Here is a 223,526-nt window from a genome sequence, read left to right on the forward strand (position 1 = left end):
GAAGACTGCCCCCACGCCGAAACCTTCGCGCCCGACAGCGGGCCGGCGCAACGGGCCGAAGGGTGGCCGCAGGTAGCGCAGCTTAACCGCTGGCAGGCTTGCCGGCATGCGCGACGTTCTCCTCGGCCTTTTTTTGGGGGCAGCATGGCCTGTCAAGCCACCGGTTGTCTCGAGATGCCTTCGACGAGAGGAACCCGCTTTTGCAGAGGCCGGTTACGGCAAGCCCCCCGGCCGGGACTGACGTGAGGCGAAGGAGGATGCTCAGTCGGCGGAGGGAAGCCGCCGCATGGTGAATTCGATGCGGTCGCCCTCGAGCTGGCGCCAGCTTTCGACCTCGGTCCAGTACGCGGCCTTGGGAAAGGCGTCGAACCATTCGCGCGCCTTCGCCCGCGCTTCCTCCCGCGACAGGCAGAACGTCTCGCGCACAAAATCGGCGCCGCGCCGGGCCTTGGCCTTGCGGTGTTCGGCAATGCGTTTCTTCAAGCCGTCGAGCGGCGGAGGACCGGGTATTCTCGTCATGAAAACCTCGCTTCCACGAAGATAATGGCCGGCCAGGGCTTTTGCGAGTCGATTTTCGGGGGAGGATCGCGCGCCTTTCTGGTCGCGCCGGAATTGACCTGATAAGCGAAAACCGGATGTTGTGACGAGTCGCCGCGCCAATGCACGCCGCGACGGGGGAACTGATGGAAAGACCCGATCTGCCGAGAGGCCTGCCGAACGATATCGGCGAGAAGATGCAAACCGCCCGCGCCTGGTTCGAAAGCCTGCGCGATACGATCTGCACCTCCTTCGAACTGCTGGAACAGGAACTGACCGGCCCGCTCTCCGACCAGCCGCCCGGCCGCTTCACCGGCAAGGACTGGCTTCGCGACGGAGGTGCCGGCGGCGGCGGTCGCATGTCGATGATGGAAGGCCGGGTCTTCGAGAAGGTCGGCGTGCATACCTCGACCGTCTATGGCGAATTTTCCCCCGAGTTCCGCAAGACCATGCCGGGCGCCGAGGAAGACCCGCGCTTCTGGGCATCGGGCATTTCGCTCATCGCGCATCCCGTCAATCCGAATGTCCCAGCCGTGCACATGAACACCCGCATGGTCGTCACCACCAGCCAGTGGTTCGGCGGCGGGGCCGACCTGACGCCCGTCCTCGACCGCCGCCGCACCCAGGAAGATCCCGACAGCCGCCTCTTCCACCGGGCGATGGAAATCACCTGCGGCCGCCATTCCGCCGTCGCCGACTATGCGGCCTACAAGGCCTGGTGCGACGAATACTTCTTCCTCAAGCATCGCAACGAACCGCGCGGCATCGGTGGCATTTTCTTCGACTGGCTGCATTCCCCCGAGGAGCGCGGCGGCTGGGCCGCCGATTTCGCCTTCGTGCAGGATGTCGGCCGGGCCTTCAACCTCGTCTACCCGAAGATCGTGCGCGGCAATTTCAATCAACCCTGGACGGAGGAGGAACGCGACGAACAGCTCGTCCGGCGCGGGCGCTATGTCGAATTCAACCTTCTCTACGATCGTGGAACCATCTTCGGCTTGAAGACGGGCGGAAACGTCGAATCGATCCTCTCCTCCCTGCCGCCGGTGGTGCGGTGGCCCTGAAACCGGCGGTTTGTGCCTGAAAATTGCACAAATGCGTGCCGAAATGGACCTCTGGCGCTGCCGGTCTTTGCCGAATATCAAGATGATCGCGGAATTGTGACCTGCGACATCAAATTGGATTTGGAATAGTAACATCGCGTGTTATCGTTCTCCCCGGTTCTTTTGGAGGAGAATTGCTATGCCTGACCAAAGCAGCGTTTCAGTCCCCCCGCATGCAGCAACCGACCGCGCGCTCGAAGCGCCGGAATTCATCGATCGCCTGGCCGAGGAACTTCGCGCTTCAAGCGACGTCGACCTTCCCCACGCCTATTTCGTTGAACAGATCAAGCTCGGCCTGGCAGGCCGCGAACTGACCGATGTCGAAGCGGCCAACGACGTCGAGGGTTATACCCGCCCGCCTCACACACGGGTGGCGGCTTCCGTTTTCAATTGCTGGGCCATGCCCGAATAAAGCTGCGGCTCGCCGGCACACCGGTCATGAACGCGCCTTTTCCGGCACCGCAGCCGCGGTGCCGGCTCACGCGATTGGGAATTTCCGAATATTGTGATATACTCTGCGCTGTTGAACCCAGTCGAAGAGGAGTTGCGCTATGAAGCATTTTGAATGCGGTTCACTGGTTCCGGGTTGCAACTGGCATACCCGCGCCAAGGAGGAAGCGGAAGTGGTTCATCGTGCCGTTGAGCACATGCGCACCGCGCATGGAGAAACCGTCATCCGCGAAAACATGGTCGACAACATCAAGGCCCGCATTACCGACGAAGCCGACGCGGCTTGATGGCGGCGTCGGTCGGCGCCAACCACAAAAACCAGACCTTTCAACAGTTTGGTACCCAAAGCTGAATCAGGTGACGAGCAACCTGAATCGGTTTGTCAGCGACTTGAATCAGGACTTGAGGATCTCCGGAAGCCGGGCGAGAAGCTTCTCCCGGTCCATGGAGAAACTGGAGGATATCCATTCGTCCTCGAGCTTGCGCAGCGCCTCGCCGACCTTCGGGCCGGCGTCGGCGCCTGCGGCCATCACATCGCCGCCGGTCAGCGGAAAGCGCGGCCGCTCGTATTTCTGCGCCCTGCCGAGCAGGACGGAAAGCCGCCCGGCCCGTGCCATGCTCTTCGGATTCCCCTCGACATTGCTCCTGGCTGCGGCAAGTTCCAGCTTGACGACAGCGATGATCCCTTCCGTCCCGAAACGATAGAGGTCACGGTCGAACACCGCATCCGTCACGCTATCGCCCGGCTTCGGCGCAAGCGCGAAACGTTCGAGATAGGCTGCTTCGGCCTTCGACAGACGCAGCCTTTCGGACAGCGTCGCAAGCCGCTGGACATCCTTCGGCACGATCGCCGCAAGGCGCAATAACGCCTCCGGCTTCCAGCCGAGCGCCTGCTCCGCAGCAATCAGGCCCGGGATCGCATCGATCCCCCATTTCTCGGTTTCCGGCAGGATTTCCGTCAGCACACCCGACTGACGCATCCAGAGAAGCGCCCGACCGGGATCTGTTGCGACCAGCAGCTTCTTCATCTCGGACCATACCCGTTCCGCAGACAGGGTCTTGAGCCGGTCCCGTGCCCGCGCGCAGGCCTTCAGCCCCGCCGCATCCGGTCGCCCCCCGCCATAATGGGCGAAGAAACGGAAGAACCTGAGAACGCGCAGGTAATCCTCGGCAATCCGGGTGTCCGCGTCGCCAATGAAGCGCACGGTTTTCGTCTCGATATCCGCAAGACCGCCGACAAGGTCGATCACCTCGCCGCGTTCATCGACATAAAGGGCGTTGATCGTCAGGTCGCGGCGTTCGGCATCCACCTGCCAATCCGTCCCGAACGCGACTTGTGCCCGTCGTCCGTCGGTCTCGACGTCGCGCCGGAGCGTCGTCACCTCGAAGCCGGTGCCGTCGATCACCAGCGTCACCGTGCCGTGCTCGATACCGGTCGGCACCGCCTTGATACCGGCCGCCTTCGCGCGCTCGACCACGACCTCGGGCACCAGCGTCGTCGCAAGGTCGATATCTCCGACCGGCAGGCCCATCAGGCTGTTGCGCACCGCACCGCCGACCACCCTGACCTCCCCGCCGTCGGCGTGCAGCAGCGCGAAAAGCCTTGTCAGCGCAGGATCGCGGAACCAGGCTTCCGACGAGAGATTGGTCATGCATAAAGCCTTTCGTAAAGCGTCCGGATGATGCCGGCGGTAATGCCCCAGATATAGCGCTCGCCATAGGGCATCACATAGAAATGTCTGACGATCCCCTGCCAGGCCTTGCTGTCGCGCCGGTGGTTGGCGGGGTCCATCAGGAAGGAAAGCGGGACTTCGAACACATCCTCCACCTCGTTCGGATTGGGGGTGATGGTAAAGCCCCGCTGCACCACCGAAAGAACCGGAATGATGCGAAAGCCGGTCCCCGAGAGATATTGCGGCAGCCGCCCGACCGTCTCGACAAAGGAAGGCGAAAGTCCGATCTCCTCCTCCGCCTCGCGAAGGGCGGCAATCTCCGGCGACGTGTCGTCCTCGTCAATGCCGCCACCCGGAAAGGCGATTTGTCCGGCATGCTTGCGCAGCTTCGTCGTCCGCTGGGTGAGGATCACCTTGGCGCCATCCGCATCGTCCACCACGGGCACGAGCACGGCCGCGTCCTTGAGCTTCAACCCCTCGTTCTCGAGAACCGTCTGCGGATTGAGGAGGTGGTCGCCGTGGTCGCGCCAGGCATGTTCGATCGGCGCGCCGATCTGGTTCAGCGCCCGGAGCCTGAAATCTTGCGCGGAAAAAAGGCCAGGGGTCACGGAGGTTCGGGCGATCATCGGGACAACCGATCCAGCTCTTCGGCCGGCATGACCGGAAAGACGGCACCGCCGGAGCGAAGGCAGAACATGTCCCGGTCGTCTACGAGCAGGATCTCGCCGAGCTCGACGAGATCATACATCACGGCCCGCGAAACCAGCGCTTCGAGCCGCCCCCGCACATGCAGATAGGGCTTCAATTCCTGGTTTTCGCCGGCGATCGCGAACCGCAGCGGATGGGCCGCACCGGCCTCCACCACATCGCCGACATTGGTACGGAAAACCAGCACCGGCTCATCGTCGCGGACGTCCACGCTCATCTCGACGGCGACAAAGGGCGCGTCCTCGACGCGGATGCCGACCTTTTCCACAGGCGTGACGAGATAGGTTTTCCCATCCGCGTCCTTGCGCAGGACGGTCGAAAAAAGCCGCACCAGCGGTGCCCGGCCAATCGGCGTTCCCATGTAGAACCATGTGCCGTCCGCCCGGATTTCCATGTCGATATCGCCGCAAAACGGCGGTTCCCAACGTTCGACGGGGGGAAGCCCGCCCTTTCCGCCGGCGGTCTGCTCGCCGGCACGGGCGATCAGCGCGGCTAGTCCAGCCGCATCCGTCGTCGCTTTCAGCGTATCGCCTGCCATCTTTGCGTCCCGGTTTGTCTCTAATCCATTCGCAGTCACGAGATAGTCATTTGAAACGCGCTTGTCAGCCGCCCGATCGGGAATAAGTTAGTTCTAAAAGTGACGGATGCGTATGAGGCGCGATTCGTCAGAGTGGCCGCATGAGATGGAGAAGACCATGGGAATGATGCCTGTGCCGGATGCCCCCCTCGACGAGAAGGCCATCATTGCAGCCGCCGAAAAGGCGTTGGCCGATATTGCCGCCATTCGCGGCGAAGTGTCCAAGGTGATCTTCGGCCAGGAAAAAGTGGTCGAAAACACGCTTTTGGCGATCCTTTCCGGCGGCCATGCGCTGCTTGTCGGCGTACCGGGCCTCGCCAAGACGAAGCTCGTCACCACGCTCGGCACCGTCCTCGGGCTCGATGCCAACCGTATCCAGTTCACGCCCGACCTGATGCCGTCAGACATTCTGGGCACTGAGGTCATGGATCAGGATGAAAACGGTCGCCGCTCCTTCCGTTTCGTCAAGGGTCCGGTCTTCGCCCAGCTCCTGATGGCCGACGAAATCAACCGCGCCAGCCCGCGCACCCAGTCGGCGCTGCTTCAGTCGATGCAGGAATATCATGTCACCATCGCCGGTCAGGCCTACGATCTTCCCTCGCCGTTCCATGTGCTCGCGACCCAGAACCCGCTGGAACAGGAAGGCACCTATCCGCTGCCCGAAGCCCAGCTCGACCGCTTCCTGCTGCAGGTCGACGTCGGCTATCCGGAGCTTGCCGCCGAACGCCAGATCCTGCTCGAGACCACCGGCCTTTCCGAGGCGCGCGCTACCAGCGTCGTAACAGCCGAACGGCTGATCGAGATCCAGAGGCTTATCCGCCAGATGCCGGTTTCGGAAGGCGTGGTGGATGCGATCCTCTCGCTCGTTCGCGCTGCCCGTCCGGGCCAGGGCTATGCGGAAACCGACAAGAACGTTGCCTGGGGTCCCGGCCCGCGCGCCGGCCAGGCGCTCATGCTCTGCGCCCGCGCCCGCGCGCTTTACGAGGGCCGTCTTGCGCCATCGCTCGATGACATCCATGCGCTTGCCGAACCGGTGCTCGAACATCGCATGGCGCTCACTTTCGCGGCGCGCGCGGAAGGCATGTCGGTGCGCGACGTGATCGCCGGTCTCGTCAGCCGGGCGCACGGCTGAGAAAGGCAAGGTGCTCGTGGCAAGCATTGGCCAGATCGTCGATCAGACCCCGAGCAGCGAAGCGCTGAGCCGCGCCCGTCAGCGCGCCATCCTCGTGCCCGACTGCATGGTCGAGGCCCGCCGTATCGCCAACACCGTGATCGCCGGCTGGCACGGCCGTCGAAAGCGCGGCATCGGCGAGAATTTCTGGCAGTTCCGCCCTTATTCCGAGGGCGAGAGCTTCGCACGCATCGACTGGCGGCGCTCGGCCCGGGACGACCACACCTACATCCGCGATCATGAATGGCAGGCCGCCCATACCATATGGCTGTGGGCCGACATGTCGCCCTCGATGATGTACAAGTCGACGCTTGCTTCCGTTTCCAAGGAAAGCCGGGCGCTGGTGCTGATGCTGGCGCTTGCCGAAATCCTTGCCCGGTCTGGCGAGCGCATCGGATGCCCCGGTGTGATGGAGCCGGTTTCGGCCCGCAATGCCGCCGAGCGGCTCGCCACGGCTCTTGTGCATGCACCGCCGACCAGCGGCCTGCCGGATACCGGCATGATCCGCGGCATGAGCGATATCGTGCTGATCGGCGATTTTCTCGACGATGCGGATCGCATCATGGAGCGTATCGCTCCGCTCGCCCGCCGCGGCCTGCGCGGCCATGTGGTCGAGATCGCCGACCCCGCCGAGGAAAGCTTCCCCTATACCGGACGCACCGAATTCACCGACCCGGAAACTGGCGAAAAACTCACGTCCGGCCGCGCCGAAAGCCTGCGCGAGGACTATCGCCGGGCCTATCTCGCCCGTCGTGACAATCTCGGCGAGGCGCTGCGCCGCATGGGATGGAGCTTCGTGTCCCACCGCACCGACCGGCTGGCGTCGGAGGCGCTGATCGCCGTGCACATGTATCTTTCGGGCACCCCGCCGCGCGTCAGCAGGAGCAATGCTTCATGAGCGCATTGCCGATCGTTTTCGCCGCCCCCGCCGTCCTGATTGCCCTTGCCGCGCTGCCGCTGATCTGGTGGCTGCTCAAGCTCACCCCGCCGCGTCCGAAGGCCGAGGTTTTCCCGCCGCTCAAGATTCTCGCCGGCGTGCTGAAGCGCGAGGAAACCCCGTCCAAAAGCCCGTGGTGGCTCACCCTGCTGCGCATGGCGATCGCCGCCCTTGCCATCCTCGCGCTTGCCGATCCGGTGGTGAACCCGCGCAACGCCTCCCTGTCCGGCGATGGTCCCCTTGTTCTGGTGATCGACAACGGCTGGTCGACCTCCACGGACTGGGACCGCCGGATGGCGACCGCCGAAGCCTTGATCGGAGATGCCTCCGACAGCAGCCTGCCGGTTTCCCTCGTATTCACCGCCGATCCAAGCCACGACGCCATACCCGTTGCCGCCAGCACCGCTTTGGAAAGACTGCGCGCCGCCGAGCCCAGGCCTTTGCGGCCCGACCGCGAGCGCGCTATCGGCGCGCTCCGGACAGCCCTTCAATCGACGAGGCCCGGCACGCTCGTCTTTCTCTCGGACGGTCTCTCCTCTCGCGAAAACGAAACCACCATGGCCGACCTCGCCGCTCTTTCGCCCCACCGGTTCAGGCTGGCCGAGGGCGACGGAAAAGCCGCCGTTGCAATCACCGATGCGACAAACGGCGCCAACGCACTGGAAGTCACCCTGTCGAGACTGGCCACGAACAGTCCCGCCAGCGTGAACATCGAGGCTCAGGACCGCCAGGGCCGTGTGATCGCCTCCGGCATGGCCAACTTCCGCAGCGGAGAAAACGTGACGAAGGCAGCGGTGAACGCGCCGTTCGAACTCCGCAACGATTTTACCCGGCTTTCGATTGTCGGCCTAGGTACTGCCGGCGCGACCCATCTGCTGGACGACGGCTTCCGACGCCGCCGCGTCGCACTGATTTCAGGCGAGGCCGGCGACGAATTCCAGCCGCTGCTCTCGCCGCTCTATTACATCGAGCGGGCGCTCGCGCCCTACGCCGATCTGATGAAGCCGGACGTCACGGATCTCGCGGTCTCGATCCCGGAATTCCTCTCGCGCAATCCTTCCGTCATCGTGCTTGCCGATGTCGGACGCCTGCCGGCCGAAGTCTACGATCCGCTGCAACGCTGGATCTCGCGCGGCGGAACGCTGATCCGCTTTGCCGGACCGCGTCTCGCCGCAACCCCTGCGGGCGACCCCCTGCTTCCCGTCATCCTGCGCCAGGGCGAGCGTTCGCTCGGCGGCGCCCTGTCCTGGGCGGAACCGCAGCCGCTTGCGGATTTCCCCCGCTTCGGCCCGTTCGCCGGCATGGCGCGGCCGCAGGATATCCTCGTCAAGCGACAGGTGCTCGCCGAGCCCACGCCAGATCTTGCGGAACGCACCTGGGCGAGCCTCGCCGACGGAACGCCACTCGTCACCGTCCGCGAAAACGGCGCAGGCCGCATCGTGCTCTTTCATATCAGCGCGGAAGCCACCTGGTCCGACCTGCCCATCTCCGGCCATTTCGTCGAAATGCTGCGGCGGCTCATTCAGCTCTCCCGCGTCGGCACCGTCGCCGAGGGCAGCGACGCAACGGCCCCGGCATTGCCCCCTTACCGGCTGCTCACGGCGACCGGCGCCATGACCACCGAGGCCGCAAGCGCGCGTCCCTTGAGCCTTGGCAATGACCGGCCCCAGGCTGCGACCTTCGACAATCCGCCGGGGCTCTACGGCACCGAAGACGGCTTCGTCGCCCTGAACCTTCTGCCGCCCGGCAGCGAACTGGACCCGCTTCCGCAGGACGCCGGCTTGGCAGTGACGCGCGAACCCCTTGCTGGCTCGGCCGCAAGACCGCTGAAACCGGCGCTTCTGTCCATAGCCTTCCTCCTGTTGGTGCTGGACAGCATCGTCGTACTCTTCATGAATGGCGTTTTCGCCCGCCTACCCCGCCGTACCGCCGCAACCGGCGCGATGATTGCGCTGGCCGCCCTGCTGGCGCTTCCTGACGACCTGCACGCCGCCGACGCGAAACCGGGCGACGAACTGATCCTCGAGCGGCTCGACAACACGCATCTCGCCTATGTCATCACGGGCGAGCCGGAAATCGACCGTATCTCGGAACGGGGCCTGATCGGCCTCACGGATTTCCTCACCTACCGGACGACACTCGAACCCGCGCCTCCTGTCGGCCTCGACATATCCAAGGACGAGTTGTCCTTTTATCCGATCATCTTCTGGCCGGTATCAGCCACGGCCCCCATGCCCTCGGCCGCAGCGATCAGTCGCATCGACGCCTATATGCGCGCCGGCGGCACCGTGCTCTTCGATACCCGCGATCAGATTTCCTCCCTCGGCAACGATGCGGGCCCCAGCGCCAATGGCGAGCGGCTGCAGGCAATTCTTGCCAATATCGACATCCCGCCGCTGGAGCCTGTTCCCTCCGATCACGTCCTGGCGCGGTCGTTCTATCTGTTGAGCAATTTTCCCGGCCGCTATACCGGCAGCCCCCTCTGGGTCGAGGCGAGACAGGAAGCCAAGACGAGCAGCAGCGGCCTTGCCTCCCTGGGCGACGGCGTCTCCCCGATCCTGATTACCGGCAACGACCTGCTGGCGGCCTGGGCGATGGATGACAACGGCGCTCCCCTGATGCCGACGGTCCCGCCGGACGAGATGCAGCGGGAAATGTCCTACCGCGCCGGCGTCAACATCATGATGTACATGCTGACCGGCAACTACAAGGCCGATCAGGTGCACATTCCCGACCTCCTCGAACGGTTGGGCCAATGACATGACGATCCAGTTTGCCCCTTTCCTTCCATGGCTCGCGCTCCTCGCCCTTGCGGTGCTGGCCGTGCTGCTTTTTGCGGCCGGCCTGATGAAACGGGTGCGCGGCACGGTGCTGCGCTTCGTCGCTTCCGCAGCGGTGCTGGCGGCCCTCGCCAACCCGTTGCTGCTGCAGGAAGAGCGCGAACCGCTGAGCACCATCGTCCCCGTTATCGTCGACCGCAGCCAGAGCCAGGAGGCCCCCGGCCGCACCGCCATGACCGACGACGCGCTGAAGGCCCTGACCGACCGCCTCTCGCGTTTTGCCCGCATCGAACCGCGCATCGTCGAGGTGAAGAGCCCACCCACGAATGACTCTCCCTCGACCCGGCTCTTCGAGGCGCTGGCATCATCGATCAACGACGTTCCTCCGGCTCGCATCGGCGGTGCGATCATGCTGACAGACGGGCAGGTTCACGACATTCCGGGCCCGGGGCAGTCGCTGGGCTTCAACGCTCCCCTGCACGCACTGATTACCGGCAGGGCCGACGAGTTCGACCGCCGTATCGAGGTACGCCAGGCCCCGCGCTTCGGCATCGTCGGCGATCCGCAGGAGTTGACCTTCCGCGTTTTCGACGAAGGCCGCAAGACTGAGGCGCCGGCGGACGTGACCGTTCTGATGAACGGCGAGGAGATAGCAAGGCTCAACGTCATTCCCGGCGTCGACACCCCGCTCGCCTTCAAGGTGCCGCGCGGCGGCACCAACGTGATCGAATTCGATGTTGCCGGCGCGCCCGGTGAAGTCACCGACATCAACAACAAGGCCATCCATCTGATCGAGGGCATCCGCGAGAACCTCAGGGTGCTGCTCGTATCCGGCGAGCCCCATGCCGGCGAGCGCGCCTGGCGAAATCTCCTGAAGTCGGATGCCTCCGTCGATCTGGTCCACTTCACCATTTTGCGTCCGCCGGAAAAACAGGACGGAACCCCGATCAACGAATTGTCGCTGATTACCTTCCCGACCCGCGAGCTGTTCGTCGAGAAGATCAACGATTTCGATCTCATCATTTTCGACCGCTATCAGGATCGCAAGAACGTCCTGCCGATCCTCTACTATGACTATATCGCCGAATACGTGAAGCGCGGCGGCGCCCTGCTGATCGCGGCCGGACCCGAACTGGCAGGCGTGGATTCGATCGCGCTGACCCCGCTCTCCTCCGTCATTCCCGCTGTCCCTACCGGCGAGATGCACGAGGCCGCCTTCTATCCTCGCCTTTCCGAAAAGGGCGAGCGCCATCCGGTGACCCGCGGCCTCGACGGTTCCATGACGGAGCCTCCGGCATGGGGGCGCTGGTTCCGCAGCATCGAGGTGGCAAGGCCCGACGGGGAAACCGTCATGACGGCCGACGGCGGTCGCCCGCTGCTGGTGCTCAACCGCTCCGGCGAAGGCCGCGTCGCCATGCTGCTGTCCGACCAGGGCTGGCTCTGGGCGCGCGGTTTCGAAGGCGGAGGCCCGCATGTCTCCCTCTACCGGCGCATCGCCCACTGGCTGATGAAGGAACCGGAACTGGAGGAGGAATCGCTCAAGGCGCGCGCCATCGGCCGCACGCTGGAAGTGACGCGGCAGACCATTGGTGACAAGCCGGGCCCCGCGACCATCCGTTCGCCCTCGGGCAAGACCGAAACGCTCGACCTCACGGAGACCGTCCCCGGTCTCTATCGTGGCGAACGCCGGATGGATGAAATCGGCCTCTTCACCGTCAGCAACGGCGATTTTTCGACGCTGGTGCATGTCGGCGCGGTCGACTCGCCGGAATTCAAGGCGATGATTTCGACGACCGAGACACTTGCCCCCGTCGCCGCGGGCACCAGGGGAATGGTGGCTCGCCTCGACAACGGCAATGGCGGTATCCGCGTGCCCGATATCGTCCCCGTCAGCAGCGAGGTGCGTGTTTCCGACAACCGGCGCATGCTCATCCGGCTGACCGACGAAACCGTCCTCAAAGGCGTGAACACGCTGCCGCTATTTGCGGGCTTTGCCGGCCTTGCGGTCCTGCTCTTCGCCATATCCGCCATGTGGTGGCGCGAGGGACGATAAGCATGCATCTCGAACTCGAAGTCCTGGATACCGCCCCCGACGAGGATCGCGCCGTCATTCGCAAGGGGATTCTCGACTACAACGACGCGATGCTCGGCCCGACGGACCGGAAAGGCATTTTCATTCCGCTGAGGGATGCCGAAGGGCGCATCGAGGGCGGCCTCGTCGGCTATACCGGCCGGGGCTGGCTCTATACCGAACTGCTATTCGTGCCGGAGCACCTGCGCGGTCGAGGTCTTGCCGGAAAGCTGCTGGAGCGGGCGGAGCAGGAGGCGCGGGACCGCGGCTGCATCGGCGCCTACATCGATACCATCAACCCGCAGGCCCGACGTGCCTATCAACGGCAGGGCTACGAAATCTGCGGAAAGATCGAGAACTTCACCGGAGACTACGCCATCACCTGGCTCACGAAGCGATTTTGAGCGCTTCCGTCTCGGTTTCGCTCGCGGCCTCTTTCCACTGGCACTCCCGCCAGGCGATGACGCCCTTAAGCCGCTCGTGCACATCGGCGGCAATCGGTACCACCAGCACCCGCGCGGGGTCGACCGGACCGGGAAAATCGAGCGCCTTCCAGGCAACTTTCTCAAAACCCAGCGGCATGTAATACGGCGGGTCGCCGATGAGGATCACAGCTTCCGAACCCTTCCGCCGGGCCGCCTCGATGGCGATGCGCACCAGCTCGCGGCCGATCCCCATGTTCTTGTGCGAGGGCCGGACCGCAAGCGGACCGAGCAGATGGCCATGAACGCCGCCGGCGATGACCGGCGTCATCCGTACGGACGCGATCGTCTCACCATCGTCGGCGCAGATGAAGGAAAGCGACCGGTCGTGCGGCCCCTGCTCCCGGATGCGGGCGGCAGCGCGCGTGAACCGGCCGGGACCGAAGGCTTCTTCGTTGATGAGTTCGATAACGGCGTCGTGCGACGCATCCTCAGTGAGGTAGACGAGGTCGTGATTTTTCATGAAATGACCGAAACCAGCAGAACAGACGTAGATATGGGTTCTCGTTAACGCCAGGGGCGTTCGGGAAGCATCAACGTCGTCGCAGGGTCCGTGGTGCGGTCATGGGGCCTTCAATCCTTCAGGTGAAAATCCGGATAGCAGCATTTTTCGTGTCGGTCCAACGGAAAAACACACCGTTCATCCTTTCGCGTCTCGCAATCCTTCTGTCGAACCGTATTTTCAGCCAACGACACGGGAAGAAACAAGAAGGAGTTGCCCGATGGGCATGCTGATCGAAGGTACCTGGCACGACGTCTGGTACGACACCAAGGCAACCGCGGGACATTTCCGTCGCGGCGATTCGACCTTTCGCAACTGGGTCACTGCGGACGGTAGCGCCGGTCCGACCGGACGCGCAGGCTTCAAGGCAGAGGCCGGCCGCTACCATCTCTATGTGTCCTACGCCTGCCCCTGGGCGCACCGCACTCTGATCTTCCGCAAGCTCAAGGGACTGGACAATCGTATCTCCGTATCGGTGGTGGACCCGCTGATGCTAGAAAACGGCTGGGAATTCCACGATCGCGACGGCGCAACCGCCGATCACCTCTTCGGCTCGCGCGCCCTCTGGGAAATCTATGTGAAGGCCGATCCCGCTTATAGCGGTCGCGTCACCGTCCCTGTCCTCTGGGACAAGAAGACAGGCACGATTGTCTCGAACGAATCCTCCGAGATCATCCGCATGTTCAACAGCGCCTTTGACGGACTGACCGGCAACACGCTGGATTTTTACCCGCAGGAACTTCACGGTGCGATCGACGAACTCAACAGGCGCGTCTACGACACTGTCAACAACGGCGTCTACAAGGCCGGCTTCGCCACCACGCAGGCCGCCTATGAGAGCGCCGTCCACCCGCTGTTCGAAACCCTTGATTGGCTTGAGGAGCGGCTTGCCGGGCAGCGCTACCTATTCGGCGACCGGCAGACGGAAGCCGACTGGCGGCTGTTCACCACCCTCGTCCGCTTCGACGCGGTCTATGTCGGCCATTTCAAGTGCAATATCCGCAGGATCGAGGACTATCCCAACCTCTCGGCCTATCTGCGCGATCTCTACCAGACGCCGGGCGTGGCGCAGACAGTCAACATGCGCCACATCAAGGACCACTACTACCGCAGTCACAAGACCATCAACCCGACAGGCGTCGTCCCGGTCGGGCCGGCGCTCGACTTCGACCGGCCCCATGGCCGCGAAAGGCTCGCCTGATTTCGGCTCTCACCAGATGTCGGCAGGGCTTGCCTCGCCGCCCAGTTCGGCAAGTCTCCTGCGCGTGGCGGTGGTCGTGTCGGGGGGCAGATCCCGCGGATCGAAGAAGCCGGATTCGACGATCTCCCGGTCGGCCGGACGCGGTGCGGTCTGGATGACCTTCGCGCGGTAGAGCAGAACGTGATCCCGTTTGCTGACCGTACTGTTGTAATAAACGTGGAAGAGCTGCGGCGGCTCGGTCATCACCAGATTGCCTTCTTCGCGCAACTCCTTTTCGAGCGCCTGCATCACGGTCTCGCGGCGCTCCACCCCGCCGCCGGGCATATACCAGCCCGGTACATAGGAGTGGCGAACAAGGAAAATCCGCCCCTCTTCATCAAAACAGGCCGCCCGGACACCAAGTGTCATGCCGCGCGAAATCGCGAAGTAACTGTGCAGAATACGCAACACGAACCGGGTAGTTGGTCCGGATACTTCTTCTCTTCCTTGCTGTTGCGTCATTGTCCTTGCCCGCTGTGGATGCGCTCTTTAAGAGAGGCACCATGTTCAAGCTCGCGCATATATCCGACGTTCACCTTGGGCCTTTGCCGAACCTGACGATCCGTGAACTCGCCTCCAAGCGCATTACCGGATATGTGAACTGGCACCGCAACCGGCGCAAGCACCTTTTCGCCAACGCGCTCGATCTTGTGATCGGGGATCTGCGCCGGCAGGAGCCCGACCATCTCGCCATCACCGGCGACCTTGTCAATCTTGCCTCCGGCATCGAGATCCGTCGCATCGCGGAATGGCTCCACGAGACCGGCGCTCCTCTCGATACCTCCGTGGTTCCCGGCAATCACGACGCCTATGTGCCCGGCGCGCACGACAAGGCCGTGCAGGCCTGGTACGACTACATGCGCGGCGACGACGATCCGATGATCTGGCGCGAGGGCTACAAGCTCTTTCCCTATATCCGCCGCCGCGGCCCGGTGGCGCTGATCGGCTGTTCTACCTCCATTGCGACGCCCCCTTTCTCCGCCAGCGGCTTCTTCAGCGCAAGGCAGGCGCGCGAGACCTCCAACCTGCTGAAGGCAGCCGGCGAGGAAGGTCTTTTCCGGGTGGTGATGATCCACCATCCGCCCATCCGCGGCGCAACCTCGTCCCACAAGCGCATGATCGGCATCCGGCGCTTTGCGGCCGCCATCTCCACCGGCGGCGCGGAACTGGTGCTGCACGGTCACACCCACCTCAACACGCTCTATTGGCTCAACAATCGGCATCAGCATGTGCCTGTGGTCGGCATTGCCTCCGCCTCGCAGGGCCCCGGCGCGACCAAGCCGGCTGCCGGCTATAATCTCTTCTCCATCGACGGAGAAGCCGGCCATTGGCGTCTGCAATGGGACCGCTACGGCCTTGCCGACACCGGCACGGAACTGCGGCACGAACACCGCCAGATACTGATGGGTTAGGCTCCGGGGCGCGCCTCCCCGGCGACGAAACCGTCTCGCGAACGATGATAGGCCACGATCGCCTTCAGGTTCTGCGAGACGATTGCGCCGGCAGCCTGCGCCTGCGTCAGTCCGAATCCCGGCCAGCCCATATGCTTGACGATGACGGGCTTGCACTGCCGGAAAAAAACCATCTGCCCGAACAGCGAAAAAACCGTCAGGGCAAGCTCGCTGCCTTGCACGGCGCCTCCGACGGCGATGGCGAACAATTGCGAAAACCGTTCATGCAGCGGTTCGGTGAGCTTTTCGTAGAGAAGCGCATCGACGGTGGCGGGAACGACCAGTTCCCGCGTCATGAAGTTGGAAATCCGGTCGGCGTCCGGCCGTGTCGAACCGAGCAGGAGCAGGATCGAGAACATGCTGTCCAGCATGTCGAGCGCCTCGTCGGGAGAGAGGGTTTCCGGCAGCGGCTCCGACACCGATGCACCGAGCATTTCCCGCACCACCGAAATCACATATTCGATGCAGGCGATCCTGAGCCCCGGCTTGCCTCCGAAATGATAGGCAATACTGCCGATGTTGGCGGCCGCGTGATCGGCAATCTGCCGTGTCGACACGGCGTCATAGCCGTAATCGCCGAAAAGTTCGAGCGCAGCGGATACCAGGGATTCGCGCGTGGCGGCCGCGCCAGAAACCTGTCTTGTCATTCTTGTCCTGTCCCATACAGCCCAGTCATTGCCCGGACAGTTCATGTACAGGCTCGGGATGACGCATGAAATCAATACGTTACTTACAGCCGCCGCTCAAGGCGCCAGCCCGTCCGCGAAAATCCGCTAAAACGCATTCAGCCCGCGGCCGAGACTGCCCGCCCGATCTCCTCGGCAACGATCCCGGGGCATTCGTCAACCAGCATGTGACCGGCCCCGGCGATGCGACGGATTGCAACGCCGTCCCCGCTGACAGCGCTCTGATGCGGCGGCAGGATGCAGTCCTCAAGCCCCCAGAGCAATGTCAGGGGCATCCGCAGGGAGAGGATATCGTCAAGCGGCAATTGTCCCTGCGCCGGCCCCGTTTCGCACATGGCGGAAACGATTGCCTCGAAGACGGTTCGCAAGGCCTCGAGCGCGCCGCCCGCGCGACGCGCCTCCAGCGTGTCGCGGACCATATCCTCGGGAATATCGAAATTATAGCCAACCATGATTTCCATGGCCGCGCGCAGTTCATCGGCCGTTTCGGCAAGGCCGTAGCGACGAAGCGCCCGATGGTTGATTTCCGGCCCGAAACCGCCTGGCGCCACGAGCGTCAGGCTCGCCACCGCTTCAGGCCGGCGAAGCGCGATCAGGGCGGCAGTCGCCCCGCCGAGCGAATGGCCGGCAAGATGAAAGACGGAAATGCCCCGTCCCTCGAGATCGGACAGGATAGCCTTCGCCATGCGCCCCGCTCCGCCGAGGCCATCCGCTCCCAGCGAACCTCCATGCCCTGGAAGATCGTAGGCAATCACCGGCAGATCCGACGGCAGCAGGGCCGTGACCCGCCGCCAGGCGAAGGCGCCACCGCCGAAGCCATGCAGCAGCACCAGCGGCGCTGCTGCATGAGGATCGCCGGCGATGACGGCGTGAAGTGCCACCCGTCAGGCCTTCGCCCGCTCTTCGAGCACGCGGTTGGCCGCCGAAACGATCGCTTCCAGCGAAGCCGTCACGATGTTGGTGTTGATGCCGGCGCCGAACAGCTTGCCGCCCGGATGGACCATCTCGACATAGGCTATGGCCGAAGCGTTGGAGCCGTGCTGCAGCGAATGCTCGGAATAGTCGGCAACCGAAAGGTCGATGCCGAGATAGGTCGACAGGGCGTTGATGAAGCCGTCGATCGGACCGGTTCCCTGCCCCTCGATCCGTTTCACCTCGCCATGGTCGGTAATTTCGGCGGCGATGATACGGCGGCCCTTCTGGCCCGGATCGGGATAGGTGTGGTGATCGACGAATTTGAGGCGGGCGCCCGGCTGCTCGACATAACGCTCGATGAAACGCTCATGGATACGCTTCGACGGCAGTTCCACACCTTCCTCGTCGGTAATCCGCTGGATGTCCTCGCGGAACTCCACCTGCAGGTTGCGCGGCAGGTTGATGCCGTAATCCTGCTGCAGGATGTAGGCGATGCCGCCCTTGCCGGACTGCGAGTTGATGCGGATGATCGCCTCGTAGGTCCGGCCGACGTCCTGCGGGTCGATCGGCAGGTAAGGCACCTCCCAGAGGCCGGTATTCGACTGCTTGATCGCCTTCATGCCCTTGTTGATCGCATCCTGATGCGAACCCGAGAAAGCGGTGTAGACCAGTTCACCGACATAAGGATGGCGCTCCGGAATGGTCATCTCGTTGGAATATTCGTAGACGGCCTTGATCCGCTCGATGTCGGAGCAATCCAGTTCGGGATCGACGCCCTGGGTGTACATGTTGAGCGCCAGCGTCACGACGTCGACATTGCCGGTGCGCTCGCCATTGCCGAACAGTGTGCCTTCCACGCGGTCAGCGCCGGCCATCAGGCCGAGTTCGGTCGCGGCGATGCCGGTGCCGCGGTCGTTATGCGGATGCAGCGAAATCAGCACGTTCTCGCGGTTGTCGATGTTGCGGCACATCCACTCGATCATGTCGGCATAGATGTTCGGCGTCGACATCTCGACCGTCGAGGGCAGGTTCAGGATCAGTTTGTTATCGGGCGTCGGCTTGATGATCTCGATAACGGCATTGGAGATTTCCAGCGCCACGTCCAGTTCGGTGCCGGTGAAGCTCTCCGGCGAATACTCGAAACGAAAACCGCCGCCGGCCTTGGCGGCCATGTCGGTAATCATCTTGGCGGCGTCGACGGCGATCTGCTTGATGCCGGCCACATCCTTGCCGAACACAACACGACGCTGCAACTCGCTGGTGGAATTGTAGAAATGGATGATCGGGCGCCTAGCCCCCTCCAGCGCCTCGAAGGTGCGGGTAATCAGTTCGGGCCGGCACTGCACCAGCACCTGCAGCGACACGTCGTCGGGCACATTGCCCTGCTCGACGCACCAGCGGGCGAAATCGAAGTCGGTCTGCGAGGCGGAAGGGAAGCCGATCTCGATTTCCTTGAAGCCCATCTCCAGCAACAGCTGGAACATGCGGGCCTTGCGGTCGTGCCCCATGGGATTGACCAGCGACTGGTTGCCGTCGCGCAGGTCGACCGAACACCAGATCGGCGCTTTGGTGATCGTCTTGGACGGCCAGGTGCGGTCCTTGATGTCAATCTGCGGATAGGGGCGGTATTTCTTGGCCGCCTCGGGCATGCCGTGCTTCACACCGGCTGTATTCACGCTCATCTCGTTCATCGTCTTCCTCTTCCGCATCTGCCCGCCGTCTTCGTTGTGGGGCTGGTACAGACGCCTGGCCGTCGAAGGCCTTTCATGCTGCAAAAACTGGGATTTTATCCGAGGAGCTGTGCCACGCGGCTAACCGGCCGCCGGGCGCTCCTCAATGGACCCGGCAACCGCGGATAAGGCTAAGAAGAAGCGAGTTTAGGGCGAGAACCGACGCGCCGGCCGGAATGCGGCCTGCGTCGAATGAAGCGGTGATGTGTTCGCCCGAGATCTTCATGCGAGCGTTATAGTCACGCTTCGTTGCGCTTGGCAAGTACGTCATTTGCATGTTCGCAGCCTCACCCGTCATCACTGGCAACCCTCCGCTCACCCCCGCCATGCCTTGGCGAAATTCAGCAGGCCGAGCATGAGGCCGCCCGCGACAAGCCCCCAGAAGGCGCCGGAAATGCCGCCGAACGACACGCCGGACGCGGTAATCAGGAAGGTGACGGCTGCAGCCTCGCGCGTTTCGGCGTCCTTGAAAGCCGCAAGGGCAGAGCCGGAAAACGCCCCGATCAGCGCAAGCCCGGCAACCGCCTGAATGAGAATGGGCGGCGCGAGCGAGACGAAGGCCGTAACCGCACCGGCCAGAAGGCCGAGAATCACATAGCCGACGCCGCCGATGATCGCCGCCCAGTAGCGCTTCTTCGGATCGGGATGGGCGTCCTCGCCGGAGCACATGGCCGCCGTAATCGCCGCCAGATTGACGGCATGCCCGCCGAAGGGAGCCGACAACAGCGAAAACAGTCCCGTCGTCGCAAACAGCGGGCCGGGATTGGGATCGTAATGATTGACCTTCAGCACCGCGATCCCCGGAATATTCTGCGAGGCCATGGTGACGATGAAGAGCGGCAGCGAAATCGAGATCAGCGACGGCAGGGTGAAGGCTGGCGTCACCAGTTCCATCGGCGGCGCAAGCGATGCTGCCCAGTTCGCCATGGCCCCATCGGGCAATTCAACCCCGAACGCCATCACCAGAACAAAGGCGAGAAGTGCGGCCGGAACGGCATAGAGCCGCTTGAAGGCGGCAACCACCGCCCAGGCGGCAAAGATCGGCAGACCGAACAGCGGATCGAAGGCGATTGCCTTGAAGGGCGCGAAACAGAGACCGAGGATGACGCCCGACAGCATGGCATTGGCAATCGGCGCCGGAATGGCGGCAACGGCCTTGCCGAGCGGCTTGAACAGGCCGGCGATGATAATCAGGACGGCGCAGACCAGAAACGCGCCGACAGCAACAGGAAATCCCCCTTCCGGCACCCCGGCGGTCGCAAGCAGCGCCGCGCCGGGCGTCGACCACGCGATAGAGACCGGAAGCTTCGTCCACAGGCTGAGCACGATGGCGCAGACGCCCATGGAAACCGAAAGCGCCATCAGGCCCGAGGCTGCCTCGAAGTCCGTTGCCCCGACCCCTTTCAACCCCTGCAACACGACGGCGAAGGAACTGGCGAAGCCGACGAAAGCAGTCAGGCAACCCATGAAAAAACTCTGGGGGGAAAGGTCTTTCAGCATGGCGGCATCCCAGGAATGTGCTTTGAAATTCGCCAAGGCCAATCAAATTCGCACGATGCTGGCAAGGTCTCGACGGCCCGAAAACGGCCGGCACCCCCACCCGTCAGGCGTATTTTTCCTGGGTGTGGGCCTCATCGCTCGCCGCTGTCGCCTCATCTGTCGCAGTTTCGAAGGCAAACAGCCGCACACGGTTGCGCCCGGCGCGTTTGGCGCAATAGAGCGCCTCGTCGGCGCAGGCGACGAGGCGCGTCATCGATAAGGCCGCTGGCGCGACGGCTGCACCGGCGCTCAGGGTCACCGGGATTCGCACACCGTCATGCTCGACGATCAGCGCCTCGACCGCCTGACGCAACAATTCGGCCTTCGCCATCGCCGTCTCGGCCGTCGCCTGCGGCAGGAACAGGCCGAATTCTTCGCCGCCCATGCGGGCAAGAAGCGCCTGCGCGCCGAGCAGCCGAGCCATCTTCTGCGCCACCGCGGTCAGCACCTGGTCCCCAGCCTGATGTCCGTACCGGTCGTTGACGTGCTTGAAATGGTCAATGTCGAAAATAACGAAGGCGCTTCCCATACCCGCCTGCCGCGGCATCCGATCCATTAACCAGTGCCGGTTGCGGATCCCCGTCAGGCTGTCGGTTTCGGTCAGTGCGATCAAGCGCTTCTCCGATCGCTCCTGCACCAGGATAAGGACGAACATCGCTATGGCGAATTGGCAGAGGATGAGTACGAGAAACGTCTCGGGCGGGGTAACCGCCACCGTCTGCGGCAAGGCGATGCTGGCAATCGTAACGAAGGCGATAACGGCTTTGAAGACCAGCACGCCGGCCAGCCCGTAGCGGCTCTTCAATCCCTCGATCTTCGGATCGCTGGCAACCAGCCAGGCGCTCGCCAACGCAAAACCGCCCATCACCGATAGAAAAACGGTAGCGCGAGAGAGATTATCGAGATGGAAGCCCGTCGCGAGAGCCGCGACCGACAGGACGATCGGCAGCACCAGGACCCACCAGCCCCGCCCCGCACCTCGCTCATGCAAAAGACTAAGCAGTCCGATCCAGAAAAAGGCGTAGGACACCGGACCGAGAATGAAACTGACAAAAGTCCAGATCGCATAGTCGACCTGCCCATTGGCGCCGGCACCGGCCAGCAGCGACCCGGCAGCCAGAAGCAGAAGGGCGACAGCCATCGTGCCGAGCCCATGGCTGCACCTCGAGTGCCAGCGCAGGTAAAGGAAGCAGATGGCGCCAACGACCAGCGATAGCGGGTGCAGGATCAGGATGGTGGCAAGGTCGAGATGCATCGCAAGTCATGATTAGGTGATTTTGCCCATGTTAGCGGCGGATAACTTGCGGATTGCTAAAGATTGCCATCCGCTTGGCGCATGGCTGTCCCCACGTCAGCGCAACGCAACACCGCCCGGCCGCCCTCCTCCCATTCGCCCTGCGGCATCGATAATCCGTCACGCAGCCGTCACGATGATCGGGCATTCCCCTTGGCAATGCTCGAAAACCCCTCCGGCCGCTTGCCTTTTTGCCCCCTTTTGCCTATGGACCCCCCTCCGACGCATTCGGGGCGTCCCGTTCACTTCCGCCTGATATGGCTGGGTTCACGAAGGATAGAGCCTTGATCCAGACTCCCTACTACCTCATCGACAAGTCGAAGCTCCTGCAGAACATGGAGAAGATCGCGAAACTGCGCGAACTCTCCGGCGCCAGGGCCCTGCTCGCGCTGAAATGCTTTGCCACCTGGTCGGTCTTCGACCTGATGCGCGAATACATGGACGGCACGACCTCTTCCTCGCTCAACGAGGTCCGTCTCGGCCACGAGCGCTTCGGCAAGGAAACCCATGCTTATTCGGTGGCTTACGCCGATTACGAGATCGACGAGGTCGTGTCCCACGCCGACAAGATCATCTTCAACACCATCGGACAGTTGCAGCGCTTCGAGAAGCAGTCCTCGGGCATCGTCCGCGGTCTTCGCCTCAATCCCGGCGTCTCCTCGTCGAGCTTCGATCTCGCCGACCCCGCCCGCCCCTTTTCCCGCCTCGGCGAATGGGACATGGCCAAGGTCGAGCCGGTCATGGACATGATCTCCGGCTTCATGATCCACAACAACTGCGAAAACGGCGATTTCGACCTGTTCGACAAGATGCTCGGCCAGATCGAGGAAAAGTTCTCACCCCTCCTGAAAAAGGCCGACTGGGTTTCGCTCGGCGGCGGCATCCATTTCACCGGCGACAACTACCCGCTCACGAAATTCGCCGAACGCCTCAAGCGTTTCTCCGGCGAATTCGGCGTTCAGGTCTATCTGGAGCCCGGCGAGGCCTCGATCACCAGGTCGACCACGCTCGAAGTGACCGTTCTCGACAAGCTTTACAACGGCAAGGACCTTGTCGTGGTGGATTCATCCATCGAAGCGCACATGCTGGATCTGCTGATCTATCGTGAAAGCGCGAAGGTTCATCCCAACCAGGGACCGCATCGTTACATGGTCTGCGGCAAGTCCTGCCTGGCCGGCGACATCTTCGGCGAGTTCGATTTCGAAAACGAACTGAATGTCGGCGACCGCATCTCGATCCAGGACACCGCCGGCTACACGATGGTCAAGAAAAACTGGTTTAACGGCGTGAAAATGCCGGCAATCGCCATCCGTGAACTGGATGGCAGCATCAGAACGGTCCGTGAATTTTCCTACGCGGACTACGAACAAAGCCTCTCGTAAGGCTTCTGACGATTGGACATAAGGAGTTGGTCCCCATCATGAAGAAGAACGTGCTCATCATCGGCGCCGGCGGCGTCGCCCAGGTCGTGGCGCACAAATGCGCCCAGAACAACGATGTGCTCGGCGACATCCACATCGCCTCGCGCACCAAGGCCAAGTGCGACAAGATCATCGCGTCGGTCCATGAGAAGAAGGCCATGAAGCAGCCGGGCGTGCTCGAAGGCCACGCGCTTGATGCCCTCGACATCGAGGCGACCAAGGCCCTCATCAAGTCGACCAGGTCCGAGATCGTCATCAATGTCGGCACCGCCTTTTTGAACATGTCGGTGCTGCGCGCGTGCATGGATACCGGCGTCGCCTATATCGACACCGCGATCCATGAAGAGCCGAACAAGATCTGCGAAACGCCGCCGTGGTACGGAAACTACGAGTGGAAGCGTGCCGCCGAATGCGAGGAAAAGGGCATCACCGCCATCCTCGGCGCCGGCTTCGATCCGGGCGTCGTCAACGCCTATGCCCGTCTCGCCAAGGACGAATATCTCGACAAGGTGACCGACGTCGACATCGTCGACATCAATGCCGGCAGCCACGGAAAATACTTCGCCACCAACTTCGACCCGGAAATCAACTTCCGCGAATTCACCGGCGTCGTCTATTCCTGGCAGGGCGGCGAATGGAAGGTCAACAAGATGTTCGAGATCGGCAAGGATTACGACCTGCCGGTGGTCGGCACCCGCCGCGCCTATCTCTGCGGCCATGACGAAGTGCATTCGCTGGCCAAGAACATGGACGGCGCCGACGTGCGCTTCTGGATGGGCTTCGGCGATCACTACATCAACGTCTTCACCGTCCTGAAGTCGATCGGTCTCCTCTCCGAACAGCCGGTCAAGCTCGCCGACGGTTCCGAAGTGGTACCCCTCAAGGTCGTCAAGGCCTGCCTGCCGGACCCGGCTTCGCTTGCCCCCAACTACGAAGGCAAGACCTGCATCGGCGACTACGTAAAGGGCTTCAAGGACGGCAAGGAAAAGACCGTCTTCCTCTACAACGTCGCCGACCACAAGGAAGCCTATAACGAAGTGGGAAGCCAAGGCATCTCCTACACCGCCGGCGTCCCCCCGGTCGCAGCCGCCATGCTGGTCGCCACAGGCGAATGGGACGTGAAGAAGATGGCCAACGTCGAAGAACTGCCGCCCAAGCCGTTCATCAACCTCTTGAACAAGATCGGCCTGCCGACCCGCATTCAGGACGAGAACGGCGATCGGGCTGTGGAGTTCTGAGCGCTTGGGTAACGTTTGACGACTGAGGGAATGCTGACCCCGCCGGAGAAATTCGGCGGGTTTTTCGTGCCCACAAGGCCCACCGCCGTCATCCTCGGGCGCAGTCCCGAGGATCTACTGCCGCTGGCGGCAGGCGGCACGGTCGAGAGTGCCGATGCCACAGCAGACGCTCGGCACAAGGCCGAGCATGACGAAGGAGCATGGAGTTCGCATGAGGACGCGTGTGCTCAGCCGATAGCAGCACAAGTGGCTGCGATAGAACACGATCAGACGTGAGGAAAATCAAATGCCAAGAAGCGGTGAAAACGCCCCATACTAGATAAAGGTGGCCTTCACTTACGGCAAATTCTACCGCAGAGTGCATATTGGCTACTGATAGAATCTGGAAGGATGGTCGGACCGTATGAGCAATATTCCATATCTGGCTTCTCCGGGAAACATCGCGAAAGCATTCGCTGCGATAAAAGCTGCCGCGACACCCCCTAAAGTGTCCCAAGACTTTGTGAAAACGAAATTGGGAATAACAGGTAGCTCCGGCGCCCAAATGACGACTTTTCTAAAGAGACTTGGGTTCGCTACATCAGATGGAAGCCCGACTGATCTCTACAGAGGATACAGAGGAACCGATGGCGGACGAGCGTTGGCTACAGCGATCAAGAGCGCTTATAGCCCCTTGTATCAACGTAACGAGTATCTGCACGAATGTGATGATAAAGTACTAAAAGAGATAATAATGCAGGAAACGGGCTATGCGAAAGACGCGAGGGCCCTCACGCTTACATTCAGCACCGTAAAGAACTTGATTTCATTGGCCGATTTCTCTGAGCAAGAAACTTCAGTAGGCGGCGACGAGCGATACAATGAAAGTGTTTTCCCTGCACCGCAACACAATAACTTTGCTCAACATCTGCAGTCGAACCCAAGAGATGAGAACGTCAGACTGAATCTCGGATACACCATAAACCTAAACTTGCCCGAGACCACCGATATTGAGGTTTTTAACGCAATATTTAAGAGCCTAAAGGCAAACCTGCTGAGAAACTCAGATGAGTGAGAAAACAGATATCTATCTTCGCGCATTTGGCATGAGCGGGGCGCAGATTTCTTCTGAGATGAGCAAGATCGAGCGAGACAAGGGCATTAACTTAAGGACCGCAAAGGAAGCTCGAAAAGCGCGGAAACACGAGGATTATTCGAACTTCGAACAGTCCATCAGAGACGACGCCTCGTGGATGTCCGAATACTACGAAATATTTTACTGTCTGGAGGTTTCAATCAGAAAACTGATAACCGACACTCTTATAGAGGCAGAGGGTGTGGATTGGTGGAGCACCAATCGAGTTGCACCCGGTATCAAGAATGAAGTTCAAGCAATCAAAAATAGGGAGGAGCAGGCCGCTATAACTCTTCGGTCAGACAACCCTATTGATTACACCACATTTGGACAACTATCGCAGATCATCACTGATAACTTTGACCTGTTTGTGCCGGTCATATCGTCAAAGAGTGCGGTAAGCCGGGTCTTAAACCAGCTAAATTTGTTACGAGGTCCGATAGCTCACTGCTGTCCTCTTGCGGCGGATGAACGCGACCGGCTCAAGCTGGCAGTTCGAGATTGGTTTCGCTTACTCAGTTAAGAGCCGCGCTTACATCTAGGCGGTCAAAGTGCAAGAAGTTTGTTAGAAAAAATCGGAGTTCAAATCGGCTGCAAACTCACCTTTTTGTCCTAACTCCACCCCCATAACTCCAACCCCAGACTCTCGCAATGCCGCATATTCCGGGTCACCACGGTAAGCCCATAAAACGCCGCAGTCCGGGCAATCATTGGAACCGACGCACCTGGATTAGCTCCCTCCGCATCGGCAGGCAGAATGAACTCTCCCAGCCTCGCGACCAGCGGCCGTAACCACGCTTCCAGCGCCCGCGACTTCTGTACGACGCCCTTAGCCTCCAGCAGCCGGATACCCTTCTCGATCTCGTGGATCGACACCTACGAGGTTGATGGTCCCACCCAGCTCCTGCGCCTCCGCCCAGGCCTCAAACCCTTCCGGCACGTTCACACGCCCCGAGACAGCAGCAACAGCACATCCGTATCGAGGAGATAGTCGCTCACAGCTCGATCTCGCGCGACGGCTGCCGGTTCCGCGCAAACACCTCGTCATCGAGATCCACATCGGCGGGAAACAGTTTGAGATGCGCCACAAGGCTGGGCCGGTCCTTGGCGAGCGCCCGCTTGGCTGCCTCCGCCGCCTCGACGCTGACCAGCACCGCCGCCGGCTTGCCATGCCTGGTGATGGTGACGAATTCGCCTGAGGCCGCGTCATCGACCAGCCCCGAGAGCCCTGCCTTGGCTTCCTTCACACCGATACTCGCCATCGCGACACCTCATAAAGTGACCACCAAAGACCACAATATACGTCTGAGCCCCCCTGATCCACAACACCCCACCATGCCACGAGGCCGCCACCCACCACCCAAATCCGAGACCTCGATGCCCTGCCCGAACGCGCAGTGCCGGACGCGGCCTTTCCCCATTGCGCGGTGAAACTCGCCTATCGCAAGAAGGGTGCGCCGAAGGCGAAATCGCTGTCGATGATCTTCATCGGCTTCAACGACGAAGCGGATGCGCTGGCTTACGCGGAGCGTTCAGGGGGTGCCCTGCCGCTGGTCACGAACCGTCCCCAAATGGGCGAACGGCCTCACGAGTGGCGTTGAATCCTGCGATACCTGTCTGACGCGCGGGAACTTTTGTGCCGCGGCAGACTTTTTCCGCCACGACATTGAAGGAGGACCCAACATGTCCGCGAAATTCCTGCGCACCGCGCTCGTTTCCACGCTCGCCCTCACCACGCTGCCGCTGGCAGTCCCGTTTGCAGCCCCTGCCTCCGCCCAGGATGTCGAACTGCGCATCGGCCCGGATGGCGTGCGCCCGATCGTCCGCGACCGTGACCGCGGCTGCAGCCCGGGCGAGGCCCGTGCCGCCGCCCTCGACGAAGGCCTGCGCCGCCCGCAGGTGGTGCGCGTCACAGAACGTTCGATCACCGTCGAAGGGTATACCCGCCGCGGTCCGGAGTTGATCCGCTTCGCCAATCGTCGCGGCTGCCCGATCATCTGATCGGCATCCGGCGAACGCAAAAAGCCGCCGGGTCGACCCGGCGGCTTTTTGTATCTTGATGCGAAGAGCCGTTCAGCCGATGTCGGCGTGGCTCTCGATGATCTTGCCGACGAGACCATAGGCCACGGCGTCTTCGGCCGAAAGCCAGTAGTCGCGGTCGATGTCCTTGGCGATCTTCTCCTCCGACTGGCCGGTGGCCTTGGCGTAGATCTTTATCAGGCGCTGGTTCATCTTGATGATTTCGCGGGCCTGGATCTCGATGTCGGAGGCCATGCCGCGCGTACCGCCGGACGGCTGGTGCATCAGGAACCGGGTATTCGGCAGCGCCAGACGGCGTTCCTTGGGAACGGCGACGAAGATCAGCGAGCCGGCAGAGGCCGCCCAGCCGGTCGCGATGATCCAGACCTTCGGCTTGATGAAGCGGATCATGTCGTGGATCGCGTCACCGGCTTCCACATGGCCGCCCGGCGAGCAGACGAACACGCGGATGTCGTCGTCCGAGGCTGCCGCGAGTGCCACGAGTTGGGTGCAGACCTTCTGCGCCAGCTCCATGGTGATCCCGCCATAGATGAAGATCGAACGCGACTTGAAGAGGTTCGCTTCCGTTTCCTTGCCGATCGGCAGTTCCTTGCTCTTGTCGTCTTCGTCTTCGTTCATCCGGATCATCTCCACTTGGGCTTCGTTCTCCCGCACATAGTGCGACTCATGTCCTAAAACAATGCGGGAAAAAGACAAGGCACGGAACCGGTGAACAGCCCGTTAGCGGCGCATCCCACAGGCTTCATAGGAAACCGCGTCAGAACGTCTGCCCCCGCCCGAGTCTGGCCCTAGCGCGAAATCCGCGTCGACAGGATGATCGAGGACAACGTCCGTTCCACGCCCGCGAGTTCGCCGATGCGGTCGATCAGCCGGTCGAGTTCGGCGATGGAAGGCGCCGCAATGATGGCGATCAGATCGTAGGGACCGTTGACCGAATGCAGCGCCGTCACCTCCCGGATCGCCGCAAGCTCGTTGGTGACGGCCGAAAGCGACTTCGGCGCAATGGTAATCAGCACATGCGCCCGGATCAGGTCCCTGACATAGCTGTCGGACAGCCTGACGCCATAACCGGTGATGACCTGGCCTTCCTCCAGCCGCTCCAGCCGTGCCTGGACCGTGGTGCGCGAAAGCCCCAGCCGCCTGGCAAGGGTGGCGACGGGCATGCGGGCATTCTCGCCGAGCAGGGAGATCAGTTCGCGGTCCTTGTCGGTCAGTTGCATTGTGACAAATCCATTCGGCAATTAGATCAATTTCATACCACGAATAGCGCTTTCCGCCACTATGAATCGACCAGACACCACGGCATCCTGTTCATATCTGACGAATTTCAAGAGGGGTCATGCAATGAAAGACATCGTGGTCATGGGCGCGGGCAAAATCGGCGGCGCGATCGCCCTGATGCTGGCGGCAAGCGGCGATTACCGCGTCACCGTCGCAGACAGGAGCGAGGCGCAACTGGCCGCCGTCGAGGCCCATCCGGCGATCGCGACCGCCGTCGTCGACATTGCCGACGCCGCCGCGCTCGACGCGCTGCTCAAGGGCCGTTTCGCCGTTCTCTCGGCCGCCCCGTTCCACCTGACGGGTGCGATTGCCGAGGCCGCCGCCCGCACCGGCACGCACTATCTTGACCTCACCGAAGACGTCGCCACCACCCGCAAGGTGGAAGCCCTTTCCGCCGGCGCAGAAAGCGCCTTCATTCCCCAATGCGGGCTTGCTCCGGGCTTCATTTCCATCGTCGCCCACGATCTGGCAAAGAACTTCGACAGCCTAGACAGCGTGCGCATGCGCGTCGGCGCGCTGCCGCAATACCCGTCCAACGCCCTCAACTACAATCTGACCTGGAGCACCGACGGCCTCATCAACGAATATATCGAGCCCTGCGAAGCCATCGTCGAGGGCCGCCTCGTCACCGTTCCGGCCATGGAGGAACGCGAGGAGTTCTCCCTCGACGGCGTGACCTACGAGGCCTTCAACACCTCGGGCGGCCTCGGCACGCTCTGCAAGACGCTGGAAGGCCGGGTGCGCACGATGAACTACCGCACCATCCGCTATCCGGGCCACCAGGCCATCGTCAAAGCGCTTCTGAACGACCTGAACCTCCGGAACCGCCGCGACATCCTGAAGGACCTGTTCGAAAACGCCCTTCCCGCCACCATGCAGGACGTCGTGGTGATTTTCGTCACCGTCTGCGGCACGAAGGACGGCCGGTTCATGCAGGAAACCTATGCCAACAAGGTCTATGCAGGCATTGTCGGCGGTCGCCGGATGAGCGCCATCCAGATCACCACCGCCGCCGGCATCTGCACGGTTCTCGACCTGCTCGCCGAAGGCAAGCTGCCGGCTAGGGGCTTCGTCCGCCAGGAAGAGATCGCCCTCTCCGATTTCCTCGCAAACCGCTTCGGCCACGTCTACGACCCGGAAGCAACGAAACTCGCTAGGGTCGGCTGATCGGCTCATCCTGCAATCCCAGCGCCCATGGCGCCGGGATTGCAAACGCACTCACCTTGACTGCGGGGAGAGGGCGGGCTGAGAAGCCCGTGATGGGGCGGAGCAACCGGCGTGAAGACCGGCCTCCGCCCCGCCTTTGTTGGCTGCGCTCTAGAAGATCCGGTCGACCGGCTGGCCAAGCGCCATGGCACCCGCATAGCGGGCCTGCGGTCCGGACTGCAACGGATGGAACCGCGCGCCCTGCACATCGCGGAAACGCCGCTCCAGCCCGTTTGCGCGGTAGAAGGATGCCCCGCCGGCAAGCTCCATCGCAAGCTCCGTCGCCCTGATCGCGTATTGCGCCACCAGCGAGCGGCCGATCATGATCTCGTTCACCGTATCGGCGGACGGCGCGTTTCGCTCCACCACATCCAGCATGGAACGATGTGCGATCTGCGCGGCCCGCAGCGCCGTGTCGACCTGGCCGGCGAGTTCGGTCACGCAATCGCTCGGCGGCCGTTTCCGCGCCATGTCCATCGCGATATCCCGCGCGCTTTCGGCCACGCCGAGATAAACGGCATAGATCAGCGGAAAGGCGATGGTCGAGATGATCTGGAAGACCGGATGCCACTCGCCCGCCTTGCGGGAAAACGCGACATTGGCATCGGGAATGAACAGGTTCTCGATGGAGACGTCGTTCGATCCGGTGCCGCGCATGCCGAGGCTGCGCCATGTGTTGTCGATCCGGACTTCCGGCGCCTTCATCGGCGCGCCGAAATGGATGACGGACCGCGACCCGTCCTCCGCCTCGTGGATCGCCCCGGTCATCAGCACCGCACCCGCCTCGGCGCCGGATGTGAAGACCTTGCGCGCCGTGACACGGTATCCGCCCTCGACCCGTTCGGCCCGGCCGGACCCGCCGATCCAGTCGGACCCGCCGCTGGAAAGCAGGATCAGGCGTTCCGCCGCGACCCGCCGCAGAAGCGGCTCGACCACGGACACCTTCTGATGACGCCAGCGCCATGCCGGGATCGCCACCTGATGGGTATGCATGGAAAAGGCGAGCGCCGTCGAACCGCAGGCATGCGCAAGAATGCGCAGCATATCCGCAAGTTCCCGGACCTCGGCTCCACGCCCGCCGAGTTCGACGGGCACGCCGGCCTCGACCAGCCCTGCCTCCTTGAGGAGAGCGTAATTCTCGCTGACGAAGCGGTCGTTTTCATCATGTGAGGCCGCGCGTTCCGCCAGAACCGGCGCAAGCCGCCGTGCGATCTCGGTAATGCTCATTTCGGTGTCGGTGCCGGCGTCCCTCGCCGACACCGTTTCAGCCATGCCGTGCATGTCTCTTTCCTCCTATTGACTTGCAACGATGAGGAGTCTGCGCGCCTTGCCGGGTTATATCCAGTTCAGGAAATGTACCTCGTCAATTTTCCGGCCAAGCCCCATGAAAGCGCGGATGATTGGCAGCCGCGGCGTTTTTGACTATTGTGACCGATGGCACAGCCACAGGAGGATCCCACATGCAGGACTATGGTGGGTATGGGCAGTTCTGCCCGGTGTCGATGGCGTCGGAAATTCTCTGCTCCCGCTGGACAACGCTTGTCGTCCGCGAGCTTCTGTGCGGCTCAACGCGCTTCAACGAGCTGCGCAAGGGCGTGCCGAAAATGTCCCCGACCCTGCTCTCCAAGCGCCTGAAGGAGTTGGAACAGGCCGGCGTCATCGTGATCGACCGCCTGCAGAACGGCACCACCGAATACCGCCTCTCGGCATCGGGCGAGGAACTGCGCCCCCTCATCATGGGGCTCGGCATATGGGCGCAGCGATGGATCGAATCCCGGCTCTCGCTGAAGAACCTCGACCCCTCGCTTTTGATGTGGGACATGCGCCGCAATCTGGACCTCAGCCACCTGCCCCGCCGGCGCTGTACGATACAGTTTCTGTACCCGGAACTTTCAGCCACCCAGAAAAGCTGGTGGCTGCTGATCGACAACGGCACGACCGACGTCTGCAACTTCGACCCGGGCTACGAACTCGACCTGCTCGTGAAAAGCTCTCTTCGCTCCATGACAGCCATCTGGATGGGCCTGACCACCGTTCGCCGGGAAACCGAAAACGGCGCCCTCAGCGTGGAAGGCGATCCGACGCTCGCCCGCAACATGCAGGACTGGCTCGGCCTCAGCAAATTCGCCCCCGTCGCGCGGATGGTGCAGTAGGTTCGCCATACTCGTCCTCCCGTAAGATGAGAAAACCCGCCGGCCTTGCAGCCGACGGGTTTTCAACTCGTTGCCGGTTTTACAACCCTGCCGTTAAACCTCAGCTCCGCGGCTTCAGGTTTTCGGGGTCGTAGAGCGGCTTGTAGCCGACGGCAACGACTTCGACCGGGTAGGTCTCGCAGAAATATTCGACATTCAGCTTGCGGCCGACCTGGCAATATTCCTGCGGCAGGTAGGCGAGCGCGATGTTCTTGCCGATGGTCGGGCCGTAGGCGACCGAGGTCGTGTAGGAGATACGGCCCAAGCTGTCGACCAGCGTCTTGCCCGTTGCCGGATCGATGACCGGCATTGCTCCGACCGGATAACGCTTCACGCCGTTGGCATCGGTGTTTTCCGTCATCACCAGCGTGCAGAGCATGGCCGGCTGCTGTTCGCGGGCCTTGTACTCCAGATGCTTGGCCTTGCCGCGGAAATCGGCTTCCTTGACCTTCGGACGGGCGAGATCGGCTTCGATCAGGTTGTACTGGGTCGTGAGGTCCGCGTTCTGCAGGCGCAGGCTCTTTTCCATGCGGCGGGAGTTCGCATAGGTCTCGACGCCGACGGCCATCGCGCCGGTGGCGCGCAGCGCATCCCAGACGGCAAGGCCGTCCTCGTACTTCATGTGCAGTTCCCAGCCCTGCTCGCCGACATAGGAAATGCGGAAGGCAGTCACCGTCTTGCCGGCGATCTCGATCGGCTTGATCGCGGCGAATGCGAAATTCTCGACATCGAGGCCAGCCGGATCGGCAACCACCTTCTTCAGCGTTTCACGCGCATTCGGGCCCCATATGCCGATGGTCGTGTATTTCTCCGACACATCGGTAACGGTGACGTCGAAGCCCCTGTCCTCGGCGACGCGCTTTACATAATGGAAATCGCGCGGGCCGGCGTCGGCGCCGTCGATGACACGGCAGCGATCGGCCATGCGGATGACGGTAAGGTCGGCGCGGACATTGCCCTCGTCGTCGAGGAAATGGGTGTAGATACCCTTGCCGATATTGGCGTCACCGCCGATCTTCGCGGCGCAGAGCCACTCCATCAGTTCCACATGATCCGGTCCCTCGACGTCGAACATGTAGAAATGCGAGAGGTTGATGATGCCGACATCCTCGCTCATGGCGAGATGTTCGGCGTTCGAAACGCGCCAGAAGTGACGGTTGTCCCACTCCGCCTCGCGCACCGGCACCTTGTCGCCGTACTTCTCCAGGAGATGCTCGTTGGCTTTGTAGCCATGGGCGCGTTCCCAGCCGCCGAGCTCCATGAAATAGCCGCCAAGCTCGACTTCGCGCTCATAGAAGGGCGAGCGTTTGATGTTGCGGCCGGTGGCATAGGGTTCGCGCGGGTGAACGGCGGGGAAATAGATCTTGCAGGCGGCCTCGGAGCAACGGCCGAGGATGAAGTCTTCCTGCATCTGGTGCGGATAGAACCGGGCGAAATCGATCGAGGAATGGTCGACTTCCGTGCGCCCGTCGGTGATCCAGTCTGCCAGCAGCTTGCCGTAGCCCGGAGCGTCCTTGACCCAGATGCCGACGCAGTACCAGAGGCCGCGCACCTTCTGGCTCTCGCCGCAGGATGCACCGCCGGCGGCCGATACCTGCAGCAGGCCGTTGAACGAGTGGCTTTCATTGTAGCCGAGTTCGCCGAGGATCGGCGTAAGCTCGATCGCCCGCTCTAGGCCTTCCATCAGGCCGTCGGCCTCGAGATCGAGGTCGCGCTGCGAGGGCGACAGGCGCGCCTGCTCCTTTTCGAGCAAATCGCGCGGATGGCACATGCGCGGATTTTCGGGGTTGTAGTAGCCCCATTCGAGTTGGCCGCCCTCGGTGGTCTTCGGGTCGCCGGTGTCGCGCATATAGGCGGAGTTGCCCTGGTCGCGCAGCAGCGGATAGCCGATCTCCTTGCCGGTGCCCTCGAACTCGTTGAAGGGACCGAAGAAGGTGAGCGCGTGGTCGACCGGCATAACCGGCAGGTCTTCGCCCACCATGCCCGCAATCAGGCGGCCCCACAGGCCGGCGCAGACGATGACGTGATCCGCCATGATCGTGCCGCGATGGGTGACGACGCCCTTGACGCGGCCGTTCTCGACGATCAGCGATTTTGCCGGCGTATTGCCGAACATCTGCAGCTTGCCGGATTTCTCGGCGGCGTCGACCAGCTTGCCGGCAACCGTCTGCGAACGCGGAATGACGAGGCCTGCGTCCGGGTCCCAGAGACCGCCCGCGACCACCTCTTCCTCGACGAGCGGGAACTTCTCCTTGACTTCCTTGGCGCTAATCAGGCTGGCGCGCGTGCCGAAGGCCTTGCCGGAGGTCACCTTGCGCTTGACTTCCTCCATCCATGTGTCGTCGCCGGCGCGAACGACTTCTATGCCGCCGATGCGGGCGTAGTGACCCATCTTCTCGTAGAATTCGAGCGAGTAAAGCGAGGTCCAGACCGACAGGAAGTCATGGCTGGTCATGAAACAGAAGTCGGAGGCATGCGCCGTCGAACCGATATCGGTCGGAATGCCCGACTTGTCGATGCCGACGATGTCGTCCCAGCCGCGTTCGATAAGGTGATGCGCGACGGAGGCGCCCACGATACCGCCCAGCCCGATGATGACGACTTTAGCCTTTGTCGGAAACTCTGCCATAGGAACAAACCCTGATTGATGATTTGCGCCGATCTTAGGGTTTCCGGAAGCGTCATCGCGTCCTTAATGCGACATTCTACAAATACCGTACGACCAGTTTCCGACGCCCAATCGGTCAAGTTGCGGCAGAGAAGCCCACCCGGCTGTCGGAAGATCGATGGACCTCTGGAAGAAGGGGTATCGAACGCCTGTTGCCGCGAGCCTCCTAGCGTCTTTTTCGCCGTATGATCCGCAGGAGTTGAAACCGGCGGATCAAGGAATTGCCGAAGCGGGATGCGGAGCGGAGGATGGTATTGCATCCCCTGCTCCGGTCCTGCATCTCCCCGGCCAGCCGGATCGGCGGATTATTTCATTAGAAATGATGCCGTGTTCTTTGCCGGCACATATGTGAACAGATCCTTGCCCTGCTCGATCGCAGGTCCGCCGCCTCCCTGGTAGGCAAGATTCCATTGGGTGACGATCTCGATAGTCGAACCGCTGGCTTGCGCATAGCCGGCCCAGCCCGTCACCGAGTTGCAGTTCTCCGTGCCGTTGTCCCAGGCCACCGCAAACGCAATGAAGTTGCCGTTCACCCGACCGCTAATCGGATAGGGCGAGTTCTGGCACCCCGTACCGGACGCACGATTGATGTATTGCCCGCTGACCTGATCATTGCTGTCTACAGTGATCGTCATGGTCGAACCGGACTGGTTCTGCCATGTCGTCGAAGTCGAAACCAGGCTTGAAAAGTCCTTGAACGACGTCGCATCGAATTCTGAAAAGGCAAGAGCCGCTGTCGATAGAGACAGGATCACCCCCGCGGCGAAGACTATGGATTTCATGGCAATGCCCTCCTCTGGCATCACCACATTAGCACGCACCCGAAATTAATACGCCTTTAAATTGCAGGGGTGGCACAGCTTCAGGTGTCGAAATCCTTCGTCCTGAATACGGCGATCTTCAGGTTCCGCAGAACGTCCGCATCACCTTCTCGGCGGGCATCGGCGGCAGGGCGTAATCCGCATGGGCGGGGTCCTCCGTATAAGGTCGCTCCAGAGCCGCGAGCATCTGTTCGAAGGGCCCGAAATCGCCCGCAAGACCAGCGGCGATTACGTCCTCGATGCGGTGATTGCGCGGAATGACGGCGGGATTGACGGCGTCCATCGAAGCCTGCCGTTCCGCCGGCGTCAGCCGCCCGCCATGACGTTTCCGCCAGCGTTCGAGCCAGTCCCCCACACCCCAGCGCTCCTTGAACTGCGCGAGCAGCACCTCGTCGTCCGCGCCGCCGGCGACCTTGCCGAGAGCGCGGAAAGTCAGCGTGAAGTCCGCCTCCCCTTCATGCATCAGGGCGAGAAGACCGTTCACCAGCTCGACGTCGCCCTCTACGTTGCCGGCAATGCCGATCTTCCGGCGGAAAAGACCGATCCAGTGCTCCTGGAAGATGCGGCCGAACTCGACCAGCGCCGCGTTCGCCGACTCGATGCTCTCTTCCTCCCGCGCGGAAAAGAGCGGCAGCAGCGCCTCGGCGAAACGCGCGAGGTTCCACTGCGCGATGCCGGGCTGGTTGGCATAGGCATAGCGGCCACGCTGGTCGATGGAGGAGAAGACTTTACGCGGATCGTATTCGTCGAGAAAGGCGCAGGGGCCGAAATCGATCGTCTCGCCGGAAACGGCCATGTTGTCGGTGTTCATCACCCCGTGGATAAAGCCGACGGAAAGCCAGCGCGCCACGAGTTCCGCCTGCCGCCCCGCGACGGCCGTCAGCAGCGCCAGATAGCGGTTGTCGTCATCCTCCGCGATCTCCGGATAATGCCGGGCGATCACATGGTCGGCCAGCACGCGAAGGCCGTCCGTATCGCCGCGGACGGCGAAGAACTGGAAGGTGCCGATGCGGATATGGCTTGCCGCCACCCGTGTCAGGACGGCGCCGGGAAGCAGGGTCTCGCGCACCACCGGCTCGCCGGTCAGAACCGCCGCAAGCGCCCGTGTGGTCGGAATGCCGAGCGCATGCATGGCCTCGGAAACGATGTATTCCCTAAGCACAGGGCCGAGTGCCGCCCGCCCGTCGCCATTGCGGGAAAAGGGTGTTGCGCCGGCTCCCTTGAGCTGGACGTCGCGGCGCATGCCGTTGCGGTCCACCACCTCGCCGATCAGGATCGCCCGCCCGTCGCCGAGCTGCGGCACGAAGTTGCCGAACTGATGGCCGGCATAGGCCATGGCGAGCGACGCCGCACCATCCGGCAGGTCGTTGCCGGAAAAAACCTCGGCAAGCCGCGCATCGTCGACGCCGGAAAAATCGAGCCCGAGCTCTTCGGCAAGCGCCTCGTTGAAGCGGATCAGGCGGGGCGCCCTGACGGTAGCGGGCCTGACGGGTCGAAAGAAACGCTCCGGCAGCCGCTGGTAGCTGTTGTCGAATGCGAACACGTCCCATCTCCTCCGTTCATCAGGTCGAACATCTGCACCACTTCTCCAATATGGGGCGGGTATTTCAACGAGCAAGCAGAAACCGACCCGCCACGCTCGCGAACGTCCAAAAGACGCTATGCACGGCCAAATCTGGGTGCATAGGCGGGAAGCTATTGTATCGCGGATTTCGGGATATTTAACGTGGCGCCCATTCGGCGTCGCGCCCTCGTCCTGCAATGGCGATGGTGAACGCATCGTCCTGTTCGCGCCGGATCGCGAACCTGCCAACACACTGCCGATTGAGAGGGGTAATCAGACATGAGACTTCGCCTTACCGCGGCTGCTGCCGTCGCCATCGTTCTTTCCGGCTGCACCACCACGGAAGAGGCCAACACCGTGATCCAGTCCCGCTGGATCGGCCAGCCGGTCGAGGTCTTCTTCACCCAGTACGGTCCACCGGTCTCCGAGTTTCCGATGGCAAGCGGCAACGTGCTCTACACCTGGCGCGGCGGCGACAAGACCCGCTACATCCCACCGACCTATTCCACTCCGACGCCCGCCCAGACGACGACCCGCACCGAGACCAGGGAAACAAAACCCGGCGTCACCGTCACCAAGACGACCACCACCGGCATCTATCAGCCGCAGCCGCAGATGATCGCACCGCCGCGTTACGAAGAATTGTTCTGCGAATTGCAGATCACCGCCGACCCCTCCCAGCATATCGTTGCAATCCGCGCCTCGAACGACACGGATGGCGAAGGCCTGAGCTTCTCCCGCTGCGCCGAGGTGCTCAACGCCCATCCGCAGCGCTGAAGCATCGCCAGGAGCTACTTCAAAAGTCAGACAAGGAAGCCCCGCCCAAGATAGGGCTTTCTCGTTCCACTTGATGATATCCCGGCTGCGACCTTGCCTTGCCGCGATCCCGCCAGCACCCGCCTGCGCCGCGCGGCATTGTGCGCTGCAGGTCTTTTGTCATGGACAGCCACAAAACCCTTACGCTAGTCTGCCGCATGACATATAGACGAAGGCCGGCGCGACTGATTTCCGGGCGCCGTGTCGACCAAAAAGAGGGACAACCATGTTCAAACGCCTTTCACTGACCGCTGCCATTTTTGCCGCTGCCGCTGCACCGGCCTTCGCCCATCTCAATCCCGAAGAGCACGGCTCCTTCATGGCCGGCGTCTCCCATCCGCTGTTCGGCGCCGATCATATCCTGGCTATGGTCGCAGTCGGTCTCTGGGCCTCGCAGATCGGCGGCCGCGCGCTGATCGCCGTTCCCGCAGCCTTCGTCGGCACCATGGCGCTCGGCTTCGCACTTGCCGTTGGCGGCATCGGCCTGCCCTTCGTCGAGCCGGCAATCCTCGCTTCCGTCATCGGTCTTGGCCTGCTGGTCGCTTCCGCCGTCCGCCTGCCGGTTGCTGTCTGCGCCGCCATCGTCGGCCTCTTCGCCCTGTTCCACGGCCACGCCCATGGCGGCGAGCTCGGCTCGGCCGGCGCCCTGCAATTCGGCCTCGGCTTCGTGATCTCGACTGCCCTGCTGCACGCAGCCGGCGTCGGCCTCGGCATCGCGCTTTCGCGCCTCGGCCCGCTGGTTACCCGCCTTCTCGGCGTTGCCACCGTCTTCGGCGGCGCGGCCATCGCTTTCGGTTGATCCGAATTCATCCCCACATGCAAACGGCGGCTCCCCGAGCCGCCGTTTTTGTTCGTCCTGGGGTCAGGGAAGCAGGCGGGGACCGGAATCAATGTCTTCGCTCCCGCCTCCAGACCGTTGAAACGAATGGCCTTTCACGACAAGCCATCCTTCAAGCAATAGCTGAGCCTCAGCCGCGTCCGCGATAGGTCGCGACACCCTGCTCCGGCAGCCACACACCTTCCGGTGCGGCACCCGTCTGCCAGAAGACGTCGATCGGAATGCCGCCGCGCGGATACCAGTAGGCTCCGATCCTCAGCCACTTGGGATCGAGCAGTTCGACGATGCGCTTGGCGATATAGATCGAGCAATCCTCGTGGAACGCCCCGTGATTGCGGAAGGAGAACAGGAAAAGCTTCAGCGACTTGGATTCCACCAGCCACTCGCCCGGAATGTAGTCGATCACGATATGGGCGAAATCCGGCTGCCCGGTCATCGGGCAAAGCGAGGTGAATTCCGGCGCGGTGAAACGCACGACGTAATCGGTACCGGCATTGCCGTTCGGCACCCGCTCCAGCACAGCGGCCTCGGGGCTGGTCGGCGCCTCGACATTGCTTCCGAGCTGCGACAGCCCGCTGACATCGGTCTTGCTCATGGGTTCTGCTCCTGAACTTTGACGCCGACCCCGTGGGGCATTTCGTTTTCGGGTTCGACGTGAATGGTGACGCGTGCGCCCGGTAGCGCATTATGGATGGCCATTTCAAGCCGGTCACAGATCACATGGGCTTCGCGAACGGTCATCTTGGCCGGCACCACCAGATCGAAGGCGACGAAGGTCACGGCCCCGCCCCTGCGCGTGCGCAGGTAATGCGCGCCGAGGGAACCTGCTGAGTTTGCAGCGATCGCCTGCTTGATCGCCTCTTCCTCCGCTGGCTCCACCGCCTTGTCCATCAGGCCGTCGACCGAGTGGGAAATCACCTTCCAGCCCTGGAAGATGATGTTGATCGCCACCAGAATGGCAAGCGCCGGGTCGAGGATCGCGTAGCCGGTGAGAAGCGCCAGCACCAGCCCGATGAGCACGCCGACAGAGGTCACGACGTCGGAAAAGATATGATGACCATCGGCAGAAAGCGCCGGCGAGCGATGCGATTTCCCGATGCGGATGAGGGTCATGGCCCAGATGCCGTTGATTAGGCCGGCGCCCGCATTGATCGCAAGACCGAGAACCGGCGCTTCCGGCATGGCCGGGGCCGCCAGATGGCCGACCGCTTCGTTGACGATCAGCAACGCCGCCACGACGATCAGCACGCCTTCCAGAACCGCCGAAATGTATTCCGCCTTGTGATGCCCGTAGGGATGATCGGCATCGGCCGGCTTTTGTGCATAGCGGATGACGAAATACGCGATGAAGGCCGCGACCACGTTGACGGTGGATTCCAGCCCGTCGGAAAGGAGAGCCACGGACCCGGTCACATACCAGGCCAGCAGTTTCAGCCCCATGACGCCGAACGACAGCGGAATACCCCAGAAGGCCAGCCGCTGGACGAATCCATTCTTTTCGGCGGACATCCATCTCTCCTTTGCAGTTGCAAGCGATTAGCACAAAGGCATCGCCAAAACGACGAAACCGCCCGCGGCAAGCGCGGACGGTTCAGCACGTGCTCATTAGGACATCGGCCCATCCGGGTCAATCCATCGCCTTTCCCGACCGCGTATTGCGCCCTCAAACGCCTTGCGATACCGCTTTAAAGGCAAGGACCGGCGCAGGTCACAGAAACGCCGGGATGGATGGCTACCGGCTACCGGCTACCGGCTACCGGCTACCGGCTACCGGCTACCGGCTACCGATGGGATCGGTTCGAAACGCGGATCAGGACAAGGCGGAATGAAGCTTCTTGAATTTGCCCGCCGGCTGGGCATTGCTGCCGGTGCACTCGCTCTTGGCCTTGGCGCCTATCTCGGAGCGCTGCAGCTCACGGGTAATTTCCACGAGGTCATTGCCGGCAAACTCTACCGCTCCGCCCAGCTGCCGCCGGACAGGCTCGCCGCCTATATCGACCGTTACGGCATCAAGACGGTCATCAACCTGCGGGGCGAAAGCCCCCAGAGCGAATGGTATCGCCGCGAAGTGGAGACCATCCATGCCCACAATGCCGGGATCGTCGATTTCCACATGTCGGCGAGACGCATGCTGACGGTCGACCAAAGCCGGGAGTTGATAGCCCTGATGCGCAATGCGGAAGGCCCGATCCTCATCCATTGCAGCGCCGGCGCCGACCGTACCGGCCTCGCCTCGGTCATGTATCTGCAGCAGATTGCCGGCGTCGATGAAGAAACGGCGGAGTGGCAGCTTTCGCCGCTCTACGGCCATCTGAACCTGCCCTTCCTCTCCGTCTATGCCATGGACGACACATGGGAGACCTTCGAGAAGGCAATCGGTCTCGATAGCTGAGGGCGGGCAAATGTCCGCAAGCCTCTGGCGCATGACGGAGGCCGGAACCCCGGCCTCCGCAATCCAGGCATGAACGGCCTCAGGCAGCCTTTTCCTTCGCCCGCCGTGCGAGATGCGCGACCACGTTCTCGATCATCCGCATGCCGGCGTCGCCGCCGAGCGTCATGATCGATTCCGGGTGGAACTGTACGGCGGCGATCGGCTCCTTGGTGTGTTCGATACCCATGATCGTCCCGTCCTCGCTCTCGGCGGTAATCATGAAGTCGCGGTTGAGCGTCGCAGGATCGGCGAAGATCGAGTGGTAACGACCGACGGTCACCTCCTTGGCGAGCCCGGAGAAGACGATGCCCGGCTCCAGAACCCGGATGCGCGACGGCTTGCCGTGCATCGGCACAGCGAGATGGCGAAGCTCTCCGCCATAGGCTTCCGCAAGCGCCTGCAGACCAAGGCAGACGCCGAAGATCGGCAGGTTACGAGCCCGCGCCTTCTTGATCGTCGCCTTGCAGTCGAAATCCTTCGGATTGCCGGGCCCTGGCGACAAAACGACGAGATCCGGGTTCATCCGGTCGAACACCTCCTCCGGCACCGGCGTACGCACCGTGGAAACGGTCGCCCCCGTCTGGCGGAAGTAGTTGGCGAGCGTGTGCACGAAGGAGTCTTCGTGGTCGACGAGCAGGATGTTGACGCCCTGCCCGACCTTGGCGACGCCGCGCTTGGCCTTGGCGTCGTTGCCGGCCTTGGCGTCGCGGATCGCCGCGATCATGGCGGATGCCTTGAGTTCGGTCTCGGCCTCTTCTTCATGCGGATCGCTGTCGTTCAGAAGCGTAGCACCGGCGCGCACTTCGGCGATGCCGTCCTTGATGCGCACGGTGCGCAACGTCAGGCCCGTATTCATGTCGCCATTGAAGCCGACCATGCCGATCGCGCCGCCATACCAGGCGCGCGGGCTCTTCTCATGGGCCTCGATGAAGCGCATCGCCCAGAGCTTCGGCGCGCCGGTGACGGTCACCGCCCAGGCATGCGACAGGAAGCCGTCGAAAGCATCCATGCCATCACGCAGACGACCCTCGATGTGGTCGACCGTGTGGATCAGCCGCGAATACATCTCGATCTGCCGGCGGCCGATCACCTTGACCGAACCCGGCTCGCAGACGCGGCTCTTGTCGTTGCGGTCGACATCCGAGCACATGGTGAGTTCGGACTCGTCCTTCTTGGAGTTCAGCAGCTTGAGGATCTGCTCGGAATCCGCGATCGGGTCGTCGCCGCGCTTGATGGTGCCCGAAATCGGGCAGGTCTCGATGCGCCGGCCGGACACGCGCACGAACATCTCCGGCGAAGCGCCGACCAGATATTCCTGGTTTCCGAGGTTGATGAAGAAGGAATAGGGCGACGGATTGATTTCCTTCAGCCGCTTGGAAATTTCGGAAGGCTTGCTGTCGCAGCGTTCCATGAATTTCTGCCCCGGCACGACTTCGAACAGGTCGCCGCGCCGGAAGCTCTCCTTGGCCTTGACGACGAGTTCGGCATATTCGCCGGGCCGGTGATCGCCGCGCGGCGGGATGGTGTCGGTATGCTGGAAAGGCTCGGCCGGAATTTCCGCAGACTTGCCGGCCGTCGTCAGACCGCCCTTTTCGAAGTCGTAGTGGTCGATCCAGGCCTTGGCCGAATAGTGGTCGACGACGAGAATCTCGTCGGGAAGGAAGAGCACCATGTCGCGCTGGTCTTCCGGACGTTCCAGCGAAAGCTTGATCGCGTCGAACTGGAAGGCGAGATCGTAGCCGAAGGCGCCGAACAGGCCGATGGAGGAATCCGCATCCGAATAGAAGAGATCGACGACCGCACGCAGCGCCGTGAACACGGTCGGGATCTTGGAACGCTCTTCCTCGGTGAAGACGCGGTCGGGTTCGTTGACCGCGAGGTCGAGCCGCCGGGTGGTGCGCTCGCCGAGCGTCAAATCCTTCACCGTCTTCAGCTTGTCGGCGATGAAGGTCAGGAGAACCTCGCCGCGCTCGTTATAGGCCTCGATCCACATCTTGCGGCCGAAGCAGGAAATGCCGAGCGGCGGATCGACGATGGCGGTGTCCCAGCGGGTGTAGCGGCCGGGATATTCGTAGTTTGACGAGAACACGGCCCCACGGCGGGAGTCGAGCCTATCTATATAGCTGCCGATGGCATCCGCATAAGGCGTTGCTCGCCGCTGCCGGGCTACCCGGATCCCCCCGCGGGTATCGTAGATTTCCCCGCCATCATCCCGAATGATCGTCGCCATGCTTCTGCTTCTCCGTTTTCAAGGCCCGGTTCGAGGCGCCTGAATACAAAAAAGCCGCCTCAGGTTTTCCGGGCGGCTTTGGGGTCACTTGTCTTTGGACATGACTGGTCAAGGCCGCGTTAGCGTGCCCACCACCAGTTACCGATGTTCAAAGGCTTCGTCATGGCGAAACTCATACCGTCATGCCGCGGCAAGTGCAAGAGCCTCCCCCGTCGAAAGCCCTGCGAACGTTGGAGAAAATCAATGCCTGGAAACTTCCCGCCTCCCTAGCCGTTATCTCCTGCCGCAACACAGGAGACGGCTTATTGCGAAACACGACCCTGCTGCTCTGCCTCTTGCTGTCAACCGCACCCGGCGTAACGCTTGCGGATAACGTGCCGATACCGGAACCGCGTCCCGAACGGTCAACCCCGACGCCGCCTGTTCCCGAGGAAAAACCCGCGGTCCCCCCAGCGGAAGAAAAGAAGAAGAACCCGGCAGGAAAATCCGCCGAAGCACCACCGGAAACCGCACCCCCGACGCCGTCGGAGCCACCGTCCGCGCCACCGCAATCGCCTCCGGCACCCGCCCCGGTGCCGGCTCCAGCTCCGGCACCCACGCCTCCACCGCCCGTGAAGGCGGAAGATCCCACAGCCTTCGAGGCGTGCACGAAGGAATTGTCGACCCTTGGCGTTGCGTTCAGGCCCCTCCCCCGCATCGACGAGGGCGACGGATGCGGCATCGATCGGCCGATTGCTGTGACCGCCCTCTCACGATCGGTGAAGCTCGAACCTGAAGCAACGCTCCGCTGCGATACCGCTCTTGAACTCGCCCGCATGACGCGCGACATGCTGGAGCCGGCAGCCCGGCTTGCCATGCCGGAGAAGGGGCGTCTCACGGCTGTCCATCACGCCTCGGCCTATGTCTGCCGCAATCGAAACGGCGCGGACGACGGCAAGATCTCCGAACATGCCCGCGGCAACGCCATCGACCTGTCGTCGCTCGAGTTCGAAAAGGGCATCGTGCCGATGAGCATCGCCAGGCCGGAGGCATCCGACCTGCCCGCCGCCTTCCAGCGCAGCCTGAACGCTTTCGCCTGCCTCTATTTCCGGACCGTCCTTTCCCCGGGAAGCGACGCCGCCCACCAGGACCACCTGCATCTCGACATTCTCGAACGCAACGGCGGCTTCCGTTATTGCCGCTAGCGCAAACGAAAGACGGCGCCGAAGCGGCGCCGTCCTGAGGACTTGTATTCCAGCTCCCGCTCAGAACCTCTGGGTGAGCGAAAGCTTGAAGTAGCGGCCGGCCTCCGAATAGAGTTCGGAAGCGTTGGCGATGTCCTTGACCTCGAGCGCATCGAAATACGTCTTGTCGAAGACGTTGTAGACGCCGGCCTGAACGCGCAGGCCTTTCACCTGTTCCGGTTCCCACCAGCCCGTGAGGTTCACGATGCCGTATCCGGCCGGCTTGGTGCTGGCGGTGGAGCTGTCCCTGACCGCCGCCGAGGCGATGAGGGTGGCATCCGCGCCCCAGCTTTCCGTTTCATAACCCACGCCGAGGATCGCCTTGAGCGGCGCGACCGAGCCCAGGATCTCGTCGGTATCGAGGTCCTCGCCATAGGCATAAGCAAGCGAGCCATGCATGCTGAAGCCGTTGGCGAACTTCTTCTGGCCACGCGCTTCGACACCCGAAATGCGGACATTGGCGCGGTTGAAGAATTCGAAGCTGCCGAGCCGGTAGCCGGCAAGCGCCACGGTTTCGGTGTCGATGAAGTCCTTGTATCGGGTGGTGAACGCCGTGATGCGGCCGCCGAAATCCTCGTCGCCGAGATTGGCGCCGACTTCGAAGCCGTAGCTGCTTTCAGCCTCGAGATCGGGATTGCCGACCTGACGATAGAGCGGCGCGTTGTCGTAATTGGAATAGAGTTGCGACACGTTCGGCGCCTTGAAGCCGGTGGCGAACTGCGCGAACAGTTCGACATCCGGACGCACTTGCCAGCCGGCTCGAAGTTTCGGCGAAAGCGCCCAGTCGGACTGGCCGTCCGGCAAGCCGGCATAGCCGCTGTTGTTCTCGTAGCCGGGCGTCTCCTGCGGGTCGTAGTCGTACCAGTCGAAGCGCAGGCCGGGCGTCAGCGAGAAGCCGCTGGAGCCGATCTCGATCCGGTCCTCGGCATAGAGGCCGATCTTCTTCGAGTCTGTTTCCGGCATATCGGCCTGATTGTTGTGGAAGAAGGCGCAGCTCGAGACATAGGTGACGTCGCAGCTATCCTCCCCGGCAGCGAACTGCGTGGTCGTCGCGAAGTTCAGATCGGTTCCCACCGTCAGCTTGTGCTGCAAGGCGCCAGTGGCGAAATCGCTGTAGATATAGCCCGCAAAGCCGAAGGCCTCTTCCTCATTGGTGCTGATGCGGCTGTAATCGCCGATCGGCGCCGTGTTGCGATAGCCGTCGGTTCCTTCCTCCCGCTCGGCCTTTTGCCAGTAGAGCGTGGCGAAGGCGGAATCGATCAGGCTGTCCTCGGCAATGGCATCGTAGCGATAGTCGAGCGAGACGCGATTGCGGGTCAGGTCGGAGATTTCATCGTAATTGTCGCGGGCATAGGTGCTGCCCTGCTCGCTTCGCAGATTGGTGGTCGAATCGAACTCGTAGTGTTCCGCGGTAATACCGATCTGGTGACCGCCCTCGATATCCCGCCGGATCTTGAAGAGCACGTTCTTCTTGTCGTAATCCTCCGGGTCCGCCTCGGTGCGGGTGGAACCGTAGCCGCCGACATCGCCGCCGGTGTCTGTCTCGTGGCCCTTCTTGTAGCTGCCCTGCAACAGGACGGAGGTGTCGTCGATCTTCTTGGTGACCGCGACCGATCCGCCGAACGACTGGTCGGAGCTGTCATAGGTCGTCTTGGCGATGCCGCCGTAATCCTTGCCTTCGCCGATCAGGTCTTCCGGCTCCAGCGTGCGCAACAGCACGGCGCCGCCAAGCGCACCCGAACCGGCTCGGCTGGAATCCGCACCCCGCAGGATGTCGATGCTCGAAAGCGACGAGAAATCGTAGCTGTTCGCGCCGCCGAAGGAACCGCGCACCAGATCCGAGAGATAGGGGATCGGAATGCCGTCGATGGTGGTCAGCACGCGGTCGTCTTCCAGGCCGCGAATATTGACGCTCTTCGTGGACTCGACAAAGGTGACACCCGGCTCCGTCGTGTTGCCGAGGTCGTCGAGATCCTCGATTTCCTTCTTGGCGATATCGTCCTTGGTCGTCTGCGTGGCAAGCGGCGTGTCGGCGACGGACCCCTTGGCGACGCGCTTGCCCTTCACGAGGATGGTCTCAAGCTGGGTTTCGCCCGTCTCTGTCGGCGCAGTGTTGCTGTCCTGGGCATGGGCTGAAAATCCGGGAGAAACGGCGACGAGCGCCGAGCAGGCAAGAAGAAGCGGTCTGAAATGCCGATAGACCATGAAATATACGTCCTTTCATCGGCAAAGCCCTTCCATCCCCCGAAACGCAGAGCGTGCGGGGCCAAGCCGATCGAGTTGATGTCAAAATCCGGGCGAGCGGCGGTTACCCGCCTCAATATCGCCACGTATAAAACATGACGTTTAGAGTCAACAAAACAAAGATGATTATTTTAATCATGATTTCGTGAGCGGTCGAAGCCGTGCAAAACGGCAACACTTCCGCAGTGGAAAACCCTTTCTTGCCGGGGCTTTGCAAGTCTTCCGCGCAGAAGCGGCGTCAGAACAAGCCTTCGATGTAGCCCTGCTCGTTGAGATAGATCCGTTCGGAAGACGGCGATTTCGGCAGGCCCGGCATGGTCATGATCTCCCCGGTAATCACGACAATAAAGCCGGCGCCGGCGGAGAGCCGGACTTCGCGCACGTGAACCATATGTCCCTCGGGCGCGCCGCGCAGATTGGGGTCCGTCGAGAAGGAATATTGCGTCTTGGCGATACAGACCGGCAGATTGCCGTAACCCTGCTCCTCCCAGGTTGCAAGCTGGTCGCGCACCGCCTTGTCCGCCGTCACCTCGGCAGCATGATAGATCTTCGAGGCGACCGTCTCGATCTTCTCCATCAGCGGCATGCCATCGGGATAAAGCGGCCTGAATGCCGCCTGGCCGGAATCGGCGAGTTCAACCACCCTGTGCGCCAATTCCTCGATACCGGCCGAACCGTCCGCCCAGTGACGGCAGACGATGGCGTCGACGCCGAGCCGGGATACATATTCCCTGACCGCTGCGATCTCGGCCTCCGTATCGGAAACGAAGTGGTTGATGGCGACCACCACCGGCACGCCGAAGCGCCGCACATTGGCGACGTGACGCCCGAGATTGGCGCAGCCGCGCGTCACCGCCTCGACGTTCTCTTCGCCGAGGTCCTCCTTGCGCACGCCGCCGTTCATCTTGAGCGCACGCACGGTTGCGACGATGACCGCCGCCGCAGGTTTCAGGCCGGCCTTGCGGCACTTGATGTCGAAGAATTTCTCTGCCCCGAGATCGGCGCCGAAACCCGCCTCGGTCACCACATAGTCGGCAAGCTTCAGCGCGGTCTTCGTGGCCATCACCGAGTTGCATCCATGGGCGATATTGGCAAAGGGCCCGCCATGCACGAAGGCCGGATTGTTTTCGAGCGTCTGAACGAGGTTCGGCTGCATGGCGTCCTTGAGCAGCACCGCCATCGCGCCGTCCGCCTTGATGTCGCGCGCGAACACCGGGCTCCTGTCGCGCCGGTAGCCGATGATGATATCGCCGAGCCGACGTTCAAGGTCTTCGAGATCGGCTGCAAGGCATAGGATCGCCATGACTTCCGAGGCGACGGTGATGTCGAAGCCGGTCTCGCGCGGATAGCCGTTCGCCGCGCCGCCGAGCGAACAGACGACCTCGCGCAACGCCCGATCGTTCATGTCCATCACCCGCCGCCAGCTCACCCGCCGGCTGTCGATACCCTGTTCGTTGCCCCAGTAGAGATGGTTGTCGATCAGTGCCGCGAGCAGATTATGGGCGGAGGTGATGGCATGGAAATCGCCGGTGAAATGCAGGTTGATGTCTTCCATCGGAACAACCTGCGCATAGCCGCCGCCGGCCGCCCCGCCCTTCACACCGAAACACGGGCCGAGCGACGGTTCGCGCAGGCAGATCAGCGCCTTTCGGCCGATCCGGTTCAGTCCGTCGCCGAGACCGACTGTCGTCGTCGTCTTGCCCTCGCCGGCCGGCGTCGGATTGATCGCGGTGACGAGGATGAGCTTGCCGTCAGGCCGGGCGGAAAGCGAGCGGATGAACTCGGCGGAAATCTTCGCCTTGTCATGCCCATAGGGCATGATCTGCTCCGAGGGTATGCCGAGCTTCTCGCCGATTGCCTGGATCGGCAGCTTCCGTGCCGCGCGCGCGATTTCGATATCGGATCTGACGTCACCCATAAAATGCTCCCATACCCCATGGCCTGTTTGCCGCGATTAAAGCGTGGAGATTGTCCGTAGACGAGGAGGGAAGAAAAAGAAATATTCGCCCCGGACGAAGCGGCAAGCGAACCTCCGTTAAGCCCGGCGGCGATTGTCCTCTTGCGATGCGGCAAGGCTCCGCTTATCTCTCGCCGCATGCCCGTCCCCCAAGACCATGGAGAACCCGCAGGATGAAGTCCCTGGAACTGCTCGTCGAAAAGATCATCCTCTCGAGCCGCTGGATTCTTGTCGCCTTCTATCTCGGCCTCGTCGCGGCCCTCGCTGTCTATGCTGTGTCCTTCGGCTACAAGTTCCTCAAGGTCGCGGGCAATGTCTTCGATTATGGCGATGCGGAGATGATCCTTGCCATGCTCGGCCTGATCGATGCCGCCCTGGTCGCCAGCCTGATCGTGATGGTGATGATTTCCGGCTACGAGAATTTCGTCAGCCGTTTCGACGAGACCGACGCGGAAGTATCCTTCCTCGGCAAGCTCGATGCCGGCAGCCTGAAGATCAAGGTCGCCTCTTCCATCGTCGCCATTTCCTCGATCCACCTGCTGCAGGTCTTCCTCAACGCCAATCAGTATACCGACGGCAAGATCATGTGGCTGACCTTCATGCACCTCACCTTCGTCGTCTCCGCCGTGATGCTCGGCTTCCTGGAAAAGCTGATGTCCAAGGGCAAGTACGAAGACAAGGGCTTGTAAGCGCCGGCCTCGATGATTCCAGACGGCTAGCCACCCTGCAGCTTGGCGGTCAGTTCCGCCGGGCTGCCGACCGCTGGAACCGGTTTCGCGACAGGGATCGGCGGCACGAATGGCAATGGCTCGTCCGGTGTCACCCCACAGCGCCCCGACTTCGACAGATCACCGAAGCACAACGCATCGATCGGCATTTCGTTCTTGGCAAGACCAGCCGTGATAAGTCCGAGCGGGATGGCTTCATCCGCATGAATCAAATATATGTCATCAGGCGATGCGCTTTCCACCAGATCGATCAGTTTGCGGTCCACTCCCATCTCTTTGAGATAGGCTGCGAGGTGTGCTGTGTTTCTCTTGCTGAGCTTGGTGGAGGTTTTCGTCCCAAGATATTTCCGCCCGATCTCCTTGCGCGAAATGACCTTCTTCTTGCCCTTCACCATCTTGTATTGGATGTCGTACTGAACTTCGTATTGCGTGGTGGTCGTTGTTACCTGGTGAACGCCGAGGGCGTCCCAGAGAGGCGCAAACTTCCGTACGCCCCCGGCAAGCATCATCGGACAGGCCGAAGCGCAGTAACCGCCGTCGACAAAGGACCTGCCAACCGGGACGCCGTCCTCCACCCTTGATGTCTTGCAACGCGGCACCAACGGTTCGATGCAACCCGTCAAACGGGTCGTGCCAACGGCCACATCCAGTTTGTTCTTGCGAATGAGGCGGCCCAGTGCATACGCAGCCTCCAGGTCACCCCCATTGGAGGTAAGTACGATGGGAAGCTTCTGCTTTCCCAGCGACTTCAGCAGCTTGCGCAGGCGCGCGGGCGTCTCCGCCTCGATATCGCCCTCGGCGGAAATCCATCGGGGACATCGTTCCGAACACCCCGCCTGCATGACGACGATGAAATCCATCGGAACGCGCTCGGCAGCGCTCGCACGGCCGACCGCCATGGGCTCCAGCAAGAACGACAGCAAAAAGGAAATGACAATAGAAAGCAGCAGGCAAAAGGAAAAAGCGGAAAAACAAGAGCTCACGACAGACGTTCCGATTGTATCCGGGGCAGGATAACAATCGAGTCTGGAAAACGGCAAGAGGCATTCTCCAGCCTCTTGCCGTGTTTTTCCGGCCTTTCCGATCAGCCCTCGCCGATAGCGATCAGGCTGGCATTGCCACCGGCTGCGGCCGTGTTGATGGAAACCACCTGTTCCAGCGCAAAACGCATCAGATAGGCGGGGCCGCCGGCCTTGAAACCGGTGCCGGAGAGGCCGGAACCGCCGAAAGGCTGGGTTCCCACCACCGCACCGATCATGTTGCGGTTGATATAGACATTGCCGGTGTCGAGCGCATCGGTGACGGTGCGGATCGTCGCCTCGATGCGGCTGTGTACGCCGAGCGTCAGGCCATAGCCGGTCGCGGCGACCGCATCGATCACCTTGGGCAGATCCTTCGCCTTCCAGCGCACCACATGCAGCACGGGCCCGAAGACTTCCCTGGTCAGCGCCTCGGGCTTGTCGAGTTCGATGATGTGCGGGGCAAAGAAGTTGCCGGAATTCGGCACCTGACCGGAATAGCGGACCTTCTGCGTCTTGCGCATGTCTTCGACATGGCCCCTCAGCATCGCGGTCTGCTTCTCGTCGATGATCGGGCCGACATCCGTGGTGGTCAGCGCCGGATCGCCGAGATTGAGTTCGCGCGCCGCGCCCTCGATCATCTCCAGCATGCCGTCGGCGATATCCTCCTGGAGATAGAGGATGCGCAGCGCCGAGCAGCGTTGGCCGGCGGACCGGAAGGCCGACATCACGACGTCGTCAGCCACCTGTTCGGCAAGTGCCGTGGCGTCGACGATCATCGCGTTGATACCGCCGGTTTCGGCGATCAGAGGCACGATCGGACCGTTCTTGGCAGCAAGCGTCCGGTTGATCGCCTGCGCCGTTCCGGTCGAACCGGTGAATGCCAGGCCGGCAAGCTGCGGATGCGCGGAAATGGCCGCACCGACATCGGGACCACCGGGCAGGAACATCAGCACGTCGGCCGGAACGCCGGCCTTGTGGAAGAGCTTCACCGCCTCGTAGGCAATGAGCGGGGTCTGCGGCGCAGGCTTGGCGACGACCGCATTGCCGGCCACAAGTGCCGCCGAGATCTGGCCGAGGAAGATCGCCAGCGGGAAGTTCCATGGAGAAATGCAGGCGAAGACGCCACGACCGCGCCAGAGCAGCCGGTTGCTCTCCCCCGTCGGGCCCGGCATCACCTCGGGCTCGGCAAACAGCGTGCGTGCCTGCTCGGCATAATAGCGGCAGAAATCGACCGCCTCGCGGATTTCGGCGATACCGTCATCCAGCGTCTTGCCGGCCTCGGCGGCCAGAAGCGCCAGCAGGCGGTCGCGGTTCTGCTCCAGAAGGTCGCCCATCTTGTCGAGGCAGGCGGCACGTGCTTCCACCGGCTGCCTGGACCACGACGCAAAACCCTTGCGACCCGCGACAAAGGCGCGTTCGACATCGGCAACGGCCGCGTTGCGCACGGTACCGACCTTCCGGCTACGATCCGATGGAGAAAGAATGTTGACGACTTCGGTCTGGCCGGTGGCTCCGGGCGCGAGCGGAACCGCCTCGACAGACTTGTTTTCCTTGGCCAGCCGCGCCATCAGCGCCTCAAGGCTATCGCGATGGCCGAACTCGAAGCCGGCGCTGTTGCGGCGTTTGCCATAGAGTTCTTTCGGCAACGGAATCTGGCTGTGGCGGGCGCTGATGCCCTGATCGAGCCCAAGCCGCTGCGCCGGCCGTTCGAGCAGCTTGGCAATCGGCACGTTCTTGTCGCCGGCAACTGCCACGAAGGACGAGTTGGCGCCGTTCTCCAGCAGGCGTCGCACCAGATAGGCCAGAAGATCGCGGTAACCGCCGACCGGCGCATAGATCCGGCAGGCGATGCGTTCGTTGCTGGACAGGAGGCTGTCATAGAGAGCCTCGCCCATGCCGTGCAGGCGCTGGAACTCGAAGCCGCTGCGGTCGGCGCCCGCAAGTTCGAGGATGGAGGAAACCGTCAGCGCATTGTGGGTGGCGAACTGCGGGAAGATCCGCGCCCGCTTGTCGAGCAGCTTGGATGCGCAGTTGAGGTAGGAGAGATCCGTCGCCGGCTTGCGCGTCCAGACCGGGTAGTCGTCGAGACCGCGCTCCTGCGCCCGCTTCACCTCGGTATCCCAGTAGGCGCCCTTGACGAGACGCACCATCATCCGCCGGTTATAGGTCTGGCAGAGGTTGTCGATATAGTCGATCACCTGAGGCGCGCGCTTCTGGTAGGCCTGGATGGCAAGCCCGAAGCCGTCCCAGCCGGCGAGCGAAGGATCGGAGAAGACGGCGGCGATCACATCGAGCGAAAGCTCCAGCCGGTCGGCCTCTTCCGCATCGACGGTGAAATTGAGCTGATGGGCCTTGGCCATCTGAGCAAGCTTCAGGAGATCAGGCACCAGTTCGCGCATCACCCGGTCGTGATGGGTGGCGAGATAGCGCGGATGCAGTGCGGAGAGCTTCACCGAAATGCCCATGCGATCCGGCAACTGCTTGTTCTTGCCGTGCTTGGCCATGAAGGCGCCGATCGACTCGATCGACGCCGCATAGGACTTGAAATAGCGCCTGGCATCCTCTGCCGTGCGGGCCCCCTCGCCCAGCATGTCGAAGGAATGGCGATAGCCCTTCTCCTCGCTCTTGGCGGCGCGGCTCAAGGCGTCCTTCATCGTCTCGCCGAGAACGAAATGATGGCCGAGGAAACGCATCGCCTGCTTGGTGGCGCTGCGGACGGTCGGGAGGCCGAGCCGTTTGACGAGACCGCGCACCACGCCCTCGGGCGTCTCGCCAGGACGGATGACGCGGGCGGAAAGTCCGAGCGCCCAGGCCGAAGCCGAGACGAACCAGCTGTCGCCATGCGCCTCATGCTCGCTCCAGCCACCTTCCTTCAGCTTATCCTCGATCAGCCTGTCCTGCGTCAGCGCATCGGGCACGCGTAGCAGCGCCTCGGCAAGCACCATCAAGGCGAGGCCTTCACGGGTGGAAAGGCCGTATTCCCGCAGGAAATCCTCGACACCGCCGATCGAACCGGAGTTCCCCCTTATCGCTTCGATGAAGCGCGTGGCGCGACGATCGATCGAGGCGTTCTGGCTGTCCGACAGCGAAAGCCGTGCGGCAAAGACCCTGACGAGGCTGTCGTCGTCGCCGGCAAAGGGTGCGTTGAACTGGGGAAAATCTGGCGTGGCATTCTTGAGCATCGTCACCTCCGTGTTATCGGCAACCTACAGAGAGATTAATAGCATTGCTCACTGATTTTTGGCATAAAGTCCGTGACTATCACCATGAAAGACGAAAAAGATAGAGATCGATGAAAGAACTTGACCGTCTCGACCGCAAGATCCTCCGCACGCTTCAGAAAGAGGGCCGGCTGACCAATATCGAACTCGCCGAGCGCGTCCACCTCTCCCCCACGGCGACGGCGGAGCGCGTCCGGCGACTGACACGCGACGGTTTCATCACCGGCTATATGGCGGTGCTCTCTCCGCAGAAGCTGGGACGCGGCCTGCTCGTCTTCATCGAGGTCAAGCTGGACCGCACCACGCCCGACATCTTCGACGCCTTCGCCGCCGCCGTCAAACGCTCCGACGACGTCATGGAATGCCATATGGTGGCAGGCGGTTTCGACTATCTGGTCAAGGCGCGCGTGGCCGGCATGGAGGCCTACCGTCAGTTTCTCTCGGAGGTTATCCTTCCACTTCCGGGCGTGCGGGAAACTCACACTTATGCGGTCATGGAAGAGGTAAAATCGGGCTCGTCCCTACCAATTTAAGTTTACAGCAACACTCTGATTTTGCCCAAGAAATTAACAGATCGCCAAGGCTGCTTGAAAATTGAACGGCGGAGCGAGAAAAAACGCTGGCTTTTCGCCGCAACTGATATATTTGTTAACGTTAACATAGCTGCCTTTCTCAACTTTCGATAGTCCCTATGATGATCGCGGAACGTCAGTCTCTCCTGAGCGACGAAATTTCGAATAGCCGGACACGTCCCGATTTCATGCGTAGCATGCTGCGCGTCGCACGGGAGTTCGGTCTCGATCATATATCCGTTATGGCGGCCCCCGGCCCGAACGATGTCGTTCTGGCGCCTTTCGTGCTCGAAAGCACGTTGCCTGCCCAGTTTGCCCGCGAATTCGACAGGAATTTCTTTCTCCGCGCCTGCCCGATCCTGCCGCGCCTCAACAAGTCGATCCTGCCCCAGACATGGTATCTGCGCGACAGCGAGTGCCCGAACGGCCGCGATTTCCCACCGGCCATGCGCGAGTTGATGGCGCGCTACGACCTGATGACCGGCTTGATGTTTCCGGTAACATCGATCGACGGCAACCGCTTCTTCCTGCGCTATGACGGCGACCGCGCTCGCCTCTCGCAGGTCGAGATGAACGAACTCAACATGATAAGCCTGCATGCCTTCGATGTCTTCGATCGCATGCGAAGGGCCGAAATGGTCAGTCCCGGCATACTCTCGGCCCGTGAACTCGAAGTGCTGCGCTGGACGGCGCAGGGCAAGACCTCCATCGAGATCGGCCAGATTCTTTCGCTTTCGGACCACACCGTGAATGCCTATATGACGAATGCCATCAAAAAGCTGGATTGCGTGAACAGGACCCAGTTGGTAGCAAAAGCCATCAGGTTGAAGCTCATCAACTAACGGCTGATTCGCGGAAAAGTCGCGGACGGCGATTGGAGGCGTCCTCGTGGATCCGCTGCGTTTCGACCAGTTTCAGCAAAGAGAATATCAGGACTGTACCAGCGTCGGCCTGACCGAACACGAAGTCGTGGAACTCGTCCAGGAGTTCCGCCTTTACGGCTTCTGGCGCATCGACCTGGACACGGGCATGTTCTACGCCACTCCCGATGTCTTCCGGATATTCGGCCTGACCGCCAATGACGGCAAGATCAATCTGGTCGAGTTCCGCACCCGCATCCATCCCGACGACCTGCCCATGCTGATGGAAAGCTTCGAGCGGACCTGCCGGCAGAAACAGAGCTATCACAATATCTACCGGGCACTCGGCGAAACGGGCAACTACAAGTTCGTGCGCACGGTCGGGAAGTTTCGCGAAAAGCCGGGCACGGCCGGCGAGATCGTCGGCATAACCTACGAGTTCTTCGAACGGCTGCGCACCGTCGCCTTTTCCGACGACGAGAAACCCTGAACTGGAAGGCCGCCCGGACCTCCTGCCCGGCCGGCCTTCCCGCGTAAACTCAGCGCTCGAGAACGGAGCGCAGTTCCACCATGTTCGAGCGAACGCGAAGGATATAGAAGCCCATCGTCGAGAGATGGTTGGGCATGATCCAGCCGTCTTCGGCACCATTCGAGATGATCGCGGGCTGGATTTTGAGCGCAGATTCGAGCTGCTTTTCCATCTCGGTCCAGATGGCCGTCAGGTTCCGTTCGCGGATCACGCCCATGAAGTCGGCCCGTGTCGCCTGCAGCAATGCATACTGGGCATAGAGCTGGCCATAGGCGAACCAGAAGCGGTCGTCGGCGCGCGTGTCGAACCAGCCGGCATGATACTCTTCCGAGCGGCGGCGCAGGATGTCCGAGGTATTGCCAAGATCGCTCGCCATCCGGTCGAGCACCTGGGTCAGGTTGTCGGCACGCGCATCGAAGACGGCCTTGCAGGTTTCCAGATCGGAATTGAACTTGCGCCAGCTCTCGACCGCCGACCGGTAATAGGCCGGCGTGGGCGTCTTGAAGCCGAAGGGATTGGTGCCGAAATACCAGGTCCCCTCGTCGAACTGGATATTGCCGCGCGCATCCTGCAGGTCGTTGTTGATGCCGGAGGTGCCACGCACGCGGCCGAGATTGTCGGCAAGCTCGATCGCCACGCGGCGCACGACCTGGTTGACGCCCCGCTGGAACGAGGCCTTGTTGTCGAAGAAGGGCGTGTGATCCCAGTCCATGCCGAACAGGCCGAGCTTGTAGAGCAGCGTCGACGAGATCCAGATATTCTGGTTGACGTTGAAGTCCGTGAGATCGGCGGCAATCGTCACGATCGCCGAGTTCTGGCAGGCATTGGGCTTGTCGGGCACCTGAAGGCCGGCGGCGACGCTTCGCTGGTTGAAGTCGTAGGCCTTCACCATGTCCGGATTGAAATTGTACCAGACCTGGGTGCGCCAGAAGAACTGCGCATAGAAGACGATAGCGATAACGATCGCCAGCAGGATCGGCCCCTTTATCAACCAGTTGCGGCGCTGATACCAGCCATGGGCGGCCATGAAGGGCCACAGCAGCCAGACGACCGCGAGCCCTATGCCGCGGCCGATGGCGGCGAAGACGCGCTGGAAAAACGCGATGACCGGATCAAGCATTGTCGTCGTCTCCTATGCCGTAGAGGCGTTTGCGGAAGGAAGCTTTGTCCTGCAGATAGGTTTGCGTCAGCCGCGATACAACGAATTCGCGAAACCCGTCGCTATATCCTTCATAGGCATCGTAAAAGCCCTGTTTGTCGAAGATGAAACGCGACACGAAGTCCGACGGCACCATTTGCGAGATCAGCCGGTTGGTCAACCATTGATCGGAATGGTCGGGCCGGGCGCGGATCAGCAGGAAGCGGCGCTCGGGCGCAACGTCGGCGATCTTGATGCTGCCGGTCACGGCGATCTGCCGCAGCATTTCCTGCAGGAACGGATAGACCCCGTCGCGCGCGACGAGTTCCGCATTGCGGTGCAGGAAGGTCTGCAGCCAGACCGCGTCGATGCGGGTAAAATCGAGCGTAGGATCGATCTGGTAGGCAAGCGCAAGAGCCGCCATCTCCGCGCGCTGGGCAAGCAGTCCGGACCCCTCCACCCAGCTTGCCCGAGGCAGTTCGATCCGGCCGGTTTTCGCGAGAAAGTCGAAGATCGTCGCGTGGTCCCTGATCGAGATGTAACTCACCTGCCACGGCCGGGAGCGGCGAAAACCGGGTGCGGCGGGATCGCAGATGACGGTGGTGATCTTGTCGTCGACGAAAACGTAGACGCCGCCGAAATGATTGGCCCAAAAGGCGTCATGCCGGAAGACCAGCTGATCCGGCACCAGCCTGTTCTGGCGGATATCCCCCGTCAGCTTCGCCAGCTCCACCATGCGGTTCAGCATCGCGTCATCGCGCCAGGCATCCGGATCGCTCTGCAGCCGGTCGGCGAGTTGCCTGAGTTCCCCCGCCTTGCCGAGCACGTCCTCGGCGGAGAGCACCTTGAACTGCACCTCGTTGATAGAGAGAAGATCTTCGAGACTCTCGACCGAGGAAACCGAATCCTCGATCTCGCCGTAGAGCGCATCCTTGATGGTGATCGCGTTGATCGCCCTGGCGTTCGCCCGGTAGAATTCGTGCATCAGGCCGGCGGTATTGGAAAAACTCGTATGAACGACCGGCAGGTTTTCCTGATCCGGCGTCATCACCACGAAACGCCGGTTCACCCTGTTGGGATCGAGATAGTCCCGGTCTCCAAGCTCCGCCGCGATCTGCGGGGAAAAACCGGTCATGTCGATATCGAATTCGGCAAGCGCCGTGGGCTTAAGTCCGAAGCCCGAAAGCGCCTTGTTGTAACGCTCGATCAGATGCGGCTCACGGATGGTCAGCAGCCTGCCATAGATGAGTTCGGCTTCGAGAAGACGGTTCACGGCTGCCACTTTCCTTCCCGCTTCATCGCCTCGATCTCGCTGACCGCCCTTTCACGCAAGCGTTCGCGCCTGACGATGTCGGCGACGGCTGCGTCGTCGGATTTGTCGGCGTAGCGGAATTCGCTGTCGGCATAACGGTTGATCTCCTGGAGGATCATCTCCATCGTCACCGGACCACGAAGGTCCGCGATCATCGCCTTCTTCTCGTCGTAGCTGCGATGCACGAAGGCTTCGGGCGCGGCGAACCACTCGTCCGGCAGTTCGATATCCATCACCCGCATCTTGATCGCATCCGTGATGTTCTTGATCGCGCGGCCGGTGAAGCGCGGTTCGGCAAGCTTGATCTCGTGGAGGTAGGCGCCGATATCGGCGAGCGTCTCGATCCTGCCATGGTTCTTTTCGAACCGCTGCCAGACCGCCACCAGTCCGTCCTCCTCCGGACGGTTATGCTTGTCATAGGATACCGACACCGCCCGCTTGATTTCCTGATTGGCGAAAAGCTGGTGCCCGCCGAGCGGGATCGAATGGTTCTTGCCGATCAAAAGCGCGAAGATGTCGATATAATCGGCCTCGCTCTGCGGCCCGTCGATCAGCCAGCGCGCGCCGGCCCGCTGGCGGAGCGCATCGTCGACATGCTCCGGATAGTTGGAGAACATGCCGAAGCAGCAATTGCCGCGCACCACGGTCGAGGCACCGGCAAAGCTCTCCATCAGCACCGCCGTCACCTCTTGCTGGCCGGCCGACGCTCGGTCGTCGGAACGCTTCGCCGCCACCTGATCGACGTCGTCGATGGTGCCGAAGCCGATCACGCGCGGATTGGTGACGTTGTCGATGAAGGCCTTGCAGTTCTGGCCGGACTTGCCCTGATAGGAGGAAATCTGGTCGACGCCGAAATTCTCGTAATGGAAGGCATAGCCCGCCACCTGGCAGTAATCGTTCAGAAGCCCCGCCAGCATCTGGATCAGGATGGTCTTGCCGGTGCCCGGCATGCCGTCGCCGATAAAGGTGAAGAGAAAGCCCCCAAGCTCGACGAACGGGTTCATCTGCCGGTCGAAGTCGTAGGCCATCATCATCTTGGCAAGCTTCATCGCCTGGAACTTGGCGATGTGATTGCCGACGATTTCCTCCGGCTTCTTGAAGGTCATGGAGAGCGGCTTGCGCCGGGCGCCGGGCGCGACATCGAAGCCATCCAGCGTGAAATCGTCCTGATCGATCCGGATATGGGTGTTCTCGAAGACCGAAAGGCCTGTGAACCGCGCCTTCCGCCCGATCAGCCCGTCGATGGCCGCGCGCGCGAAACCTCTGGCTCGGCTGATGAGCGTCGCCTCATCCGCCGACCCGGTAATTGCGGCATCGAGTCCGGTGACCATGCTTTTCAGCGCGTCCTGCGGCGTATCGAACAAAAAGTCCGGCTCCTGCGCGTCGTTGACCGGCTCGCCCTCGCCCTGCAATGTCGACAGAAGATAGGCGGCAAGCGAAAACGCCGCGATATAGGCGGATGCGGAAAGAAGCGCCTTGAACCGGCCGGCATCCTCGCCCTGCAGGGGAGCGGAAAGATTGCGTGCCTGCAACTGCTCGAGATCGGTCTGGCGGGCAAACACATCGGCAATCGCCAGTGCCACCTGAATGCCGCGGCGAACGCGATAAAGCACCGCATGCTGCTGCGGCGTCATCAGCGGATCGCCGCCACCGCCGACCGCCTGCACGGTTTTCGACAGCTCGACCTCCCGCGTGCGGCGGACCGATCCCGTCGAAACCGTCGACACGAAGCGCCTGCCGGTACCGGCAAGCGGCGTGCCGCCCGACCCCTCTCCCGCATCGATCACCACGGCGCGGGTCACAAGCCCCTGCGCCACCGCCAGATGCTTGCGGATCTCGTCCTCGCGAATGGTCGTCAACCCGGCATTCAGCCCGTTCATGATGCTAGACCTCGCTGACCACGTTATTGCCGGAAATGACATGGACCTTGTAGTTGCCGAAGATGGCATTGGCCTCGCCCGAGGCATAGAGCGCCTGATAGGCGTCATGCGGCACCAGCGCATGCTTTTCGTAGGTCGAAACGCCCATGCGCGCCGCCTCAAGATCGCCGGTCTCGATATGGAATTCCTGTGTGGCCGGCGTCGAGGAGAAGAAACCGCGCTGTGCCGGGCGCTCCGCCTTGGAGAAAATTTCCTGCATCGTCCATGTCAGAAGCCAGGCGTTTTCCGGCTTGCGCACCCGTGACAGGATCTCGTTGATCCGGGCGTTGTTCTCCGTGATCCCGGCCGAATAGAAGGGGCCGAGCACGATGCGCCGAAGAAGCTTCGGATGCAGCGTCGGGAAATCCTTGTCCATGTTTGTGGCGATCGTCGCCGGCGTCAGCGAATAGGCGCCGTTCTTGCCGGCGAAATCGTCGAACTGCGCGGCAAGTTCCGGGTTCAGCAGGCCGCCGACCGGCAGCGGAATATCGACATCGGGGTTGAGCTTGCCGTCCTCTCCCACCAAGAGCTTCGCGACATTGGCGGAACTGTCCTCTATGCCGGCGATATAGATCATCGGCAGCGTGTTCGTGCCGTCGAACACCGCCCAGCTCACGACATAATAGGGCCGGCGGCTGGTTTCGTTGACTGTTACGCGCACGGTCTCCGGCAGGACATAGGGCGAGAAGATCGCGCCCCGGCCGATCTGCTCCAGATAAAGCCGCTCCGCCATCCGCGATTGCAGCGCCTCGGGAAAGGCCTTCTGCCGCAGGATGAAATCGACCATCTCCGCCCTGAGCGCCCCAGCCTCGGGGATTTCGGAAAGCCGCTTCTCGGCATTGGTCCGGTCGTTTTCCAGTTCGAGCACATTCTGGAAAACGGGAAAGCCGCTCTCTGCCCGCGAAATGCGGAACTGCTCGGTAAAGCCGATACGGTTCTCCCAGCAGGCGAAGGAATTCCTGAGCCGCTCGACATAGGGCAGGAGCAGCGCCCCGGCCGCCCCGCTTCCCGGCAGCACGATGTCGGGATTGCGCAGGTAGATCTCAAGCCCGCCGAGCGCGGCCCGGATCGACTGGAAATACTGGGCGACAGGGCCGTCCTGAGCGTTCAGCATGGCACCCGCCCTGTCATTTTTTCCAATTCAAGGACAAAGGGGGGTATTTCCGACACGCTTGCGTCTCCCATGCGCCAGACATCCAAACTCGGCGTTCTGCCCGGCCGGTCAGGACTTCACATAGTTCGCCGCATTGTGTTTTTCGAGCACCGCCTGGAAACGGCGGGCGAAAGCTTCGTCGGCGAGTTTCTTGCGGCGCTGGATGTCCTGGGTGGAGAGCATGTTCTTCTCGTGCAGTTCGAGAAGATCGCCGATATGGCGCTGGGCGGCGGAGCCGATGCCGGCCATGGTCTCTTCCGCGGCGGTGTCGACCTGGCTGCCGAGCGTGTTGATCTTGTGGGCGACGTCCTGCTGGGCGGCAGTCTTCAGCGAATCTTCGAGCGCCTTGTAGAGCACGATGCGCTGTTCGGTGTCGATCGTCAGCTTGTTGATGAGCGTGTTCTGCGCGGCGATCTGGTTGTTGAGCGAATCGACGAAAGTCTGGAACATCGAGGTATAGCGTTCGAGCGTCTGGCTTTCCGCCAGCAGTTCCTGCTCCTTGGCCTGCATCTGGTTGTATTCGGTCGCAAGCCTGGAGCGCTCGCCTTCCAGCTCGGTGCGGGCCGATTGGTCCGTCGAGGCAGCGATCTTGTTCTCGATGTCGAGCAGCATCGGGTTCAGTTCCTCGATGCGCTTCTGCGTTGCCTCAAGGCTGGCGATCGTGCCCTTGCGGCGCTCGATCACCTGGATCAGGCTCGCTTCCGAGCTTTTGTAGCGCTGATCGAGTACGCCGCGCTGATCCTTCAGGATGCCGACGATGCTGTCGGACTTCGAGAGCAACTCCTGCAGGTTGCCGGCCAACGACATGTTGCGCACCCGCTCCGTTCGCATGCGCTGCGCACTCTGCTTGGAGAAGATGCCGATGAACTTCTCGTAACCGGTATAGCTCTTCATGCTCTCGAATTCCGAGCCGAAGACATTGGTTGCGTCCTCGAGCCCGATAATCAGATCGGCAATGTTGGCCTCCATCACCTTCTGCTGGTTGATGACGTCCTGGATACGCGCGTTCTCGATATCGAAATTGACGTCGCCGAGCTTCGTCTCGGCCTTGGCGAACTGGTCGAGCACAACGCCCGACTGCTCCAGCTTGCTTTTCATCTCGTTGACGATGCTGCGGGTCTTCTCGATTTCACTGTCGAAGGACTGTAGCGAGGCCATGCTGGATCATCTCCCGAAACAAGTATTGTGAGCGGAAAGACCGCCGCTTTCTAGAGCAATTCCAGCAAAAGTGGGAACCGGTTTTGCGTCCGGAATTGCGTAAAAACAAAGATATAGAGCATTGCTGGCGACTCCGTTTTCGCCGGAAACGCTCTATCTGACGAACTTATCTTATTTATTCCGTTTGAAAACCCGGTAACAGCAAAAGCCGGGCAGCATCCGCCCGGCTTTCCCAGTAAAAACAACGGCGAGCGATCAGAGGCCGAGTGCTGCGATCTCGGCGTCAAGCCGCTCGCGCGCCTTCTTCGGCAGCTTTCCGGCCTTGATGGCGTCGAGATTGGCCGGAGCGCCCTCGCCGACGACGACCAGCGCCACCATGCCCATGCCGACATGCGGCGTGCACTTCACGACGTAAGCGCCTTCCTTGTCGACGGTGACCTTGAGAGCCTCGTTCATCTTGCCCTTCGCCAGTTCGACGCCTTCCGGAACCATGTCCTTCATGTAGGCCGCGTCATGTCCCTTGTCGGTGGGCACGAAGGTGATGGTGTCGCCGACGGCAGCCTTCACCGTGGCCGGCTCGAACACCATGGCCTCGCCATTGCTGCCCTTGTTCAGCATCTTCACTTCAATGTCGGCGCAAAAGGCCGGAACGGCAAAGAAACCGGCAACAGCGGCGGCGCCGACGAAACGAATGACCTTGTTCTGCATTTATGACTCCTGAGCGAAAACCGCACCTCGCGGATTATCCGGGTTGGGTCTTACCCGAGCAGAACATGGCCATCCTTGACCAGAATCAAATGCGGCAAGCCGACGCATCCGGCCCGGCGAAAAACCGGATGCGCCTTTTGTCAATTTCAGTTCCCGACGGCGGCCGGGTTCTTGAGATAGGCAATGATGTTGGCGATATCCTCCGGCTTCTTCAGTCCGGCGAAGGCCATCTTCGTGCCCGGCACCAGATCCTTCGGCTTCGGCAGGTAGGCGGCGAGTTCTTCCTCGCTCCACACCTTGCCCTGCCCGAAGGTGGTCATGGCCGGAGAATATTTATAGTCGGCAACGCTCGCCACCGGACGGCCGATGATACCCATCAGCGTCGGGCCGACCTTGTTCTTCGCCTCGGTCGCCGTGTGGCAGGCCATGCATTGCTTGAAGACCTTGGCGCCAGCGACCGGATCGCCGTCGGCAAACGCGATGCCCGCCGGCATGGCCATGACTGCGGCAAGAACAAGACATTGAAGCTTCATCGGGTTTTCCTCGTTGTTCATAGGGGATGGCGCCCTCGACATCCTCCGGCGCCTCGGCGAGGAACCTTATAAAACTTTAATGCGGACGACGACAGGGCGACTTGACGCGGATCAACCGGCATCGGCCTCCCTTTCTCTTTGCTATGGAGAAAGAACCGGGAGAAGTCAGCCTCTTGCTTCCTCGCTTGACTGCCGGAAATAAGGCAGGTCCTTGAGCTTCAGCAGCACCACGGGATAGGCCATCAGCAGACCGCCGCCGACAAAAGCGAGAACGATGGTCGCCGGTCCGGCCGTGCCGCTCCGGATCGCCTCCACCATCACGGCAAGGCCGAGCGGCAGGAACATGGTCACCGCGGTGAAGAGACCGGGCGAAAAGCGGCCGCCTGTACGGAGGAACGGCAGGATGTGAAAGAAGACGGCATTGACGAGCATCAGGGCCGCATAGGTGAGTGCGGCAAACGGGAATGTCTCGGCCAGCATCGCAGCCGCGATGCCGAGCGCGACCACCACGGAATTAGTGACGAAGAAGTCGCTCCATTCCACCGGCAGGCCGATCACCGCCCGCGCCCAGTTGCGCCAGTCCAGCGTATATTCCTCAAGGACATGGGCCGCATAGGCGGCCATGGCCAGCCAGGCCAGTATCGCAAGCATTATTGAAATCTCCCAAATAAAAAGGTCAGGCGACCGCCGGATGCGCGGGACGGCTGCCGGGGCCATGGCCCCCGCTTCGCAGCGCAAAAATCGCTTCCAAAATTGCCACGTCGCAAATCGGGACCACGATCCGCCGCAAACGCGCCATCACGCTTGCAATTATGCGGTATTGAATGTTGACTTGGGAACATTAAAAAAAGGGAGCATCATAATGTATAATTCGTCCTTTCGGCGGCTCGCCCTCGCCTCCGCCGCATCGCTTTTTGCGCTTACCTCCGCAGCCTTTGCGGCGGACGCCGAAAGCTGTAAGGCCGTAAGGTTTTCCGACGTCGGCTGGACCGACATCACGGCAACCACCGCTACCGCCTCCGTGGTCCTGAAGGCGCTCGGCTATGAGCCCGCCACCACGGTCCTTTCCGTCCCGGTCACCTACCAGTCCCTGAAGAACAAGGACATCGACGTCTTCCTCGGCAACTGGATGCCGACCCAGGAAAACGACGTTCGCCCCTTCCTCGACGACAAGTCGGTCGAATCATACGGGCCGAACCTCGAGGGCGCCAAGTACACGCTTGCCACCAACGCCAAGGGCGCTGAACTCGGCATCAAGGACTTCAAGGACATCGCCGCCCACAAGGACGAGCTGGAAGGCAAGATCTACGGCATCGAGCCGGGCAATGACGGCAACCGCCTGATCCTCGACATGATCGAGAAGGACACCTTCGGTCTCAAGGGCTTCGAGGTTGTCGAATCCTCCGAACAGGGCATGCTGGCGCAGGTCGCCCGCGCAGAGAAGGACGGTACCCCGGTCATCTTCCTCGGCTGGGAACCGCACCCGATGAACGCCAACTACAAGATGAGCTACCTGACCGGCGGCGACGACATCTTCGGGCCCAACTTCGGCGGCGCCACCGTCTTCACCAACATTCGCGCCGGCTACACGACGGAATGCCCGAACGTCGGCAAGTTCATCACCAACCTGAAGTTCTCGCTTCCCATGGAAAATGAGATCATGGGCAAGATCCTGAACGACGGCAAGGATCCGGAAGTCGCTGCGACCGAATGGCTGAAGGCCAACGGCTCGGCCGTCGAGCCCTGGCTTGCAGGCGTCACCACCTTCGATGGCGGAGATGCTGCCGCAGCCGTCAAGAGCGCCCTCGGCCTCTGATATCCGAACGCACCGCGACGGCGTATGATGATCGCCGCGGTGCGTTTGACAGTCGATTTTCCCGAAACTTGAGACGGATGGCAACGACGTGATTTCGTTACCTGATTGGCTTGCGGATTCCAGCGGCAAACTGAATATCGGCCCTTGGGCCAAGACCGGCGTGGACTGGCTGACGAACAATGGCGAGTGGTTCTTCGACCTGCTCTCCTATTCGCTCGACCGGATCATCAAGGCCCTCCTCTTCGTGCTACAGGCCCCGCCGCCGATCGCCGTGATCGTTGCGATCGCCGCCCTCGCCTACTGGCTGCGCCGGTCGATCGCCATCGCCCTTTTTACCTTCGTCGGCCTGCTGCTCATCATGAACCAGGGCTATTTCAAGGAAACCATGGAGACGCTGGCGCTGGTTCTGGCCGCGACAGCCGTCAGCATGCTGCTTGGCATACCGCTCGGCATCGCCGCCGCCCGCCGCGCATGGGTCTATGCCGGCATGCGCCCGGTGCTCGACCTGATGCAGACCATCCCGACCTTCGTTTACCTGATTCCGGCGCTGATCCTCTTCGGTCTCGGCATGGTTCCGGGCCTGATCGCCACCGTCATCTTCGCCATTCCCGCTCCGATCCGGCTGACGCGCCTTGGCATCATCTCGACGCCGCCGGCGCTCGTCGAGGCCGCGATCGCCTTTGGCGCCACCCCGACGCAGGTGCTGCGCAAGGTCGAACTGCCCTTCGCCATGCCGCAGATCATGGCCGGCCTCACCCAGACCATCATGCTGTCGCTGTCCATGGTGGTGATCGCCGCCCTCGTCGGGGCAAGCGGCCTCGGCGTGCCGGTCGTTCGCGCCCTCAACACCGTGAACATCGCCAAGGGCTTCGAAGCCGGGCTCTGTATCGTCATCCTCGCGATCATCCTTGATCGCATGTTCCGCAGTTCCGAGACGGGAGACGACGCATGACCGACGCCGTCATTTTTGGAAATGTCGATATCGTCTTCGGCGACAACCCCGAAAAGGCGCTGGCGCTCGTCGACCAGGGCAAGACCCGCGACGAGATCGGCGCCGAGACCGGCCTTGTGCTCGGCGTTGCCGGTGCCTCGCTTGCGGTCAAGGAAGGCGAAATCCTCGTGCTGATGGGCCTGTCCGGCTCCGGCAAGTCGACCCTCCTGCGCGCGGTCAACGGCCTTGCGCCGGTCGTGCGCGGCAATGTCAGCGTCAGGACGCCCCACGGCAATGTCGATCCTTATCGGGCAAGCCCGAAGGCCCTGCGCGACCTGCGCATGCACACGGTTTCCATGGTGTTCCAGCAGTTCGGGCTCCTGCCCTGGCGCACGGTTGCGGAAAACGTCGGTTTCGGCCTCGAGCTTGCGGGCGTTCCGGACGCCGAACGCGCCAGGACGGTCGCCGAGCAGCTCGAACTCGTCAACCTCACCAAATGGGCCAACCGCAAGGTCAACGAGCTCTCGGGCGGCATGCAGCAGCGCGTGGGCCTTGCCCGCGCCTTTGCCACCGGCGCCCCTATCCTTTTGATGGACGAACCGTTCTCGGCGCTCGACCCGCTGATTCGCACGCGCCTGCAGGACGAGCTTCTGGAATTCCAGTCCCGCCTCAAGAAGACGATCCTCTTCGTCAGCCACGATCTGGACGAGGCCTTCCGTATCGGAAACCGCATCGCCATCATGGAAGGCGGACGGATCATCCAATGCGGCACGCCGCAGGAAATCGTCCAGAATCCGGCCGATCAGTATGTTGCGGATTTCGTGCAGAACATGAACCCGATCAACATGTTGACCGCGCGCGACGTCATGGCGTCGGGCCTCGATGCTCCGTCGGGCCAGGGCACTGTTGCCGGCACAGCCAAGCCGGAAACGCCGCTGGTCGAAATCCTCGATGCGCTCTCCCGCCACCCGGGGACGATCGGCGTTGTTGACAACGGAGCCGTCATCGGCACCATCTCGTCCCAGGATGTCGTCAACGGCCTGACGAGGCATCGCCGCAAGGCATGACCGGAAGGCCATGAAATGCGCCCGCATTTCGGGAATGAAGGTACATGTCGGACAAACCATCGGTCATTCGCGAAACGGATGACGAAGCGCGAGGGCTCGCGCGCCGGCTCCTGCGGTCGGCGCGCTATGCGGCACTCTCCGTGATCGATCCGGAAAGCGGATTTCCCTCCGTCAGCCGGGTCCTGCTCGGAACGGACACCGATGGCAGCGCAGTCATCCTTGTGTCCGGCCTTTCCGCCCATACCAGGGCCCTGCTCGCCGACAACAGGGTCTCGCTTCTCGCCGGCGAACCGGGCAAGGGCGATCCGCTTGCCTATCCGCGCGTAACGGTGCAATGCCTCGCGCAGACGGTCGAGCGGGAGAGCGCCGAACATCTCAAGCTGCGCGCCCGTTTCATCGCCCGCCATCCCAAGGCGAAGCTCTATATCGACTTTCCCGATTTCCGCTTTTTCCGCCTCGTGCCGCAGGCGGCAAGTCTCAACGGCGGCTTCGGAAAGGCCTACATTCTGTCCGCCGAGGACTTCGTGATTCCCTCCTTTCCCGATGGCACATCGTGGGAAAACGAAAGCGGGACACTACAAGAATTAATGGTGAGGTTTCCGGATGCCGCCGCTCGGATCGCCACAACGCGATGCGGGCAGAAGCCCGGAAAATGGTTGTTTTGCGGCATAGACAGGGCTGGAATCGACCTTATTTGCGGCGATTTTCTGGCCAGACATGAATTCGAGCACCTGCTTGCTTCACCAGCGGATTTGAATTCAGCTATATCTAAAACAGCAAACCCGATACCTTAAATTTAGGCATATACAATTAGCAGCTTGTTGTTAGAGTTTGACCATAGCTAATTTGAAGGATTGCAAACGGTCGCCCCCTCCCAGGGCTCCGACAAAGGAAAGTTGAAGTCATGAAAACAAAAGCTTTGTCTGAACAGTCGATTGCCGCAGCCGGTCTCCTTTCCGCGATGGCCAACCCGAAGCGGCTGATGATCCTCTGCTCCCTCGTCGAGGGAGAAGTGCCGGTCGGCGTCCTCGCGACTCAGGTCGGCCTGAGCCAGTCGGCCCTGTCGCAGCATCTTTCCAAGCTTCGTGCCCAGAAGCTCGTGAAGACGCGCCGTGATGCGCAGACCATTTATTATTCCAGCACCTCCGAGTCGGTTATCAAGATCCTCGAAACGCTGGAAGACATTTATTGCCAGACCAGCGCTAGCAAGACTGCCGCCTAATGACAGCGCTGCCATGCCGGCAGCGATAATGCTTGGGCCATGCGATGACCGCTCGGCCGGGAACATGCGGCGATTGACATCACCAAACCGGATCATTCTTGACCGGCGGATCTGAAATCCGCCGGTTTTGTTTTTCGATGCCACGCCGTCCCGGCCCCGCCACAGGATTTAGGGAGCCCGGTTCGGGCCGCGGCAGGTCAGCTGCCGAGCACCTGCTGGTCGTCGCGGCTGAGCACGATCAGGGCGGGGCGCGCCGGCAGGCCGTCCTTGAAGTCCGGCCAGCCGGTGCCGGCATCGGCGATGGAGGTCGCATCCTCATCATCCCCGAAACGCAATTCGCCGGGATGCTGGATGGAAACGAACACCGCCTTGCCATCCGGCGTGAACGTCGGCGAACAGCATTCGGAGCCGACCGGGGCCACGTAGAACAGTTTCGGCAGCGCCCTGCCCTCGCCCTCGGTGTCCATCACGAAAAGTGCATCGGCAATGCCGGCCGGCGGCGGACCGTCGGTGGCAACCCAGAGACGCCCTGCCGGATCGACCGACAGGTTGTCCGGATCGGTGAACCAGCCGTTTTCGGAGGTCGCCGGATGGAACATCGCCCCTTCCTCGGCCACGGCCGGATTGCCGCAAAGCACGAACACATCCCAGCGGAAGCTTTCCGCGGCGAAGTCCGGCTTCTCGGCGCCCCCGGGCGGCACGAGTTCCAGAAGATGACCGTGCGGATTCGGGCCGCGCGGGTTGGCCGGGTTGACCTGCTCGCGTTCCTCGCCCTCGCCGGCGGCAAGGCGATCCTCGTTCTCCGTCATGGCGACGTAGAGCTTGCCCGTCTTCGGATGCACGACGAAACCTTCCGGCGCGTCCATCGGCGTCGCCCCCAGAAGGTCGGCGGCACCTCGGGTGTTGAGCACGACGTCGGCCTGGCTCCTGAACCCGGCCTCGACCGTCAGCGGCCCCTCGCCGGCGACGAGCGGCAGCCACTGCATGGTCCCGTCGCTCGAGAATTTGGCGACAGAGAGCGTGCCGTTGTCGAGCATGTCCCGATTGGCGGCGCGGTCGTTCGGGTTCCAGGGATCGCGGCTGACGAAGCGATAGAGATATTCGAAGTCGTCGTCGTCGCCCATGAACACCACGACGCGGCCATCGGGAGCCACCGCGCACTGCGCGCCCTCATGGGTGAAGCGGCCGAGCGCCGTGCGCTTCACCGGCTTTGCCGTCGGATCGAGCGGATCGATCTCGACCACCCAGTCGAAGCGCATCCATTCGTTCGGCTCTTCCTCGAACTTGAAGCGCGGTTCGATCCGGCCGACGCCGTAGATATCGTTGTCTTCCTCGTCCCAGCCCTGGCGCTCCACCAGCTCCCGGTTCGCAAGCGTGGTGTAGTCCCCGGCAAACACGTCCATCGAGCCTTCCTCACCGGAAAGCATGGTGCCCCAGGGCGTGATGCCGCCGTTACAGTTCGAGATGGTGCCGAACACCGTCCTGCCGGCCGGATCGGCCTTGGTCTTCAGACGGTCGTCGCCGGCGGCGGGACCGGAGATCGCCATCTCCGTGCCCATATGGATGCGACGGTTGAGCTTGCCGTCCAGCACCACCTCCCACCTGTCGCCGGCCTTGCGCACCTCGAAGATCGAAAGACCGACCGACGCCATGATCGCGCGGATCTGGTCATCCGTCAGCTTCTCGCGATAGTCCTCATCCGTCAGGCCGAGGAACATCAGGAAAGGCGTGGCATATTCATGGCTGACGATCATCAGTCCGTGATCGGAACTGTCCGAGCCGAAGGGCAGCGGCATATAATAGGTGAAGTCGTTGTTGTAGCCGAACTGGCGCTCGGCCGCCTTGCCGTCGAGCTTGGCCACGTCGAAGGCCGGGCTGTCGGAAAACAGGGCATCGCCCCAGCGCGCCAGGATCTGGCGGCCATAGCCTTCCGGCCAGTGATCCTCGCGGTCGCGCACGCGCTTGAGTTCGTTGAACCTGAGCGTGGAAACCTCCGTTGCCTCGGCTTTGCCGCCGATGAACGGCATGGCGACGGAACTGCCGGCAACCGCCAGCAAGCCCTTCAAGACGCTGCGGCGCTCGATGCCGGCAGCCAGCACCTCTCCATAGGTTTGGGCAAATGCGCGGCGCGGATTGGGCCGCGCCCTGGTTTTCTGGCGGTCGGACATGTCTGCTCCCGAAGTAGGACTGGATGGATCGATGGATGAATGAGATGCAATGAACGCTGCTCCGGCTGCGCCCTGCGCGCGCAAGCTTATGCAAGCCGCAAGAAGCCTTGATGACGGAAAAACGGGGCAGGAAACCGGCTCCGCCGCCCGCCGGAAACCGCATCCTCCGGGATAACCGGCGATCACGGTTGACGACCTTCGACGCCCTGCTAACCTGCGCCGGCTTTCGGTTTTCCGGTATCGTCACGACCGGGCGGGAAATGGCCACCCGCAACGCAATGGCCATGGAGAAGATGAATGTCCAACCGCCTGAATACCACGCCCAACGATCTGCGCGCCTTCTGGATGCCGTTCACGGCAAACCGCCAGTTCAAGAAGGAGCCGCGCCTCTTCGTCGGCGCCAAGGATATGTATTACACCACCCATGACGGCCGCCAGGTGCTCGACGGCACGGCCGGCCTCTGGTGCGTCAATGCCGGTCACTGCCGTCCGAAGATCACCGAGGCGATCCGCGAGCAGGCCGGCGAACTCGACTATGCGCCGGCCTTCCAGCTCGGCCATCCCAAGGCCTTCGAACTGGCCAACCGGCTGGTCGACATCGCGCCCGACGGCATGAGCCATGTCTTCTACACCAACTCCGGCTCGGAATCGGTCGATACCGCCCTCAAGATCGCGCTCGCCTACCAGCGCGTGAAGGGCGAAGGCACCCGTTTCCGCCTGATCGGCCGCGAGCGCGGCTATCACGGCATCAACTTCGGCGGCATGTCCGTCGGCGGCATCGTCGGCAACCGCAAGATGTTCGGCACGCTTTTGACCGGCGTCGACCACCTGCCGCACACCCATCAGCCGGCGAAGAACGCCTTCACCAAGGGGCAGCCGGAACACGGCGTGGAGCTCGCCGACGAGCTCGAACGCATCGTCGCGCTGCACGACGCCTCGACGATTGCCGCCGTCATCGTCGAGCCGGTCGCAGGCTCGACCGGCGTGCTCATCCCGCCGAAGGGCTATCTCCAGCGCCTGCGCGAGATCTGCACCAAACACGGCATCCTCTTGATCTTCGACGAAGTCATCACCGGTTTCGGCCGCCTCGGCGCGCCCTTCGCCGCCCAGTATTTCGACGTGAAGCCGGACATCATCACCACCGCCAAGGGCCTGACCAACGGCGTCATCCCGATGGGGGCCGTCTTCGTCACCTCCGAGATCCACGACGCCTTCATGACGGGTCCGGAACACCTGATCGAGTTCGCCCACGGCTACACCTATTCCGGCAACCCGATCGCTTCCGCCGCCGGCCTCGGCACGCTCGACACCTACAAGGAGGAAGGCTTGCTCACCCGCGCCAGCGAGCTTGCCCCCTACTGGGAAGAGCAGCTCCATTCTCTGCGCGACTGCCCGAATGTCATCGATATCAGAAATATCGGCCTGATCGGCGCGATCGAGCTTCAGCCGATTGCCGGCGAACCGACCAAACGCGCCTTCAACGCATTCCTGCAGGCCTATAACGACGGCCTGCTGATCCGCACCACCGGCGACATCATCGCACTCTCGCCGCCGCTCATCATCACCAGGGACCAGATCGACGAGCTCTTCGCCAAGCTCCGCAAGGTACTGATGAACAACATCTGATCCCCGCAGATCCGACATACGAAAAGGCGGCCCGCAGGGCCGCCTGAGACTGCTGACAAAGTCTCGTACAGATCGCCGACGCTCCCGTCTCCGTCATGCCGGACCTGTTCCGGCATCCAGCGGCGCGATGTCCATCGCGCAAGAGACTCTTTTGCGATCAAAGACTTGATCGCGCTGGTTTCCGGCTCGAGGCCGGAATGACGGCAGTGGAGGAAGCAAGATCAGAGCACGAGATCAGCTCAGAAAGGGTTTGTCAGCAGTCTGAGGCCGATGGTCACGGAACAAGAAGGAAAGAAAATGGCGGTCCCGGCCAGCAAAGACGACCTCCTTCAGGCAATCGAGCGGGAATACGACAAGCTCAGGCGCGAACTCGGCCAGATACCGTTCGCCCGCTGGCGGGAGCGAACGATGGAAGGCCATGCGGCGGGCACGTCGATGAGCGTTCACGATCTCCTCGCCTATCTTCTCGGCTGGAACGAACTCGTTCTCAAATGGCATGCGCTGAAAGCTGCCGGCGAGCCGGTGGATTTCCCCAAAACGGGCTACAAATGGAACGAACTCGGCCGCCTCGCGCAGAAATTCTACCGGGATTACGAAAGCCTTGACGACGGGGAACTGCTCGAAAGGCTCGATGCGGCAAAGTCGCGTATCGTCGAGATGATCGGACAAAGCGACGACGCGGCACTCTACGGCAGGCCCTGGTATGAAAAGTGGACGCAGGGGCGGATGATCCAGTTCAACACCTCATCGCCCTATGCCAATGCTTGCGGTCGTCTGCGCAAATGGCGCAGGAACAATCCCGCGTGACGGATGCGGCGTAATGCGTACCGCCAACAGCAAGCCCGCTCTTTTTCCATCGTCGCCTTTCCGATAGGCTCGGACAAAACAAGAAAAGCCCCAGGGGAGTCTCGAAGGGTTCACCCTTCGTAACAATCAAGGAGAACCGACATGAAAATCAGTCTGCTGGCGGGTACCGCCATTTCCGCATTCCTCGCCGTGGCGCCGCTTGCCCACGCCGAAATCGTCATCGGCCTGATCGCGCCGCTGACCGGACCGGTCGCCGCCTATGGCGAGCAGGTTAAGAACGGCGCCCAGGTGGCAGTCGACGAAATCAACAAGAAGGGCGGCATTCTCGGCGAAACGGTCGTTCTCAAGCTTGCCGACGATGCCGGCGAGCCCAAGCAGGGCGTTTCCGCCGCAAACCAGCTCGTCGGTGAAGGCGTGCGCTTCGTCGTCGGTCCGGTCACCTCGGGCGTCGCCATTCCGGCCTCCGACGTCCTGGCCGAAAACGGCGTGCTGATGGTCACCCCGACCGCAACTGCCCCGGACCTGACCAATCGCGGCCTGACCAATGTCCTGCGCACCTGCGGCCGTGACGATCAGCAGGCCGAAGTGGCGGCGAAATACGTTCTCGCCAACTTCAAGGACAAGAAGGTCGCCATCATCAACGACAAGGGCCAGTACGGCAAAGGCCTCGCTGACGCCTTCAAGGCGACGCTGAACGCCGGCGGCGTGACGGAAGTCTTCAACGACGCGCTGACAGCCGGCGACAAGGACTTCAGCGCGCTCACCACCCGCCTCAAGGCCGAAAACGTCGATGTCGTCTATTTCGGCGGTTATCATCCGGAAGGCGGCCTCTTGGCCCGCCAGCTTGCCGACCTCGGCGTCAAGGCGCTGATTATCGGCGGCGATGGCCTGTCGAACAGCGAATACGCCTCCATCGGCGGCGATTCGGCCAACGGCACCGTCTTCACCAACGCCTCCGACGCGCTGAAGAACCCGGATTCCAAGGCCGCTGCCGACGCGCTCGCCGCGCAGAACATCCCGGCTGAAGCCTTCACGCTCAATGCCTATGCCGCAGTCGAAGTGCTGAAGGCCGGCATCGAAAAGGCCGGCAGCGCCGAGGATGCGGAAGCTGTCACCAAGGCCCTGAAATCCGGCGAGGCGATCCCGACCACCATCGGCAAGGTCACCTACGGCGAAACCGGCGACCTCACCTCGCAGGCATTCTCGCTGTTCAAGTGGGATGCCGGCAAGATCGTCGCCGCCGAATAGGCCTCGATCGCACCAACCGCACAAGGAAACGGCCGGCAGCGGCCGTTTCTCTTTCAAGGGGAAGGCTCGGGCACGCCATGCCCCAATGCCGGCTTGAACCGCCGGTCAGGCCTTGCCCATCTGCGCCTTGAGGTAGCTTGCCGCGGTCGCATAGCCACCCATGGCGCCGTCGACGAAATGCATGTGGTTTCGCCGCACAGCCGATGGAACGATGCAGGTCATCAGAGCGGCATCCTGTTCGTGCAGGCCGAAATGACAGACGCCTGCGGCGCTCGCCTCCTCCAGCCTCTTGCGGATCTCGGCCAGCCTGCCGGGCGCAATATCGACCGTCATCTTCAGTCCGTCCTCGAACTTGCGGAAATCGGTGTTGCGGGCAACGCCCCGCCGATACTCGTTGGCGCTGAAGCGTCCAAGCGACCAGTCGAGCTTCGACAGGATCTTGACCAGCATGATCTGGGTCACGATCCCGGCCATGTTCCTCAATCTGGCCCAGCCGAAGCCATAAGGCGAGAGCGCCTTGCTTTCGAGAACGATCGCCTCGTCCGAAACCCTGACCTCCGGGCCTGCAACCGGCACAGGATGGCCGCCGCGTCCATCGGCATTGGAAAGCTCCGCGAGCGTGTGGACCAGACGCCCAAACGCCTCCATGTCGCCTGCCGGCCGGGGCACGGCGATGATCGAGACGATCCGCCCATGGGTGGCGGCGATCGGGTTCCAGCGGCAGGAGAGCCCCGTGAGGTCCGGCCGTGAGCCGGCGGGCGCGGATGCGATGCCGTAATCGCCGGCCTTCATCCGCGCCTCCGCCCAGCTGCTGCCGCCGCCGGAGAACATGGCGTAGGAAATGTCCTGGCTGGCGTTGAACCGCGCCACCCGCACGTCGAGACCATGACGCCTGATATCCTCGACCGGCACGATGGCGGCCCGCATGGCAAGGTCCATGTCGTCCCGCACCCAGCTCAATACGCGGGCCAGCGTCTCCCGTGCGACCTCGACCGAAGACGGCGGAACCGCGACGACAGCGCCGTCGCCACCGAAGACAAAGGGCAGGTCGTGCTTCTCAAGCGCGTTGAGAAGGGCGGAAATCACGCCGGCGCCGGCCATGTTGACCGCCTTGTAGCGACCCGCGTCGATTGCGCCGGTGGAATTGATGACATCGGCCACGGCCAGCACCCAGCCATCCGGCAAAGGTTCGTATCTCAGAGTGTCCGCGACATCCCCGAAATCATGCAGAACCGGCAGGCGTTGAAGGAATTCGTCATCTGCGTTGGCCATGGGATAAATATCGTCTCCTCCCGGCAAAAATCCAGTGCCTACCGCGCCCATAAATATCCCGCGCCGCAGCGTCATCGCACCGGGAAACGGCCATCGGCTTCTTTCGAAAAAGGACGGCCCGGAGGTGGGATTACCCCTCGCCTCCAGGCCACCCGATATCGACGGATCACTGTCCGCCATCTGCCCTTACGCCTTGAAGAAGGCCAGCAGATCCGCGTTGATGATGTCGGCATGGGTCGTCGCCATGCCATGCGGCAGGCCTTCATAGACCTTCAGCGTCCCATTCTTCAAAAGCTTGGCGGCAAGCAGTGCCGAGTCGGCAATCGGCACGATCTGGTCGTCGTCGCCATGCATGACCAGCACGGGAACCTCGATCGCCTTCAGGTCGTCGGTGAAGTCCGTTTCCGAGAAGGCCTTGATGCAATCGTAATGGGCCTTTGCGCCGCCCATCATGCCCTGCCTCCACCAGTTGTCGATGGAGCCCTGGGAAACCTTGGCGCCCGGCCGGTTGAAGCCATAGAACGGACCTTCCGGAATGTCGCGGAAGAACTGTGCCCGGTTGGCGACCAGCGCCGCGCGGAAGCCGTCGAAGACTTCGATCGGCAGGCCGCCCGGGTTCTTGTCCGACTTGACCATGACGGGGGGAACCGCGCCGATCAGGACGGCCTTGGCGACGCGGCCGTTGCCGCCGTGACGGGCGACATAGCGGGTCACTTCGCCGCCGCCGGTCGAGTGGCCGACATGGATAGCGTTCTTCAGGTCGAGATGGGCAGCGAGTTCAGCGACATCGGCGGCGTAGGTGTCCATCTCATTGCCGGTGTCCGTCTGGCTGGAGCGGCCATGGCCGCGACGGTCATGGGCGATGACCCGGTAGCCCTGCTGCAGGAAGAACAGCATCTGGGCATCCCAGTCGTCGGACGAAAGCGGCCAGCCGTGATGGAAAACGACCGGTTGCGCGTCCTTGGAACCCCAGTCCTTGTAGAAGATCTGCGTGCCGTCCTTGGTGGTGATGGTGCTGCTGCTCATGATGTTCGTCTCCTTCTGGTTGGATTGCGTAGCTGCGGATGCATTGGCTAGGTCGAGGAAAGGCGGGATCGCCGTCGAGGCGGCAAGACCCATCCCCGCGATCAGAACACGCCTGCGTGTCGTTTTGTTAATCTGGTCTGTCATCTGCCGTCTCCTTTTAAGTCTGCGATATTTATTATCGCGATATCGATATGCATAAACAGAATTGAAATGCTTGTCTAGAGAAAAAATTATCGCGATATCATTTTTCGTGGTAAAAGAAAGAAACAGCCAATTTCTGGAGTTCCCCATGACCAGCCAAACATCGCCCGTCCCGTTGGACAATCAGCTCTGCTTTTCGCTCTATATGGCCAATATCGCCATCAACCGCACCTACAAGCCGATGCTCGACGCCATGGGCATCACCTACCCGCAATATCTCGTGCTGAACGCACTTGCGGAAAACGATGGCCTGACGGTCGGCGCGATCGCGGACCGCCTGGCGCTCGAATCCAGCACTGTCACGCCGCCCGTCAAGCGTATGGAACAGGCAGGACTGGTCGAGCGCCGGCGCAGCACCGCCGACGAGCGGCAGGTTCACGTCTGGCTCACCGAAGCCGGCCGCGCGCTGGTCGACGAAAGCCGGTGCCTCGGCGAAACGCTGACAGCGCGCTCCGGCATGACGCCTGAGCAGCTTCAGGTCTTCAACCGGCAGGTCCTGACCTTTCTCGGCGCGCTCACGGCAAAGGACTGAGCGAGGGCCGGAGATTTGCCGAAGGATCGGGATTGCCTCGCCTTGCGCTTTCCCTTTCGGCCCTCAGTTGGGTAGACTGGTCGCTAAGAGAGTCCCGCCGGCGGCAACCGGCCGGCCTCACGGCAATCGGAAGGAACCCGCATGACCGCACTTGAACGCCGCATCGACCAGGGCGTGGGCCGCGAGCCAGCCGATATCGTGCTGAAGGGGGGCCGCTTCTTCGATCTCGTCACCGGCGATCTCGTCGCCTCCGATATCGCCATCTGCGGAGACAGGGTCGTCGGCACCTGCGGCAGCTATTCCGGCCGCGAGGAAATCGACATTACCGGCAGGATCGTGGTGCCGGGCTTCATCGACACCCACCTCCATATCGAAAGCTCTCTCGTCACGCCGCATGAGTTTGACCGCTGCGTCCTTCCCTACGGCGTCACCACGGTCATCTGCGACCCGCACGAGATCGCCAATGTACTGGGCACCGAGGGCATCCAGTATTTCCTCGATTCCTCCGAACAGGCGATCATGGACATCCGCGTCCAGCTCTCCTCCTGCGTGCCGGCCACCCATCTGGAAACGGCCGGCGCAGACCTGCCCATCGAACGGCTCCTGCCCTTCCGCAACCACCCCAAGGTGATCGGCCTCGCCGAGTTCATGAACTTCCCCGGCGTGATCCACAAGGACCCCGTCTGCATGGCCAAGCTCGAGGCGTTCCAGGGAGAACATATCGACGGCCACTCGCCGCTCCTCTCCGGCAACGACCTGAACGGCTATCTCTCGGCCGGCATCCGTACCGACCACGAATGCACCAACGTGCCTGAGGCCATGGAGAAGATCCGCAAGGGCATGCACATCCTCGTGCGCGAGGGCTCCGTGTCGAAAGACCTGCACGCGCTGATGCCGATCATCACCGAACGCCTCTCGCCCTTCCTTGCGCTCTGCACCGACGACCGCAACCCGCTCGATATCGCCGAGGAAGGCCATCTCGACTACATGATCCGCACGGCTATCGCGCATGGCGTTGAACCGCTCGCCGTCTACCGCGCCGCCTCCATCTCGGCGGCCCGCGCCTTCGGCCTCAGGGACCGCGGCCTCGTCGCCCCCGGCTGGCGGGCGGACCTCGTCGTCATCGACAGCCTTGCAAACTGCAAGGCCGATATCGTTTTCGCCGCCGGTCGCCGCGTGACCCCGGAACTCTTCGCGACCCGCAAGCCGGTCGCGCCCGTCGGCCTCGACAGCGTCAAGGCGCGGATCGTCAAGGCCGCCGATTTCGGCGTTCCCGTCACCGAAGGCGAAACGCCTGTGATGGGCGTGCTTCCGGGCAAGATCATCACCGAACACCGCCGCTACCGCCTGCCCACCGCCGGCAACCAGACCAGCGTCGATCTCGACCGCGACATCATCAAGGTCGCCGTGATCGAGCGCCACGGCAAGAATGGCAACCATGCCAATGGCTTCGTCCAGGGTTTCGGCCTGAAGAAGGGTGCGATAGCCTCGACCGTCGGCCATGACAGCCACAACATCTGTGTCGTCGGCGTCTCCGAGGATGACATGGCGCTCGCCGCCAATCGCCTCGGCGAGATCAAGGGCGGCTTCGTCGTGGTCGAAGACGGTAAGGTCACCGGAGAGATCCCGCTCCCCGTCGCCGGCCTCATGAGCCTTGAACCCTACGAGGCCGTTCGCGACACGCTGCATCACCTGAGAAAGTCCGCCTATGCCCTTGGAACGACTCTGCAAGAGCCCTTCCTCCAGGTCGCCTTCCTGCCGCTCCCGGTCATCCCGCACCTGAAGATTTCCGACAAGGGCATGGTCGACGTGGATCAGTTCCGGCTGATCGGATGAGCAAACTTCTTCGATCTCCTGGTCACGGCGGATCAATCGGAAACACCGGCTGGTCTATCGCCCTGTGGAATGCGACGGCGTTCAGGTGCTCGTCATCGCCCAGTCTCGCGATCACCATCGAGAAAGGCGGAAAGGCCTCTTCCCGTCATCGTCCATCCATGTTTGCAAAAGCCTCACTCAGTGACGAACCGCGGCCGCATCGTCATGGCCCGTTCCGAAACGGATGAACCGGTCTCCAAAGCCCGATTGACGGCGCGCCACGGAGAGGGCGATAAGCGGTTGCACGCTCGTCGTTCCAGGGGCTCCATCCCCCGGTTTGGGAGGGACGAGGCGGTCGGGGAGGTTTTTCGATCAGTGAGCCAGGTGAAGAGAAGCTTTCGTGAACGCCTGCGCAACCTTTATTTCGCAGAGAGTCTGGCGGCCATCCGCTTCCAGCTTACGCTGGCCCTGATCGATATCGCCATCATCTGCTTCTTCCTGCTTGGACCTTATCTGCGCAAGGGGGCCGGCTATCTCATTCTCGATTACCTTATCGCCGTGTGGATCGCCGTGGAACTCGGCGCACAGATGCTGATTGCGAGGAGCCTCCGCCGCTGGCTGTCGCGGCCGATGACATGGATCGACATACTGGTGCTTGGAACGCTGCTATTTCCGCAGCTCCTGTTCAATTTCGCCTTTCTGCGCGCCCTGCGCATCTGGGCGATTACCCAGCGCCCCATTTTCAAGGTCATGCTGCGGCGCCTCGGCAAAGCCCATCTCATCGACGTCGCAACCGCCGTCGTCAATTTCATCGTCTTCCTGTTTACGATAACCGGCTTCGTCTACACCTTCTTCTTCTACGGCGAGAACGGTGCGGAAGGGTTCATCGACGCCTTCTATTTCACCGTGGCGACGGTGACGACCACGGGCTTCGGCGACATCACCCTTCCCGGCACCTTCGGCAAGCTGACCTCGATCGCAACCATGATTATCGGCATTTCGCTCTTCGTGCGGCTCGCCCAGGCGATCATCCGCCCCCACAAGGTCACCTTCTCCTGCCCGGAATGCGGGCTGCAGCGCCATGATGCCGATGCCGTACACTGCAAGGCCTGCGGCCATATCCTCAACATACCGGACGAGGGCGCCTGACCCTCGTCCGGTATGTTCTCCGTTGACTCAATGCCGGTAGAGCACCATGCCCGCGTGATGCAGGATATCGCTCCTGAAATCGCCATCGGCGGTAAAGCCGGTGTCGTCCCAGTATTCGATATGGCTCCCGTTCACCTCGTAGCGCCCCTCATAGGCGCGTTCCCGGTTTCCGCGCGCTTCCACGTAGCGCCCGTTGGGCAGAAGTTCGTGCCGGATATAGCCGTCACCGGTCACCCACAATCCTACATAGGGATGGTTCTTCATGTCTCTCTCCTGAACGTCTGTGGCCGCATCCTGGGCCTGCTTGATCCTTGGCGGCGCCACCACGAAAAGGGCGATGAATGCCACGGCCGCAACGAGCACCACCATCGCCGGCGTATTCTGGGAAAACTCAACCATTCAGCCCATATCTCCGCTCGATACGATCCCGCCGCTCCGCGCGGTTCCGTTCGATTGTCGCGAGAAGTTGCCGGGCGCCGGAAGCTGCCCAGCGCAAGGGGCTTTCAAGAACATATTGAAGTGCGGACATCTTCCCGTCCTCCTGCGTTTTGCATCTCGCCGCCCATCGGCGAATGACGGGAATATGGGGACGGAGATCGCGGGAGCGGTAGAACAGATGGCCGCAAGGATTGCACAATCCTCCGAATTGCACGATTCTCCATTTGGGATCGCCGGACAGACTTCCTAGTTAAGACCCGAAAACCCAGGCCAATCAGGGCTCAGGAGCAGCCTCGCCATGAAACCGCATATTGAATTGAAAGAACTGATTGCACGACACGCCACGCAGGAGGGATTGCAGCCGACGCCCGTGCCGCGCCTGACACTGATCCGCTTGAGCCGGCCGACCGATCCGATTCACGGCGTGCACAAGCCGTCGATCTGCATCATCGCCCAGGGCCGGAAGCGCGTTCAGGCCTGCGAGCGGGTGCTGGAATACGGTGCCGGACACCATCTGATCGTCTCGCTGGATCTACCCGTGCTCGGCCATGTCATCGATGCGACGCCGGAGGAGCCCTATCTCTGCCTGCGGCTCGATCTGGATCTCGCCCTGCTCGGCGCGCTGGTGCTCGAAATGAACACCCCGATCCTGCAGGCGGCCCCCCAGTGCAAGGCGCTCGGCATCGCCGAAACGCCGGAAGCCCTTCTCAATGCCGCAATCCGCCTCGTCGGATTGCTGGACCGGCCGCACGACATCCCCTTCCTGGCGCCGCTGGTCGAGCGGGAGCTGCTTTACCTGCTGCTGCGCGGCGAGCATGCCGGCCTGCTGCACCAGATGCTGACGCCGAACCACCGCCTGCAGAACGTCAACCGCGCCATCAACTGGATCAGAAGCAATTTCCACCGCCCCTTCTCGATCGAGGTTCTGGCGGCGGAGGCGCGCATGAGCAGTTCCTCGCTCCACGAACATTTCCGCGCCATGACCAGCATGAGCCCGCTGCAATACCAGAAACAGCTCCGGCTGCAGGAGGCGCGCAGGCTGATCCTGACCGAGGCGCTCGATGCGGCGACGGCAGGCCGCCGGGTAGGCTATGACAGCCCGTCCCAGTTCAGCCGCGAATATCGCCGGCAGTTCGGCGCGCCGCCGCTTGCCGATGTAACGCGACTGAGAACCCGCCCGGGCGAACTGGCGGAAGCCTGAGGCAGGGTCGCCCCCGAGGCCCTGCCCGCGAAAACCGCCGGCTTCCTCACACCCTCGCGCAGAAACCGTCCAGCGCGCAGAGACGAAGGCCTTTCTTCTCGATGGCCCCGCGAAGGCCCGGCATGTCGAGAACCTGTCTCACGACGACGCCGACCGGCAGGGTGACTGTCCTCGGCTCTCTTGCCATATTGAACACGAAGAGCAGCCTTTCCTCGCCCTTCGAGCGGGTAAAGGCCAGCACGTCCTCCTCGCTCTTCAGGAACTCCATCTCCCCGTCGCAGAGCACGGCATGCGCCCTGCGGAAAGCGAGCGTGTCCCGATAATGCGACAGTACCGAGCGCGCCTGCCCCTCCTGGCCGTCGACGGCAAGTGCTGCATGGTCCTTGGGCACGGGCAGCCAGGGCTTCGATGCCGTGGTGAACCCCGCATTCGCCACCTCCCGGTTCCAGGGCATAGGAGTGCGGCATCCGTCGCGTCCCTTGAAGGCCGGCCAGAAACGGATACCGTAGGGGTCCCTCAAGTCTTCGAAGGCAAGCTCGGCCTCCGGCAGCCCCAGTTCCTCGCCCTGGTAGAGGCAGATGGAACCACGAAGGCTGGAAAGCACGCTGATTGCAAGCCTTGCCACGGCTTCCCGCTCCTCCGGCGTCGTCGAGAACCGGCTGACATGCCGGGTAACGTCATGGTTGGAAAAGGCCCAGCACACCCATCCGTCGGCCACGAGCTTGCGGAAGGATTCGACGCAGCTGCGGATATGGCCGGCGGTAAAGTCCGGCCCCAGGAGATCGAAGGTATAGCACATGTGCAGCTTGTCGCCGCCCGCCGTATAGGCCGCGACCGTCTTCAGTGAACGCGCTCCGTCTCCCACTTCACCGACGCTGGTCCGGTCGGGATATTCGTCGAGCAGCGCCCGGAACCGCTTCAGGAAAGCGATGTTCTCCGGCCTGGTCTTGTCGTAGAGATGGCTCTGCATGCCGTAGGGATTGACGTCGGGCGCATCGAGGCCCGCTTCCTCGCTATCGGGCACATGCGCAGGATTGTCGCGCAGCGCCTTGTCGTGGAAGTAATAGTTCACGGTATCGAGGCGGAAGCCGTCCACGCCCCTGTCGAGCCAGAACCGGACGGCGGCCAGAAGGGCGTCCTGCACGTCGGGATTATGGAAATTGAGGTCCGGCTGCGAAGCCAGGAAGTTGTGCATGTAGTATTGCTTGCGCACCCCGTCCCATTCCCAGGCAGGTCCGCCGAACACCGACAGCCAGTTGTTCGGCGCCGTACCGTCCGGCTTCGCATCCGCCCAGACATACCAGTCCGCCTTGGGATTCGTCCGGCTCGACCGGCTCTCCTTGAACCAGGGATGCTGGTCGGACGTATGCGACAACACCTGGTCGATGATGACCTTGAGGCCGAGACGGTGCGCCTCCGCCATCATCTCATCGAAATCGGCAAGCGTGCCGAACATCGGATCGACATCGCAATAATCGGAGACGTCATAGCCCATGTCCGCCATCGGCGAGGTGAAGAAAGGCGACAGCCAGATCGCATCGACGCCGAGCGAGGCGATGTAGGAGAGCTTCTGGGTCACCCCCTTGAGATCGCCGATACCGTCGCCGTTGGTATCTTGGAAGGAGCGCGGATAGACCTGATAGATCGCCGCTCCGCGCCACCAGTCTGCGCTGCCGGTGGAAGGCCTGGCCCCCTCATCGGCCTTGCGGTGGGCCTTGCTGTGGCTTGTCGTCATGGAAAGATCCTGAATGGCGGGAATCGTGATCTGAATAGTACCGTCTCGCAGCGAAAGGCCAAGCGGCCCTGGATACCAATCCCGTCCGCGGATTTCTGTTCCGAACCATCTGTGCGGAGGATGGCCGCGCAGACGGCTGCCGCTGACATCAACCTGTAATACTATCATCACATAAAGCCGGAAACGAAAACGGCGGGAGTCGCCTTGTGGGCTCCCACAAGACGCGGGCTGCTGCGCAGCGATCATCCGGCGGAAGCCGGGACGCGGCCGATCCCGGAGGCAGCGAGAGATTATGCCCAGACTGACCATCGTGACCGATGCCTGGCATCCGCAGGTGAACGGCGTGGTGCGTTCCATCGAGAACACCAACCGCGAGCTGGCGGCGATGGGCGTCGAGGTATCGATGATAACGCCGCAGCCCTTCCCCAGCATTCCGATGCCGACATATCCGGAAATCCGTCTGTCCCTCGCCCGCTACACCCAGGTCGCCCGCGCCATCGAGAACAACAGGCCGGACTATATGCATATCGCGACCGAAGGTCCGCTCGGCCTTTGGGCGCGTCGCTGGTGCCTGAAGCACGGCATGCCCTTTTCGACCAGCTACCACACCCGTTTTCCCGAGTATGTCGCAGCCCGCGCGCCGATCCCGCTGTCCTGGCTCTATGCCTATGTCCGCTGGTTCCACAATCGCGGCGGCGCCTGCATGGTGGCGACGGAAAGCCTGCGCCGCGAACTTGCGGAAAAGGGCCTGAACAACCTTTGTCTCTGGAGCCGCGGCATCGACACCGCGCTGTTCCGGCCGCGCCCGCAGGTCGAAAACCCGCTGAACCTGCCGCGCCCGATCTTCATGACGGTCGGTCGCGTGGCGGTGGAAAAGAACCTGCCGGCCTTTCTCGATCTCGACCTGCCGGGCTCCAAGGTCGTGGTCGGCGACGGCCCTGCCCGCACCGAACTGGAAGCGCATTATCCGCGCGTGCATTTCACCGGGGTCAAGACCGGTGAGGATCTCGCCGAAACCTATGCGCAGGCCGATGTCTTCGTCTTCCCCTCGAAGACAGACACATTCGGCAACACCATCCTCGAAGCCATGGCGTCGGGCGTTCCGGTCGCGGCCTTCCCGGTCACCGGTCCCGTCGATATCATTCCTGCCGAAAGCGGAGCCGGCGCGCTCGACGACGACCTGAAAGCCGCCTGCCTGAAGGCGCTCCACTGCTCGCGCGAGAAGGCGCGTGCGCTCGCCGAAACCTTTTCATGGCAGGCAGCAACGACGCAGTTTCTCGACAACGTCATCGAGGCCAAGACCCAGGCACGGCGCAAGCGCCTGCTGTTGCGCCAGTCCGGTCGTCAGATCGGCGCGTGAGCCGGAAGATCAGCGTTTCTTCTTGCGGTTTTCGAACGGGTTGTCCGACGCCTTGAAGTGAATGCGGATCGGCACGCCCGGCAGCTGGAAATCGTTGCGCAGTCCGTTCGTCAGGTAACGCACATAGGACTCCGGCAGCGCATCGGCGCGCGTGCAGGAAATCATGAAGGCCGGCGGACGCGCCTTCACCTGCGTCATGTACTTGAGCTTGATACGCCGACCGGAAACCGCCGGTGGCGGATGCTGGATCTGCTGATGCTCCAGCCAGCGATTGAGCTTGGCGGTCGAGATGCGACGGTTCCACACACGGTCGGTGTCGATGATGTTCTGCATCAGCTTGTCGAGGCCGTAGCCGGTCTGGCCGGAAATCGGCACCGCGCGGATGCCACGGGCCTGCGGCAAAAGGCGCTCGGTCTTCTCGCGCAGGTCGGCCAGCACTGCCTGCGGGTCCTCGACCAGATCCCACTTGTTGAAGGCGAGCACGGCGGCGCGGCCCTCGCGCAGCACCAGATCGGCGATCTGCAGGTCCTGCTTTTCGAAGGGAATGGTGGCGTCGAAGACGATCACCACCGTCTCGGCAAAACGGATCGCGCGCAGCGCATCGGCAACGGAGAGCTTTTCGAGCTTCTCCTGCACCTTCGCCTTGCGCCGCATACCAGCCGTGTCGAACATCTTGATGGTGCGGCCGCGCCAGTCCCACTCAACGGAAATGCTGTCGCGGGTAATTCCGGCTTCGGGGCCGGTCAAAAGCCGGTCTTCGCCGAGGAACCGGTTGATGAGCGTCGATTTTCCGGCATTCGGGCGGCCGACGATCGCGACCCGCAGCGGCTTGGTCTCGTCATAATCAGGCTCTTCCTCGTCCTCGCCCTCGCCTTCGCCTGTCCGGGGTATGGCGACATCGGTCTCCGCCTCGTCCTCCGGTTCCGGGAAGGCCCGCTCTTCGCCGATTGCGGCGACGATGGCGTCGCGCAGGTCGATCATGCCCTGGCCGTGTTCGGCCGAAATCGGCACGGGTTCGCCAAGACCGAGCGTGAAGGCGTCGTAGAAGCCGCCGTCGGAGCCACGGGCTTCCGACTTGTTGGCCACCAGGACGACCGGCTTCCCGCTGCGGCGCAGGAGTTCGCCGAACGTCTTGTCGAGCGGCGTCAGGCCCGACTTGGCATCGACCACGAACAGCGTCAGGTCGGCTTCGTCGATGGCCGCCTCGGTCTGCGCCCGCATCCGCCCTTCGAGCGTGTCAGGGCCGGTCTCCTCGAGACCTGCGGTATCGATGATGGTGAAGCGCAGGTCGACGAGCTTGGCGTCGCCCGGCCGCCGGTCCCGCGTCACGCCGGGCGTATCGTCGACGAGCGCCAGCTTCTTTCCGACCAGACGGTTGAAAAGCGTGGACTTGCCGACATTCGGGCGGCCGACGATGGCGACGGTGAAGCTCATGCGGTTTTTATCCTTCCGGGCTCCAGCGCCCAAGCCGGCTTACGATGCCTTGCCGGACGCGGTAATCATGTCGAGCAGCATGCGGGCACGGTTCTGCACGTTGCGCGGAGCCTCGGGGTCCTCGGTGATCTGCTCGAACCATTCGCGGGCGCGTGCCATGTCGCCGGCCTTGTATGCGGCAAGGCCGAGCGCCTCGCGGGCGGAATGGCGCATCGCATCCGTCGGCGTCGCCATGGCCTCGACCTCGGCGGACACCTGCTCGTAGGTGCCGGCGTCGATCAGCAGCCAGGCGGCGCGCATGCGCGCCACGTCACGGATGACCTGCGGAACGGAAGTATCCTTGCCGATATCGGAGAAGGCGGCGATTGCGGCCGCCGCATCGCCCTTCTCCGCCTGCACGGTTGCCGAGCGCATCCGCGCCAGAACCGCATAGGCCCCGTAGCCGTCCTTTTCCAGGGCCGCGAGGGCGGCGGTCGCCTCGTCACGCTTGCCCTCGTTGGCAAGCGTCAGCGCTGCGAGGAACTGGTCGCCTGCCCCGGACGAACGGTGCGAATGCCAGTACTCATACCCGCGATAGCCCGCGGTGCCGAGAACGATCAGGAGAGCGACGCCGATGATAACCGGCGCGAATTTTCGCCAGGCCATCTTGACCTGCTCCGAACGGAGCTCGTCATTGACTTCGCGAATGAAACTGTCGTTGTTGTCCACCATGTCTCGTTCCGGAAAGGCCGGCCTTTCAAGTGCATTCTGCTGTATAAGCGGCCTTCCTAGAGCAAAGGATGCCCAAATGGAAGCATCCTTTGCAGTCACAAGCGCGGCACCGCCGGCGAAAGGCGCCCCGAGCGGCGGATTACATCGGGATCGGCGCCACCCCGATCAGCCAGAGGTGCAGCTTCCAGATGAACAGCGCCCAGATCACCGCGCCGATGACGACGGCGATCAGGTCATACTTCGCCGAGACGAACGGACGCAGCGTCAGAAGGCCCGCCCGCTCGCGGCGCTTCAGCGCGATGCGCAGGATCACGCCCCATGCGAGGAAGGAGCCGAACAGCAAAAGCGAGGCGAGATCGCCATTGGCGAGCAGATGGCCGAAGGCCCAGATCTTCACGCCGAGGATCATCGGATGCTTCGTCTTCGTGGCGATATGGCCGGCAGGCAGTTCCGCCGCGGCCAGACAGATCATCGACAGCAGCATCAGCGTCACCGTCAGATGTGACATGCCGGTCGGCGGGAACCAAAGGTTGATCGTGGGCGAGATCGCCCAGCCATAGATCAGCACGACGAGCGAGATGATGCTCAGCAGCGAATAAATGCCTTTCCAGCCGTTTTCACCGAACTTGTCGACCATTCTCGATCTGAAATCCGGGGCGACCACCCGGATCAGATGCATACCCAGAAACAGGATGATCCCGAGAATCAGGATTGCCATTGGTAAGACCTCGTCTTGATTTTGCTCATCATGGAATAGTGATCTCGGGGACCGATTTCCAGTGTGTTCAAAGCTTCGCCGCATTTGAATGACAGGACGCCCGCTTCGTTCTGCTACGGGTTCTCGCATGTTTCGTCCGGCCGCCATCCTTTCCTTCGCCCTTTTCCTGCCTCTGCCGTCAATGGCGGAGCCGATGCGGGAGGCCGGCCAGACACCGCCGACGCCGGCGGAAGAACAGGTGAAACCTGCCCCGGAAAAGCCGAAACAGCTGTTGCTGATTTCCTTCGACGGCGCGCATGACAATGCGCTGTGGACGAAGAGCCGCGATATCGCGCGCCGTGCCGCCAACGCCCACTTCACCTATTTCCTCTCCTGCACCACGCTCATTCCGCGCTCCGCCTCCAAGGGCTACCAGGCGCCGGGCCAGAAGGCCGGGCGTTCCAATGTCGGTTTCGCGCCGACCGTGGAAGACGTGAGGACCCGGCTCGACAATCTGTGGAGCGCCCATCTCGAGGGCCACGAGATCGCCAGCCATGCCTGCGGCCATTTCGATGGCAAGGACTGGTCGAAGGTCGACTGGCTTGCGGAATTTGCGACCTTCCGTACGACGCTCACCAATGCCTGGAAGGCGAACGGTCTTGCAGACAAGGAACCGGAAGGCTGGCAGAACTTCGCCGATCACGGGATCAGGGGCTTCCGCGCGCCCTATCTCTCGGCGCCCGAAAGCCTTGTCGAGGCGGAAAAGGCCTATGGCTTCGCCTTCGACGCAAGCCTCGTGACCAAGGGACCGGCATTGCCGCAGCATGATGGTGCGATCACCCGATTCGGCCTGCCGCTGATCCCCGAAGGGCCACAGGGCCGCCGCATCATCGGCATGGATTACAATCTCTTCGTCCGCCATTCGGCGGGCCTCGACAACCCGTCCCGCTCGCAGGAGTTCGAGGAGCGCACCTATTCAGCCTTCAAGGCCGCCTTCGAGGCCCAATATGATGGCGAGCGCATCCCCGTTCAGTTCGGTTTCCATTTCGTCGAAATGAACGACGGCGCCTACTGGCGCGCCATGGAACGGCTGGTCACCGACGTCTGCCAGCGACCGGACGTCGCCTGCGTCAGCTATTCGGAAGCGATGGATATCCTGGCAAAGCGGCAGCCGCCTCCCCGTTCCTGATATAGGACGGGGATAATTCCGGCCCCTTCCCGAAAAATTCACGCGCACCATCAATGGCTTGACGGAGGAACCGCCCCTCCGGCGTCCCCGCTCTGCCGTGATCGCCTAGTCTGGTGAGGCCATCGGATGGGAAACCGGCTTCGCGAACCGGCGCACCAAGGATCATGAACCGGTCGCCGGTGGCGGTTGCGATTACGGTCCTTCGGAAGCCCTCCGACGATAACCCGAAGACCGAGGCGAAGATCGCAGCCGGGGCAGGCGGAACGCCTGATGCCAATACCCCAAGTTCAACCCCGCCTGCCCTTCTCCCGAAAAGAAACCGCGCCGGAGCGATCCGGCGCGGCTGAAGGTGCAGGCTATTCGGCAGCTATCAGTGTTTGTTCGCCTCGATCTCGCCGAACTGCTGTTCGCGCTCGAGATATTTCTGGTCGATTTCCGGCAGCGCCTCGTTATCGATCGCAGCTTCGAACGTGCGAAGACGTTTGTAGATCGAAAGCAGTTCGACGATGGTCGGCCAGACGTTGACGAGATACTGGAACGAGTTCGACACCTGACCGAAGGCGGTCGCGATCTGCTGGTAGATACCATAGGTGATCTTCACGGCGACGATGGTCGGCACCAGCATGAAGATCAGGAACAGCGCATCGGCCTGATTGTAGAACGACCGTGCGAGGTTGAAATAGGTGTAGTGGAAATAGAGCCGGAAATAGTTCCGCCGCACGTTGGTGAAAAGCTCGGCGACGGTCAGCGGCTGCGCCCGGTCGGCATGGTCCTCGCCATAGACGAGTTCCTTTCGGTATGCGGCCTCGACGCGCTGGTTGCGGAACTCCAGCCCCGGAAGCCTGATGCCGACAACCGCCAAAAGCCCCGTACCGAAGACGGACCAGACGAGCGCCAGCCAGAACAGGCTGTGGGGAATCTGGCCGATGATCGGCAGATCGGTCACGTATTTCGACAGCACGAACAGGATCGGCAGGAAGGCGACGAGGTTCATCACCGCGTCGATCAGGCTGACGCCGAGCCCTTCGAAGGTGGTGGCGAAGCGCATGGTGTCTTCCTGCACGCGCTGGGACGCGCCTTCGATATGACGAACCTTCTGCCACTTCGACATGTAGTAGTCGTTCATCGCGGTCCGCCAGCGGAACACATAGTGGCTGACGAAGAAGCGCACCACGACGAATACGGCCACGTTCAGGAAGGCGATGCTCCAGAACGTAATCATCAGACTGTAGAAGTCCCACTCCGTGATACCGGGCTTGCCTGTCAATGCGTTCTGCAGGAGGTCGCCGAAGGGCCGGCGCCAGTTATTGAGCAGGACCGACACCTGAACGTCGAAATAGGTGGTGAAGATGATGAAGTAGGAACCCCAGATCGCCCAGTGCCGCCACGGATGATCCTTGGCGTAATATTCCCAGAACAGGCCGAAGACAGCCGCCCACACCGCCGCGTAGAGGTAGAACCACAGGTAGTCGGCCGTGACGAAGAAGCTCAGGTTGATGATCGGCTCCGCATCTTCCGGCATCGGCTGGAAGCCGAGTGCCGCACCCATTTGTGCGCCCGCCAGATACCAGACGAGGATCGCGAGCAGGGTCCAGATGGCGAAGGAGGAGAAGAACAGTTTAGGCTTGGGAAAGAAGGACTGAAACACGGGGCGGGTGCTTTCTCGGCGTGAAACGGGAGGGCGTTTGAAACCCGGTCTGTCGCGCGAAATTAGGGCAGAACCAAGAACCCAGCAATGCCATTACCAAAATGTAACCGGATCGGTCGAAGCCAATTCACAGCTTAGCCGAGCCGGCGGTAGACCGGCAGGACGAACAGCACTGCCGCCAGAAGGGCGATGGCCGCGGCAACCGTCCCGGCACTGAAGCTCCCCGTCCATTCCGCAAGCTGACCGGCGACCAGCGGCCCGAGGATCTGGCCGACACCGAAGGCGGCAGTCAGGAAAGCGAGCGCCCGGCGCTGGCTTGCCGGCGCAAGCTGGCGTCCGATCCGCAGCGCATAGGCTGTGTTAATCATGAACGTCGCGCCCAGCATCAGCCCGCCGACGATGGGGGCAAGCGGCGAAGGCAGCAGCACCGATCCCAGCACGCCGGCAGCCTCGATCAGCAGGCTCACGACATAGACGCCCCGCAGGCCGATGCGGATCATCACCGGTCGCCAGGCAAACAGGGAAACCACCGCCGTGCAGCCCGCCAGGAACCAGGTCAGGAACTCGACCATCGGCCCGGCGTCGCTCATGCGCGCCATGGTGACGACGAAGGTGGCGGTCACCACGTAGCCGAAGCCGAACAGCCCGTAGGAAACGGTCAGCAGCACCAGCGGAAGCTTCCACACAAGCGCCGGTTCGGGACTGGGCGTTACCTCGAATTTGGGGGCCGGCGGCAGAAGCGCCAAGACAATCACGAGGGCGATGAAGCTGATGCCGGCACCTGCCAGCCAGTCCACCCGCCAGGAAGCGATCCCGAACGGTCCGAAAAATGCGACCAGCGCCACCGTCAGCGACGAGAGCGCGATGCCGAGCCCCACGCCGCCGAAGTGCGCCGATTGAACAGCCTCGCTGCCCGCCCGTGCCGCGTGACCGAGTACAACGGAGGTTATGAAGATCATCGCAAAAGCGCTTGCAAGTCCCGCGAGAAAGCGCAGGAGACAGAAGGCCCAGACCGTTTCGACGCCCGCCATGGCGGCCAGAAGCAGCGTGCTGACCGTCAGCGCGAAAAGCCCCGCGCCCCGTTCGCGCCCAGCCGCCCAGCCATGCCCGGCAAGGATCGCTCCGATGAGGTAACCGGCGAAATTCGCCGCCGCAATCAGCCCCGCCTCGCCGCTCGAGAGGCCGAGGTCGGTCACCATGCCCGGCAGGATCGGCGTGAAGGAAAAACGCCCGAAGCCCATGGCGGCGGCCATCGCCAGCGCCCCGGAAAGAGCCGTCCTGAAAAGATCGAAACCTTGGGAATTGCCGTTTGTCATACGCGGCTTATCGCACCGCACCAATGGCTCGACAAACCACAAATACTGATCGCCCGCTCAACGCAGCTTGATGGAAGGCAGGTAAAAGAGCCAATTCAAGGCTCTTCCAGATCGAGGTCATCATCGAGCAGCACAGTTAGCGGTCGCTGATGTCCGTGTCGGATGGACAGAATGACCACGGTGGCAGCGCGCACTTCATAGTCGATCAGATAAGAACCCTGTACGAACCGGAAGACACCCGGCATCGGAAGCTCTTCGGAAACCCTGCCGAGTTTGGGGAGAGTCGAAAGATGCTCCTTCAACCGTCTCAGGTTTTCGACAAAATCGCGGGCTGCCTGTGGGTTGCGCGCTCGCAGATAGTCTGCCTCGGACTTGATATAATCACGCGCTCCGGGCGACAGAATGACCTTCAAGCAGCGGCATCCTTGGCTGCATTTTCTAGGTCCCGGATCACATCGTCTAAATCGACCCCGGCGCCTCCATCGACCTCGGCCCGGGCTTCGGCCAACTCAATGAGTTCTCGTCCTTCGCTTGCGAGATAGGATTTCAGGGCACGGACAATGACCCAACTCCGGCTACGCTCGCAAATCCGCGCAACTTCTTCGACTTGCCCAAGCACATCGACGGGAAGACGCAAGGTGAGAGGATCGGAAAGATTGCCACCTTTATGCATTTTTTCCTCCATTTGTAATACAAAATAGCGCGTCCGACCACTGAGGTCAAACGCGCCGCAGGATTGGCAGCGGAGGTGAAGGGATGCGCCCTACTCCGCAAGCGTCAGGATGATCGGGCCGTTTCGGGTGACGACGACGGTATGCTCGAACTGCACCGTCGGCGCCTTGGGTTCGCTGAAGAGCGTCCACGGATCGTCGCCGTCCTCGGCCCACAGGCCGCCGATGGAGAGGAACGGCTCGACGGTGAAGACCTGCCCCTCTTCCATGATGCGCGTCTCGTCCGGGTCCGGCCAGGTCGCCAGTTCCTTCGGCTCCTCATGCAGCGAATGGCCGATGCCGTGGCTCGCAAGGTTCTGGATCAGCGTGTAGCGGTTCTTCTTCGCGAATGTGCCGATGGCATTGCCGATATTGGCCATGGGCTGGCCGGTGCGGACCTGGTTGAGCCCGACCCACATAGCCCGCTTGCCGTCGCGCACCAGCCGCTCGAGCTTCGGCGTCACCGGCGGCACGATGAAGGACGATCCGGTATCGCCGAAGAAGCCGCCCTTCTCGCCGGAGACGTCGATGTTGACGAGATCGCCAGCGAGGATCTTGCGATCCCCCGGAATACCGTGGGCGACTTCCTCGTTGACGCTGATGCAGGTGGCGCCCGGAAACTGGTAACAGAGTTCCGGCGCCGACCGTGCGCCGGCGTCTTCCAGCACCTTGCGGCCGATCTGGTCGAGTTCCCGCGTGGTGATCCCCGGCTCCAGCGCCGCTGCCATGGTCTTTACTGCCACCGCACAAATATGCCCGATCTCCTTGAGCCGGATCAGGTCGTCGTCACTGGATACAATCATCGCTCGTCTTTCGGGCCGAAGGCCCTGTCTTGTCGCAAAGGGGATGCGGGGTGCTTACGCCCCCGCTTCCGACGGGGTCAATGCCTTTCGCACCAGAGGCGCGACTTTTGTGCCGTAAAGCTCGATGCCCCGCATGATGTCCCTGTGCGGCATGGGACCGATTGCCATCTGCAGCATGAAGCGGTCATTGCCGAAGATCTTGTGATTGGCGACGATCTTTTCCGCGACGGTCTCGGGATCGCCGACGAAGAGAGCGCCCTCCGGCCCGCGCGACATGTCGAAATGGGCGCGGCTGGTCGGTCCCCAGCCCCGTTCGCGGCCGATTCGGTTCATCACAATCGCCTGCGGCTCGTAGAAGGTGTCGGCCGCCTTCTCGGTCGTGTCGGCAACGAAACCGTGCACGTTGATCGAACTCTTCAGCGTCTTCGGGTCGAGACCCGCCTTGGCCGCGCTCTGGCGGTAGAGATCGAAGAGCGGCGCGAAACGTCGGGGTTCGCCGCCGATGATGGCAAGCGCCAGCGGCAGGCCGAGATAGCCGGCCCGCGCCGCCGATTGCGGCGTGCCGCCAATGGCGATCCACAAAGGCAGCGGGTCCTGCAGCGGACGGGGATAGACGCCGCGCCCGGCAATCGGCTTGCGCGTCTCGCCTTCCCAGGTCACCATCTCGTTCTCGCGGATCTCTCCAAGCAGTTGCAGCTTTTCGGCAAACAGCAGGTCGTAATCCTCAAGGTCGTAGCCGAACAGCGGAAAGCTCTCGATGAAGGAACCGCGTCCCGCCATGATCTCGGCACGGCCGTTCGACAACAGGTCGACGGTAGCGAACTGCTGGAAGACGCGGACCGGATCGTCAGAGGAAAGCACGGTGACCGCGCTCGTCAGGCGGATGTTCTTCGTCTTGACGGCAGCAGCGGCAAGAATGGTGGATGGCGACGACGCCATGTAATCGGGACGGTGGTGTTCGCCGAGACCGAAGACATCGAGCCCCACTTCGTCGGCCAGCTGAATTTCCTCCAGCAGATCGTCGACACGGCGCTTGGCTTCCGCGCCCTTGTTGGCGGCGTTCGGATCGACGTCCGCGAAGGTATAAAGTCCGAGTTCCATGACGATCTCCCGTTGAAGTCACGACACAAATAGAGATCGGAACCGACAAGGGCAAATCACCGGAAAGACAACACAGTGTTCGCTCGCAGGCGGGTGGACGTCCCGACCCATTGCAAAAAAGGCAACAGGCTCCCCTCCAGATACCCGCCAAATATCCGATTGCCAGCATGCGCGGTTTGCGCGTAACTTTTCACCGTCTTTTGCGGCGCAGCAGAACGCCGGCTTCATGTGGGAGAGGTAGAAATGGGCAGAACAGTCGTCGTCACAGGCTCGACCAGCGGCATCGGCCTGGCAATCGCCAGGGGCTTTGCTGCGGCAGGCGACAATGTCGTCATCAACGGCTTCGGCAACGCCGTCGAGATCGAGGAAATCCGTCAGGGTCTCGAAGCGATGGGCGGCCGCGCCATCTATCACGGCGCCGACATGACGAAGCCCGCCGAGATCCGCGATCTGATGGCGACCGCCGCCCGCGAATTCGGCATGGTCGACGTGCTTGTCAACAATGCCGGCATCCAGCATGTCTCGCCGGTCGAGGATTTCCCGGAAGAAAAGTGGGACCAGATCATCGCGATCAACCTCAACAGCTCCTTCCACACCATTCGCGCCGCCGTTCCGGCGATGAAGGAAAGGCGTCACGGACACATCATCAACGTCGCATCTGCCCACGGCCTGATCGCCTCGCCTTTCAAATCGGCCTATGTGGCAGCAAAACATGGTATCATGGGCCTCACGAAGAGCGTGGCGCTGGAGCTTGCCGAATTCGGCGTGACCGTGAACGCCATCTGCCCGGGCTACGTGCTGACGCCGCTGGTGGAAAAGCAGATCCCCGACACGGCGAAAGCCCGCGGCATCACGGAGGAACAGGTGAAATCCGAGGTCATGCTGAAATTCCAGCCGACCAAGGAATTCGTCGCAGTCGAGGAGGTCGCGGCCGTCGCGCTGTTCCTGGCAAGCGACGCGGCAAGGCAGATCACCGGCACGCACATCTCGATCGATGGCGGCTGGACGGCACAGTAAGACGGCGCGCAATACCTGAGGGAAGATCGGGGCGAATGCCCCGCAAGAAAAAGGCATTCAATGACCGATAGCATCCGCTTCATCCTGAACGGCGAGGACATCGCCCTTTCGAGCTTCGAACCGACAGAGACGCTTCTCGATTTCCTGCGCCTCAAGCGTCGGTTGACCGGCACGAAGGAAGGATGCGCCGAGGGCGATTGCGGCGCCTGCACCGTACTCGTCGGACGTCTCGTCCATGGCAGGCTGACTTATGAGACTGTGAATGCCTGCATTCGCTTCCTCGGCTCGCTCAACGCCACCCATGTCGTGACCGTCGAGCATCTGGCCGCAGCCGACGGCCAGCTTCACCCCGTCCAGCAGGCCATGGTCGACTGTCACGGCTCGCAATGCGGCTTCTGCACGCCGGGCTTCGTCATGTCGCTCTACGGTCTGTGGCTGACCAGTTCCAACCCGTCCCGCGCCGAAATCGAACGGGCGCTGCAGGGCAATCTCTGTCGCTGCACGGGTTACGAGCCGATCGTCAAGGCGGCCGAGCTTGTGTCGCGCACCCGGCCAAGCTCGCTCTTCGATCCGCTTGAGCGCGACCGCGCCAGCATCATGGCGCGCCTGTGGAACCTGCAGACTGCGGAAACCATCACCATCGTCAGGGACGACCGCCGCCTCATCGTGCCGGGTTCGGTCGCAGCGCTCGCCGATATCCTTGCGGAGGAACCCAAGGCGACCGTGGTTGCCGGCGCGACTGATGTCGGCCTCTGGGTGACCAAGCAGATGCGGTCGATCAACCCCGTGGTCTTCATCAATCATCTCGCGGACCTGCAGACCGTCTCCATCGACGGCAAGGGTATCACGCTTGGCGCCGGCGTCAGCTACACGCAGGGCTTCGAGACGCTGCGCAAGGAAATCCCCGCCTTCGGCCGGCTGATCGAACGCATCGGCGGCCAGCAGGTGCGCAACATGGGCACCATCGGCGGCAATATCGCCAACGGCTCGCCGATCGGCGACACGCCGCCCGCCATGATCGCCCTGGGTGCAAAGGTCAGGCTTCGCTCCGCCGCCGGCAGCCGGGAACTGCCGCTCGAGGATTTCTTCATCGACTACGGCAAGCAGGACCGCCGCACCGGCGAATTCGTCGAGAGCATTTTCGTGCCCCGGCCGGAAGCCGACGCCCATTATGCGGTCTACAAGATCTCCAAGCGGCGCGACGAGGATATTTCCGCGCTTTGCGGCGCCTTCCACTTGTCGCTCGCTGACGATGGCAGCGTGACCGGCATCCGCATCGCCTTCGGCGGCATGGCTGGAACGCCGAAGCGCGCCCGCGCCGTGGAAGCGGCCCTCTATGGCAAACCATGGACGCAAGCGACCGTCACCGAAGCTCGCCATGCCTTCGACCAGGACTACAAGCCGCTTACCGACTGGCGCGCGACGGCGGACTATCGCCAGCTCACGGCCAAGAACCTCCTGACCCGGTTCTTCCTCGAAACCTCGGGAACGCCCCAGGAACTGCAGCGTTTCGAGCGGGAGGAAGCGTGATGACGGGCAGGCAAGCGGACGCAGGAATTTGAGCCATGGATAAGGCGAGCTACGAACTCTACAAATACATCAACGGCCCGATGCACCAGCCGCTGCGCCATGATTCAGCTCATAAGCATGTCAGCGGAAGTGCCGAATATATCGACGATATTCCCGAACCCGCCGGCCTTCTGCACGGTGCGCTCGGTATGGCGGATCGTGCGCACGCGGAAATCGTCTCGATGGATCTTTCAGCGGTCAAGGCCTATCCGGGCGTCGTCTGCGTCCTGACCGGCAAGGATGTGCCCGGCGTCAACGACGTGTCTTCCGGCGGCCATCACGACGAGCCGCTGCTTGCCGAAACGAAGGTGGAATTCCACGGCCAGCCGATCTTCGCCGTCATCGCCGAAACGCGCGATGCCGCCCGGCGTGCCGCACGTCTCGCAAAAATCGAATATAACGACCTGCCGTTCTGGACCGATGTCGACGGTGCGCTTGAAAACGGCGCGCCGCTCGTCACGTCCGGCATGACGCTGAAACGCGGCGAACCGGAAGAAGAACTCGCCAGGGCGGAACACCGCATCCAGGGAACGATGCGGATCGGCGGACAGGAACATTTCTATCTCGAAAGCCATATCGCGCTCGCCATTCCGGGCGAGGACGAGGACGTGACCGTCTGGTCCTCCACCCAGCACCCCTCGGAAGTGCAGCATATCGTCGGCCATGTGCTCGACATCCCCTCCCATGCGATCACCGTCAACGTGCGCCGCATGGGCGGCGGCTTCGGCGGCAAGGAGACCCAGGGCAACCAGTTCGCGGCACTCGCAGCGCTGGCCGCCAAGAAGCTCAACCGCGCCGTGAAGTTCCGTCCCGACCGGGACGAGGACATGACTGTAACCGGCAAGCGCCACGACTTCCGCATGGATTACGACGTCGCCTTCGACAACGAGGGCCGGCTGCATGCCCTGGTGGCCAACTTCGCCGCCCGCGGCGGCTATTCGGCCGATCTTTCAGGCCCCGTCACCGACCGCGCGCTCTTTCACGCGGATTCGAGCTATTTCTATCCGCATGTGAAACTCACCTCCCAACCGCTTAAAACCCATACGGTTTCCAACACCGCCTATCGCGGCTTCGGCGGTCCGCAGGGCATGCTGGGCGGCGAGCGCATCATTGAGGAAATTGCCTATGCGCTCGGCAAGGACCCGCTCGACATCCGCAAGGCGAACTTCTACGGGCAACCGGGTTCCGAGCGGGTTCTGACGCCCTATCACCAGACGGTCGAGGACAACATCATCGCCCGCGTGGTGGAGGAACTCGAGACATCCTGCGACTATCAGGCTCGGCGCAAGGCAATCGTCGAGTTCAACAGGACGAGCCCCGTCATCAGGAAGGGCATAGCGCTCACCCCGGTCAAGTTCGGCATTTCCTTCACCATGACCGCCTTCAACCAGGCCGGGGCGCTGGTGCATGTCTATCAGGACGGCTCGTTCCACCTGAACCATGGCGGCACGGAGATGGGCCAGGGCCTCTACACCAAGGTTGCGCAGGTCATCGCCGACTGCTTCCAGGTGGATGTCGAACGGGTGAAGATCACCGCGACGACGACCGGCAAGGTGCCGAACACGTCGGCGACCGCCGCCTCCTCCGGCACTGACCTCAACGGCATGGCCGCCTATGACGCCGCCCGCCAGATCAAGGAACGCCTCGTCGCCTTTGCTGTCGAAAAATTCGCGGTACCGCCGGACGAGGTGGAATTCCTGCCGAACCGCGTGCGCGTCGGATCGAAGGAAATTCCCTTCCCCGATTTCGTCAAACAGGCCTATTTCGCCCGCGTCCAGCTTTCGGCGGCGGGCTTCTACAAGACACCGAAGATCCACTGGGACCGCGCCGCCGGCCGCGGCACGCCCTTTTATTACTTCGCCTATGGCGCGGCCTGTTCGGAAGTTTCCATCGACACCCTGACCGGCGAATACCTGATGGACCGCACCGATATCCTGCACGACGTCGGCAAGTCGCTGAACCCGGCAATCGACATCGGCCAGATCGAGGGCGGTTTCGTGCAGGGCATGGGCTGGCTGACGACGGAAGAACTGTGGTGGGACGGCAAGGGCCGGCTGAGGACGCATGCGCCCTCCACCTACAAGATCCCGCTCGCCTCCGACCGGCCGAAGATCTTCAACACCCGGCTTGCCGAGTGGTCGGAAAACGCCGAACCCACCATCGGCCGCTCCAAGGCCGTCGGCGAACCGCCCTTCATGCTGGCGATCTCCGTATTGGAAGCGCTCTCCATGGCAGTCGCAAGCGTCGCCGACTACAAGGTCTGCCCCAGGCTGGATGCGCCGGCAACGCCGGAACGGGTCTTGATGGCGGTGGAGAGGTTGAAGAGGGGCTAGGGCAGCAATGAGAGCCGGGCAATGTCGCATTTTGCAGTGACGGATCGCCATCGAGGCAATGCACGCCGAATGCCCAAGGCGTTGACCGATGCCGAGCTCAAGTTCTGGAACGCGGTGCGAGCACATCGCCTGATGGGGATGGGCTTTCGCCGACAGATGCCGATCGGAGGCTATATCGTCGATTTCGCATGTCCAGAGCACCAATTGATTGTCGAAATCGATGGCTCCACTCATAGCGACGATCACACCATCGAATTGGACAGGCTGCGGACAGCAGAACTGACGGCACTCGGCTGGCAGGCCGTTCGCTTCACCAATGACGAGGTCCTGCATCAAATCGATGAGGTATGCACACACATACAACGCATTACAGGAGTTGACCGCCGTGGCTGAACGGTACCCCCCTCTGCCCTGCCGGGCATCTCCCCCTCAAGGGGGGAGATCGATTTGGGGAAATGTGCCCACCAGTCATCATGTGCTGAGTTCGAAAGATATGCCGTTCGTGGCAATGATCTCGCAACATGGCAGAGCGGCAGCAATCTTGCCAATCTCCCCCCTTGAGGGGGAGATGGCCGGCAGGCCAGAGGGGGGTGGCCACACATGAGGCCCGTGCCCGGCAAACCATCCCTTCCCGCCTTCCTCACCGCCCACCCGAATGCCGTCCTCGTCGAAATCGCCGCAGCAAAGGGTTCGACCCCGCGGGAAGCCGGCGCTTTCATGGTCGTCGCCAATGGCAGGTTGTTCGGCACCATCGGCGGCGGTCATCTGGAATACATCGCCATCGACCACGCCCGCGCCTTGCTTGCGGGCAAGGCAGCCGACGAAACGCTGGATATCCCGCTCGGACCGGAAATCGGCCAATGCTGCGGCGGCCGCACGTTGCTGCGTTTCACCAAAGTGGACGGGAGCGTCAGGGAGAGGCTCCTGCGACAGGCATCGAGCGAACAGCAGGCCTTTCCCGATATCGTCCTGTTCGGCGCCGGTCATGTCGGCCTTGCGCTGGCGGCAGCCCTTGCACCGTTGCCCTTCAACGTGACGGTGGTGGAAACCCGCAGCATCGAGGCGGGTGCCCTGCCCGAGGCTGTCGCCTTTCGCCACGTACCCATGCCGGAAACCGAGGTTGCGGCCATTCGCCCGGGCGGCGCAGCCGTCATCCTCACCCATGACCACGCACTCGATTTCCTGATTGCCCGGCAAGCGCTCGCCCGCGACGATCTCGCCTATACCGGCATGATCGGCTCGGCGACCAAGCGGGCCACCTTCTCCCGCTGGCTGATGCGCGAGGGGGGTGAAGCCGCATGGCTCTCGCGGCTGACGCTGCCGATCGGAGCCGCAACGGTGAAGGACAAGCGGCCGGCGGTGATTGCCGCCCTGGTCACGGCCGAGCTTGTCACCCGGTTGCTCGGCAGCCGGCCGGCCGCCGGGCTTTCCGCCCGTCAGGATGAACGCCTCGTCGACCGATAGGCGTGCGCGTTCGAAAGCAGCCGATCGGCCTCGCGGCGGTCCGTCTTTAGATTGTCCCTCTCCAGCCCGAGATCGTGCAACAGGTCTTCGGGCAATTCCTCGATGGACATGCGTCCGCCGGCAATCAGACGCCGGAGAAACCGTTGGATGCCGGCAAGGAACTGACTTTCCGACGAAAATGCGAATCGGATTGCGGACAGCATGGTCGCCTCCACAGCAATTGTTTCGTTTGATGGATGAAGTAATAAATGCCGTTGATTTTCGGGGAATTCCAATTCAATTTCAGCGAAGCGCCATAAAGAAGACTTATCGATGAAGTTGTCCCGCCAGTTTCCGCTGAATGCGCTGAGAGTTTTCGAGACGGTTGCGCGCCTCGGCAACTTCACCCGCGCCGGCGAGGAACTGGGCATGACCCAGACCGCCGTCAGCTACCAGATCAAGCTTCTCGAAGAGAACATCGGCGAACCGCTCTTCGTGCGTCAGCCGAGGCAGGTGGTGTTGACGGACACCGGCGCCCGCATGCTCCCGAAGGTCAGCGAAGGCTTCACATTGCTCGCAGATGCAATCAGCCAGGCCCGGCGCAGCGGCGACGAAATCCTGGAAATCCATTCGACGCCAACCTTCGCTTCTCACTGGCTGGCCCGAAATCTCGGCAACTTCCAGCTCGAATATCCGCATATAGCCGTTCGCCTGCAACGTGGTACGCAACTGACCAACTTCAATCGGGAGTCGGCCGATGTCGCGATCCGAATCGGCATCGGTCCCTGGCAGGGTCTGGTGTGCCATCCGCTCATCCGGCTTTCCTACACCCCCATGCTCAGCCCGCGCCTCGCCGAAAGCATCGGTGGCGTCAACGAACCGGCCGACCTCCTGAAACTGCCGCTGATCTCCGACGACGACGACGGCAGGTGGAAGGTATGGTTCGCGACGGCCGGCGTCGATACCCTGCAGGGCAAGACCCGCCGCCTCAACGCCTTCGGCGCGCTCGACCTGGAGGCTGGTGCAGCACTTTCAGGCCATGGCGTAGCGATGCTGAGTCCCTTCTACGTGCAGGAAGAACTGGCTTCCGGCCGCCTGATACAGCCCTTCGACCTCAGTTGGACCGACGAAAACACCTACTGGCTCGTTTATCCGCATGGCCGGCGCAACCTGCCGAAGATCCGCGCCTTCCAGGCATGGCTCATGGCCGCATTGCCGGTGTCGTCAGAGATAGCGCGGCGGCCAGCCGATGCGTGACCAGACATCGCGGCGGTGATCCCCGCGCTCGGGGCCGGGTGTCCGCCGACCGTCCAGAAGACCGAGGTCGCGCATCTCTTGTTGCGACATGGCCTCCCGCCTGCGCGACGAGCGGGCAAGGACCCTCGCCAGCCATGCGGAAAACCTGTTTCTCCGGCGAAAAAAGCGCAGGAAACCATTCGGCATAACATACGTCATGGCCGATCCCTCGTTGACAATGAAGAATTGCAGTTGATCTATGAGAGACAGAATGCGCGCGTTTATCGCGGTATTCCAACGAAAGATCCGTCTGCATGGATCAAGAGGACTTATCCATGAAACTGTCCCGCAACTTCCCGCTGAACGGCATGCGGGTGTTCGAGGCCGCGGCCCGGCATCTGAGCTTCACCAAGGCGGGCGAGGAACTCGGGATGACGCAGACCGCCGTCAGCTACCAGATCAAGTTGCTGGAGGAGATCCTCGGCGAACAGCTTTTCCTGCGCCGGCCACGGCAGGTCACCTTGACGGAAGCCGGGGCGAGCCTTGCGCCGCGCGTTTCGGAGGCCTTTGGCCTTCTGCAGGAAGCGGTCGCCAATCTGCGCGAGACGGCGCAGGTCACGCTCACCATCCACTCGACGGCAACCTTCGCCCAGCAATGGCTGGCGCGGCGGATTGGCGATTTCCAGATCAGGCATCCGAACATTGCGGTACGCCTTGAAACCTCGTCCTCGGTGATCGACTTCAACAGCACGGAAGCGGACATCGCCATCCGTTCCGGTAACGGCACCTGGCCCGGCCTCCATTGCCAGTTCCTGATGCGCGGCGACTTCACTCCCATGCTCAGCCCTACGCTTGCGCAGAGCGTCGGCGGCATCCACCGTCCGGAAGACCTGCTGCGGCTGCGCATCATCGATCCGGGCGACCCGTGGTGGCGCATCTGGTTCAGCGCCGCCGGCATTGACGATCCCGACCTAGAAAGCCGGCCGCGCAGCCGGCTTGGCGCCCAGTCCTTCGAGGCGAACGCCGCCATTGCCGGCCAGGGCGTCGGCATCCTGACGCCGACATTCTACCGCAACGAAGTGGCGATGGGCCTCCTTTTCCAGCCCTTCGATATTCTCGGTAGCGACGGACGCGGCTATTGGCTCGCCTATCCCGAAGGCAAGCGCAAGCTGCCGAAGATCAAGGCCTTCCATGCCTGGATCGTGGAGACATTGGCGGCGGACGACCTGCGCTGACGCCCGCGGGAAGCATCCGTCAGAACGACATATCCGGCGCATAGAAACAGCGCGGCGTGTTTTCGTCCGGGAACAGGCAGAGATGATATTCGCTGTCCTGCGAGCGGCGCGTGGTGCTCTGCGGCAGCTTGAAAATGTGACGCCGGGTGACGAGCCGGTGGTCGCCCGGCGCAAGCGTCAACTGGTAGCCGCCCGGCACGATCCGGACGCTCGACGAGGGGATCTGCTGGCAGTCGCCGCCACGGTCGTCCCCGTTGCAGCAATAGAGATCGTAGCTCCAACCGGAATGGGCGTCGTGAGCTTCGACCGTAGAGGCATACAAGATGCTGGCGATTATCAATGCCATGCGCATGGGCGGCTTCTCCATGGAATGAAGGCCTCCGCCGGTACGCACACCACCTCCCCGGCGGAATTGCGACACCAATGTAACAGCATACGAACATTAGAATAAGAAGATAATGTAAGGGGTGGATTTTTGCGGTGCACAATTCACCGGGGAAAGCGTCGATTTCGCCCCCCGCCCTCTTTCATTCCCAAGGCTTTTTCGACAAGGTATCCGGTTGGGGAAGAAAGGGATTTCCGATGTATGAATTTGCCATCGCCTGGGAATGGCTGGCCTTTGCCGTTCGCTGGCTGCATGTCGTGACCGCCGTCGCCTGGATCGGCTCGTCCTTCTATTTCATCGCACTCGATCTCGGGCTCGTGAAGCGCGACCACCTGCCGGAGGGCGTTTATGGCGAGGAATGGCAGGTCCATGGCGGCGGTTTCTACCACGTGCAGAAATATCTGATTGCCCCCGCCTCGATGCCCGAGCACCTGACCTGGTTCAAATGGGAGGCCTATACCACCTGGCTCTCCGGTTTTGCCCTGCTCTGCGTGGTCTACTACGGTGGCGCCGATCTCTTCCTGATCGACCGCCATGTGCTCGACATCGACCAGTGGCAGGCGATCGGCCTTTCGCTCGCCTCCCTCGGCATCGGCTGGGTGCTCTACGATCTCCTCTGCAAGTCGCCGCTCGGCAGGAATACCTGGGGCCTGACGGCCTTTCTCTATGTCGTGCTGGTCGTCATGGCCTGGGGCTACACCCAGATCTTCACCGGCCGCGCCGCCTTCCTGCATCTCGGCGCCTTCACGGCGACGATCATGTCGGCCAACGTCTTCTTCATCATCATCCCGAATCAGAAGATCGTCGTGGCCGACCTCATCGCCGGCCGCACGCCGGACCCGAAGCTCGGGGCTCAGGCCAAGCAGCGCTCGCTGCACAACAACTACCTGACGCTTCCCGTCATCTTCTTCATGCTGTCGAACCACTATCCCCTGGCCTTTGCCACCGCCTATAACTGGATCATCGCCGCCCTGGTCTTCCTGATGGGCGTCACCATCCGCCACTGGTTCAACACCACCCATGCCCGCAAGGGCCGTCCGCTCTGGACCTGGATGGTCACGACCGTCCTGTTCATCGTCATCATGTGGCTTTCGACCGTGCAGAAGCCCGTTTCGGAAGGTGAAGTGTCGGTCGCTCCCGTCTACCAGCGCTTTGCCGCCAACGCCCATTTCCCCGCGGTGAAGGACATCGTCGCGAGCCGCTGTTCCATGTGCCATGCGGCAGAGCCCGTCTGGGACGGCGTGGCGCGGGCACCGAAATCCGTGAAACTCGAAAGCGACGCGGAGATCGCCGCCCACGCCCGGGAAATTTACCTGCAGGCCGGCCGCGCCCATGCCATGCCTCCCGGCAACATCACCGAGGTCAGCGCGGAAGAGCGCGCGCTTCTTGTCGCCTGGTATGAAAGCGCGGTCTCCGGGAACAGCAGCCAATGACAGCCACCACCCTTTATCGCGGACGCCTTCTCTCCTTCCGCCGCGCCCCCGAAAGCGTGGGCGACGAGGGAAGCTACCGCTACGAAAGCGACGGCGCGCTGCTGGTCGAAAACGGCCGGATCGCCGCCATGGGCGATTATGCCGCCGTAAAGGCCGGGGCCGCACCCGATACCATCGAGATCGACCACCGGCCGCACCTCATCCTGCCGGGCCTGATCGATACCCATGTGCATTTTCCGCAGATGCAGGTGATCGGCTCCTATGCCGCCAACCTGCTGGAATGGCTGAACACCTATACCTTCCCCGAGGAATGCCGCTTCGTCGAAACCGCCCATGCCGAGCGCATCGCCCGGCATTTCTTCGATGAGTTCTTCCGCAACGGCACGACGACCGCGGTTGCCTATTGCTCCGTGCACAAGGCCTCGGCGGACGCGTTCTTCGCCGAAAACCTTCGCCGCGGCAGCCTGATGGTCGCCGGCAAGGTGATGATGGACCGCAATGCGCCGCAGGGCCTGCTGGATACGCCCGAGATGGCCTATGACGAGACGCGGCAGGTGATCGCCGACTGGCACGGCAAGGGCCGCAACCATGTCGCCATCACACCGCGATTCGCCATCACCTCCACGCCGCAACAGATGGAAGCGACCCGGACGCTTGCCGAGGAATTCCCCGACCTGCACATCCAGACGCATCTTTCGGAAAACCGCGACGAGATCGACTTCACCTGCTCGCTCTATCCGGAAGCGACCGATTATACGGATATCTATGCCCGCTACGGCCTTCTCGGCCCTAGGACGCTGCTCGGCCATGCCATTCATCTCTCCGACCGCGAGGCCGACGCCATCTCGGACGCCGGTTCGATCGCCGTCCATTGCCCCACCTCGAACCTGTTCCTCGGCTCCGGTCTCTTCCCGATGAAGCGCTACCAGCGCCGCGAAAAGCCGGTCCGGATTGCGGTCGCGACCGACATCGGCGGCGGTTCCAGCTACTCGATGCTCAAGACCATGGACGAGGCCTACAAGATCCAGCAATTACAAGGCGAGCGCCTCAATCCGCTGGAAAGCTTCTATCTGATGACGCTGGGCAATGCCGAGGCACTGTCGCTTGCAGACCGGATCGGCACGCTGGACGCCGGAACGGACGCCGATTTCGTCGTTCTCGACTCCGCAGCGACCCCGGCCATGGCGCTGCGCATGGAGACCGTGAAAACCCTTGCGGAAGAACTCTTTCTGCTGCAGACATTGGGCGACGACCGCTCCGTGGTCGAAACCTACGTGGCGGGTCATGCCGTAAAGGGCGCAAGCTAGCCGCCACGCCTGAATACAGGTCGAAACGTGCTGCAACTCTTGCTCAATCTGGCAATCGGAACGGTGGTCATTTCATTGACCGTCGTCATCCACACTTTCGGCTTGATAGCCGTGACCCACGCCATGAGCTGGGTGACGGCCCATATCCGCCTGCACGCCCATCGCAGCCGCATCCTGGCCATGAACACGGTGGTTCTCGGCGTCTTCTGCGTGCTGACGGCCGAGGTCTGGCTCTGGGCGCTATGCTACCGGCTGATCGGTTTTCTCGGCGATTTCCCGACAGCGCTCTACTTTTCGACCGTCACCTTTTCGACCATCGGCTACGGCGACGTCATTCCCCATCCCGAATGGCGCATGCTGGCGGGACTGGAGGGCGTGAATGGTTTTCTGCTGATCGGTTGGTCGACCGCCTATCTCGTCGCAGCCGGCATCAGGGTTGGCCCCTTCCGGTCCGGAGAGCATTTCTGATGGCGCGATGCGGCAAACGACGGATCGGCGAGATCAACCATGGCCTCATCGCGGAAAACCCGCTCTGACCGGCATGCGCGGTAAGCGGTCGATCCGCATCGCTCAGGCCGAAATCCTGTCGATCAGGGCATCGGCGAGATCCAGCATGCGCGTCTCCGGTGCATGGCCGATCAGCATCAGGCCATGGCCTCCGTCGGACCAGTGAACGACGGTCATGCCGTTGCGCTGCTCTGTTCGCACCGGCTCGGCCTTTCCTTCGGAACGGACGATGCAGAAGGCGAGCGGCCCGCTCTCCGGATCGAGATAGAGGATCTGGGCGAGCGGCCTGCCCTCATAGGCGAGCACCTGGGCGCGCTTGTAATCGAGATCGCCGAAATCGAGCTGGGCGGGCGTCATCCGCATGTCGAGACGCCGGTTGACGTCTGCAAGCTCCGCCGCCTGTTCCGCCGGCGTCGGCAGCACACCGGCAAGCGTCTGCGCATCGTAAAGCGACATATACTGCGCGACCAGGCCCCGCCATTCGCCGCCGCCCTCCTCATCCGTCCCGAACCAGTCGAGGCCGGTCCTGCCGGCAAGAATGCCCGCTGCCACCGATGCGGCCATGGCGCCGAAAAGGCCGCGACGGCTGATGCCGCCGCTGGGAGCCTTAGACGGTTTCGTCGCGGCGGCATCGTCGAGCATCGCCTGCAATCGCCTGACCGGCGCCTCGCCGAGCAGCGGGGCGAAGGCGTGACGATAATCGAAGTTGGCGCGTGTCAGGAATTCCAGCCGCGCGGCCACGCGCTCGTCATGCTCCAGAAGGGTTTCGATGCGGTCGCGCTCCTCGCCGTCCAGTTCACCGTCGATGAAGGCCGTCAGAAGCTCGTCCGAGGGCATGGTATCGTCCTGCGTCATCGCACATCCTCCCCTTTGGCTTCCGCCAGCTTTGCCCGGGCGGCTGCAAGCCGGCTCATGATCGTCCCGATGGGAACGCCGAGGATCGCCGCGACCTCGCGATAGGAAAGTCCTTCCACATAGGCGAGAAACACCGCCGTGCGCTGCGCCTCCGGCAGGGCATCGACCAGCCGCATCACCTGATTGGCCATCACCTTGCGGTCCGCCTCGGCCCGGCCGTCGAAGGAGAGGACATCGGCCGCCTCGGCAAGCCCGGTCCCCTCGCGCACCCGCTGCGCCCTGACCTCGTTCAGCCAGATGGAATGCAGGATGGAAAGCAGCCATTGGTCGATCCGGGAGCCCGAGGAAAACTGCACCGCCCGCTCCAGCGCCCGAACGCAGGTCTGCTGCACCAGATCGTCGGCCATGTCCCGCCGGCGCGACAGCACGAAGGCATATCGCCACAACCGGCTCAGATTGGCCGACAGACCGTTTCGCACATCCGCCTCGCTTGCGATGGCAGCCTCCCTTCCCGACGATGTCGCAGGCAACGGCCCCCGCTGCTGTTGTGACGGTCGGGCGACGCTGTTCAACGGATAATCACAGGATAGGCTGGACATTGGCAAGATACCCGCAGACGACAGCCGTGCCCCATGAAAAAGGTCCGGCCGTCACCTGCCCGGCCTTTAGATCTTCGGAGCGGCATTGATTGCCGAATCGAGATCCCGGTACTCCTCGCAGGAGGTGCCGCAAAGCCCGGCGATCGCCTGCAACTGCGCCTTCGCCAGCCCGATCTCGCCCTTCAGGACATAGGCCTCGCCGAGATATTCGCGCACCTGAGTGTATTGCGGGTCGGCGGCGACGGACTTCAGGTAGTAGCCGATGCCCTCATCCAGACGTCCGAGCTTGCGGGTCGCATAGCCGCGATAGTTCAGTACTTCCGGCGAATTCTGATCCTTCACCGTGTCCAGAACCTCAAGCGCCTCCTGATAGCGTTCGGCCTTGGCCAGCGCGTAGGCATAATCGGCAAGATCGTCGTCGCTCAGATTGGCGCCGCTCTGCTTGACGCACTTCTGCGTCTTCCGGTCGTAGACGCTGCCCTTCTTGCAGACAGGTGTGGAACCGGAGCCCGTGTCCGAGCCGCCGCCGTAACCGCCTGCGGCGAGCGCCGGAACCGTGGCAAAGGCGAAGGGAACGAGGCAGGCGACGGAAAAGGCGGCAAGACGAAGCCTTAGTATGCGGGTCATGGCGTGTTCCTCTGCGGTTTGCAGCGGCGCGTCCTCCGGGACGCACGGGAGCGCTGCGACGTTTGACATTCCGCATGCCCCAGCCTCCACCGCTTCCGGCTCGCCTGGTCATGCGGGCTTGCAGGAGGAGAACACCCGGCAGCGCGCTTCTATTCGGCGGGAAATAAAATTTTCTTCAGGCGATCCAACCGCCGGAAAGCGCGCTCACCCAATCGGCCATGCCATGGGCGGCGGCGAGGTCGGCAGCGGCGACATTGTCGTAGCGCACCTGCCGGAAGGCGGGCTGCCAGCCGCGGCCGGTCTTTTCGAGAACCGCATAGGCAGCGAAGGGCGTGCCCTGCTGGGCCTTGTGGTAGAAGGGCTGGTCGTAGTCGAAACCGGGGCAGCCGACGCTGCCCGGATTGACGATCAGCCGGCCGTCGGAAAGCTGTACGGCGCGGGCGATATGGCTATGGCCGCAAAGGATGAGCGGCTGCTCGATGCCACTCGCCAGCGCCTCGATTTCCTCGAGCGCCTTCAGATGGAAGATGCCGCCGGGCGACAGCGTCTCCATCCAGTAGGTGTTGTCGTCCCGAGGCGTCGCATGGCAGAGATAGGCTTCCTCGCGATAGACGGCGCTGAACGGCATCGAGCGTATCCAGTCTAAATGCGCGGCGCTGAGCTGCCGAAAGGCCGGCTGCTCCCAATCGCCCATCTCGTCATAAGGCCGGTCGACCAGCGCCCGGTCGTGATTGCCGCGGACGGTCAGCGCATCAAGCGGCAACAGCAGGTCCGCCGTCTCGCCCGCCTTCAGCGGCCCGGAAAAACTGTCGCCGAGATTGACGATTTCCGAGATGCCCTGCCGCCGGATATCCTCCAGCACGGCCTCCAGCGCCAGATGATTGCCATGGATATCGGCAATCGCCGCAAAGATCATGGTTCAGCTACCCCGGTATGTCGAATAGCCGTAGGGCGAGAGCAGCAACGGCACGTGGTAATGGGCCGCGGTATCGCTGATCCCGAAGCGGATCGGAATGATGTCGAGGAAAGGCGGCATGGTGAGGGGCGCGCCCTGCGCCTTCAGGTAATCGCCGGCATGAAACAGGAGCTCGTACTGGCCGATCCGGAACTTCTCGCCGGAAAGAATAGGCCCGCCATCCACGCGGCCGTCGGAATTGGTAACGACGGTGGTGACAAGCTCCGCCTCCTGGCCCGCCATCCGCATCAGCTGAATCTTCAAGCCTTCGGCGGGCTTGCCGAGCGCTGTATCGAGGACGTGGGTGGTAAGGCCGGTCATGGATGGGGCTCCAGAATCAGGAAGGGCATGTCGAAGAAGAATTCTTCGAGATTGTTGCCCGGCCCGTCGCGATCGACAACCAGAAAATCCGAGATTTCCCCGACCGCCATCAACGGGTGGTGCCATACGTTGCGGCGATAGTTCACCCCCTGATCCGGCTGCGCCAGAAAGACCTGCGGGCGACCGGGCCTGCCGCCTTCGTCCGGCGAAACCGCCACGAGAAACGGCCGGCCGGAGAGCGGCGAAAAGCTCTGGCTGCCGAGCGGATGCCGCTCCATCATGCCGATTTCATAGGGAAAGGCGCGCGGCTGGCCGCGGAAGATGTTGACGATCACCCGCGCGCCATCGCCCGAAACCTCTGGCGAAAACAGCGCATGAAACCGCTCCGTGGTCCCGCCGTTAATAAGGCGCATGGTCTCGGGCTTGGCGGAAATCACTTCCCCGAAGGGAGCGAATGCCTCGGGGGTGAGATGCTGAACGGAAAGCAGGTCGGGCAAGATCTATTCCCCTTGCGGGTGAGTACTGCGTATCGCGCGAAGTTGCGCCAGAAGTTCTGGAATGGCGAGAGCAGAAGTGTTCCAAACCGTATCCAGATCGATGCGGAAGTAATTATGAGCGATGCGATTTCGCATCCCACCTATTTTCGTCCAGGGGATTTCTGGATGATCGGCGACAAAATCCGCGTGGTCCTCGGTAAGACGGTTCGCGACCTCGCCGATCATCAGCAAGTTCATTCCGAGTGCCCGCTGCAGCACCACATTGTTCATGAAGACCTCGCGAGACAGGCCCGACATGAACTCGGCGGTCTCGACGGCGACCTGTTCCATCTCTCGAAGATTTCCAATGAGACGTTCCTGCTTCATACCGGTCGGGCCTCGGAGAGCACCCGTTTGCGCACCTCTTCCGGAAAATCGCCTGGCAACACCAGATGGATCGGCGTCGGCTTCATCATCTGCTCCAGTTCCTCCAAAAGCCCACCGAGATCGAAGAGCGTCGTTCCCGGCAGCGGATCGACCAGAATGTCGATATCGCTGTCCGGGCGGTCCTCGCCGCGCGCCACGGAACCGAAGACGCGCGGGTTCGCCGCGTTGAAGCGCCTCGTCGCCTCGCGGATCGCCTGCCTGTTCTTCTCCAGCACTTCCGATGGCCGCATGGCCGAACCTCCGTTTGGGGCAATATAGGCGAAGCGCCCGCCCCGAGAAAGCCGGTCGCAGCGACGCAATGCTTCCCTCAAACGAAAACAGCGCCGGCTTTCACCGGCGCTGCCTCAATGACCAGTCGATCGTGGAAGATCAGGCTGCTGCGGAAGCAGCAAGCGGAACTTCCGAGATCGTCTTCAGAACCTGCGAAGCGATCGCATAGGGGTCGCCCTGGGAGTTCGGACGACGATCTTCCAGATAGCCCTTGTAGTCGTTCTTGACGAAGGAGTGCGGAACGCGGATCGAGGCGCCGCGGTCGGCAACGCCGTAGGAGAACTTGTTCCACGGAGCCGTTTCGTGCTTGCCGGTCAGACGCATGTGGTTGTCCGGGCCGTAAACGTTGATGTGGTCCATCAGGTTCTTTTCGAACTGTGCCATCAGGCGTTCGAAATAGTCCTTGCCGCCCACTTCGCGCATGTACTTGGTCGAGAAGTTGCAGTGCATGCCCGAACCGTTCCAATCGGTGTCGCCGAGCGGCTTGCAATGCCATTCGATGTCGATGCCGTACTTTTCGCAGATGCGCAGCAGCAGGTAGCGAGCGATCCAGATCTGGTCGGCGGCCTTCTTGGAGCCCTTGCCGAAAATCTGGAATTCCCACTGGCCCTTGGCCACTTCGGCGTTGATGCCTTCATGGTTAATGCCGGCTTCGAGGCACTGGTCGAGGTGCTCTTCGACGATCTGGCGGGCAACCGAACCGACGTTCTTGAAGCCGACGCCGGTGTAGTACGGACCCTGCGGAGCCGGGTAGCCGTGTTCCGGGAAGCCGAGCGGACGACCGTCCTTGTAGAAGAAATATTCCTGCTCGAAGCCGAACCATGCGTCTTCGTCGTCGAGAATGGTGGCGCGGCTGTTCGACGGATGGGGCGTGACGCCATCGGGCATCATGACTTCGCACATCACGAGAGCGCCGTTCTTGCGGGCCGGGTCGGGATAGACGGCGACCGGCTTCAGAACGCAGTCGGAGCTGCGGCCTTCGGCCTGCTCGGTCGACGAACCGTCGAAGCCCCAATACGGCAGCTCTTCCAGCGAAGGAAAGTTGTCGAATTCCTTGATCTGCGTCTTGCCACGCAGGTTCGGCACCGGCTTGTAGCCATCGAGCCAGATATACTCGAGCTTATACTTGGTCATTCTTGGTCTCTCTTCAGTCAAGCGCCCGCCCACGGAGCGCAACAGAGGGGTGATTCTCCGGTTGTCCGGCGAGTCCCGGAGATAGAAGCAGGAAGCGTGCCAACTGACGAAAACCGTCATCCCGCCGACACAATGACGCACCGCGGCATGGGCAAGAAGGCGGCGAACAGCGAGAATCCTTAACAGTTTCAGCTTATTGTGTGGGAACCTGGCACAGCCATACCGTGTTTTCCTGTGCCATGGGCCGCGTGACCGGACGTGATGATTTCGCATTCACGCATGTTTTTGGCCCAAAAATGCCTATAATTTATGCATTTTGCACTTTTCGTGTGCATTCGATCTTGAAATCTGGTAGGGACGATCATCGGGCTCGAAAACCGATGAACAACGAAAGGCAGCAGCATGACGACGAACATGGTTCGGGAATCGGCAAAGATCCTGCAGTTCCCGGTGAGAAACATTCAGATGCGGATGGAAATGCGCGAGCGCGAAGAACGCTCACGCCCCGTGATTTACGAAAGCGGCGCAGGCAGCTGGTATCACGAGGAAGCGATCCGCGAGGCGGAAGAGGCGCGCAAGCAGTAGCATGCGCACCCTGTTGCCCTGTCGCTCAGGCCTTGCGGCCCTTGAGGCGTAGACGCATGACGCCACCATCGGGATGCATGGCAAGGCGCACATGGGTGACGGGACCGATATCGGCGATGGCATCGCCGGCAAACAGATGCTCCGCGTCCATCTGCATCTTCTGGCGCGGCAGGATCGGCTTCCAGGTTTCCGAAGCCGCGATTTCCTCCGGGCTGAACGTATCGCCGGCATCCGGCAGATAGGCCCCCAGCAGTTCGCAGGTATCCGGGTAGTTCCCCTTGAAGAAATGCGTGTCGATGAGCACGCTATCAATCACGCCCGCATGGCCGAGCCGGATGATCGCCCAGTCGTGTCCCGGTCCGCGCCGGCGCTTGGTTTCCCAGCCGTCTCCCATGTTGACCCCACGCCCCGGCGACAGGATCTTGTCCGGATGGCCGTAATGGGCGTCCGACCAGGCCAGCGCCTTCGCACCATGGAAGATATAGGCAAGGTCGATTTCCTCGTCCGCCCCGACCTTCGACCAGTCGAAGAAGGCGGCTCCGTAGACCCTCAGGCGCGCAATGCCGCCATCGGGATAGATATGCAGCCTGAGATGGGTCCACACCTTCTCGCGGTCGGAATTCTCGAAGAAGTGCTGCGCCGAAGGACCGAGGGCCGATTTCGCCAAAAGCTCCGTCCAGACGGTCTCGTCGGTCGGATCGCCGCTCTCGACGAAAGCAGCCTCGATCGAGCAGAAGGGCGGATAGTTGCCGGTGAAATAACGGGTATCGACGTCGAAACCGAAGATCCGGCCCGGCATGGCCAGACGAATGACCGACCAGTCGTGACCGGGCACGCGCTTGCGGCGGCTTTCCCAGCCGTCCATATACTTGCCGTTGTCGTCATAGAGATCGGGATCGAACCACGCGGGCTCGTCGTTCAGCATGCGGTCCAGCGGCGCGAAGAACTCGTCCGTGGCATAAAGACCCTTGGCGCCGAGACGGGCCGAGGCGAGATTGACGGCACCGGCTGCGAAATCGGGCAGCGCGACGACAGAAATTTCGGGCATTTCAGATATTCTCCGGCAAGAGGTGTGCAAGGCGGATATGGGCGATCTTCTCCACCTGGGCGCAGGCGGTGGCGAACTCCGTTTCGCGATCGTTGTCGATGCGCGTCTCGAAGGCTGTGAGGATATCGTCCCTGGTCAGCCCCGTCACCGCGATAATGAAGGGAAAACCGAATTTGGCGGTATAGGCCGAATTGAGTTCGGTGAAGCGCGCATGTTCCTGCGGCGAGAGCCGGTCGAGGCCCGCGCCGGCCTGTTCCTTCCGGCTGTCCTCGGTCAGCTCACCGGCAATCGCCAGCCGACCGGCAAGATCCGGATGCGCCCGCAGCACGCCGAGCCGCTCTTCCGGTGAGGCCGCGCGAAATTGCGCGCTGAGCGCCGCATGCACGCCGGCCGCCGTCAGCGGCTCCCCGATCAGGCCCGCATCATAGGCACGCTCGGCGATGAACGGCGAATGCTCGAACACGCCGCCGAAGCGGGAAATGAAATCCTCTCGCGTCACCATGCTCTCACCATGCCGGCTTGTGATGCTTGTGCCAGTGCTCGGCGATCTCGATGCGCTTCGGTATCCATACCTTCTCATGCGAGCGGACGTAATCGATGAAGCGGGCGAGCGCCGCAGCGCGGCCCGGACGCCCGACGAGGCGGCAATGCAGACCGACGGACATCATCTTGGCGCTGCCGGCCCTGCCTTCCTCGTAGAGCACGTCGAAGGCGTCTTTCAGGTAGGTGAAGAACTGGTCGCCCGAATTGAAGCCCTGCGGCGTCGCAAACCGCATGTCGTTGGTTTCGAGCGTATACGGGATGATGAGGAACGGCTTGCCGTCGATCCCCTTCACCCAATAGGGCAGATCGTCAGCATAGGAATCTGACGAATAAAGGAAACCGCCCTCCTCCATGACGAGCCTGAGCGTATTGCCGGAGGGCTTGCCCTGATACATGCCGAGCGGATGCGAGCCGGTGAGTTCCTTGTGCAGCCGCACCGCCTCGAGGATGTGCTTGCGCTCCACTTCCTCGGGAAAATCCTTGTATTCCAGCCAGCGATAGCCATGGCTGGCGATCTCCCAGCCGGCGTCCTTCATCGCGGCGACAGCTTCCGGATTGCGGGCCATGGCAAGCGTCACGCCGTAGACGGTCACCGGCACGTCGCGCTCGGTGAACATGCGCCACAGCCGCCAGAAACCGGCGCGCGAACCGTATTCGTAGATCGATTCCATGTTGAGATTGCGCTGGCCGGGCCAGGGCTGCGCCCCGACGATCTCGGAGAGCAGGCATTCGGATGCCGGATCGCCGTCGAGAATGCAGCTTTCGCCGCCCTCCTCGTAATTGACGACGAACTGCACGGCGATACGGGCATCGTCAGGCCATTTGGGATCGGGAGCGTTGCGGCCGTAGCCGACGAGGTCGCGCGGATAGGTATCAGTCTGCATCAAATCACCCTGCTTGTTCGTGAGCGAACGGTAAGCAGCCGCACCTCGGATGTCGAGATGGAAACGCGAGAGCGGGGCGTTGCCTTTTTGGCGACACTCGCCCCTGCCTGAGAAGCCAGAGGGGTCAGGCGATCTTGCGGGCCGAGATGCGTCCCATCGGGTGCAGGGAGTGGACCTGGAACGGCGCGCCCGGCTCCTTTTCGATGAACAAGGCGAGATTGGAAAACTCCACCGGCTCGCCGAGAACCGGCTCGAAATGCGTGCGCAGCGCATCCTCGACCCGCGCGAATTCATAGGGCGCAAGCGGCCCGGTAAGCGTCATGTGGAACCGGAATTCATCCATCACGTAGGGGTGGCCCCAGCGATAGAGATTGGCGAACTGCGGAGCGGACAATGCTTCCGGATTGCGCCGCTCGATCTCCGCCTCGGTAAGCGGCGCCCGGAAGACGTCGAGCTCCTGGACAACCGCGGCCGCCAGATAATCGAGCGCCGGGCATGGCCGCTCCAGCACCAGCCCGAAGAAATCGCCGAGCCGGGCGATTTCGAACCGAGGCATGTCGAAGGGTTCCAGAGTGCCGGCAAAGCGCATCAGTTCGCGCAGCAGGGCGGGCTCGGAGAAGTCGCCATGCAGATGGAAAGGGGCCTTCAGCGTGGCATGGAAGCCGTAGCGCCGCGGCAGCGCCGTATGAAAGGCGATCTCGTGCATCCCGAGGCCACGCAAGGCGGGGTGTTCGACGGCCTCGCCCGAATAGACATTGCGCCCGAGCCAGCCTGCGGCTGCAAGCGTCAGCGGGTCGCCCGAAGGGGGCGTGAAATATATGGCATAGCGCATGCGAATACCTCACCCTCTTGCCTGGCGCCAATTTTAGCAATTGACGTTACACGCAAGGAGGTAGGTGATTTGCATGACAGGATCACGACGGGAGCCGGGGGAGAAGCTCACGCATTGCGAGCAGCAACGGCAATGTGATGGGCAAGCGCAAACGACGGAGGCAAGCCCGCCGGCCCGCCCGCGACGCCGGCGACCGCCGCCTCCGCCAGCCGGTGCGCAAGGCCGAAGCTGACCTTGAAGCCGCCGGTCAGCGCATGAATGCGCGGGCAATCGGGATGCGGGCCGACCATCGGGTCGCGATCGATCGCCTTGGGCCGCAGACCGGCCCACCGCTCGATCACCTCGGCATCGCGAAGAACCGGTGCAAGCGCCCGCGCCCGTCCCATCAGCTCTTCGAGCTGGTCGTCCGTCGCGACGGGATCGTCGAACCGGTCCTCGCTGGTGCTGCCGATCGCCGCAAGGCCGCCCTCATGCGGCACGATGTAGAGGCCGTCGAGATAAAGCAGCGGCAGCGTCGGATCGATATCCCCCTTGAGCAAGGCCGCCTGTCCCTTGACCGGCTGGCCGAGCGGTTGCGCAAGCGGCGCTCCAAGCGCCTGCAGCATGGGGAAGGACCTGTACCCGGCGGCGATGATGCAATGACCGAAGGCGACCGTCCGACCGTCCGAAAGTTGTGCCGAACCGCTCCCCGCATCGAGCCGGGCGGCACCGGAATTCTCGACGATGCGAACATTCGCCGCAGTCTTCAGCCGGCAGGCGAGCAGCCCGGTCATGCCACGCGGGGAGACCCGCGCGGCGAAGGTGTCGTGAACGATGCCCGCCGCCATGAACTCCTCCGCCGGCCAGTCGCTGCCGGCCGGCGAGGCATCGAGCGGCAACCAGGAGAAGGAGCGGGCCCCGACACGCCAGTGCGCCTCCGCATCTCGGCCGTGGCGCTCGGCGATCACCCTCAGATGCGGCTTCGGCAGCGGGATCAGCCGGCCGCTGCGGCGATAGCCGGCGGACAGACCGGTTTCGGCCTCGAGACGCCTCACCTCCTCTTCCAGGCCAAGGAGCGCATCGAACTGCAACTGCTTCTTCTCCGACCAGCGATCGGGCATGTGGGGCATCAGCGCGCCCAGCAGCCCGCCGCTTGCACCGCGACCGAGCGCTCCCTCATCGAGGAGAATGGTATCGATACCCTGCCGTTCCGCATGGAGCGCGGCCCATAGCCCCATGATGCCGCCACCCACGATCAACAGGTCGGCGGATAATTGACCTGATTGCCGCGCGGCGCTATCCGCTTTCGTCATGACAGTTTCCCACACGATATCGTCGACCGAAGGGCCGGACGCAGGCCAGGGGCAGAGCCTCACCTGGAACGACGGCGATATGCCCTATTCGGCCGCCTTTGGCGATCACTTTTATTGCCAGACCGACGGCCGGCTGGAATGCGGCCACGTCTTCCTGAGCGGCAACGGCCTGCCCACCCGCTGGGCTGGACCCGGAACCTTCCGCATCGGCGAACTCGGCTTCGGCACCGGCCTCAACGCCTGCGAGACATGGCGGCAATGGAAGGAGACCCGGACCGCCGAATCGGCCCTGCATTTCGTCTCCTTCGAACTCTACCCGATGAAGGCCGAGGAACTGGACCGCGCGCTCTCCCGCTGGCCGGAAATCGACGCGGAACGCAAAAGACTTGCGTCCCTCTGGCCGCGGGCGCCCGAAGGCGTGGTGGACCTTCCGCTGGACGAACAGACCCGCCTGACCGTCGTCTGCGGCGACGCTTTGCGCAGCCTCACGGACAGCACGCTCGTCTTCGACGCCTGGTTCCTCGATGGCTTCGCGCCGTCCCGCAATCCGGCCATGTGGTCCCCGGAACTGATGCAGGCGGTTTTCGATCACACCGCACCTGGCGGCAGCTTCGCGACCTATGCGGCAGCCGGTTTCGTCCGCCGTAATCTGGCAGGAACCGGCTTCGCCGTGGAAAGAAGGAAAGGCTTCGCCGGCAAGCGGGAAATGCTCTGCGGTATCAGGCCGGTCGACCAGCCCGGCTCATTCTCCGGCCTCTAGCTCGCCGGGCGGCTGCGACCCCAGCCACTGGCCGATCTTCTGCTGCATCTGCTCCGGGCTGATCGGCTTGGACAGGTAATCGTCCATGCCCGCCGCAAGGCAGAGGTCCTGATCGAGATCGAGTGCATGGGCGGTGACCCCGATGATCGTCACATGGCGACCGTCGCCAAGCGCACGCTCCTCCTCGCGGATGGCGCGCGTCGCCTGATGGCCGTTCAGGACCGGCATGGAGACATCCATGAGGATCAGGCGGGGAGAAAGGCTCCGCCATGCGTCGATGGCGTCCCGGCCATTATCGACGATCCGATAGGACAGTTCCGTCGTCTGCATGATCTGGCGGAAGACAATCTGATTGACCTCGTTGTCCTCCGCAATCAGCACATCGCAGGCGCTCGCCGAAACCGGCCGTTCCGCGCTGCGCGTAGGCGAAGAGACCTGGGCTTGCGGGGAACCCTGTTCCTGCAAGGCCAGGGAACCCGTTGAAGGCGGCGGCGCCATGAAGCGTCCGGCATGGGTTTTGAGCCGCGCGGCGCGAACCACGTCGATGATCGCGTTGCGCAGGAGATTGGCGCGCGCCGGCTTCATCAGATGCGCCTGAACGTTGAGTTCACGGAAGATGCGCTCGTCGCCGATCATGTCCATCGAAGTCAGGAAGATGATCGCGCTGGCGTCGAAACGGCGGTCGGCGCGGATGAGGCGGGCGACCTCAACCCCGTTCATTACCGGCATCTGATAGTCGATGACCAGCGCATCGATGACGATGCCGACCTGGGCCGCTTCCTCCAGGATAGCAAGCGCAGCCGAACCGCTCTCGACGGCAAGGCTGTCGAAACCCCACATCGCCATCTGCTCGGTCAGGATCTGCCGGTTGACCGCATTGTCGTCGATCACGAGCACGCGGGCGTTCTTGACGTTGACCGGCATGCCCGCATGCTTGCGGCGCTCGCTTGCAACGGCAAGCGGCAGGTTGACGGTGAACGCCGAACCGTGGCCGAGTTCGCTCTCCACCTCGATATGCCCGCCGAAAAGCGCAACGAGGCCGGCCGTGATCGCAAGTCCGAGCCCGGTTCCCTCATGCCGGCGGGTCGACGAGGTGTCGACCTGCGAGAATTTTTCGAAGATGGATGCCTGCTTTTCCGCGGGAATGCCGATGCCGGTGTCCTCGATCCGCACCGAGAGCAAAGTGCGCCCCTCGGCCAGAGGCTCACTCGAGAGCGCGATCAGCACATGCCCCTTTTCGGTGAACTTGATCGCATTGCCGACAAGATTGGTGACGATCTGCCTGAAGCGGCCGGCATCGCCGATAACCTGATGGCCGACCGTCGCATCGCCGCGCACGATAAGCTCGATGTCCTTTTCGGCAGCGGAAGCAGACAGAAGCGTCGCCACATCCTCGATCGCCTCGACGGGATCGAAGGACGTCTTGCGCAGTTGTAACTGACCGGCGTCGATCCGCGAGAAATCGAGGATGTCGTTGATGATCGTGAGAAGCGCATTGCCCGATTTGACGATGATGTCGACGAAGGTTTTCTGTCGCGTGTCGAGCGCGGATTTGGCAAGAAGTTCCGCCATGCCGAGAACCCCGTTCATCGGCGTGCGGATTTCGTGGCTCATATTGGCGAGGAATTCGGATTTCGCCTTGTCGGCCGCCTCGCTGCGCGCCAGAAGAACCTTCAGTTCCTCCTCGCCCCTCTTGATTTCCGTGACATCCGTCAGCACGATCATCCAGTGGCCGTGGCCGCTGACGGTCGCTTCCATCTGCACCCAGGTCTTGCCGTCGGCCAGGAAGGTGGTGGAAAAGCCGCTGGCAGAACGCACCTTCTCCTGCCATTCCCGGAGAACCGACATCGCATCCGGCCCGAAATCGCCGCGCTTGGCGCAATAGGCGAAACACGCGTGCCAGCTCTGCCCCTTCTCGATGAAGACAGGCGGCACGCCCAGAATCCGGACGAGTGCGTCATTGCTCTCGATGATGACCCCGTCTTCGATGACAACGAGCCCCTGGGACATCACCCGGGTGGCATCCTTCATGAACTGGCCGAGCCGTTCAAGCTGGTCCCGCGCTTCGCCGATTTCGAGCTCGCGCTGGCGTATCTCCGTCAGGTCGGAATAGGTCAGCAGTATCCGGTCGTCATTGAGCCGGGTGACCGTGCTCAGCACGTATTTGCCGTCGTCGTAGACGAGGTCGCGAACCACCGATCCCTGCAGGTTGCGGAACAGCTCCACCCGCTGCCGGTAGCCTTCCTCGAACTCCACGTCCGGCCAGCTCCAGCCGCGCTCGCGGTTGATCTCGCAATAATATCGGAAGGACATGCCCTCGAGCGGAACGTCCTTCGGCCAGCACCAGATCGTCGAGCATTTTTCATTGACGAATTCGACGATCATGTCGCGATTGAGGATCGCGACGCCGACCGGCATGATGCGGAAGACGCTGAGCAGGTCGTCGTAAAGCTCTTCGGCGCGTCGCTGGGCCTCGATGAGTTCCCGCTCACGGACCTTGAGCAGGGTGACGTCGGTGATCGAGCCGACGATGTAGCGATGATCGTCGGGCGTCACGATGCGGTTGAGCCGCGTGATGACCGATGCCGGCCGCTCTCCCGGCAACATGATATCCTGCGGTCGCTCGAAGCTCGTGCCCGTTGCAAGCACCTCTTCGTTTTCGGCGCGAAGCTGCTTTCCGGAATGCGGAAACATCTCGTCCTCGCGCATGCCGTAGAATTCGTCCCGCGGCCTGCCCTGCATCATCTCGTAGGCGGCATTGGCGAAGATGAGCCGCCTGTCGCTGTCACGGATGAAGACGGGAACGGGTAGGTGCTCGATCGCCGTGCGATAGAGAATGCTCTCCTGTTCGCGCTGGTGCAATTCCGTGACGTCGGAATAGGTCACCAGGATCTTGCCGTTGGCAAGCCGCCGGCTCCTGATCGCAAGGATGCGTCCGTTGGGGGTTTCCGCCTGCGAGACGACGCTGTTTCCATCCTCGCCGAACTGGGAAAGCCGCGCCTGGTAGATCGCCTCGACATCCACCAGCGCGGTATCTCCATACCGTCCCCGGCTGAAATTATAGTCCAGAAACGCCCGATACGAATGCCCCACCGGCTGATAGCCATCCTCGGCGTCCAGCATGTCGCAGAAAGCGTCGTTGACGTATTCGATCGTGAGCGCATCGTCGAGGATCATCACCCCGACGGGCAGCGACTTCAGCAGGCTCTCGAGATGGCTGTGGAGTTCCTCGGCTTCCGCCCGCGCCTCGATGAGTTCCCGCTCGCGCCGCTTCGTCGCGGTCGTGTCGGTGATCGAGCCGACGAGGTAGTGCTTGCCGTTGCTCGCGGTGATCCTGTTCTTGCGGGTGATCGCCGGCAGCTCGAAGCCGTCGACGAAGCGAAAAACCTGCTCCGTCTGCAGCACCTTGCCGCCCTGCAGCACCTCGCTGTTTTCGGTATGATAGCTGCCGCCCCTGTTGCCGAAGGTTTCCCATTCGTCCTTGCCGACGAGATCGGCCCGGTCGATGTTCACGATCGCCGCATAGGCGTCATTGGCGAAAACCATGCGATGGTCGCTGTCGCGAACGAAGGTCGCCGTCGGCAAATCCTCGAGAACCATGCGGAAAAGCTCCGCCCTGTCGGTCGTCGGCGGCACCGTCTCCTTCGGCCCCTGCTCGCGCACGATCCGTTTCGGCAGCTCCTCGGCCATGCCGAACAGGAAGATGCTGTCGTCATCGTCGAGAAATCGCTCGACCTTCAAGGCGACCCGCTCGGAACCGCCGGGGCTGTCAACCAGCGCGCGCTCTTCCTCGCCGAAGACCAGGGCGCGTCTCTCGCGGTCGTTTCTATCGAGATATTCGGAACGTCCGAAAGCTTCCTGGTCGGTCTTGCCGGCAATCGCCTGCTGGCTGACGCGCATGAACCGGGCATAGGCCTCGTTGACCGAGACATAGCGCAACTCGCTGTCCTTGACGAAGGCCGGCACGTCGAGCTCGGCGATCTTCTCGCAGGCTAGTCTCAGCAAATCGCCACCCGTATTCAAGAATTCACTCACGAAAAGACCATGCCCCCCGAATGGTAAACGCTTGGTAAGCGCCATAGCCTGCGTGACGCTGACCACCAAAACCCCAATCGCCCGTCCATGTTCCTCCTGCCCCGATACGACATGGCCATTGTTCCAGTTAAGCCGGCCATTCGTCGCAATTGGCTATGTCATCTCCGGCAGGAAGCCGGATAGTATCCATGTCGAGGATGACAAAGTGGATGAACCATGAGCGACATTACACCGCCTGCCTTGCCCCAGACTGAAAGCCTCTCCGGACAGGGCGAACGCCGCCGTCGCAGCGGCGGGCGCGGCGCGGAACGTCAACGCCCCGCGACAGCGCCGAAATATCGCAATCTCGTCAACCGGCTTGCGAAGACGGAGCTTCTCGACCCCCAGACGCTCGACGATATCCACGAGGCCTCGCTGACCGTTCTCGAGGAAATCGGCATGGACATCATTCTGCCGGAGGCCCGCGAGATCATGCGCCGGGCCGGAGCCTCGGTGAGCGAGGGAACCGAGCGCGTCCGCTTCGATCGCGGCCTCATCATGGAGATGATCGCATCGGCGCCGGCGCAATTCACGCTTCATGCCCGCAACCCCGCCCGCAATGTCGCAATCGGCGGCAACAATCTCGTCTTCGCCCAGATCGCATCCGCCCCCTTCGTCGCCGATCGCGAAGGCGGCCGTCGCGCCGGTAACCAGGAAGACTACCGCAAGCTCGTCAAGCTCGCGCAATATTACGACATCATCCACACCACCGGCGGCTATCCGGTCGAACCGGTCGACATCCACGCCTCGATCCGCCACCTCGACTGCCTGTCAGATCTGGCGAAGCTCACCGACAAGCCGTTTCACGCCTATTCGCTCGGCCGCCAGCGCAATCTCGACGGGCTGGAGATCGCCCGCATCGCCCGCGGCATCACAGCGGAACAGATGGAGTGGGAACCGTCGCTCTTCACCATCATCAACTCGTCGTCGCCGCTGAGACTCGACGGCCCCATGCTGCAGGGCATCATCGAGATGTCGTCGCGCAACCAGGTGGTCGTCATGACACCGTTCACGCTCGCCGGCGCCATGGCGCCAGTGACGATTGCCGGGGCGCTCGTTCAGCAGAACGCCGAAGCGCTGTGCGGCATCGCCTTCACCCAGATGGTGCGCAAGGGCGCGCCGGTGATGTATGGCGGCTTCACTTCGAATGTCGACATGAAGACCGGTGCACCGGCCTTCGGCACGCCGGAATACATGAAAGCGGTGATCGCCGGTGGCCAGCTCGCCCGCCGCTACGGCGTTCCCTACCGCACCTCGAACACCAACGCCTCCAACACACTCGACGCGCAGGCGGCCTACGAATCGGCATTGTCGCTCTGGGCGCTGACGCAGGGCGGCGGCAATTTCATCATGCATGCCGCCGGCTGGACGGAGGGCGGCCTCACCGCTTCCTTCGAAAAATTCATCCTCGACGTCGACATGCTGCAGATGGTCGCCGAATTTCTGACGCCGCTCGATGTCAGCCCCGACGCGCTGGCGCTCGACGCCGTGCGCGACGTCGGCCCCGGCGGGCACTTCTTCGGCACGGCCCATACGCTTGCCCGCTACGAGAGCGCCTTCTATTCGCCGCTCCTTTCCGACTGGCGCAACTACGAGACCTGGACGGAGGCCGGCCGGCCGACCACCTACGACCACGCCAACCGCATCTACAAGGAAGCGCTCGCCCGCTACGAGCGTCCGCCGCTCGATCCGGCAATTGAGGAGGAGCTGGACGCCTTCGTGGCGAAGCGCAAGGCGGAAGGCGGCGTGGCAACCGACTTCTGATCAGCCGGCCTGCAGGCGCTCCAGATAGACGTCGTATGTCTGGTGCGGTTCGAGTTCGAACCGCTCGGCCAGCACCTTCCACGCCTCAACCCGGTCAAGGCGGAAATCGCGGAAGTCGCCACGCTTCTCGCACCATGCCGTCATCAGCCACAGCCCGCCGAAGGCGCTGAGCGCCAGCGGCCGGACGGTCCGCTCGCTGCGCTCTCCCGTCAGGGCATGGTAGGAAATCCATACCTTGCGCCGCGCAGAAAGCGCGCCCCTGATCTCTCCGAGACAGGCCGGAGGCGCGGGCTGCGCCGCAGAACGGAAGGCGTGGATCTGGGCGCTCGCCAGTCGCGCGGCATGCTCCGCCGGCAGGAGACCGAGGATCTTTTCGCGTGCCTCGCGCGCGGCCTGGCCGAGCCGCGGATCGCCGAGCATCTGCGCCGCTCGCAGACCGAAGGCCAATGCCTCGAGCTGTTCGAAGGTGAAGGTCAGCGGCGGCGCGTCGAAGGCCTCCCGCAGCATGTACCCCACCCCCCGTTCCCCCTCGATTGGTGCGCCCGAGGCCATCAGGTGCTGCATGTCGCGATAGATCGTGCGCGGCGCCACCTCCATCTTCGCGGCAATCTCGTCCGCCGTCATGGCGCGCCCCGTGGAGCGCATCAGCTGAATGATCCGGAACAGGCGGTCGGCGGGACGCATGATCGAGCCTCGATGATGGCAGTGGCCATAAGGCTGTCAGGAGCCGTGTGATAGGTCAAGCGTATCGACAAGCGAGGAGCATTCCATGAGCAAGACCACCATCTTCGAAATCGCCATCTGTACCGTCACCGATGGAGAGCAGGCGGAAAGGGCACGAAAAGCCGCGATGGAAGCCGTCCGCCACTACCCTGGCTTCGTGAGTTGGCAGGCCCTTACGGCGAACGACCGGCCGGACCAGATCGCCGACATCGTGGAATGGGCAAGCCGGGAAGCAGCCGACGCAGCGGCGGAGAAAGTGCGGACCGACCCGGCCTTCGCGCCTTACATGGCGGCGATTGCCTCCGTCTCCCTGATGCAGCATTTTCACACCCGCCACAACGTCTGAGAGCCATGCCCGAACCATTGAAAAACCTGATCGGAGAGACCGTTGTCCGCGAGACCGCCGCGGCGCTGTCGCGGGCTTGGCCGGAATTCGACCGCCAAGCCTTCCTTGCGGAAATCCTGCCGGATCTCGACAACCTCGAACTGATGCAGCGCAGCCAGTCGGTCGCGGCCACGATGACCCGGCTGCTGCCGCAGGACTTTGCGAGAAGCGCCGCCATCCTCAGGGACTGCCTACCAGATAACAATCGCCCCGGCCTGAGCGGCTGGGCCTTGCTGGCTTTCAACCAGTATATCGGCGCGAACGGCCTTGCGCATTTCGAAACCTCGCTCGATCTCCTGAAGGCGATCACGCCGCATTTCACCGCGGAATTCGGCATCCGCCCCTTCATCGCCGCCGAGCGCCAGCGGGCGCTCGCGATCGTTACCGGCTGGATCTCCGATCCGAACCATCACGTGCGGCGTCTCGCAAGCGAAGGCACCCGCCCTCGCCTGCCCTGGGCCATGCGCTTGCCGGAACTGATCCGCGATCCATCGCCCCTGATGCCGATCCTGACCCCGCTCCTCGACGACCCGGAGGATTACGTCCGCCGCTCGGTGGCAAACAGCCTCAACGACATCGCCAAGGACCACCCCGATCTCGTGGCCGATTTCGTCGCCCGCCACCGGCAGGATGCCTCGGCGGAACGGCTTTGGCTGCTCAGGCACGCGTCGCGGACGCTGGTCAAGAAGGGGCACGCCGGAGTGCTTGCAAGCTTCGGCTTCGAGACTGCCGAGGGTATCAAAGCCGGCCTGTCGCTGAAGCAAACCACGATCGCATTTCCAGGAACGCTGGAATTCGCCGTCCGGCTTTCGAACGGCTCGGACAAGGCCCAGCGCCTGCTGATCGACTATGCGATCCATCACCGCAAGAAGGACGGTTCGCTCTCGCCGAAAGTGTTCAAGGGTACAAGCCTGACGATAGGGCCGGACGAAGCCGCAGACCTCGACCGGCGTCATGCCTTCCGCCCGACCACCACGCGCGTCTATTATCCCGGCCTTCACCGGCTGGAGCTGCTGGTGAACGGCTCCCCGCTCGCTTCAGCCGAGTTTCATCTCGACATGAAGGAAGATCGCTAACGGACTCCCGCATAACGGAAAATCCGGGCGGCTCCCGCCGTCCGGATTTTCTTCCCGACCGTGTTCACTCCAGAATCGTTGCCGGCCTGAAAACTCAGTCGCGACGCTTCCAGCCCGTGACCATGGCCCGCACCAGGTTTTCCCGATGCTCGATGCTGGCAAGCACCACGCCGACGATATGCAGGGCGATCAGTCCGAGCGTCGCATAGACCAGCGTCTCGTGGGCGTCCTCGACCCATTCGACGCCCCAATAGGCATCGGTGGTCTGCATGTAACCGGTGGCAACGATGCCGGAGATCATGAGCAGCAGCGCAATCACCATCGCGCCGCCGGCGGGATTATGGCCGATGTAACGCTTCGCCCGCATTCCGGCCGTTTCCGCGAGAAAACGCAACACGGTGAACGGGTTGTAGATGAAATTCACGAAGCGGGCATGTTCCGAACCGAAAAGGCCCCAAAGGACGCGGATGGCGACAAGGCCGCCGATGATATAGCCGGAAACGATATGCGCCGACTTCCATTCGTCGCCCGTGAGGAAGGAAAAGGCGAAGAAACCGACCAGCGACCAATGGAACAGCCGCACGACAGGGTCCCAGACTTTGACCCGCGCCGGCCGCATGTCGCGGCCGGCCACGGCGCCGGGCATTTGCTCAGCAGCGTCCGACATCAGTCGTCTCCGTCTGCGCCGACCTGAACGCCGGTTTCCGGATTGAAGATCACTTCGACCTTCTTGCCGTCCTTGATGCCGTAGACTTCATAGCATCCGTCCTCGACCTTGACCTGGCGGACATCGTAGCCGAGTTCGGTTGCCTTGGCCTTCATCGCATCCGTGCTCATCCACTTGTCCTGCGGAACAGAACCGCACTTGCCCTCTTCTTCGGCGTGGGCGACACCGCCAAAGACAGCGGCTGCGAGCAGGGTGGTAACAAGAATCTTCTTCATCGGATAGCATCCTTCACTGACCCGGTCGGGCACCATTGCTCCGAACCGTTGGCGGCAAGCTAGTCGAAGGGCGCTGAGCGATAGCTGACGAAGAATGTCAGCGAAATTTCAGCTTCCGGATGATATTGAGGATGGATGAAGGGCAGGTTCGGGGCAGGTTCTGGATGGGTGGTCGGAATGGCGGCGGCATGCCTGCTGCTGTCGGGTCTCGCCCTCGGCCATCCCGCCGAAGCCCTCGCCGACGAGGATCGCTTTCACGCCGATACCGACGACGACCGGGACCGCATCCGCGAAAGCGTGGAAAAGGGCGAGATCAAGTCCCTGGCGGAGCTTCGCCGCATCGTTCTGTCCCGCGTCAGCGGCAAGATCGTCTCGACGGAGATCGGCCGGAAGGGCAAGACATTCATTTACGAGTTCCGCGTCCTGAGCGCCGATGGGCGGCTGGTGGAGGTCGAGATCGATGCAGCCTCCGGCCTGATACGGGAGATCGAGAACGAGGAATGAGAATCCTGCTGATCGAAGACGACATGCTGATCGCCCGCGACGTGATCGCCAATCTGGAGCGGGCGGGCTTCATGGTCGTGCACGAAAAGGACGGCGAGGCCGGCTGGTTCACCGGCGACGGCGAGGATTTCGCCGCGATCGTACTCGATCTCGGCCTGCCGGGAATGGACGGCCTTTCGGTGCTGAAACGCTGGCGCGGCTCGGGCCGCATGACGCCGGTGCTGATTCTTACGGCACGCGGCAACTGGCAGGAGCGCGTGGAAGGCATCGACGCCGGCGCCGACGACTACCTGACCAAGCCCTTCCAGATGGCCGAGCTTCTGGCGAGGCTGCGCGCCATCATTCGCCGCAGCGCCGGCCAGGCCAACCCGGTCATCACCATCGGCGGCCTGTCCATCGACACCCGCACGAAGGCGGTGATGCTCGACGGCATGCCGGTCGACCTGACGCCGCTCGAATATCGCTGCCTCGCCTTCCTCGCCCACAATCAGGAGCGCAGCGTTTCCCAGATGGAACTGACGGAACAGCTCTATGCGCAGGACTTCGAGCGCGACAGCAATTCCGTCGAAGTGCTCGTCGGACGCCTGCGCCGCAAGCTCGGCAAGGACGTCATCACCACCCGGCGCGGCTATGGCTACCGGATCGGCGGAAGCGACGGATGATGCAGTCGATTCGCGGCCGTTTCCTGCTGGTCTCGCTGGTCAGCGTCGCGCTGGCTCTGGCCATGGCGAGCGTCGTGCTGGTCTCGCTCTTCACCCGCAACCTGGAAACCCGCATCGACCACGAACTGACCGGCCACATCGACAACATCGCCGGCGCGCTGCGCTTTGCCGCGGATGGCGCCCTGCTCCTTCCGGAACGGCCGGTGGACCGCCGCTTCGAGGAAGCCTATGGCGGTCTTTACTGGCAGGTGGAAGACGATGCCAGAAAAGGTGAGCTGCGCTCCGCATCCCTTTGGGATTATTCGCTTCCCCTGCCTGACGACGAACAGGAGACCGGCAATATCCACCGCTACCGGCTGCCGGGACCGGAAGGCACCGACCTGATCGTGCAGGAACGCAAGATCGTCTTCGCCGCCCCGGACGGACGTCGCGCGATCCGCGTTGCCGCAGCCATCGACGGCGCAGTCGTCGCCGATGCGCGCCGCGCCTTCGCCTTCGACATCATTCCCTACATGGTGGCGCTCGCCGTCTTCCTGATCGCGGCGTCGCTGGCCCAGCTCACCTACGGCCTGAGGCCGATCTCCTCGGTCAGCGAGGGCCTGGACCGCATCCGCGAACGCAAGGCGGAAAGGCTGACCGGCGCCTTTCCGCGCGAGTTGCGCGGCGTTGTCGCCGCCGTCAACCAGTTGCTCGACGCCCAGTCACGCCTGATCGACAAGGCAAAGGCGCGCGCCGCCGATCTCGCCCATGGTCTGAAGACCCCGCTCACGGTGCTGTCGAACGATGCCGAAACGCTCAGGCAACGCGGTGAAACGGAAATCGCCGACGAACTCTCCCACCTCGCCGGCGTGATGAAAGCGCATGTGGAGCATGAACTGACCCGCAGCCGCATCGCGGCCAGCGCAGAACTGCGCAAGTCCGATGCCGACCTCGCCGCCTCGCTCGGCGTCATCGTGCGAACACTGAAGCGCACCCCGCGCGGCGAGGCGCTGGACTGGAACATCGCGGTCGCCCCCGGCATTGCGGTCGGCGTCGATCCCCTCGACCTGCAGGAGATGCTGGGCAACATCCTCGACAACGCCGTCAAATGGAGTCGTTCGCGCATTCGCGTCATGTCGGCCAGTCGGGACGGGCGACCGGTCCTCACCATCGAGGACGACGGCCCCGGCGCCGATCCCGCCGGGCTCCGCACCATCATGCAACGGGGCACGCGGCTCGACCTGAAGACGCCCGGCACCGGCATCGGGCTCGCCATCGTCCGTGACATCGCGGACGTCTACGGCCTCGACATCGAGGCCGAAAACGTTGCGGCGGGCGGCTTTCGTGTCACCATCCGCTTCTGACGTCTTCGCTGCATTGCAAAAACATTTCTTGACTTTCAGAAGGAAAAGAGCCATCTGCAGGAACAGCTTTCCCCTTCCGGCCGCCGCGTGAGCGTGCCCAGCGACAACTGAGACGCGAAGAAGGCAAGGCGCAGGTTATGGATAACGGCCGCACGAGCGGTGCATGCGCTGGAAAGCTTTTTCCAACTTACAAGTTCCCATTTCACGCGGGGTTCTTGACGCCACGAACAGACAGCACCGCAGAACGCGATGCAGTCCGATGGCTCGTGGCGCCCCCGAAAGGTACAGACTTTGACCACTTTTCATGACCTCGGCCTGTCGCACAAGATCGTCTCGACGCTCTCGGCCATTGGTTTCGAAACCGCAACGCCGATTCAGGAGCAGGCCATCCCGCTGGTGCTCCAAGGCCGCGACCTCGTCGGCCTCGCCCAGACCGGCACCGGCAAGACGGCCGCCTTCGGCCTGCCGATCATCGAAATGCTGATGACGAACGGCGACCGGCCGAAGCCGCGCTCGACGCGCGTGCTGATCCTCGCCCCCACCCGCGAACTGGTGAACCAGATCGGCGACAACCTGCGCAGCTTCGTGCGCAAGACCCCGCTCAAGATCATTCAGGTCGTCGGCGGCGCCTCGATCAACAAGCAGCAGTTCCAGCTCGAGCGCGGCGCCGACATTCTCGTCGCCACCCCCGGCCGCCTGCTCGACCTGATCGAGCGCCAGGCCGTGACGCTGCGCGACATCACCCATCTGGTGCTCGACGAGGCCGACCAGATGCTTGACCTCGGCTTCATTCACGACCTGCGCAAGATCGCCCGCATGGTGCCGAAGGACCGCCAGACGCTGCTCTTCTCGGCCACCATGCCGAAGACCATCGCCGACCTCGCCGCAAGCTTCCTGACCGACCCGGTCAAAGTCGAAGTCGCACCTCCCGGCAAGGCCGCCGACAAGGTCGAGCAGTACGTGCATTTCGTCAACGGCCAGAACCACAAGACCGAAATGCTGAAGAAGATCCTGGCGGACAATCCGGATGGCCGCTCGATTGTCTTCCTGCGCACCAAGCACGGCGCGGAAAAGCTGATGAAGCACCTGGACATCACCGGCTTCTCGGTCGCCTCGATCCACGGCAACAAGAGCCAGGGCCAGCGCGAACGCGCGCTCAAGGGCTTCCGTGACGGCGCCTTCAAGACGCTGATCGCCACGGACGTTGCCGCCCGCGGCATCGACATTCCGGCCGTCAGCCATGTCTTCAATTACGACCTTCCGGAAGTTCCGGACGCTTACGTGCACCGCATCGGCCGCACGGCGCGCGCCGGCCGCGACGGCATCGCCATTGCCTTCTGCGGCCCGGACGAAGGCCGCCTACTGCGCGACATCGAACGCCTGATGGGCATCGAGATCCCGGTCGCAAGCGGCGAAGCGCCGGCAAACCTCAGCCGTCCGGCCCGCCCGCAGCGTCGTGGCGGCGGCGGTGGCGGCGGCAACAACCGCAACCATCAGGGCCAGGGCCGCAGCAAGCATGAAGGCGAGGCACGTTCGGCCCATGGCGACGGACGTCCCGCCCAGAAGCAGGGCCATCGCAAGGGCAATGGCGGCGGACGCCCCGGCGGCCACGCCAATGCCGGTCAAGGCAAGCCGGGCGGCTCCCGCCCCGCAAACCAGCAGCGTAATCGTCGCCGCGAGGCTTAAGCGAATCTTTCCGCTGAGAGATGACGACAAGACCGGAGGCGCGGTTCAGACCGCGCCTTTTTCTTTTGGGCGACGTTCTAATCCGCCGGCTACCCCTCACCCCGCTCGATTGGACCATCAGGCTGTGATAACCACATCTTCACGCCGCGAGAGGGCGGTGATTCCGTCCGGCCCGTGACGAGGAACTGCATGGTGAGATTGCTTATCGCCGTCCTGACGACCCTTTCCCTGGTGGCGCCCGCAAGCGCAGAGTCGAAAATCGACATATTGACCATCCTCGACCAGTTCATGATTTCCAAAGCGATCGCATCGAAATGCGCGCGCCCCGATGAAACAAAGATTGCGAAGTTCTTTCTGAACATGGAAACTGTGAGGTTCTATGCAACTCAGAGGCTGAAGGAAATGTACCCGAAGGCCACCGACGAGATGATCGCCAAGGGCGCGGTGCAACGGCAGGCTGTATTTGATAAGGGGGTTTCGGAAATTATCGCCAAGGAAGGTTGCGACAGCCCTCAAATCAAGGAAGCGCTCAGGCGCTTCGATGTGCAGGCCGACATGAACCTGTTTGCGTCGACGAAGGACAAATAGTCTTCGCCCCTTTCATCCCCGCGTCCTGTCCACCTTCCGGTTCGTGAGATAGACGCCGAGAACGGCGATCACAGTACCGACGATCATGGGAAGCGACAGCCGCTCGCCAAAAGCAATGGCCGCTTCGATAGCGGCAAGCGGCGGCACGAGATAAATCAGCGATGCAGCCTTGGAAACATCGCCGCGCCGGATGAGATAGAGCAGAAGCGCGATTGCGCCCATGGAAATGCCGACGACCGACCAGGCGAGCGTAGCGAACAGGCCGAAGCCCCAGACGACCCGCAGGTTTTCCAGAATGAGCGCCGCCGGCACGGTGACGATCAGCGCGCCGACATATTGCAGGGCCGCGACCGCTCTGAGATCGCCATCCTTCAGGAACCGCTTCTGATAGAGAGTGCCGGCCGTGACGCAGGCCATGCCCAGCACATTGACGACGACGGCATAGACCGGGATCGCCCCGGCATCGACCGCAAGCAGGTTCGGCAGCACCGCGACGGCAATCCCGGCAAAGCCGAGAAGCAATCCTACACGCTGGCTCACGCCGAGCCTCTCCCTAATCAGCACCGCCGCGGCGACGCCGGTCATCAAGGGCTGGAGGCCCGCGATGATGCCCGACAGCGACGCGGGCACGCCCTGCCCGATCGCCCACCACAGCATGCCGAGATAAAGGCCGTGCAGGAACATACCCGACACGATCGCATGGAAAACGGCGGAACGGCCGCGCGGCCAGCTGACGCCCGTGACGCGACAGAGAATGTAAAACAGAACGGCCGCAACGGCATAGCGCAGGGCAAGAAAGGTCAACGGGTCCGCAAAGAGCGTCGCATATTTGGCCGCGACCCAGCCAGTCGACCACAGAAGCACGAAAAGGACCGGCGCAAGTCGGCTGAGCGTCATAGGCGTTTTCCTAACCAATCGCCCTGTCCGAAAACAAGGTCACAGGACGCGCTCCTAACCGCAGCAAGGGAGCCCGTCAAAACAGTTTCCTTGCGGCCAATGATGAATTTTCTTGACGCATGCCGCGCCGAAAAAAAATTCGCGCCCCCGCATGTTCATATTTTAGGCAACATCGGCGCCGTTGCGGCAATCCTCCTCCGACTTTGGGTCAACGGAGATGGCCGAGACGGCCTGACGCAGTATCAAAATGCCGAAAATCTGATGGAAATATAGGCTGTTGCCGATTTTTCGAGCCATGGAAATTCTTAGCCTCCCACTCCGCAGGCTTCTTGCATTGCCCGAAACGTTGTATTCAAATGGCAAAAAAATGGGGATGGCGCCGTTGGCATTTGATGAAATGATGAATGCGGACAGCAGTCCGCGAACGCCCTACCGGAACTACCATGAGTGGTATTCGAATCAGGACCCGGCGCGATTGATCGCCAAGTCGCGAGACGCCGAAAACATCTTCCGCAAGACAGGCATCACCTTCGCAGTCTACGGACACGAAGACTCAGCCGAAAAGCTCATACCCTTCGACATCATTCCCCGCATCATCTCCGGCAGCGAATGGCGGCGACTCGCCCAGGGGATCGAACAGCGCGTTCTGGCGCTCAACGCCTTTCTCGACGACATCTATCACAAGCAGGAAATCATTAAGGCGGGCCGCATTCCCCGCGAACTGATCGAGAAGAACGAGGCTTTCCTGCCCGAAATGATCGGCTTCCGCCCGCCGGGCGGCGTCTACACCCATATCGTTGGCACCGACATCGTGCGCACCGGCGAAGACCAGTTCTACGTGCTGGAAGACAATGCCCGCACGCCGTCGGGCGTCAGCTACATGCTGGAAAACCGCGAAACCATGATGCAGATGTTTCCGGAACTCTTCCAGCTCAACAAGGTGCAGCGTGTCGAGGACTATCCCTACCTGCTGCGCCAGTCGCTGGCATCCCTCGCCCCTCCGGGCTGCAAGGGCAAGCCGCGCGTCGCGGTGCTCACCCCCGGCATCTACAACTCCGCCTATTACGAGCACTCCTTCCTTGCCGACATGATGGGCGTGGAGCTGGTCGAAGGTTCGGACCTCCGCGTCATCGACGGCAAGGTGAAGATGCGCACCACCCGCGGCTACGAGGCGATCGACGTGCTCTACCGCCGCGTCGACGACGACTTCCTCGATCCCTTGACCTTCCGTCCCGATTCCGCGCTCGGCGTGCCCGGCATCATGGACGTCTACCGGGCCGGCAACATCACCATCGCCAATGCGCCGGGCACCGGCATTTCCGACGACAAGGCGATCTATTCCTACATGCCCGAGATCGTCGAGTTCTATACCGGCCGCAAGGCGCTTCTGGAAAACGTGCCGACCTGGCGCTGCTCGGAAGCCGACAGCCTGAAATACGTGCTGGAGCATCTGGAAGAGCTGGTCGTCAAGGAAGTCCACGGTTCCGGCGGCTACGGCATGCTGGTCGGCCCGACCGCCTCGAAGAAGGAGCGGGCCGTCTTCGCCGAGAAGCTGAAGAGCCGGCCGAACAACTACATCGCCCAGCCGACGCTTTCCTTGTCGACCGTGCCGATCCTCGTCAACAAGGGGATCGCGCCGCGCCACGTCGATCTTCGTCCCTATGTTCTTGTCTCCGACAAGGTGCAGATCATCCCCGGCGGCCTGACCCGCGTGGCCCTGAAACAGGGTTCGCTCGTCGTCAACTCCTCCCAGGGAGGCGGCACCAAGGACACCTGGGTACTGGAGGACTGAACCATGCTGGGCAGAACCGCAAACGGACTATACTGGATGTTCCGCTACATCGAGCGGGCCGAAAACATCGCCCGCCTCGTGGACGCCGGCCTCAGGATGTCACTGACCCGCACCGGCGCCACGGACGACGACTGGGGGGCCGTGCTTCTCAGCGCCGACGTACGCGAGGGTTACGACGCCGCCCACCCGAAGCTGACGAGCGCCGACGCGATCGACTATCTGCTGCGCGATCTCGCCAACCCGTCGAGCGTGATGTCATGCATCGATTCCGGCCGCAACAATGCCCGCATGGTGCGCACGGCGCTAACCCGCGAGACCTGGGAAGCGACCAATGAATGCTGGATCGAGCTCAAGCATCTTTTAGGCCGCAAGCTGAAATCGGCCGACCTTCCCGAGGTGATCGACACCGTGAAACGCCGCGCCGGCCTGATCCGCGGCGCCTTCCACGGCTCGATGCTGCGCAACGAGATCTATAACTTCGCGCGGATCGGAACCTTCATCGAACGGGCCGACAACACCAGCCGCATCCTCGACGTGAAATATTACGTGCTGTTGCCGGCCGTCACGCAGGTCGGCTCCTCGCTCGACAACATGCAGTGGGAATCGATCCTCCGGTCGGTCTCGGCGCATCGCTCCTACCGCTGGGTTTATGACGGCGAATACCGTGCGGCCAACATCGCCGATTTCCTGATCCTCAACGGCCAGATGCCGCGCTCGCTCGCTTATTCCTACGAGAAGATCGTCAGCAATCTCGGCTATCTCGCCAGGGAATACGGCCAGCGGTTGCCGGCCCATGACACGGCCGATTCCGTTCGCGCGACGCTGAGTTCCTGCAATATCAGCGCCATCATGGATCAGGGACTGCACGAATTCCTCGACAATTTCATCGCCCGCAACAACCAGCTCGGCAATGAAATCACCGAGGGTTATCGCTTCTACAGCTGACGGCAGGCGGGACACCATCATGCGGCTCAAGATCACCCATACCACCGAATACCAGTATGCCGAGCCGGTAGCCTATTCGCTCCAGCGGCTGCGGCTGTCGCCCGTGGCAGGCCCCGGACAGGAGGTCCTGTCCTGGCACATCGCCGTCGACGGCGCCGTCGTCGAAGCCGGTTTCCACGACCAGTTCGGCAATCATGTCCATCTCGTCTCGACCGAGGGCGACAGCTCCAAGGTCCATATCGTCGCGAGCGGCGAAGTCGAGACCGAGGACCGCGCCGGCGTTTTCGGCCCCCATGTCGGCTATTGCCCGCTGTGGCTTTTCCTGCGCGAGACGCCCCGCACCAGGGCCGGCAAGCTGACCAAGGAGCTTGCCAAGGGCCTTTCCGGCACAACCGACCTCGAGCGCATGCATGACCTGATGGGCACGATCCACAAGGCGGTCGCCTACCGCCCCGGCGAAACCGGCACGGAGACGACGGCGGAACAGGCGCTCGAGGCCGGCCACGGCGTCTGCCAGGATCATGCGCATATCTTCATCGCCGCCACCCGACTGATGAACATTCCCGCCCGCTATGTCTCGGGCTATCTGATGATGGACGGCGTGGCCGAGCAGATGGCGACCCATGCCTGGGCCGAGGTGTTTCTTCCCGGCCTCGGATGGGTCGGTTTCGACGCGGCCAACGATCATTGCCCCGATGCCCGCTATGTCCGCATCGCCTCCGGCCTCTGCTATGCCGATGCCGCTCCCGTCTCCGGAATGCGCATCGGCCGCGCCGGAGAAGACCTTGCGGTCAAGGTGGTGGTGGAGCCGAAACTCCAGAGTCAAAGCCAGAGCCAGAGCTGAGGCAGGCGCCCTTCCCCTGCACTTTCCCGCGCCCGATGGGTTCCGCAAGCCCGGCGCCAAGTCCGGATGTTCTCCTTGAGGGCTCAAGGGAGAATCGCGCATGCTGTTTCGCCAGTCATTGTTCCAGTCGGTCGTGGAACGTCTTTCGGACGAGGACGTCGGCTGCGCGGATGAGGAAGCCGAAATCGCATCGCCCAGAATCCACGGCATGCCCGGGAACTATCTGGCGGACAGCCTGACCGCCGGATTTCAGGAGGCGACGCGCCTGCAGGAAGCCTATCTTTCCCTGATGGAGGACGATGGGTTTTACGAAGCGCCCCCGGCGCCCGACCCGCCCCAGGACCCCGCGCCGGTGATGCCCGCGCACCTCGCACGATTGTCGATCGAAGAAATCGCGGACGACCTCGGCATCGCCGCGACGGACGACCGGGAAAAGCTCGCCGAACGGCGGCGGCGCTTCGCCAAGCTCAACCATCCCGACAGGATGGACGCGGAATTCAGGGACCGCGCGACGCTGCGCATGACGATCGCAAACCTCCTGATCGACGAGGCGATCCGGAGATTGCCATAGCCTTTCGGGCCGGCGCGCAGGCCTCTCAAGACGCGTCGCGCACTGTCAGGTTCGCTCCGCGCGCTTGAGGTCCTAAAGCATGTCGCGCAAAAGTGCGCAGCGGTTCTGCGGTAACGACATGTAATAAAACAAATACTTAAAGCGTGCGGAGCGAATCTGAAAGATCGCAACAAGCTTGAGTCTTGTGGCCTCTCTCTGCCGCAAGACCGCCATACGCTTTTGCCCGACATCCTTCAGGGTCAGTCGTAGAGCTTCTTCAACAGGCCGATGAGCTGGTCGCGCGCGGCGACGCCGCCGAGCTGCGAGAGAAGACGCTCTTCATGTTCCTGCCAGATCGGCATCAGCTCCTCGAGATAGGCAAGCCCGGCATCGGTGATGTAGAGCGACTGGACGCGCCGGTCGAGATCGGACTTGCGCCGCTCGACGAACCCCTTGTGCTCGAGGCCGTCGACGATCGCGACGAAATTGGCCCTCTGGATGCCGAGCGCCTCCGCCACCTCGCTCTGCTTCGAGCCCTGATTGCGGGTAAGAAGCAGGAGCACGGCGAAATCCGTCGGACGCAACCCCTTGGCGGCGAAGGTCTCGTTGAAATGTTGGAAAACAGCAAGCTGCGCCCGCCGCAGCCGATAGCCAACGGCGTCCTCCATCATCGAAAAATCTATTCTGGATGACCCTTGAGCTGTTTCCTCAGCCTTATTTTCCGTCATTGAGACGCCATTCTTGTTTGTTGCCCCCAACAAAACCACCCCTACCGTGGACGCGATACGTAGTGGATACGACAATGATTTTATAGAATTGCCTTCATGGCACAAGGGTTAGTGCCCGATCGCGGGTGAAAACTGTCAGATTTGGACGAGGCATGCCCCTCATACACGGCGATCCGGCAGAAGCATTCGGGAAAATCCCCGGCGAGGCACTTTTTCCACATCGCCGCCCGGCCTGTAGAGAGACGCCGAATCCCGCATTTTCCACATTGATGCGAAGCGAAGTCTAGGGTATGACCGCCAAACAGCCTGACGGCGAGCACCCTGCTTCGCCCCGGATGCACCCGTAGCTCAGCTGGATAGAGTGTTGGATTCCGATTCCAAAGGTCACAGGTTCGAATCCTGTCGGGTGCGCCATATTTTCAAGGACTTATGACAAGCCCCTCACCTACCGCGTCAACGCAGGAAGCATATAGGAAGCTTTGGCGAAGGAATTTCAGCGTATGACAAAACCCTCGCTCGTCCGCCAAGCCGATTTGAAACGTATGGCCACCATCGCGATCGAGCATGACGTCTGCGTCGAGATGGAAGTCGATGGCACGATCGTGAGGGTTATGCCGTCTGGCAAGCATCGGATCATCAAACGCGAGCTGACACGCGAAGAGAAAGCGGATCAGGCCTGGGCGGAATGGGATGCGCAGCGGAAGAGCAAACCGTTGCCGGATGACTTTGCCCTCTAGGAGCCCGTATGACTGAAGACGATTTCAAGGCCGCTTTGACGGTCATCTACCAGACCGAGCGCCTGAACGATCAATTCCTGAAGCTTCTGGTGCAGCATCTCGCGACCGTCTTGCCCGAGTTCGAAGGGTCAACTCTTCTAGAAAGCTTGTATCTACAACAAGAGCAGCTTCCAGGACCGGATCAACATCCCAACTCGGAAGCCCTTTTGCGCTATTGGAAACACAAGATCGACCTGACCGAGAAGGCGCTCGCAAACGCTGAAAAGCTTCGGCAAATGAGCGGCGGAACTTGAACATCATTTGACGACCTCGCAGAAGAAGACGGCCGGCGCGTTCGCCCGCTTGTGAGGCGGCGCCAGTCTGCCAAGCCGCACGGCTTCCGCATGGCCGTCAATCACAGATCCCATGCGATACATGCCGACGCGATCGGCAGGCCTGATAAAGCCCTCGCGCACGAGAGCCTTGAAACCCTGTTTGGTGATGTGGAAAGCCTTCGCCCCTTCATCGGCAGTGATCAGCCAATCCCGAAGGGGCTTCTTTCGGTGAAGGACGCTCACAGGGCGCGTTTCCGCTTCATGTCGCCCTCTGGACGGGTGAGATCATTGGACGCTTCCCAGCAAGCTCTCTGCTGCTCTGGGGTGAGCTTCCGGTACTGCTGATAGGTCATGCCCAGGCCGAAGGCCATAGGAGCGATCGCTTTGTTTGGCCCTCGAAGCTTGGTAAGGCGCACGAGCTCCCAATCGGTCAACTCACGCATGGTCCCTACGCCCTCGATGTGGATCTGTCTCATGACGATCAATCCTTGACTTTGAAGGTCACGCTTGCCCGGAGCTCGCCGGTCTCGATAAGTGGATTGCTGGACCCCTTCTGCGCGATCGTCGATGGCGCATTCGGTGGCGACTGCAGAGAGGTGATTTCCTCCTGAATATCGCCTTGCGCTTTGATCCCCAGCTTGCGGAGAACCTGACGCATGACCTTGCCCGGATCCTTGCCAGCGGCAGCGGCGCGGACGATCTCTTTGGCCCCTGCGATCATCGCCGATCGATAGCTTGTCCGGTTGGCCCTCATGGCGTTCTGCATGAATGGCCGCTCGGGGATGCGTTCGGTCCCGAAGTTATTGAACACAGCACGCTCCAGAACGTCGCTGTCAGTCTCGCCAGCCGGAAAGCCTACCTCGACGATGGTAGGCTTTGGCGGGATAGACTCGAGGCCGGCAACGCCATTGCCGACCACCCGCGTGCGCTTGATGCGGACGACCATCAGAACGCCCCTGTTCCAGAAATTCGGGTCGGAGGGAGGCCAGAGGGACGAGCAGCGCCGGCCGCAGCATTGCCCACGGCACCGGCAACAGCGGCAGGAGCGTCGACAGCCTGTTGAACGGTCTGGTTCACAGTGACGCTGACGGACTTGTCGCTATTGTCGGTGACGGTATTGGTCACGGCAGCGGCAGCGGTACCGGCGCTCATCTTCGCGGCGTTGCCTTCAAGGTTGCGCATCAATGCCTGCATGTCAGGATTGATCTGGTCGGGTCTTGCCGACACCGAGCCGTCAGGCGCCGAAAGTGCAGAAGGGGCGGCACTGCCAGAATACGGATGGCCGCTATTCTTTGGCTTGTCGGTCCCAAGCATCCACCTGATTACGTCATCGACACCCCACCTCGATCTCGGCGCATTCTTCAGCCCTTCTCCGGGGTTGGTCAGGGCATTGATGCCCCCCACGGCAGCGCCAGCCATCCAGAGAAGCCGCAAAAGCGTTGCTGTCCCACCAGCAGCAGCGCCGGTCCCGAACAAGCCCACAGCTCCGGCGAGTGTCCGCAATGATTTCGCGAACATGCCTACTCCGATAGAAGCAGCAGCGATGCCGGCCGCCCCTTGCGCCATCTTGCCGAGAACGTTGGCCACCTTTTCAGGATCAGCGCCAAGGAAATCGGCCATCGACTGGATGAAATCACCAAGGACGGACTGACCGCCGCGCATATAGGTTAGGAAGTCGTCAAGCGCGAAAGCCGCCGCAGCGAAGAGTGCCGCGACAGGGAATAGGCGCAAGGCGATAGCGCCAAGCACCCACTTGAGCCAATCCCAAGCATCACGGTTATTGTTGATGATGTCGGCAATGGTGGCCATATGCCGACCGATACGCATGGCAAAGCTGCCGATTGCATCAGTTGCGGCGGTGAAAGCCCAGGACAGGTTTTGCGCCCACCGATCGAGCGAGCCGTCAGCGTCAAGCCTGGCGATGAAATCCAGCACCTTACCAAGCTGGTTCTTGACCGCCTCGAAGAAACCCGCCTCGCCTATCCGGCGCTGAAAGTCCGTCCAGCTATCCCCGAGATTGGACGTCATGCCGTCCCAGGTGCGGGACTGCTTATCCATCGCATCGTTGAACCGCCGGCCGAAGTTGTCGACCAGAAACTTCTGGATCTCGACGCCGGACTTTTTCAACGTCTTCGACATCTGCTTGCCGTTCTCCTGCCAGGAGTAGGTCACCTGATCCCCGGCTACGCTGGCAGTGATGCCAAAGGCCTTCAGGCGCTCGTTTTCGCCCGTAATTGCGTCAGCAATGGCTTCCACGCCTGACATGAGGCCCACACCCATTGCGGAGCCGGCATCGCCTGCAGCCTTCAGTGTGCCGTCCAGCGGGTCGATGCCGTAAGCCTTGAGCCGAACGAAGGCCTGCGTGACGTCGCCGATCTCGTAGGGGGTGGTTTTCGCGAACTCTGCCACCCAATCAAGGGAAGCCTTGGCCTTGTCAGCACTGCCCTCGATCGTCTCCAGGGTGGCCTGGTAGCCTTCGAACTCGGCAGAGGTGGAAATGACCGACTTGCCCAGCGCACCCATACCAGCGGCACCCGCGGCGGCTGCGGCGGCCATGACAGTAGCGGCTCGAGCTGCAAAGGCGGTGATGCCCTTCTCGGCATCGGACATGCCCTTCTGAAAGCGCTTGAGATCGGCCTCGCCGGTCAGATCCCAGCCAAGTTCGGCGACGAGCTTTTCAATGATCATGGCAGTTGCTCCTTCGCGAACTGGCTTTGCTTGAGTTCGGCCGTTATGGCGGTCTGTTGAGCGCTGCCCTTATCCAGCGGCCCGCCGTCCTTCAGGATGCAGTTGCAGGCCTCGCAGCGCATGGTTTCGCGGATCCGCTCAAGGTCGATGTGCGCCTCGGGAGCGGCAGCCATGGCGATCATGAGGATGGTGGTGGAATAGGGTTCGGGGGTAGTGATGCGCCTGTCGGCGATCATCCCGGCAATTGCCCGATCGAGCTTTCGCATCGACGAGGTGAAAGGGCCGATCTTGTCTTGTGCGACCACGAGGCGGAGAACCGCCCCGCAATGCCGGAAGGCGAAGGTGTAACAGACGTCGAGACGGCGCGCCTGGACGGCTTTCCGCTCCTTGGCGGTGGATGCCCGCACGCCTGCCCATTCGCCCACCTTTAGGGCGCTGTCGGTCGCGGTGAGGTCTTCCCAAGTGTGACGGATCTTCATTTCTCAACCTGCCACTATGCATACTCTCGCACGATGACTATCCCGGGTTGGCCGTCAGTTCCGACCCGCGCCGCTGTGCTCTCTGGGTTCCCATTGCCAGCCCCGCCGGCGCCCGGACCTCCAGCGAAGCGTGATGGTGCTGCAAAAGGAGGAACTCCTGTGCCGCTTACGACGAGATAGCCAGTGCCGTTAATGCCAGCCGAATTGATGTCGCCGGATGTCCCTGCGGCACCTGCGGCACCTCCTGACGTGTTGAAGTTGGACGTATTGGCCGCCGGCCCGGCAACGGCACCGCCGCCGCCCCCGTTGGCGCTTACCAACGCGCCAAAGCTTGATGCTCCACCCGCGCCCCCAGCAGCGCCTGATGCACCCGCACCGGCGGCGCCGACTGTTACTGTCACGCCGGAAAATCCCGATGTAATGAGTTTTTGTGCCCACGCGCCGCTACCGCCGCCACCTCCGATCGACAGCTGCCCCGCTCCCGTCGCAGGAGGGCCACCACCCGCACCGCCACCGCCCTGCACCTCGACCTCGACATACTGCGTCCCAGGCGTCGGGGTATAGGTTGACGTTCCCGGCGTCTTGAACACCTGGGTGTTGAGCAGTCTGCCGCGCGAGTTGCCCGCAATCCGCCACTGGCTGTTCCGGCGGATCAACTGCACCACGTTGCCCGCGACAAGATCTCCGGCGATCAGAGCGCCGCCATTGGTGTTGACAATGGCATCAGCGCCAAGGGTGTTGACGTTCAGTGTCGCCGCGCCGGTATTTGTAGAGCCGACGAGCAGCAGCACCATCATGCCGTCAGGCAAAGACGGCGGGACAGGCGAAAGTGTCGCCGTCAAAGCATTCGCTGTCCCTTCAGCAACGGCATAGTTTACCTTGCCGCTCTGGATCGACTGGGCGAGCTGATGGAGATTGGGGATGCTCGGCGTCAGTCCGGATATCGTCAGCATGTTGTGGACCAAGTTCCACGCATGCCCGCTGACGAAGTTCAGCAGTTCTGGATCGACCTCACCGCATGGCCATCCGCTCTCCAGTTCGGAAGTCAGCGGAACGCGCGTGTTGTCCTCCAGGCTGTTCCATACCGGATCGCCTGTCGTGTAAATTGGGTCAGCCATCTATGTCTCCTTTACTGGCAGCGTCACCAAGATGGTGAAGTCGCCGGGCTCGTCTGGTTGGTTCTCGTGCCGGATCTGCATCAAGCGGCCTCGGGTTCTGCGCCGGTCTCGTACCAGGCTTCGAATGCTTTCTTGTCGTCGATGCCGGCCTGTTTCCTGACCTCCTCCTTGAAGACGGACGCGAAAGCGGTCATCACCTCGAGAGCGCTTTCGCGTACGGCGATATGCTCCAGCACGTCAGGATGGTTGCGCTCGGCATAGACCTTGCGGACCATGTCCGCCTGCTGCTCCGGGAGACCGGAAACCACGGTTGGCAGTTCCAGTGCAGCCGCGGTGAAGATCGGATCTGCCGTCTCGCTCATGACCAGGGAGAGGCGCTGCGACGTCTCAGTCTGACGAAGAAACTCCCGGATCTCTCGACGATAGGCAGCCCCTAGCATGTCGGTCGGGTCGTACTTCGGTTTCGTCACGTTGACCTTGGCTTCGGCCAACTTGGCTTTGCTCTCCGCAATCACCGTATTCATCCGGCGAACTTCCTGCATCACGTTCTCGCCCATACGTTTGCGATAGGCGGAAGAGATGCCGGCCGGCGAAAGATGCTTGTTGCGGCCAGCTTCTTCCTTCCATTGCGAGACGATCGGCACGAAGGTGTTGATGTTGTCGAACACGCCTTTCAGATCCGAAACACGATCATCGGAGGTAGGGAAACGCTGGCGGAGCGTGGTCAAAAGATCAGCCATGAGCTGGCTCCTTCTCGGTCTGGTTTGGGGTCGGTTCGTGGGCGATCGAAGACAATGCCCCGAACTGAAGCTGCCGAATGTTGGCGGGGGAGCGACGCTGGTCGCCTGTCTCGGGTTTCGAGGTTGAGGTCATTGCGTCAACCCTCACACTGCACTGCCGAGCTTCACGTTGACCTTGTCCCCGATATTGGGAGCAAAGAACGGGTAGCAAAGAGCGGATGGGATGGCGAAGCCGGCCCCGCTGTTAACGGTGGCTGTCAAGGTGGCGGCATCCGGCGCTTTGCCGAAAGCAACCAGGATCTCGGATCCTTCACCATTGGTAACGGCTACCATTTCACCGTACTCGACGGCCCGGGCGGTGGTTCCTGGAACCGTGATTTTCTCCCGTGCGACGATGTCACCAACCCCTTGGTTGGCGATGTGCGCGAAAGCTTTCGAACGAAAGAATGTGACCCATACTGCCATGATCAAACCTCCTCAGTTCGAAAGCGCGTCAATGATGGGATTGGCCATCGAGGCCACCCGACGATTGAACTCGGTTGTGTAGGAACCGAAATCGGGGTGCTGCATGTCGATCGGGATGAAGTCGATACCGCCCCTGAAAGAGCGATGCTCATAGGCGGAACCATGAAGCCGGTTGACATTGGCGTTCTGCAGAACGCGGTCATACGCGGCAAGATCGAGATAGGCCGCTTCAAGCTCGGCAACGGCTGCCGCATATCGTTCGCCGGCCGCCTGCCGGGCTTCCTTCAGTTCTTCGGTGGTCGTGGGGATGGGAGTGCTCATTGGGCTTTCCTTTCTCAATTGCGCCGGGTCGCGCCCGATGCGGCAACAGGGGCTTGTTTGACAAATGCGATGCAGTTCGCCACGCCGGCCACGGCATTGGCCAAGTCGTCATGGCCGCCAGGCGCGTGGTCGATCGTCTCCTTGCCGCCGCGATAAACCCGACGTTCAAGGCCGATCAGTTGGTTTTGGAGGTGCTTGTTATCGAGCAGGCGGATCTGCCCGCTGTTCATCAGGGGCAACAGGTCTCGATAGAGATCCGATCTCGGTTTTTCCGCGATCTTGTACGCAATTCCCCGATTGCGGAAATGCTCTCTCGGGAACTCGCCACCGTATCGGTCGCCGGTCACTTCCCGGAGGCCGTATGCCTTCAGGACGACGCAGAACTCAGCGATCGTCTGTTCAGGACTGAACGGCGGTTTCTTATCCATCAGGACGTCAAGAACGACGCTCGTGTCCTCCCGGTGTGCAATGGCCAGGGTGAAGCTGTCATTCGAGCCGCCTGAGGGGTCCACGAACGCAAAATACTTCTGCCGATGCTGCCAGGGCAGGCTTTCCAGACCACGGGTCACGCAGGCCTCGACAACCTCTCTGGAGACGAAGGCCTCGATGTCCCGGCGGAACTCGGCACCATATTCGGCTGAAGCCTTGGCGGCATCACGCTCCGTTGCACGATCTATGACCGATTGACGTACCGTAGGGTTCATTTCCCGCGTGGCAGCCTTCCAGACGAGGATAGGGCCGTTCTGGCCCCAATACTGCCGATAAGCCTCCCAGAGCGCTCCTCGACGAGCATGAGGCGACGAGGCGCAAAGCAACATCGCATTCGGAATGGTGGCCATGCCCGGGCGGATAGCGTCCAGGATCTCGAAATCAGGCTCAGCACTGTCTTCGGAAGGCCAGAAAGCCAGCTCGTCACACAAAACGGCAACGTAGGTATAGCCTCGGGTTGTTCGGAAGGATGCCGTGCCAACCTCGATGGCAACGCTGTTATCCAGGTCAACGCCCTCGGCACGTTCTGCCGTCACCATGTCGGAAAGCATGGGAACACCGGTCAGCAGTGCCTTGGCATAGCGAATGATTGTTCTCGCCTGCCTCCGATCAGCCGCGATGACCATGACGGTGCCCATTTCGCCAGGTGCAAGGAACGGTCGATAGTCTCGGAAGCAGGCGAGGAACACGGCGACGAGCGCCATCACGAAACTTTTGCCGCCTCGACGGCCAATGATCAGCCACGCCTCTTCGGAAGGCTCTCCAGGAAGCTCTTCCCGGCCAGTGTGGCGACGATAGATCTCAGCCTGCTCCTCGGTCATGGGCAGACCAAAGAGGGCCGCAAGGAATGCGAACCACGCCTGATAGGTCTCCGGGTCCTTGAACCAGGGGCCGAACAGTTCGGGATCTTCGCAAGCCTCAAGGATGTTCATCAGGCACGCTCCCTCAGATGGTCCTGAAGGGTGCGCTTCGGCTTGGCCTTGGTCTTGACCTTGAGATCCCGGGCAAGGCGAGCGTGAAGGTTGGTCAGACGAACCAGAACCTCATGGTCAACCTCTTCGCCTTTGACGATTGCGCTCTGAAGCTTCTCGCATTCGACCATGACGGCGGCCAGTTGCCGGATCATCGCCTTCTGAGGTTCGGACAGGATCGAAGCCCCGCCCATGTCATCGGCCATGTTCATGCAGAGGTCACGGTAACGACGACCGAGAGCGCTCCGATGATCGACGCCTTCCAGTAGCCACGAACCATTTGAGATGGCCGAGCGATTACGGGTCGAAGTGCCTGCAATGGGGGTCTTGAACGTTTCCATAAACCCAGAGATGACCGGGTTTCGTTGGCCGTTCAATGCGGGTTACGGGGTCAACGGGGAGCCACGTAGGACACCGTTACGCAACGTTACACGAGAGGGCGAAAGACTGCTTTCATTCAGCTTTTTACAGGCTTCTCAATGTGACGGTCAAGGATACGCTTCACCGTCATGGCCTGCATCCCATGGGCTTCACCGATGGCCCTGAAGCTGTCCCCATTGGCCCTAGCTTCTATCATCGCCTTGAGGGTCTTCTGCTGTTCGGGGTTCTCCACGAGCTGCTTGTCGACAACGTCATAGCCGAATGGGATCTTGCCGCCGCCATACACACCCTGAGAGGCCAGATGGCGCTTCACCTCCCGAATGCGCTCCCGTATCCGATCCCGCTCGTTCTCGGCAACGGCTGAGAGGATGGTGAAGACCAGTTTCGATATCCCGTTGCTGGTGACGTCTCCCCCGAGGTCGATCATGACAAGCCCGGTGCCTTGGGCTTTTAGTTCCTCCAGAGTACCGAGAGCATCAGAGGCGTTGCGAAACATTCGGTCCAGCTTGGGGGTGATGATGATATCTCCCTTGGCAGAGGCCTCCAGGAGCGCTTTTCCCTGCGGCCGATCGGCAAGAGGTACCGAACCACTCACCCCAGCCTCAACGAAGATTTCAGGCTCCTCCCAGCCCTGCATCATGGCATAGCCGAGGATCTTCGCCTTCTGGGTCTCCAGGCTGTCGCCGTTGCTGGCTTGCTCCAATGTGGAGACGCGAACGTACCCGAAAACCCTCATCACTAGCCCCTTTTGTATCCTTGCTTTAGCAGCGTTACGAAAATAGCAATGATACGGCTGGAAAACAAGGATATTTCAGGGGCTTGGAGATATCCCCAAATCTGGGGGAAAGTCGAAGGCCAGAATTTGAGGCGTTTTCGGGCTTTGTCTTGGCTACTGGTTTTAGCCCCTCAATCCAGAACTTTCGGTCAAACCAATCCAAGGTAGCTGGCGACAGTGAGAGCCATGGAGATGATCCCTGCGCAGATCAGGAGCGACAGCAGAATGATGTCTGCCCATCCCCTCATGGCGTCACTGGAACGGGAAACCTTCGGGCTCCAGCTTGACCCACCATTTCTCGTACTCCTCGTACATGCGGTAGGTGACGTTCTGCTTCATGCCTGTTGAGAGGATGCCGATCCCGGAGCACTTGAGTTCCTTGTCGGTCTCTGAGGTCGTTTTGATCTCGACGACATCGATGACCTTGGCGTTGAGCATGCCCGCGTTCTGCTCGGAAATCTCGATGACGTCTGCAACCAGGCTCTCGCAAGTGGCTGGACCAGTGCCGGGAATTCCGAAGAACAAAAGATATGCCAGCCCGAGGATGACGGCCCATCCGATAGCCTTCTGCCAGAACGGTTTCGCTGCGGCCGCGTTGGGCGTGTTGATGCTGGTATCTGTCATGGATGCCTCCCGTCCCCTGAGTGGATGATTGCATTCAAGGAACGGGATTTGCAACCGTCAGGATGCTTTCTTTTGCTTTCCCTCGCGTTGCTTGTCGGCCAGCCATTGACGGATGGCGGCTTTGGTCGCGCATACACGGGCCCCGACCATGAACGTGGGGAGTTCACCCTTTTCATCGTGCCAGGACACGAACCGAGGGGTGACATTGAGAAACCGGGCAATCGCCTTGTGGCCGACGAGGAGTTCGGTGTCTTCGGTCATGCCCGCGCTCCTACCGGTAATAGCCAGCCAAGCTTTTGATCTGCCGCTTGGTCTTGATGTGCCTGACATTCGAGATGTCGCCACTGGCAACAACGCGGTACTCTTGTGTGGGATGCCAGAAGATCTCGAAAGCTGAGATCTCCTTGCCCTCCCGCTTGGCAGACTTCACCGTCAGGGCTCCATCCTGTGCACCGGGAGTTCCCGCGTACAATGTCGCCTCGTACTGAGGTTTGTTGGTAGTGTTGCGGACCGGATCGAAGAATGGCTTGGTCATGCTGCACCTCTTGGGTCATTGTTTCCGGTCCCGCGATAGCAGAGCCGGGCCATTTCGTTTTCCACCTTGCGCCAGAAGGCCACGATCTGCTCGTCTTGCTGGGCCTCGGGAATGCCAAGCCGCTCAAGATGCGCGACCAACGCCTCGGTGACTTGGCGCTGATAGAACGCTGCATGGCGATCGGTCGATTTGTCGATCATCTTTCGAGCAACATCGCGAACCTTCCCCACCCGATGGACGAGAGGGAAGGCGATCACTTTGCACGGTGGCTGCCAGGCGAAGAGTGGAAGGTCGCGGTGCATCATGTCAGACATTGCTGAGCCCTCTCGGGAAACTCTTCATAGTACTGCACTTTCGTGAAATTGGTGGCACTGTTGAAAACAAACAGCTTTTCGTCATGCGGTCCGTCCTTTCAGTGGGTTGAATTTCACGTTCGTGAAGCGGGGAATTTCACCTTCGTGAAGCGAGGATTTTCTTTTTCGGCCTGCTTTCTTGGCCCGATCTTCGGCTTTCTGGGAGCGCATTTTATCCCATCTTGAGACGTCGTCAGGGCCGAAGCCCTTCCACTCATTCGTGGGCGCCGCACCTTCGAAATCACCGAAGAACGTCAGCCGGTATCGGTTCGGATGAGGAGTGCCCTCGGCTCCTCGACCACGCTGGACGCGCAAGAGGCCTTTGAATGTTAGCTCGTCCAGGGCATCGGCAATGAGCCTTCCAGTGACGCCGTAGGCGATGAAATCGGGATGGGTGACGATCAGGCGGCCGTTGTCTTTCCGGCCGCCCTTGAGATACTCGCCTATGATCCTCCAGATCGCCCGGTTTGCGTTGGGGGAAAGCGAGGTGTAAGCGGGGCTGAAGATCCACTCCTCAGTCACCCATATCCATGGCATATCTTTCGGCGGTCGGCGGTGCTTGTCAGTCAGCTTCTCGACCATGGTCTGAGCAATTCGCCCCTTGTCCCGTGTGCTATAGACCGCCATCAGCCGAAAGCCCTCCTGACGATGCGGAACTGTTGCGCCATTGCCAGCGCTTCGGTTGCCTCCAGCGTGGACAAGCCAAACCGGTCCCGGAGGGCAGGAACCGCCGGCCGTGGCGGCTCCTTTTGATCGGCGAACCAGATCGCGGCCTGTTCGACCGCGGCGCTGTGTTCGTGCGAATGGCCCGTCGTGCCGCCGGTGGGGATGGTGATCGAGGTCAATGAACGTACCCCTCTTCCTGGAGCTGCTTAAGCTCTTCTGGGACATGGACGCGAAGGCCGCAGGGATTGGCCCATCCGAGCTCTTCGTCGTCGGATAGGTCGAGCTCCAAATCGTATTGCCCGAGGTACGGCGTGGATCCGAGCGACGGCTCCATGTCGCCGTTGTCTTCAAGGTCGGGGTCGCCGTCGAGAAGATCGAGCAGTTCGATCAGTTCCTCAATCTTCGCCTCGAGGCGTTTGCGGGTGAGTAGAACCTGCGCGTTCATCGTTCGACCCTTACGTTCGGATTGTGGAAGGATGCGACGAAAGCAAAGGCTTCCTCGTAGGAGAGGCCTCCACGAGCATGAATTGCAGCAAGGTGGGCACCTTTGGCCTGTAGGGCTTCGAACGTCCAAACGGGCTCGTCAATCAGCGCCTGGAGGAGTTCGGCCTCTCGGTCGTCGAGTGCCTTGACCAAGGGGACCATCTTCGGATCGTGCCGATGGTCGCAGACATCAGCCAGATGGCAGAGGTCGTTCCAGGTCAGATAGGTCTCGCGGTGATTCGCAATCATCTTGCCGATCCGGGCGAGGTCGTCTGAGGTCTCTGCTGGCGCCTTCGATTTGACGACGGCGAACGACGGGCCATCCAGCTTCTTTTCCGCCCTCCGGATCCGTTCGAAGGCGTCATAGAGTGTGTCCGCCACGGTGGGACCGTCTGCCTCGGCGTCGAACTCTTTGGCCATCATGGCAAGCCAGCAGGTGAAGACGATCGAGCCGGCGCGGTTGATGTCGTCGACGGGGTGCCAGTCGCCGGTTGGCGCAACAGGTGATGATGTGATATTGCTTTGCACGTTCATTTTTTCATCCTTTTGCGGGGATAGAGGATTGGACCGGGCTCGGGACCGTTGGCGCGGTTGCCGAGCCGTTTTCTTCTGCGAAATCCGCCCCCAAGAGCGGGTTTTCTGTCTTGCCTTTGGTGTAGGGGTGCGACCCACTGCGGAAGGGCCATAGGACGCATTTGATCGCCTCACAGAGACGGATCTCGGAAGGCTGCCCACATGAGCAGTCGAGGCATTTTTCGCGGATGGCCTTCATCGGGCTCATCTGCTTGTGGCCGGCCTTTCGGGCAACGGTCGCTGTCGGTGGCCAAACGGCCGCAAGTGCTGTCCGATCCGGCTTCATGCGGCCTCCATTTCGGCGACCAATGCCGCAACTTCGTCGAGGCTGCAGTCAAACCGGCTTCCCCGGATGACATAGTTCCCGGCGATGTCGATCACCCGGAATTCACCCAGGTTCTCGGATGTGATGTTTGGGCTCGGAGACTTGGCAAATCGAATGCCGAGAGCCTTTGCCCTCTTCTTCAGGTTTGAAATTGAGGGCTGGGTCATGCCACCTTCTCCGAGGTAGAGCCAACCGGGTTCGTCAACCGCTGTTCTGCCCAGCGATCGAGATCTTCAACGTCATAGAGCGGGATGCGCCCCGCATATCGCATTGCCGGCCCGCCGCCCGTGGTCGCCATCTTGTTCAAGGTCGCAACGGCAATCGGGATTCCGTGCTTTTCGAACAGGTAGCCAGGCACTTCCGAGCGCCGGAGCCGTGGTCTTCCAAGATTAATCATCGGTTCACCATCTCAAGAAAACGTCATAGCATTAGTGCTATGATTGGATTAAGACAGCAAATCGTGGTTAAGTCAATATGACCTAGCATCCATGCTATGATTTTTCTCGGAAGGCGGTTCAGCGGTGGCAAAGAAGACGAAAGTGAAAGACTATGACCAGTTCCAGTTACGCCTTCCGCCGGGCATGCGGGACCGCATCAAAGCTCAAGCCGAGCGGATGGGCATGTCCATGAATGAGGCTGTCGTTCATTGTCTAGAAGAGTACTTCCCAAAACCCGCTTCATTCGAAGATCGGATTGAACATTTGGCGGAGCTGGTCGCGGCGCTGAAGGATGGTAGCGATCTTGAAGACAGGATCGACGAGATAACCGCCGAGATCGACAGCACTCTTCACGACATCTACGCCGACAAGGTGATTGTGACCGCTGGCTTCGCTGAGAGAGTTGCCCAGCATGTAGAAGCCTGGGCAACTCAAAAGGAGGAGGAAAGAAAACGCTTCGGCATCTATGGCGAATACGAGGAGGATGTCTCGGGTGGAGTTGAGGAACCTCCTTTCTCAGGCATCGGAGATCCGTTCGAAGATGGACCGCGAAAAGGCGAGGAGAACTAAGCCCTCCGAGGCAACTCGATCACCTTCCCGCCCTCGCCCGTCATCATCCGGTGCACCTCTCCCGAAACCTTGTTCGCCGCGGCGATCAATACGCTGTCGAGATGGTGGATATAGCGCTGGGTCACATTGCCGGCGGCATGTCCGAGCAGTGCGGCGATGGTGATTTCGGTATAGCCCAGATCACCGGCCACACTGGCATATGAGTGCCGCAAAGTGTGAGAGGTGACACCCTCGATCCCCGCTTTGGCAGTGATCCGGCCAATGGCCTCGTCGAGCGAGGTGTAATAACCGCCATCGCTTCGGGGCCCAGGAAGCACATATGGGTTGCCGGCGATCCGTGGGACCGTGGCCAATAGCTCGAAGACCGGCCGGCCAACAGGACGCACCGACGCGCCTTCCTTGGAATCGTCCAGGCGAAAGCAGCTACCTGCCTCATCAACCTCAGACCACATTAGACCGGCGATTTCGCTCAACCGGAAGCCAGTGAGCAGGAAGAGCTTCATCCCTGCGATACCCTGCCAGATCTCTCCCTCGGCTTCGGCAAGCGCTTTCCCTATCGCTCGGTACTCGTCGGCGCTCAGTCGGCGCGAGCGCTTCCCTACAGCGGGTTTTTTGATGCCCCGCGCCACATTATGTTGGACGATACCTTCAGAGGCCGCATAGGAGAGAATGGCACTCAGGAGCGTGACGGCCTGCGATGCCGTACCGGCGCCGCCTTCCACTATCGCCCTGCCCCTCAGCTTCTCAGTCTTCTCCGAAGCCGCCGTCTTTCCGGTGGTGATGTCCCTCATCATCTTCACGACATCCGCCGTCGCGAGATCCTGCACCAACTTGCTACCGAGGAGCGGGATGATATGGCGCTTGGCTCTGCCCTGGTCGACGTAGAGCGTGGACGCCTTTTTCGGCTTGCCTCGCTTCCCCAGAATGAGCCCCTTATCGGCGGCTTCGAAATACGTCTCACAGAGGTCTTTCACGGTGAGGGACTTGCGCCGTGTCGCTCTGTCCATCTGGGGATCTTCGCCACGGGCAACGTCCCCAAGAACGGCCTTCGCTTCCTTCCTCGCCTCCTCGACGGTGAGCGGGCCATGAATACCGATCTTGAAGCGCCGGGTTTGCTTCCCAGCCCGGTACTGCGCGACATACGTCTTGCGACCGCTCGGCCAAACCCTGACACCGAAACCCGGAAGATCATCGTCCCATTCGAAATAGTCCTTCTCGCGGACCTCAAGGCCATCGATCAATCTCTTCGTCAGCTTCGACATCGGACACCTCACAGGAAGCACATAGGAAGCGGCAGGAAGCAAGTCGGAGAAAACTCCGTCCAAACCTTTGGAACCGCAGAAAGCGCTTAATGTCTGAGATTGATCAGAAAATCAAACTGAAGTAAACAACAGGAAGCAGCCGAAAGTGATCTAGGTTTGCCTTCCGATTCCAAAGGTCACAGGTTCGAATCCTGTCGGGTGCGCCATTTTCCTATTGTCCGACCCGGAGACATAGGTAACAGCTAATTGCGCTCTCTTGGTCCGTCGCAGTAATCGCTGGTAAGGCCTTGTCGCTCCGTTAGTATTGTCCATGGCTTCCTTGGTTTGATCGCGTTGCAGTTGCTACGCACTTGAGTTCGGGTAGTGTTGATCGCGGCCAGCAAAAAAGAGTCTGCTGCGTCGTTACCACAGGCCGGAAGTTTGCGACTTGGTGCTCGTTTCCTGCCTCCTTCAACCATTTATGTTCTCGAAACCATGCGAATAAATCCCAACTGGACAGCTCAGCGCTCAGGCCACGACTGGCGCGACGACGAACTCATGCTCGCTGTGGCATGGTTGAAGTCGTTCGTACCGCGCATCCAAATGGAACGCCGCTTAGACGCGGCGAAGGAACGCTTGCTTGAAGCACGCAAGCAGATGCGCGAAGGTCTCCAGGTGCCATTCTTCGATCCATCAGATGTTGCGGCATGGTACATATTACAGGCGGAAACCTTTGCGTACGACCGTGCTTACTGGACACCCGAGGGTGCTATGCGGATCGCTCCATACCTCACACGCATTGGGAAGGAATTACCCCTTCTCCTCTCCGTAAAAAATGTTGAGGAGCGAGCGGCTCGAATTATGCTGGCAGAGAGGCGGCAGCCAGACGGTGGAATTTATGAACTTCTTGTTGGTCTTGCTTATCGACGTGGTGGCTGGACAGATGTTGAGTTCGTTCAAGAGAAGCGAGGGCTTGAACGAACACCCGATCTTCATGTCTCTCGTCCTAGAAGCCACTGGGCAGTAGAGTGTAAGCGCCTTGCCGTTTCATCATACGCTACGAAAGAGAACCAGCGTGGAATTGTCTTGGCGGAAAAAGCTCATGCACTCCTACTTGAGCAGTACCAGTCATTGGTTGTCGAGGTCGTCTACAAGGTTGAGCTAGAAGATGTTCCTGATGAGTATCTCGTGGGTGGGGTTCAAGCCGCGATGGAGCGAGCATCCACGGAGTCGGTGGAGGATGAAATTGCGGCCATTCGCGTCAGGCCAGTAAACTGGGAGCTTACCCGCAGCGTCCTGCGTGAAGACTATGTGTACTATGGTTCAACTCGCATGATCGAGTTGCTAGCTGGTTCATATGCTCACGACGCCAATCACTCCATGGCGGCAAAGTGGCGTCCTTGGGAAGATCGGCCCGAGTATGCTGACGCTGTCTATCAGGCTAGTGTTGTAACGTGGCGGAGCGCCTCAGCAGCCGCTACGCGCCAGAAGGCCCGACACTTCAAGAAAACGCTCGTTGATGCGAACGGGCAGCTTCCAGGAGATAGACCTGGTGTGATTCATATCGGCATAGAAACCTACGCCGGGGCTAGGGTAGATGCGTTTCGCCACGTTCGAAACAGCCTACAGAGCCGATACTTCGATCCTGGTAAATCGCGACTTAGATGGGTGTATGGAAATTATTTCGTTCCTGAAGCCACTACTCGGCAAGACGAGAGCTGGGCGTTTACGGAAACAATGGTCCCTTATCGCGTAGGATCGCATCGCACGAAGTGGCCTCTGCCCGACCATATGCTTGTATCACCGGAGGGCAAAAGCTTTTCCGGGATGCACTGGGATGGACGCGACTTCCATTAGCGCAGTCGCGGGATGCGTTGATTTCGTTGAGATGCACTGGGCCATCTCTGATTTGGATATTCAACAATATTGCAAGTGGCCTGCTACTTAATCACGTTTAGTAATAATAACGCTCCCTCGCAGCTAGATTCGCGCCGGATCAACGCAATCACTCGCGTGTTCGTAGCAATCAGGCTATGACCCTAGCCCGGGGCCATCTCCGTTGGATGCTGCGGTATGTGGTAAAGTGAATTTTACCTGAGCCACTCCTGTCTCAATACCTCTCCCACGGCGCCTTTTGCCGCATGGGCGCACTGGGCTGTTGCCCATGGACCGTCGGGGCGGTTAAGAAGAAATGCTGAGCAACGGAATCCGGAAATGACCGAGGAAACGATAACACTCTACGAGGCGATCGGTGGCGACGCCACGGTGCGGGCCTTGACGCGCCGCTTCTACGAGCTGATGGACACCCTGCCAGAAGCGGCGCGGTGCCGCGCGATCCATCCGCCCGACCTCTCGGGCAGCGAGGAAAAGCTCTACGAATATCTGTCCGGCTATCTCGGCGGCCCGCAGCTCTACATCGAAAAGCGCGGGCATCCCATGCTCCGGCGCCGTCACTTCGGCGCGGAAATCGGTGCCGAGGAGCGGGACGAATGGCTGCTCTGCTTCCGTCGCGCCATGGAGGACACGATTTCCCATGAAAAGCTGCGCGCCATCATCTGGGACCCGGTCGAAAAGCTCGCCCATCACATGCAGAACAAGGACTAGCCCGTGCCGTCGACCTCCGAGGCCCTGAACCGTCTCCTGCCGGCATTCGCCGGTCTTCTGGGCGCAGCCGGCGTCGGTCTCGCCGCGGCCGCGACCCATACCGGAAGCGAGGGGCTGCTCGGCCCCGCCTCCGCCATGTGCCTCGCCCACGCACCGGCGCTTCTCGCCCTCAGGGCGGCCGGCCATCGCATTCCGACGGCAACTGCATCGGGCCTCGTCCTGGCGCTCGGCACGCTTCTCTTTGCCGGCGATCTCGTCAGCAAGCAGTTTCTGGGAACGCGGCTCTTCCCGATGGCCGCGCCGGCGGGTGGCATCCTGATGATCGCAGGATGGCTGATTGCCGGGGCGGGAGCGCTGTTTCCGCTGCGCTCCGGCCAATAAGATCAGGCCGGCGGCGGCCCGAGCCGACGCCCGAACAGCAACAGGTTGCCGTGCGGATCGCGCACATGAAACTTGTCGACCGGCTGGTCGTTCTCGTCCACATGGCGGGTGATCTCCACGCCGCGGCCATCGAAATCCTCGAACAAACGCCAGACGTTCTCCGAGCGGAAGAAGACGGAACTGCTGTCGCAGACAGTGGGATCCTGGCAAAGCCAGAAATGCAATTCGAGCCCGTCGCGGCGAACGCCCATATACTCGTCGCAGGTTTTTTCGATCGCCTCGAAACCGAGCTTTTCGACGTAAAATTCTCGTGTCTGGGAAAAATTCAAAGAGGGAAGAATCGGCAGGACGTCGACCCGGTTAAAGTCGACAGGGTTTTCCGCATTCATGCGCAGGGTCCCCGGTTCGTCTTCCCGCCGACGCCTTAACCCGGGCCTCAGCCGCGCTGACGCGCGGCGTTCCGCAGCCACTTCGGGGCGGGAAAATCAATGATTGTCGCGTCGCCCCATGACGACTGCGAATAAATGGGTTTTGCTTTCCGCTGATGCAAGGCCGGAATCGCAATGATTTCCGCGCTTGCGGCCTTCTGCGCCTGCCGATCGATCAAACGTTCGTGAAGTGCGGGGACAAGACCATCGCCGTTCTGGCCTGCGAGCTTGTGCAGGCCGATCAGCATGGCCGAATCAAGATCATCGTCCATCATTGACTTTCATTCCTCTCATTCAGGGTCTGCAGCGCCCGCTCCAGACTCGACTTGCTGCCGTTGCGCAGGGGGATGAAGGCCTTGCCGAACTTCTTGCAGCCGCTCTTCACCCTCAGACACGCATCATGGCTGATACAGTCGATGGGGCAGAACACGCAGTCCACCGAGGGCAGAACAGTGTCGATGCGCGATACCGCTTCCCTCAAACCGCCGTCGTGATGGATAAGTTCCGCCCCGAAATTGCTGGCGATCTGGCGCAGATGCGCAACCTGGCAGTCGCGGCCGCCAACATAGAGAAAGCTCTTCACATCGAGAGCCCGGCTATCGGCGGACGCCGGCTTCGCCCCGCTCTTCTGGTCCTCGCGCTTCTTTTTCTTCGCCATGCCCTTTAACACTCCTCTTGAAACGAAACCGGCAGCACGCTGCCCCGCGCCTCCGGATTCGGAACCTACAAAACATGACTATTACAGTAAAGTATATACCTGAGTTTTTTTATCATATTTTGTCGAATGCAAAGCCGACGATGAAAACGCCCCCTTTTTCGGGCGAAACCCTCGCATCCGGGCCGGAGAAAGCCGGCGGGACTCATATGCCCACCTTCGGCGAGGGTGTGAAACGGAAGACCGCCCGCTCCGAAATCGATCTTCGAAGACAGCCGCGAAAAACGGGAATCCCCGGCATCCCCGGCGTTTTGCATTGAAACTTCTCAGAAATTTTACCGTTTGATAAATTTTTTTTCCTGAGTTACCGTATTCGCAATCGCACCATAAAAAAGAGGGAACTTCGATGCGACGACTGGAACCTGGCCTGAAGGCCGGGCGGCTTGATGCTGCCGATTATGTGAAGAATTTCTCCGACCTGCATCCGCGTCTCGGCGACCATGAAGCGCTGGTTGCCTCCGACCGCTGCTACTTCTGTCATGACGCGCCGTGCATGACGGCCTGTCCGACCTCCATCGACATTCCGATGTTCATCCGCCAGATCGCCACCGGCAATCCGATCGGCGCGGCAAAGACGATCTTCGACCAGAACATCCTCGGCGGCATGTGCGCTCGCGTCTGTCCCACCGAAACGCTGTGCGAAGAGGCCTGCGTGCGCAACACGGCCGAGGAGCGTCCGGTCGAGATCGGACGCCTGCAGCGCTATGCCACCGATATCGCGATTGCCGAAGGACGCCAGTTCTATGCGCCGGCAGACGAAACCTTCCGGAAGATCGCCGTCGTCGGCGCCGGTCCGGCCGGTCTCGCCTGTGCCCACAGGCTCGCCATGCATGGCCACTTCGTCACCGTCTACGACCACCGCGAAAAGGCCGGCGGCCTCAACGAATACGGCATCGCCGCCTACAAGACCACGAACGACTTCGCCCAGACCGAGGTCGACTACGTTCTGTCGATCGGCAACATCGACGTGGTGAACGGCGAAATGCTCGGTCGTGACTTCACGCTCGCCGACCTGCAGTCGAAATTCGACGCGGTTTTCCTGGGCGTCGGCCTCGGCAACGTCAACACGTTGCACACGCCCGGCGACCAGATCAACGGCGTTCTCGACGCCGTCGAATTCATTGCCAACCTGCGTGAGGCGAAGGACAAGGGCGACGTTCCCGTCGGCCGCAACGTCGTCGTCATCGGCGGCGGGATGACCGCCATCGACGCGGCCATCCAGGCCAAGCTGCTCGGCGCCGAAACGGTCACCATCTGCTACCGCCGCGGCAAGGAACACATGAACGCCTCGGAGTTCGAACAGGATCTCGCCGCCTCGAAGGGCGTCACCATCCGCCACTGGCTGCAGCCCAAGGAGATCGACCACAAGGGCGGTCATGTCAGCTCCATCACGCTCGAATACACCCATCTGGAAAACGGCCTGATGAAGGGAACCGGCCACACGACCGAAATCGCCGCCGACCAGATCCTCGTCGCCATCGGCCAGAAACTCGACACGCTCGGACTGGACGGCCTGAAGACCGAAGGCGGCAAGATCGCCGTCGATGCCGAAGGCCGCACCTCGATCCCCGGCGTCTGGGCCGGCGGCGACTGCGCATTCGGCGGTCAGGACCTGACGGTGTCCGCCGTCGCCATGGGCCGCGATGCGGCCGAATCCATCAATCGTTCTCTCGCCGCTTCCTCGGCGGGAGCAAGTGCTGTCGCTTGATCCGAAGAACATTGAGAGGAACGAACAATGGCTGATCTCCGCAACAATTTCGTCGGCATCAAATCGCCGAACCCCTTCTGGCTCGCCTCCGCGCCGCCGACCGACAAGGCCTACAATGTCGAACGCGCCTTCAAGGCCGGCTGGGGCGGCGCGGTCTGGAAGACGCTGGGCTCCGAAGGCCCGCCGGTCGTCAACGTCAACGGCCCGCGCTACGGCGCGATCTGGGGCGCCGACCGCCGCCTGCTCGGCCTGAACAACATCGAGCTCATCACCGACCGCCCCCTGCAGATCAACCTGCAGGAAATGAAGATGGTCAAGAAGAACTGGCCGGACCGGGCGCTCGTCGCCTCGATCATGGTCCCCTGCGTCGAGGAGGAGTGGAAGGCGATCCTGCCGCTCGTCGAGGAAACCGGCGCCGACGGTATCGAACTCAATTTCGGCTGTCCCCACGGCATGTCCGAGCGCGGCATGGGCGCCGCCGTCGGACAGGTGCCGGAATATATCGAGATGGTCGTGCGCTGGTGCAAGCAGTACACTCGCATGCCCGTCATCACCAAGCTCACGCCCAACATCACCGACATCCGCAAGCCGGCGCGCGCTGCCAAGGCCGGCGGCACCGACGCCGTGTCGCTGATTAACACCATCAACTCCATCGTTTCGGTGGACCTCGACGATTTCGCGCCCAACCCGACTGTTGGCGGCAAGGGCACCCATGGCGGCTATTGCGGCCCGGCGGTGAAGCCGATCGCACTCAACATGGTCGCCGAAATCGCCCGCGATCCGGAAACCTACGGCCTGCCGATCTCCGGCATCGGTGGTGTCACCACCTGGCGCGATGCCGCAGAATTCCTCGTGCTCGGTGCCGGCAACGTTCAGGTCTGCACAGCGGCCATGACCTACGGCTTCAAGATCGTCCAGGAAATGATTTCCGGCCTTTCCGACTGGATGGATGCCAAAGGCCACCGCAATCTCGACGACATCACCGGCCGCGCGGTGCCGAACGTCACCGACTGGCAGTATCTCAACCTCAACTACATCGCCAAGGCGCGCATCGACCAGGACGCCTGCATCAAGTGCGGCCGCTGTCACATCGCCTGCGAGGACACCTCGCACCAGGCGATCACCTCGATGGTGAACGGCGTCAGGCATTTCGAGGTCATGGAAGACGAGTGCGTCGGCTGCAATCTCTGCGTCAACGTCTGCCCGGTGGAGAATTGCATCACCATGGTAGGGCTGGAGCCGGGCACCCTCGACCAGCGCACGGGAAAGCCCGTCGACCCGAACTATGCCAACTGGACGACCCATCCGAACAATCCGATGGCCGTCCAGGCTGCCGAGTAAGGTCATCTTTCCACAGACAGAACAGAAGCCCCGGAGACGGGGCTTTTTTTCACATGTCGCCACCCGCGACGACCGGCGGAACGCGACGGCCGGCACATTCAGAAGTAGCACAAGCCAAGGAAACGCAATTCCTCCGGTTTTGACCGGCAGGATTCAGGAAATCTTCAGGGCTTTCATGTGAATTGACTGATTTAGAGGGTTCAAGGACGTTATTTTTCGACCGAACAACTGTATTGCCAGGGGCTTTAGGCATGGCGGGGAAAAACAGGAGGGCGTCTTGGGTGTCGTTGCGGACGATACCGCAATACTATCTTCCCGCGCTTATTGTCGTCATCGCGGTCGCAATCTCGATCCTCTACGCCGACAATCAGAAAAGACGGCTGAACGAGGAAAACCTGCGCACCAGCGTCGCCGAACAGCTCGGCGTCATCCGCGCCAAACTGGAAGGCGACATCAACGCCAACATCCAGCTCATGCAGGGCCTCGCGGCTGTCATCGAAACCGAACCCAGGATCGACCAGGATCGTTTCTCCGCCCTCGCCTACCGTATCCTCTCCACCCCTCACCAGATCAGAAATGTCGTAGCGGCCCCGGATCTCGTCGTCACGCTGGTCTATCCGATGAACGGCAACAAGCAGGTGCTGGGGCTCGACTATCGCAGGAACGAGGCACAGCGTAAGGCGGCCTTTCGGGCGCGCGACACCGGCCGATATGTGGTCACCGGCCCCGTCGACCTCGTGCAGGGCGGCAAGGGCGTGATCGTCCGCTATCCGATCACCTATGGCAACGGCCACGGGGGATACACCTTCTGGGGCCTGCTTTCGGCAGTCATCGATATCGACAAGCTTTATGCCTCGGCCGGCCTCCACGATCCGGCGCTCGACATCAAGGTCGCGATTGCGGCCAGCAGTGTTGGCGACGTCGACAAGCCGTTCTTCGGCGATCCGGCGGTCTTCCACGAAACGCCCGTCATCATGAACATCGATTTCGGTGGCGAGGGCTGGCGGATCGCCGCTGTGCCGAACGGCGGATGGCACCAGTCCCCAGCCGATCTCTGGATTTTCCGCGCCCTGATGATGCTGGTCGGGACCATGATCGTGTCGCCGATCGTGTGGGTCGCGCGACTGCTGCGCGAGCGTCAGGGCAATATCGCGGCCTTGCGTCAGCGCGAGGAAGAACTGCGCGCCCTCTCCCACAGGCTTGAAATCGCACTGGAAGCCTCGCGCATCGGGGTATGGGAACTCGACATCGGCAGCGGCGAACTGCACTGGGACGCCCGCATGAAACAGCTCTATGGCGTGGACCCCGGCCGTCTCGGCACCTATCAGACCTGGAAGGATTCGCTTCACCCCGACGACCGCGAGGCCACGATAAACGACTTCACCAGGGCGATCGAGAGCGGCAAGGACTTCGTTACCGAATTCCGCATTCTCACCCCGGCGGGAGAGGAACGGCATATCCGCGCCTACGGAACCACCTATCGCGATTCACGCTTCCGCAAGAAGATCGTCGGCGTCAACTGGAACGTCACCGCCGACATTCGCCTGCAGCAGGCGTTGCGCGCCGCCAAGCTGCAGGCGGAATTGCAGAACCAGCAACTTGAGCAGGCCCGCCGGCGCATGGAGCATGCCTCCCTGCACGACGCACTGACCGCCCTGCCCAATCGGCGCTATCTCGACCAGTATCTTTCCGAGATCGACAACTCCGGCGGACAGGCCAATCCCGTCGTCCTGCATATCGATCTCGACCGCTTCAAGGACATCAACGATACACTCGGACACGGCGCCGGCGACGCCATTCTCCGCCATGTCGCATCCAAGCTGCACGAAAACATCCGCCCGGGCGATTTCGTGGCCCGCATCGGCGGCGACGAATTCGTCGTGGTCTGCCCCGAGGCGCTCGACGAAAAGCAGTTCACCGATCTCGCGCGGAACCTGATCGACGCGATCAACACGCCGATCACCTATGGCGGCCACGAATGCCGCGTCGGCGCCTCCATCGGCATCGCCACCCGTTACAGTCCCGACACTCCGGCGGAACAGTTACTCGTCAACGCCGATATCGCTCTTTACGAGGCCAAGCGCCATGGCCGCAACCGCGTCGAACGCTACACCGATACGCTGAAGTCCCTGACGATCAACACCAAGATGACGGCCGATGCCATTCTGCGCTCGCTCGAACAGAACGGTTTCGTCGCCTATTTCCAGCCCCAGTTCGACGCCCACACGCTGGAAATCACCGGCGTCGAGGCCCTGGCCCGCTGGGACCATCCGCAGCAGGGCATTCTCGGCCCCGCCGCCTTCCTCAAGATCGCCGAAAACCTCAACGTCGTCTCGCAGATCGACGCCGCCATCCTCGATCAGGCGCTGATGCAGCTCACCCGCTGGCGTGCAGCCGATCTCAACATCGGCAAGGTGTCGGTCAACATTTCCGCCCAGAGGCTGTTCGACGAAAACCTCATGCAGCGGCTCGACATGCTGGATCTCGCTCCGGGCAGCCTGTCGTTCGAACTGCTCGAATCCATCTCCTTCGACGACAAGGGCGCAACCGTCACCGACAGCATCGAACGGATCAAGGCGCACGGCATCGACATCGAGATAGACGATTTCGGCACCGGCTACGCCTCGATCCTGAGCCTCCTGAAGCTCTCGCCCCGCCGGCTGAAAATCGACCGGCAGTTGACCGCACCGATCATCTCGTCTGCCGCGCAAAGGCGTCTCATCAGCTCGATCGTCGACATTGGCCGCTCTCTCGGTATCGAGATCGTCGCGGAAGGCGTCGAAACCATGCAGCACGCCGAAATCCTGCGCGATCTCGGATGCCAGACGCTGCAGGGCTATGCGCTGGCCCGCCCGATGGATGCGACAGCCTTTCTCGACTTCGCGCGCAAGCGCAGCTGGCTGACGAGCGAAACCGCGAAGGCCGTCTGAACATCGGGAAAAGACCGCCGGTCGCAGACAACGGGGTTCGGCTGCCCCGACGGTCCCCGCGCAGCCCCTTCCCTCTCTTTCCCCTCCGCCGATCCCATGCTAGGCCCGCTGCGCTAACCTCCATCCCTTAAGCGAGCAGCCCCCGTGACCGAAAGCAGCACCGCGCAAAGCCGCCACAATACCCATGCCAGGGGCCTCGAAAAGCTCAAGGCGCATCTTGCCGTGCTGCTCTTCTCCCTTCTCGTCTCCGGCTCCTTCTCCTTCGGCGGCGTCGCCACCCAACTGATCGACCCGATCGCCTTGCAGGCCCTCCGCTACGCCCTGACGATCCTGTTGATCGGACTGCTCTGCCTGAAGACGGGCCTGTCGCTGCGATGGCCGGGGGAGCCGTGGCGCTTCGCCGTTCTCGGCTTGCTGATGGCGGTCTACATGGTCACCATGTTCATCGCGCTGCAATTCACCAAACCGGTCGCGACCGGCGCGATCTTCACGCTGATGCCGCTGCTCAGCGCCGGTTTCGGTTGGCTGTTGATGCGACAGCGAACGCGCCCCGGCGTATTGCTGAGCCTGCTGATCGCGGCGACCGGGGCTGTCTGGGTGATCTTTCGCGGCGACCTCGGCGCGCTCATGGCCTTCGATGTCGGCCGCGGCGAGATGATCTACTTCGTCGGCGTGCTCTGTCATGCGGCCTATGTCCCGCTCCTCAGGCTGTTCAACCGCAAGGAGCCACCGCTGACCTTCGTCTTCTGGGCGGCGGCCGCAACCTTCCTCTTCATCATGATCCCGGCAGCGCCGCGTTTTTCCGAAGTCGACCTCATGCACCTGCCGCCGGTCGTCTGGCTGGCGATTTTCTACCTCTCGGTCATCACGACGGCCGTCACCTTCTTCCTGCTGCAATATGCTTCGATGCGCTTGCCCGCCCCGAAGGTGCTGGCCTATGGCTATCTCACACCGACCTTCATCATTGTCATCGAGGGGCTGATCGGCCACGGCTGGGCCTCTGCCCCCGTCTTTCTCGGCGCTCTCGTCACCGCCTGCGGTCTGCTCGTGATGGCACTGCTGCCGGACTGATTAGCCGCCGGTGGAAGGTTTCGGAATAAGCCCCTGGATGAACAGGGTCTCCAGAAAGGTCGCGGCATCGTCGAACCGGTTCATCGTCTTGCGGCCCGTACCGAGCACGGCCTTCACCTGCACGTCGAAATCGGCATAGTGCTGCGTGGTCGACCAGATCGAGAAGATCAGGTGACGGGGATCGCAATCCCGCACCTTGCCGGCGCGGACCCACGAGCGGATGACTTCGGCCTTCTCGTCCACCAGTTCCTTGAGCGGCCCCTTGAGCACGTCTTCGATATGCGGCGCACCGGCCAGAACCTCGTTGGCGAAAAGGCGGCTCTCGCGCGGAAAATCCCGGGCCATTTCCAGCTTGCGCCGGATATAGGAACGGATCTCCTGTTCCGGATCGCCCTCGGCATCGAAGGCCTTCAGCGGCTCCAGCCAGTTCTCCAGCACCCGGTCGATCAGCGCCCGGTGCATCGCTTCCTTGGTGCGAAAATAATAGAGCAGGTTCGGCTTCGACATTCCCGCGACCTCGGCAATCTGGTCGATGGTCGAGCCGCGGAAGCCGCTTCGCGAGAAAACATTCAGCGCAGCCTCCAGAATCTGCTCTTCCTTTTCCTCCTGGATGCGCGTCCGTCGCTGTGTCTTTGCCGCCCTCGGTATTGCCATGTCTCGTCTTGTCCCGTTCCTCCGGAGCACCTGTAAACGCTTGATCTTTATCAGAAATAGCGCTGCTCCTTTTTAAGGCAATTGCCCGCTATTTTGTCTCGTTTTTTCGCGTTTTCCGTCTTGAGTGCAGCGATGGAAGTTGTAATGTTTACCAGTCGGTCAAATTATTGGTCAGGTGCCGAATAAAGGCAACCGCCAATCCGAATGTCGAAAGAATCATAAAATATCGGCATGCGGTGACCGGGGGAATATTGGGGCATGCAGTTTGCATGGCCATACGGAAAACTGGTGAGGATTTTGAAATGACGGCTGCACCCGGCGAGAACTTGCGCGTGAACGGCGATCGCCTGTGGGATTCACTCATGGAGATGGCGAAGATCGGCCCCGGCATTGCCGGCGGCAACAATCGCCAGACATTGACCGACGCGGATGCCGAGGGACGCTCCCTCTTCAAGAAATGGTGCGACGCCGCCGGCATGACCATGGGCGTCGACAAGATGGGCACCATGTTCGCCACCCGGCCCGGCACAGATCCGGACGCCCTTCCCGTCTATGTGGGCAGCCACCTCGACACCCAGCCGACCGGCGGCAAGTATGACGGCGTCCTTGGCGTTCTCGCGGCGCTCGAAGTGGTCCGCTCGATGAACGACCTCGGCATCAGGACGAAACATCCGATCGTCGTCACCAACTGGGCAAACGAGGAAGGCGCGCGTTTTGCGCCGGCCATGCTCGCCTCAGGCGTCTTCGCCGGCGTCCATTCGCTCGACTACGCCTATGGCCGCAAGGACCCCGAGGGCAAGACCTATGGCGACGAACTGAAACGCATCGGCTGGCTCGGCGAGGAAGAAGTCGGCGCCCGCAAGATGCACGCCTATTTCGAATATCATATCGAGCAAGGCCCGATCCTCGAGGCCGAGGAAAAGCAGATCGGCGTCGTCACCCACTGTCAGGGCTTGTGGTGGCTGGAATTCACGCTGTCCGGCAAGGAAGCCCATACCGGCTCCACCCCGATGAACATGCGCGTCAATGCCGGCCTCGCCATGAGCCGCATTGTCGAGATGGTGCAGACCGTCGCCATGGAGAACCAGCCGGGCGCGGTCGGCGGCGTCGGCCAGGTGTTCTTCTCGCCGAATTCCCGCAACGTGTTGCCGGGCAAGGTCGTGTTCACGGTCGACATCCGCACGCCGGATCTTGAAAAGCTCAACGCCATGCGGGCGAGGATCGAAAAGGAAGCGGCAGCGATCTGCGAGACGCTCGGCGTCGGCTGTTCGGTCGAGGCGGTCGGCCATTTCGACCCCGTCACCTTCGATCCGGTGCTGGTGGAGCGCGTGCGCAGCGCCGCCGACCGGCTGGGCTATAGCCACATGAACATCATCTCCGGCGCCGGCCACGACGCCTGCTGGGCCGCCAAGGTCGCCCCGGCCACCATGGTCATGTGCCCCTGCGTCGGCGGCCTTTCCCATAACGAGGCCGAGGACATCTCGAAGGACTGGGCCGCCGCCGGCTGCGACGTGCTGTTTCATGCAGTGCTGGAGACCGCGGAGATTGTCGGCTAGGCTGACGCTGCCGCGGAAAGGAACAGCGCCATGGATTTAAGCACCATCCTCGCCTTCATCACGGTCACCACGCTGCTGGTGGTCTCGCCAGGCCCCAACGGCGTTCTGATCGCCAAGACCGTGCCGACCTCCGGCAGGCTCGCCGGCTTCGCCAATATCGCCGGCTTCATGACGGCCTTCTACATTCACGGGACCTTCGTGATGTTCGGCCTTTCCGTGCTCCTGGTGCGTTCGGCGGAACTGTTCTGGTTCGTCAAGATGCTAGGGGCCGCCTATCTCTGCTATGTCGGCCTCAAATCGCTCTACCAGGCCTGGCGTGGCAGCATCCTGCAGCAGCAGACGACCCCGGCCCGGCGCCGCAGGACACTGTTGAAAGCCTATGGCGAAGGCCTGCTCACCAATGCGCTGAACCCCAAGGTGTCGATGTTCTACATCGCCGCCTTCCCGCAATTCCTGCCGCTCGACCACGCGACGGCCGGCAACATCTACTTTCTCGTACTCCTGCATTCCATAATCAACCTGATCTGGTTCGCGACCATGGTCATGGTGTTCTCCCGCATCACCAGCTTTGCCCGCAACGGCCGGGTCGAGCGCTGGATCAAAGCTGCAACCGGAGTCGTCTTCATCGGCTTCGGCATGAAACTCGCCACGCTGCGCGCCTGAAAGGCCGGAGGTATCTATGTCATCGAAAGTCATCAAGGGCGGCACCGTTGTCACCGCCGATCTCACCTACAAGGCTGACGTCAGGATCGAAGGCGGCGTGATCGTCGAGATCGGCCCGAACCTTGTCGGCGACGAGGTTCTGGATGCGGCCGGCTGCTATGTCATGCCGGGCGGCATCGACCCGCATGTTCACCTCGAAATGCCGTTCATGGGCACCTACTCCGCCGACGATTTCGAAAGCGGCACCCGCGCCGGCCTCGCCGGCGGCACCACTATGGTGGTCGATTTCTGTCTGCCCGATCCGGGCCAGTCGCTCCTCGATGCGCTGAAGCGCTGGGACAACAAGTCCACCAGGGCCAATGCCGATTATTCCTTCCACATGGCCGTGACATGGTGGGACAAGCAGGTCTTCGAGGAGATGGAAACCGTCGTCCGCGAAAAGGGCATCAACACCTTCAAGCACTTCATGGCCTACAAGGGCGCGCTGATGGTGAACGACGACGAGATGTTCGCCTCCTTCTCGCGCTGCGCCGAACTCGGCGCCCTGCCGCTGGTGCATGCCGAAAACGGCGACATTGTCGCCTCAATGCAGGAAAAGCTGATGGCATCAGGCAATAACGGCCCGGAAGCCCACGCCTATTCCCGCCCGCCGGAAGTCGAGGGGGAGGCGACCAACCGCGCCATCACCATCGCCGACATGGCCGGCTGCCCGGTCTACATCGTCCACACCTCCTGTGAACAGGCCCACGAGGCGATCCGCCGCGCCCGCCAGAAGGGCATGCGCGTCTATGGCGAACCGTTGATCCAGCACCTGCTGCTCGATGAAAGCGAATATTCGAACCCCGACTGGGATCATGCCGCCGCCCGCGTCATGTCCCCGCCCTTCCGCAACAAGCTGCATCAGGACAGCCTGTGGGCCGGCCTGCAGGCGGGATCGCTCTCCTGCGTCGCCACCGACCACTGCTCGTTCACCATCAAGCAGAAGCGCTACGGCGTCGGCGATTTCCGCAAGATACCGAACGGCACCGGCGGCCTCGAAGACCGCATGCCGCTGCTCTGGAGCTATGGCGTCAACACCGGCCGCCTGACCATGAACGAATTCGTGGCCGTCACCTCCACCAACATCGCCAAGATCCTCAACATGTATCCGAAGAAAGGCGCGATCGTCGTCGGCGCCGATGCGGATATCGTCGTCTGGGACCCGAAGCGCACCAAGACCATTTCGGCCAAGACCCAGCAGTCGCCGGTCGAATACAACGTCTTCGAGGGCAAGGAAGTGACCGGCCTGCCGCGCTACACGCTCACCCGCGGCTATGTCGCCATCGAGGAAGCGACCGTCAAGACGCGCGAAGGCCATGGCCAGTTCGTATCGCGCGAGCCCTTCCAGGCGGTCAGCAAGGCCTTGTCCACCTGGAAGGAACTGGTCGCGCCCCGGAAAGTCGAGCGCACCGGCATCCCGGCATCCGGCGTCTGATCGATGCGCCGGGCTGGCCTGCCGCTTCTGCTGGCTTCGCTTGTCTGGTCCGCGCCTTTCGGCGCGGCCATCGCCGCCGAACTGCCGATCAAGGACAAGTATGGCAATAAGGATGGCTGCGACTATGCGACGACGGGAGAATCCACCGGTTCCGACAATTTCTTCCTGCTGACCTCCGAAGCCGTCACCACGGCGTCGGCCTATTGCACTTTCAGGGACGTGCACGAGAACCCGGACGATGGCTTCACCGTCACCGCCAGTTGCGAGGAGGAAGGCGGGAACGGGGAACTGGCACCGTTCGAAATCGACATAGAACCCGCCGCTCCCAACAGTTACCTGCTGAAAATAGACGACGGCTCGACCTGGGGACCGCTGGCCCTATGCAGATAGCCTCAGACCTTCACCAGCGCGTCCAGTTCGGGCAGAAGCACCACGCTTTCCTGCTCGTTCGGATCTGTCCGGGCGATGATCGCCGTGCAGGGCGCGTTGGAAAGGTTGGCCGGAAGGTGCGGCACGCCGGCGGGAATGTACATCAGTTCGCCCGCATGCAGGATCACATGGTTTTCCAGCCGGTCGCCGTACCAAGTGTGGGCGGAGCCGGAGAGGCAGTAGATCGCCGTCTCGTGGCTCTCGTGCAGATGGGCCTTGGCCCGCGCGCCGGGCGGCATGGTCAGCACATGCATGCAGATGCCCTTCGAGCCGACGGTCTCTGCGGCAATCCCCTCGAAATAGCTCAGTCCCTGCTTGCCGTCATAGGTATTGCTCGGCCGGACGATCCTGCAGGTGGGTTTCGATGATGTATCCATGGTCCCGCTCCTCCAAGGCGTTGGGTCTCCACGCAAAGTCTCATAGGCCGGCGCGATCCGGCCGTGTCATGATAGCATGCAAGAGGCCTTTTGCCTTTGCAACCAAGCCGATGAGTTCCATTCGATGAACGCACCCTTCTCAGTCGTCTCCGCGAAAAACCTCTGTCTCACCTTCCAGACGGGAGACGGGCCGGTGCACGCGCTCTCCAATGTCGACCTCGAGGTGAAGAAGGGCGACTTCGTCTCCTTCATCGGCCCCTCGGGCTGCGGCAAGACCACCTTTCTCCGCGTCATCGCCGACCTGGAGAAGCACACCAGCGGCGAGATCACCGTCAACGGCATGACGCCGGAAAACGCAAGGTTGGACCGCTCCTACGGCTATGTCTTCCAGGCGGCGGCGCTCTATCCGTGGCGCACCATCGAAAAGAACATCGCGCTTCCGCTGGAAATCATGGGCTTCTCCGTCGAGGAAAAGAAGAAGCGCATCGAGCAGACGCTGGAACTCGTCAACCTCACCGGCTTCGGCAAGAAGTTTCCCTGGCAGCTTTCCGGCGGCATGCAGCAGCGCGCCTCGATCGCCCGCGCGCTTGCCTTCGACGCTGACCTGCTGCTGATGGACGAACCCTTCGGCGCGCTGGACGAGATCGTCCGAGACCATCTCAACGAACAGCTTCTGAAGCTCTGGGCCGCGACCGACAAGACGATCTGCTTCGTCACCCATTCCATTCCGGAGGCCGTCTACCTCTCCACCAGGATCGTGGTGATGAGCCCCCGGCCCGGCCGCGTGACCGACGTGATCGAATCCACCCTGCCGCGCGAACGCCCGCTGGAAATCCGCGAGACCCCCGAATTCCTCGAAATCGCCCACCGCGTCCGCGAGGGCCTGAAGGCGGGGCACAGCTATGAGGAATAAGCTTTCCTCTCCCATAAAAACCCCTCCCCAACCCCTCCCCACAAGGGGGAGGGGCTTCTCTGCCCGCTACAAACGTCGCGATGTGGGCGGGAACGTTCCGCAGATCCTCTCCCCCCTTATGGGGGAGATGGCCGGCAGGCCAGAGGGGGTCTTTACCGAAGATCGGTCTCTATCGCTGGAGTGTCCCATGCCGCATTCCAACATCGACCCGAAGACCAGAAAACGTGCAAGAACTCTCCGGCGAGAACTGACCAGAGCCGAGCGGGAAATGTGGGATCTATTGCGAGACCTCAGACCCCGAGGAGCCCGGTTTCGCAGGGAAACGCCAGTGGGGCCTTACGTCGCCGATTTTGCATGGCTTTCTGCCCGCCTGATCGTGGAGGTCGATGGCGACAGTCACGAGACAGATCAAGGCCGCGCACATGATCTGCGCAGGGACGCATTTCTTCGCGGTCAAGGCTTTGAGGTCATTCGTTTCGACAAGCATCAGGTAATCGATAACCCGGACTACGTGTTCATCACCCTGGAAAAGGCCTTGGCGCAATTCCTGATGGCGGAGGAGAGCCCATGACCTCCCCCTCCCTCCTCCGCGACCGCGTCCTGCCGGTCCTCACCGTCATCTTCGCGATCCTCGTCATCTGGCATGTCTTCGTCGTCTATCTCAACGCGCCCTTCGTGCGCGATCAGGCGGCGCGCGACAACGAGACCCTGAGCTTCGGGCAGGTGGTGGAACGCACCTTCGTTCAGGAGCGTCCGGTGCTGCCGGCGCCGCACCAGATCGCCGTCGAACTGTGGGATACCACCGTCAACAAGGCGATCACCTCGAAGCGCAGCCTCGTCTATCATGCCTGGATCACGCTTTCGGCCACCCTGCTCGGCTTTGCCATCGGCACCGTCCTCGGCATCCTGCTCGCCGTCGGCATCGTGCATAACCGGGCGATGGACCGCTCGCTGATGCCTTGGGTCATCGCCAGCCAGACGATCCCGATCCTCGCGGTCGCGCCGATGATTATCGTCGTGCTGAATGCGGTCGGCATTTCGGGCGTGCTGCCCAAGGCGCTGATCTCGACCTACCTTTCCTTCTTCCCCATCGTCGTCGGCATGGTGAAGGGCTTGAGAAGCCCGGATACACTGCTGCTCGACCTGATGCACACCTACAATGCCAGCCAGACCCAGACCTTCTGGAAACTCCGCTGGCCGGCCTCGATGCCCTACCTCTTCACCTCGCTCAAGGTGGCCATCGCCATATCGCTGGTGGGCGCCATCGTCGGCGAGCTGCCGACCGGCGCGGTCGCCGGGCTCGGCGCCCGCCTGCTCTCCGGCTCCTATTACGGGCAGACCATCCAGATCTGGGCGGCGCTCTTCATGGCAGCGGGCCTCGCCGCGGTTCTCGTCGGCATCGTCGGCTTCGCCCATGGCCGCGTCCTGAAACGCATGGGAGTCAAGCCATGAACGGTTATCTGCTTTTCGCCGCCGTCTTCTGGCTCGCGACCTGGGGCCTCAACGAATGGCTGGTGCGCCAGCGCTTCGCCAGCCCGGCCCTTCGCCGCGCCGCCAATATGGCCGTGCCGCTGATCTTCGGCGTCACCCTGCTCGTCATCTGGGAATGCGTGGTGCGCGGCTTCTCCATTCCCTCGATCCTGCTTCCGGCGCCGTCGATGATCTGGACGCGGCTTATCAACTCCATCCCGACGCTCTGGGCCGATTTCCGGCAGACTTTCCTGAAGTCCGTTCTGACCGGCTATGTGCTCGGCTGCGGTCTCGGCTTCATCGTGGCGATCCTCGTCGGCCGCTCGCCCTTCCTACAGAAGGGCCTGCTGCCCATCGGCAATTTCGTGTCCGCGCTGCCGGTCGTCGGCGTCGCGCCGATCATGGTCATGTGGTTCGGCTTCGACTGGCAATCCAAGGTCGCCGTCGTCGTTATCATGACCTTCTTCCCCATGCTGGTGAACACCGTGCAGGGGCTCGGCGCGGCAAGCCATATGGAACGCGACCTGATGCGCACCTATGCGGCAAGCTGGTGGCAGACGCTGACCAAGCTTCGCCTGCCCGCCGCATGGCCGTTCATCTTCAACGCGCTCAAGATCAATTCGACGCTGGCGCTGATCGGCGCCATCGTGGCAGAGTTTTTCGGCACCCCGATTGTCGGCATGGGGTTCCGGATTTCCACGGAAGTGGGGCGAAGCAATGTCGACATGGTCTGGGCCGAGATCGCGGTCGCCGCGCTCGCAGGCTCGATCTTTTATGGGGTGGTGGCGCTGGCAGAGCGCGCCGTCACCTTCTGGCATCCGTCTGTCCGCGGTGGACAGGCGTAAAAAAGAAGAGGGAACAGACATGAAATTCAAGATCGCATCCCTGCTGCTGGCAGGCGCCGTCTCGCTGACGGCGATGCAGGCGGCCGCCGCCGACAAGGTGACGCTGCAGCTGAAATGGGTGACGCAGGCCCAGTTCGCCGGCTACTACGTCGCCAAGGACAAGGGCTTCTATGAAGAGGAAGGCCTCGACGTCGACATCAAGCCCGGCGGTCCGGACATCGCACCCGCCCAAGTCATCGCCGGCGGCGGCGCCGACGTCGTCATCGACTGGATGCCTTCGGCTCTCGCCGTGCGCGAAAAGGGCACCCCGCTCGTCAACATTGCCCAGCCGTTCAAGAAGTCGGGCATGATGCTGACCTGCCTCAAGGAAACCGGCATCACCAAGCCGGACGACTTCAAGGGCAAGACGCTGGGCGTCTGGTTCTTCGGCAACGAATACCCCTTCCTGTCGTGGATGGCTCACCTGAAGATCCCGACCACCGGCGGAGCCGATGGCGTGACGGTGCTGAAACAGGGCTTCAACGTCGACCCGCTGCTGCAGAAGCAGGCCGCCTGCATCTCGACCATGACCTATAACGAATACTGGCAGGTCATCGACGCCGGCATCAAGCCGGAGGACCTCATCACCTTCAAATACGAGGACGAAGGCGTCGCCACGCTTGAGGACGGCCTCTACGTTCTGGAAGACAAGCTGAAGGACCCTGCCTTCAAGGAAAAGATGGTCAAGTTCGTCCGTGCCTCGATGAAGGGCTGGAAGTGGGCCGAGGAAAACCCGGATGACGCAGCCGACATCGTTCTCGAAAACGACGCCTCCGGTGCCCAGACCGAGAAACACCAGAAGCGCATGATGGGCGAAGTCGCCAAGCTGACCGCAGGCTCCAATGGCGCGCTCGACGAGGCGGACTACAAGCGCACCGTCGCCACCCTGCTCGGCGGGGGCTCGGACCCGGTCATCACCAAGGAGCCGACCGGCGCCTGGACGCACGAAATCACCGACGCGGCACTGAAATAATCAGGCGCGACGATCCAACGATAAAAGGCGCGCGGCTGCCGGCCGTGCGCCTTTTTGTATGCCTGCGCCGCAGCGGACAAGACGTCAACCTGTGGCTTTGCAACCACATTGATTTGCGCAAAGCACACGCTTAGAATTTGCGCCGCAAAGAAAGTGCTCGTCGCTCTTGTAAGTCGAACGAGCGATACCAACTAAGAACCGGTCGCGTGATAGAAAGAATTTCCACCGGAATGGAAAAGTCCGGAGGAGCGTGCTGTCGGCACCTTACTGATTCCTTCGCGGAAAACAAGTTTTATTTAATAACTATTTGTGCATTCACTGAATGCTGGGAAGGAGCCCATGGTTCGCAACAAGGATGTCATCGTCGGACTGCTCGCCATGTCCGTCCTGTTTCTGCCTCACGCCATCAAGGCGGAGGAGGCCTCTACATCGACGTCGCAACCGAAGATTCCCTCCATCGTGGTGACCAAGGCCGAAACGCGCCCCCTGGTGGACAGGGTCGTCGCAACCGGATCGATCAAGCCGGTGGAGGAGATTTACGTGCAGCCACTCGTTGACGGCCTGTCGATCCGCACGCTTGAGGCCGATGTCGGCGACCGCGTGGAAGCGGATGGCGTGGTCGCCCGCCTGAACGATGATGCGCTGCGTCTGCAGAAGAGCCAGCTTCAGGCATCGCGCGCCAAGGCCGAGGCGGCGCTCGCGCAATATCATGCGCAGCTTGCCGACGCGCAGGCCAATGCGACGGAAGCGGAACGCCAGTTCAAGCGCGCCACCGCACTCGGCAAGTCCGGCACGTTCTCGACCTCCTCGGTCGAACAGGCGGAAACCGCCGCCAGCAGCGCCCGCGCCAAGGTAACGAGCGCCGAACAGGCGATCGCCATTGCCGAAGCCGACATCAAGGTCGTCGACAGCCAGATCGCCGACATCGACCTCAATCTGGCCCGCACGGACGTCAAGACGCCCGTCGCCGGCGTCGTTTCCGTGCGCAATGCCAAGACCGGCGCGATTGCGTCCGGCAGCGGCCAGCCGATGTTCACTGTCATCCGGGACGGCCAGATCGAACTCGTCGCAGACGTATCCGAGACTGATATCCTGAAGATGCGCGTCGGCCAGAAGGCGAAGATTACCGTCGCCGGCGGTGCCGCGAGTCTCAACGGCTCGGTCCGCCTGATTTCCCCCATCGTCGATCCGCAGACCCGCCTCGGCGCGGTGCACATCGCCATCGATGACGACAACGGCGCCCGCGCCGGCATGTATGGAAGCGCTGAAATCATCCTGGCCGAAGCGACCGGCATAGCCCTGCCGCTTTCGGCGATTACAACGAGCAAGAACAGGACGACGACCCGTCTGGTCAAGGATGGCGTGGTCAAGCAGGTCGACATTGCGACCGGCATCCAGGATGGAGCCTATATCCAGGTTGTCAGCGGCCTGAAGGAAGGCGACGTGGTCGTCGCCAAGGCAGGCGCCTTCGTTCGCGACGGCGACCGCATCAACCCGATCAGCGACGAAACTGCCGCCTCGAACTGAGAGACAGAGCGCCATGAATTTCTCCGCCTGGGCCATTCGAAATCCCGTTGCGCCGATTCTGACCTTTTTCCTGCTGATGGTGGTCGGGCTGCAGTCGTTTTTTGCGCTGCCGATCACCCGCTTCCCGAACATCGACGTGCCGCTGGTGGCGATTACGGTCACCCAGAGCGGCGCATCGCCGGCCGAACTCGAAACACAGGTGACGAAGGAAATCGAAGACGCGGTGGCGAGCATCACCGGCGTCGACGAACTCTCGTCCACCGTCACCGACGGCCAGTCGCAGACGCTCGTGATGTTCCGCATGGAGGTTCCGACCGAGCAGGCGGTGCAGGACGTCAAGGACGCCATCGACCGCATTCGCGGCGACCTGCCGGCTTCTGTCGATGAACCGATCGTCGCCAAGATCGACGTCGAGGGCGCCGCCATCCAGACGTTTGCGGTTTCCTCGCCGAACATGAGCATCGAGGAACTGTCCTGGTTTGTCGACGACACCATCAAGCGCGCCCTGCAGGGCCAGAGCGGCATCGGCCGCATCGACCGCTACGGCGGCGCCGACCGGGAAATCCGCGTCGAGCTCAACCCTGACCGACTCGACGCTTTCGGCATCACCGCCGCCGACGTGAACCGCCAGTTGCGCGGCACCAATGTCGACCTCGGCTCGGGCCGCGGCCAGGTGGCGGGCGCCGAACAGGCAATCCGCACGCTCGGCGACGCCCGCAATGTCGATACCCTGTCCAATACCACCATCGCCCTGAGCAACGGCCGCTTCGTCAAGCTGTCCGACCTCGGCACGATCAAGGACACCTACGAGGAACAGAAATCCTTTTCGCGCTTCAATGGCGAGCCGGTCGTCACCTTCGCCGTCTTCCGTTCCAAGGGCGCCAGCGAAGTGAGCGTCGCGGAAACGGTTTCGACCATCCTCGATCAGGTCCGGGCGGAAAACCCGAATGTCGACATCAAGCTGATGGACGATTCCGTCTACTTCACTTACGGCAACTACGAGGCGGCCATGCACACCCTGATCGAGGGTGCGGTGCTCGCCGTCATCGTGGTTTTCCTGTTCCTGCGCAACTGGCGCGCCACCCTGATTTCGGCAATCGCCCTGCCCCTCTCCGCCATCCCGACATTCTGGATCATGGACCTGATGGGCTTCTCGCTGAACCTCGTCAGCTTCCTCGCCCTGACGCTGGCGACCGGCATCCTCGTCGACGACGCGATCGTCGAGATCGAGAACATCGCGCGCCACATCAAGATGGGCAAGACGCCTTACCGCGCGGCCATCGAGGCGGCGGACGAGATCGGCCTTGCGGTCATCGCCACCACCTTCACCATCATCGCGGTCTTCGTTCCGGTATCCTTCATGCCGGGCATTCCGGGCCAGTATTTCATCCAGTTCGGCCTGACGGTCGCCTTCTCCGTCTTCTTCTCGCTGATGGTCGCGCGCCTCATCACACCTTTGATGGCCGCCTATCTCATGCGCGCGGAAGACGCGATGGACGACCATCACGACAATGACAGCGCCTTTATGAAGGGCTATACGCGGCTGGTGCGCGCCACCACGACCCGCTGGTATGCGCGCTATCTCACCCTGATCGGCGCCTTCGCCTTCCTGCTGGCCTCGCTCGCCCTGCTCGCTCAGGTGCCGGGCTCCTTCCTCCCGCCTGAGGACGCCGGCCGCATCGTTCTTTCGGTTGAACTTCCGCCCAACGCGACGCTTGAGGAAACCGAAAGCAAGACCGAGGCGATTTACGCCGCGACCAAGGATCTCGATGGCGTGGAAAGCGTCTTCGTGCTGGGCGGCGCCTCCCCCAAGGGCGATCTGGAACTGCGCCGCGCCAGCGTAACGCTGAACCTTACCCGCATAGAGCACTCGCTGCTGAAGACGCTGGTCAACAAGGGGCTCGGCGGCCTCCCCGTCATCGGGCCCTACCTGCCGAAGCTGCCGGTCGAAGGCCGCACCCGTCCGCAATGGGACATCGAGAAGGAAGTCTTCGAAAAGCTCCGGCCGATCGCCGACATCCGGGTATCGAAGCTCAACGACCGCGGCGAGCGCGACCTCTCCTTCAACTTCCTCTCCAAGAACGAGGAGGAACTGAACGAGGCCGCCGCCATCCTCGAAGCCAAGCTTCGCACCGTGCCGGAACTGGCAAACGTCAGTTCCGACGGCGCTCTCCCTCGTCCCGAATTGCAGATTCGCCCGCGCATGGACGAAGCCGCAAGGCTCGGAGTCACGGCGCAGCAGATCTCCGAGACCGTCCGCGTCGCCACCATCGGCGACGTGGATTCGGCGCTCACCAAGATCTCCCTCGACGACCGCCTGATCCCGATCCGGGTCCAGGCCTCTCTCGACCTTCGAACCGATCTTGCCGCGATCCGCGCGCTGAAGGTACAGACCGCCAGCGGCGCGACCGTTCCGCTGTCGAGCGTCGCCGATATCGACTATTCGGAAGGTGTGAGCGCCATCGAGCGCAACAACCGCAACCGCGTGGTCTCCATCGGCGCCGACCTGCCGCAGGGTGTCGCCCTCGACACGGCGTCGGCAGCCTTCCGCGCCGCTGTCGATTCGACCGAGATCCCGGCATCGGTGAAGCTTGCCGAAAGCGGTGACACCAAGGTCCAAAGGGAGATGCAGCAGAGCTTCGTCAATGCGATGCTGCTCGGCCTGCTTCTGGTGCTGACCGTACTCATCCTGCTGTTCAAGGATGTCATCCAGCCCTTCACCATCCTGCTGTCGCTGCCGCTCGCCATCGGCGGCGTGGCGGTGGCGCTGATTCTCACCAACAATCCGCTGTCGATGCCGGTCCTGATCGGTATCCTCATGCTGATGGGCATCGTCACCAAGAACGCCATCCTGCTGGTCGATTTCGCCATAGAGATGCGTCACAAAGGCATGCAGCGGGTGGAGGCGATGGTCGAAGCCGGCCGCAAGCGCGCCCGCCCCATCATCATGACCTCCATCGCCATGTCGGCCGGCATGCTGCCGTCCGCAATGGGTGTGGGCGAAGGCGGTTCGTTCCGCGCCCCGATGGCGATCGCCGTGATCGGCGGCATCATTGTGTCGACCGCGCTCAGCCTTCTGGTCGTGCCCGCCTTCTTCCTGATCCTCGACGATCTCTCCCGCCTCCTCGGCTGGATGTTCGGAAGACTGGTCGGCAAGAAGGAAGAGGAGACGGTTGCGCTCTCCGCCGAGGAACTGACCGAGATCGCCCGGCAGAACAACGAGGCCCTCGAGACGCTGCACAAGCGACTTGCGGCAGTCGAGAAGCATGCTCCCGGCACCGCACGCAAGGGCGAATCCGGCAATATCGTCACCCTTCCGCCGCTCGCGGCCGAGTGAGAACAGCCGGCTTCATCCACCGGAACCGGGCCTGGCGGCCCGGTTTTTTTTGTATTTTGTCGTGCTTATGAAGAAAATCTGACATGCCCGGGCAAAATGGTTGATCGAAATCAAATCAACCTTTTCTGACCTTGCCTATCCTTTTTTTGCTGAGGAATGAGTGACGAACGAAGGTTGCTCCCACCGGCGGGGATGGAGTTGTCGGATACTGCTTCCATAGGGATGCGCCACCGACATCGCCGGGATTGGCTGGCGGTCCACGCGATTTCCGGCAACGGAGGAGCAATCGCCGTGAGCCGGGAAAAGCGCAACGGCTGTCCCGTCAAGGGCGTGGGGGAACTTCGTTGTCGTCGCTGGGGATTGGCCATCGCGCTCCGTAAGGACCGCTATCTGGAGCCGTGAAACCGTGAACAAGATTTTGAAATTGAACACACGCGACAAAAACACCCTTCTGAAGACGCCCTTCATGGCATCTCTCGGTGCGAGCGCGCTGGCGCGCATGCTCGAAATCTGCACCGTGACGAATTACGAGGCGCGGGACATCCTGTTTCGCGAGGGAGAGGCGGCGGAATATTTCTATTGCGTCCTGACGGGCTACGTCCGCCTCTACCGGCTGAACAAGGACGGGCGCGAAGCCGACATCCGCATCTGCGGCCCGGGCGATACCTTCGCCGAATGCCTGCTCGCGATCGGCGACAACTATCTCTATAACGCCCAGGCGGCCGAAAACATAACGGTTGCCCGCTTCGAACTGCAGAAGGTGCGCGCCCTTGCGGAACAGGAAAGGGATATCGCGCGGGCGATCATCCAGAATCTTTCCGCGCACCTGCGCTCGACAATGGATTGCATCGCCAACGACCGGCTGCAGACCGCGCCCCAGCGTGTCGCCCACTATCTGCTCGACAATTGCCCGCAGGACAGCGCCTCCGCCTCGATCCGCCTGCCCTTCCAGAAAAGCCTCCTGGCCGGCAAGCTGGGTCTCGCGCCGGAAGCGCTCTCACGCGCCTTCTCGTCGCTCCGCCGCGCCGGCGTCATCGTGCGGGGCCGCGTCATCCAGATCAACGACGTCAGCGCCCTCAGGCAGATCTGAGAACGGAAAAACGAAATCCCGACTTCTGGGGGGCTTATAGCCCCCCGCTTTTTTTGAGGAAGGCAACGATGTCCTCGACGCCCGCGCCCCGCTTCATGTCTGCGAATACATAGGGACGGGCGGAACGCATGCGCTCCGCATCCCGGTCCATCACATCGAGATCGACGCCGACATAGGGCGCCAGATCCTTCTTGTTGATGACCAGCAGGTCGGAACGGGTGATTCCCGGACCGCCCTTGCGCGGGATTTCCTCGCCCTGACAAACGGAAATCACATAGATCGTCAGATCGGCGAGATCCGGAGAGAAGGTCGCCGCCAGATTGTCGCCGCCCGATTCGATGAACACCACGTCGAGATCGGGAATGCGAGCCGTCAGATCGGCGATCGCCTGCAGATTGATCGAGGCATCCTCGCGGATCGCGGTATGCGGACAGCCGCCGGTTTCCACGCCGACCACGCGGTCGGAGGACAACGCCTGCATACGGATCAGCGCATCCGCATCCTCGCGGGTATAGATGTCGTTGGTGACGACAGCGACGGAATACTGGTCGCGCATCGCCTTGCAGAGCTTTTCCGTCAGCGCCGTCTTACCCGATCCGACCGGACCGCCGATACCGACGCGCAAGGGACCATTCTGTGACTTCATCCTATCCATCCTGTTGGCAAGCAAATGACGAAAACCGCCGAAAAACCGGCGCGCCGTACCCGGTTCCGCTCCACCGGAGAAAGTGTAGTGCCGGGCTCACGACTGGAACAGTCTCGAATACTGGGTCTCGTGCCTGAGGCTTGCGATATCGGCGAGCACGGTCGCGCTGCCGAGATCGTCCAGCCCCAGCCCCGAAAGGCGCCCGGCCTGGGCAAGGATCGGCCCCTCCAGCTCCGCCAGCAAGGCGACACCCTGCCTCTGCCCGATCAGGCCGAGCCTGACCGCAACCGAAATCATCTGCGCGCTTTGGGCCTGCAGGAAGGCGGCCAGCGCATCGGCAAGCGGCACGCAATGGGCGGCGGCGACCGCGCCGATGGCGACGCTGTAGGCCGTGCCGCCTGAAAAGGCTCCGAACACCGGATGCGGCCAGGCCGATGCGGCGGCAAGGAACGCATCGCCCTGCCTGACGATCTCCGTGTACCGCTCCGCCGACCCCGCCAGCGCCGCTGCAAGCTCCACCAGTTCGCGCAACCGCTCGGGGGCTTCGAACGCCCGATAGGCTTCGGCAAGCAGGATCGCATCGTTGCGCAGCCCGCCTTCGCCGAGCACGACGGAGAGCCAAGCCGACAAATCCTCGCACGATCCGATCCGGCCATCATGGATCACGGTCTCAAGCCCGCCGGAATAAGCAAAACCGCCGACCGGAAAGGCCGGGGAAAGCCAGGCGAGCAGCCGCAGCAAGGCCCCCCGCCCCTGCGCCCCGGGCGATGCTTCAATCATGCTGGTGGCCCGAATGCGAACCATGCCCATGTCCGTGTCCGCCATGGGAATGATAGGCGCCCCGCGCCGGCTGGAACCGTTCGGTGATGTCCCGCACCGTTGCTCCAAGTCCCACGAGCATGTCGCGGATCACGTGGTCGCGCAGGATGACGATACGGTCCTCGTCGATCTGCGCCGGCAGGTGGCGATTACCGAGATGCCAGGCGAGTTCGACCAGATGGCGAGGATCGCGCGCCCTGATTTCAAACAGTTTTTCCTCGACGGCCCCAACCTCGACGGCCGTGCCGTCGTCGAGAAGCAGCAGGTCGCCATGGGCCAACAGAACCGGTTCCTTGAGATCGAGCATGACCATGTCGCCGTCTTCGAGATGCAGGAGCTTGCGTCTCAGGTGGCGCTCGTCATGAGCCAGCATGACCCGGCCGGAGATCGTAACATCGCCGGAACCGGCGGGAAGAATGGAAGTAACGCGTCGCATGGTTTGTCCGAATTGGCGATTTTTCAACCATGCACAAATGAAAGGCAAGCGGCAAGAATGAAGTTCAGCCGGGGGCCGGAAGCCCACCATCGAGTTCGAGCGTCAGAGAGGCGCCGTTATCGTTCGTCTGCCGCGCTGCCGATGCCTCCACGCCCTCGTCATGCAACACCCTGTTGCGTCCGTTCGCCTTGGCGAGATAAAGCGCGCGGTCGGCGGCCGAATAGACTGCTTCAGACCTGAGATCCGGCGTAAATTCGGCAATGCCAGCCGATACGGTGGTGGATATCACCTGGTCGTCGCAGACAACGGTGCGTGCGGCGATCAGATTGCGCGCCCGCTCCACCAGCGCGATGCGCTGGGCAATGCCGCCGCCGCGGACAATCACCCCGAATTCCTCGCCGCCGAGGCGCGCCGGGAGGTGAGGTTCGCAAAAGACCTCCCGCAACACGTCGCCCACCGCCTTGATGACGGCATCGCCCGCGCAATGCCCATAGCGGTCGTTGATCGACTTGAAGCGATCGAGATCGAGGATCGCCAGCGACGCCTGATCGCTTGTCTGTGCAAGCGCCTCGTTGAAGGCACGGCGGTTCAGCAGGCCCGACAGCATGTCCGTGCGGCTCAATCGCTCGAACTCCGTCCGCGATACCGTGAGATCGTGAATCACATGCCCGGTGACGATGGCCAGCGCGCCGGAAACGGCACCGCCGAACAGCCAGGAGAATGCAACGGAAAGCTTTATCGCCTCCGGCAGGGAGAGCGGCATGATCCCGATCTCGTAACATATCGGCAGGGCGGCAATGCTGAGGACGAAGGCCAGCAGAACGGCGCGGAACGTCATCTTGACGGCGAAGCCGTAGATCGCCTCCCGGCCGTGAAAGTTGCCGAGATCGACCTGAAGCGAAACCCATCTCCTCAGAAATTCCATCGCGCCGCTCCTCATTCCTGCAGCACCTACCGAATAGGATAGTTCCCTTGGCTTCACCCTAATCCATTCGTTAAAATGCGGCAGGTTTGAAAAATAGATTCGTATAATTCTCCAGAAAACAGATTTATAACCAAAGATTGCATTTCGTCCATTCCGCACTCCCCTTTCTCACTTTTATTTCGGCCCTTCCCTGTGAAGACAAAGGCCCGGAATCGGCTGGAACCGGCCTTGACGGAAGAGATGGGCACGGACGTACCCGCGGTTGCACGGCTCCGTCTCCGAAGAGGCCGGAACCAGCCCTCGAAGTCTCAGCTTATTAACAATCTCTAAGATAAAGACGCTTCCAGGAGCGGAATTCGTTAACGGAAAAGGCCCGGCAAAAGCCGGGCCCCGATAAACCGCCTGCTGGTAAAAAGGCTCAGGCGGCCTTCTTTTCCTTAAGCTTTTCCATGATGTTCTGCGGCGAGGAGACGCCATACGGATCGCTTTCGCAATTGTCCGAATAGCCCTCTTCTTCGAACCACTGCTCGACCACGCCGTCATTGATGATGGCGGCATAACGCCAGGAGCGCATGCCGAAGCCGAGGTTGTCCTTGTTGACCAGCATGCCCATTTTGCGGGTGAACTCGCCGGAACCGTCCGGGATGACCTTCACATGCTCGAGGTTCTGGCTCTTGGCCCAGGCATTCATGACGAAGGCATCGTTGACGGACATGCAATAAATCTCGTCGATGCCTTCCGCCTTGAACTCGTCGAACATCTTTTCGAAGTCGGGAAGCTGGTAGGTCGAGCAGGTCGGCGTGAAGGCGCCCGGCAGCGAGAACAGGATGACGCGCTTGCCCTTGAAATAGTCGTCGGAGGTCATGTCCTGCCAACGGAAGGGATTCGGGCCACCGACGGACTCGTCGCGAACGCGGGTACGGAAGGTGACGTTGGGCACTTTTCTGCCGATCAGCATGGTAATCTCCTTTGGATGGGCGGCGGCATTTGGGGACGCCATTTCTGGAATAGTTCTAAACTACCCTGAATCTTGATGCGCTGCATCATAAAAACTTGGACGCCAACATCAAGCGCATGGCTGCCATGCAAGAAATGCAATACACCCGCATTCAGCAGGTCGAGCGACCCGCGAAATGTCACGGGCCGCGGCGTATTACCCCGTCCTGAATCCGGCTGCCCGTCGCGGCGACCGCACCGTCCTTCCGGCAAGCGGTCGGGGAACCAGCATGCCTACAAACACAAGCAGGTCGATCAGGACGGCGCAGCCCGCGAACCACCGGGAAATGCGCACTGCACCGCTTACCGTCAAAACAGGAAGTACCGCTGCGCCATTGGCAGGACGGTTGCCGGTTCGCAGGTCAGGAGCTCGCCGTCGGCCCGCACCTCGTAGGTTTCCGGATCGACTTCCACATGCGGCGTCAGGTCGTTATGGATCATCGACTTCTTCGAGATGCCGCCGCGCGTGTTCTTCACCGCCACCAGCTTCTTGGCGACACCCAACCTGCCGGCAAGTCCCGCGTCGAGCGAGGCCTGGGAAACGAAGGTGACGGAAGAGTTGGTTCTGAGTTTGCCGTAGGCGGCGAACATCGGCCGGTAATGCATCGGCTGCGGCGTCGGGATGGAGGCGTTCGGATCGCCCATGGGCGCGGCCGCGATAGAGCCGCCGAGCAGCACCATATCGGGCTTCACCCCGAAAAAGGCCGGGTTCCAGAGGACGAGGTCGGCGCGCTTGCCCACTTCGATCGAACCGATCTCATGGGAAAGACCATGGGCGATCGCCGGGTTGATCGTGTACTTGGCGATGTAGCGCTTGACGCGGAAATTGTCGTTTTCGCCGGTCTCCTGCGGCAGCCGGCCACGCTGGCGTTTCATCTTGTCCGCGGTCTGCCAGGTGCGGATCGCCACTTCGCCGACGCGCCCCATGGCCTGGCTGTCGGAGGAGATGATCGAGAAGGCGCCGATGTCGTGCAGGATGTCTTCCGCCGCGATCGTCTCCTTGCGGATGCGGCTTTCGGCAAACGCAATGTCTTCCGGGATCGACGGCGACAGGTGATGGCACACCATCAGCATGTCGAGATGTTCAGCAAGCGTGTTGACGGTATAGGGCCGCGTCGGGTTGGTCGAGGACGGAATGACGTTCGGGTTGCCGCAGACCTTGATGATGTCGGGCGCGTGCCCGCCGCCCGCCCCCTCCGTATGGAAGGCGTGGATGGTGCGGCCCCTGATGGCGGCGACCGTGTCCTCCACAAAGCCGCTCTCGTTCAGCGTATCCGTGTGAATCATCACCTGCACGTCGAACTGGTCGGCGACCGTGAGGCAGTTGTCGATGGCGGCCGGTGTCGTACCCCAGTCCTCATGCAGCTTCAGCGAAGAGGCGCCCGCCAGGATCATTTCCTCGAGGGGAGCCGGCAGCGAGGCGTTGCCCTTGCCGGCAAGCGCGAGATTCATCGGGAAGGCATCGAAGCTCTCGATCATCCGCTCGATATGCCACGCGCCGGTGCAGGTCGTCGCCAGCGTGCCATGCGCCGGGCCGGTGCCGCCCCCCAGCATGCAGGTGACGCCCGACATCAGCGCTTCCTCGATCTGCTGCGGGCAGATGTAGTGGATATGCGCGTCCATGCCGCCTGCGGTCAGGATCTTGCCCTCGCCGGCAATCGCCTCGGTCGAGGGGCCGACGATGATGGTGACGCCCGGCTGCGTGTCCGGATTGCCGGCCTTGCCGATGGCGTGGATGCGCCCGTCCTTCAAGCCCACATCGGCCTTGTAGATGCCGCTGTGATCTACGATCAGCGCATTGGTGATGACGGTATCGACCGCGCCTTCCGCGCGTGTCGCCTGGCTCTGGCCCATGCCGTCGCGGATGACCTTGCCGCCGCCGAATTTCACCTCGTCGCCATAGCTGGTGAAATCCTTCTCCACTTCGATGAAGAGTTCGGTATCGGCAAGGCGCACCTTGTCGCCGGTGGTCGGTCCGAACATGGAGGCATAGGCCGCGCGGGACATCTTGTAGGGCATGGTTCAGGCTCCTTGGGAGAGGGAGGAAGCATCGGTAGCCGAGAGGCGCGTCAGCCTTCCGGAAGCAATGTAGATATCGACGAGCCGCCGCTCGGCGGCGAAAGGATGGCCATCCCACCCCTCATGACTGAAGCCGGCAAGGCAGATGGCATCATCGGCGAAGGCGGGTTCGGCAAGCATATGGGCGATCACCACCATGCCGCTGCTCGGCACCACGTAGTCGCCGGGCTCATAGGCGGCAAGCGCGTCGTCGACGGCCTCGTGCACCTGCCGCGCAATGATCCGGTGAGCCTTGCCGCGGCTCTCAGCCAATTGCGAGAAGCGCTCTGTATAATCGTCGCAGAAGTCGTCGAGTTCGGGATGACTGGCCGCAAGCTGCGGCCTGAGTTCGCGAAACTTCTCCGGGTTCCGGACAGACCAGATCTCGGAGCAGCCGCGCACCGGTTCACCGTCCAGCCAGGCATCTGAAGACAGCATGGCGCTTGCCGGACGTCCGGTATTGCAGACCGCCAGCACGTCCGTCCTACGGCCGGAAGCGGGAAAAGCGGGGGTCATGTTGAACCGGACGACCAGATCGGAATCGTCGATCACGTCCGCCGCTCCCTCCGGTACCGATCCGTTTCCCACGATCATGATCCGTCGCCCCATCTTCATCCGATCGTCAGTTGCCGCCATAGCCGTCGACGAGGTCTTTCAACTCCGCCGTCCGCTTGCGGGTCAGGTCTGCAAGGCATGAGGAAACGATGGTCGGATACATGGTTCCGCCCCATACGCTGTAACCTTCGGCGTCGCACTGGCCGTCGCGATACTCGATCCAGGCCCGCTGCGCCTTCATCAGCGCCTTGACCGCGCCCTTGTTATGCTCCTCCAGACCGGCATCCCAGTCGACCAGAACCTGCCGGGTCGCGAGCCATTGCTCGTTCAATTCCCTGTCCGCCGCCCGGTAATCCCTGTCGGCGCAGACGTTCATGTCGTGCTGCGTCACGGCATTGGCGCAATCGACCTCGGATTCGTCCTCGCTGTAGGCCGGACCGTCGGCAAGCAGCACGCAGCCGCAGAACATCAGGATCAGGGCTGACTTCATCGCTTGCTTCTCCGCATGCAACGATCGGGGATCACAGCTTGCCCATCACCTGCTGGCGGAAGCCGTAAACCTCGCGCTTGCCCGAAAGAGGGATCAGCGTCACCTGGCGCATCTGGCCCGGCTCGAAGCGCACCGCCGTGCCTGCCGGAATGTCGAGACGCATGCCGCGCGCCTTCTCCCGATCGAAGGAGAGGCCGGCATTGGTCTCGTAGAAATGGTAGTGGCTGCCCACCTGCACCGGACGGTCACCGGTATTCGCGACTTCGATCGTCACGGTCGGCAGGCCGGCATTGAGTTCGATTTCGCCGCTGGCGGCAATGATTTCACCCGGGATCATCTGTTGTTCCCTTTCCTGTTCAGGCGGCCACGGAAGGCTTGCAGCCCTCGGCCTTGAAAACACGTTTTGTCGAGGCCGGATTGGCCATAAGCTTCTCGGCCGGACGCACCGGCCGACGCACCAGTTCCCCGCCGCAATTCGGGCACACGCCGCCAAGCACCCGCGCGGCGCAATCGCTGCAGAAGGTGCATTCGAAGCTGCAGATCAGCGCATCGCGGCTTTCCGGAGGAAGATCGCGGTCGCAGCATTCGCAATTGGGCCTGAGTTCCAGCATGGCGAGCCTCAGCGAACCGGTTCGTGCACGGTGACGAGCTTCGTTCCATCAGGAAACGTCGCCTCGACCTGCACGTCATGGATCATCTCGGCAACGCCTTCCATCACCTGGTCGCGGGTGACGACATGGGCGCCGGCTTCCATCAAGTCGGCAACCGAGCGACCGTCACGCGCGCCCTCGACAACGAAATCGGTAATCAGCGCAATGGCTTCGGGATAGTTGAGCTTGACACCGCGCTCCAGCCTGCGGCGGGCCACGATAGCCGCCATGGCGATAAGCAATTTGTCTTTTTCTCTCGGCGTGAGGTTCATGGCTGCTCCACTTTTTTTGCGCTGCGTCAGAGATTCCAGACTTTCGGCACAGACGCGCCCCCGCGCAAGACCGAAATCACCGGGATCAGGATTTTTCTCAAGGTGAAGCCGTCCTCCGCCGCAAGGCGAATGACGAGCTTGCCGTTCCAGTGGCTGGCGCCGCCGGCGGCATCGCCCAGGAGATCGCGGACGGGAGCGAGAAAAGCCTCCGCACGCGGCCCTGCATAAAGCAGCGTCGCGAAGGCCACCCGGCCGGAAAGCACCGGTGCGGCAACCGTCAGGCGGCCAACGTCCCCCTCGAGCCGCAGGTCTTCGGCATGGATGAGCCGGCCGGCCCGACGGATACGCCAGCGATCGCGCACCAGCCCGCTTTCCATCGCCTCACCCATCGCCTTTCGTCCGAGAAGAATGGCCTCGACCGCAAGAAACTCGGCGCTCTCGTCAAGATCGACCTCAAGTCGGCGCGTCAGGGAGGCCTGATCGAACAGGATGGATTCCTGCGGCAACCAGTGGAAGCGCGCATCCTGCCCCACCTCGATGCGGGTCAGGACCTCGGCCGTGCCGGCGGATGCCTTGTAGATCTTTTCGCAGGCCTGGGTAGTCGCGGTGACGAAGGTGCCGGCGCCGGCAGAAAACGACCAGTCCAGCCGGTCGCCGCCGGTGAGCCCCCCGGCGGTATTGATGATGACGGCCTCCATCTCGGAGGTGAATGTCTGCGGCAGGCGGATCTTCGCCGCCCCCTCCTGATAAAGCTCGGCAATGCGTGTCCGCCCGCCGAGCGCCTTGGTCACAAGCCGTCCGTCACCACGGGCTCGCTGTTGTCTGACTTGACCTGCTGACTGCACGTTTTCCCCTGTAAGCCCGCCTCTTTTCCGGCGGTTGTCTTGTCGGCCGGGCATGCCGTTTTTTGAGGCGTACCCGCGAGAAGTTCGCCACCCGAATTACGGAAGAAGTCCCACATTCTTCCCGTCGCATCAACCTCTCGGATCGTTTCTCCCTGCAGTGCGGCAAGCCGGAAGCGGACCCTATTGCCGGGCCAGGAGTGGTCGGCATCGGTAATCACGTAGGAAATGACGCTCGTGCCGGCCTTGCAGCCGTAATAGGCCGAGAACGTCGCCGTATCCCCCTTTTCCCCGCGCGGATGCGGATCGCATCCGTTGAGATCGGCCCAGCGTTTCAGGGCCACTTCTCCGCCATACTGCCAATAGGCCTTGCCACCGCCCGCAAAGGGATTGACGTCGTCCTTGAGCCCGGAAAAGGCAATGATCGAGACCGGTTTGGCCGGATGGCAGCTTTCCTTGCGCGGCCGCCAGACACCGTCCTCCTGCTCGGGATAGCCGGCACGCAGGCCCATGACGAAGCCGGCAGCGGCAAAGTCGCCATGTCCGTCGCAGATATATTGCGACAGCATGCGGCCGCCGCCCGAATAGCCGGACGCATAGATGCGGGCGGGATCGACGCAGAAGGTCTCCGTCGCATAATGGACGGCAGTGCGGATGAAGGCGCCTTCGTCCAGCCCCTCGGCCTTGGTCACGCCGGGGACGTTCCAGGCATGGGTGCCCTCGAACTCGCCGGGAAGGCTTCCCTGCAGCGCCATGACGATGAAGCCTTCGCGCTCGGCCACCTCGTCCCAATGGCTGCGGTTCATCTGCCCGTCGGGGTTGCTGTTGCTGCCGTGAAAGTCGAACACCACGGGAACCTTGCGTTTCCCGGTATAGTCCGAAGGAATGAAATAGACGGCCGATCGCGTCTGTCCATTGATGTCGAGCGACAGATCATGGCGACCCGCCGGGAAGGAGGTGCCGCACCCGGCAGCGAACGCGCTGCTGCCGGCCACAAGAAAGAAGAACCCCGACACGAGCAACCGGACAATTCCGGTCGACCGGACGCGGTCAGAAACCGTGCTGGATGTCATGGATGTGCCTTCTGTTCGCAGATGCGGGAAAAATAACACGTCACACCACAGCATCAAGCAGTAAAAGCTAATAAATCGTCAACCCTGTCATGCGCGATCAGACCGTCAGGTGTCGCCGGGCCTCCGGCGTATCCAGCGTCTCGGCCGGCCCCGTATGCACGATCTCGCCGCGATCCATGATATAGACGTGATCGGCGAGCTCCCGGCAGAAATCCAGATACTGCTCGACCAGCAGGATCGCCATACCGGTGGAATCCCGAAGATAGCGGATCGCCCGGCCAATATCCTTGATGATCGACGGCTGGATGCCCTCCGTCGGCTCGTCGAGCACAAGGATTTTCGGCCGCGTCACCATGGCGCGACCGATGGCGAGCTGCTGCTGTTGGCCGCCCGAAAGGTCGCCGCCACGCCGGCCCAGCATGGTCTGCAGGATCGGGAAAAGACTGAAGATCTCGTCGGGAATATAGCGGTCCTTGCGCGTAAGCGGCGCAAAGCCGGTCTCGAGGTTTTCCTTCACCGTCAGCAGCGGAAAGATCTCGCGCCCCTGCGGCACGTAGCCGACACCGGCCCGCGCCCGGTTGAACGGCGCAAGGCCGTTGAGCGTCTCGCCTTCGAAGGAGATCGTCCCGGCCGAGATGGGGTGCTGGCCCGTAACGGCGCGCAGCAGCGAACTCTTGCCCACCCCGTTGCGCCCCAGCACGCAGGTGATCTTGCCCATCTCGGCCTTGATCGATACGCCACGCAAGGCCTGCGCGGCTCCGTAATGAAGGTTGATGTTGTCGACTGTCAGCATCGTCGTTCCTCTGAATTCTTGTCCTTCAAAGGCGCTGCCGCCCCTGGCACCCCGCCCCTCTCCCGGGGTGGGGAGAAAGGCAGGGTATCCGGAGCGTGAACAGGTTAGCGCCCCAGATAGTTCTCGATCACCTTCGGGTCGTTCGAGACGAAATCGATCGAACCTTCCGCAAGGACCGAACCTTCCGCGAGGCAGGTGACCTTCACCCCGAGATCGCGGATAAAGCCCATGTCATGCTCGACCACCACGACCGAACGGGTCCTGGCAATCTGTTTCAGAAGAAGTGCGGTCTCGGCGGTCTCCGCATCCGTCATGCCGGCGACCGGCTCGTCGACCAGCAGAAGCTTGGGTTCCTGCGCGAGCAGCATGCCGATCTCAAGCCATTGTTTCTGGCCGTGCGAGAGATTGGCGGCGAGATCGTCCTTGCGCGCCGTCAACCGGACCGTCTCCAGGATTTCCTCGATACGCGCCTTGTCATCCGCCGTCAGCCGATAGAACAGCGTGGCGAATACGCCGCGGTCGCGATTGAGGGCCAGCTCCAGATTGTCCCAGACGGTATGGCTTTCGAACACGGTCGGCTTCTGGAACTTGCGGCCGATGCCGAGCTGGGCGATGTCGGCCTCGTCCTTCTTCGTCAGGTCGATCTCGCCATTGAAGAACACCTCGCCCTCGTCGGGCCGCGTCTTGCCGGTAATGATGTCCATCATCGTCGTCTTGCCGGCGCCGTTCGGGCCGATGATCGCCCTCAGTTCACCCGGCTCGATGACCAGCGAAAGCGAGTTCAACGCCTTGAACCCGTCGAAGGAAACGGACACGCCATTGAGATAAAGAAGGCTCGTCGGTTTTTTCTCGTCCATCGTCCTTACTCCGCTGCCTGGCCGACGGTGGCCGCAACGCCACCCTCTTCCGCCCTGGTTGCCGTCTTCATGTCACGCCGCGCCATGGCCTTCTGCTGGATCGTCCCGACAATGCCCTTCGGCAGGAACAGCGTGACGCCGATGAAGAGACCGCCGAGCGCAAAGAGCCAGAGTTCGGGGAATGCGCCGGTGAAATAGCTCTTGCCGGCATTGACCATGAGCGCGCCGATGATCGGGCCGATCAGCGTTCCGCGTCCGCCGACCGCTGTCCACACCACCACTTCGATGGAATTGGCCGGAGCGAATTCGCCGGGGTTGATGATGCCGACCTGCGGCACGAACAGCGCGCCGGCGATGCCCGCCATCATCGCCGAGACGACGAAGGTGAAGAGCTTGATGTTCTCGACCCGGTAGCCGAGGAAGCGCGTGCGGCTTTCCGCGTCCCGCACGCCGACCAGCACCTTGCCGAACTTGGAACGCACGATACCGGAGGAGATCAGCAGGCAGAGCGCCAGCATCAGGGCGGAACTGGCAAACAGCACGGCGCGGGTGCCATCAGCCTGTACGTTGAAACCGACGATTTCCTTGAAGTCGGTCAGCCCGTTATTGCCGCCGAAACCCATGTCGTTGCGGAAGAAGGCGAGCAGCAGGGCATAGGTCATCGCCTGAGTGATGATCGACAGATAGACGCCGTTGACGCGCGAGCGGAAGGCGAACCAGCCGAACACGAAGGCGAGCAGACCCGGCACGAAGAGCACCATCACCATGGCGAAGGGGAACATGTCGAAGCCGTGCCAGAACCACGGCAGTTCCTTCCAGTTCAGGAACACCATGAAGTCAGGCAGAACAGGATTGCCGTAGACGCCGCGCGAGCCGATCTGGCGCATCAGGTACATGCCCATGGCATAGCCGCCGAGCGCGAAGAAAGCGCCGTGGCCGAGCGAGAGGATGCCGCAATAGCCCCAGACCAGGTCGAGCGCCAGCGCCAGAAGCGCGTAGCAGAGATACTTGCCCATCAGCGAGACGGCATAGGTCGGGATATGCAGGAAGTTGTCCGGCGGAACCAGAAGGTTGAGCGCCGGGACAAGAACCGCGACGGCCATCAGGATGGAGATGGCGATGACGATCCTGCCTTCGAGAGCGCGGAAGATAAAACCGGTCATCATGCTTCGATAGCCCTCCCCTTGAGCGCGAAGAGGCCGCGCGGTCTTTTCTGGATGAACAGGATGATAAGAACGAGAACGAGGATCTTGCCGAGCACGGCGCCGACCGAGGGTTCGAGCAGCTTGTTCAGGATGCCGAGCGACAGCGCGCCGACCAGCGTGCCCCAGAGATTACCGACGCCGCCGAAGACCACGACCATGAAGCTGTCGATGATGTAGGACTGGCCGAGGTTCGGGGAGACGTTGTCGATCTGGCTGAGTGCGACACCGGCAATGCCGGCGATGCCGGAGCCGAGCGCAAAGGTGAAGGCATCGACCCAGGGAGTGCGGATACCCATCGAGGACGCCATGCGGCGGTTCTGCGTAACCGCCCGCATCTGCAGGCCGAATGCCGAGCGTTTCATCAGCACCAGCAGCCCGAGGAAGATCGTCAGCGAGAAGACGATGATCCACAACCGGTTCCAGGTGACGGTGATGTCGCCAAGTGCAAACGAGCCGGACATCCACGACGGGCTGCCGACTTCCTGGTTGGTCGGACCGAAAATCGAGCGGATCGCCTGTTGCAGGATCAGCGAAATACCCCAGGTGGCGAGCAGGGTTTCGAGCGGCCGGCCGTAGAGGAAACGGATGACGCCGCGTTCGATGACGAGGCCGACGGCTCCCGTCACGAGGAAGGCGACGGGCAGCGCGATCGCCAGCGACCAGTCGAACAGGCCGGGATAATGGCTGCGGATCACCTCCTGCACCACGAAGGTGGAGTAGGCGCCAAGCATGACCATCTCGCCATGCGCCATGTTGATGATGCCCATCACGCCGAAGGTGATCGCAAGGCCGATTGCCGCGAGCAGAAGGACGGAACCGAGCGAGACGCCGTAGATGACGTTCTGCACGCCGTCCCACAATGCCAGCTTGTCCTCGATCGTGCGGATCGCGGTGTCGATGTCGGCTTTGAGCGCATCGTCGGCATTGGCCGAGGCAGCCATCAGGATACCGATGGCATCGCGCCCGCCGATCCCTTCGATGACGGCGACCGCCGCCTGCTTTTCTTCGAGCGGTCGATCGGAGCCCATGATCGAGACGGCGCGCGCCTGTTCGAGAAGTGAACGCACCTCGCCGTCCTTCTCCTCGGCAAGTGCATTCTCCAGAAGCTCGAGATTGTCGGCGCTGGGGGATTTGAGAACGGAGGCCGCCGCCTGCAACCTGACGGCGCGGTCGGGGCTCATGAGCGTGAGGCCGCCCTGCGCCGAACGGATCGCGCGGCGAAGATTGTTGTTGACCTTGATCTTGGTAAGGGCGCCCTTGCTCTCCTCGCCAACGACCTCGCCGGACAGCGGATCGATGAGCGAAAGCTTGGAACCCGCAGCCTTTGTGATGAACACGTTGCCGTCGGACTTCCTGACGTAGAGATCGCCTCCCCCAAGCGCCTCGAGCGCCGGCACGACCTTCGGGTCGCCGGTCTTGCCGAGGTCGCCGATGATTTTCTCGGCCTCCGGAAACGAGGCATTGCCGAGCGCATTGATGAGATCCTTCGGGTCGCTCTGCGCAAAAGCCGGCGCGGCGAGACAAAGGATCAGATAGAACAGTGTCAGGAAACGGATCATCATTTGGCAGTCCCCTCGTCGCTCACCGTCCGGTAAGCGTTTGCGACTTGCTCCCTCTTCTCCCCGGCGGGGAGAAGTGCCGAGCGAATGCGAGGCGATAAGGGGGGAACCGCAAGGCTTCGCCCCCTCATCCGGCCGTTCGGACAACCTTCTCCCGAAGACGAAGGCGTGGGTCCGCAAACGGCTGGTTCGAGAACACCCTCCCCGTGAGGGGAGGGTAGAACCGAAGGTTCGGGGTGGAGCGATACCGAGCACAAGATCCCCTCACCCGTCGCTTCGCGACGGCCTCCCCTCAAGGGGGAGGCGGGAAACGAGATCAGCTGCCCTTGCCGCCGCACTTGCCGGTGGCGACGTTGAAGTTGCCGCAGGACATCGGCTTGCGCCAGTCGGAGATCAGGTCCTTCGAGTCCGGCAGGTAGTCGGACCACTCGTCACCAACCACCTGCGGGGTCTGCTGAACGATGTCGAACTGGCCGTCGGCCTGGATTTCGCCGATCAGCACCGGCTTGGTGATGTGGTGGTTCGGCATGACGGTGGAATAGCCGCCCGAGAGGTTCGGAACGGAAACGCCGATGATCGAGTCGAGCACGGCATCGGTATCGGTCGTGCCGGCGGCCTCGACGGCCTTGACCCATGCATTGAAGCCGATATAGGCGGCTTCCATCGGGTCGTTGGTCACGCGCTTGTCGTTCTTGGTGAAGGCGTGCCATTCCTTGATGAATTCGGCGTTGACCTCGGAATCGACCGACTGGAAGTAGTTCCAGGCCGCAAGGTGGCCGACCAGCGGGCCGGTGTCGAGACCGGCGAGCTCTTCTTCACCGACCGAGAAGGCGACGACCGGAATGTCTTCCGCCTTGATGCCCTGGTTGGCGAGTTCCTTGTAGAACGGAACGTTGGCGTCGCCGTTGATGGTGGAAACGACGGCGGTCTTCTTGCCGGCCGAGCCGAACTTCTTGATGTCGGACACGATCGTCTGCCAGTCGGAATGACCGAACGGCGTGTAGTTGATCATGATGTCCTCTTCCTTGACGCCCTTCGACATCAGGTAGGCCTTCAGGATCTTGTTGGTGGTCTGAGGATAGACGTAGTCGGTCCCGGCCAGAACCCAGCGCTCGACGCCTTCGGTGTTGGCGAGGTAATCGACGGCGGGAATGGCCTGCTGGTTCGGAGCGGCACCCGTATAGAAGATGTTGCGGGAGGATTCCTCACCCTCGTACTGGACGGGGTAGAAGAGGATCGAGTTCAGCTCTTCGAAGACCGGAAGAACGGACTTGCGGGAAGAAGACGTCCAGCAACCGAAGACGGCTGCGACCTTGTCCTGGGAGATCAGCTGGCGGGCCTTTTCAGCGAAAAGCGGCCAGTCGGAAGCCGGGTCGACGACCACGGCTTCGAGCTTCTTGCCGAGAACGCCGCCCTTCTTGTTCTGCTCTTCGACGAGCATCAGCATGGCGTCCTTCAGCGTCGTCTCGGAAATCGCCATCGTACCGGACAGCGAATGCAGAACGCCGATCTTGATCGTGTCGTCGGCAGCGAGCGCGCCGTGGAAAGCCGTCGAAGACAGCATGGCGCCGAGCAGCGCGCCGGTGAGTTTTGCCTTGAGTTTCATGGATTGAACCCCTCTCCTTGTTCCGCAACGAAAGGTTAAAAGGCTTTAACCGTTGCTGAGTGGGACTATCCGACGCTGCAGCGCAAAACCGTATACGTCGTTTGACGTATCAAGGGGGGAAGATAGCGGGTGCCGTTGCGCAGACTGCAGAAAACAGAACGCCGGGCCTATCGCAAGGCCCGGCGCGGGTCGATTTCGGTGTCCGCAGATTGCAGGTATCAGGCGAACCGTTCCATGAGGAACGGCCAGACCTCGACAAGACCGTGATAGATCATGTTGACGGTCACATAGGCGATGACCCCAAGGCCGACATAGGCGATCCACCGGTGACGGTGCAGCAGGCGGGCGACGAGGTTTGCTGCAATGCCCATCAGGCCGATCGACAGGATCAGGCCGATGATGAGGACGCTCGTATGTTCCTTGGCGGCGCCGGCAACGGCAAGGACATTGTCGAGCGACATGGACACGTCGGCGACGACGATCTCGGTGGCGGCCATGAGGAATGTCTTCTGCTTGACGCTGAATTCGGTGTCGTCCGTCTCACCCTGCTTGTGCGGCTCATGCGCGGCCTCGCGCAGTTCGCTCCACATCTTCCAGCAGACCCAGGACAGCATCAGGCCGCCAAGCAACTGCAGGCCGACAATGCCGAGGAGATAGGCCGTCGCAGTCGCGAAGGCGACACGTAGCACGGTTGCCGCGCCGATGCCGACAAGGATGGCCTTCTGCCGCTGATGATCGGGAAGACCGGCGGCCGCAAGACCGATGACGATGGCATTGTCGCCGGCGAGAACGAGATCGACTGCAATAACCTGAAGAAGTGCCGCAAAACCTGCGGCAGTGAAGATTTCCATCATGATTTTGGAACCGTGGTTTTCAGAAACTGATCGTTGTGTCCCGCTATAGCCCCCGACGACGGCGTGGCAAGGTGAAAAGCTGGAAAATCTGACATTTGTCGCAGTATTTTCCGCGTTCCTCTAAAAACACCGCCTTTGCGAGACCATTGCCCTCCGGACCGCGCCGCCGGCTTCCCGACACAAACCGGACAGCAAAAAGGGGCGCGAACGCCCCTTCGGATGATTGTCATGTTTTCCGTCTCTCAGTTCGGACGGTTCCGCAGCGCCTCGGCCTCGGCGTAGAACTTCTTTTCCCATTCCTTGTGGTTGTCGAGACCTTCGCGGATGAACGGCGTGAAGATCGCCATGTTCATCAGCAGCCAGTTGACGAGACGCGCAGGAAATCTGAGCGGCTTGACGAAGTCGACGAACAGCACCACGCGCGTCTTGTCCGTGTGGTTCCAGGCCTCGTGTTCATAGGCATCGTCGAAAATGAGGACCTTGCCCTCTTCCCAGTGGCAGACCTGGTCCTTGACCCGGATGGCAAGGTTGTCGCCGGTGTTTTCGGGAACGATCATGCCGAGATGCAGGCGAAGCACGCCGTTATAGGGACCGCGATGCGGCGGCAGGTGCTTGCCCGGTTCGAAGATCGAGAACATCACCGTCGTCAGGCCCGGGATCTTCTGCATGGCCTTCCAGGTTTCCGGGCAGGCCCGGATATTCTGCTCCGACTTCACGCCGAAGCCGAGCAGGAAGAAGGTCTTCCAGCCATTGTCCGTCGAAATCGTCTTCACGTCGGTGGAAATGTCCTGGAATGTCGGAAGCTCGTTCTTGCGCAGGAGAATGCGGTCGAGTTCTGCGCGGATCGCCGGCGCCGCCTTCTCGATTTCCGCAGCCCAGGGAAAGGTCGCGTTGTCGTAGACCGGCGGATTGCCGAGCTTGGCATATTTCAGGTTCAGGCGCTCGGCCCATGCGACGATGCCCATGAAGGCACGTGTAATGACGCTCGGCCGATCCATCGGTGCGATACCTTCGGTTCCGAAGGTCTGCTGCGGCTCGGGGATATTGGAATCGGCTGAAAAGGGTGCAGCCACATCAGGCTCCATGATGCTCAAGGGTGAAACTGGAAAACAGGTTTTCATCGGGTTTACAGACGGTGCCCGGCACAAAGCAAGCCCTTCCCCCCGCGCTCGCGGCGGCCGGAACCGAAATGTCGACCATTCTTGTCGGAATAACGGATAAATTGTGACAAAGCCTGTCATGAAATTGGAACGCCTCGGGTTTTGCCCACCTTCGGAAGATCGGGCAGCCTTTTTTGCCTCGCCTCCCTCCCCTTGCAATTCGTGCCATTCCCGGAAAGACTGCCCAATCCGCAATCGTTTCCAATCGGGCGCTAGTTTTTAGGCATGGCCGCACGCCAACGCATCATCCCGGTCCGCCGCGAATATAATCGCTGGGTGGCCAACCAGACTCTGGAAGACTATGCGCTGCGCTTCACCGCCAAGAGCGCGCGCAAGTTTTCCTCCAGCCGGATTTCCCAGACGGCCATCGGCGCCATCTCGTTTCTCGCTCTCGAAGCGATCGGCGGCACCATCACCCTGTCCTACGGCACCACCAATGCAGTCTTCGCCATTCTCGCGGCGGCCATCGCCATGCTGCTCGTCGGATTGCCGATCAGCCGCTATGCGATCCGCCATGGGGTCGACATTGACCTGCTCACCCGAGGTGCCGGCTTCGGCTATATCGGCTCCACCATCACTTCGCTGATCTATGCGAGCTTCACCTTCATGCTGTTCGCGATCGAGGCATCGATCATGACCGGCGCGCTGGAACTCGCCTTCGGTATCCCGCTGTGGATCGGCTATATCGTCTCTGCCATGGTGGTGATCCCGCTCGTCACCTACGGCGTGCAGCTCATCTCGCGCTTCCAGCTTCTGACCCAGCCCTTCTGGATCGTCCTCAACGTCCTGCCCTTTCTCTTCATCGCCTTCGCCGACTGGGAAAAATTCGATCTCTGGCGCGCCTTTGCCGGCATCGGCCATTCGAATGCCGAGGTCGGCGGCATTGCGCCCTTCGACCTCGTGGAATTCGGCGCCGCCTCCGCCGTCATTCTCGCGCTGATGCCGCAGATCGGCGAACAGGTGGACTTCCTGCGCTTCCTTCCGCCCGAAGGCGGGCGGAAGCTGCGCCATCGCTTCGCGGTCTTTCTTGCAGGCTCGGGCTGGGTGGTGCTCGGCGTTCCGAAACTGCTTGCCGGCTCCTTCCTCGCGGTGCTGACGCTTTCGACCGGCGTTCCGGCCCGCGAAGCGGCGGACCCGGCGCACATGTATCTCGCCGCCTTCGGCTACATGATCCCGAACGAGACGGCGGCCATGCTGCTGATGGCCTGTTTCGTCGTGGTCTCGCAGCTCAAGATCAACGTCATGAACGCCTATGCCGGCTCGCTGGCATGGTCGAACTTCTTCTCGCGGCTGACCCACAGCCATCCCGGCCGCGTCGTCTGGCTCGTCTTCAACGTGGCGATCGCGCTGCTTCTGATGGAACTCGGCATCTACCGGCTGCTGGAGGAGACGCTCGGCATCTTCTCCATCATCGCCATGGCCTGGCTCTGCACGATCTCCGCCGATCTCTTCGTCAACAAGCCGCTCGGGCTTGCGCCCCCTGGCATCGAGTTCAAGCGCGCCCATCTCTACGACATCAATCCCGTCGGCTGCGGCACGCTGCTTCTGTCCGCCGGCGTGGCGCTCGCCGCCCATTTCGGCCTGTTCGGCCCGTTGATGGCATCGCTTGCCACCTACATCACCCTCCTCGCTTTTTTGATCTCGCCGCTGATCGCCTGGGGCACCCGCGGCAAGTTCTATCTCGCCCGCAAGCCCCGCCAGAGCTGGAAAAGCCTTGGTTCCATCACCTGCTCGATCTGCGAACACCCCTTCGAACCCGAGGACATGGCCTGGTGCCCCGCCTACGCGGCGCCGATCTGCTCGCTCTGCTGTTCGCTCGACAGCCGCTGCCACGACATGTGCAAGCCGCAGGCGAAGCTCAATGCCCAGACGGCCGCCGTGGCGGCACGCCTGCTGCCGCCGGAAATGATCGCCTGGCTCTCCACCCGCCTCGGCAGATATGCGATCACCTCCGTCATCGCCATTTCGGTGATCGGCGCGATCCTCGCACTCATCGCCCATCAGGTCGCCTCCCGCTCTCCGGAAACGGCCGACGTCGTCAACCGCACGGTTTTGATCGTCTTCTTCGTCTTCTCCGTCATTTCCGGCATAGCAAGCTGGTTCTACGTGCTCGCCCATGACAGCCGCGTCGTCGCCGAGGAGGAATCGTCCCGCCAGAACACGCTGCTGCTGAAGGAAATCGCTGCCCACCGCAAGACCGATGCGGCGCTGCAGGCCGCCAAGGAAACCGCGGAGGCCGCCAACCGGGCAAAGAGCCGCTACGTTGTCGGCCTTTCCCACGAATTGCGCACGCCGCTCAACGCCGTCATGGGCTATGCCCAGATCCTCGAACACGACGAGACGATCCCGGCCCCGCGGCAATCGGCGATCAAGGTCATCAGACGCTCCGCCGATCACCTGTCCGGCCTGATCGACGGACTGCTGGACATCTCCAAGATCGAGGCCGGCCGCCTGCAGGTGTTTTCCAACGAACTGAACATCCAGGATTTTCTCGACCAGCTCGTCGACATGTTCGCGCCGCAGGCTGCGGCCAAGGGGCTGGCATTCGAGCACGAACGCTCCCGCGCACTGCCGCAATATGTCCGTACCGACGAAAAGCGGCTTCGCCAGATTCTCGTCAACCTGCTCTCGAATGCGATCAAGTTCACCGAGGAAGGCACCGTCCGCTTCGAAGTGGGCTATCGCAGTCAGGTCGCGACCTTCACCATCTCGGATACCGGCCGTGGCATTTCGGAACGCGACCTCAACCGGATCTACGAACCCTTCCAGCGCGGCGAGGCGGAGATCGTCAAGCCGCAGCCCGGTCTCGGACTGGGGCTGACCATCACCAAGCTGCTGACCAACACGCTCGGCGGGGAAATCGCGGTGGCGAGCGAGCCCGGCAAGGGGTCGACCTTCAAGGTTCGGCTGATGCTTTCTGCGATCGAACGCCCGAGTACCGCTCCCGCTCCGGAAAGAACGATCGTCTCCTACACCGGCCCGCGCCGCACCATCGTCGTGGTGGACGACAACGAGGACCATCGCGATCTGATGCGCGAGGTCCTAGCCCCCCTCGACTTCGTTGTCCTGACCGCAACCAGCGGCCCCGACTGCCTGACGCTGATCGAGGGCGTGAAGCCCGACCTCTTTCTCGTCGATATCTCCATGCCCGGCATGAACGGCTGGCAGCTTGTGGAGAAATTGCGGGAAACCGGCCAGTCGGCCCCGATCCTCATGCTCTCGGCCAACATCGGCGATGCCCCGGCCCCGGGCGGCGACGGCCATAACGATTCCATCGCCAAGCCGGTCGACGTCAAGCGCCTGCGCGACAAGCTCGCGCTCTATCTCGGGCTCGACTGGGTCTATGCCGACGAGATGCCGCCGCCCGCGACACCCGCCCCGACAAAACCCCGCTCGCCGGGACCGGCCCATCTCGAAGAGTTGCTGCGACTCGGCGAAATCGGCTATGTGCGCGGCATCGAGGCGAAACTGGCGGACCTCGCCAGACTGGATGGCAATTCGGCCTTCGTCGAGACATCGAGAAGCTTCGTGCAGGGTTTCGACATGATAGGCTACATCGCCTTCCTGAAGACGTTCCAGCCGGGCAAGGAGGAGACCCGTGGTTGATGCCGGCCGGCCCCGCGACATCGTGCTGTTGGTCGATGACAGCCCAGAAGCGCTGGGGTTCCTGACCGACGCGCTGGAACAGGCGGGCTTTTCCGTATTGATCGCAACCTCCGGACAGGTCGCGCTGTCCATCGTCGTTCGCATCAGCCCCGATATCATCCTGCTCGATGCCGTCATGCCCGGCATGGACGGCTTCGAGACTTGCCGCAGATTGAAGGAAGACGCAGCCGTCGCCCAGGTGCCGGTGATCTTCATGACCGGCCTGTCGGAGACCGAGCATATCGTGCATGCGCTGGAATCGGGCGGCGTCGATTATCTCACCAAGCCGATCAATATCGATGAACTGCGCGCCCGTATCCGCGTCCATCTCACCAACGCCCGCTCGGCCCAGAGCGCACGTGTGGCCCTTGATGCCGCCGGCCGGCATCTGCTTGCGGTGAAAGGCGACGGCAGCATCCACTGGTCGACCCCGCAAGCGACACGGCTTGCCGAAACCGCCACCAACCGATCCGATGGATTGGATCTCGTGGCGCGCGCAATCGCCGACTGGATGGCGAGACGCGAAAGCGCCGGAGCGCAGGCTGAAAGTGGCTTCGCCTTCACCCACGGCGATGGCGCGGCCCTGCAACTCGGCTATCTCGGCGCCATCGGCTCCGACGAATACCTGTTTCGCCTGACCGTCTCCAACCGCACCAGCGACGACGAGGCGCTGCGCCGCCATTTCGCTCTTACCCAGCGGGAATCCGAGGTGCTGCTCTGGATCGCCAAAGGCAAATCCAACCGCGACATCGGCGATATCCTTGGCCTTTCGGCCCGCACGGTGAACAAGCACCTCGAGCAGATCTACGTAAAACTTGGCGTCGAAAACCGGGCATCCGCAGCGGTCAAGGCGGCGAATGTCCTGCATGTGGATTGAGAACGGTTACTCCACAAGAGAACGGAACCTCATGGTACGAGGTTGATCTCCAACTTCGTACCCGTCGCCTCTGCATAGCGGCGGAGCGTCGATATGGAGGGAGAAACACCGCCACCCTCGAGCCGTGCGATTGCCGACTGTGTTGTGCCGATCCTGCGGGCGAGTTCGGTCTGCGACAGGTTCGCATTCACGCGAGCGCGAACCAGTGCCTCGATAAGCTGGAATTCGGCATCCGATTTTTCGTATTCCTTCCGGAATTCCGGGTTTTCCATCAGCCTCTTCTTGAGATCCGCGATTTTCGTCATGGCTTCATTTCCTTCATTCGCGCCCTTGCAATCTCAGGCGATGATATTGGCGTCTTCTGTGACTTCTTCACAAAGACATGCAGGATAACGACACGTCTTCCGCTGACGGCAACATAGATACCGCGTGCAATACCCTCCGATGCCTTGGCGCGAAGCTCCCATAGCTTGCCATCCAGATGCTTGACATGCGGTTCGCGCAACTGATCGAGACCAATATTCTCGATGGCTTCCATGAGACGGATCAAACGCGCCTGAAGCCCGGGAGGCAATCCTGCGATTTCCGCGTCAACCACATCACCAAGGGTCTCAACCGTCTATCGCATAAGCGCTATATAGCAAATACGCAATAAAAGACAAGCGACTCCTCTTTGGGAAACACGGCGGGAGCGCTCGAACGGCTCAAAGCGCCCGCGCCTTTTCTCGCAGAACGAACTTCTGGATCTTGCCCGTCGAGGTCTTCGGCAGCGGGCCGAATACCACCGTCTTCGGCGCCTTGTAATGCGCCATGTTGGCGCGGCAGAAGTCGATGAGTTCCTTTTCCGTCACCGCCGCCCCCGGCTTGAGACCGATGAAGGCGCACGGGGTTTCGCCCCACTTCTCATCCGGACGGGCGACGATCGCTGCCTCCATGACGGCCGGGTGCCGGTAGAGAACACCCTCGACCTCGATCGACGAGATGTTCTCGCCGCCGGAAATGATGATGTCCTTCGATCGATCCTTGATTTCGATATAGCCGTCCGGATGGCAGACCGCGAGGTCGCCCGAGTGGAACCAGCCGCCGGCGAAGGCCTTGTCCGTCGAGGACGGGTTCTTGAGGTAGCCGCGCATGACATTGTTGCCGCGGAAGAAGATCTCGCCCATGGTCTCCCCATCGCTCGGGACGGGTTCCAGCGTTTCCGGATCGGCGACCATCAGACCGTCGAGAACCGAATAGCGCACGCCCTGGCGCGCTTTCAGCCGCGCCTTCTCGGAAATGTCGTGATCGTTCCACTCGTCATGCCATGCGCAGACGACGGCCGGACCATAAGTCTCGGTCAGGCCGTAGGTATGGGTAACGTCGAAGCCCAGTCCCTCCATCGCCTCGATGACCGCCGCCGGCGGCGCGGCCCCGGCCGTCATCACCGAAACCTTGTGGTCGATCCCCGCTTTCAACTCGTCCGGGGCGTGGGCGAGCAGGTTGAGCACGATGGGCGCGCCGCAGAAATGGGTGACCTTTTCCGAGCGGATGAGATCGTAGATCGGCTCGACACGCACGGACCGCAGGCAGACGGACGTGCCGGCGGCAGCCGCAATCGTCCAGGGGAAGCACCAGCCGTTGCAGTGAAACATCGGCAATGTCCAAAGATAGATCGGATGATTGGCCATGCCCCAGGTGAGAATGTTGCCCACCGCGTTCAGATAGGCGCCGCGATGGTGATAGACGACACCCTTCGGATCGCCGGTGGTGCCGGAGGTATAGTTGAGGCTGATCGCATCCCACTCGTCGGCTGGGCGCTCCCAGCGGAAATCGGGATTGCCGTCCGCAATCAGATCGTCATAGGTCGTCCGTCCGAGGCGGCGCCCGCCGGAGAAGCCTGGGTCGACGATATCGACGATTTCGATCGGCCGCCCGGCGATATGGACGGCGCGCTCCGCCACGTCGGAGAATTCCGGATCGACGATCAGCAGGCGTGCCTCGCCGTGGTTAAGAATGAATGCGATGGCCTCTGCATCGAGCCGCGTGTTGATGGCGTTGAGTACGGCGCCGATCATCGGCACGGCGAAATGGCATTCGAACATCTCGGGAATATTGGCGGCAATCACGGCCACCGTGTCGCCCCGCCCGATTCCGCGCTCCGAAAGGGCGCTGGCGATGCGGCGCACGCGATCGTAGGTTTGCGCCCAGTTGCGCCGCACCTCACCGTAAACCACGGCGGTTCGACCGGGATAGACCTGGGCGGAGCGCTCGATGAAACTCAGCGGCGTCATCTGGGAAAAGTTCGCAGCGTTCTTGTCCAGCTCGCGATCGTAGATCCCCTCCCCGTGCGGAATCGTCATTCCATGCATGATGTGAGCCTCCCAACTCTCATAGACGGGAGGAGTATTACCCAATTGAACGCCGGCGCAATATAGTCCGTTGGGCTAAGGGCTATTTCCGGTTGAAACGGACACGCCGGATGACGGCGGAGCCGCAAACAGAAAAGCCCGGCACGAGGCCGGGCTTCCCTTAAGCATATCGCAAGAGCGTATCAGGTACCCTGCTGGATGTAGGTGTACTTGCCGTCGGCGCCCTTCTTCCATTCGTACATGACGTAGCCCGGAAGCTTCGGGTCGCCCTTTTCGTCGTAGGAGATTTCGCCGAGAGCGGTCGGGAACTTGCCCTTCTTCATGGCTTCGGCAACAGCTTCCGGTTCGAGCGAGCCGGCAGCCTTGGCGGCTTCGGCGATGACCTGAACGGCAGCATAGGAGTAGAGGGTGTAAGCTTCCGGGTTGAAGCCGGCAGCCTTGAACTTCTCTACGAGGTCCTTGTTTTCCGGACGCAGCGTCGGGTCCGGACCGAAGGTGTTCAGCGTACCGGCAACGGCGTCGCCGGCAATCGATGCCAGTTCGTTCGAAACGATACCGTCACCCGAGACGAGCGTTGCCTTCAGGCCCTGGTCGGCAGCCTGACGGATGATGAGGCCGGCTTCGGTGTGCAGACCACCCCAGTAGATGATGGAAACGCCGGCTTCCTTCATCTTGGCGATGAGGGCGGAGAAGTCCTTGTCGCCGGTGTTGACGCCTTCGTACATGACTTCGGTCAGGCCGGCTGCGTTCATGGCTTTCTTGGTTTCGTCGGCAAGGCCCTGACCGTACGGGGTCTTGTCGTGAACGACGGCGATCTTGGCGTCCTTGAAGTGCTCGGCGAGGTAAGCGCCGGCGATAGAGCCCTGCTGGTCGTCACGGCCGCAGGTACGGAAGGTGTTCCACAGGCCGCGTTCGGTGAAGGTCGGGTTGGTAGCGGCCGGGGTGATTTCCAGGATGCCGTTTTCGGCATAAACTTCGGAGGCCGGGATGGAGACGCCGGAGTTGAAGTGACCGACCACGAACTTGACGCCGTCAGCAACGAACTTGTTGGCGACCGAGATGCCCTGCTTCGGGTCGGACACGTCGTCGCCGAGGACGATCTTGATCTGCTCGCCATTGATGCCGCCAGCCGCGTTGATGTCGGCAGCAGCCTGCTCGGCACCCTTCTGGAGCTGTGCGCCGAAGGCAGCGTTCGGACCGGTCAGCGGACCGCCGACGCCGATCAGCACGTCAGCCCAGGCGTTGCCGCCGAAGGCCACGAGAGCCGTCAGCGCAACGGCTGAAAGGAGAGACTTCTTCATATTGTTACTCCCAATTTTTTAAGTGGGTTAGGTTTCGAAAACCCTGCGCAATACCCACCATGACTGCGCCGGAAAAGCTGTTCCACTCTTATGAGAGCCGCATTCATTCGCCCAATCTGAGGCAAGAAAAACGCGGCTGTCAATCTTTCTTCTTCCACGAGAACGGTGAGGTCCGCTCGTAGAGCCAGTAGTAATTATCGACCATTTGCGTGGTCCGCCGGCTCTGGAAGCCGGCGATGGAAAATACCAGAAGCAGAACGACGTCGACCAGGTAAAGCACCGGGCTGACCATCGGCCCCTGGAACAGGGCGTAGTGCAGGAAACGCAGCGCGAAACCCAGCAGCAACGTATAGATGACCACCGTCGGATAGCCGTGCCAGCCCTCCGCCACCGCCTTGCCGGTGCGCCACGCGGTCCAGAAACCGAGCAGCAGGACGAGGAAGCGCAGCACGTAGCGAACGCCGGTATCGCTTTCGAAAAACAAGCCTTGCATATCTATTCTCCCCGCCCGCTCAGTGGTGGCCGCCTTCGAGATAGGCCGCGCGGACAGAAGGATCCGCGAGCAGTTCCTTGCCCGTGCCGCTCATCGTCACCTTGCCGTTGACCATGACATAGGCACGGTCGGAAAGTTTCAGCGCGGCAAAGGCGTTCTGTTCCACGAGGAAGACGGTGAGGCCTTCCTCCTGGTTCAGCTTCTTGATCGCCTCGAAGATGCCCTTGACGATCAGCGGTGCAAGACCGAGCGACGGCTCGTCCAGCAGAAGCAGCTTCGGACGCGCCATCAGCGCACGGCCGATGGAGAGCATCTGCTGTTCGCCGCCCGACAGCGTGCCGCCACGCTGGCTCTGGCGCTCCTTGAGGCGCGGGAACATGGTGAAAACCTTCTCCACGTCCTCATGGAAATATTTGAGGTTGTCGAGGCCTGCCCCCATCTGGAGGTTTTCCAGAACGGTCATGCGCGGGAAAATGCGACGTCCTTCCGGCGACTGGGCGATACGGCGACGGGCGATCAGATGCGTCGGCATCTTGGTGATATCCGTACCGTCGAAGGTGATCGTGCCTGTGCGCGCCTGCGGGCTGCCGCAGATCGTCATCATCAGCGTCGACTTTCCGGCGCCGTTCGCGCCGATCAGGCTGACGATCTCACCCTGGCGGACTTCGACGTCCACCCCAGCGAGCGCCCGGATGTTGCCGTAATAGGTTTCGACACCCTGTACTTTGAGAAGCAGTTCACCGGCCATTACTCTTCACTCCCGGAAACGGCTTCGACCTCGGAAATCGCTTCGGTCAATTCTTCATCCTCGACACCCAGATAGGCGGCGATCACCTTCGGGTCGTTCTTAACTTCGCTCGGCGTGCCGTCCGAGATCTTCTGGCCGTATTCGAGCACCACCACATGGTCGGAGATTTCCATGACCACCGACATGTCGTGCTCGATCAGCAGCAGCGAGGTTCCCTCGTCGCGGATGGAGCGCAGAAGCGCGTTGAGCGCCAGGGATTCCTTCGGGTTGAGGCCTGCGGCCGGCTCGTCGAGGCAGAGCAGTTCCGGCCCCGTGCACATGGCGCGGGCGATTTCCAGGCGCCGCTGGGCACCGTAGGGAAGGTCGCCGGCCGGATCGTCGGCACGCTCGACGAGTTCAGCCTTCTCCAGCCAGTATTTCGCCTTCTCGATCGCATCGGCCGCCGCCCGCTTGTAGGCCGGCAGGCCAAGCAATCCGAGCACGGTATAGCCCGACGCCTTCATCAGCGCGTTGTGCTGGGCGACAAGCAGGTTTTCCAGTACCGTCAGCCCCGAGAACAGGCGGATATTCTGGAAGGTGCGCGCGACCTTGGCGTGCTTGGTGATTTCGAAATCCGGCAGGCGTTCGAGAAGATATTCCCTGCCCGACTTCTGGCGGAGCGTAATCATACCCATCGTCGGCTTGTAAAAGCCTGTGATGCAGTTGAACACCGTCGTCTTGCCTGCACCGTTCGGGCCGATCAGCGCGGTGATCTCGCCGCGCCGGGCTTCGAAGGACAGGTCGTTGATGGCCATCAGGCCGCCGAACTTCATCGAGAGATGTTCGACTTTGAGGATCGTGTCGTTCGTCATCGTAGTGGTTCCGGAAGTCATCAGCCGTGACCTTCCTTGGTAAAGCTTCCCGAGACGGCCTTGCTCTCCTTGAGGAAGGCGGTCGGTTGACGCGAGCCGACGAAACCGCGCGGCTTGAACAGCATGACGACGATCATGGCGAGGCCGAACAACAGCATGCGATAGAGTTCCGGCGTGAAGTCGGGCCCGAAGACGTGCTTCAGGAATTCCATCTCGCGCAAGAGCTCGGTGCCGCCGACCATGACGATGGCCGCGACCGCGATCCCCGTCAGCGAGCCCATGCCGCCAAGAACGACGATGGCGAGAATGACAGCCGATTCCAAGAAGACGAAGCTTTCCGGGGAAACGAAGCCCTGGCGTGCCGCGAAGAAGGAGCCGGCGAAACCGCCGAACATCGCGCCGGTGGCGAAAGCGGTAAGCTTGGTCGTCACCGTGTTGATGCCAAGCGAACGGCAGGCGATCTCGTCCTCACGCAACGCTTCCCAGGCCCGGCCGATCGGCATCCGGCGAAGACGGATGGTGACATAGGCCGTGAGCAGGCAGAGGGCGAGGATAAGATAGAACAGGAAGATCTTGTAATAGACCGACGACATCGGCAGACCGAACATCTTGGCAAAGCCGGTAGCAGACGCATCGAACTTGATGCCGAACAGCGTGGCCTTCGGGATGCCGGAAATACCGAACGTTCCCTTGGTCACATCCGTCCAGTTGATGAGGACGAGGCGGATGATTTCGCCGAAGGCGAGCGTCACGATGGCCAGGTAGTCGCCCCTGAGGCGCAGCACCGGAAAGCCGAGGATAATGCCCCAGAAGGCGGCGAGAATACCCGAAAGCGGCAACAGGACCCAGAAGGACAGGCCGAACTGCTGTGACAACAGCGCATAGGAATAGGCGCCAACCGCATAGAAGGCCACGTAACCGAGGTCGAGCAGTCCGGCAAGACCGACGACGATGTTGAGACCCCAGGCCAGCATGACGTAAATCAGGATCTGGATGCCGAAATTGTCGACGTATTTCAGCGAGCCCTGCAGCCCGGTCAGCGCGATGATGACAGGCGGATAGAGCAGCAGCGCCAGAAGCGCGATCTTCAGGAAATGCTGGTGGAAGAAGGAGGGCTTTGCCTCGATCTCGTGCACCGGCACCTGGGCGCGGCGTTCCTTGCGGGCGCGGGCCCAAGGATGGAAGAAGCCGACGACCAGGAAGCGGCCAACCGCCGCAATCGCAACGAAGATCGCCAGCAGGCCCCAGCGGGGATACCAGATCAGGGCATTGTTGATGTCCTGATCGGTCTTGATACCGACGTAGAGGATGAACAGGCCGAGCGCTAGAAGTCCTGCGAAAAGGCCTTCCTTGAGCGCGCGCGCAAGGGTTCCGGGTTGAGACGTGCCGGTCACGTTTGCAGAATTCGTCATGGGATCAGACCTTCTCGACTTCCGGCCGGCCCAGAATACCCGTGGGCTTGAAGATCAGTACGAACGCCAGGATGGCAAAGGTTGCGACATCCTTGTAGGCGATACTGAAATAGGCGGACCAAAGCGACTCGATGAGGCCGATCAGAAGACCGCCGAGAACGGCGCCTGGAAGCGAACCGATACCGCCGAGAACGGCCGCGGTAAACGCCTTGACACCAGGAATGAAGCCGTCGTTGAACGATGCCACGCCATAATACATCAGGTACATCGTGCCGGCGACGGCTGCGAGGGCTGCACCCATCACGAAGGTGATGGAAATCGTCCGGTCAACGTCGACGCCGAGCAGCGCGGCCATCTTGCGATCCTGTTCGGTGGCGCGCTGGGCGCGGCCGAGCGGCGTCTTGTTGACGATGTACCAGAAGGCGAACAGCAGCACCGACGTGATGGCGACGATGATGAGCTGCTTCAGCGAAATGGTGATCGCGCCGAAATGATAGACATCGTTGACCAGCGTCGGGATCGGCTTGTTGCGCGGACCCTGCGTGACCTGAATGAAGTTGGAAAGCGCGATCGACATGCCGATTGCGGTAATCAGCGGCGCCAGACGGAACGAACCGCGCAACGGCCGATAGGCGACGCGCTCGATGGTCCAGTTCCACAGGCCTGTCATCAGCATCGCGATCACCAGCATGATTAATAGCGCAAGCGCAACCGGGATGCCGGCGAAAAACGATGTCAGGATGAGGAAGACGATGAGAGCGGCAAAGCCGCCGAGCATGAAAATGTCACCATGGGCAAAGTTAATCATGCCGATGATGCCGTAAACCATCGTGTAGCCGATTGCGACAAGGCCATAGATGGATCCAAGAGTCAGCCCGTTGATGAGCTGCTGGACGAAGTACTCCATTACCAATCCCCCGGGCGCGGTCCGAGTGCTTCCCGCGCCTCTTGTATGTTGCCCTTACGGGTTCTTAACATGGAGAAAATCCATAGCGTTTTGTCCGCAAATGTGAAGCCTAAAAGCCGGGCATCGCGCATTTTATTGCCATTTGCTCACAATTTGGCGCAAACGAAATCAATTTCATCAAAAAAGCGGCATCAAATGCCTCTGAAATGAACAGGGCCGCAGCGATGCGGCCCTGTCGTCTATCCCTAAAGGAATAGTCGCCACGGTTCAGGATCGCATGCGCGAGCCGTCGGCGTCGAACAGAGGCAGCGGCTGAAGCCGGGCCGGAAGTTCCTCGCCGAGGATTTCGATCGACCAGCCCTCGATCTCGTCCGCGATCTCCTTCGGAACATAGCCGAGCGCAATCGAAACGCCGCTGGCATGGGCAAAACCGCCTGACGTTACCCAGCCCTTCACCTCGCCATGATGGAAGATCGGCTCGTCGCCGATGACGTCGGCGTCCTTCGCCGAAACCACGAAGGTCCTGAGCCGCAGGCTTCCTCCCTCCGCCTTCTCCCGCAGAGCCGCGTCCTTGCCGATGAAAACGGCTTCCTTGCCGAGCGCGACGAAGCGCGACAGGCCGGCCTCCAGCGGCCCGTAGAGCGGCCGGTATTCGCGCGACCAGCTGCCGAAGGATTTTTCCAACCGGAGCGCATTGAGGGCGCGCGCGCCAAACAGGCGGATGCCGAACTCCGTTCCGGCATCCATGATCGCGTCGAAGAGATAGCGCTGATATTCCGGGCGAACCCAGATCTCGTATCCGAGATCGCCAGTATAGCTGACACGACCGACAACCGCCGGCGCCATGCCGAGGTCCATCTCGCGAATGTCCATGAACGGAAAAGCGGCGTCCGAGACATCGAGATGGGTCAGCTTCGCCAGCACGTCGCGGGCTTTCGGCCCGGCGATGGAGAGACCGACAAGGCCGAGACCGAGCGAATTGACCTCAACCGAGCCATCGTCAGGCAGATGCTGTGCGAACCAGCGCATGTGGTAGTCCTCGGCAATGCCCGAGCCGATGACGAGGAACTCCTCTTCATCGAGATTGGCGACGGTGAAATCGCCGATCAGTTTGCCGGCCTCGTTCAGCATCGGCGTCAAGGCCATCCGCCCGGCCGGGGGAATGCGTCCCGCAAGCAGCCAGTCGAGCCAGTCGCGCGCGCCGTCGCCGGAAACGGAATATTTGGCATAGCCCGAGGTCTCCATCAGGCCGACGCCCGCCCGCACGGCCTTGGCTTCCGCGCCGACCGAATCGAAATCGGTCGAACGACGCCAGGAGAACGTGTCCTCGACGCCTTCGGGCGCAAACCACAGCGGCGTTTCGAGACCGTAGGACGCGCCGAAAACGGCGCCCGCCGCCTTCAGCCTGTCATAGATCGGGGTGGTCAGCAGCGGACGCGCCGCCGGCAGCTCCTCGTTCGGGAAGCGGATCGAGAAACGGCGGGTATAGTTCTCGCGAACCTTGGCATTGGTATAGGCGAGCGTCGCATAGTCGCCGTAGCGGGAAACGTCCATGGCGAAGACGTCGAAGCCCGGATCGCCGTTTATCATCCAGTTGGCAAGCGCAAGGCCCACGCCGCCGCCCTGGCTGAAGCCGGCCATGACCGCACAGGCCGACCAGTAATTGGTCATGCCGCGAACCGGACCGACGAGCGGGTTGCCGTCAGGCGAGAAGGTGAACGGGCCGTTGATGATCTTCTTAATGCCGGCCTTGTTGAAGGCCGGGAAATGGCGAAATCCGACCTCAAGCTCGGGCGCGATGCGCTCCAGATCCTCGGCCAGCAGTTCATGGCCGAAATCCCACGGGGTGGTAAGCGGCGACCAGGGACGGCAGGCCTTCTCATAGGTGCCCATCAACATGCCGTTGCGCTCCTGACGGAGATAGATCTCGCCGTCGAAGTCCACGCAATGCTGGATCTCCTTGCCGGTCTTGCGGTTGTATTCGATAACCTCGGGCATGTCTTCGGTGATGAGATACATGTGTTCCATGGCCAGCACCGGCAGTTCGAGCCCGACCATGCGCCCGACCTCGCGCGCCCACAGGCCACCGGCATTGACGACATGTTCGGCGCGGATCTCGCCCTTGTCGGTGATGACGCGCCAGGTGCCGTCCTCCAGCTGCACGAGGTCCTCGACCCGGGTGTGCAGATAGATCTCCGCGCCGTTCTTCTTCGCGGACTTCGCATAGGCATGGGTGACGCCGTAGGGATCGACATGGCCCTCGTTCGGATCGTAGACCGCGCCGACGAAATGGCTCGGATCGAGCAGCGGCATCATGTCGGCCGCCTCCTTCGCCGTCAGCAGTTCGGCGTCCATGCCGGCATACTTGCCCTTGGCGAGGACGGATTTCAGCCATTCGAAACGCTGCTGGGTCGCCGCGAGCATCAGGCCGGAGGTCAGGTGAAGTCCGACATCCTGGCCGGAGTACTCCTCGATCTCCCTGTAAAGCTCGACCGTATATTTCTGCAGCTTGGCGACGTTGGGATCGCCGTTGATCGTATGGATGCCACCGGCGGCATGCCATGTGGAGCCGGATGTCAGCTCCGAGCGCTCCAGCAGCACGACATCCGTCCAGCCGAACCTGGTGAGATGATAGAGCACCGAACATCCGACGACACCACCGCCGATGACGACGACCCTGGCATGGCTCTTCATGAAAAATCTCCGGTCTTGCGAACGCCCCGAAAGGCCTGAAAATCCGCGTTGAAAGTCTGAAAACCGGGCCAGCCTAGAGGCTATTCGTTTCGTTCAATAGATCGTACTGCGAAGCGAAATGTCGCTTCGGACATGATTTTTATCCCGTCCGCGCCACTTGCGGCAGCCTCGGCCAGGCCGGGTAATGGATGTTCCAACACCTCGCCGCCCCTGCCAGGATCATGTCGGATCACGCTCAAGCACGTTGAAACGTCATGGCTTTTCAGGCTTCCTCATCGGAGGCGGCTTTGGCACGCTGGGGGCTGTTCAAGGGGGTAGCCGACAGCCTCGGGATTCCGAGCGCCGACCGCATGGCTGAACAAAGGCGTGATGGAAAGCGCATCAGGAAGAGACCGGGCGCCTGTGGTGGTTATTGTCCGGCCACCTCAACACCTGCCGATCCGTCCGGAATGCCATACCCAGCAGGTAGAGGTGAATTCCCCACCCGGCTTCAGAGCAAACCGGGAGAGGAAACGAAGCAATCCACGGTCATTGTTCTGAAGCGGTCCGCTCCAGAAACGTCCTGATCGCCGCAATGACAGTGACATTCGCTTCGGCATGGACCGCATGGTTCGCCCCCGGCACTTCAAGAAGCTCCCCCTTGGGGATTCGCTCCGCGATCAACCGGGAATGGTTGGGAGGGCAGATCCAGTCCTCCGCACCGCAGATAACCAGCGTCGGCACAGGGATGTCCTTGAGGCGATCACGCAGGTCGTAGAGCCGTTCCTTGAAAAGCGCATTATGGGTTTCCGCATGCAGGTGCATGGTGCGGGTCCGTTCCAGCGCTGCGTCCGGATCAAACTTCTCGTAATAGAGCGGCTGCAGAGCGAGCCAGATGAGACGAAGCTCCGTATCGTCCTTGACCTTGTCGGAAAACATCTTTTCGAGCATCGAAAGCGAGGCGCTCGACGCCTTGTGGAGGCGTTCATTGAACACCACCATGGCGTCGTCCTCGTGATGGTAGCTCGCCGCCGTGCCGCGCAGGATAAGCCGGGACAGGTTGTGGCCATATTTGACGGCATAGGTCAGCGCGATCATGCCGCCGAAAGAACCGCCCTCGAGAATGATCTTGCGGCCGCCGCACAGGTTCACACGAAAGGCTTCGACGTCATCCGCCAATTGCTCGAATGTATAGGGCGGAGTCAGACTGGTCTCGCCGCATCCGCGCTGGTCGTAAGCAATCAGGCGATACTTGTCCGACAGCGGCTTGTAGGCGTTGTATTCGCCGCGGCGGTCGCCGATGCCCCTTCCCCCATGTAGCGCGATGATGGTTTCCGCATCCGGATCGCCGATTTCGTCGTAAACGAAGGTGGCGTTGTTCAGAGTCACTGTCGGCATGGATTGTCCCCGATCTGGCAAGCAGGCATCCCGCGCCAAAGGGGCGCGGGACGCGGGATCGTCAATTGGCAGGCTTCATGTCGAAGGCTCGGACCCAGTCGTCGCCGCGCGGCGTCCAGGTGATGCGCTTGGAAATCCCGAAGGTTGCGGGCTGCGTGTAGAGGAAAAGCGCAGGTGCCTCGTCGCACATGACCTCAGTCGCCTTCTTGTAGGCCTCCTGACGCTTGGACTTATCCATCGTCGAGCGGCCCTCCGCCAGCGCCTTGCCGAAATCCGCATTGTCCCAATAGGCGTACATGTTGCCCGGCGCGAACAGGGTCAGGAGACCGTCGGCATCGATCGTCGGCCAGGCCTGGCTGAGCAGGCTCAAGGGGGCAAGATCCTTCGCCTTCAGATACTTGTCCATGTAGGCGCTGAACTGCATCTCGACGATCTTCGTCTTGACGCCGATCTCCTCGAGCTGGCTGGCGACGGCCTGCACCACCTCCCCGCCGTTGAGATAGGTTCCGCTCGGAACATCGAACTCGATCGGTTCCGAAGGAGCGCCGCCTGCCTGCTCCAGCAGTTCGGCCGCCTTGTCCGGATCGTAGGGATAAGGCTTGAGATCCGGATTGAAGCCGAAATAGCTCTTCGACATCACCCCGCAGCCGGCGATCTCGGCCTGATCGTCGAAGATGGCCTTGATGATGCCTTCCTTGTCGACCGCATAGTTGAGGGCCTGCCGGAACAGCTTGTTGTCGAGCGGCGGCTTCGTGGTGTTGAACTTGATGAACACGGTGCGCGTGCTCGGCACGGCGCCGGCCTGGGCGCTGCCATTATCCTTGATGCGCTGGATTTCGGTGGTGGGAATCGAATTCACGAAATCGACTTCACCGGCGAGAAGGGCCGCGACGCGGCTCGCCGGTTCGGGGATGACGCGGATGACAACCTGATCGAAATCGGGCTTCCCGCCCCAGTATTGCGGATTGGCATCGAGCGTGAAGCTTTCGCCCGGCTTCACCGAACTGAGCACATAAGGGCCGCCCGACGCCGTCTCGGTTGCCGGCTTGTGCTCCGCCGCCCACTTCGGCGGGAGAAGGAAGAACATCGAGAGCTGCTCGATCATCGCCGGATAGGGCGCGCTCGTCTTGATCTCGAGCTCGGTCGAGCTGACGACCTTGACGTCCGAGATCAGCGTGAACCAGGCCTTGATACGGGCGTTGAGCGCCGGATCCCGCACGCGGTCGAAATTCCACTTCACGGCTTCCGCATCGATCTTCTCACCGTCATTGAACGTCGCGTCCGACCGCAGCGTGATCCGCCAGGTCAGGTCGTCGACGCTCTTCCATTCGGTGGCCAGCGACGGCACGATCTTCATGTCCGGGGCTCGCAGCACCAGCGACGGATAGATATGGCTGAGCAGGCTGAGATCGGTGCCCACCGATGCCGTCATGTGCGGATCGAACGTGTTGACCGTATTGGTGATGCCAATCGTCACCGTCTTGCCTTGGGCCAGCGCCGTGGTCGACATCAAGGCGCTCAATGAAACGGCGGCGACCGCCGTAGATATCAGTTTCCAGTCCATGTTCCGTCTCCTTCTGGTTTGAGAATATTATTGTTTTTCATGCTGTTATGCTTGCCTGCAAGGAACGGACTTTCCTCTATCGCGTATCCTTGAGAATAATCGGATCGAACTTTCCGGTATCGAGGAAGGTCTCGATCATCTGCCTGTGGGGTTCGATGTCGATGCCGTTCTCCTTCAGCCAATCGGGGTTGTAGTAGGTGGAGGTGTAGCGGTCGCCGCTGTCGCAGATGAGCGAGACCAGCGAGCCTTCCTCGCCTGCCGCCATCATGCAGCCGGCGATCCAGCACAGGCCGAAGAAGTTGGTGCCCGTCGAACCGCCGACCCGCCGGAACAGCCGCTCCGACAGGACGTGCATGGCTGCAACCGACGCCGCATCCGGGATCTTAATCATGTGGTCGATGACGCCCGGAATGAAGGACGGTTCGACCCGCGGCCGTCCGACTCCCTCGATGCGCGAGGGCCTCTCGCAGGTAACGTTCACGTCGCCGGAACAATACGCATCGTAGAAAGCGGAGTGTTCGACATCCACGACGCAGAGCCTTGTCGGGAAATTCCGGTAGCGGATATAGCGTCCGATCGTCGCCGAGGTGCCGCCGGTGCCGGCACTCATCACCACCCAGGCCGGATGCGGATGGCGCTCCGCCTGCATCTGCTCGAAGATACTCTCGGCGATGTTGTTGTTGCCGCGCCAGTCGGTCGCCCGCTCCGCATAGGTGAACTGGTCGAGATAATAGCCTCCAGCCTCCTCTGCCAGGTGCTGGGCGACGTGATAGACCTCGCCGGGGCTTTCGACGAAATGGCAGCGACCGCCGAAGCGCTCGATCGCCTCGATCTTCTGGCGGCTGGTCGAGCGCGGCATCACCGCGATGAAAGGCAGTTCCAGAAGATGGGCAAAATAGGCCTCGCTGACCGCGGTGGAGCCGGACGAGGCTTCCACCAGCGTCGTCCCCTTCCGGATTCGGCCGTTGCAGATCCCGTAGAGGAAGAGCGAACGGGCGAGCCGGTGCTTCAGGCTGCCGGTCGGATGGGTCGACTCGTCCTTCAGGTAGATCGAGATGCCCTTCAGCCCCTTGAAGACAGGGTTGACCAGATGGGTGTCGGCCGAGCGGCGACCGTCACCCTGCAGGATGCCGATCGCGTGCCGCGCCCAGTCCCGATCCTCGCTTTCGGGCAGCCGCATCACCGGCGGACAGGATTGAGTCTCCGACATGGGTCAGGCCTTTGCGGGAATGGCGATGACGGCCTCGACCTCGACCTTGGCGCCCCTCGGCAGAGCGGAGACCTCGAAGGTGGCGCGCGCCGGATAGGGCGCGGAAAAGGCAGCGCCATAGGCCTCGTTGATGGCCGAAAAACCTGAAAGGTCGGTCAGCAGGATCGTGGTCTTGATCGTCTTCGACAGGTCGGTGCCGGCCGCTTCGGCAATCGCGGCAATGTTCTTCAGGCACTGCTTCATCTGCTCGACGGCATCGTCGGAATTGAAATTGCCGGTCGACGGATCGATCGGAAGCTGCCCGGAAACGAACAGCAGATCTCCATGCCGGACAGCCTGCGAATAGGGCCCGATCGCGGCTGGAGCGTTTGCGGTCGATATGGCGTTCATGGTGTTCTCCTCGTTCGTGTTATCGGCCCTCGACCGGTGTCGAATGACCAAGTGTATGCATCAGGCGGTTGGCCCAGCCGAAGATCGCGGCGGAGTGGATGAGGTCGACGATCTCGGCTTTCGAAAGGCCGTGGTCTCGAAGCGCCTGCACCTGATCCCTGCCGACCTGCGCGGGCGTCTGCGACAGCGTCCTGCAAAAATCGACGATCGCCTGGATCTTCGGATCGAATGGACCGTCGAGACCGCGCATGTAGATTTCCTCGATCACATCGGAGCGGCCGGAAAGCTCCACGTAGCGTCGCGCGTGGACGGAGGCGCAATAGACGCAGCGGTTGACGGCGGAAGCGACGAGCGCGCCGAGTTCCCTTTCGGCCCGGTCGAGCCCCCCCTTGGCATACATGATGGCATTGAAGAGCTTCGTCCGTGCCACATAGGATTCCGGATCGTGCGCGAGCGTGCGCACATAGGCTGACACCTTGGTGTTGGAAGGTGTCACCTGCATGGCCGCAAGCTGCTCCTCCGAAGCGGTCGCCACATCGACCGGCTCGATATAGGGCGCCCAGGCGAGCGCCTTGACCTTGAAGCGCGACGCACTCATGCCACCAGCTCCAACGCTTGCAGGCCGACGATCACCCGCGCCTCGAAATTGACGAAGGCGATCAGTTCCGAAAGTGCGATGATCTGCGGGTTCGACAGTCCGGCGGCACCGAGACGCTCGATATCGCTTCTGGTGTTATCGCGTGGCGTCTTGGTAACAAGGTCGGCATGGCGGACGAGCGCCTGCGTGAAAATATCAGCATCCGACGGCAGTTCGCCGGCGGAGGCGATCGCTGCGAGCGTTTCGTCGCTGCCTGCCTCCTCGAGCATCAGGTCATAGCTCTGCGCCAGATCGTTCCGGCCGATCAGCCGCGCCATGCGGGCGGCGAGCGCTGCGCGCATGGGATGGCCGATGCCGAATCCGTGGTTGGGCTCCAGCACCGTCTGGCGGCACAGTTCCGTCCCTTCCACATAGTCCGGCCGCTCGCGGCGGATCCGGTACAGTTCGGAATCCGGCTTTATCCCCGACAGGATATCAATCTGGTCCATGCATCAAGTCCTCATGCTGTTGTTCCGGTCCCGGTCCGCGCCATGCACGGATCGAAGCCAGACAGGAATTCGGTGCGGTCGCCTGAGACAGGCGGGAGGCGGCCGTGATCGGCGTCAAAGTATTCGGATTGCCACCATGATCGACGCCGTCGCCATCCGGGCGGAACCAACCGCCGGTCGGCAGGACGGCGACACCTGGCATCACGCCCTCATCGATCGTCACGGCTGCGATCACGCGGCCCCGTTCGTTGTAGAGTTCGCAAAGATCGCCATCCTCGACGGCGAGCTCCTTCGCATCCAGGGGGCTCAGCGTCACCCGTTCGCAGCCCTTCAGCTTGGCGCCCTGGCTTGCGGGACCGTATTCGAGCTGTCCATGCAGGCGGTACGCGGGCTGAGGCGAAAGAAGATGGAACCGGTATTGCGACGCAAGCGGCGCGCCGAGCCACTCCTCCGGCTCCATCCATGCGGGATGCCGGCCGATATCGGGATAACCGAAGCTGCCGATCGTGCCGGAGGCAATCTCGATGCGGCCGCTCGGCGTCTTCAGAGGCACCGCTTTGGGGTTGTCCCGAAAACTTTGGAAGTGATCGGCGGGCGCCGGCGCTTCCTCCCCTTCGTCCAGGACCGCAAAGCCCCGCGAGCGGAAGGACGGGAAATCGGGCAGTTCGGGGTATCGCTCGCGATAGCCTTCATAGATGTGCGCCAGCCAGTCGTCGATGCAGCGGTTTTCATCGAAGGCCTCGCAGCAGCCGAGCTTGTCGGCGATCAGGCAATAGGCCTCGTGATCGGCAAGCACCCCTTCCGGAGGTTCCATGACGCGTCGGCTGTAGACCAGCCAGTTGTCGCGTGAAGAGGCCACGACGTCGTCCCGCTCGAAGGGAAAGGCCGATGGAAGCACGATATCCGCCATCTTCGCGGTCGCAGTCCACATATTCTCCGTGACGATCACCGTTTCCGGGCGCCGGAAGGCTTCCGCAAGGCGATTGAGGTCCTGGTGATGATGGAACGGATTGCCGCCCGCCCACCAGAGGAGCCGGATATCGGGCAGTCCGAGGACCCGCCCGTCGTAGTCGATCCGCCCGCCCGGATTTTCGAGAAGCTCCGTGATACGCGCCACCGGAATGAAATGGCGAACGGGATTTTTTCCCTGATCGAATGCCGGACCTTTCAGCCGGCGCACCGGCTGGCCCACCGAATTGACAGCGGTCAGTCCAAAGGCGAAACCGCACCCCTTCCTGCCCACATGACCGGTCATGGAAGCGAGCGCGATCGCGCCCCAGAACGGCTGTTCACCGAAGCGGGCGCGCTGTAGCGACCAGGCAACGTTAATCAGGCTGCGATAGTCGTGCAGGTCTTCGGCGATTTCGATGATCGTATCGGCCGGCACGCCGGAGATTGCCGACGCCCAGGCCGCGTCCTTGGCAATGCCGTCCTTCTCCCCGATCAGATAGCTTTCGAACTCTCCGAAGCCCGTGGTGCAGCGCTTCAGGAATTCACAATCGAACAATCCCTCGTCCAGCAGCGTGTGGCACATGCCGATCATGACCGCCACATCCGTGTTCGGACGGAGCGGGATGTGGCGCACATTCGGCCCGGGCGGCGCATCGCTCGCCGTCGGGCTGAACACGACGATGCGGACGCCCCTTTCCTGGCAGCGTCTCAGCCACTCGCCCGCGCGATGGCTGCCGGTGCCGCCCGCCTCGACCTGCGCATTGGTGAGCCGGAAGCCGCCGAAACCGACGAGCAGTTCGCAATTCTCTGCAATGTCGTTCCAGGACGGCGCCGTATCGCAGGCGTCCTTATAGTCGCTTCCCAGGATATGCGGCAAAAGCACGCCGGCCGCGCCGTAGGAATAGCTGTTGACCGAAGACGTGAAGCCGCCGGCGAGATTGAGAAGCCGCTTGAGCTGGCTTTGCGCATGATGGAAACGGCCGGCGCTCGCCCAGCCGTAGGAGCCGCCGAAAATCGCCTGGTTCCCGTAAGTGGAGCGCACGCGACGCAATTCATCTGCGACCAGTCCTGCGGCCGCGTCCCAGTCCACCGCGACGAATTCCTCCCGGCCCCGACCGACACCCATGCCGGCCAGCGGTCCATTCTCCAGCCAGGAACGCCGCACCATGGGCGCACGAATTCGCTCGGGATGATCGGCAAGCGCCAGATAACCGAGCCCCATTTCCGAAGGATCGGGGTCATGCCGGAAAGGCATGAGCAGCGGTTTCCCGTTCGCGCCAAAGCCGACCTCATAGGTTCCGAAATGGGTCGCGAACAGGTGCATTGCGCCTAGCCTCTCAAAACGAAGTGCCGATTTCCGACCGCCTGTAGCGAGGCCTCCTCAGGCGGCAGGTTGGCATTGACATCGAAAGCGACGGGCCGGCGGTTGCGCTCGATATCCGGGTCGGGAACCGGGATCGCCGAAAGAAGCGCCTTCGTATAGGGATGCTGCGGATTCTCGAAGATCGCTTCGCAGGGGCCGATTTCGACGATACGGCCGCGGAGCATCACCGCGACCCGATGGCAGAGGTAGCGGATCATCGACAGGTCATGCGCGATGAAGAGGTAGGTCAGCCCCAGTTCGTCCTGCAGATCCTGGAACAGGTTGACGATCTGCGCCTGGATCGACACGTCGAGCGCAGTGATCGGCTCGTCCGCGACGATAAAGGCCGGATTGAGCGCAATTGCCCGGGCGATATTGACGCGCTGCCTCTGCCCGCCGGAAAACTCGTGCGGATAGCGCTTCATGAACGAGGGGTCGAGGCCGACCTTCCTGAAGAGCGAGGCGACCCGGTCCTGCCGCTCCGACCGCGCGCCGGCAAGCCCGTGCACATCGAGCGGTTCGGCGACGAATTCACCGACCGTCATGCGCGGATTGAGCGAGGCGTAAGGGTCCTGGAAGATGACCTGCATGTCGCGCCGGTAGGGCTTGAGCATAGCCTTGGAAAGACCGGTGATGTTCTTGTTCCTGAACAGGATGTCGCCGCTCGTCGGTGCCTCGAGCTGAAGCAGCACCCGCCCGGTCGTGCTCTTGCCCGAGCCGGATTCGCCGACGAGACCGAGCGTCTCGCCGGCCGCAATGTCGAAGCTGACATTGTTGACCGCCTTGAACGCAACTGTCGAAGACCCAAACATTCCCCCTCTGCCACCATAGGCCTTGCAGAGCTGGTTGACGGAAACGAGAGCGGACGCGTGATGCTCGGTCATGCCTGCGCCTCCATGCGCGCCAGCTCGGCACGCAGGTCGTACCATGCCGCCACCCGGTGGCCGGGAGTGCTGTCGGCAGCATCGACCAGCGGCGGCGTTTCCGATTTGCATCGCTCCGTGGCGAAGGGATTGCGCGGCGCGAAGGGATCGCCGACCGGTTCCTTCGTCAGATCGGGCGGATTGCCCGGAATCTGATAGAGTCGGTTGACACCGCGCCGGCCGCCATGTGGAAGCGATTTCAAAAGGCCCCAGGTGTAGGCACTGCGCGGATCGTGGAAAACGGAGCGAACCGGGCCGCGCTCCATGATGCGGCCGCCGTACATGACCTGCACGGTATCGGCCAGTCCGGCGACCACGCCCATGTCATGGGTGATCCAGATGACGGTCGTGCCGGTCTTGCGTTTCAGCTCGCGGACGAGATCGAGGATCTGCGCCTGGACTGTGACGTCGAGTGCCGTCGTCGCCTCGTCGGCGATCAGGAGCTTCGGGTTGCAGGAAATGCCGATGGCGATCATCACCCGCTGGCGCATGCCGCCCGAGAATTCGTGCGGATACTGTCGGGCACGGCGGGCGGCATCGGGAATGCCGACCAGTTCGAGAAGTTCGATCACCCGCGTCCGCGCCTGGCTCGTCGACATGCCGAAGTGCCGGCGCAGCGGCTCGGCGATCTGCCGCTCGATCGTCAGCACCGGATTGAGCGAGGTCATCGGGTCCTGGAAGACGAAGCCGATCTCCTTGCCGCGCAAGTCGAAAAGTTCGCGTTGCGAGAGTTTCAGCAGATCGCGACCGTTGAAGATCACCTCGCCGCGGACGATACGGCCCGGTGGCGTCGCAATCAGACCGACCATCGAAAGCGCATGCACGCTTTTGCCGGAACCGGATTCGCCGACAATGCCGAGGGTCTCGCCCTCCTCAAGTGTGTAGGACACATCGTTGACGGCATGCACCGTGCCGGATGGCGTATCGAACGCGACAGTAAGATTGCGGACTTCGAGCAGCGGAGCCATGGAACGCTCA

At 61.9% G+C, this 223,526-nt stretch carries 228 protein-coding genes and 1 tRNA gene (2 of these 229 only partly in view); 91 read left to right on the forward strand and 138 right to left on the reverse strand.

Going from position 1 to position 223,526, the window contains the following annotated elements:
- Positions 1-76, forward strand: the end of a protein-coding gene (locus ACLBKR_RS11315) for a cell envelope biogenesis protein OmpA (protein ID WP_113448369.1). 1,283 nt of this gene lie to the left of the window's left edge; 76 of the gene's 1,359 nt are visible here — the last part of the coding sequence; the start codon falls outside the window, past its left edge; it ends in the stop codon at positions 74-76.
- 185 nt (positions 77-261) lie between these two features.
- On the opposite strand, the gene ACLBKR_RS11320 is transcribed toward ACLBKR_RS11315, so the two are convergent.
- Positions 262-519 (reverse strand): hypothetical protein, encoded by a 258-nt coding sequence (locus tag ACLBKR_RS11320; protein ID WP_112831022.1) that lies wholly within the window; start codon positions 517-519, stop codon positions 262-264.
- A gap of 164 nt (positions 520-683) precedes the next feature.
- Between ACLBKR_RS11320 and hemF the strand changes: the two genes are divergently transcribed.
- From hemF to ACLBKR_RS11335, 3 genes are all read left to right on the forward strand, one after another.
- Complete coding sequence (hemF, locus tag ACLBKR_RS11325) at positions 684-1,598, forward strand: oxygen-dependent coproporphyrinogen oxidase (protein ID WP_112831148.1); 915 nt, start codon at positions 684-686, stop codon at positions 1,596-1,598.
- 178 nt (positions 1,599-1,776) lie between these two features.
- Positions 1,777-2,049, forward strand: a complete 273-nt coding sequence (locus tag ACLBKR_RS11330) for a hypothetical protein (protein WP_112831023.1) — start codon at positions 1,777-1,779, stop codon at positions 2,047-2,049.
- Between the two features lie 139 nt (positions 2,050-2,188).
- Positions 2,189-2,374: a DUF1059 domain-containing protein gene (locus tag ACLBKR_RS11335; protein ID WP_112831024.1), complete on the forward strand. Its 186-nt coding sequence runs from the start codon at positions 2,189-2,191 to the stop codon at positions 2,372-2,374.
- A gap of 108 nt (positions 2,375-2,482) precedes the next feature.
- Here the strand turns inward: ACLBKR_RS11335 and ACLBKR_RS11340 are convergent, their stop codons facing one another.
- Genes ACLBKR_RS11340 through ACLBKR_RS11350 form a run of 3 tightly spaced genes read right to left on the reverse strand, consistent with a single transcriptional unit; the run spans position 2,483 to position 5,006 of the window.
- Complete coding sequence (locus ACLBKR_RS11340) at positions 2,483-3,739, reverse strand: CCA tRNA nucleotidyltransferase (protein ID WP_113448370.1); 1,257 nt, start codon at positions 3,737-3,739, stop codon at positions 2,483-2,485.
- The gene (locus tag ACLBKR_RS11345; RefSeq protein ID WP_113448371.1) at positions 3,736-4,386 is read right to left on the reverse strand and encodes a CoA pyrophosphatase; all 651 of its coding nucleotides are present in this window, start codon (positions 4,384-4,386) and stop codon (positions 3,736-3,738) included. The genes ACLBKR_RS11340 and ACLBKR_RS11345 overlap by 4 nt, the downstream gene beginning before the upstream one ends.
- A complete protein-coding gene (locus ACLBKR_RS11350; protein ID WP_113339185.1) occupies positions 4,383-5,006 on the reverse strand; it encodes a DUF1285 domain-containing protein in 624 nt (207 codons plus the stop codon). The genes ACLBKR_RS11345 and ACLBKR_RS11350 overlap by 4 nt, the downstream gene beginning before the upstream one ends.
- Positions 5,007-5,163: 157 nt before the next feature.
- Here ACLBKR_RS11350 and ACLBKR_RS11355 point away from each other — a divergent pair, with 157 nt between their 5' ends.
- Genes ACLBKR_RS11355 through ACLBKR_RS11375 form a run of 5 tightly spaced genes read left to right on the forward strand, consistent with a single transcriptional unit; the run spans position 5,164 to position 12,408 of the window.
- Positions 5,164-6,177: an AAA family ATPase gene (locus ACLBKR_RS11355; protein WP_112831028.1), complete on the forward strand. Its 1,014-nt coding sequence runs from the start codon at positions 5,164-5,166 to the stop codon at positions 6,175-6,177.
- Positions 6,178-6,193: 16 nt separating this feature from the next.
- The gene (locus tag ACLBKR_RS11360; RefSeq protein WP_113448386.1) at positions 6,194-7,114 is read left to right on the forward strand and encodes a DUF58 domain-containing protein; all 921 of its coding nucleotides are present in this window, start codon (positions 6,194-6,196) and stop codon (positions 7,112-7,114) included.
- The gene (locus ACLBKR_RS11365) at positions 7,111-9,912 is read left to right on the forward strand and encodes a DUF4159 domain-containing protein (RefSeq protein WP_113448372.1); all 2,802 of its coding nucleotides are present in this window, start codon (positions 7,111-7,113) and stop codon (positions 9,910-9,912) included. Before ACLBKR_RS11360 ends, ACLBKR_RS11365 begins: the two co-directional genes overlap by 4 nt.
- A 1-nt stretch (position 9,913) precedes the next feature.
- Positions 9,914-11,986, forward strand: a complete 2,073-nt coding sequence (locus ACLBKR_RS11370) for a hypothetical protein (RefSeq protein WP_113448373.1) — start codon at positions 9,914-9,916, stop codon at positions 11,984-11,986.
- Positions 11,987-11,988: 2 nt separating this feature from the next.
- Entirely contained in the window at positions 11,989-12,408 is a 420-nt protein-coding gene (locus ACLBKR_RS11375) for a GNAT family N-acetyltransferase (RefSeq protein ID WP_113448374.1), read from the forward strand.
- Here ACLBKR_RS11375 and ACLBKR_RS11380 read toward each other — a convergent pair.
- A complete protein-coding gene (locus tag ACLBKR_RS11380; RefSeq protein WP_113425045.1) occupies positions 12,392-12,949 on the reverse strand; it encodes a GNAT family N-acetyltransferase in 558 nt (185 codons plus the stop codon). The two genes, ACLBKR_RS11375 and ACLBKR_RS11380, sit on opposite strands and share 17 nt — an antisense overlap.
- A gap of 259 nt (positions 12,950-13,208) precedes the next feature.
- Here ACLBKR_RS11380 and ACLBKR_RS11385 point away from each other — a divergent pair, with 259 nt between their 5' ends.
- Positions 13,209-14,189 (forward strand): glutathione S-transferase family protein, encoded by a 981-nt coding sequence (locus tag ACLBKR_RS11385; RefSeq protein WP_113448375.1) that lies wholly within the window; start codon positions 13,209-13,211, stop codon positions 14,187-14,189.
- 9 nt (positions 14,190-14,198) lie between these two features.
- Here the strand turns inward: ACLBKR_RS11385 and ACLBKR_RS11390 are convergent, their stop codons facing one another.
- Entirely contained in the window at positions 14,199-14,690 is a 492-nt protein-coding gene (locus ACLBKR_RS11390) for an NUDIX domain-containing protein (RefSeq protein WP_113339190.1), read from the reverse strand.
- A gap of 41 nt (positions 14,691-14,731) precedes the next feature.
- On the opposite strand from ACLBKR_RS11390, the gene ACLBKR_RS11395 reads away from it, so the two are divergent.
- Positions 14,732-15,640: a metallophosphoesterase family protein gene (locus ACLBKR_RS11395; protein WP_113442768.1), complete on the forward strand. Its 909-nt coding sequence runs from the start codon at positions 14,732-14,734 to the stop codon at positions 15,638-15,640.
- Here ACLBKR_RS11395 and ACLBKR_RS11400 read toward each other — a convergent pair.
- From ACLBKR_RS11400 to ACLBKR_RS11420, 5 genes are all read right to left on the reverse strand, one after another.
- Positions 15,637-16,326: a CerR family C-terminal domain-containing protein gene (locus ACLBKR_RS11400; RefSeq protein ID WP_113448376.1), complete on the reverse strand. Its 690-nt coding sequence runs from the start codon at positions 16,324-16,326 to the stop codon at positions 15,637-15,639. The two genes, ACLBKR_RS11395 and ACLBKR_RS11400, sit on opposite strands and share 4 nt — an antisense overlap.
- A gap of 137 nt (positions 16,327-16,463) precedes the next feature.
- Positions 16,464-17,246 carry an alpha/beta fold hydrolase gene (locus ACLBKR_RS11405; protein ID WP_113448377.1) on the reverse strand — a complete coding sequence of 261 codons (783 nt, stop codon included), beginning with the start codon at positions 17,244-17,246 and terminating at the stop codon, positions 16,464-16,466.
- A 3-nt stretch (positions 17,247-17,249) separates the two neighbouring features.
- A complete protein-coding gene (gene leuA / locus ACLBKR_RS11410; protein ID WP_113339296.1) occupies positions 17,250-18,962 on the reverse strand; it encodes a 2-isopropylmalate synthase in 1,713 nt (570 codons plus the stop codon).
- A 363-nt stretch (positions 18,963-19,325) separates the two neighbouring features.
- Entirely contained in the window at positions 19,326-20,510 is a 1,185-nt protein-coding gene (locus tag ACLBKR_RS11415; protein ID WP_113448387.1) for a benzoate/H(+) symporter BenE family transporter, read from the reverse strand.
- Positions 20,511-20,613: 103 nt separating this feature from the next.
- Positions 20,614-21,804 (reverse strand): GGDEF domain-containing protein, encoded by a 1,191-nt coding sequence (locus ACLBKR_RS11420; protein WP_113487357.1) that lies wholly within the window; start codon positions 21,802-21,804, stop codon positions 20,614-20,616.
- A 323-nt stretch (positions 21,805-22,127) separates the two neighbouring features.
- On the opposite strand from ACLBKR_RS11420, the gene ACLBKR_RS11425 reads away from it, so the two are divergent.
- From ACLBKR_RS11425 to ACLBKR_RS11440, 4 genes are all read left to right on the forward strand, one after another.
- Positions 22,128-23,225: a carboxynorspermidine decarboxylase gene (locus ACLBKR_RS11425; protein ID WP_113448380.1), complete on the forward strand. Its 1,098-nt coding sequence runs from the start codon at positions 22,128-22,130 to the stop codon at positions 23,223-23,225.
- A gap of 38 nt (positions 23,226-23,263) precedes the next feature.
- The gene (locus ACLBKR_RS11430; protein WP_414899324.1) at positions 23,264-24,502 is read left to right on the forward strand and encodes a saccharopine dehydrogenase family protein; all 1,239 of its coding nucleotides are present in this window, start codon (positions 23,264-23,266) and stop codon (positions 24,500-24,502) included.
- Between the two features lie 403 nt (positions 24,503-24,905).
- Positions 24,906-25,556, forward strand: a complete 651-nt coding sequence (locus ACLBKR_RS11435; RefSeq protein ID WP_414899325.1) for a DUF5343 domain-containing protein — start codon at positions 24,906-24,908, stop codon at positions 25,554-25,556.
- Positions 25,549-26,139, forward strand: a complete 591-nt coding sequence (locus ACLBKR_RS11440) for a Swt1 family HEPN domain-containing protein (RefSeq protein ID WP_414899326.1) — start codon at positions 25,549-25,551, stop codon at positions 26,137-26,139. Before ACLBKR_RS11435 ends, ACLBKR_RS11440 begins: the two co-directional genes overlap by 8 nt.
- 472 nt (positions 26,140-26,611) lie before the next feature.
- Here the strand turns inward: ACLBKR_RS11440 and ACLBKR_RS11445 are convergent, their stop codons facing one another.
- A complete protein-coding gene (locus tag ACLBKR_RS11445; protein WP_414899327.1) occupies positions 26,612-26,878 on the reverse strand; it encodes a type II toxin-antitoxin system Phd/YefM family antitoxin in 267 nt (88 codons plus the stop codon).
- Positions 26,879-27,013: 135 nt separating this feature from the next.
- Here ACLBKR_RS11445 and ACLBKR_RS11450 point away from each other — a divergent pair, with 135 nt between their 5' ends.
- Positions 27,014-27,217 (forward strand): hypothetical protein, encoded by a 204-nt coding sequence (locus tag ACLBKR_RS11450; RefSeq protein ID WP_414899328.1) that lies wholly within the window; start codon positions 27,014-27,016, stop codon positions 27,215-27,217.
- An 82-nt stretch (positions 27,218-27,299) separates the two neighbouring features.
- Positions 27,300-27,617 carry a hypothetical protein gene (locus ACLBKR_RS11455; protein ID WP_113442759.1) on the forward strand — a complete coding sequence of 106 codons (318 nt, stop codon included), beginning with the start codon at positions 27,300-27,302 and terminating at the stop codon, positions 27,615-27,617.
- Positions 27,618-27,689: 72 nt separating this feature from the next.
- On the opposite strand, the gene ACLBKR_RS11460 is transcribed toward ACLBKR_RS11455, so the two are convergent.
- Positions 27,690-28,274 (reverse strand): ATP-dependent Clp protease proteolytic subunit, encoded by a 585-nt coding sequence (locus ACLBKR_RS11460; RefSeq protein WP_113442798.1) that lies wholly within the window; start codon positions 28,272-28,274, stop codon positions 27,690-27,692.
- A gap of 170 nt (positions 28,275-28,444) precedes the next feature.
- Positions 28,445-28,876: an Lrp/AsnC family transcriptional regulator gene (locus ACLBKR_RS11465; protein ID WP_113442758.1), complete on the reverse strand. Its 432-nt coding sequence runs from the start codon at positions 28,874-28,876 to the stop codon at positions 28,445-28,447.
- 124 nt (positions 28,877-29,000) lie between these two features.
- Here ACLBKR_RS11465 and ACLBKR_RS11470 point away from each other — a divergent pair, with 124 nt between their 5' ends.
- Complete coding sequence (locus ACLBKR_RS11470; RefSeq protein WP_113448875.1) at positions 29,001-30,104, forward strand: saccharopine dehydrogenase family protein; 1,104 nt, start codon at positions 29,001-29,003, stop codon at positions 30,102-30,104.
- 150 nt (positions 30,105-30,254) lie between these two features.
- Here the strand turns inward: ACLBKR_RS11470 and ACLBKR_RS11475 are convergent, their stop codons facing one another.
- Positions 30,255-31,370 carry an acyl-CoA dehydrogenase family protein gene (locus tag ACLBKR_RS11475; protein WP_414901782.1) on the reverse strand — a complete coding sequence of 372 codons (1,116 nt, stop codon included), beginning with the start codon at positions 31,368-31,370 and terminating at the stop codon, positions 30,255-30,257.
- Between the two features lie 233 nt (positions 31,371-31,603).
- Between ACLBKR_RS11475 and ACLBKR_RS11480 the strand changes: the two genes are divergently transcribed.
- A complete protein-coding gene (locus ACLBKR_RS11480; RefSeq protein ID WP_112831049.1) occupies positions 31,604-32,296 on the forward strand; it encodes a winged helix-turn-helix transcriptional regulator in 693 nt (230 codons plus the stop codon).
- A gap of 100 nt (positions 32,297-32,396) precedes the next feature.
- On the opposite strand, the gene ACLBKR_RS11485 is transcribed toward ACLBKR_RS11480, so the two are convergent.
- From ACLBKR_RS11485 to ACLBKR_RS11495, 3 genes are all read right to left on the reverse strand, one after another.
- The gene (locus ACLBKR_RS11485; RefSeq protein WP_113448874.1) at positions 32,397-34,964 is read right to left on the reverse strand and encodes an FAD-dependent oxidoreductase; all 2,568 of its coding nucleotides are present in this window, start codon (positions 34,962-34,964) and stop codon (positions 32,397-32,399) included.
- Positions 34,965-35,308: 344 nt separating this feature from the next.
- Entirely contained in the window at positions 35,309-35,785 is a 477-nt protein-coding gene (locus ACLBKR_RS11490; RefSeq protein ID WP_113442753.1) for an avidin/streptavidin family protein, read from the reverse strand.
- 118 nt (positions 35,786-35,903) lie between these two features.
- Positions 35,904-37,367, reverse strand: coding sequence for a protein adenylyltransferase SelO (locus ACLBKR_RS11495; protein WP_414899329.1), 1,464 nt, complete (start codon positions 37,365-37,367; stop codon positions 35,904-35,906).
- 300 nt (positions 37,368-37,667) lie between these two features.
- Here ACLBKR_RS11495 and ACLBKR_RS11500 point away from each other — a divergent pair, with 300 nt between their 5' ends.
- Together ACLBKR_RS11500 and ACLBKR_RS11505 are read left to right on the forward strand one after the other, a co-directional pair.
- Positions 37,668-38,165: a hypothetical protein gene (locus tag ACLBKR_RS11500; protein WP_113487346.1), complete on the forward strand. Its 498-nt coding sequence runs from the start codon at positions 37,668-37,670 to the stop codon at positions 38,163-38,165.
- Positions 38,166-38,430: 265 nt separating this feature from the next.
- Positions 38,431-39,003 (forward strand): HupE/UreJ family protein, encoded by a 573-nt coding sequence (locus tag ACLBKR_RS11505; protein WP_112831055.1) that lies wholly within the window; start codon positions 38,431-38,433, stop codon positions 39,001-39,003.
- Positions 39,004-39,172: 169 nt separating this feature from the next.
- Here ACLBKR_RS11505 and queF read toward each other — a convergent pair whose 3' ends face one another.
- Positions 39,173-39,637, reverse strand: coding sequence for a preQ(1) synthase (gene queF, locus ACLBKR_RS11510; protein WP_113487344.1), 465 nt, complete (start codon positions 39,635-39,637; stop codon positions 39,173-39,175).
- Entirely contained in the window at positions 39,634-40,551 is a 918-nt protein-coding gene (locus ACLBKR_RS11515; protein ID WP_113487342.1) for a cation diffusion facilitator family transporter, read from the reverse strand. The genes queF and ACLBKR_RS11515 overlap by 4 nt, the downstream gene beginning before the upstream one ends.
- Before the next feature lie 316 nt (positions 40,552-40,867).
- Between ACLBKR_RS11515 and ACLBKR_RS11520 the strand changes: the two genes are divergently transcribed.
- Positions 40,868-41,434 (forward strand): dual specificity protein phosphatase family protein, encoded by a 567-nt coding sequence (locus tag ACLBKR_RS11520; RefSeq protein ID WP_414899330.1) that lies wholly within the window; start codon positions 40,868-40,870, stop codon positions 41,432-41,434.
- Positions 41,435-41,513: 79 nt separating this feature from the next.
- Here ACLBKR_RS11520 and ACLBKR_RS11525 read toward each other — a convergent pair whose 3' ends face one another.
- A complete protein-coding gene (locus tag ACLBKR_RS11525) occupies positions 41,514-43,703 on the reverse strand; it encodes an anthranilate synthase (RefSeq protein ID WP_112831058.1) in 2,190 nt (729 codons plus the stop codon).
- A 656-nt stretch (positions 43,704-44,359) separates the two neighbouring features.
- On the opposite strand from ACLBKR_RS11525, the gene ACLBKR_RS11530 reads away from it, so the two are divergent.
- Positions 44,360-44,887 (forward strand): extensin family protein, encoded by a 528-nt coding sequence (locus tag ACLBKR_RS11530; protein ID WP_414899331.1) that lies wholly within the window; start codon positions 44,360-44,362, stop codon positions 44,885-44,887.
- 60 nt (positions 44,888-44,947) lie between these two features.
- Here the strand turns inward: ACLBKR_RS11530 and ACLBKR_RS11535 are convergent, their stop codons facing one another.
- On the reverse strand, positions 44,948-47,131 hold the full coding sequence (locus ACLBKR_RS11535) for a TonB-dependent hemoglobin/transferrin/lactoferrin family receptor (protein ID WP_112831060.1): 2,184 nt from the start codon (positions 47,129-47,131) through the stop codon (positions 44,948-44,950).
- A gap of 277 nt (positions 47,132-47,408) precedes the next feature.
- On the reverse strand, positions 47,409-49,088 hold the full coding sequence (locus ACLBKR_RS11540) for a formate--tetrahydrofolate ligase (protein ID WP_414899332.1): 1,680 nt from the start codon (positions 49,086-49,088) through the stop codon (positions 47,409-47,411).
- 212 nt (positions 49,089-49,300) lie between these two features.
- Here ACLBKR_RS11540 and ACLBKR_RS11545 point away from each other — a divergent pair, with 212 nt between their 5' ends.
- A complete protein-coding gene (locus ACLBKR_RS11545) occupies positions 49,301-49,816 on the forward strand; it encodes a TIGR00645 family protein (RefSeq protein WP_112831062.1) in 516 nt (171 codons plus the stop codon).
- A gap of 26 nt (positions 49,817-49,842) precedes the next feature.
- Here the strand turns inward: ACLBKR_RS11545 and ACLBKR_RS11550 are convergent, their stop codons facing one another.
- Both ACLBKR_RS11550 and putA read right to left on the reverse strand, forming a co-directional pair.
- The gene (locus tag ACLBKR_RS11550; protein WP_113438634.1) at positions 49,843-50,838 is read right to left on the reverse strand and encodes a hypothetical protein; all 996 of its coding nucleotides are present in this window, start codon (positions 50,836-50,838) and stop codon (positions 49,843-49,845) included.
- Between the two features lie 101 nt (positions 50,839-50,939).
- Entirely contained in the window at positions 50,940-54,059 is a 3,120-nt protein-coding gene (gene putA / locus ACLBKR_RS11555; protein ID WP_414899333.1) for a bifunctional proline dehydrogenase/L-glutamate gamma-semialdehyde dehydrogenase PutA, read from the reverse strand.
- A 110-nt stretch (positions 54,060-54,169) separates the two neighbouring features.
- On the opposite strand from putA, the gene ACLBKR_RS11560 reads away from it, so the two are divergent.
- The 3 genes from ACLBKR_RS11560 (at position 54,170) to ACLBKR_RS11570 (ending at position 56,020) form a co-directional block, all read left to right on the forward strand.
- On the forward strand, positions 54,170-54,631 hold the full coding sequence (locus ACLBKR_RS11560; RefSeq protein WP_112831065.1) for an Lrp/AsnC ligand binding domain-containing protein: 462 nt from the start codon (positions 54,170-54,172) through the stop codon (positions 54,629-54,631).
- 158 nt (positions 54,632-54,789) lie between these two features.
- Positions 54,790-55,512 (forward strand): helix-turn-helix transcriptional regulator, encoded by a 723-nt coding sequence (locus ACLBKR_RS11565; RefSeq protein WP_113339213.1) that lies wholly within the window; start codon positions 54,790-54,792, stop codon positions 55,510-55,512.
- Between the two features lie 46 nt (positions 55,513-55,558).
- Positions 55,559-56,020, forward strand: a complete 462-nt coding sequence (locus ACLBKR_RS11570) for a PAS domain-containing protein (protein WP_113339214.1) — start codon at positions 55,559-55,561, stop codon at positions 56,018-56,020.
- Between the two features lie 49 nt (positions 56,021-56,069).
- Here the strand turns inward: ACLBKR_RS11570 and ACLBKR_RS11575 are convergent, their stop codons facing one another.
- The 8 genes from ACLBKR_RS11575 to ACLBKR_RS11610 form a co-directional block, all read right to left on the reverse strand.
- A complete protein-coding gene (locus ACLBKR_RS11575) occupies positions 56,070-57,179 on the reverse strand; it encodes a DUF2333 family protein (protein ID WP_113339215.1) in 1,110 nt (369 codons plus the stop codon).
- Positions 57,172-58,470 (reverse strand): DUF6638 family protein, encoded by a 1,299-nt coding sequence (locus ACLBKR_RS11580; protein WP_113339298.1) that lies wholly within the window; start codon positions 58,468-58,470, stop codon positions 57,172-57,174. The genes ACLBKR_RS11575 and ACLBKR_RS11580 overlap by 8 nt, the downstream gene beginning before the upstream one ends.
- Positions 58,467-60,389, reverse strand: coding sequence for an AAA family ATPase (locus ACLBKR_RS11585; RefSeq protein ID WP_414899334.1), 1,923 nt, complete (start codon positions 60,387-60,389; stop codon positions 58,467-58,469). The genes ACLBKR_RS11580 and ACLBKR_RS11585 overlap by 4 nt, the downstream gene beginning before the upstream one ends.
- A 4-nt stretch (positions 60,390-60,393) precedes the next feature.
- Positions 60,394-61,542, reverse strand: coding sequence for a hypothetical protein (locus tag ACLBKR_RS11590; protein WP_113339217.1), 1,149 nt, complete (start codon positions 61,540-61,542; stop codon positions 60,394-60,396).
- A 108-nt stretch (positions 61,543-61,650) separates the two neighbouring features.
- Complete coding sequence (locus tag ACLBKR_RS11595) at positions 61,651-62,739, reverse strand: hypothetical protein (protein ID WP_112831071.1); 1,089 nt, start codon at positions 62,737-62,739, stop codon at positions 61,651-61,653.
- 255 nt (positions 62,740-62,994) lie between these two features.
- Positions 62,995-63,447: a pseudoazurin gene (locus tag ACLBKR_RS11600; protein WP_113339219.1), complete on the reverse strand. Its 453-nt coding sequence runs from the start codon at positions 63,445-63,447 to the stop codon at positions 62,995-62,997.
- Positions 63,448-63,593: 146 nt separating this feature from the next.
- Entirely contained in the window at positions 63,594-63,980 is a 387-nt protein-coding gene (locus tag ACLBKR_RS11605; protein ID WP_112831155.1) for a c-type cytochrome, read from the reverse strand.
- A gap of 165 nt (positions 63,981-64,145) precedes the next feature.
- Positions 64,146-64,631, reverse strand: coding sequence for an HXXEE domain-containing protein (locus ACLBKR_RS11610; protein ID WP_414899335.1), 486 nt, complete (start codon positions 64,629-64,631; stop codon positions 64,146-64,148).
- A 211-nt stretch (positions 64,632-64,842) separates the two neighbouring features.
- Between ACLBKR_RS11610 and ACLBKR_RS11615 the strand changes: the two genes are divergently transcribed.
- The 5 genes from ACLBKR_RS11615 to ACLBKR_RS11635 all read left to right on the forward strand — a co-directional run bounded on the left by ACLBKR_RS11615 (position 64,843) and on the right by ACLBKR_RS11635 (position 69,016).
- Positions 64,843-65,796, forward strand: a complete 954-nt coding sequence (locus tag ACLBKR_RS11615; RefSeq protein ID WP_113448869.1) for a choline ABC transporter substrate-binding protein — start codon at positions 64,843-64,845, stop codon at positions 65,794-65,796.
- A gap of 91 nt (positions 65,797-65,887) precedes the next feature.
- Positions 65,888-66,748: a choline ABC transporter permease subunit gene (choW, locus tag ACLBKR_RS11620; protein WP_112831157.1), complete on the forward strand. Its 861-nt coding sequence runs from the start codon at positions 65,888-65,890 to the stop codon at positions 66,746-66,748.
- Positions 66,745-67,794 (forward strand): choline ABC transporter ATP-binding protein, encoded by a 1,050-nt coding sequence (gene choV, locus ACLBKR_RS11625; RefSeq protein ID WP_112831075.1) that lies wholly within the window; start codon positions 66,745-66,747, stop codon positions 67,792-67,794. Before choW ends, choV begins: the two co-directional genes overlap by 4 nt.
- A 44-nt stretch (positions 67,795-67,838) precedes the next feature.
- Positions 67,839-68,588 carry a HugZ family protein gene (locus ACLBKR_RS11630; RefSeq protein ID WP_113448868.1) on the forward strand — a complete coding sequence of 250 codons (750 nt, stop codon included), beginning with the start codon at positions 67,839-67,841 and terminating at the stop codon, positions 68,586-68,588.
- A 110-nt stretch (positions 68,589-68,698) separates the two neighbouring features.
- Positions 68,699-69,016, forward strand: a complete 318-nt coding sequence (locus ACLBKR_RS11635; protein WP_099058525.1) for an ArsR/SmtB family transcription factor — start codon at positions 68,699-68,701, stop codon at positions 69,014-69,016.
- Positions 69,017-69,213: 197 nt separating this feature from the next.
- Here the strand turns inward: ACLBKR_RS11635 and ACLBKR_RS11640 are convergent, their stop codons facing one another.
- Positions 69,214-71,184: a PhoX family protein gene (locus ACLBKR_RS11640; RefSeq protein WP_113448867.1), complete on the reverse strand. Its 1,971-nt coding sequence runs from the start codon at positions 71,182-71,184 to the stop codon at positions 69,214-69,216.
- 297 nt (positions 71,185-71,481) lie between these two features.
- On the opposite strand from ACLBKR_RS11640, the gene ACLBKR_RS11645 reads away from it, so the two are divergent.
- From ACLBKR_RS11645 to ACLBKR_RS11655, 3 genes are all read left to right on the forward strand, one after another.
- A complete protein-coding gene (locus ACLBKR_RS11645; protein WP_113448866.1) occupies positions 71,482-72,810 on the forward strand; it encodes an aspartate aminotransferase family protein in 1,329 nt (442 codons plus the stop codon).
- Between the two features lie 297 nt (positions 72,811-73,107).
- Positions 73,108-73,617: a ClbS/DfsB family four-helix bundle protein gene (locus ACLBKR_RS11650; protein WP_113448865.1), complete on the forward strand. Its 510-nt coding sequence runs from the start codon at positions 73,108-73,110 to the stop codon at positions 73,615-73,617.
- 141 nt (positions 73,618-73,758) lie between these two features.
- Positions 73,759-74,865: a branched-chain amino acid ABC transporter substrate-binding protein gene (locus ACLBKR_RS11655; protein ID WP_113448864.1), complete on the forward strand. Its 1,107-nt coding sequence runs from the start codon at positions 73,759-73,761 to the stop codon at positions 74,863-74,865.
- Between the two features lie 105 nt (positions 74,866-74,970).
- Here the strand turns inward: ACLBKR_RS11655 and ACLBKR_RS11660 are convergent, their stop codons facing one another.
- Entirely contained in the window at positions 74,971-76,137 is a 1,167-nt protein-coding gene (locus ACLBKR_RS11660; RefSeq protein WP_113448863.1) for a DUF3095 domain-containing protein, read from the reverse strand.
- Between the two features lie 186 nt (positions 76,138-76,323).
- On the reverse strand, positions 76,324-77,163 hold the full coding sequence (locus tag ACLBKR_RS11665) for an alpha/beta fold hydrolase (RefSeq protein ID WP_244709683.1): 840 nt from the start codon (positions 77,161-77,163) through the stop codon (positions 76,324-76,326).
- Between the two features lie 289 nt (positions 77,164-77,452).
- Here ACLBKR_RS11665 and ACLBKR_RS11670 point away from each other — a divergent pair, with 289 nt between their 5' ends.
- From ACLBKR_RS11670 to ACLBKR_RS11680, 3 genes are all read left to right on the forward strand, one after another.
- The gene (locus tag ACLBKR_RS11670; RefSeq protein WP_113448862.1) at positions 77,453-77,896 is read left to right on the forward strand and encodes a MarR family transcriptional regulator; all 444 of its coding nucleotides are present in this window, start codon (positions 77,453-77,455) and stop codon (positions 77,894-77,896) included.
- Positions 77,897-78,037: 141 nt separating this feature from the next.
- Positions 78,038-79,732 carry an adenine deaminase gene (ade, locus tag ACLBKR_RS11675; RefSeq protein ID WP_113448861.1) on the forward strand — a complete coding sequence of 565 codons (1,695 nt, stop codon included), beginning with the start codon at positions 78,038-78,040 and terminating at the stop codon, positions 79,730-79,732.
- A 354-nt stretch (positions 79,733-80,086) separates the two neighbouring features.
- Positions 80,087-80,860, forward strand: coding sequence for a potassium channel family protein (locus tag ACLBKR_RS11680; protein ID WP_113442679.1), 774 nt, complete (start codon positions 80,087-80,089; stop codon positions 80,858-80,860).
- A 27-nt stretch (positions 80,861-80,887) separates the two neighbouring features.
- Here ACLBKR_RS11680 and ACLBKR_RS11685 read toward each other — a convergent pair whose 3' ends face one another.
- A complete protein-coding gene (locus tag ACLBKR_RS11685; RefSeq protein WP_244709600.1) occupies positions 80,888-81,259 on the reverse strand; it encodes an Atu4866 domain-containing protein in 372 nt (123 codons plus the stop codon).
- A gap of 337 nt (positions 81,260-81,596) precedes the next feature.
- Between ACLBKR_RS11685 and ACLBKR_RS11690 the strand changes: the two genes are divergently transcribed.
- Complete coding sequence (locus ACLBKR_RS11690) at positions 81,597-82,499, forward strand: AraC family transcriptional regulator (protein WP_112831087.1); 903 nt, start codon at positions 81,597-81,599, stop codon at positions 82,497-82,499.
- Positions 82,500-82,545: 46 nt separating this feature from the next.
- Here the strand turns inward: ACLBKR_RS11690 and ACLBKR_RS11695 are convergent, their stop codons facing one another.
- On the reverse strand, positions 82,546-84,234 hold the full coding sequence (locus tag ACLBKR_RS11695) for an alpha-glucosidase family protein (protein ID WP_113448859.1): 1,689 nt from the start codon (positions 84,232-84,234) through the stop codon (positions 82,546-82,548).
- Between the two features lie 292 nt (positions 84,235-84,526).
- Here ACLBKR_RS11695 and ACLBKR_RS11700 point away from each other — a divergent pair, with 292 nt between their 5' ends.
- Complete coding sequence (locus tag ACLBKR_RS11700; RefSeq protein WP_112831089.1) at positions 84,527-85,594, forward strand: glycosyltransferase family 4 protein; 1,068 nt, start codon at positions 84,527-84,529, stop codon at positions 85,592-85,594.
- A 9-nt stretch (positions 85,595-85,603) separates the two neighbouring features.
- On the opposite strand, the gene der is transcribed toward ACLBKR_RS11700, so the two are convergent.
- From der to ACLBKR_RS11715, 3 genes are all read right to left on the reverse strand, one after another.
- A complete protein-coding gene (gene der / locus ACLBKR_RS11705) occupies positions 85,604-87,028 on the reverse strand; it encodes a ribosome biogenesis GTPase Der (protein WP_113437006.1) in 1,425 nt (474 codons plus the stop codon).
- 39 nt (positions 87,029-87,067) lie between these two features.
- Positions 87,068-87,739 carry a tetratricopeptide repeat protein gene (locus tag ACLBKR_RS11710; RefSeq protein WP_113339232.1) on the reverse strand — a complete coding sequence of 224 codons (672 nt, stop codon included), beginning with the start codon at positions 87,737-87,739 and terminating at the stop codon, positions 87,068-87,070.
- 139 nt (positions 87,740-87,878) lie between these two features.
- Positions 87,879-88,457, reverse strand: coding sequence for an NnrU family protein (locus ACLBKR_RS11715; RefSeq protein ID WP_113448858.1), 579 nt, complete (start codon positions 88,455-88,457; stop codon positions 87,879-87,881).
- 127 nt (positions 88,458-88,584) lie between these two features.
- Between ACLBKR_RS11715 and ACLBKR_RS11720 the strand changes: the two genes are divergently transcribed.
- Positions 88,585-89,625, forward strand: coding sequence for a polysaccharide deacetylase (locus ACLBKR_RS11720; RefSeq protein ID WP_113442677.1), 1,041 nt, complete (start codon positions 88,585-88,587; stop codon positions 89,623-89,625).
- A gap of 370 nt (positions 89,626-89,995) precedes the next feature.
- Here the strand turns inward: ACLBKR_RS11720 and sbmA are convergent, their stop codons facing one another.
- The 6 genes from sbmA to ACLBKR_RS11750 form a co-directional block, all read right to left on the reverse strand.
- A complete protein-coding gene (gene sbmA, locus ACLBKR_RS11725; protein ID WP_112831094.1) occupies positions 89,996-91,273 on the reverse strand; it encodes a peptide antibiotic transporter SbmA in 1,278 nt (425 codons plus the stop codon).
- A gap of 134 nt (positions 91,274-91,407) precedes the next feature.
- Positions 91,408-92,589 carry a YbfB/YjiJ family MFS transporter gene (locus ACLBKR_RS11730; protein ID WP_113448856.1) on the reverse strand — a complete coding sequence of 394 codons (1,182 nt, stop codon included), beginning with the start codon at positions 92,587-92,589 and terminating at the stop codon, positions 91,408-91,410.
- Positions 92,590-92,684: 95 nt separating this feature from the next.
- Positions 92,685-93,002 (reverse strand): type II toxin-antitoxin system RelE/ParE family toxin, encoded by a 318-nt coding sequence (locus ACLBKR_RS11735; protein WP_113448855.1) that lies wholly within the window; start codon positions 93,000-93,002, stop codon positions 92,685-92,687.
- On the reverse strand, positions 92,999-93,262 hold the full coding sequence (locus ACLBKR_RS11740; RefSeq protein ID WP_113426700.1) for a ribbon-helix-helix protein, CopG family: 264 nt from the start codon (positions 93,260-93,262) through the stop codon (positions 92,999-93,001). The genes ACLBKR_RS11735 and ACLBKR_RS11740 overlap by 4 nt, the downstream gene beginning before the upstream one ends.
- A 90-nt stretch (positions 93,263-93,352) precedes the next feature.
- A complete protein-coding gene (gene map / locus ACLBKR_RS11745; RefSeq protein WP_113448854.1) occupies positions 93,353-94,102 on the reverse strand; it encodes a type I methionyl aminopeptidase in 750 nt (249 codons plus the stop codon).
- A 54-nt stretch (positions 94,103-94,156) separates the two neighbouring features.
- A complete protein-coding gene (locus ACLBKR_RS11750; protein WP_113339237.1) occupies positions 94,157-95,203 on the reverse strand; it encodes an LLM class flavin-dependent oxidoreductase in 1,047 nt (348 codons plus the stop codon).
- 243 nt (positions 95,204-95,446) lie between these two features.
- On the opposite strand from ACLBKR_RS11750, the gene ACLBKR_RS11755 reads away from it, so the two are divergent.
- From ACLBKR_RS11755 to xdhC, 5 genes are all read left to right on the forward strand, one after another.
- Positions 95,447-96,220: a 3-hydroxybutyrate dehydrogenase gene (locus tag ACLBKR_RS11755; protein WP_113457166.1), complete on the forward strand. Its 774-nt coding sequence runs from the start codon at positions 95,447-95,449 to the stop codon at positions 96,218-96,220.
- Positions 96,221-96,280: 60 nt separating this feature from the next.
- Positions 96,281-97,750, forward strand: a complete 1,470-nt coding sequence (gene xdhA, locus ACLBKR_RS11760; protein WP_113339239.1) for a xanthine dehydrogenase small subunit — start codon at positions 96,281-96,283, stop codon at positions 97,748-97,750.
- 35 nt (positions 97,751-97,785) lie between these two features.
- Positions 97,786-100,122 carry a xanthine dehydrogenase molybdopterin binding subunit gene (xdhB, locus tag ACLBKR_RS11765; RefSeq protein WP_113457167.1) on the forward strand — a complete coding sequence of 779 codons (2,337 nt, stop codon included), beginning with the start codon at positions 97,786-97,788 and terminating at the stop codon, positions 100,120-100,122.
- Between the two features lie 21 nt (positions 100,123-100,143).
- Positions 100,144-100,515 (forward strand): DUF559 domain-containing protein, encoded by a 372-nt coding sequence (locus ACLBKR_RS11770; protein ID WP_162757246.1) that lies wholly within the window; start codon positions 100,144-100,146, stop codon positions 100,513-100,515.
- Between the two features lie 207 nt (positions 100,516-100,722).
- Entirely contained in the window at positions 100,723-101,586 is an 864-nt protein-coding gene (gene xdhC / locus ACLBKR_RS11775; RefSeq protein ID WP_113487324.1) for a xanthine dehydrogenase accessory protein XdhC, read from the forward strand.
- Here the strand turns inward: xdhC and ACLBKR_RS11780 are convergent.
- The gene (locus ACLBKR_RS11780) at positions 101,559-101,861 is read right to left on the reverse strand and encodes a hypothetical protein (protein WP_162759200.1); all 303 of its coding nucleotides are present in this window, start codon (positions 101,859-101,861) and stop codon (positions 101,559-101,561) included. The two genes, xdhC and ACLBKR_RS11780, sit on opposite strands and share 28 nt — an antisense overlap.
- Positions 101,862-101,898: 37 nt before the next feature.
- On the opposite strand from ACLBKR_RS11780, the gene ACLBKR_RS11785 reads away from it, so the two are divergent.
- Positions 101,899-102,822: a LysR substrate-binding domain-containing protein gene (locus ACLBKR_RS11785; RefSeq protein WP_112831106.1), complete on the forward strand. Its 924-nt coding sequence runs from the start codon at positions 101,899-101,901 to the stop codon at positions 102,820-102,822.
- Here ACLBKR_RS11785 and ACLBKR_RS11790 read toward each other — a convergent pair.
- Positions 102,790-103,020 (reverse strand): hypothetical protein, encoded by a 231-nt coding sequence (locus ACLBKR_RS11790; protein WP_113448849.1) that lies wholly within the window; start codon positions 103,018-103,020, stop codon positions 102,790-102,792. The genes ACLBKR_RS11785 and ACLBKR_RS11790 overlap by 33 nt on opposite strands.
- A 116-nt stretch (positions 103,021-103,136) precedes the next feature.
- Here ACLBKR_RS11790 and ACLBKR_RS11795 point away from each other — a divergent pair, with 116 nt between their 5' ends.
- Complete coding sequence (locus ACLBKR_RS11795) at positions 103,137-104,036, forward strand: LysR substrate-binding domain-containing protein (protein ID WP_414899336.1); 900 nt, start codon at positions 103,137-103,139, stop codon at positions 104,034-104,036.
- 19 nt (positions 104,037-104,055) lie between these two features.
- Here ACLBKR_RS11795 and ACLBKR_RS11800 read toward each other — a convergent pair whose 3' ends face one another.
- On the reverse strand, positions 104,056-104,388 hold the full coding sequence (locus ACLBKR_RS11800; RefSeq protein ID WP_112831108.1) for a hypothetical protein: 333 nt from the start codon (positions 104,386-104,388) through the stop codon (positions 104,056-104,058).
- A 230-nt stretch (positions 104,389-104,618) separates the two neighbouring features.
- On the opposite strand from ACLBKR_RS11800, the gene ACLBKR_RS11805 reads away from it, so the two are divergent.
- The 3 genes from ACLBKR_RS11805 to ACLBKR_RS11815 are packed head-to-tail and all read left to right on the forward strand — an operon-like array spanning position 104,619 to position 107,629.
- Entirely contained in the window at positions 104,619-105,854 is a 1,236-nt protein-coding gene (locus tag ACLBKR_RS11805) for a urate hydroxylase PuuD (protein WP_113487318.1), read from the forward strand.
- Entirely contained in the window at positions 105,851-107,161 is a 1,311-nt protein-coding gene (gene guaD, locus ACLBKR_RS11810; protein WP_113487316.1) for a guanine deaminase, read from the forward strand. Before ACLBKR_RS11805 ends, guaD begins: the two co-directional genes overlap by 4 nt.
- Before the next feature lie 27 nt (positions 107,162-107,188).
- Positions 107,189-107,629, forward strand: a complete 441-nt coding sequence (locus tag ACLBKR_RS11815) for a potassium channel family protein (RefSeq protein ID WP_244709609.1) — start codon at positions 107,189-107,191, stop codon at positions 107,627-107,629.
- 102 nt (positions 107,630-107,731) lie between these two features.
- Here ACLBKR_RS11815 and ACLBKR_RS11820 read toward each other — a convergent pair whose 3' ends face one another.
- From ACLBKR_RS11820 to ACLBKR_RS11860, 9 genes are all read right to left on the reverse strand, one after another.
- Positions 107,732-108,523, reverse strand: coding sequence for a zf-HC2 domain-containing protein (locus tag ACLBKR_RS11820; protein WP_113339246.1), 792 nt, complete (start codon positions 108,521-108,523; stop codon positions 107,732-107,734).
- The gene (locus ACLBKR_RS11825) at positions 108,520-109,122 is read right to left on the reverse strand and encodes an RNA polymerase sigma factor (protein ID WP_113487314.1); all 603 of its coding nucleotides are present in this window, start codon (positions 109,120-109,122) and stop codon (positions 108,520-108,522) included. The genes ACLBKR_RS11820 and ACLBKR_RS11825 overlap by 4 nt, the downstream gene beginning before the upstream one ends.
- Before the next feature lie 66 nt (positions 109,123-109,188).
- Positions 109,189-109,749, reverse strand: a complete 561-nt coding sequence (locus tag ACLBKR_RS11830; protein WP_113339248.1) for a hypothetical protein — start codon at positions 109,747-109,749, stop codon at positions 109,189-109,191.
- Between the two features lie 175 nt (positions 109,750-109,924).
- Positions 109,925-110,665 carry a metallophosphoesterase family protein gene (locus tag ACLBKR_RS11835; RefSeq protein ID WP_113487312.1) on the reverse strand — a complete coding sequence of 247 codons (741 nt, stop codon included), beginning with the start codon at positions 110,663-110,665 and terminating at the stop codon, positions 109,925-109,927.
- A 3-nt stretch (positions 110,666-110,668) separates the two neighbouring features.
- Complete coding sequence (gene uraH, locus ACLBKR_RS11840; protein ID WP_112831115.1) at positions 110,669-111,025, reverse strand: hydroxyisourate hydrolase; 357 nt, start codon at positions 111,023-111,025, stop codon at positions 110,669-110,671.
- On the reverse strand, positions 111,022-111,522 hold the full coding sequence (locus ACLBKR_RS11845) for an ureidoglycolate lyase (protein WP_113437019.1): 501 nt from the start codon (positions 111,520-111,522) through the stop codon (positions 111,022-111,024). Before ACLBKR_RS11845 ends, uraH begins: the two co-directional genes overlap by 4 nt.
- A 3-nt stretch (positions 111,523-111,525) precedes the next feature.
- A complete protein-coding gene (locus tag ACLBKR_RS11850; RefSeq protein ID WP_414899337.1) occupies positions 111,526-111,852 on the reverse strand; it encodes a DUF86 domain-containing protein in 327 nt (108 codons plus the stop codon).
- A 32-nt stretch (positions 111,853-111,884) separates the two neighbouring features.
- Positions 111,885-112,178, reverse strand: coding sequence for a nucleotidyltransferase family protein (locus tag ACLBKR_RS11855; protein WP_112831118.1), 294 nt, complete (start codon positions 112,176-112,178; stop codon positions 111,885-111,887).
- Positions 112,179-112,317: 139 nt separating this feature from the next.
- Positions 112,318-113,352: a glutamine synthetase beta-grasp domain-containing protein gene (locus ACLBKR_RS11860; protein WP_112831119.1), complete on the reverse strand. Its 1,035-nt coding sequence runs from the start codon at positions 113,350-113,352 to the stop codon at positions 112,318-112,320.
- 402 nt (positions 113,353-113,754) lie between these two features.
- On the opposite strand from ACLBKR_RS11860, the gene ACLBKR_RS11865 reads away from it, so the two are divergent.
- Complete coding sequence (locus ACLBKR_RS11865; protein ID WP_112831120.1) at positions 113,755-113,937, forward strand: DUF2735 domain-containing protein; 183 nt, start codon at positions 113,755-113,757, stop codon at positions 113,935-113,937.
- A 25-nt stretch (positions 113,938-113,962) separates the two neighbouring features.
- Here the strand turns inward: ACLBKR_RS11865 and alc are convergent, their stop codons facing one another.
- The 5 genes from alc to ACLBKR_RS11890 all read right to left on the reverse strand — a co-directional run bounded on the left by alc (position 113,963) and on the right by ACLBKR_RS11890 (position 118,536).
- Positions 113,963-114,985, reverse strand: coding sequence for an allantoicase (alc, locus tag ACLBKR_RS11870; RefSeq protein ID WP_113448845.1), 1,023 nt, complete (start codon positions 114,983-114,985; stop codon positions 113,963-113,965).
- Between the two features lies 1 nt (position 114,986).
- On the reverse strand, positions 114,987-115,487 hold the full coding sequence (gene uraD / locus ACLBKR_RS11875; RefSeq protein ID WP_112831122.1) for a 2-oxo-4-hydroxy-4-carboxy-5-ureidoimidazoline decarboxylase: 501 nt from the start codon (positions 115,485-115,487) through the stop codon (positions 114,987-114,989).
- Between the two features lie 4 nt (positions 115,488-115,491).
- On the reverse strand, positions 115,492-116,412 hold the full coding sequence (gene puuE, locus ACLBKR_RS11880) for an allantoinase PuuE (protein WP_113448844.1): 921 nt from the start codon (positions 116,410-116,412) through the stop codon (positions 115,492-115,494).
- A 124-nt stretch (positions 116,413-116,536) separates the two neighbouring features.
- Positions 116,537-117,244: a DUF1045 domain-containing protein gene (locus ACLBKR_RS11885; RefSeq protein ID WP_112831124.1), complete on the reverse strand. Its 708-nt coding sequence runs from the start codon at positions 117,242-117,244 to the stop codon at positions 116,537-116,539.
- Between the two features lie 107 nt (positions 117,245-117,351).
- Positions 117,352-118,536: an FAD-dependent oxidoreductase gene (locus ACLBKR_RS11890; RefSeq protein ID WP_113339255.1), complete on the reverse strand. Its 1,185-nt coding sequence runs from the start codon at positions 118,534-118,536 to the stop codon at positions 117,352-117,354.
- Between ACLBKR_RS11890 and mnmD the strand changes: the two genes are divergently transcribed.
- Positions 118,535-119,296: a tRNA (5-methylaminomethyl-2-thiouridine)(34)-methyltransferase MnmD gene (gene mnmD / locus ACLBKR_RS11895; protein ID WP_113448843.1), complete on the forward strand. Its 762-nt coding sequence runs from the start codon at positions 118,535-118,537 to the stop codon at positions 119,294-119,296. The two genes, ACLBKR_RS11890 and mnmD, sit on opposite strands and share 2 nt — an antisense overlap.
- Here mnmD and ACLBKR_RS11900 read toward each other — a convergent pair.
- Positions 119,279-123,331 (reverse strand): PAS-domain containing protein, encoded by a 4,053-nt coding sequence (locus ACLBKR_RS11900; RefSeq protein WP_162757821.1) that lies wholly within the window; start codon positions 123,329-123,331, stop codon positions 119,279-119,281. The genes mnmD and ACLBKR_RS11900 overlap by 18 nt on opposite strands.
- A 216-nt stretch (positions 123,332-123,547) precedes the next feature.
- Between ACLBKR_RS11900 and ACLBKR_RS11905 the strand changes: the two genes are divergently transcribed.
- Positions 123,548-125,134, forward strand: coding sequence for a trimethylamine methyltransferase family protein (locus ACLBKR_RS11905; protein WP_113339258.1), 1,587 nt, complete (start codon positions 123,548-123,550; stop codon positions 125,132-125,134).
- Here ACLBKR_RS11905 and ACLBKR_RS11910 read toward each other — a convergent pair whose 3' ends face one another.
- Positions 125,135-125,818 (reverse strand): helix-turn-helix transcriptional regulator, encoded by a 684-nt coding sequence (locus tag ACLBKR_RS11910; protein WP_113339259.1) that lies wholly within the window; start codon positions 125,816-125,818, stop codon positions 125,135-125,137.
- Between the two features lie 85 nt (positions 125,819-125,903).
- On the opposite strand from ACLBKR_RS11910, the gene ACLBKR_RS11915 reads away from it, so the two are divergent.
- Entirely contained in the window at positions 125,904-126,203 is a 300-nt protein-coding gene (locus ACLBKR_RS11915) for a hypothetical protein (RefSeq protein ID WP_113339260.1), read from the forward strand.
- 5 nt (positions 126,204-126,208) lie between these two features.
- On the forward strand, positions 126,209-127,318 hold the full coding sequence (locus ACLBKR_RS11920; RefSeq protein WP_414899338.1) for a DNA alkylation repair protein: 1,110 nt from the start codon (positions 126,209-126,211) through the stop codon (positions 127,316-127,318).
- Positions 127,319-127,412: 94 nt separating this feature from the next.
- Here the strand turns inward: ACLBKR_RS11920 and ACLBKR_RS11925 are convergent, their stop codons facing one another.
- Positions 127,413-127,985, reverse strand: coding sequence for a cytochrome b/b6 domain-containing protein (locus ACLBKR_RS11925; RefSeq protein WP_414899339.1), 573 nt, complete (start codon positions 127,983-127,985; stop codon positions 127,413-127,415).
- A complete protein-coding gene (locus tag ACLBKR_RS11930; RefSeq protein ID WP_112831131.1) occupies positions 127,985-128,260 on the reverse strand; it encodes a PepSY domain-containing protein in 276 nt (91 codons plus the stop codon). The genes ACLBKR_RS11925 and ACLBKR_RS11930 overlap by 1 nt, the downstream gene beginning before the upstream one ends.
- Before the next feature lie 177 nt (positions 128,261-128,437).
- On the opposite strand from ACLBKR_RS11930, the gene ACLBKR_RS11935 reads away from it, so the two are divergent.
- From ACLBKR_RS11935 to ACLBKR_RS11955, 5 genes are all read left to right on the forward strand, one after another.
- On the forward strand, positions 128,438-128,764 hold the full coding sequence (locus ACLBKR_RS11935; protein WP_162748278.1) for a PepSY domain-containing protein: 327 nt from the start codon (positions 128,438-128,440) through the stop codon (positions 128,762-128,764).
- On the forward strand, positions 128,761-129,426 hold the full coding sequence (locus ACLBKR_RS11940; protein WP_113426725.1) for a response regulator transcription factor: 666 nt from the start codon (positions 128,761-128,763) through the stop codon (positions 129,424-129,426). The genes ACLBKR_RS11935 and ACLBKR_RS11940 overlap by 4 nt, the downstream gene beginning before the upstream one ends.
- On the forward strand, positions 129,423-130,769 hold the full coding sequence (locus tag ACLBKR_RS11945; RefSeq protein ID WP_113426726.1) for a sensor histidine kinase: 1,347 nt from the start codon (positions 129,423-129,425) through the stop codon (positions 130,767-130,769). Before ACLBKR_RS11940 ends, ACLBKR_RS11945 begins: the two co-directional genes overlap by 4 nt.
- Before the next feature lie 249 nt (positions 130,770-131,018).
- Positions 131,019-132,455: a DEAD/DEAH box helicase gene (locus ACLBKR_RS11950; protein WP_112831135.1), complete on the forward strand. Its 1,437-nt coding sequence runs from the start codon at positions 131,019-131,021 to the stop codon at positions 132,453-132,455.
- A gap of 198 nt (positions 132,456-132,653) precedes the next feature.
- Positions 132,654-133,043 carry a hypothetical protein gene (locus ACLBKR_RS11955; protein ID WP_162708361.1) on the forward strand — a complete coding sequence of 130 codons (390 nt, stop codon included), beginning with the start codon at positions 132,654-132,656 and terminating at the stop codon, positions 133,041-133,043.
- 12 nt (positions 133,044-133,055) lie between these two features.
- Here ACLBKR_RS11955 and ACLBKR_RS11960 read toward each other — a convergent pair whose 3' ends face one another.
- A complete protein-coding gene (locus tag ACLBKR_RS11960) occupies positions 133,056-133,940 on the reverse strand; it encodes a DMT family transporter (protein ID WP_414899340.1) in 885 nt (294 codons plus the stop codon).
- A 382-nt stretch (positions 133,941-134,322) separates the two neighbouring features.
- On the opposite strand from ACLBKR_RS11960, the gene ACLBKR_RS11965 reads away from it, so the two are divergent.
- The 4 genes from ACLBKR_RS11965 to ACLBKR_RS11980 all read left to right on the forward strand — a co-directional run bounded on the left by ACLBKR_RS11965 (position 134,323) and on the right by ACLBKR_RS11980 (position 138,092).
- The gene (locus ACLBKR_RS11965) at positions 134,323-135,732 is read left to right on the forward strand and encodes a circularly permuted type 2 ATP-grasp protein (RefSeq protein ID WP_162708362.1); all 1,410 of its coding nucleotides are present in this window, start codon (positions 134,323-134,325) and stop codon (positions 135,730-135,732) included.
- Between the two features lie 3 nt (positions 135,733-135,735).
- Positions 135,736-136,677, forward strand: a complete 942-nt coding sequence (locus ACLBKR_RS11970; RefSeq protein ID WP_112831139.1) for an alpha-E domain-containing protein — start codon at positions 135,736-135,738, stop codon at positions 136,675-136,677.
- A 19-nt stretch (positions 136,678-136,696) separates the two neighbouring features.
- On the forward strand, positions 136,697-137,521 hold the full coding sequence (locus ACLBKR_RS11975) for a transglutaminase family protein (protein ID WP_113339267.1): 825 nt from the start codon (positions 136,697-136,699) through the stop codon (positions 137,519-137,521).
- 100 nt (positions 137,522-137,621) lie between these two features.
- Positions 137,622-138,092 (forward strand): hypothetical protein, encoded by a 471-nt coding sequence (locus ACLBKR_RS11980; protein WP_113457174.1) that lies wholly within the window; start codon positions 137,622-137,624, stop codon positions 138,090-138,092.
- Between the two features lie 239 nt (positions 138,093-138,331).
- Here ACLBKR_RS11980 and ACLBKR_RS11985 read toward each other — a convergent pair whose 3' ends face one another.
- Positions 138,332-138,742 carry a MarR family winged helix-turn-helix transcriptional regulator gene (locus tag ACLBKR_RS11985; protein ID WP_244709636.1) on the reverse strand — a complete coding sequence of 137 codons (411 nt, stop codon included), beginning with the start codon at positions 138,740-138,742 and terminating at the stop codon, positions 138,332-138,334.
- 394 nt (positions 138,743-139,136) lie between these two features.
- On the opposite strand from ACLBKR_RS11985, the gene ACLBKR_RS11990 reads away from it, so the two are divergent.
- The 3 genes from ACLBKR_RS11990 to ACLBKR_RS12000 all read left to right on the forward strand — a co-directional run bounded on the left by ACLBKR_RS11990 (position 139,137) and on the right by ACLBKR_RS12000 (position 139,829).
- A tRNA-Arg gene (locus tag ACLBKR_RS11990) sits at positions 139,137-139,213 on the forward strand.
- Between the two features lie 86 nt (positions 139,214-139,299).
- Positions 139,300-139,536, forward strand: a complete 237-nt coding sequence (locus ACLBKR_RS11995) for a hypothetical protein (protein ID WP_414899341.1) — start codon at positions 139,300-139,302, stop codon at positions 139,534-139,536.
- Positions 139,537-139,544: 8 nt separating this feature from the next.
- Positions 139,545-139,829, forward strand: a complete 285-nt coding sequence (locus ACLBKR_RS12000; RefSeq protein WP_414899342.1) for a hypothetical protein — start codon at positions 139,545-139,547, stop codon at positions 139,827-139,829.
- 3 nt (positions 139,830-139,832) lie between these two features.
- Here ACLBKR_RS12000 and ACLBKR_RS12005 read toward each other — a convergent pair whose 3' ends face one another.
- The 22 genes from ACLBKR_RS12005 to ACLBKR_RS12110 form a co-directional block, all read right to left on the reverse strand.
- Positions 139,833-140,093 carry a hypothetical protein gene (locus ACLBKR_RS12005; RefSeq protein WP_414899343.1) on the reverse strand — a complete coding sequence of 87 codons (261 nt, stop codon included), beginning with the start codon at positions 140,091-140,093 and terminating at the stop codon, positions 139,833-139,835.
- Complete coding sequence (locus ACLBKR_RS12010) at positions 140,090-140,326, reverse strand: hypothetical protein (protein ID WP_414899344.1); 237 nt, start codon at positions 140,324-140,326, stop codon at positions 140,090-140,092. The genes ACLBKR_RS12005 and ACLBKR_RS12010 overlap by 4 nt, the downstream gene beginning before the upstream one ends.
- A gap of 5 nt (positions 140,327-140,331) precedes the next feature.
- A complete protein-coding gene (locus ACLBKR_RS12015; protein ID WP_414899345.1) occupies positions 140,332-140,796 on the reverse strand; it encodes a hypothetical protein in 465 nt (154 codons plus the stop codon).
- Positions 140,796-142,538 carry a tape measure protein gene (locus ACLBKR_RS12020; protein WP_414899346.1) on the reverse strand — a complete coding sequence of 581 codons (1,743 nt, stop codon included), beginning with the start codon at positions 142,536-142,538 and terminating at the stop codon, positions 140,796-140,798. Before ACLBKR_RS12020 ends, ACLBKR_RS12015 begins: the two co-directional genes overlap by 1 nt.
- The gene (locus ACLBKR_RS12025; RefSeq protein WP_414899347.1) at positions 142,535-143,017 is read right to left on the reverse strand and encodes a hypothetical protein; all 483 of its coding nucleotides are present in this window, start codon (positions 143,015-143,017) and stop codon (positions 142,535-142,537) included. The genes ACLBKR_RS12020 and ACLBKR_RS12025 overlap by 4 nt, the downstream gene beginning before the upstream one ends.
- 14 nt (positions 143,018-143,031) lie before the next feature.
- Entirely contained in the window at positions 143,032-144,135 is a 1,104-nt protein-coding gene (locus ACLBKR_RS12030; protein ID WP_414899348.1) for a hypothetical protein, read from the reverse strand.
- An 80-nt stretch (positions 144,136-144,215) separates the two neighbouring features.
- Positions 144,216-144,875 (reverse strand): hypothetical protein, encoded by a 660-nt coding sequence (locus ACLBKR_RS12035; protein WP_414899349.1) that lies wholly within the window; start codon positions 144,873-144,875, stop codon positions 144,216-144,218.
- Positions 144,876-145,019: 144 nt separating this feature from the next.
- Complete coding sequence (locus ACLBKR_RS12040) at positions 145,020-145,340, reverse strand: hypothetical protein (protein ID WP_414899350.1); 321 nt, start codon at positions 145,338-145,340, stop codon at positions 145,020-145,022.
- Between the two features lie 12 nt (positions 145,341-145,352).
- Complete coding sequence (locus tag ACLBKR_RS12045; RefSeq protein ID WP_414899351.1) at positions 145,353-145,661, reverse strand: hypothetical protein; 309 nt, start codon at positions 145,659-145,661, stop codon at positions 145,353-145,355.
- A 14-nt stretch (positions 145,662-145,675) separates the two neighbouring features.
- The gene (locus ACLBKR_RS12050) at positions 145,676-147,082 is read right to left on the reverse strand and encodes a hypothetical protein (RefSeq protein WP_414899352.1); all 1,407 of its coding nucleotides are present in this window, start codon (positions 147,080-147,082) and stop codon (positions 145,676-145,678) included.
- On the reverse strand, positions 147,082-147,333 hold the full coding sequence (locus tag ACLBKR_RS12055) for a hypothetical protein (RefSeq protein ID WP_414899353.1): 252 nt from the start codon (positions 147,331-147,333) through the stop codon (positions 147,082-147,084). The genes ACLBKR_RS12050 and ACLBKR_RS12055 overlap by 1 nt, the downstream gene beginning before the upstream one ends.
- Positions 147,334-147,578: 245 nt before the next feature.
- Positions 147,579-148,238, reverse strand: a complete 660-nt coding sequence (locus ACLBKR_RS12060) for a recombinase family protein (RefSeq protein WP_414899354.1) — start codon at positions 148,236-148,238, stop codon at positions 147,579-147,581.
- Positions 148,239-148,529: 291 nt separating this feature from the next.
- On the reverse strand, positions 148,530-148,901 hold the full coding sequence (locus ACLBKR_RS12065; RefSeq protein ID WP_414899355.1) for a hypothetical protein: 372 nt from the start codon (positions 148,899-148,901) through the stop codon (positions 148,530-148,532).
- A gap of 57 nt (positions 148,902-148,958) precedes the next feature.
- Positions 148,959-149,162 (reverse strand): DNA-binding protein, encoded by a 204-nt coding sequence (locus ACLBKR_RS12070; RefSeq protein ID WP_414899356.1) that lies wholly within the window; start codon positions 149,160-149,162, stop codon positions 148,959-148,961.
- Positions 149,163-149,172: 10 nt separating this feature from the next.
- Entirely contained in the window at positions 149,173-149,436 is a 264-nt protein-coding gene (locus ACLBKR_RS12075) for a hypothetical protein (RefSeq protein ID WP_414899357.1), read from the reverse strand.
- Positions 149,433-149,750 (reverse strand): DUF6074 family protein, encoded by a 318-nt coding sequence (locus tag ACLBKR_RS12080; protein ID WP_414899358.1) that lies wholly within the window; start codon positions 149,748-149,750, stop codon positions 149,433-149,435. Before ACLBKR_RS12080 ends, ACLBKR_RS12075 begins: the two co-directional genes overlap by 4 nt.
- Before the next feature lie 81 nt (positions 149,751-149,831).
- Entirely contained in the window at positions 149,832-150,416 is a 585-nt protein-coding gene (locus ACLBKR_RS12085; protein WP_414899359.1) for a hypothetical protein, read from the reverse strand.
- Positions 150,416-150,634, reverse strand: a complete 219-nt coding sequence (locus ACLBKR_RS12090) for a hypothetical protein (RefSeq protein WP_414899360.1) — start codon at positions 150,632-150,634, stop codon at positions 150,416-150,418. Before ACLBKR_RS12090 ends, ACLBKR_RS12085 begins: the two co-directional genes overlap by 1 nt.
- Positions 150,631-150,900 (reverse strand): hypothetical protein, encoded by a 270-nt coding sequence (locus ACLBKR_RS12095; RefSeq protein WP_414899361.1) that lies wholly within the window; start codon positions 150,898-150,900, stop codon positions 150,631-150,633. The genes ACLBKR_RS12090 and ACLBKR_RS12095 overlap by 4 nt, the downstream gene beginning before the upstream one ends.
- Complete coding sequence (locus ACLBKR_RS12100) at positions 150,897-151,472, reverse strand: hypothetical protein (RefSeq protein WP_414899362.1); 576 nt, start codon at positions 151,470-151,472, stop codon at positions 150,897-150,899. Before ACLBKR_RS12100 ends, ACLBKR_RS12095 begins: the two co-directional genes overlap by 4 nt.
- Before the next feature lie 321 nt (positions 151,473-151,793).
- Positions 151,794-152,003 carry a hypothetical protein gene (locus ACLBKR_RS12105; protein ID WP_414899363.1) on the reverse strand — a complete coding sequence of 70 codons (210 nt, stop codon included), beginning with the start codon at positions 152,001-152,003 and terminating at the stop codon, positions 151,794-151,796.
- Complete coding sequence (locus ACLBKR_RS12110; RefSeq protein WP_414899364.1) at positions 152,000-152,233, reverse strand: hypothetical protein; 234 nt, start codon at positions 152,231-152,233, stop codon at positions 152,000-152,002. Before ACLBKR_RS12110 ends, ACLBKR_RS12105 begins: the two co-directional genes overlap by 4 nt.
- 124 nt (positions 152,234-152,357) lie before the next feature.
- On the opposite strand from ACLBKR_RS12110, the gene ACLBKR_RS12115 reads away from it, so the two are divergent.
- Positions 152,358-152,843 carry an Arc family DNA-binding protein gene (locus ACLBKR_RS12115; RefSeq protein ID WP_414899365.1) on the forward strand — a complete coding sequence of 162 codons (486 nt, stop codon included), beginning with the start codon at positions 152,358-152,360 and terminating at the stop codon, positions 152,841-152,843.
- On the opposite strand, the gene ACLBKR_RS12120 is transcribed toward ACLBKR_RS12115, so the two are convergent.
- Complete coding sequence (locus tag ACLBKR_RS12120) at positions 152,840-154,105, reverse strand: tyrosine-type recombinase/integrase (RefSeq protein ID WP_414899366.1); 1,266 nt, start codon at positions 154,103-154,105, stop codon at positions 152,840-152,842. The genes ACLBKR_RS12115 and ACLBKR_RS12120 overlap by 4 nt on opposite strands.
- 363 nt (positions 154,106-154,468) lie before the next feature.
- Between ACLBKR_RS12120 and ACLBKR_RS12125 the strand changes: the two genes are divergently transcribed.
- From ACLBKR_RS12125 to ACLBKR_RS12135, 3 genes are all read left to right on the forward strand, one after another.
- Positions 154,469-155,941 (forward strand): hypothetical protein, encoded by a 1,473-nt coding sequence (locus tag ACLBKR_RS12125; protein ID WP_162758856.1) that lies wholly within the window; start codon positions 154,469-154,471, stop codon positions 155,939-155,941.
- Positions 155,942-156,298: 357 nt separating this feature from the next.
- A complete protein-coding gene (locus ACLBKR_RS12130; protein ID WP_113424605.1) occupies positions 156,299-156,688 on the forward strand; it encodes a globin in 390 nt (129 codons plus the stop codon).
- A 3-nt stretch (positions 156,689-156,691) separates the two neighbouring features.
- Positions 156,692-157,069 (forward strand): DUF423 domain-containing protein, encoded by a 378-nt coding sequence (locus ACLBKR_RS12135; protein WP_414899367.1) that lies wholly within the window; start codon positions 156,692-156,694, stop codon positions 157,067-157,069.
- 2 nt (positions 157,070-157,071) lie between these two features.
- On the opposite strand, the gene ACLBKR_RS12140 is transcribed toward ACLBKR_RS12135, so the two are convergent.
- From ACLBKR_RS12140 to ACLBKR_RS12150, 3 genes are read right to left on the reverse strand one after another with little or no spacing between them, the layout of a single operon-like run.
- Positions 157,072-157,458, reverse strand: coding sequence for a glyoxalase superfamily protein (locus tag ACLBKR_RS12140; protein ID WP_112831876.1), 387 nt, complete (start codon positions 157,456-157,458; stop codon positions 157,072-157,074).
- 47 nt (positions 157,459-157,505) lie between these two features.
- The gene (locus tag ACLBKR_RS12145; protein WP_113454378.1) at positions 157,506-157,772 is read right to left on the reverse strand and encodes a hypothetical protein; all 267 of its coding nucleotides are present in this window, start codon (positions 157,770-157,772) and stop codon (positions 157,506-157,508) included.
- Positions 157,769-158,155 (reverse strand): DUF2325 domain-containing protein, encoded by a 387-nt coding sequence (locus ACLBKR_RS12150; RefSeq protein ID WP_112831878.1) that lies wholly within the window; start codon positions 158,153-158,155, stop codon positions 157,769-157,771. Before ACLBKR_RS12150 ends, ACLBKR_RS12145 begins: the two co-directional genes overlap by 4 nt.
- A gap of 74 nt (positions 158,156-158,229) precedes the next feature.
- Between ACLBKR_RS12150 and ACLBKR_RS12155 the strand changes: the two genes are divergently transcribed.
- From ACLBKR_RS12155 to ACLBKR_RS12175, 5 genes are all read left to right on the forward strand, one after another.
- A complete protein-coding gene (locus ACLBKR_RS12155) occupies positions 158,230-158,472 on the forward strand; it encodes a hypothetical protein (RefSeq protein ID WP_414899368.1) in 243 nt (80 codons plus the stop codon).
- Positions 158,473-158,558: 86 nt separating this feature from the next.
- The gene (locus ACLBKR_RS12160) at positions 158,559-159,920 is read left to right on the forward strand and encodes an NAD(P)-dependent oxidoreductase (RefSeq protein ID WP_112831880.1); all 1,362 of its coding nucleotides are present in this window, start codon (positions 158,559-158,561) and stop codon (positions 159,918-159,920) included.
- A 27-nt stretch (positions 159,921-159,947) separates the two neighbouring features.
- Positions 159,948-161,261, forward strand: a complete 1,314-nt coding sequence (preA, locus tag ACLBKR_RS12165) for an NAD-dependent dihydropyrimidine dehydrogenase subunit PreA (RefSeq protein WP_414899369.1) — start codon at positions 159,948-159,950, stop codon at positions 161,259-161,261.
- 251 nt (positions 161,262-161,512) lie between these two features.
- A complete protein-coding gene (locus ACLBKR_RS12170; protein WP_113447553.1) occupies positions 161,513-164,191 on the forward strand; it encodes an EAL domain-containing protein in 2,679 nt (892 codons plus the stop codon).
- 144 nt (positions 164,192-164,335) lie between these two features.
- Entirely contained in the window at positions 164,336-165,262 is a 927-nt protein-coding gene (locus ACLBKR_RS12175; protein WP_113447554.1) for a DMT family transporter, read from the forward strand.
- Here ACLBKR_RS12175 and ACLBKR_RS12180 read toward each other — a convergent pair whose 3' ends face one another.
- A complete protein-coding gene (locus ACLBKR_RS12180; RefSeq protein WP_112831884.1) occupies positions 165,263-165,916 on the reverse strand; it encodes a TetR family transcriptional regulator C-terminal domain-containing protein in 654 nt (217 codons plus the stop codon).
- A 302-nt stretch (positions 165,917-166,218) separates the two neighbouring features.
- Here ACLBKR_RS12180 and ACLBKR_RS12185 point away from each other — a divergent pair, with 302 nt between their 5' ends.
- The 4 genes from ACLBKR_RS12185 to ACLBKR_RS12200 are packed head-to-tail and all read left to right on the forward strand — an operon-like array spanning position 166,219 to position 169,999.
- The gene (locus ACLBKR_RS12185) at positions 166,219-167,472 is read left to right on the forward strand and encodes a Zn-dependent hydrolase (protein WP_113447555.1); all 1,254 of its coding nucleotides are present in this window, start codon (positions 166,219-166,221) and stop codon (positions 167,470-167,472) included.
- Positions 167,473-167,502: 30 nt separating this feature from the next.
- Positions 167,503-168,135 (forward strand): LysE family translocator, encoded by a 633-nt coding sequence (locus ACLBKR_RS12190; RefSeq protein ID WP_113340560.1) that lies wholly within the window; start codon positions 167,503-167,505, stop codon positions 168,133-168,135.
- A gap of 16 nt (positions 168,136-168,151) precedes the next feature.
- The gene (gene hydA / locus ACLBKR_RS12195; RefSeq protein WP_113439136.1) at positions 168,152-169,609 is read left to right on the forward strand and encodes a dihydropyrimidinase; all 1,458 of its coding nucleotides are present in this window, start codon (positions 168,152-168,154) and stop codon (positions 169,607-169,609) included.
- A gap of 3 nt (positions 169,610-169,612) precedes the next feature.
- Complete coding sequence (locus ACLBKR_RS12200; RefSeq protein WP_244714054.1) at positions 169,613-169,999, forward strand: hypothetical protein; 387 nt, start codon at positions 169,613-169,615, stop codon at positions 169,997-169,999.
- Positions 170,000-170,001: 2 nt separating this feature from the next.
- On the opposite strand, the gene ACLBKR_RS12205 is transcribed toward ACLBKR_RS12200, so the two are convergent.
- Positions 170,002-170,415 carry a cupin domain-containing protein gene (locus ACLBKR_RS12205; protein ID WP_113340562.1) on the reverse strand — a complete coding sequence of 138 codons (414 nt, stop codon included), beginning with the start codon at positions 170,413-170,415 and terminating at the stop codon, positions 170,002-170,004.
- A gap of 124 nt (positions 170,416-170,539) precedes the next feature.
- On the opposite strand from ACLBKR_RS12205, the gene ACLBKR_RS12210 reads away from it, so the two are divergent.
- From ACLBKR_RS12210 to ACLBKR_RS12245, 8 genes are all read left to right on the forward strand, one after another.
- Positions 170,540-171,328: an ABC transporter ATP-binding protein gene (locus tag ACLBKR_RS12210; RefSeq protein WP_113439141.1), complete on the forward strand. Its 789-nt coding sequence runs from the start codon at positions 170,540-170,542 to the stop codon at positions 171,326-171,328.
- Positions 171,329-171,515: 187 nt separating this feature from the next.
- A complete protein-coding gene (locus tag ACLBKR_RS12215) occupies positions 171,516-171,899 on the forward strand; it encodes a DUF559 domain-containing protein (protein ID WP_113439433.1) in 384 nt (127 codons plus the stop codon).
- Positions 171,896-172,780, forward strand: coding sequence for an ABC transporter permease (locus ACLBKR_RS12220; RefSeq protein ID WP_113439420.1), 885 nt, complete (start codon positions 171,896-171,898; stop codon positions 172,778-172,780). Before ACLBKR_RS12215 ends, ACLBKR_RS12220 begins: the two co-directional genes overlap by 4 nt.
- Positions 172,777-173,643, forward strand: a complete 867-nt coding sequence (locus ACLBKR_RS12225; protein ID WP_113437063.1) for an ABC transporter permease — start codon at positions 172,777-172,779, stop codon at positions 173,641-173,643. The genes ACLBKR_RS12220 and ACLBKR_RS12225 overlap by 4 nt, the downstream gene beginning before the upstream one ends.
- A 19-nt stretch (positions 173,644-173,662) precedes the next feature.
- Positions 173,663-174,655 carry an ABC transporter substrate-binding protein gene (locus ACLBKR_RS12230; RefSeq protein ID WP_113340565.1) on the forward strand — a complete coding sequence of 331 codons (993 nt, stop codon included), beginning with the start codon at positions 173,663-173,665 and terminating at the stop codon, positions 174,653-174,655.
- Between the two features lie 339 nt (positions 174,656-174,994).
- Positions 174,995-176,182 carry an efflux RND transporter periplasmic adaptor subunit gene (locus ACLBKR_RS12235; protein WP_113437064.1) on the forward strand — a complete coding sequence of 396 codons (1,188 nt, stop codon included), beginning with the start codon at positions 174,995-174,997 and terminating at the stop codon, positions 176,180-176,182.
- 13 nt (positions 176,183-176,195) lie between these two features.
- On the forward strand, positions 176,196-179,519 hold the full coding sequence (locus ACLBKR_RS12240; RefSeq protein ID WP_113340567.1) for an efflux RND transporter permease subunit: 3,324 nt from the start codon (positions 176,196-176,198) through the stop codon (positions 179,517-179,519).
- 466 nt (positions 179,520-179,985) lie between these two features.
- Positions 179,986-180,609: a Crp/Fnr family transcriptional regulator gene (locus tag ACLBKR_RS12245; protein WP_113340936.1), complete on the forward strand. Its 624-nt coding sequence runs from the start codon at positions 179,986-179,988 to the stop codon at positions 180,607-180,609.
- A 34-nt stretch (positions 180,610-180,643) separates the two neighbouring features.
- Here ACLBKR_RS12245 and ureG read toward each other — a convergent pair whose 3' ends face one another.
- The 20 genes from ureG to ACLBKR_RS12345 form a co-directional block, all read right to left on the reverse strand.
- Positions 180,644-181,255 carry an urease accessory protein UreG gene (ureG, locus tag ACLBKR_RS12250; RefSeq protein ID WP_112828522.1) on the reverse strand — a complete coding sequence of 204 codons (612 nt, stop codon included), beginning with the start codon at positions 181,253-181,255 and terminating at the stop codon, positions 180,644-180,646.
- A 96-nt stretch (positions 181,256-181,351) separates the two neighbouring features.
- Positions 181,352-182,059 carry an urease accessory protein UreF gene (locus ACLBKR_RS12255; RefSeq protein ID WP_414899370.1) on the reverse strand — a complete coding sequence of 236 codons (708 nt, stop codon included), beginning with the start codon at positions 182,057-182,059 and terminating at the stop codon, positions 181,352-181,354.
- Entirely contained in the window at positions 182,028-182,510 is a 483-nt protein-coding gene (ureE, locus tag ACLBKR_RS12260; protein WP_414899371.1) for an urease accessory protein UreE, read from the reverse strand. The genes ACLBKR_RS12255 and ureE overlap by 32 nt, the downstream gene beginning before the upstream one ends.
- A 64-nt stretch (positions 182,511-182,574) precedes the next feature.
- Positions 182,575-183,435, reverse strand: a complete 861-nt coding sequence (locus ACLBKR_RS12265) for a GGDEF domain-containing protein (RefSeq protein WP_113340569.1) — start codon at positions 183,433-183,435, stop codon at positions 182,575-182,577.
- Between the two features lie 418 nt (positions 183,436-183,853).
- Positions 183,854-184,390, reverse strand: coding sequence for a peroxiredoxin (locus tag ACLBKR_RS12270; protein ID WP_162708222.1), 537 nt, complete (start codon positions 184,388-184,390; stop codon positions 183,854-183,856).
- A gap of 350 nt (positions 184,391-184,740) precedes the next feature.
- Positions 184,741-186,450 (reverse strand): urease subunit alpha, encoded by a 1,710-nt coding sequence (ureC, locus tag ACLBKR_RS12275; protein WP_414899374.1) that lies wholly within the window; start codon positions 186,448-186,450, stop codon positions 184,741-184,743.
- A 3-nt stretch (positions 186,451-186,453) separates the two neighbouring features.
- Positions 186,454-187,083: a Urease operon accessory protein gene (locus ACLBKR_RS12280; protein ID WP_113487519.1), complete on the reverse strand. Its 630-nt coding sequence runs from the start codon at positions 187,081-187,083 to the stop codon at positions 186,454-186,456.
- Positions 187,084-187,111: 28 nt separating this feature from the next.
- Complete coding sequence (locus ACLBKR_RS12285) at positions 187,112-187,534, reverse strand: lysozyme inhibitor LprI family protein (protein ID WP_414899375.1); 423 nt, start codon at positions 187,532-187,534, stop codon at positions 187,112-187,114.
- A gap of 31 nt (positions 187,535-187,565) precedes the next feature.
- Complete coding sequence (locus ACLBKR_RS12290) at positions 187,566-187,871, reverse strand: urease subunit beta (protein ID WP_112828527.1); 306 nt, start codon at positions 187,869-187,871, stop codon at positions 187,566-187,568.
- A gap of 19 nt (positions 187,872-187,890) precedes the next feature.
- Entirely contained in the window at positions 187,891-188,145 is a 255-nt protein-coding gene (locus tag ACLBKR_RS12295; protein WP_113340571.1) for a DUF1272 domain-containing protein, read from the reverse strand.
- Positions 188,146-188,153: 8 nt separating this feature from the next.
- On the reverse strand, positions 188,154-188,456 hold the full coding sequence (locus ACLBKR_RS12300) for an urease subunit gamma (RefSeq protein WP_112828529.1): 303 nt from the start codon (positions 188,454-188,456) through the stop codon (positions 188,154-188,156).
- 26 nt (positions 188,457-188,482) lie between these two features.
- A complete protein-coding gene (locus ACLBKR_RS12305; RefSeq protein ID WP_113442196.1) occupies positions 188,483-189,355 on the reverse strand; it encodes an urease accessory protein UreD in 873 nt (290 codons plus the stop codon).
- On the reverse strand, positions 189,244-190,371 hold the full coding sequence (locus ACLBKR_RS12310) for a PHB depolymerase family esterase (RefSeq protein WP_113447559.1): 1,128 nt from the start codon (positions 190,369-190,371) through the stop codon (positions 189,244-189,246). The genes ACLBKR_RS12305 and ACLBKR_RS12310 overlap by 112 nt, the downstream gene beginning before the upstream one ends.
- Before the next feature lie 97 nt (positions 190,372-190,468).
- Positions 190,469-191,164: an urea ABC transporter ATP-binding subunit UrtE gene (gene urtE, locus ACLBKR_RS12315; protein ID WP_112828532.1), complete on the reverse strand. Its 696-nt coding sequence runs from the start codon at positions 191,162-191,164 to the stop codon at positions 190,469-190,471.
- Between the two features lie 104 nt (positions 191,165-191,268).
- The gene (gene urtD, locus ACLBKR_RS12320) at positions 191,269-192,021 is read right to left on the reverse strand and encodes an urea ABC transporter ATP-binding protein UrtD (protein WP_112828533.1); all 753 of its coding nucleotides are present in this window, start codon (positions 192,019-192,021) and stop codon (positions 191,269-191,271) included.
- 5 nt (positions 192,022-192,026) lie between these two features.
- Positions 192,027-193,187 (reverse strand): urea ABC transporter permease subunit UrtC, encoded by a 1,161-nt coding sequence (gene urtC, locus ACLBKR_RS12325; protein WP_113340574.1) that lies wholly within the window; start codon positions 193,185-193,187, stop codon positions 192,027-192,029.
- A complete protein-coding gene (gene urtB, locus ACLBKR_RS12330; RefSeq protein ID WP_414899376.1) occupies positions 193,184-194,788 on the reverse strand; it encodes an urea ABC transporter permease subunit UrtB in 1,605 nt (534 codons plus the stop codon). The genes urtC and urtB overlap by 4 nt, the downstream gene beginning before the upstream one ends.
- 313 nt (positions 194,789-195,101) lie before the next feature.
- Entirely contained in the window at positions 195,102-196,391 is a 1,290-nt protein-coding gene (gene urtA / locus ACLBKR_RS12335; protein WP_112828536.1) for an urea ABC transporter substrate-binding protein, read from the reverse strand.
- A 218-nt stretch (positions 196,392-196,609) separates the two neighbouring features.
- Positions 196,610-197,242 carry a TerC family protein gene (locus ACLBKR_RS12340; protein WP_112828799.1) on the reverse strand — a complete coding sequence of 211 codons (633 nt, stop codon included), beginning with the start codon at positions 197,240-197,242 and terminating at the stop codon, positions 196,610-196,612.
- A gap of 245 nt (positions 197,243-197,487) precedes the next feature.
- Complete coding sequence (locus ACLBKR_RS12345) at positions 197,488-198,330, reverse strand: aspartyl/asparaginyl beta-hydroxylase domain-containing protein (protein ID WP_113340576.1); 843 nt, start codon at positions 198,328-198,330, stop codon at positions 197,488-197,490.
- 300 nt (positions 198,331-198,630) lie between these two features.
- Here ACLBKR_RS12345 and ACLBKR_RS12350 point away from each other — a divergent pair, with 300 nt between their 5' ends.
- Positions 198,631-202,011: an ATP-binding protein gene (locus ACLBKR_RS12350; RefSeq protein WP_414899377.1), complete on the forward strand. Its 3,381-nt coding sequence runs from the start codon at positions 198,631-198,633 to the stop codon at positions 202,009-202,011.
- The gene (locus tag ACLBKR_RS12355) at positions 202,004-202,927 is read left to right on the forward strand and encodes a response regulator (RefSeq protein WP_414899378.1); all 924 of its coding nucleotides are present in this window, start codon (positions 202,004-202,006) and stop codon (positions 202,925-202,927) included. Before ACLBKR_RS12350 ends, ACLBKR_RS12355 begins: the two co-directional genes overlap by 8 nt.
- Before the next feature lie 29 nt (positions 202,928-202,956).
- On the opposite strand, the gene ACLBKR_RS12360 is transcribed toward ACLBKR_RS12355, so the two are convergent.
- The 20 genes from ACLBKR_RS12360 to ACLBKR_RS12455 form a co-directional block, all read right to left on the reverse strand.
- Positions 202,957-203,232: a helix-turn-helix domain-containing protein gene (locus tag ACLBKR_RS12360; protein ID WP_112828540.1), complete on the reverse strand. Its 276-nt coding sequence runs from the start codon at positions 203,230-203,232 to the stop codon at positions 202,957-202,959.
- Complete coding sequence (locus tag ACLBKR_RS12365) at positions 203,229-203,465, reverse strand: type II toxin-antitoxin system RelE/ParE family toxin (RefSeq protein WP_414899379.1); 237 nt, start codon at positions 203,463-203,465, stop codon at positions 203,229-203,231. The genes ACLBKR_RS12360 and ACLBKR_RS12365 overlap by 4 nt, the downstream gene beginning before the upstream one ends.
- Positions 203,466-203,631: 166 nt before the next feature.
- A complete protein-coding gene (locus ACLBKR_RS12370; protein ID WP_414899380.1) occupies positions 203,632-205,278 on the reverse strand; it encodes an acyl-CoA synthetase in 1,647 nt (548 codons plus the stop codon).
- A 182-nt stretch (positions 205,279-205,460) separates the two neighbouring features.
- A complete protein-coding gene (locus ACLBKR_RS12375) occupies positions 205,461-206,579 on the reverse strand; it encodes a branched-chain amino acid ABC transporter substrate-binding protein (RefSeq protein WP_112828541.1) in 1,119 nt (372 codons plus the stop codon).
- A 139-nt stretch (positions 206,580-206,718) separates the two neighbouring features.
- A complete protein-coding gene (locus ACLBKR_RS12380; protein WP_112828542.1) occupies positions 206,719-207,072 on the reverse strand; it encodes a DUF6867 family protein in 354 nt (117 codons plus the stop codon).
- A gap of 19 nt (positions 207,073-207,091) precedes the next feature.
- The gene (locus tag ACLBKR_RS12385) at positions 207,092-207,820 is read right to left on the reverse strand and encodes an ABC transporter ATP-binding protein (RefSeq protein ID WP_112828543.1); all 729 of its coding nucleotides are present in this window, start codon (positions 207,818-207,820) and stop codon (positions 207,092-207,094) included.
- Positions 207,820-208,692 (reverse strand): ABC transporter ATP-binding protein, encoded by an 873-nt coding sequence (locus tag ACLBKR_RS12390; protein WP_112828544.1) that lies wholly within the window; start codon positions 208,690-208,692, stop codon positions 207,820-207,822. The genes ACLBKR_RS12385 and ACLBKR_RS12390 overlap by 1 nt, the downstream gene beginning before the upstream one ends.
- Positions 208,692-210,083: a high-affinity branched-chain amino acid ABC transporter permease LivM gene (gene livM, locus ACLBKR_RS12395; protein WP_113424587.1), complete on the reverse strand. Its 1,392-nt coding sequence runs from the start codon at positions 210,081-210,083 to the stop codon at positions 208,692-208,694. The genes ACLBKR_RS12390 and livM overlap by 1 nt, the downstream gene beginning before the upstream one ends.
- Positions 210,084-210,087: 4 nt before the next feature.
- Positions 210,088-210,990, reverse strand: coding sequence for an ABC transporter permease subunit (locus ACLBKR_RS12400; protein WP_112828546.1), 903 nt, complete (start codon positions 210,988-210,990; stop codon positions 210,088-210,090).
- 267 nt (positions 210,991-211,257) lie between these two features.
- Entirely contained in the window at positions 211,258-213,684 is a 2,427-nt protein-coding gene (locus ACLBKR_RS12405; RefSeq protein WP_113340579.1) for an FAD-dependent oxidoreductase, read from the reverse strand.
- A gap of 528 nt (positions 213,685-214,212) precedes the next feature.
- Complete coding sequence (locus tag ACLBKR_RS12410) at positions 214,213-215,061, reverse strand: alpha/beta fold hydrolase (protein ID WP_113340580.1); 849 nt, start codon at positions 215,059-215,061, stop codon at positions 214,213-214,215.
- A gap of 61 nt (positions 215,062-215,122) precedes the next feature.
- Positions 215,123-216,625: an ABC transporter substrate-binding protein gene (locus ACLBKR_RS12415; RefSeq protein WP_113447567.1), complete on the reverse strand. Its 1,503-nt coding sequence runs from the start codon at positions 216,623-216,625 to the stop codon at positions 215,123-215,125.
- 76 nt (positions 216,626-216,701) lie between these two features.
- Positions 216,702-217,835, reverse strand: a complete 1,134-nt coding sequence (locus ACLBKR_RS12420; protein ID WP_112828550.1) for a PLP-dependent cysteine synthase family protein — start codon at positions 217,833-217,835, stop codon at positions 216,702-216,704.
- Between the two features lie 3 nt (positions 217,836-217,838).
- Positions 217,839-218,225: a Rid family detoxifying hydrolase gene (locus ACLBKR_RS12425; protein ID WP_113437072.1), complete on the reverse strand. Its 387-nt coding sequence runs from the start codon at positions 218,223-218,225 to the stop codon at positions 217,839-217,841.
- Between the two features lie 19 nt (positions 218,226-218,244).
- On the reverse strand, positions 218,245-218,823 hold the full coding sequence (locus ACLBKR_RS12430) for a peroxidase-related enzyme (protein ID WP_113340584.1): 579 nt from the start codon (positions 218,821-218,823) through the stop codon (positions 218,245-218,247).
- Positions 218,820-219,311 carry a CMD domain-containing protein gene (locus ACLBKR_RS12435; RefSeq protein ID WP_113424580.1) on the reverse strand — a complete coding sequence of 164 codons (492 nt, stop codon included), beginning with the start codon at positions 219,309-219,311 and terminating at the stop codon, positions 218,820-218,822. The genes ACLBKR_RS12430 and ACLBKR_RS12435 overlap by 4 nt, the downstream gene beginning before the upstream one ends.
- A complete protein-coding gene (locus tag ACLBKR_RS12440; RefSeq protein ID WP_414899382.1) occupies positions 219,298-221,586 on the reverse strand; it encodes a molybdopterin-dependent oxidoreductase in 2,289 nt (762 codons plus the stop codon). The genes ACLBKR_RS12435 and ACLBKR_RS12440 overlap by 14 nt, the downstream gene beginning before the upstream one ends.
- Before the next feature lie 5 nt (positions 221,587-221,591).
- Entirely contained in the window at positions 221,592-222,509 is a 918-nt protein-coding gene (locus ACLBKR_RS12445; RefSeq protein ID WP_414899383.1) for an ABC transporter ATP-binding protein, read from the reverse strand.
- Complete coding sequence (locus ACLBKR_RS12450) at positions 222,506-223,516, reverse strand: ABC transporter ATP-binding protein (RefSeq protein ID WP_112828556.1); 1,011 nt, start codon at positions 223,514-223,516, stop codon at positions 222,506-222,508. Before ACLBKR_RS12450 ends, ACLBKR_RS12445 begins: the two co-directional genes overlap by 4 nt.
- 7 nt (positions 223,517-223,523) lie before the next feature.
- Positions 223,524-223,526, reverse strand: the 3' portion of a protein-coding gene (locus tag ACLBKR_RS12455) for a M24 family metallopeptidase (RefSeq protein WP_414899384.1). It continues 1,188 nt past the right edge of the window; only the last 3 of its 1,191 coding nucleotides appear in the window; its start codon lies off the right edge, out of view; it ends in the stop codon at positions 223,524-223,526.

Source organism: Paenirhizobium cremeum (assembly GCF_047553425.1).
Lineage (GTDB): Bacteria > Pseudomonadota > Alphaproteobacteria > Rhizobiales > Rhizobiaceae > Allorhizobium > Allorhizobium cremeum.

Excerpts from the sequence above, each read along its gene's own strand:
- ACLBKR_RS11320 (WP_112831022.1), bottom strand. The coding sequence starts at position 519 with ATGACGAGAATACCCGGTCCTCCGCCGCTCGACGGCTTGAAGAAACGC.
- hemF (WP_112831148.1), top strand. The coding sequence starts at position 684 with ATGGAAAGACCCGATCTGCCGAGAGGCCTGCCGAACGATATCGGCGAG.
- ACLBKR_RS11330 (WP_112831023.1), top strand. The coding sequence starts at position 1,777 with ATGCCTGACCAAAGCAGCGTTTCAGTCCCCCCGCATGCAGCAACCGAC.
- ACLBKR_RS11335 (WP_112831024.1), top strand. The coding sequence starts at position 2,189 with ATGAAGCATTTTGAATGCGGTTCACTGGTTCCGGGTTGCAACTGGCAT.
- ACLBKR_RS11340 (WP_113448370.1), bottom strand. The coding sequence starts at position 3,739 with ATGACCAATCTCTCGTCGGAAGCCTGGTTCCGCGATCCTGCGCTGACA.
- ACLBKR_RS11345 (WP_113448371.1), bottom strand. The coding sequence starts at position 4,386 with ATGATCGCCCGAACCTCCGTGACCCCTGGCCTTTTTTCCGCGCAAGAT.
- ACLBKR_RS11350 (WP_113339185.1), bottom strand. The coding sequence starts at position 5,006 with ATGGCAGGCGATACGCTGAAAGCGACGACGGATGCGGCTGGACTAGCC.
- ACLBKR_RS11355 (WP_112831028.1), top strand. The coding sequence starts at position 5,164 with ATGGGAATGATGCCTGTGCCGGATGCCCCCCTCGACGAGAAGGCCATC.
- ACLBKR_RS11365 (WP_113448372.1), top strand. The coding sequence starts at position 7,111 with ATGAGCGCATTGCCGATCGTTTTCGCCGCCCCCGCCGTCCTGATTGCC.
- ACLBKR_RS11370 (WP_113448373.1), top strand. The coding sequence starts at position 9,914 with ATGACGATCCAGTTTGCCCCTTTCCTTCCATGGCTCGCGCTCCTCGCC.
- ACLBKR_RS11375 (WP_113448374.1), top strand. The coding sequence starts at position 11,989 with ATGCATCTCGAACTCGAAGTCCTGGATACCGCCCCCGACGAGGATCGC.
- ACLBKR_RS11380 (WP_113425045.1), bottom strand. The coding sequence starts at position 12,949 with ATGAAAAATCACGACCTCGTCTACCTCACTGAGGATGCGTCGCACGAC.
- ACLBKR_RS11385 (WP_113448375.1), top strand. The coding sequence starts at position 13,209 with ATGGGCATGCTGATCGAAGGTACCTGGCACGACGTCTGGTACGACACC.
- ACLBKR_RS11390 (WP_113339190.1), bottom strand. The coding sequence starts at position 14,690 with ATGACGCAACAGCAAGGAAGAGAAGAAGTATCCGGACCAACTACCCGG.
- ACLBKR_RS11395 (WP_113442768.1), top strand. The coding sequence starts at position 14,732 with ATGTTCAAGCTCGCGCATATATCCGACGTTCACCTTGGGCCTTTGCCG.
- ACLBKR_RS11400 (WP_113448376.1), bottom strand. The coding sequence starts at position 16,326 with ATGACAAGACAGGTTTCTGGCGCGGCCGCCACGCGCGAATCCCTGGTA.
- leuA (WP_113339296.1), bottom strand. The coding sequence starts at position 18,962 with ATGAGCGTGAATACAGCCGGTGTGAAGCACGGCATGCCCGAGGCGGCC.
- ACLBKR_RS11415 (WP_113448387.1), bottom strand. The coding sequence starts at position 20,510 with ATGCTGAAAGACCTTTCCCCCCAGAGTTTTTTCATGGGTTGCCTGACT.
- ACLBKR_RS11420 (WP_113487357.1), bottom strand. The coding sequence starts at position 21,804 with ATGCATCTCGACCTTGCCACCATCCTGATCCTGCACCCGCTATCGCTG.
- ACLBKR_RS11430 (WP_414899324.1), top strand. The coding sequence starts at position 23,264 with ATGAAGAAGAACGTGCTCATCATCGGCGCCGGCGGCGTCGCCCAGGTC.
- ACLBKR_RS11435 (WP_414899325.1), top strand. The coding sequence starts at position 24,906 with ATGAGCAATATTCCATATCTGGCTTCTCCGGGAAACATCGCGAAAGCA.
- ACLBKR_RS11440 (WP_414899326.1), top strand. The coding sequence starts at position 25,549 with ATGAGTGAGAAAACAGATATCTATCTTCGCGCATTTGGCATGAGCGGG.
- ACLBKR_RS11445 (WP_414899327.1), bottom strand. The coding sequence starts at position 26,878 with ATGGCGAGTATCGGTGTGAAGGAAGCCAAGGCAGGGCTCTCGGGGCTG.
- ACLBKR_RS11455 (WP_113442759.1), top strand. The coding sequence starts at position 27,300 with ATGTCCGCGAAATTCCTGCGCACCGCGCTCGTTTCCACGCTCGCCCTC.
- ACLBKR_RS11460 (WP_113442798.1), bottom strand. The coding sequence starts at position 28,274 with ATGAACGAAGACGAAGACGACAAGAGCAAGGAACTGCCGATCGGCAAG.
- ACLBKR_RS11465 (WP_113442758.1), bottom strand. The coding sequence starts at position 28,876 with ATGCAACTGACCGACAAGGACCGCGAACTGATCTCCCTGCTCGGCGAG.
- ACLBKR_RS11470 (WP_113448875.1), top strand. The coding sequence starts at position 29,001 with ATGAAAGACATCGTGGTCATGGGCGCGGGCAAAATCGGCGGCGCGATC.
- ACLBKR_RS11475 (WP_414901782.1), bottom strand. The coding sequence starts at position 31,370 with ATGAGCATTACCGAGATCGCACGGCGGCTTGCGCCGGTTCTGGCGGAA.
- ACLBKR_RS11480 (WP_112831049.1), top strand. The coding sequence starts at position 31,604 with ATGCAGGACTATGGTGGGTATGGGCAGTTCTGCCCGGTGTCGATGGCG.
- ACLBKR_RS11485 (WP_113448874.1), bottom strand. The coding sequence starts at position 34,964 with ATGGCAGAGTTTCCGACAAAGGCTAAAGTCGTCATCATCGGGCTGGGC.
- ACLBKR_RS11490 (WP_113442753.1), bottom strand. The coding sequence starts at position 35,785 with ATGAAATCCATAGTCTTCGCCGCGGGGGTGATCCTGTCTCTATCGACA.
- ACLBKR_RS11500 (WP_113487346.1), top strand. The coding sequence starts at position 37,668 with ATGAGACTTCGCCTTACCGCGGCTGCTGCCGTCGCCATCGTTCTTTCC.
- ACLBKR_RS11505 (WP_112831055.1), top strand. The coding sequence starts at position 38,431 with ATGTTCAAACGCCTTTCACTGACCGCTGCCATTTTTGCCGCTGCCGCT.
- queF (WP_113487344.1), bottom strand. The coding sequence starts at position 39,637 with ATGAGCAAGACCGATGTCAGCGGGCTGTCGCAGCTCGGAAGCAATGTC.
- ACLBKR_RS11515 (WP_113487342.1), bottom strand. The coding sequence starts at position 40,551 with ATGTCCGCCGAAAAGAATGGATTCGTCCAGCGGCTGGCCTTCTGGGGT.
- ACLBKR_RS11520 (WP_414899330.1), top strand. The coding sequence starts at position 40,868 with ATGAAGCTTCTTGAATTTGCCCGCCGGCTGGGCATTGCTGCCGGTGCA.
- ACLBKR_RS11525 (WP_112831058.1), bottom strand. The coding sequence starts at position 43,703 with ATGGCGACGATCATTCGGGATGATGGCGGGGAAATCTACGATACCCGC.
- ACLBKR_RS11535 (WP_112831060.1), bottom strand. The coding sequence starts at position 47,131 with ATGGTCTATCGGCATTTCAGACCGCTTCTTCTTGCCTGCTCGGCGCTC.
- ACLBKR_RS11540 (WP_414899332.1), bottom strand. The coding sequence starts at position 49,088 with ATGGGTGACGTCAGATCCGATATCGAAATCGCGCGCGCGGCACGGAAG.
- ACLBKR_RS11545 (WP_112831062.1), top strand. The coding sequence starts at position 49,301 with ATGAAGTCCCTGGAACTGCTCGTCGAAAAGATCATCCTCTCGAGCCGC.
- putA (WP_414899333.1), bottom strand. The coding sequence starts at position 54,059 with ATGCTCAAGAATGCCACGCCAGATTTTCCCCAGTTCAACGCACCCTTT.
- ACLBKR_RS11560 (WP_112831065.1), top strand. The coding sequence starts at position 54,170 with ATGAAAGAACTTGACCGTCTCGACCGCAAGATCCTCCGCACGCTTCAG.
- ACLBKR_RS11565 (WP_113339213.1), top strand. The coding sequence starts at position 54,790 with ATGATGATCGCGGAACGTCAGTCTCTCCTGAGCGACGAAATTTCGAAT.
- ACLBKR_RS11575 (WP_113339215.1), bottom strand. The coding sequence starts at position 57,179 with ATGCTTGATCCGGTCATCGCGTTTTTCCAGCGCGTCTTCGCCGCCATC.
- ACLBKR_RS11585 (WP_414899334.1), bottom strand. The coding sequence starts at position 60,389 with ATGAACGGGCTGAATGCCGGGTTGACGACCATTCGCGAGGACGAGATC.
- ACLBKR_RS11590 (WP_113339217.1), bottom strand. The coding sequence starts at position 61,542 with ATGCTGAACGCTCAGGACGGCCCTGTCGCCCAGTATTTCCAGTCGATC.
- ACLBKR_RS11595 (WP_112831071.1), bottom strand. The coding sequence starts at position 62,739 with ATGGCCTCGCTACAGTCCTTCGACAGTGAAATCGAGAAGACCCGCAGC.
- ACLBKR_RS11600 (WP_113339219.1), bottom strand. The coding sequence starts at position 63,447 with ATGCAGAACAAGGTCATTCGTTTCGTCGGCGCCGCCGCTGTTGCCGGT.
- ACLBKR_RS11605 (WP_112831155.1), bottom strand. The coding sequence starts at position 63,980 with ATGAAGCTTCAATGTCTTGTTCTTGCCGCAGTCATGGCCATGCCGGCG.
- ACLBKR_RS11610 (WP_414899335.1), bottom strand. The coding sequence starts at position 64,631 with ATGCTTGCGATACTGGCCTGGCTGGCCATGGCCGCCTATGCGGCCCAT.
- ACLBKR_RS11615 (WP_113448869.1), top strand. The coding sequence starts at position 64,843 with ATGTATAATTCGTCCTTTCGGCGGCTCGCCCTCGCCTCCGCCGCATCG.
- choV (WP_112831075.1), top strand. The coding sequence starts at position 66,745 with ATGACCGACGCCGTCATTTTTGGAAATGTCGATATCGTCTTCGGCGAC.
- ACLBKR_RS11630 (WP_113448868.1), top strand. The coding sequence starts at position 67,839 with ATGTCGGACAAACCATCGGTCATTCGCGAAACGGATGACGAAGCGCGA.
- ACLBKR_RS11635 (WP_099058525.1), top strand. The coding sequence starts at position 68,699 with ATGAAAACAAAAGCTTTGTCTGAACAGTCGATTGCCGCAGCCGGTCTC.
- ACLBKR_RS11640 (WP_113448867.1), bottom strand. The coding sequence starts at position 71,184 with ATGTCCGACCGCCAGAAAACCAGGGCGCGGCCCAATCCGCGCCGCGCA.
- ACLBKR_RS11645 (WP_113448866.1), top strand. The coding sequence starts at position 71,482 with ATGTCCAACCGCCTGAATACCACGCCCAACGATCTGCGCGCCTTCTGG.
- ACLBKR_RS11650 (WP_113448865.1), top strand. The coding sequence starts at position 73,108 with ATGGCGGTCCCGGCCAGCAAAGACGACCTCCTTCAGGCAATCGAGCGG.
- ACLBKR_RS11655 (WP_113448864.1), top strand. The coding sequence starts at position 73,759 with ATGAAAATCAGTCTGCTGGCGGGTACCGCCATTTCCGCATTCCTCGCC.
- ACLBKR_RS11660 (WP_113448863.1), bottom strand. The coding sequence starts at position 76,137 with ATGGCCAACGCAGATGACGAATTCCTTCAACGCCTGCCGGTTCTGCAT.
- ACLBKR_RS11665 (WP_244709683.1), bottom strand. The coding sequence starts at position 77,163 with ATGAGCAGCAGCACCATCACCACCAAGGACGGCACGCAGATCTTCTAC.
- ACLBKR_RS11670 (WP_113448862.1), top strand. The coding sequence starts at position 77,453 with ATGACCAGCCAAACATCGCCCGTCCCGTTGGACAATCAGCTCTGCTTT.
- ade (WP_113448861.1), top strand. The coding sequence starts at position 78,038 with ATGACCGCACTTGAACGCCGCATCGACCAGGGCGTGGGCCGCGAGCCA.
- ACLBKR_RS11685 (WP_244709600.1), bottom strand. The coding sequence starts at position 81,259 with ATGGTTGAGTTTTCCCAGAATACGCCGGCGATGGTGGTGCTCGTTGCG.
- ACLBKR_RS11690 (WP_112831087.1), top strand. The coding sequence starts at position 81,597 with ATGAAACCGCATATTGAATTGAAAGAACTGATTGCACGACACGCCACG.
- ACLBKR_RS11695 (WP_113448859.1), bottom strand. The coding sequence starts at position 84,234 with ATGACGACAAGCCACAGCAAGGCCCACCGCAAGGCCGATGAGGGGGCC.
- ACLBKR_RS11700 (WP_112831089.1), top strand. The coding sequence starts at position 84,527 with ATGCCCAGACTGACCATCGTGACCGATGCCTGGCATCCGCAGGTGAAC.
- der (WP_113437006.1), bottom strand. The coding sequence starts at position 87,028 with ATGAGCTTCACCGTCGCCATCGTCGGCCGCCCGAATGTCGGCAAGTCC.
- ACLBKR_RS11710 (WP_113339232.1), bottom strand. The coding sequence starts at position 87,739 with ATGGTGGACAACAACGACAGTTTCATTCGCGAAGTCAATGACGAGCTC.
- ACLBKR_RS11715 (WP_113448858.1), bottom strand. The coding sequence starts at position 88,457 with ATGGCAATCCTGATTCTCGGGATCATCCTGTTTCTGGGTATGCATCTG.
- ACLBKR_RS11720 (WP_113442677.1), top strand. The coding sequence starts at position 88,585 with ATGTTTCGTCCGGCCGCCATCCTTTCCTTCGCCCTTTTCCTGCCTCTG.
- ACLBKR_RS11730 (WP_113448856.1), bottom strand. The coding sequence starts at position 92,589 with ATGACAAACGGCAATTCCCAAGGTTTCGATCTTTTCAGGACGGCTCTT.
- ACLBKR_RS11740 (WP_113426700.1), bottom strand. The coding sequence starts at position 93,262 with ATGCATAAAGGTGGCAATCTTTCCGATCCTCTCACCTTGCGTCTTCCC.
- map (WP_113448854.1), bottom strand. The coding sequence starts at position 94,102 with ATGATTGTATCCAGTGACGACGACCTGATCCGGCTCAAGGAGATCGGG.
- ACLBKR_RS11750 (WP_113339237.1), bottom strand. The coding sequence starts at position 95,203 with ATGGAACTCGGACTTTATACCTTCGCGGACGTCGATCCGAACGCCGCC.
- ACLBKR_RS11755 (WP_113457166.1), top strand. The coding sequence starts at position 95,447 with ATGGGCAGAACAGTCGTCGTCACAGGCTCGACCAGCGGCATCGGCCTG.
- xdhA (WP_113339239.1), top strand. The coding sequence starts at position 96,281 with ATGACCGATAGCATCCGCTTCATCCTGAACGGCGAGGACATCGCCCTT.
- xdhB (WP_113457167.1), top strand. The coding sequence starts at position 97,786 with ATGGATAAGGCGAGCTACGAACTCTACAAATACATCAACGGCCCGATG.
- ACLBKR_RS11770 (WP_162757246.1), top strand. The coding sequence starts at position 100,144 with ATGTCGCATTTTGCAGTGACGGATCGCCATCGAGGCAATGCACGCCGA.
- xdhC (WP_113487324.1), top strand. The coding sequence starts at position 100,723 with ATGAGGCCCGTGCCCGGCAAACCATCCCTTCCCGCCTTCCTCACCGCC.
- ACLBKR_RS11785 (WP_112831106.1), top strand. The coding sequence starts at position 101,899 with ATGAAGTTGTCCCGCCAGTTTCCGCTGAATGCGCTGAGAGTTTTCGAG.
- ACLBKR_RS11790 (WP_113448849.1), bottom strand. The coding sequence starts at position 103,020 with ATGACGTATGTTATGCCGAATGGTTTCCTGCGCTTTTTTCGCCGGAGA.
- ACLBKR_RS11795 (WP_414899336.1), top strand. The coding sequence starts at position 103,137 with ATGAAACTGTCCCGCAACTTCCCGCTGAACGGCATGCGGGTGTTCGAG.
- ACLBKR_RS11800 (WP_112831108.1), bottom strand. The coding sequence starts at position 104,388 with ATGCGCATGGCATTGATAATCGCCAGCATCTTGTATGCCTCTACGGTC.
- ACLBKR_RS11805 (WP_113487318.1), top strand. The coding sequence starts at position 104,619 with ATGTATGAATTTGCCATCGCCTGGGAATGGCTGGCCTTTGCCGTTCGC.
- guaD (WP_113487316.1), top strand. The coding sequence starts at position 105,851 with ATGACAGCCACCACCCTTTATCGCGGACGCCTTCTCTCCTTCCGCCGC.
- ACLBKR_RS11820 (WP_113339246.1), bottom strand. The coding sequence starts at position 108,523 with ATGACGCAGGACGATACCATGCCCTCGGACGAGCTTCTGACGGCCTTC.
- ACLBKR_RS11825 (WP_113487314.1), bottom strand. The coding sequence starts at position 109,122 with ATGTCCAGCCTATCCTGTGATTATCCGTTGAACAGCGTCGCCCGACCG.
- ACLBKR_RS11830 (WP_113339248.1), bottom strand. The coding sequence starts at position 109,749 with ATGACCCGCATACTAAGGCTTCGTCTTGCCGCCTTTTCCGTCGCCTGC.
- ACLBKR_RS11835 (WP_113487312.1), bottom strand. The coding sequence starts at position 110,665 with ATGATCTTTGCGGCGATTGCCGATATCCATGGCAATCATCTGGCGCTG.
- uraH (WP_112831115.1), bottom strand. The coding sequence starts at position 111,025 with ATGACCGGCCTTACCACCCACGTCCTCGATACAGCGCTCGGCAAGCCC.
- ACLBKR_RS11850 (WP_414899337.1), bottom strand. The coding sequence starts at position 111,852 with ATGGAACAGGTCGCCGTCGAGACCGCCGAGTTCATGTCGGGCCTGTCT.
- ACLBKR_RS11855 (WP_112831118.1), bottom strand. The coding sequence starts at position 112,178 with ATGCGGCCATCGGAAGTGCTGGAGAAGAACAGGCAGGCGATCCGCGAG.
- ACLBKR_RS11860 (WP_112831119.1), bottom strand. The coding sequence starts at position 113,352 with ATGACCAAGTATAAGCTCGAGTATATCTGGCTCGATGGCTACAAGCCG.
- ACLBKR_RS11865 (WP_112831120.1), top strand. The coding sequence starts at position 113,755 with ATGACGACGAACATGGTTCGGGAATCGGCAAAGATCCTGCAGTTCCCG.
- alc (WP_113448845.1), bottom strand. The coding sequence starts at position 114,985 with ATGCCCGAAATTTCTGTCGTCGCGCTGCCCGATTTCGCAGCCGGTGCC.
- uraD (WP_112831122.1), bottom strand. The coding sequence starts at position 115,487 with ATGGTGACGCGAGAGGATTTCATTTCCCGCTTCGGCGGCGTGTTCGAG.
- puuE (WP_113448844.1), bottom strand. The coding sequence starts at position 116,412 with ATGCAGACTGATACCTATCCGCGCGACCTCGTCGGCTACGGCCGCAAC.
- ACLBKR_RS11885 (WP_112831124.1), bottom strand. The coding sequence starts at position 117,244 with ATGCGCTATGCCATATATTTCACGCCCCCTTCGGGCGACCCGCTGACG.
- mnmD (WP_113448843.1), top strand. The coding sequence starts at position 118,535 with ATGACAGTTTCCCACACGATATCGTCGACCGAAGGGCCGGACGCAGGC.
- ACLBKR_RS11890 (WP_113339255.1), bottom strand. The coding sequence starts at position 118,536 with ATGACGAAAGCGGATAGCGCCGCGCGGCAATCAGGTCAATTATCCGCC.
- ACLBKR_RS11905 (WP_113339258.1), top strand. The coding sequence starts at position 123,548 with ATGAGCGACATTACACCGCCTGCCTTGCCCCAGACTGAAAGCCTCTCC.
- ACLBKR_RS11910 (WP_113339259.1), bottom strand. The coding sequence starts at position 125,818 with ATGCGTCCCGCCGACCGCCTGTTCCGGATCATTCAGCTGATGCGCTCC.
- ACLBKR_RS11915 (WP_113339260.1), top strand. The coding sequence starts at position 125,904 with ATGAGCAAGACCACCATCTTCGAAATCGCCATCTGTACCGTCACCGAT.
- ACLBKR_RS11920 (WP_414899338.1), top strand. The coding sequence starts at position 126,209 with ATGCCCGAACCATTGAAAAACCTGATCGGAGAGACCGTTGTCCGCGAG.
- ACLBKR_RS11925 (WP_414899339.1), bottom strand. The coding sequence starts at position 127,985 with ATGTCGGACGCTGCTGAGCAAATGCCCGGCGCCGTGGCCGGCCGCGAC.
- ACLBKR_RS11930 (WP_112831131.1), bottom strand. The coding sequence starts at position 128,260 with ATGAAGAAGATTCTTGTTACCACCCTGCTCGCAGCCGCTGTCTTTGGC.
- ACLBKR_RS11935 (WP_162748278.1), top strand. The coding sequence starts at position 128,438 with ATGGCGGCGGCATGCCTGCTGCTGTCGGGTCTCGCCCTCGGCCATCCC.
- ACLBKR_RS11940 (WP_113426725.1), top strand. The coding sequence starts at position 128,761 with ATGAGAATCCTGCTGATCGAAGACGACATGCTGATCGCCCGCGACGTG.
- ACLBKR_RS11945 (WP_113426726.1), top strand. The coding sequence starts at position 129,423 with ATGATGCAGTCGATTCGCGGCCGTTTCCTGCTGGTCTCGCTGGTCAGC.
- ACLBKR_RS11950 (WP_112831135.1), top strand. The coding sequence starts at position 131,019 with ATGCAGTCCGATGGCTCGTGGCGCCCCCGAAAGGTACAGACTTTGACC.
- ACLBKR_RS11960 (WP_414899340.1), bottom strand. The coding sequence starts at position 133,940 with ATGACGCTCAGCCGACTTGCGCCGGTCCTTTTCGTGCTTCTGTGGTCG.
- ACLBKR_RS11970 (WP_112831139.1), top strand. The coding sequence starts at position 135,736 with ATGCTGGGCAGAACCGCAAACGGACTATACTGGATGTTCCGCTACATC.
- ACLBKR_RS11975 (WP_113339267.1), top strand. The coding sequence starts at position 136,697 with ATGCGGCTCAAGATCACCCATACCACCGAATACCAGTATGCCGAGCCG.
- ACLBKR_RS11980 (WP_113457174.1), top strand. The coding sequence starts at position 137,622 with ATGCTGTTTCGCCAGTCATTGTTCCAGTCGGTCGTGGAACGTCTTTCG.
- ACLBKR_RS11985 (WP_244709636.1), bottom strand. The coding sequence starts at position 138,742 with ATGATGGAGGACGCCGTTGGCTATCGGCTGCGGCGGGCGCAGCTTGCT.
- ACLBKR_RS11995 (WP_414899341.1), top strand. The coding sequence starts at position 139,300 with ATGACAAAACCCTCGCTCGTCCGCCAAGCCGATTTGAAACGTATGGCC.
- ACLBKR_RS12000 (WP_414899342.1), top strand. The coding sequence starts at position 139,545 with ATGACTGAAGACGATTTCAAGGCCGCTTTGACGGTCATCTACCAGACC.
- ACLBKR_RS12010 (WP_414899344.1), bottom strand. The coding sequence starts at position 140,326 with ATGAGACAGATCCACATCGAGGGCGTAGGGACCATGCGTGAGTTGACC.
- ACLBKR_RS12015 (WP_414899345.1), bottom strand. The coding sequence starts at position 140,796 with ATGGTCGTCCGCATCAAGCGCACGCGGGTGGTCGGCAATGGCGTTGCC.
- ACLBKR_RS12020 (WP_414899346.1), bottom strand. The coding sequence starts at position 142,538 with ATGATCATTGAAAAGCTCGTCGCCGAACTTGGCTGGGATCTGACCGGC.
- ACLBKR_RS12025 (WP_414899347.1), bottom strand. The coding sequence starts at position 143,017 with ATGAAGATCCGTCACACTTGGGAAGACCTCACCGCGACCGACAGCGCC.
- ACLBKR_RS12030 (WP_414899348.1), bottom strand. The coding sequence starts at position 144,135 with ATGGCTGACCCAATTTACACGACAGGCGATCCGGTATGGAACAGCCTG.
- ACLBKR_RS12035 (WP_414899349.1), bottom strand. The coding sequence starts at position 144,875 with ATGGCTGATCTTTTGACCACGCTCCGCCAGCGTTTCCCTACCTCCGAT.
- ACLBKR_RS12040 (WP_414899350.1), bottom strand. The coding sequence starts at position 145,340 with ATGGCAGTATGGGTCACATTCTTTCGTTCGAAAGCTTTCGCGCACATC.
- ACLBKR_RS12045 (WP_414899351.1), bottom strand. The coding sequence starts at position 145,661 with ATGAGCACTCCCATCCCCACGACCACCGAAGAACTGAAGGAAGCCCGG.
- ACLBKR_RS12050 (WP_414899352.1), bottom strand. The coding sequence starts at position 147,082 with ATGAACATCCTTGAGGCTTGCGAAGATCCCGAACTGTTCGGCCCCTGG.
- ACLBKR_RS12055 (WP_414899353.1), bottom strand. The coding sequence starts at position 147,333 with ATGAACATGGCCGATGACATGGGCGGGGCTTCGATCCTGTCCGAACCT.
- ACLBKR_RS12060 (WP_414899354.1), bottom strand. The coding sequence starts at position 148,238 with ATGAGGGTTTTCGGGTACGTTCGCGTCTCCACATTGGAGCAAGCCAGC.
- ACLBKR_RS12065 (WP_414899355.1), bottom strand. The coding sequence starts at position 148,901 with ATGACAGATACCAGCATCAACACGCCCAACGCGGCCGCAGCGAAACCG.
- ACLBKR_RS12070 (WP_414899356.1), bottom strand. The coding sequence starts at position 149,162 with ATGACCGAAGACACCGAACTCCTCGTCGGCCACAAGGCGATTGCCCGG.
- ACLBKR_RS12075 (WP_414899357.1), bottom strand. The coding sequence starts at position 149,436 with ATGACCAAGCCATTCTTCGATCCGGTCCGCAACACTACCAACAAACCT.
- ACLBKR_RS12080 (WP_414899358.1), bottom strand. The coding sequence starts at position 149,750 with ATGTCTGACATGATGCACCGCGACCTTCCACTCTTCGCCTGGCAGCCA.
- ACLBKR_RS12085 (WP_414899359.1), bottom strand. The coding sequence starts at position 150,416 with ATGGCGGTCTATAGCACACGGGACAAGGGGCGAATTGCTCAGACCATG.
- ACLBKR_RS12095 (WP_414899361.1), bottom strand. The coding sequence starts at position 150,900 with ATGAACGCGCAGGTTCTACTCACCCGCAAACGCCTCGAGGCGAAGATT.
- ACLBKR_RS12100 (WP_414899362.1), bottom strand. The coding sequence starts at position 151,472 with ATGAACGTGCAAAGCAATATCACATCATCACCTGTTGCGCCAACCGGC.
- ACLBKR_RS12105 (WP_414899363.1), bottom strand. The coding sequence starts at position 152,003 with ATGACCCAGCCCTCAATTTCAAACCTGAAGAAGAGGGCAAAGGCTCTC.
- ACLBKR_RS12110 (WP_414899364.1), bottom strand. The coding sequence starts at position 152,233 with ATGATTAATCTTGGAAGACCACGGCTCCGGCGCTCGGAAGTGCCTGGC.
- ACLBKR_RS12120 (WP_414899366.1), bottom strand. The coding sequence starts at position 154,105 with ATGTCGAAGCTGACGAAGAGATTGATCGATGGCCTTGAGGTCCGCGAG.
- ACLBKR_RS12130 (WP_113424605.1), top strand. The coding sequence starts at position 156,299 with ATGACCGAGGAAACGATAACACTCTACGAGGCGATCGGTGGCGACGCC.
- ACLBKR_RS12140 (WP_112831876.1), bottom strand. The coding sequence starts at position 157,458 with ATGAATGCGGAAAACCCTGTCGACTTTAACCGGGTCGACGTCCTGCCG.
- ACLBKR_RS12145 (WP_113454378.1), bottom strand. The coding sequence starts at position 157,772 with ATGATGGACGATGATCTTGATTCGGCCATGCTGATCGGCCTGCACAAG.
- ACLBKR_RS12150 (WP_112831878.1), bottom strand. The coding sequence starts at position 158,155 with ATGGCGAAGAAAAAGAAGCGCGAGGACCAGAAGAGCGGGGCGAAGCCG.
- ACLBKR_RS12155 (WP_414899368.1), top strand. The coding sequence starts at position 158,230 with ATGACTATTACAGTAAAGTATATACCTGAGTTTTTTTATCATATTTTG.
- ACLBKR_RS12160 (WP_112831880.1), top strand. The coding sequence starts at position 158,559 with ATGCGACGACTGGAACCTGGCCTGAAGGCCGGGCGGCTTGATGCTGCC.
- preA (WP_414899369.1), top strand. The coding sequence starts at position 159,948 with ATGGCTGATCTCCGCAACAATTTCGTCGGCATCAAATCGCCGAACCCC.
- ACLBKR_RS12170 (WP_113447553.1), top strand. The coding sequence starts at position 161,513 with ATGGCGGGGAAAAACAGGAGGGCGTCTTGGGTGTCGTTGCGGACGATA.
- ACLBKR_RS12180 (WP_112831884.1), bottom strand. The coding sequence starts at position 165,916 with ATGGCAATACCGAGGGCGGCAAAGACACAGCGACGGACGCGCATCCAG.
- ACLBKR_RS12185 (WP_113447555.1), top strand. The coding sequence starts at position 166,219 with ATGACGGCTGCACCCGGCGAGAACTTGCGCGTGAACGGCGATCGCCTG.
- ACLBKR_RS12190 (WP_113340560.1), top strand. The coding sequence starts at position 167,503 with ATGGATTTAAGCACCATCCTCGCCTTCATCACGGTCACCACGCTGCTG.
- hydA (WP_113439136.1), top strand. The coding sequence starts at position 168,152 with ATGTCATCGAAAGTCATCAAGGGCGGCACCGTTGTCACCGCCGATCTC.
- ACLBKR_RS12200 (WP_244714054.1), top strand. The coding sequence starts at position 169,613 with ATGCGCCGGGCTGGCCTGCCGCTTCTGCTGGCTTCGCTTGTCTGGTCC.
- ACLBKR_RS12205 (WP_113340562.1), bottom strand. The coding sequence starts at position 170,415 with ATGGATACATCATCGAAACCCACCTGCAGGATCGTCCGGCCGAGCAAT.
- ACLBKR_RS12210 (WP_113439141.1), top strand. The coding sequence starts at position 170,540 with ATGAACGCACCCTTCTCAGTCGTCTCCGCGAAAAACCTCTGTCTCACC.
- ACLBKR_RS12215 (WP_113439433.1), top strand. The coding sequence starts at position 171,516 with ATGCCGCATTCCAACATCGACCCGAAGACCAGAAAACGTGCAAGAACT.
- ACLBKR_RS12220 (WP_113439420.1), top strand. The coding sequence starts at position 171,896 with ATGACCTCCCCCTCCCTCCTCCGCGACCGCGTCCTGCCGGTCCTCACC.
- ACLBKR_RS12225 (WP_113437063.1), top strand. The coding sequence starts at position 172,777 with ATGAACGGTTATCTGCTTTTCGCCGCCGTCTTCTGGCTCGCGACCTGG.
- ACLBKR_RS12230 (WP_113340565.1), top strand. The coding sequence starts at position 173,663 with ATGAAATTCAAGATCGCATCCCTGCTGCTGGCAGGCGCCGTCTCGCTG.
- ACLBKR_RS12235 (WP_113437064.1), top strand. The coding sequence starts at position 174,995 with ATGGTTCGCAACAAGGATGTCATCGTCGGACTGCTCGCCATGTCCGTC.
- ACLBKR_RS12240 (WP_113340567.1), top strand. The coding sequence starts at position 176,196 with ATGAATTTCTCCGCCTGGGCCATTCGAAATCCCGTTGCGCCGATTCTG.
- ACLBKR_RS12245 (WP_113340936.1), top strand. The coding sequence starts at position 179,986 with ATGGCATCTCTCGGTGCGAGCGCGCTGGCGCGCATGCTCGAAATCTGC.
- ureG (WP_112828522.1), bottom strand. The coding sequence starts at position 181,255 with ATGAAGTCACAGAATGGTCCCTTGCGCGTCGGTATCGGCGGTCCGGTC.
- ACLBKR_RS12255 (WP_414899370.1), bottom strand. The coding sequence starts at position 182,059 with ATGGTTCGCATTCGGGCCACCAGCATGATTGAAGCATCGCCCGGGGCG.
- ureE (WP_414899371.1), bottom strand. The coding sequence starts at position 182,510 with ATGCGACGCGTTACTTCCATTCTTCCCGCCGGTTCCGGCGATGTTACG.
- ACLBKR_RS12265 (WP_113340569.1), bottom strand. The coding sequence starts at position 183,435 with ATGGAATTTCTGAGGAGATGGGTTTCGCTTCAGGTCGATCTCGGCAAC.
- ureC (WP_414899374.1), bottom strand. The coding sequence starts at position 186,450 with ATGCCCTACAAGATGTCCCGCGCGGCCTATGCCTCCATGTTCGGACCG.
- ACLBKR_RS12280 (WP_113487519.1), bottom strand. The coding sequence starts at position 187,083 with ATGATCGTGGGAAACGGATCGGTACCGGAGGGAGCGGCGGACGTGATC.
- ACLBKR_RS12285 (WP_414899375.1), bottom strand. The coding sequence starts at position 187,534 with ATGAAGTCAGCCCTGATCCTGATGTTCTGCGGCTGCGTGCTGCTTGCC.
- ACLBKR_RS12290 (WP_112828527.1), bottom strand. The coding sequence starts at position 187,871 with ATGATCCCGGGTGAAATCATTGCCGCCAGCGGCGAAATCGAACTCAAT.
- ACLBKR_RS12295 (WP_113340571.1), bottom strand. The coding sequence starts at position 188,145 with ATGCTGGAACTCAGGCCCAATTGCGAATGCTGCGACCGCGATCTTCCT.
- ACLBKR_RS12300 (WP_112828529.1), bottom strand. The coding sequence starts at position 188,456 with ATGAACCTCACGCCGAGAGAAAAAGACAAATTGCTTATCGCCATGGCG.
- ACLBKR_RS12305 (WP_113442196.1), bottom strand. The coding sequence starts at position 189,355 with ATGCCCGGCCGACAAGACAACCGCCGGAAAAGAGGCGGGCTTACAGGG.
- ACLBKR_RS12310 (WP_113447559.1), bottom strand. The coding sequence starts at position 190,371 with ATGACATCCAGCACGGTTTCTGACCGCGTCCGGTCGACCGGAATTGTC.
- urtE (WP_112828532.1), bottom strand. The coding sequence starts at position 191,164 with ATGCTGACAGTCGACAACATCAACCTTCATTACGGAGCCGCGCAGGCC.
- urtD (WP_112828533.1), bottom strand. The coding sequence starts at position 192,021 with ATGGACGAGAAAAAACCGACGAGCCTTCTTTATCTCAATGGCGTGTCC.
- urtC (WP_113340574.1), bottom strand. The coding sequence starts at position 193,187 with ATGATGACCGGTTTTATCTTCCGCGCTCTCGAAGGCAGGATCGTCATC.
- urtB (WP_414899376.1), bottom strand. The coding sequence starts at position 194,788 with ATGATGATCCGTTTCCTGACACTGTTCTATCTGATCCTTTGTCTCGCC.
- urtA (WP_112828536.1), bottom strand. The coding sequence starts at position 196,391 with ATGAAACTCAAGGCAAAACTCACCGGCGCGCTGCTCGGCGCCATGCTG.
- ACLBKR_RS12340 (WP_112828799.1), bottom strand. The coding sequence starts at position 197,242 with ATGGAAATCTTCACTGCCGCAGGTTTTGCGGCACTTCTTCAGGTTATT.
- ACLBKR_RS12345 (WP_113340576.1), bottom strand. The coding sequence starts at position 198,330 with ATGGAGCCTGATGTGGCTGCACCCTTTTCAGCCGATTCCAATATCCCC.
- ACLBKR_RS12350 (WP_414899377.1), top strand. The coding sequence starts at position 198,631 with ATGGCCGCACGCCAACGCATCATCCCGGTCCGCCGCGAATATAATCGC.
- ACLBKR_RS12360 (WP_112828540.1), bottom strand. The coding sequence starts at position 203,232 with ATGACGAAAATCGCGGATCTCAAGAAGAGGCTGATGGAAAACCCGGAA.
- ACLBKR_RS12365 (WP_414899379.1), bottom strand. The coding sequence starts at position 203,465 with ATGGAAGCCATCGAGAATATTGGTCTCGATCAGTTGCGCGAACCGCAT.
- ACLBKR_RS12370 (WP_414899380.1), bottom strand. The coding sequence starts at position 205,278 with ATGCATGGAATGACGATTCCGCACGGGGAGGGGATCTACGATCGCGAG.
- ACLBKR_RS12375 (WP_112828541.1), bottom strand. The coding sequence starts at position 206,579 with ATGAAGAAGTCTCTCCTTTCAGCCGTTGCGCTGACGGCTCTCGTGGCC.
- ACLBKR_RS12380 (WP_112828542.1), bottom strand. The coding sequence starts at position 207,072 with ATGCAAGGCTTGTTTTTCGAAAGCGATACCGGCGTTCGCTACGTGCTG.
- ACLBKR_RS12385 (WP_112828543.1), bottom strand. The coding sequence starts at position 207,820 with ATGGCCGGTGAACTGCTTCTCAAAGTACAGGGTGTCGAAACCTATTAC.
- ACLBKR_RS12390 (WP_112828544.1), bottom strand. The coding sequence starts at position 208,692 with ATGACTTCCGGAACCACTACGATGACGAACGACACGATCCTCAAAGTC.
- livM (WP_113424587.1), bottom strand. The coding sequence starts at position 210,083 with ATGACGAATTCTGCAAACGTGACCGGCACGTCTCAACCCGGAACCCTT.
- ACLBKR_RS12400 (WP_112828546.1), bottom strand. The coding sequence starts at position 210,990 with ATGGAGTACTTCGTCCAGCAGCTCATCAACGGGCTGACTCTTGGATCC.
- ACLBKR_RS12405 (WP_113340579.1), bottom strand. The coding sequence starts at position 213,684 with ATGAAGAGCCATGCCAGGGTCGTCGTCATCGGCGGTGGTGTCGTCGGA.
- ACLBKR_RS12410 (WP_113340580.1), bottom strand. The coding sequence starts at position 215,061 with ATGCCGACAGTGACTCTGAACAACGCCACCTTCGTTTACGACGAAATC.
- ACLBKR_RS12415 (WP_113447567.1), bottom strand. The coding sequence starts at position 216,625 with ATGGACTGGAAACTGATATCTACGGCGGTCGCCGCCGTTTCATTGAGC.
- ACLBKR_RS12420 (WP_112828550.1), bottom strand. The coding sequence starts at position 217,835 with ATGTCGGAGACTCAATCCTGTCCGCCGGTGATGCGGCTGCCCGAAAGC.
- ACLBKR_RS12425 (WP_113437072.1), bottom strand. The coding sequence starts at position 218,225 with ATGAACGCCATATCGACCGCAAACGCTCCAGCCGCGATCGGGCCCTAT.
- ACLBKR_RS12430 (WP_113340584.1), bottom strand. The coding sequence starts at position 218,823 with ATGAGTGCGTCGCGCTTCAAGGTCAAGGCGCTCGCCTGGGCGCCCTAT.
- ACLBKR_RS12435 (WP_113424580.1), bottom strand. The coding sequence starts at position 219,311 with ATGGACCAGATTGATATCCTGTCGGGGATAAAGCCGGATTCCGAACTG.
- ACLBKR_RS12440 (WP_414899382.1), bottom strand. The coding sequence starts at position 221,586 with ATGCACCTGTTCGCGACCCATTTCGGAACCTATGAGGTCGGCTTTGGC.
- ACLBKR_RS12445 (WP_414899383.1), bottom strand. The coding sequence starts at position 222,509 with ATGACCGAGCATCACGCGTCCGCTCTCGTTTCCGTCAACCAGCTCTGC.
- ACLBKR_RS12450 (WP_112828556.1), bottom strand. The coding sequence starts at position 223,516 with ATGGCTCCGCTGCTCGAAGTCCGCAATCTTACTGTCGCGTTCGATACG.